Source organism: Paenibacillus cellulositrophicus, from assembly GCF_009363095.1.
In the GTDB taxonomy this organism is placed as follows: Bacteria; Bacillota; Bacilli; order Paenibacillales; family Paenibacillaceae; genus Paenibacillus_AQ; species Paenibacillus_AQ favisporus.
Window position 1 is genome coordinate 3,827,672 of sequence record NZ_CP045295.1, and the last position, 230,686, is coordinate 4,058,357.

General features: G+C 53.8%; 208 protein-coding genes, 1 pseudogene and 1 other annotated feature (2 of these 210 cut by a window edge). Of the genes and pseudogenes, 144 read left to right on the forward strand and 65 right to left on the reverse strand.

Going from position 1 to position 230,686, the window contains the following annotated elements; translation table 11 throughout:
* From GCU45_RS17130 to GCU45_RS17200, 15 genes are all read left to right on the forward strand, one after another.
* On the forward strand, window positions 1-303 hold the end of the coding sequence (locus GCU45_RS17130) for an LCP family protein (RefSeq protein ID WP_105445378.1). The gene continues 717 nt to the left of window position 1, outside the view; the window shows 303 of its 1,020 coding nt (coding positions 718-1,020); its start codon lies off the left edge, out of view; the stop codon is at window positions 301-303.
* 535 nt (window positions 304-838) lie between these two features.
* Complete coding sequence (locus GCU45_RS17135) at window positions 839-1,291, forward strand: CBS domain-containing protein (protein WP_152399729.1); 453 nt, start codon at window positions 839-841, stop codon at window positions 1,289-1,291.
* Between the two features lie 356 nt (window positions 1,292-1,647).
* The gene (locus GCU45_RS17140) at window positions 1,648-1,950 is read left to right on the forward strand and encodes a MazG-like family protein (RefSeq protein ID WP_076172449.1); all 303 of its coding nucleotides are present in this window, start codon (window positions 1,648-1,650) and stop codon (window positions 1,948-1,950) included.
* Window positions 1,951-1,961: 11 nt separating this feature from the next.
* Window positions 1,962-2,873 (forward strand): DUF2232 domain-containing protein, encoded by a 912-nt coding sequence (locus GCU45_RS17145; RefSeq protein ID WP_234489821.1) that lies wholly within the window; start codon window positions 1,962-1,964, stop codon window positions 2,871-2,873.
* 10 nt (window positions 2,874-2,883) lie between these two features.
* On the forward strand, window positions 2,884-4,887 hold the full coding sequence (locus GCU45_RS17150; protein WP_152399730.1) for a DHH family phosphoesterase: 2,004 nt from the start codon (window positions 2,884-2,886) through the stop codon (window positions 4,885-4,887).
* Window positions 4,884-5,327, forward strand: coding sequence for a 50S ribosomal protein L9 (gene rplI / locus GCU45_RS17155; protein ID WP_152399731.1), 444 nt, complete (start codon window positions 4,884-4,886; stop codon window positions 5,325-5,327). Before GCU45_RS17150 ends, rplI begins: the two co-directional genes overlap by 4 nt.
* A gap of 1 nt (window position 5,328) precedes the next feature.
* Window positions 5,329-6,690 carry a replicative DNA helicase gene (dnaB, locus tag GCU45_RS17160; RefSeq protein WP_105445379.1) on the forward strand — a complete coding sequence of 454 codons (1,362 nt, stop codon included), beginning with the start codon at window positions 5,329-5,331 and terminating at the stop codon, window positions 6,688-6,690.
* Window positions 6,691-7,041: 351 nt separating this feature from the next.
* The gene (locus GCU45_RS17165) at window positions 7,042-8,322 is read left to right on the forward strand and encodes an adenylosuccinate synthase (protein ID WP_152399732.1); all 1,281 of its coding nucleotides are present in this window, start codon (window positions 7,042-7,044) and stop codon (window positions 8,320-8,322) included.
* A gap of 508 nt (window positions 8,323-8,830) precedes the next feature.
* The gene (locus GCU45_RS17170; protein ID WP_152399733.1) at window positions 8,831-9,568 is read left to right on the forward strand and encodes a hypothetical protein; all 738 of its coding nucleotides are present in this window, start codon (window positions 8,831-8,833) and stop codon (window positions 9,566-9,568) included.
* A 246-nt stretch (window positions 9,569-9,814) separates the two neighbouring features.
* Window positions 9,815-11,386 (forward strand): peptidoglycan DD-metalloendopeptidase family protein, encoded by a 1,572-nt coding sequence (locus GCU45_RS17175; RefSeq protein ID WP_152399734.1) that lies wholly within the window; start codon window positions 9,815-9,817, stop codon window positions 11,384-11,386.
* Window positions 11,387-11,641: 255 nt separating this feature from the next.
* On the forward strand, window positions 11,642-12,376 hold the full coding sequence (gene yycF, locus GCU45_RS17180; protein ID WP_152399735.1) for a response regulator YycF: 735 nt from the start codon (window positions 11,642-11,644) through the stop codon (window positions 12,374-12,376).
* Between the two features lie 75 nt (window positions 12,377-12,451).
* A complete protein-coding gene (gene walK / locus GCU45_RS17185; protein ID WP_425281297.1) occupies window positions 12,452-14,215 on the forward strand; it encodes a cell wall metabolism sensor histidine kinase WalK in 1,764 nt (587 codons plus the stop codon).
* Window positions 14,212-15,498, forward strand: a complete 1,287-nt coding sequence (locus GCU45_RS17190; protein WP_152399736.1) for a YycH family regulatory protein — start codon at window positions 14,212-14,214, stop codon at window positions 15,496-15,498. Before walK ends, GCU45_RS17190 begins: the two co-directional genes overlap by 4 nt.
* Window positions 15,499-15,773: 275 nt before the next feature.
* Window positions 15,774-16,577, forward strand: coding sequence for a two-component system regulatory protein YycI (gene yycI / locus GCU45_RS17195; protein WP_152399737.1), 804 nt, complete (start codon window positions 15,774-15,776; stop codon window positions 16,575-16,577).
* A complete protein-coding gene (locus GCU45_RS17200) occupies window positions 16,577-17,383 on the forward strand; it encodes an MBL fold metallo-hydrolase (RefSeq protein ID WP_152403141.1) in 807 nt (268 codons plus the stop codon). The genes yycI and GCU45_RS17200 overlap by 1 nt, the downstream gene beginning before the upstream one ends.
* Here GCU45_RS17200 and GCU45_RS17205 read toward each other — a convergent pair.
* On the reverse strand, window positions 17,352-17,558 hold the full coding sequence (locus tag GCU45_RS17205; protein ID WP_076172423.1) for a hypothetical protein: 207 nt from the start codon (window positions 17,556-17,558) through the stop codon (window positions 17,352-17,354). The genes GCU45_RS17200 and GCU45_RS17205 overlap by 32 nt on opposite strands.
* 703 nt (window positions 17,559-18,261) lie before the next feature.
* Here GCU45_RS17205 and GCU45_RS17210 point away from each other — a divergent pair.
* The 3 genes from GCU45_RS17210 (at window position 18,262) to rlmH (ending at window position 20,529) form a co-directional block, all read left to right on the forward strand.
* On the forward strand, window positions 18,262-19,515 hold the full coding sequence (locus tag GCU45_RS17210) for a S1C family serine protease (protein WP_152399738.1): 1,254 nt from the start codon (window positions 18,262-18,264) through the stop codon (window positions 19,513-19,515).
* 111 nt (window positions 19,516-19,626) lie between these two features.
* Window positions 19,627-19,794 (forward strand): CxxH/CxxC protein, encoded by a 168-nt coding sequence (locus tag GCU45_RS17215; protein ID WP_094597789.1) that lies wholly within the window; start codon window positions 19,627-19,629, stop codon window positions 19,792-19,794.
* A gap of 255 nt (window positions 19,795-20,049) precedes the next feature.
* Window positions 20,050-20,529, forward strand: a complete 480-nt coding sequence (gene rlmH, locus GCU45_RS17220) for a 23S rRNA (pseudouridine(1915)-N(3))-methyltransferase RlmH (RefSeq protein ID WP_116233218.1) — start codon at window positions 20,050-20,052, stop codon at window positions 20,527-20,529.
* A 292-nt stretch (window positions 20,530-20,821) separates the two neighbouring features.
* On the opposite strand, the gene GCU45_RS17225 is transcribed toward rlmH, so the two are convergent.
* The gene (locus tag GCU45_RS17225; RefSeq protein ID WP_152399739.1) at window positions 20,822-21,169 is read right to left on the reverse strand and encodes a DoxX family protein; all 348 of its coding nucleotides are present in this window, start codon (window positions 21,167-21,169) and stop codon (window positions 20,822-20,824) included.
* A 144-nt stretch (window positions 21,170-21,313) separates the two neighbouring features.
* Complete coding sequence (locus GCU45_RS17230; protein WP_152399740.1) at window positions 21,314-21,760, reverse strand: RrF2 family transcriptional regulator; 447 nt, start codon at window positions 21,758-21,760, stop codon at window positions 21,314-21,316.
* A 452-nt stretch (window positions 21,761-22,212) separates the two neighbouring features.
* Between GCU45_RS17230 and GCU45_RS17235 the strand changes: the two genes are divergently transcribed.
* The 5 genes from GCU45_RS17235 (at window position 22,213) to GCU45_RS17255 (ending at window position 28,074) form a co-directional block, all read left to right on the forward strand.
* Entirely contained in the window at window positions 22,213-23,448 is a 1,236-nt protein-coding gene (locus GCU45_RS17235) for a Shedu anti-phage system protein SduA domain-containing protein (protein WP_152399741.1), read from the forward strand.
* A 188-nt stretch (window positions 23,449-23,636) separates the two neighbouring features.
* Window positions 23,637-24,023: a hypothetical protein gene (locus tag GCU45_RS17240; protein ID WP_152399742.1), complete on the forward strand. Its 387-nt coding sequence runs from the start codon at window positions 23,637-23,639 to the stop codon at window positions 24,021-24,023.
* A gap of 15 nt (window positions 24,024-24,038) precedes the next feature.
* On the forward strand, window positions 24,039-25,229 hold the full coding sequence (locus GCU45_RS17245; protein WP_152399743.1) for a DUF6575 domain-containing protein: 1,191 nt from the start codon (window positions 24,039-24,041) through the stop codon (window positions 25,227-25,229).
* A gap of 161 nt (window positions 25,230-25,390) precedes the next feature.
* Complete coding sequence (locus GCU45_RS34030) at window positions 25,391-25,762, forward strand: hypothetical protein (protein WP_208837055.1); 372 nt, start codon at window positions 25,391-25,393, stop codon at window positions 25,760-25,762.
* A gap of 188 nt (window positions 25,763-25,950) precedes the next feature.
* Window positions 25,951-28,074: a bifunctional metallophosphatase/5'-nucleotidase gene (locus GCU45_RS17255; protein ID WP_152399744.1), complete on the forward strand. Its 2,124-nt coding sequence runs from the start codon at window positions 25,951-25,953 to the stop codon at window positions 28,072-28,074.
* 202 nt (window positions 28,075-28,276) lie between these two features.
* On the opposite strand, the gene GCU45_RS17260 is transcribed toward GCU45_RS17255, so the two are convergent.
* Entirely contained in the window at window positions 28,277-28,663 is a 387-nt protein-coding gene (locus GCU45_RS17260; RefSeq protein WP_105445391.1) for a winged helix-turn-helix transcriptional regulator, read from the reverse strand.
* A 211-nt stretch (window positions 28,664-28,874) separates the two neighbouring features.
* Between GCU45_RS17260 and GCU45_RS17265 the strand changes: the two genes are divergently transcribed.
* Complete coding sequence (locus tag GCU45_RS17265; RefSeq protein ID WP_152399745.1) at window positions 28,875-29,465, forward strand: NAD(P)H oxidoreductase; 591 nt, start codon at window positions 28,875-28,877, stop codon at window positions 29,463-29,465.
* A 562-nt stretch (window positions 29,466-30,027) separates the two neighbouring features.
* Here the strand turns inward: GCU45_RS17265 and GCU45_RS34225 are convergent.
* The gene (locus GCU45_RS34225) at window positions 30,028-30,492 is read right to left on the reverse strand and encodes a hypothetical protein (RefSeq protein WP_244364114.1); all 465 of its coding nucleotides are present in this window, start codon (window positions 30,490-30,492) and stop codon (window positions 30,028-30,030) included.
* Between GCU45_RS34225 and GCU45_RS17270 the strand changes: the two genes are divergently transcribed.
* Both GCU45_RS17270 and srtB read left to right on the forward strand, forming a co-directional pair.
* Window positions 30,491-36,409, forward strand: coding sequence for a DUF7601 domain-containing protein (locus tag GCU45_RS17270; protein WP_244364116.1), 5,919 nt, complete (start codon window positions 30,491-30,493; stop codon window positions 36,407-36,409). The two genes, GCU45_RS34225 and GCU45_RS17270, sit on opposite strands and share 2 nt — an antisense overlap.
* Window positions 36,410-36,428: 19 nt before the next feature.
* Window positions 36,429-37,208 (forward strand): class B sortase, encoded by a 780-nt coding sequence (gene srtB / locus GCU45_RS17275; RefSeq protein WP_152399747.1) that lies wholly within the window; start codon window positions 36,429-36,431, stop codon window positions 37,206-37,208.
* A gap of 100 nt (window positions 37,209-37,308) precedes the next feature.
* Here the strand turns inward: srtB and GCU45_RS17280 are convergent, their stop codons facing one another.
* Window positions 37,309-37,872 (reverse strand): DUF4062 domain-containing protein, encoded by a 564-nt coding sequence (locus tag GCU45_RS17280; protein ID WP_152399748.1) that lies wholly within the window; start codon window positions 37,870-37,872, stop codon window positions 37,309-37,311.
* Between the two features lie 368 nt (window positions 37,873-38,240).
* On the opposite strand from GCU45_RS17280, the gene GCU45_RS17285 reads away from it, so the two are divergent.
* The 3 genes from GCU45_RS17285 (at window position 38,241) to GCU45_RS17295 (ending at window position 41,134) form a co-directional block, all read left to right on the forward strand.
* Complete coding sequence (locus GCU45_RS17285) at window positions 38,241-38,588, forward strand: YciI family protein (protein ID WP_105445395.1); 348 nt, start codon at window positions 38,241-38,243, stop codon at window positions 38,586-38,588.
* Between the two features lie 8 nt (window positions 38,589-38,596).
* The gene (locus GCU45_RS17290; RefSeq protein WP_152399749.1) at window positions 38,597-39,820 is read left to right on the forward strand and encodes an RNA polymerase sigma factor; all 1,224 of its coding nucleotides are present in this window, start codon (window positions 38,597-38,599) and stop codon (window positions 39,818-39,820) included.
* A gap of 300 nt (window positions 39,821-40,120) precedes the next feature.
* On the forward strand, window positions 40,121-41,134 hold the full coding sequence (locus GCU45_RS17295) for a DUF3231 family protein (protein WP_152399750.1): 1,014 nt from the start codon (window positions 40,121-40,123) through the stop codon (window positions 41,132-41,134).
* Between the two features lie 100 nt (window positions 41,135-41,234).
* On the opposite strand, the gene GCU45_RS17300 is transcribed toward GCU45_RS17295, so the two are convergent.
* Entirely contained in the window at window positions 41,235-41,846 is a 612-nt protein-coding gene (locus GCU45_RS17300; protein WP_152399751.1) for an isochorismatase family protein, read from the reverse strand.
* Between the two features lie 276 nt (window positions 41,847-42,122).
* Here GCU45_RS17300 and GCU45_RS17305 point away from each other — a divergent pair, with 276 nt between their 5' ends.
* On the forward strand, window positions 42,123-42,587 hold the full coding sequence (locus tag GCU45_RS17305) for a DUF8821 family protein (RefSeq protein WP_105445572.1): 465 nt from the start codon (window positions 42,123-42,125) through the stop codon (window positions 42,585-42,587).
* A gap of 120 nt (window positions 42,588-42,707) precedes the next feature.
* On the opposite strand, the gene GCU45_RS17310 is transcribed toward GCU45_RS17305, so the two are convergent.
* Window positions 42,708-43,316, reverse strand: coding sequence for a TetR/AcrR family transcriptional regulator (locus GCU45_RS17310; protein ID WP_152399752.1), 609 nt, complete (start codon window positions 43,314-43,316; stop codon window positions 42,708-42,710).
* Between the two features lie 250 nt (window positions 43,317-43,566).
* On the opposite strand from GCU45_RS17310, the gene GCU45_RS17315 reads away from it, so the two are divergent.
* Window positions 43,567-44,346, forward strand: a complete 780-nt coding sequence (locus tag GCU45_RS17315) for a nuclear transport factor 2 family protein (RefSeq protein ID WP_152399753.1) — start codon at window positions 43,567-43,569, stop codon at window positions 44,344-44,346.
* Between the two features lie 192 nt (window positions 44,347-44,538).
* Window positions 44,539-44,802: a binding site (T-box leader), on the forward strand.
* Window positions 44,803-44,878: 76 nt separating this feature from the next.
* The gene (gene leuA / locus GCU45_RS17320) at window positions 44,879-46,546 is read left to right on the forward strand and encodes a 2-isopropylmalate synthase (protein WP_152399754.1); all 1,668 of its coding nucleotides are present in this window, start codon (window positions 44,879-44,881) and stop codon (window positions 46,544-46,546) included.
* Window positions 46,547-46,789: 243 nt separating this feature from the next.
* On the opposite strand, the gene GCU45_RS17325 is transcribed toward leuA, so the two are convergent.
* Entirely contained in the window at window positions 46,790-47,251 is a 462-nt protein-coding gene (locus tag GCU45_RS17325; protein ID WP_152399755.1) for a MarR family winged helix-turn-helix transcriptional regulator, read from the reverse strand.
* A 226-nt stretch (window positions 47,252-47,477) separates the two neighbouring features.
* On the opposite strand from GCU45_RS17325, the gene GCU45_RS17330 reads away from it, so the two are divergent.
* From GCU45_RS17330 to GCU45_RS17345, 4 genes are all read left to right on the forward strand, one after another.
* The gene (locus tag GCU45_RS17330) at window positions 47,478-48,230 is read left to right on the forward strand and encodes an SDR family oxidoreductase (protein WP_152399756.1); all 753 of its coding nucleotides are present in this window, start codon (window positions 47,478-47,480) and stop codon (window positions 48,228-48,230) included.
* A gap of 63 nt (window positions 48,231-48,293) precedes the next feature.
* A complete protein-coding gene (locus GCU45_RS17335) occupies window positions 48,294-49,214 on the forward strand; it encodes an alpha/beta hydrolase family protein (RefSeq protein ID WP_152399757.1) in 921 nt (306 codons plus the stop codon).
* A gap of 459 nt (window positions 49,215-49,673) precedes the next feature.
* Entirely contained in the window at window positions 49,674-50,078 is a 405-nt protein-coding gene (locus GCU45_RS17340; RefSeq protein WP_145162361.1) for an RrF2 family transcriptional regulator, read from the forward strand.
* Between the two features lie 133 nt (window positions 50,079-50,211).
* Complete coding sequence (locus GCU45_RS17345; RefSeq protein ID WP_152399758.1) at window positions 50,212-50,874, forward strand: nitroreductase family protein; 663 nt, start codon at window positions 50,212-50,214, stop codon at window positions 50,872-50,874.
* A gap of 130 nt (window positions 50,875-51,004) precedes the next feature.
* On the opposite strand, the gene GCU45_RS17350 is transcribed toward GCU45_RS17345, so the two are convergent.
* Entirely contained in the window at window positions 51,005-52,282 is a 1,278-nt protein-coding gene (locus GCU45_RS17350) for an MFS transporter (RefSeq protein WP_152399759.1), read from the reverse strand.
* A 244-nt stretch (window positions 52,283-52,526) separates the two neighbouring features.
* Here GCU45_RS17350 and GCU45_RS17355 point away from each other — a divergent pair, with 244 nt between their 5' ends.
* Entirely contained in the window at window positions 52,527-53,666 is a 1,140-nt protein-coding gene (locus tag GCU45_RS17355; protein WP_152399760.1) for a 5-methyltetrahydropteroyltriglutamate--homocysteine S-methyltransferase, read from the forward strand.
* 67 nt (window positions 53,667-53,733) lie between these two features.
* Here the strand turns inward: GCU45_RS17355 and GCU45_RS17360 are convergent, their stop codons facing one another.
* Both GCU45_RS17360 and GCU45_RS17365 read right to left on the reverse strand, forming a co-directional pair.
* A complete protein-coding gene (locus GCU45_RS17360) occupies window positions 53,734-54,135 on the reverse strand; it encodes a DUF8817 family protein (RefSeq protein WP_152399761.1) in 402 nt (133 codons plus the stop codon).
* Window positions 54,135-54,491 (reverse strand): DUF8817 family protein, encoded by a 357-nt coding sequence (locus GCU45_RS17365; protein WP_152399762.1) that lies wholly within the window; start codon window positions 54,489-54,491, stop codon window positions 54,135-54,137. The genes GCU45_RS17360 and GCU45_RS17365 overlap by 1 nt, the downstream gene beginning before the upstream one ends.
* 453 nt (window positions 54,492-54,944) lie before the next feature.
* Here GCU45_RS17365 and GCU45_RS17370 point away from each other — a divergent pair, with 453 nt between their 5' ends.
* A complete protein-coding gene (locus tag GCU45_RS17370; protein WP_152399763.1) occupies window positions 54,945-58,811 on the forward strand; it encodes an S-layer homology domain-containing protein in 3,867 nt (1,288 codons plus the stop codon).
* Window positions 58,812-58,917: 106 nt separating this feature from the next.
* Here the strand turns inward: GCU45_RS17370 and GCU45_RS17375 are convergent.
* Window positions 58,918-59,076: pseudogene (locus GCU45_RS17375) on the reverse strand (ABC transporter ATP-binding protein); the annotation flags it as partial.
* A 19-nt stretch (window positions 59,077-59,095) separates the two neighbouring features.
* Window positions 59,096-59,839, reverse strand: a complete 744-nt coding sequence (locus tag GCU45_RS17380; RefSeq protein WP_152399764.1) for an SDR family oxidoreductase — start codon at window positions 59,837-59,839, stop codon at window positions 59,096-59,098.
* A 197-nt stretch (window positions 59,840-60,036) separates the two neighbouring features.
* On the opposite strand from GCU45_RS17380, the gene GCU45_RS17385 reads away from it, so the two are divergent.
* Window positions 60,037-60,627, forward strand: a complete 591-nt coding sequence (locus GCU45_RS17385; RefSeq protein ID WP_152399765.1) for a TetR/AcrR family transcriptional regulator — start codon at window positions 60,037-60,039, stop codon at window positions 60,625-60,627.
* 114 nt (window positions 60,628-60,741) lie between these two features.
* Here GCU45_RS17385 and GCU45_RS17390 read toward each other — a convergent pair whose 3' ends face one another.
* Both GCU45_RS17390 and GCU45_RS17395 read right to left on the reverse strand, forming a co-directional pair.
* Window positions 60,742-61,098 (reverse strand): hypothetical protein, encoded by a 357-nt coding sequence (locus GCU45_RS17390; protein WP_152399766.1) that lies wholly within the window; start codon window positions 61,096-61,098, stop codon window positions 60,742-60,744.
* 138 nt (window positions 61,099-61,236) lie between these two features.
* The gene (locus tag GCU45_RS17395; RefSeq protein ID WP_152399767.1) at window positions 61,237-61,827 is read right to left on the reverse strand and encodes an NAD(P)H oxidoreductase; all 591 of its coding nucleotides are present in this window, start codon (window positions 61,825-61,827) and stop codon (window positions 61,237-61,239) included.
* Window positions 61,828-61,991: 164 nt separating this feature from the next.
* On the opposite strand from GCU45_RS17395, the gene GCU45_RS17400 reads away from it, so the two are divergent.
* Window positions 61,992-62,348, forward strand: coding sequence for a winged helix-turn-helix transcriptional regulator (locus GCU45_RS17400; protein ID WP_145948194.1), 357 nt, complete (start codon window positions 61,992-61,994; stop codon window positions 62,346-62,348).
* A 116-nt stretch (window positions 62,349-62,464) separates the two neighbouring features.
* Here GCU45_RS17400 and GCU45_RS17405 read toward each other — a convergent pair whose 3' ends face one another.
* From GCU45_RS17405 to GCU45_RS17415, 3 genes are all read right to left on the reverse strand, one after another.
* Window positions 62,465-62,749 carry an RICIN domain-containing protein gene (locus GCU45_RS17405; RefSeq protein WP_244364119.1) on the reverse strand — a complete coding sequence of 95 codons (285 nt, stop codon included), beginning with the start codon at window positions 62,747-62,749 and terminating at the stop codon, window positions 62,465-62,467.
* A gap of 85 nt (window positions 62,750-62,834) precedes the next feature.
* Window positions 62,835-63,908: a hypothetical protein gene (locus tag GCU45_RS17410; protein ID WP_152399768.1), complete on the reverse strand. Its 1,074-nt coding sequence runs from the start codon at window positions 63,906-63,908 to the stop codon at window positions 62,835-62,837.
* 111 nt (window positions 63,909-64,019) lie between these two features.
* Window positions 64,020-64,439 (reverse strand): YybH family protein, encoded by a 420-nt coding sequence (locus GCU45_RS17415; protein ID WP_152399769.1) that lies wholly within the window; start codon window positions 64,437-64,439, stop codon window positions 64,020-64,022.
* Window positions 64,440-64,558: 119 nt separating this feature from the next.
* Here GCU45_RS17415 and GCU45_RS17420 point away from each other — a divergent pair, with 119 nt between their 5' ends.
* A complete protein-coding gene (locus GCU45_RS17420) occupies window positions 64,559-64,912 on the forward strand; it encodes a winged helix-turn-helix transcriptional regulator (protein ID WP_152399770.1) in 354 nt (117 codons plus the stop codon).
* An 82-nt stretch (window positions 64,913-64,994) separates the two neighbouring features.
* On the opposite strand, the gene GCU45_RS17425 is transcribed toward GCU45_RS17420, so the two are convergent.
* A complete protein-coding gene (locus GCU45_RS17425; RefSeq protein ID WP_152399771.1) occupies window positions 64,995-65,486 on the reverse strand; it encodes a pyridoxamine 5'-phosphate oxidase family protein in 492 nt (163 codons plus the stop codon).
* 455 nt (window positions 65,487-65,941) lie between these two features.
* On the opposite strand from GCU45_RS17425, the gene mqo reads away from it, so the two are divergent.
* Window positions 65,942-67,450 carry a malate dehydrogenase (quinone) gene (mqo, locus tag GCU45_RS17430; protein ID WP_152399772.1) on the forward strand — a complete coding sequence of 503 codons (1,509 nt, stop codon included), beginning with the start codon at window positions 65,942-65,944 and terminating at the stop codon, window positions 67,448-67,450.
* Window positions 67,451-67,648: 198 nt separating this feature from the next.
* Here mqo and GCU45_RS17435 read toward each other — a convergent pair whose 3' ends face one another.
* Complete coding sequence (locus GCU45_RS17435) at window positions 67,649-68,029, reverse strand: hypothetical protein (RefSeq protein ID WP_244364121.1); 381 nt, start codon at window positions 68,027-68,029, stop codon at window positions 67,649-67,651.
* A 156-nt stretch (window positions 68,030-68,185) separates the two neighbouring features.
* Between GCU45_RS17435 and GCU45_RS17440 the strand changes: the two genes are divergently transcribed.
* The 4 genes from GCU45_RS17440 (at window position 68,186) to GCU45_RS17455 (ending at window position 73,687) form a co-directional block, all read left to right on the forward strand.
* Window positions 68,186-69,265 (forward strand): ankyrin repeat domain-containing protein, encoded by a 1,080-nt coding sequence (locus GCU45_RS17440; RefSeq protein WP_152399773.1) that lies wholly within the window; start codon window positions 68,186-68,188, stop codon window positions 69,263-69,265.
* A 309-nt stretch (window positions 69,266-69,574) separates the two neighbouring features.
* On the forward strand, window positions 69,575-71,677 hold the full coding sequence (locus GCU45_RS17445) for a TerD family protein (protein ID WP_152399774.1): 2,103 nt from the start codon (window positions 69,575-69,577) through the stop codon (window positions 71,675-71,677).
* 210 nt (window positions 71,678-71,887) lie between these two features.
* On the forward strand, window positions 71,888-72,388 hold the full coding sequence (locus GCU45_RS17450) for a DinB family protein (protein ID WP_145027644.1): 501 nt from the start codon (window positions 71,888-71,890) through the stop codon (window positions 72,386-72,388).
* A gap of 270 nt (window positions 72,389-72,658) precedes the next feature.
* The gene (locus GCU45_RS17455) at window positions 72,659-73,687 is read left to right on the forward strand and encodes an SMI1/KNR4 family protein (protein WP_152399775.1); all 1,029 of its coding nucleotides are present in this window, start codon (window positions 72,659-72,661) and stop codon (window positions 73,685-73,687) included.
* Between the two features lie 146 nt (window positions 73,688-73,833).
* Here the strand turns inward: GCU45_RS17455 and tatC are convergent, their stop codons facing one another.
* Both tatC and GCU45_RS17465 read right to left on the reverse strand, forming a co-directional pair.
* Entirely contained in the window at window positions 73,834-74,604 is a 771-nt protein-coding gene (gene tatC, locus GCU45_RS17460) for a twin-arginine translocase subunit TatC (protein ID WP_152399776.1), read from the reverse strand.
* 32 nt (window positions 74,605-74,636) lie between these two features.
* Window positions 74,637-74,888: a MerR family transcriptional regulator gene (locus GCU45_RS17465; RefSeq protein ID WP_076172288.1), complete on the reverse strand. Its 252-nt coding sequence runs from the start codon at window positions 74,886-74,888 to the stop codon at window positions 74,637-74,639.
* A 279-nt stretch (window positions 74,889-75,167) separates the two neighbouring features.
* On the opposite strand from GCU45_RS17465, the gene GCU45_RS17470 reads away from it, so the two are divergent.
* From GCU45_RS17470 to GCU45_RS17485, 4 genes are all read left to right on the forward strand, one after another.
* A complete protein-coding gene (locus tag GCU45_RS17470; protein ID WP_145162416.1) occupies window positions 75,168-76,772 on the forward strand; it encodes a flavin monoamine oxidase family protein in 1,605 nt (534 codons plus the stop codon).
* A gap of 28 nt (window positions 76,773-76,800) precedes the next feature.
* Window positions 76,801-77,361 (forward strand): RidA family protein, encoded by a 561-nt coding sequence (locus GCU45_RS17475; protein WP_152399777.1) that lies wholly within the window; start codon window positions 76,801-76,803, stop codon window positions 77,359-77,361.
* 66 nt (window positions 77,362-77,427) lie between these two features.
* Window positions 77,428-77,637, forward strand: a complete 210-nt coding sequence (locus GCU45_RS17480; protein ID WP_076172284.1) for a twin-arginine translocase TatA/TatE family subunit — start codon at window positions 77,428-77,430, stop codon at window positions 77,635-77,637.
* A 293-nt stretch (window positions 77,638-77,930) separates the two neighbouring features.
* The gene (locus tag GCU45_RS17485; RefSeq protein WP_152399778.1) at window positions 77,931-79,409 is read left to right on the forward strand and encodes a protein adenylyltransferase SelO; all 1,479 of its coding nucleotides are present in this window, start codon (window positions 77,931-77,933) and stop codon (window positions 79,407-79,409) included.
* Window positions 79,410-79,467: 58 nt separating this feature from the next.
* On the opposite strand, the gene GCU45_RS17490 is transcribed toward GCU45_RS17485, so the two are convergent.
* Window positions 79,468-80,559, reverse strand: coding sequence for an oxidoreductase (locus GCU45_RS17490; RefSeq protein WP_152399779.1), 1,092 nt, complete (start codon window positions 80,557-80,559; stop codon window positions 79,468-79,470).
* 158 nt (window positions 80,560-80,717) lie between these two features.
* Here GCU45_RS17490 and GCU45_RS17495 point away from each other — a divergent pair, with 158 nt between their 5' ends.
* Together GCU45_RS17495 and GCU45_RS17500 are read left to right on the forward strand one after the other, a co-directional pair.
* Window positions 80,718-81,617, forward strand: a complete 900-nt coding sequence (locus GCU45_RS17495; RefSeq protein WP_152399780.1) for a LysR family transcriptional regulator — start codon at window positions 80,718-80,720, stop codon at window positions 81,615-81,617.
* Between the two features lie 137 nt (window positions 81,618-81,754).
* The gene (locus GCU45_RS17500; protein ID WP_076172276.1) at window positions 81,755-82,042 is read left to right on the forward strand and encodes an alpha/beta-type small acid-soluble spore protein; all 288 of its coding nucleotides are present in this window, start codon (window positions 81,755-81,757) and stop codon (window positions 82,040-82,042) included.
* Between the two features lie 180 nt (window positions 82,043-82,222).
* Here the strand turns inward: GCU45_RS17500 and GCU45_RS17505 are convergent, their stop codons facing one another.
* Together GCU45_RS17505 and GCU45_RS17510 are read right to left on the reverse strand one after the other, a co-directional pair.
* Window positions 82,223-83,614 (reverse strand): sensor histidine kinase, encoded by a 1,392-nt coding sequence (locus GCU45_RS17505; RefSeq protein WP_152399781.1) that lies wholly within the window; start codon window positions 83,612-83,614, stop codon window positions 82,223-82,225.
* Entirely contained in the window at window positions 83,614-84,291 is a 678-nt protein-coding gene (locus tag GCU45_RS17510) for a response regulator transcription factor (protein WP_076172272.1), read from the reverse strand. The genes GCU45_RS17505 and GCU45_RS17510 overlap by 1 nt, the downstream gene beginning before the upstream one ends.
* Window positions 84,292-84,590: 299 nt before the next feature.
* Between GCU45_RS17510 and GCU45_RS17515 the strand changes: the two genes are divergently transcribed.
* From GCU45_RS17515 to GCU45_RS17550, 8 genes are all read left to right on the forward strand, one after another.
* Window positions 84,591-85,340: a polyphosphate polymerase domain-containing protein gene (locus tag GCU45_RS17515; protein ID WP_116233271.1), complete on the forward strand. Its 750-nt coding sequence runs from the start codon at window positions 84,591-84,593 to the stop codon at window positions 85,338-85,340.
* Complete coding sequence (locus tag GCU45_RS17520; RefSeq protein ID WP_152399782.1) at window positions 85,337-86,017, forward strand: DUF4956 domain-containing protein; 681 nt, start codon at window positions 85,337-85,339, stop codon at window positions 86,015-86,017. Before GCU45_RS17515 ends, GCU45_RS17520 begins: the two co-directional genes overlap by 4 nt.
* Window positions 86,018-86,036: 19 nt before the next feature.
* Window positions 86,037-88,589 (forward strand): carbohydrate-binding domain-containing protein, encoded by a 2,553-nt coding sequence (locus GCU45_RS17525; protein ID WP_208837056.1) that lies wholly within the window; start codon window positions 86,037-86,039, stop codon window positions 88,587-88,589.
* Window positions 88,590-88,791: 202 nt separating this feature from the next.
* Window positions 88,792-89,457: a YdeI/OmpD-associated family protein gene (locus GCU45_RS17530; protein WP_152399783.1), complete on the forward strand. Its 666-nt coding sequence runs from the start codon at window positions 88,792-88,794 to the stop codon at window positions 89,455-89,457.
* 13 nt (window positions 89,458-89,470) lie between these two features.
* The gene (locus GCU45_RS17535) at window positions 89,471-89,836 is read left to right on the forward strand and encodes an MmcQ/YjbR family DNA-binding protein (RefSeq protein WP_152399784.1); all 366 of its coding nucleotides are present in this window, start codon (window positions 89,471-89,473) and stop codon (window positions 89,834-89,836) included.
* A gap of 134 nt (window positions 89,837-89,970) precedes the next feature.
* The gene (locus tag GCU45_RS17540) at window positions 89,971-91,746 is read left to right on the forward strand and encodes a stalk domain-containing protein (protein ID WP_152399785.1); all 1,776 of its coding nucleotides are present in this window, start codon (window positions 89,971-89,973) and stop codon (window positions 91,744-91,746) included.
* A gap of 69 nt (window positions 91,747-91,815) precedes the next feature.
* Window positions 91,816-92,241, forward strand: coding sequence for a DUF1801 domain-containing protein (locus tag GCU45_RS17545; RefSeq protein ID WP_152399786.1), 426 nt, complete (start codon window positions 91,816-91,818; stop codon window positions 92,239-92,241).
* A 156-nt stretch (window positions 92,242-92,397) separates the two neighbouring features.
* Window positions 92,398-94,443: a bifunctional diguanylate cyclase/phosphodiesterase gene (locus GCU45_RS17550; RefSeq protein ID WP_425281198.1), complete on the forward strand. Its 2,046-nt coding sequence runs from the start codon at window positions 92,398-92,400 to the stop codon at window positions 94,441-94,443.
* Window positions 94,444-94,536: 93 nt separating this feature from the next.
* Here the strand turns inward: GCU45_RS17550 and GCU45_RS17555 are convergent, their stop codons facing one another.
* A complete protein-coding gene (locus GCU45_RS17555) occupies window positions 94,537-94,779 on the reverse strand; it encodes a hypothetical protein (RefSeq protein WP_152399787.1) in 243 nt (80 codons plus the stop codon).
* A 315-nt stretch (window positions 94,780-95,094) separates the two neighbouring features.
* Entirely contained in the window at window positions 95,095-95,865 is a 771-nt protein-coding gene (locus GCU45_RS17560) for an ArsR/SmtB family transcription factor (RefSeq protein WP_244364125.1), read from the reverse strand.
* A 193-nt stretch (window positions 95,866-96,058) separates the two neighbouring features.
* Between GCU45_RS17560 and GCU45_RS17565 the strand changes: the two genes are divergently transcribed.
* The 14 genes from GCU45_RS17565 to GCU45_RS17630 all read left to right on the forward strand — a co-directional run bounded on the left by GCU45_RS17565 (window position 96,059) and on the right by GCU45_RS17630 (window position 110,490).
* Window positions 96,059-96,610: an NADPH-dependent FMN reductase gene (locus tag GCU45_RS17565; protein WP_152399789.1), complete on the forward strand. Its 552-nt coding sequence runs from the start codon at window positions 96,059-96,061 to the stop codon at window positions 96,608-96,610.
* Window positions 96,611-96,725: 115 nt separating this feature from the next.
* Window positions 96,726-97,076 (forward strand): ester cyclase, encoded by a 351-nt coding sequence (locus GCU45_RS17570; protein WP_152399790.1) that lies wholly within the window; start codon window positions 96,726-96,728, stop codon window positions 97,074-97,076.
* Between the two features lie 47 nt (window positions 97,077-97,123).
* A complete protein-coding gene (locus GCU45_RS17575) occupies window positions 97,124-97,525 on the forward strand; it encodes an ester cyclase (RefSeq protein WP_152399791.1) in 402 nt (133 codons plus the stop codon).
* A 124-nt stretch (window positions 97,526-97,649) separates the two neighbouring features.
* A complete protein-coding gene (locus GCU45_RS17580; protein ID WP_152399792.1) occupies window positions 97,650-98,396 on the forward strand; it encodes an SDR family oxidoreductase in 747 nt (248 codons plus the stop codon).
* Window positions 98,397-98,458: 62 nt separating this feature from the next.
* Window positions 98,459-98,833 (forward strand): MerR family transcriptional regulator, encoded by a 375-nt coding sequence (locus GCU45_RS17585; protein WP_152399793.1) that lies wholly within the window; start codon window positions 98,459-98,461, stop codon window positions 98,831-98,833.
* Window positions 98,814-99,305, forward strand: a complete 492-nt coding sequence (locus tag GCU45_RS17590) for a GNAT family N-acetyltransferase (protein ID WP_244364127.1) — start codon at window positions 98,814-98,816, stop codon at window positions 99,303-99,305. Before GCU45_RS17585 ends, GCU45_RS17590 begins: the two co-directional genes overlap by 20 nt.
* Window positions 99,306-99,542: 237 nt before the next feature.
* Window positions 99,543-101,237, forward strand: a complete 1,695-nt coding sequence (locus GCU45_RS17595; protein ID WP_152399794.1) for a sigma-54-dependent transcriptional regulator — start codon at window positions 99,543-99,545, stop codon at window positions 101,235-101,237.
* A 177-nt stretch (window positions 101,238-101,414) separates the two neighbouring features.
* Window positions 101,415-102,377 carry a 2-keto-3-deoxygluconate permease gene (locus GCU45_RS17600; protein WP_152399795.1) on the forward strand — a complete coding sequence of 321 codons (963 nt, stop codon included), beginning with the start codon at window positions 101,415-101,417 and terminating at the stop codon, window positions 102,375-102,377.
* Between the two features lie 39 nt (window positions 102,378-102,416).
* Complete coding sequence (locus GCU45_RS17605; protein ID WP_152399796.1) at window positions 102,417-103,715, forward strand: four-carbon acid sugar kinase family protein; 1,299 nt, start codon at window positions 102,417-102,419, stop codon at window positions 103,713-103,715.
* A 2-nt stretch (window positions 103,716-103,717) separates the two neighbouring features.
* Window positions 103,718-104,725, forward strand: coding sequence for a 4-hydroxythreonine-4-phosphate dehydrogenase PdxA (gene pdxA, locus GCU45_RS17610; protein WP_152399797.1), 1,008 nt, complete (start codon window positions 103,718-103,720; stop codon window positions 104,723-104,725).
* Window positions 104,726-105,015: 290 nt separating this feature from the next.
* Window positions 105,016-106,005 (forward strand): sugar-binding protein, encoded by a 990-nt coding sequence (locus GCU45_RS17615; protein ID WP_152399798.1) that lies wholly within the window; start codon window positions 105,016-105,018, stop codon window positions 106,003-106,005.
* Window positions 106,002-107,486, forward strand: coding sequence for a sensor histidine kinase (locus tag GCU45_RS17620; protein ID WP_152399799.1), 1,485 nt, complete (start codon window positions 106,002-106,004; stop codon window positions 107,484-107,486). The genes GCU45_RS17615 and GCU45_RS17620 overlap by 4 nt, the downstream gene beginning before the upstream one ends.
* Window positions 107,461-108,810 (forward strand): AraC family transcriptional regulator, encoded by a 1,350-nt coding sequence (locus GCU45_RS17625; RefSeq protein ID WP_152399800.1) that lies wholly within the window; start codon window positions 107,461-107,463, stop codon window positions 108,808-108,810. The genes GCU45_RS17620 and GCU45_RS17625 overlap by 26 nt, the downstream gene beginning before the upstream one ends.
* Before the next feature lie 285 nt (window positions 108,811-109,095).
* Complete coding sequence (locus GCU45_RS17630) at window positions 109,096-110,490, forward strand: sugar porter family MFS transporter (protein ID WP_152399801.1); 1,395 nt, start codon at window positions 109,096-109,098, stop codon at window positions 110,488-110,490.
* 116 nt (window positions 110,491-110,606) lie between these two features.
* Here the strand turns inward: GCU45_RS17630 and GCU45_RS17635 are convergent, their stop codons facing one another.
* The 3 genes from GCU45_RS17635 to GCU45_RS17645 all read right to left on the reverse strand — a co-directional run bounded on the left by GCU45_RS17635 (window position 110,607) and on the right by GCU45_RS17645 (window position 113,013).
* Window positions 110,607-111,644, reverse strand: a complete 1,038-nt coding sequence (locus GCU45_RS17635) for a C40 family peptidase (RefSeq protein ID WP_152399802.1) — start codon at window positions 111,642-111,644, stop codon at window positions 110,607-110,609.
* Window positions 111,645-111,808: 164 nt separating this feature from the next.
* Window positions 111,809-112,519, reverse strand: a complete 711-nt coding sequence (locus tag GCU45_RS17640) for a zf-HC2 domain-containing protein (RefSeq protein WP_152399803.1) — start codon at window positions 112,517-112,519, stop codon at window positions 111,809-111,811.
* On the reverse strand, window positions 112,516-113,013 hold the full coding sequence (locus GCU45_RS17645) for an RNA polymerase sigma factor (protein ID WP_280117393.1): 498 nt from the start codon (window positions 113,011-113,013) through the stop codon (window positions 112,516-112,518). Before GCU45_RS17645 ends, GCU45_RS17640 begins: the two co-directional genes overlap by 4 nt.
* A 183-nt stretch (window positions 113,014-113,196) precedes the next feature.
* Here GCU45_RS17645 and GCU45_RS17650 point away from each other — a divergent pair, with 183 nt between their 5' ends.
* From GCU45_RS17650 to GCU45_RS17665, 4 genes are all read left to right on the forward strand, one after another.
* Window positions 113,197-114,147 carry a bile acid:sodium symporter family protein gene (locus GCU45_RS17650; RefSeq protein ID WP_089549556.1) on the forward strand — a complete coding sequence of 317 codons (951 nt, stop codon included), beginning with the start codon at window positions 113,197-113,199 and terminating at the stop codon, window positions 114,145-114,147.
* Between the two features lie 172 nt (window positions 114,148-114,319).
* Complete coding sequence (locus GCU45_RS17655; RefSeq protein ID WP_244364128.1) at window positions 114,320-114,643, forward strand: DUF6944 family repetitive protein; 324 nt, start codon at window positions 114,320-114,322, stop codon at window positions 114,641-114,643.
* 117 nt (window positions 114,644-114,760) lie between these two features.
* Window positions 114,761-115,504, forward strand: a complete 744-nt coding sequence (locus GCU45_RS17660) for a hypothetical protein (RefSeq protein ID WP_152399804.1) — start codon at window positions 114,761-114,763, stop codon at window positions 115,502-115,504.
* A gap of 87 nt (window positions 115,505-115,591) precedes the next feature.
* Window positions 115,592-116,608: an SDR family oxidoreductase gene (locus tag GCU45_RS17665; RefSeq protein WP_152399805.1), complete on the forward strand. Its 1,017-nt coding sequence runs from the start codon at window positions 115,592-115,594 to the stop codon at window positions 116,606-116,608.
* A 165-nt stretch (window positions 116,609-116,773) separates the two neighbouring features.
* Here the strand turns inward: GCU45_RS17665 and GCU45_RS17670 are convergent, their stop codons facing one another.
* Window positions 116,774-117,211 (reverse strand): MarR family winged helix-turn-helix transcriptional regulator, encoded by a 438-nt coding sequence (locus GCU45_RS17670; RefSeq protein WP_152399806.1) that lies wholly within the window; start codon window positions 117,209-117,211, stop codon window positions 116,774-116,776.
* A gap of 124 nt (window positions 117,212-117,335) precedes the next feature.
* Between GCU45_RS17670 and GCU45_RS17675 the strand changes: the two genes are divergently transcribed.
* Window positions 117,336-117,923, forward strand: coding sequence for an NAD(P)H-dependent oxidoreductase (locus tag GCU45_RS17675; protein ID WP_116233299.1), 588 nt, complete (start codon window positions 117,336-117,338; stop codon window positions 117,921-117,923).
* Between the two features lie 156 nt (window positions 117,924-118,079).
* Window positions 118,080-119,141, forward strand: a complete 1,062-nt coding sequence (locus tag GCU45_RS17680) for an LLM class flavin-dependent oxidoreductase (protein WP_152399807.1) — start codon at window positions 118,080-118,082, stop codon at window positions 119,139-119,141.
* Between the two features lie 254 nt (window positions 119,142-119,395).
* Here the strand turns inward: GCU45_RS17680 and GCU45_RS17685 are convergent, their stop codons facing one another.
* The 3 genes from GCU45_RS17685 to GCU45_RS17695 are packed head-to-tail and all read right to left on the reverse strand — an operon-like array spanning window position 119,396 to window position 123,728.
* A complete protein-coding gene (locus tag GCU45_RS17685) occupies window positions 119,396-123,019 on the reverse strand; it encodes a CheR family methyltransferase (protein WP_152399808.1) in 3,624 nt (1,207 codons plus the stop codon).
* Between the two features lie 38 nt (window positions 123,020-123,057).
* Window positions 123,058-123,426, reverse strand: coding sequence for a globin family protein (locus GCU45_RS17690; RefSeq protein ID WP_152399809.1), 369 nt, complete (start codon window positions 123,424-123,426; stop codon window positions 123,058-123,060).
* A complete protein-coding gene (locus GCU45_RS17695; protein ID WP_076172210.1) occupies window positions 123,423-123,728 on the reverse strand; it encodes an antibiotic biosynthesis monooxygenase family protein in 306 nt (101 codons plus the stop codon). The genes GCU45_RS17690 and GCU45_RS17695 overlap by 4 nt, the downstream gene beginning before the upstream one ends.
* A 248-nt stretch (window positions 123,729-123,976) precedes the next feature.
* Here GCU45_RS17695 and GCU45_RS17700 point away from each other — a divergent pair, with 248 nt between their 5' ends.
* The 6 genes from GCU45_RS17700 (at window position 123,977) to GCU45_RS17725 (ending at window position 128,031) form a co-directional block, all read left to right on the forward strand.
* Window positions 123,977-124,636 carry a cobalamin B12-binding domain-containing protein gene (locus GCU45_RS17700; protein ID WP_152399810.1) on the forward strand — a complete coding sequence of 220 codons (660 nt, stop codon included), beginning with the start codon at window positions 123,977-123,979 and terminating at the stop codon, window positions 124,634-124,636.
* A 9-nt stretch (window positions 124,637-124,645) separates the two neighbouring features.
* Entirely contained in the window at window positions 124,646-125,227 is a 582-nt protein-coding gene (locus GCU45_RS17705) for a hypothetical protein (protein WP_152399811.1), read from the forward strand.
* A 222-nt stretch (window positions 125,228-125,449) separates the two neighbouring features.
* On the forward strand, window positions 125,450-125,806 hold the full coding sequence (locus GCU45_RS17710) for a hypothetical protein (protein WP_244364129.1): 357 nt from the start codon (window positions 125,450-125,452) through the stop codon (window positions 125,804-125,806).
* 162 nt (window positions 125,807-125,968) lie between these two features.
* A complete protein-coding gene (locus tag GCU45_RS17715) occupies window positions 125,969-126,715 on the forward strand; it encodes a class I SAM-dependent methyltransferase (protein WP_152399812.1) in 747 nt (248 codons plus the stop codon).
* Window positions 126,716-126,732: 17 nt separating this feature from the next.
* Window positions 126,733-127,101 (forward strand): LSm family protein, encoded by a 369-nt coding sequence (locus GCU45_RS17720; protein ID WP_152399813.1) that lies wholly within the window; start codon window positions 126,733-126,735, stop codon window positions 127,099-127,101.
* A gap of 147 nt (window positions 127,102-127,248) precedes the next feature.
* Window positions 127,249-128,031: a GNAT family N-acetyltransferase gene (locus tag GCU45_RS17725; protein ID WP_152399814.1), complete on the forward strand. Its 783-nt coding sequence runs from the start codon at window positions 127,249-127,251 to the stop codon at window positions 128,029-128,031.
* 42 nt (window positions 128,032-128,073) lie between these two features.
* On the opposite strand, the gene GCU45_RS17730 is transcribed toward GCU45_RS17725, so the two are convergent.
* Window positions 128,074-129,957, reverse strand: coding sequence for an S-layer homology domain-containing protein (locus tag GCU45_RS17730; RefSeq protein WP_152399815.1), 1,884 nt, complete (start codon window positions 129,955-129,957; stop codon window positions 128,074-128,076).
* A 265-nt stretch (window positions 129,958-130,222) separates the two neighbouring features.
* On the opposite strand from GCU45_RS17730, the gene GCU45_RS17735 reads away from it, so the two are divergent.
* The 11 genes from GCU45_RS17735 to GCU45_RS17785 all read left to right on the forward strand — a co-directional run bounded on the left by GCU45_RS17735 (window position 130,223) and on the right by GCU45_RS17785 (window position 145,568).
* On the forward strand, window positions 130,223-130,684 hold the full coding sequence (locus tag GCU45_RS17735) for an acyl-CoA thioesterase (protein ID WP_152399816.1): 462 nt from the start codon (window positions 130,223-130,225) through the stop codon (window positions 130,682-130,684).
* A 60-nt stretch (window positions 130,685-130,744) separates the two neighbouring features.
* Entirely contained in the window at window positions 130,745-131,983 is a 1,239-nt protein-coding gene (fabF, locus tag GCU45_RS17740) for a beta-ketoacyl-ACP synthase II (RefSeq protein WP_152399817.1), read from the forward strand.
* A gap of 82 nt (window positions 131,984-132,065) precedes the next feature.
* A complete protein-coding gene (locus GCU45_RS17745; protein ID WP_244364131.1) occupies window positions 132,066-133,739 on the forward strand; it encodes a class I adenylate-forming enzyme family protein in 1,674 nt (557 codons plus the stop codon).
* Window positions 133,740-134,077: 338 nt separating this feature from the next.
* Window positions 134,078-135,673, forward strand: a complete 1,596-nt coding sequence (locus GCU45_RS17750) for a PTS sugar transporter (protein ID WP_152399818.1) — start codon at window positions 134,078-134,080, stop codon at window positions 135,671-135,673.
* A 490-nt stretch (window positions 135,674-136,163) separates the two neighbouring features.
* On the forward strand, window positions 136,164-137,054 hold the full coding sequence (locus GCU45_RS17755) for a LysR family transcriptional regulator (protein ID WP_152399819.1): 891 nt from the start codon (window positions 136,164-136,166) through the stop codon (window positions 137,052-137,054).
* A 228-nt stretch (window positions 137,055-137,282) separates the two neighbouring features.
* The gene (locus tag GCU45_RS17760) at window positions 137,283-138,479 is read left to right on the forward strand and encodes a M20 family metallopeptidase (RefSeq protein WP_152399820.1); all 1,197 of its coding nucleotides are present in this window, start codon (window positions 137,283-137,285) and stop codon (window positions 138,477-138,479) included.
* 4 nt (window positions 138,480-138,483) lie between these two features.
* Complete coding sequence (locus GCU45_RS17765) at window positions 138,484-139,890, forward strand: YfcC family protein (protein ID WP_152399821.1); 1,407 nt, start codon at window positions 138,484-138,486, stop codon at window positions 139,888-139,890.
* A gap of 216 nt (window positions 139,891-140,106) precedes the next feature.
* The gene (locus tag GCU45_RS17770) at window positions 140,107-140,976 is read left to right on the forward strand and encodes a DMT family transporter (protein WP_152399822.1); all 870 of its coding nucleotides are present in this window, start codon (window positions 140,107-140,109) and stop codon (window positions 140,974-140,976) included.
* A gap of 99 nt (window positions 140,977-141,075) precedes the next feature.
* Window positions 141,076-142,050, forward strand: a complete 975-nt coding sequence (locus GCU45_RS17775) for an aldo/keto reductase (protein WP_152399823.1) — start codon at window positions 141,076-141,078, stop codon at window positions 142,048-142,050.
* 76 nt (window positions 142,051-142,126) lie between these two features.
* Window positions 142,127-143,545, forward strand: coding sequence for a hypothetical protein (locus GCU45_RS17780; protein ID WP_152399824.1), 1,419 nt, complete (start codon window positions 142,127-142,129; stop codon window positions 143,543-143,545).
* 196 nt (window positions 143,546-143,741) lie between these two features.
* Window positions 143,742-145,568, forward strand: coding sequence for an APC family permease (locus GCU45_RS17785; protein WP_152399825.1), 1,827 nt, complete (start codon window positions 143,742-143,744; stop codon window positions 145,566-145,568).
* 131 nt (window positions 145,569-145,699) lie between these two features.
* Here the strand turns inward: GCU45_RS17785 and GCU45_RS17790 are convergent, their stop codons facing one another.
* Window positions 145,700-147,235, reverse strand: coding sequence for an ABC-F family ATP-binding cassette domain-containing protein (locus GCU45_RS17790; protein WP_152399826.1), 1,536 nt, complete (start codon window positions 147,233-147,235; stop codon window positions 145,700-145,702).
* Window positions 147,236-147,935: 700 nt separating this feature from the next.
* Here GCU45_RS17790 and GCU45_RS17795 point away from each other — a divergent pair.
* Window positions 147,936-148,583 (forward strand): FusB/FusC family EF-G-binding protein, encoded by a 648-nt coding sequence (locus GCU45_RS17795; protein ID WP_152399827.1) that lies wholly within the window; start codon window positions 147,936-147,938, stop codon window positions 148,581-148,583.
* 116 nt (window positions 148,584-148,699) lie between these two features.
* On the opposite strand, the gene GCU45_RS17800 is transcribed toward GCU45_RS17795, so the two are convergent.
* Window positions 148,700-149,239: an NAD(P)H-dependent oxidoreductase gene (locus GCU45_RS17800; RefSeq protein ID WP_152399828.1), complete on the reverse strand. Its 540-nt coding sequence runs from the start codon at window positions 149,237-149,239 to the stop codon at window positions 148,700-148,702.
* Window positions 149,240-149,501: 262 nt separating this feature from the next.
* On the opposite strand from GCU45_RS17800, the gene GCU45_RS17805 reads away from it, so the two are divergent.
* On the forward strand, window positions 149,502-149,879 hold the full coding sequence (locus GCU45_RS17805) for a winged helix-turn-helix transcriptional regulator (protein WP_152399829.1): 378 nt from the start codon (window positions 149,502-149,504) through the stop codon (window positions 149,877-149,879).
* Window positions 149,880-149,918: 39 nt separating this feature from the next.
* On the opposite strand, the gene GCU45_RS17810 is transcribed toward GCU45_RS17805, so the two are convergent.
* From GCU45_RS17810 to GCU45_RS17825, 4 genes are all read right to left on the reverse strand, one after another.
* A complete protein-coding gene (locus GCU45_RS17810; RefSeq protein ID WP_425281298.1) occupies window positions 149,919-150,812 on the reverse strand; it encodes a helix-turn-helix domain-containing protein in 894 nt (297 codons plus the stop codon).
* A 252-nt stretch (window positions 150,813-151,064) separates the two neighbouring features.
* Window positions 151,065-152,228, reverse strand: a complete 1,164-nt coding sequence (locus tag GCU45_RS17815) for a winged helix DNA-binding domain-containing protein (protein ID WP_244364132.1) — start codon at window positions 152,226-152,228, stop codon at window positions 151,065-151,067.
* A gap of 99 nt (window positions 152,229-152,327) precedes the next feature.
* Window positions 152,328-152,759 (reverse strand): hypothetical protein, encoded by a 432-nt coding sequence (locus tag GCU45_RS17820; protein WP_152399830.1) that lies wholly within the window; start codon window positions 152,757-152,759, stop codon window positions 152,328-152,330.
* A gap of 80 nt (window positions 152,760-152,839) precedes the next feature.
* Window positions 152,840-153,502 carry a hypothetical protein gene (locus GCU45_RS17825; RefSeq protein ID WP_152399831.1) on the reverse strand — a complete coding sequence of 221 codons (663 nt, stop codon included), beginning with the start codon at window positions 153,500-153,502 and terminating at the stop codon, window positions 152,840-152,842.
* A 358-nt stretch (window positions 153,503-153,860) separates the two neighbouring features.
* Between GCU45_RS17825 and GCU45_RS17830 the strand changes: the two genes are divergently transcribed.
* The gene (locus GCU45_RS17830) at window positions 153,861-154,292 is read left to right on the forward strand and encodes a MerR family transcriptional regulator (RefSeq protein WP_152399832.1); all 432 of its coding nucleotides are present in this window, start codon (window positions 153,861-153,863) and stop codon (window positions 154,290-154,292) included.
* Window positions 154,293-154,378: 86 nt separating this feature from the next.
* On the opposite strand, the gene GCU45_RS17835 is transcribed toward GCU45_RS17830, so the two are convergent.
* Both GCU45_RS17835 and GCU45_RS17840 read right to left on the reverse strand, forming a co-directional pair.
* Window positions 154,379-155,296: an NAD(P)-dependent oxidoreductase gene (locus GCU45_RS17835; RefSeq protein ID WP_280117396.1), complete on the reverse strand. Its 918-nt coding sequence runs from the start codon at window positions 155,294-155,296 to the stop codon at window positions 154,379-154,381.
* A 61-nt stretch (window positions 155,297-155,357) separates the two neighbouring features.
* Window positions 155,358-156,287: an NAD(P)-dependent oxidoreductase gene (locus tag GCU45_RS17840; protein WP_152399833.1), complete on the reverse strand. Its 930-nt coding sequence runs from the start codon at window positions 156,285-156,287 to the stop codon at window positions 155,358-155,360.
* A 266-nt stretch (window positions 156,288-156,553) separates the two neighbouring features.
* Here GCU45_RS17840 and GCU45_RS17845 point away from each other — a divergent pair, with 266 nt between their 5' ends.
* From GCU45_RS17845 to GCU45_RS17855, 3 genes are all read left to right on the forward strand, one after another.
* A complete protein-coding gene (locus GCU45_RS17845) occupies window positions 156,554-157,159 on the forward strand; it encodes a TetR/AcrR family transcriptional regulator (protein ID WP_244364134.1) in 606 nt (201 codons plus the stop codon).
* Between the two features lie 79 nt (window positions 157,160-157,238).
* Window positions 157,239-157,730 (forward strand): SRPBCC family protein, encoded by a 492-nt coding sequence (locus GCU45_RS17850; RefSeq protein WP_152399834.1) that lies wholly within the window; start codon window positions 157,239-157,241, stop codon window positions 157,728-157,730.
* Window positions 157,731-157,855: 125 nt separating this feature from the next.
* Complete coding sequence (locus GCU45_RS17855; protein ID WP_152399835.1) at window positions 157,856-158,977, forward strand: DNA alkylation repair protein; 1,122 nt, start codon at window positions 157,856-157,858, stop codon at window positions 158,975-158,977.
* 112 nt (window positions 158,978-159,089) lie between these two features.
* Here GCU45_RS17855 and GCU45_RS17860 read toward each other — a convergent pair whose 3' ends face one another.
* Window positions 159,090-160,154, reverse strand: a complete 1,065-nt coding sequence (locus GCU45_RS17860; RefSeq protein ID WP_152399836.1) for a bifunctional transcriptional activator/DNA repair enzyme AdaA — start codon at window positions 160,152-160,154, stop codon at window positions 159,090-159,092.
* Window positions 160,155-160,425: 271 nt separating this feature from the next.
* Between GCU45_RS17860 and rlmN the strand changes: the two genes are divergently transcribed.
* Window positions 160,426-161,523, forward strand: coding sequence for a dual-specificity RNA methyltransferase RlmN (gene rlmN, locus GCU45_RS17865; protein ID WP_152399837.1), 1,098 nt, complete (start codon window positions 160,426-160,428; stop codon window positions 161,521-161,523).
* Between the two features lie 129 nt (window positions 161,524-161,652).
* Here rlmN and GCU45_RS17870 read toward each other — a convergent pair whose 3' ends face one another.
* Window positions 161,653-162,018 (reverse strand): DUF423 domain-containing protein, encoded by a 366-nt coding sequence (locus tag GCU45_RS17870; RefSeq protein ID WP_105445472.1) that lies wholly within the window; start codon window positions 162,016-162,018, stop codon window positions 161,653-161,655.
* Between the two features lie 72 nt (window positions 162,019-162,090).
* Window positions 162,091-162,720: a hypothetical protein gene (locus tag GCU45_RS17875; protein ID WP_244364136.1), complete on the reverse strand. Its 630-nt coding sequence runs from the start codon at window positions 162,718-162,720 to the stop codon at window positions 162,091-162,093.
* Between the two features lie 416 nt (window positions 162,721-163,136).
* Here GCU45_RS17875 and GCU45_RS17880 point away from each other — a divergent pair, with 416 nt between their 5' ends.
* The 11 genes from GCU45_RS17880 (at window position 163,137) to GCU45_RS17925 (ending at window position 172,489) form a co-directional block, all read left to right on the forward strand.
* The gene (locus GCU45_RS17880; RefSeq protein ID WP_152399838.1) at window positions 163,137-164,111 is read left to right on the forward strand and encodes an AAA family ATPase; all 975 of its coding nucleotides are present in this window, start codon (window positions 163,137-163,139) and stop codon (window positions 164,109-164,111) included.
* A 5-nt stretch (window positions 164,112-164,116) separates the two neighbouring features.
* Window positions 164,117-165,208: a DUF58 domain-containing protein gene (locus tag GCU45_RS17885; RefSeq protein ID WP_244364138.1), complete on the forward strand. Its 1,092-nt coding sequence runs from the start codon at window positions 164,117-164,119 to the stop codon at window positions 165,206-165,208.
* Window positions 165,205-166,479: a DUF4129 domain-containing protein gene (locus GCU45_RS17890; protein WP_152399840.1), complete on the forward strand. Its 1,275-nt coding sequence runs from the start codon at window positions 165,205-165,207 to the stop codon at window positions 166,477-166,479. The genes GCU45_RS17885 and GCU45_RS17890 overlap by 4 nt, the downstream gene beginning before the upstream one ends.
* Window positions 166,480-166,685: 206 nt before the next feature.
* Window positions 166,686-167,318, forward strand: coding sequence for a 3-hexulose-6-phosphate synthase (hxlA, locus tag GCU45_RS17895; protein WP_152399841.1), 633 nt, complete (start codon window positions 166,686-166,688; stop codon window positions 167,316-167,318).
* A 1-nt stretch (window position 167,319) separates the two neighbouring features.
* A complete protein-coding gene (gene hxlB, locus GCU45_RS17900) occupies window positions 167,320-167,886 on the forward strand; it encodes a 6-phospho-3-hexuloisomerase (protein ID WP_152399842.1) in 567 nt (188 codons plus the stop codon).
* A 128-nt stretch (window positions 167,887-168,014) separates the two neighbouring features.
* On the forward strand, window positions 168,015-168,377 hold the full coding sequence (locus GCU45_RS17905; RefSeq protein ID WP_076172132.1) for a winged helix-turn-helix transcriptional regulator: 363 nt from the start codon (window positions 168,015-168,017) through the stop codon (window positions 168,375-168,377).
* Window positions 168,378-168,582: 205 nt separating this feature from the next.
* Entirely contained in the window at window positions 168,583-169,458 is an 876-nt protein-coding gene (locus tag GCU45_RS17910) for a diguanylate cyclase domain-containing protein (protein WP_152399843.1), read from the forward strand.
* Between the two features lie 21 nt (window positions 169,459-169,479).
* Window positions 169,480-169,623, forward strand: a complete 144-nt coding sequence (locus GCU45_RS33815) for a hypothetical protein (protein WP_163882044.1) — start codon at window positions 169,480-169,482, stop codon at window positions 169,621-169,623.
* Complete coding sequence (locus GCU45_RS17915) at window positions 169,616-170,911, forward strand: glycosyltransferase family 2 protein (RefSeq protein ID WP_152399844.1); 1,296 nt, start codon at window positions 169,616-169,618, stop codon at window positions 170,909-170,911. The genes GCU45_RS33815 and GCU45_RS17915 overlap by 8 nt, the downstream gene beginning before the upstream one ends.
* 70 nt (window positions 170,912-170,981) lie before the next feature.
* Entirely contained in the window at window positions 170,982-171,350 is a 369-nt protein-coding gene (locus tag GCU45_RS17920; protein ID WP_116233338.1) for a YuzC family spore coat inner layer protein, read from the forward strand.
* Window positions 171,351-171,628: 278 nt separating this feature from the next.
* Window positions 171,629-172,489, forward strand: a complete 861-nt coding sequence (locus GCU45_RS17925; protein ID WP_152399845.1) for an AraC family transcriptional regulator — start codon at window positions 171,629-171,631, stop codon at window positions 172,487-172,489.
* Window positions 172,490-172,591: 102 nt separating this feature from the next.
* Here GCU45_RS17925 and GCU45_RS17930 read toward each other — a convergent pair whose 3' ends face one another.
* Complete coding sequence (locus tag GCU45_RS17930; protein ID WP_152399846.1) at window positions 172,592-173,641, reverse strand: 2,3-butanediol dehydrogenase; 1,050 nt, start codon at window positions 173,639-173,641, stop codon at window positions 172,592-172,594.
* Window positions 173,642-173,808: 167 nt separating this feature from the next.
* Between GCU45_RS17930 and GCU45_RS17935 the strand changes: the two genes are divergently transcribed.
* Window positions 173,809-174,720, forward strand: a complete 912-nt coding sequence (locus GCU45_RS17935; RefSeq protein WP_152399847.1) for a LysR family transcriptional regulator — start codon at window positions 173,809-173,811, stop codon at window positions 174,718-174,720.
* Window positions 174,717-175,037: an MGMT family protein gene (locus GCU45_RS17940; RefSeq protein ID WP_152399848.1), complete on the forward strand. Its 321-nt coding sequence runs from the start codon at window positions 174,717-174,719 to the stop codon at window positions 175,035-175,037. The genes GCU45_RS17935 and GCU45_RS17940 overlap by 4 nt, the downstream gene beginning before the upstream one ends.
* 85 nt (window positions 175,038-175,122) lie before the next feature.
* Here the strand turns inward: GCU45_RS17940 and GCU45_RS17945 are convergent, their stop codons facing one another.
* Window positions 175,123-176,031, reverse strand: a complete 909-nt coding sequence (locus GCU45_RS17945) for a phosphotransferase (protein ID WP_244364140.1) — start codon at window positions 176,029-176,031, stop codon at window positions 175,123-175,125.
* 16 nt (window positions 176,032-176,047) lie between these two features.
* Window positions 176,048-177,049: a phosphotransferase gene (locus GCU45_RS17950; protein ID WP_167527156.1), complete on the reverse strand. Its 1,002-nt coding sequence runs from the start codon at window positions 177,047-177,049 to the stop codon at window positions 176,048-176,050.
* A 215-nt stretch (window positions 177,050-177,264) separates the two neighbouring features.
* On the opposite strand from GCU45_RS17950, the gene GCU45_RS17955 reads away from it, so the two are divergent.
* From GCU45_RS17955 to GCU45_RS17990, 8 genes are all read left to right on the forward strand, one after another.
* Window positions 177,265-178,116: a MerR family transcriptional regulator gene (locus tag GCU45_RS17955; RefSeq protein WP_152399851.1), complete on the forward strand. Its 852-nt coding sequence runs from the start codon at window positions 177,265-177,267 to the stop codon at window positions 178,114-178,116.
* On the forward strand, window positions 178,113-179,372 hold the full coding sequence (locus GCU45_RS17960; RefSeq protein WP_152399852.1) for an MFS transporter: 1,260 nt from the start codon (window positions 178,113-178,115) through the stop codon (window positions 179,370-179,372). Before GCU45_RS17955 ends, GCU45_RS17960 begins: the two co-directional genes overlap by 4 nt.
* A 156-nt stretch (window positions 179,373-179,528) precedes the next feature.
* On the forward strand, window positions 179,529-180,710 hold the full coding sequence (locus tag GCU45_RS17965) for an NAD(P)/FAD-dependent oxidoreductase (protein ID WP_152399853.1): 1,182 nt from the start codon (window positions 179,529-179,531) through the stop codon (window positions 180,708-180,710).
* A 39-nt stretch (window positions 180,711-180,749) separates the two neighbouring features.
* Window positions 180,750-181,607 carry an RNA polymerase sigma factor SigJ gene (sigJ, locus tag GCU45_RS17970; RefSeq protein WP_089549599.1) on the forward strand — a complete coding sequence of 286 codons (858 nt, stop codon included), beginning with the start codon at window positions 180,750-180,752 and terminating at the stop codon, window positions 181,605-181,607.
* A 149-nt stretch (window positions 181,608-181,756) separates the two neighbouring features.
* Window positions 181,757-182,830: an acyltransferase gene (locus GCU45_RS17975; protein WP_167527157.1), complete on the forward strand. Its 1,074-nt coding sequence runs from the start codon at window positions 181,757-181,759 to the stop codon at window positions 182,828-182,830.
* Between the two features lie 74 nt (window positions 182,831-182,904).
* Window positions 182,905-183,831 (forward strand): M15 family metallopeptidase, encoded by a 927-nt coding sequence (locus GCU45_RS17980; protein ID WP_152399855.1) that lies wholly within the window; start codon window positions 182,905-182,907, stop codon window positions 183,829-183,831.
* A gap of 57 nt (window positions 183,832-183,888) precedes the next feature.
* Window positions 183,889-184,182 carry an ArsR/SmtB family transcription factor gene (locus GCU45_RS17985; protein ID WP_076172099.1) on the forward strand — a complete coding sequence of 98 codons (294 nt, stop codon included), beginning with the start codon at window positions 183,889-183,891 and terminating at the stop codon, window positions 184,180-184,182.
* Between the two features lie 134 nt (window positions 184,183-184,316).
* Entirely contained in the window at window positions 184,317-185,336 is a 1,020-nt protein-coding gene (locus GCU45_RS17990; protein ID WP_244364142.1) for an NADP-dependent oxidoreductase, read from the forward strand.
* Window positions 185,337-185,545: 209 nt separating this feature from the next.
* On the opposite strand, the gene yedF is transcribed toward GCU45_RS17990, so the two are convergent.
* Window positions 185,546-185,773 (reverse strand): sulfurtransferase-like selenium metabolism protein YedF, encoded by a 228-nt coding sequence (gene yedF / locus GCU45_RS17995; RefSeq protein WP_152399856.1) that lies wholly within the window; start codon window positions 185,771-185,773, stop codon window positions 185,546-185,548.
* Complete coding sequence (gene yedE / locus GCU45_RS18000) at window positions 185,763-186,971, reverse strand: selenium metabolism membrane protein YedE/FdhT (protein WP_145948100.1); 1,209 nt, start codon at window positions 186,969-186,971, stop codon at window positions 185,763-185,765. Before yedE ends, yedF begins: the two co-directional genes overlap by 11 nt.
* Window positions 186,972-187,157: 186 nt before the next feature.
* Between yedE and GCU45_RS18005 the strand changes: the two genes are divergently transcribed.
* Window positions 187,158-187,475, forward strand: coding sequence for a hypothetical protein (locus GCU45_RS18005; protein ID WP_373309622.1), 318 nt, complete (start codon window positions 187,158-187,160; stop codon window positions 187,473-187,475).
* A gap of 157 nt (window positions 187,476-187,632) precedes the next feature.
* Here GCU45_RS18005 and GCU45_RS18010 read toward each other — a convergent pair whose 3' ends face one another.
* From GCU45_RS18010 to GCU45_RS18020, 3 genes are read right to left on the reverse strand one after another with little or no spacing between them, the layout of a single operon-like run.
* A complete protein-coding gene (locus GCU45_RS18010; RefSeq protein WP_152399857.1) occupies window positions 187,633-188,754 on the reverse strand; it encodes a Ger(x)C family spore germination protein in 1,122 nt (373 codons plus the stop codon).
* On the reverse strand, window positions 188,744-189,841 hold the full coding sequence (locus GCU45_RS18015) for a GerAB/ArcD/ProY family transporter (protein WP_152399858.1): 1,098 nt from the start codon (window positions 189,839-189,841) through the stop codon (window positions 188,744-188,746). The genes GCU45_RS18010 and GCU45_RS18015 overlap by 11 nt, the downstream gene beginning before the upstream one ends.
* A 15-nt stretch (window positions 189,842-189,856) precedes the next feature.
* Window positions 189,857-191,341: a spore germination protein gene (locus GCU45_RS18020; protein WP_152399859.1), complete on the reverse strand. Its 1,485-nt coding sequence runs from the start codon at window positions 191,339-191,341 to the stop codon at window positions 189,857-189,859.
* Between the two features lie 142 nt (window positions 191,342-191,483).
* On the opposite strand from GCU45_RS18020, the gene GCU45_RS33820 reads away from it, so the two are divergent.
* The 4 genes from GCU45_RS33820 to GCU45_RS18035 all read left to right on the forward strand — a co-directional run bounded on the left by GCU45_RS33820 (window position 191,484) and on the right by GCU45_RS18035 (window position 195,439).
* A complete protein-coding gene (locus GCU45_RS33820; RefSeq protein WP_163882017.1) occupies window positions 191,484-191,654 on the forward strand; it encodes a hypothetical protein in 171 nt (56 codons plus the stop codon).
* A gap of 122 nt (window positions 191,655-191,776) precedes the next feature.
* Window positions 191,777-192,676, forward strand: coding sequence for an ROK family protein (locus GCU45_RS18025; RefSeq protein ID WP_167527158.1), 900 nt, complete (start codon window positions 191,777-191,779; stop codon window positions 192,674-192,676).
* 210 nt (window positions 192,677-192,886) lie between these two features.
* Entirely contained in the window at window positions 192,887-193,384 is a 498-nt protein-coding gene (locus tag GCU45_RS18030; protein WP_152399861.1) for a MarR family winged helix-turn-helix transcriptional regulator, read from the forward strand.
* An 81-nt stretch (window positions 193,385-193,465) separates the two neighbouring features.
* The gene (locus GCU45_RS18035; RefSeq protein ID WP_244364635.1) at window positions 193,466-195,439 is read left to right on the forward strand and encodes an FUSC family protein; all 1,974 of its coding nucleotides are present in this window, start codon (window positions 193,466-193,468) and stop codon (window positions 195,437-195,439) included.
* Between the two features lie 311 nt (window positions 195,440-195,750).
* Here GCU45_RS18035 and GCU45_RS18040 read toward each other — a convergent pair whose 3' ends face one another.
* Window positions 195,751-196,632, reverse strand: a complete 882-nt coding sequence (locus GCU45_RS18040) for a LysR family transcriptional regulator (RefSeq protein WP_152399863.1) — start codon at window positions 196,630-196,632, stop codon at window positions 195,751-195,753.
* Between the two features lie 174 nt (window positions 196,633-196,806).
* Here GCU45_RS18040 and thrC point away from each other — a divergent pair, with 174 nt between their 5' ends.
* The 5 genes from thrC (at window position 196,807) to GCU45_RS18065 (ending at window position 205,289) form a co-directional block, all read left to right on the forward strand.
* Window positions 196,807-198,039 (forward strand): threonine synthase, encoded by a 1,233-nt coding sequence (gene thrC, locus GCU45_RS18045; RefSeq protein ID WP_152399864.1) that lies wholly within the window; start codon window positions 196,807-196,809, stop codon window positions 198,037-198,039.
* A 221-nt stretch (window positions 198,040-198,260) separates the two neighbouring features.
* A complete protein-coding gene (locus GCU45_RS18050; protein ID WP_244364143.1) occupies window positions 198,261-199,772 on the forward strand; it encodes an FAD-dependent oxidoreductase in 1,512 nt (503 codons plus the stop codon).
* 425 nt (window positions 199,773-200,197) lie between these two features.
* On the forward strand, window positions 200,198-201,211 hold the full coding sequence (bioB, locus tag GCU45_RS18055; protein WP_244364145.1) for a biotin synthase BioB: 1,014 nt from the start codon (window positions 200,198-200,200) through the stop codon (window positions 201,209-201,211).
* A gap of 260 nt (window positions 201,212-201,471) precedes the next feature.
* Window positions 201,472-202,089 carry a TetR/AcrR family transcriptional regulator gene (locus tag GCU45_RS18060; RefSeq protein WP_105445497.1) on the forward strand — a complete coding sequence of 206 codons (618 nt, stop codon included), beginning with the start codon at window positions 201,472-201,474 and terminating at the stop codon, window positions 202,087-202,089.
* Between the two features lie 77 nt (window positions 202,090-202,166).
* Window positions 202,167-205,289 carry an MMPL family transporter gene (locus GCU45_RS18065; RefSeq protein WP_152399865.1) on the forward strand — a complete coding sequence of 1,041 codons (3,123 nt, stop codon included), beginning with the start codon at window positions 202,167-202,169 and terminating at the stop codon, window positions 205,287-205,289.
* Between the two features lie 154 nt (window positions 205,290-205,443).
* Here the strand turns inward: GCU45_RS18065 and GCU45_RS18070 are convergent, their stop codons facing one another.
* Window positions 205,444-206,568, reverse strand: coding sequence for an NADH:flavin oxidoreductase (locus tag GCU45_RS18070; protein ID WP_152399866.1), 1,125 nt, complete (start codon window positions 206,566-206,568; stop codon window positions 205,444-205,446).
* Between the two features lie 125 nt (window positions 206,569-206,693).
* The gene (locus GCU45_RS18075) at window positions 206,694-207,005 is read right to left on the reverse strand and encodes an ArsR/SmtB family transcription factor (protein WP_105445588.1); all 312 of its coding nucleotides are present in this window, start codon (window positions 207,003-207,005) and stop codon (window positions 206,694-206,696) included.
* Window positions 207,006-207,212: 207 nt separating this feature from the next.
* Here GCU45_RS18075 and GCU45_RS18080 point away from each other — a divergent pair, with 207 nt between their 5' ends.
* Together GCU45_RS18080 and mprF are read left to right on the forward strand one after the other, a co-directional pair.
* Complete coding sequence (locus GCU45_RS18080; protein WP_152399867.1) at window positions 207,213-209,372, forward strand: catalase; 2,160 nt, start codon at window positions 207,213-207,215, stop codon at window positions 209,370-209,372.
* Between the two features lie 309 nt (window positions 209,373-209,681).
* The gene (gene mprF / locus GCU45_RS18085) at window positions 209,682-212,312 is read left to right on the forward strand and encodes a bifunctional lysylphosphatidylglycerol flippase/synthetase MprF (protein WP_425281200.1); all 2,631 of its coding nucleotides are present in this window, start codon (window positions 209,682-209,684) and stop codon (window positions 212,310-212,312) included.
* Window positions 212,313-213,009: 697 nt separating this feature from the next.
* Here the strand turns inward: mprF and GCU45_RS34235 are convergent.
* From GCU45_RS34235 to GCU45_RS18115, 6 genes are all read right to left on the reverse strand, one after another.
* Window positions 213,010-215,253, reverse strand: a complete 2,244-nt coding sequence (locus GCU45_RS34235; RefSeq protein WP_244364146.1) for a CotH kinase family protein — start codon at window positions 215,251-215,253, stop codon at window positions 213,010-213,012.
* 45 nt (window positions 215,254-215,298) lie between these two features.
* Window positions 215,299-215,991, reverse strand: coding sequence for a DUF4956 domain-containing protein (locus GCU45_RS18095; RefSeq protein ID WP_089549616.1), 693 nt, complete (start codon window positions 215,989-215,991; stop codon window positions 215,299-215,301).
* 55 nt (window positions 215,992-216,046) lie between these two features.
* Window positions 216,047-216,760 carry a polyphosphate polymerase domain-containing protein gene (locus tag GCU45_RS18100; protein ID WP_152399868.1) on the reverse strand — a complete coding sequence of 238 codons (714 nt, stop codon included), beginning with the start codon at window positions 216,758-216,760 and terminating at the stop codon, window positions 216,047-216,049.
* Between the two features lie 231 nt (window positions 216,761-216,991).
* Window positions 216,992-218,272 (reverse strand): sensor histidine kinase, encoded by a 1,281-nt coding sequence (locus GCU45_RS18105; RefSeq protein WP_152399869.1) that lies wholly within the window; start codon window positions 218,270-218,272, stop codon window positions 216,992-216,994.
* A complete protein-coding gene (locus tag GCU45_RS18110; protein WP_089549619.1) occupies window positions 218,265-218,951 on the reverse strand; it encodes a response regulator transcription factor in 687 nt (228 codons plus the stop codon). Before GCU45_RS18110 ends, GCU45_RS18105 begins: the two co-directional genes overlap by 8 nt.
* A 151-nt stretch (window positions 218,952-219,102) precedes the next feature.
* Complete coding sequence (locus tag GCU45_RS18115; protein WP_116233365.1) at window positions 219,103-219,630, reverse strand: cupin domain-containing protein; 528 nt, start codon at window positions 219,628-219,630, stop codon at window positions 219,103-219,105.
* Between the two features lie 372 nt (window positions 219,631-220,002).
* Here GCU45_RS18115 and GCU45_RS18120 point away from each other — a divergent pair, with 372 nt between their 5' ends.
* The gene (locus GCU45_RS18120; RefSeq protein WP_152399870.1) at window positions 220,003-220,710 is read left to right on the forward strand and encodes a Na-translocating system protein MpsC family protein; all 708 of its coding nucleotides are present in this window, start codon (window positions 220,003-220,005) and stop codon (window positions 220,708-220,710) included.
* A 36-nt stretch (window positions 220,711-220,746) separates the two neighbouring features.
* On the opposite strand, the gene GCU45_RS18125 is transcribed toward GCU45_RS18120, so the two are convergent.
* Window positions 220,747-221,592 carry a lipoate--protein ligase family protein gene (locus GCU45_RS18125; protein WP_152399871.1) on the reverse strand — a complete coding sequence of 282 codons (846 nt, stop codon included), beginning with the start codon at window positions 221,590-221,592 and terminating at the stop codon, window positions 220,747-220,749.
* Between the two features lie 262 nt (window positions 221,593-221,854).
* Here GCU45_RS18125 and GCU45_RS18130 point away from each other — a divergent pair, with 262 nt between their 5' ends.
* From GCU45_RS18130 to GCU45_RS18155, 6 genes are all read left to right on the forward strand, one after another.
* A complete protein-coding gene (locus GCU45_RS18130) occupies window positions 221,855-222,442 on the forward strand; it encodes a TetR/AcrR family transcriptional regulator (protein ID WP_105445504.1) in 588 nt (195 codons plus the stop codon).
* 20 nt (window positions 222,443-222,462) lie between these two features.
* Window positions 222,463-223,224, forward strand: a complete 762-nt coding sequence (locus GCU45_RS18135; protein WP_425281299.1) for a glycosyltransferase — start codon at window positions 222,463-222,465, stop codon at window positions 223,222-223,224.
* Between the two features lie 101 nt (window positions 223,225-223,325).
* Window positions 223,326-223,550, forward strand: coding sequence for a cold-shock protein (locus GCU45_RS18140; protein WP_076172035.1), 225 nt, complete (start codon window positions 223,326-223,328; stop codon window positions 223,548-223,550).
* A gap of 268 nt (window positions 223,551-223,818) precedes the next feature.
* Window positions 223,819-226,563, forward strand: a complete 2,745-nt coding sequence (locus GCU45_RS18145; RefSeq protein ID WP_152399873.1) for a bifunctional YncE family protein/alkaline phosphatase family protein — start codon at window positions 223,819-223,821, stop codon at window positions 226,561-226,563.
* Window positions 226,564-226,681: 118 nt separating this feature from the next.
* A complete protein-coding gene (locus GCU45_RS18150) occupies window positions 226,682-229,810 on the forward strand; it encodes an efflux RND transporter permease subunit (RefSeq protein ID WP_244364147.1) in 3,129 nt (1,042 codons plus the stop codon).
* A gap of 184 nt (window positions 229,811-229,994) precedes the next feature.
* Window positions 229,995-230,686: the 5' portion of a stalk domain-containing protein gene (locus GCU45_RS18155; RefSeq protein WP_167527159.1), read on the forward strand. The gene runs 67 nt beyond the window's last position; 692 of the gene's 759 nt are visible here — the first part of the coding sequence; its start codon is at window positions 229,995-229,997; the stop codon falls past the right edge of the window.

A 230,686-nucleotide genomic window follows, 5' to 3' on the forward strand; every position in this document is an offset into this window, starting at 1 on the left:
ATTTCCAAAATTCCGGAGCTGCTAGAAATTATGGGTGACAATTTCAAAACCGATATGCAGCCCAATTTTATTATCAATTTAGCGAAACAAGTGCTGGCCGGTGATAAGGCTGAGATGACTGCCTATACCATCATGGGTGAAGGTATGAAGATTGACGGCGTTTATTATGATGATCCGATCAAGAAGGATGTGCAGAACGCCAAGAAGCTGATCGACAGCTGGGAGAATCCGGACACCCCTTCGGATCAGCTGTTGACGCCGGATATGTTGGATAAGAAGGAAGAAACGACTGCTGTAAAGTAACAAAAACGTCTATCGACGAACATTCTAAGCAGCCAGACCGCGTTTAGCGGAAGTTTTTCTTGCGATATAAGGACGTTGAATCTCCGAAGATTAAGCTCTCTTATATCTAAAACAAAAACGTTTATCGACGAATGTTCTAAGAAGACAGACCGCATTTAGCGGAAGTTTTTCTTGCGATATAAGGATGCTGAGTCCCCGAAGATTAACTTTCTTATATCTAAAACAAAAAACATCAATCGACGAACATTCTAAGAAGACAGACCGCATTTAGTGGAAGTTTTTCTTGCGATATAAGGATGCTGAGTCTCCGAAGATTAAGCTTTCTTATATCAAAAAAGCGTGCCTATTGGCTCGCATATAGAGAAAACCAAACCGCAACAATCAGCAGTGTGCATTTGCGGGATCAGAAATGCGGGGCATGATCGGCAGCCACAGGTTCGGCTGCTGATTTTGTGTCCCTACTGAGACATTGGACGGTTTGAAACGTATGGAGTTAGGGGAACCTTGAAAAAGGGTAAGAGGAGGATCAATTTTCATGAATATAGCGTTTTTTCTGCTCCCTAAACAGGAAGTGGTCAGTGTTACCATGGACTCCACGCTGCGGCAAACGCTGGAACGGATGGAGTATCATAGGTATACGGCCGTACCGATCGTCGGGAAGAACGGGGAATATGCAGGAACGGTCACGGAAGGCGATCTGCTCTGGTATATGAAGAATTCCGGCGGAAAGGTGACGTTCGAGAACACGTCCAAATTTCTGCTGAAGGAAGTTCCGCTCAAAGTGTTTAATAAGCCGGTGTCCATCGACGCCAATATGGAAGATCTGATTAATTTAGCGAAAGTGCAGAACTTTGTGCCGGTGGTGGATGATATGAACCGGTTTATCGGCATCGTGCGCAGAAGCCAGATTATCGAATACTGTGAGAAGTTCGTCTCCAGAGAATCCAAAGCTTCGGAGGAGACCAAGGCATCCATAGAGACCCGCTAAGCCGCTGTTTTGTGGAAGCTAGGCAAAGATTTTGAATAAGCAATGGCAAAAGACCTGCTTGGATTGGGATGTACGGGATGGCAGGTCTTTTTTGCCTTATCATTTATTCATTTATCCGTTTGTAGGCAGGAACATAGGCAGAGGTTAATAACGCCACTTTGCTGGATGTTTGCCGCCGTTTTAGGCCAGGGGGGCTTTTCGTGAGAGGCTATTATTTATGCTATAATGGAGAATAAAGCTTTTTCATCAAATAAAGGCGTATTTGCTGATATTGGGCCGCCGAAGAGAAACCGAATAGGCATCGGAGGATAAAGCCCCACATCGTGGGGTTATTTAAGGGAGTGTGACCTAGAGGCATGCCAAAGGATTTGGATGTAGCCAAACGCGCTAAAGTTATTGAATGGCTGAAAACCGAAGTCGTAGACCACGTATCCCGTCTTTTCAAAGCCTTGTGGGAAGGCAGCACCACCCGAGTGGGCGACAGTCTCGCCAGCTTGATTATGAGCTCTTACATACTGGCCCGCAGGCTCGGCATGTCCTACCGGGATATGGATGATCTGCTGCTCGACAAATTGAAGAAGCATAAACAGGAAGGTCACCAGCTTGAAGATTGGTACCAGGATATTTCCGCGCTGGAAGAACATATGCGTAAGAGGTGAACACATTGAAAATGCGCTGGACGTCGGTAGTCTGGAGTGTCGTCTATTTGCTCCTGCTGCTATCTTTACTATCTCCCTTCTCGATTGTGACCGTCTTTTTTCTCATCCTGCCGGCCGCAATCCTATTCACAACACTTAACGTCAAATCGTTCATACTGCATGTGCTCCCGGTTTGGCTGATTGCCTACCTTGTACATCCGGTGTATTTGCTGCTCGCCGTTTATTTTATGATTCCTGCCCTGATTATGGGGCGGGCCTACAAGAGAAGGGTGCCGGCTATACGCACATTGATGCTGGGTGCAGGTACCATTCTGGCGGAACTGCTGCTCCTGCTATTGGTCGGAACGGCGTTCTTCCACTTTGATCTGTCCAGCTACGTCCATGACATTGTCAAAATGACGATGTCTCCGCTGCGTGATGTGGGCGGAAGCAACCCGCTGATTTCGGATATGGCCTGGTCTCCCGAGGAGATGCAGATGGTAAGCGACGCCACGGTGCAAATGATTCCTTTTGCTATGATCGTCAGTTCCTTTATGATGGCGGTGATCACGCACGCACTTGCTCGTCCGATCATGGACAGCATGGGCTTCTCTGTTCCAAGGCTGAAGCCGGCCCGCGAGTGGATGCTGCCGAGATCCCTGATCTGGTATTATCTGATTGGTGTCATTATTGAAATTTTCGCAAGCGGATCAAAGAACAGCTTTCTCGACATGATTGCCGCGAACTTGCTGCCGCTTCTGCATATTTGCTTTATGATTCAAGCGTTTGGCTTCTTCTTCTTTTTGGGGCACAAGCGGAAATGGCATCCCGTCATCCCGCTGCTGTTCGCGATTCCCATTCTGCTGTTCCCGCCGATGCGGATTATCGGCATTCTGGATCTTGCATTTCCGCTTCGTCAATTTATGACCAAATCAAAACGTTAGGGTGGGTGTCATGCCTAAATTTCTACAGAAACGCTGGCACGGCTATTATACCGTCTGGGCGTTTGCGCTGATGCTGGTTCTGGTCATTATTGTGACCCGGTATAACTGGGCGCTGGGAATCGTCAGCCTCTGCCTTGTCGTCGCGCTCTGCTATGCGGTGCTGAAGAAGGAAATGGACTTCCGAAAAAGACTGCTTGAATACATCAACGGCCTCTCCTTCCGGGTGAAACGGGTCGAAGGGGAAGCCATCAATACGCTGCCCTTCGGGATCGTGCTGTACAGCGAGGACCGTGCGGTTGAGTGGAATAACCGGTTCGTGTGCACCATGTTCGGTCAAAAATCGCTTGTGGGCGCAAGCCTATCCGAGCTGTTTCCCGATCTGATGCCGCTGCTTGCCGAGAAAAGGGACGGCGGCCGGGAAGCGCATAAGGACGGGCCCAAGGAGATCGAGACGGAAATCCAGGTGGGCGAGCTGCACTACCATTTGATCCTGAATACCGATGAGCGGCTGATCTATCTGTACGACGTAACGGAGATGGTCGTGCTCCGGGAGAAATACGAGGCCGAGAAGCTGGCGATCGGCATTATTATGATGGATAACCTGGACGAAGCGGCCCAGGGGATGGATGACCAGCAGCGTACGTCGCTCATTGCTAAGGTGACCAGCGAAATTACGGAATGGGCGAAGCATTACGAAGTGTATCTGCGGCGCTTGTCGTCCGACCGGTATTTGATGATGCTGAACTACAGATCGCTCCAGGAGCTGGAGAAAAGCCGCTTTGTCATTCTTGACGAGGTCCGCGAAATGACCGCGGAGCTGAAGGTGCCGATGACGCTGAGCATCGGGCTGGGCTTTGGCCCCGACAGCATCAGCGAGCTGGGCGAACTGGCGCAGTCGTCGCTCGACATGGCGCTCGGGCGCGGCGGCGACCAGGCGGCCGTCAAGGCCGGTCAGCGGCTGTCCTTCTACGGCGGCAAGTCCAACGCCGTCGAGAAGCGCACGCGGGTCCGGGCGCGCGTCATCGCGCACGCGCTGCGCGACCTGATGCAGGAGAGCGACAAGGTGTTCATCATGGGGCACAAGATGCCGGATATGGACGTCATCGGTGCCTCCATCGGCGTGCTGAAGGCAGCGCAGATGTACAATGTGGAAGCGTACATCGTGCTCCCGGGCACGAACCCGTCCATTGAGCGGATGATGACCCAGGTCCAGAAGGACGAGAAGCTCGTCGAGCGCTTCATCTCGCCGGAGCAGGCGCTGCAGCTGATCAGCCCGCACAGCCTGCTGGTCGTGGTGGACACGCACAAGGCGTCCATGACGATCGAACCGAAGCTGGTTCATCACGCCAGCCGGGTCGTCGTGGTCGACCATCACCGCCGCGGCGAAGAATTCATTAACGACGCCGTGCTCGTGTACATGGAGCCGTACGCTTCATCCGCTTGCGAGCTGGTGACGGAGCTGCTGCAGTACATCCATGAGAAAATCCAGCTCACGCCGCTGGAAGCGACCATGCTGCTGGCCGGGATTACGGTGGACACGAAGCATTTTGCGCTGCATACCGGTTCCCGGACGTTTGAAGCGGCAGGCTTCCTCCGCCGGAGCGGGGCGGATACGATCCAGATCCAGCGGATGCTGAAGGAAGACCTGAAGGAATATCTGGCAAAGTCAGATATCATTAAGCGTGCTAAAATGGTATATGATCATATCGCTCTGGCCGTCACGGATCCGGGAACGGTCATCCCGCAGCTGCTCATTGCGCAGGTGGCGGATACGCTGCTGAACATGACGGATGTGGTTGCCTCCTTCGTGATCAGTGAACGTCCGGACGGGTTGATCGGGATCAGCGCCCGTTCCTTCGGGAAGATGAACGTGCAGGTCGTGATGGAGCGCCTCGGCGGCGGAGGCCATCTGACCAATGCTGCCGTGCAGCTGAAGGGTACCGTCAAGGAAGCGGAGGCCCAGCTGCTCGAAGTTCTTGCACAAATTGAGGAGAAAGAGGGGTTGTTCGAATGAAAGTCATTTTTATCAAGGATGTTAAGGGTCAAGGCAAAAAAGGGGACATTAAAGATATATCGGAAGGCTACGCAACGAATTTCCTTATTCCGCGCGGTCTCGCCCGTGTGGCAACCGAGGGTAACATGAAGACGCTCGAGAACCAGAACGCGGCCGAACAGAAGCGCAAGGAGCAGGAGAAAGAGGAAGCACAGGTTCTCGGCAAAAAATTGGAAGAGATGACCGTACAGCTTAAAGCGAAAGCCGGGGAAGGCGGACGGCTGTTCGGAGCCATCACGAGCAAGCAAATCGCGGATGCACTTTCGCAGCAAGGCATCAAGATCGACAAACGCAAGATCGAATTGGATGAGCCGATCCGGACATTGGGCGTGACGCAGATGACCGTGAAGCTTCATTCGGATGTCAAAGCTACGCTGAAGGTCCAGGTCACGGAGGAATAAGATGGGCGGAGAGCTCTTTTTCGACCGGATTCCCCCGCAAAATCTGGAGGCGGAGCAGGCGGTTCTAGGTGCGATTCTGCTGCAGAGCGAGGCTATGATCACCGCGATGGAGCGGGTTTCGCCCGAGGATTTCTACGATGTACCGCATCAGCTGATTTATGAGGCGATGATCCAGCTTGGAGAAGAGAACCAGCCGATTGATCTCATTACCTTAACCTCGCGTCTGCAGGACAAGGGACAGCTGGAAGAAATCGGGGGCGTCAGCTACCTGGCGAAGCTGGCACATGCGGTGCCGACAGCGGCCAATGTGGAGTATTACGCTCAGATCATCGAAGAGAAATCCATGCTGCGGCGGCTCATCCGCACAGCGACGCAGATCGTCAGCGAAGGCTACACCGGCGGCGAGGACGTATCCGGCATGCTGAGCGACGCCGAGCGGCGCATCCTGGAGATTTCCAACCGGCGCAGCGGCAGCGGCTTTGTCGCCATCCGCGACGTGCTGATGGAAGTGTTCGAGCGCGTTGAGGTGCTGCACCAGCAGAGCGGAAGCACCACCGGCATACCGACAGGCTTTGTCGATTTGGACCGGATGACGAATGGCTTCCAGCGTTCCGACTTGATTATCGTGGCCGCCCGTCCTTCCGTCGGCAAGACGGCATTTGCCCTGAACATCGCCCAGAACGTGGCGGTGCGTGCGAAAGAAACGGTCGCGATCTTCAGTCTGGAGATGTCGGCACCCCAGCTCGTCAACCGGATGATCTGTGCCGAAGCGAACCTGGATGCCAACCTGATGCGTACCGGTGATTTCAAGACCGATGAGGATTGGGCCAAGCTGACCATGGGGATCGCTTCCCTGGCGGAGGCCGAAATTTACATTGATGATACGCCAGGCATTACTGTTGCGGATATCCGCTCCAAGTGCCGCCGTCTGAAGAAGGAGAAGGGGCTCGGGATGATCGTAATCGACTACCTGCAGCTGATCCAGGGACGCGGCAAAGCCGGCGAGAACCGTCAGCAGGAAGTATCCGAAATTTCCCGTACACTGAAACAGATCGCGCGTGAGCTCAGCGTGCCGGTTATCGCTCTGTCCCAGCTCAGCCGGGGTGTAGAGCAGCGGCAGGACAAGCGTCCGATGATGAGTGACCTTCGTGAATCGGGTTCCATCGAGCAGGATGCCGATATCGTTGCATTCCTATACCGCGACGACTACTATAACCAAGAGACGGAGAAGAAAAACATCATCGAGATCATTATCGCCAAGCAGCGTAACGGTCCGGTGGGCACCGTCGAACTGGTCTTCATGAAGAATTTCAATAAGTTCGTCAATTACGAGCGGACGCACACCGACGCATTCGCAATGTAGCGAAGCCGACGATGATGTTCGCGAGAACAGATAGATAGATCCAATCGATCTTATAAAAGGTTATCCATATTTCTAAGAATGCTTGTCTTATTTCCGAACAATTGTACTTTAGTTAGTGCAATTGTTCGTTTTTTATTTGACTTTAAAAATAGGGACTGTTACACTGGTAATGCTGCTTTAGCACAGTCCAGCGCTCGTTCTCATGGTAGGGGACACTGGAACGTGTGAGGGTTTTACATGCCCTTTGACGATGGCAGCTTTGAAATGGTGCATAATCATACTTGCAGGTAAACATAATGAAATAAGCTTGTAATTAAAATGCGGTGGTACACACCAAGCGGGGGAATGAACATGTCAACAGTAGTCGTTGTGGGAACACAATGGGGAGACGAGGGCAAAGGCAAGATTACGGATTATCTTGCAGAAAGCGCCGATGTGGTGGCCCGGTATCAAGGCGGCAACAATGCCGGTCATACCATTCTGATTGACGGTAAAAAATATAAGCTCAGCCTGATTCCATCCGGCGTATTTTATTCCGATAAAATGTGCGTCATCGGCAACGGGATGGTGATCAATCCGGCGGCACTGCTCGAAGAGATCCAATACATTCACGATAACGGATTTACGACGGACAATCTGAGAATCAGCGATCGCGCGCATGTCATTATGCCGTATCACATGGTTTTGGACGGTCTGGAGGAAGACCGCAAGGGGCCGAACAAGATCGGCACGACCCGGAAAGGGATTGGCCCATGCTACATGGACAAGGCGGCACGCAACGGCATCCGGATCTCCGATCTGATGGATCCTGAGGAGTTTGAACTCAAGCTTCGCCATCTGATGAAAGAGAAGAACCAGGTCATCGAAATGTACGGCGGGGAGCCGCTGGACGTCGAGGAAGTGCTGAAGCAGTACCTGGATTATGCGGAGCAAATCCGGAAGTACGTTACCGATACCTCGGTCGTCCTGAACGACGCGATCGACGAAGACCGCAAGGTGCTGTTTGAGGGTGCGCAAGGGGTCATGCTGGACATTGACCAAGGCACATATCCATATGTTACTTCGTCCAACCCGTCCGCGGGCGGCGTATGTATCGGATCGGGCGTAGGGCCATCCAAAATCCAGCAGGTTATCGGCGTGGCCAAATCCTACACGACCCGTGTAGGCGACGGACCGTTCCCGACCGAGCTGAACAACGAGATCGGCGATTATATCCGGGAGAAAGGCCATGAGTACGGCACCGTTACCGGACGTGCACGCCGTGTCGGCTGGTTTGACAGCGTCGTGGTCCGCCATGCGCGCCGTGTCAGCGGCCTGACAGGACTGTCACTGAACTCCCTGGACGTGCTTACAGGTCTCGATACGGTTAAAATCTGCACCGGATACAAATACCGCGGGGAAATCATCACCCACTACCCGTCGAGCTTGAAAATGCTGGGCGAATGCGAAGCGGTGTACGAGGAAATGCCAGGCTGGCACGAAGATATTTCCGGCGCGAAGACGCTGGACGATCTGCCGGAAACGACACGCAACTACGTTAACCGCGTATCCGAGCTGACAGGCATTCCGATTGCCATCTTCTCGGTAGGACGCAACCGGAATCAGACCAATCAGGTATTGCCGATCTATTAATCAGCGTACAATAGCCTGGAAACAAGTGAATAGATATCCGTTTTGATCGAAGAGGTCACCTTAACGCCAAGTGCGTCGGGGTGGCCTTTTTTGATGATGAAATGAAAGTATAAATCACGCGGAGTCTGCTTCCTTGTTGTGAAGTCTGCCTAAAAGTATCTGGAATAAGCATCGAAGCGTAAGCCCCACTTTGTTGGGGCTATTTTGCGTACCGCAGGATTGAATCCTCCGCTTCCCGTCAATACTGCTAGATATATAGATTGAATTGAAATTTTACTGGAAGTTTTCAGTTCATTCTATTGAGCAGCGCCGTTTCATAGAGTTCGGCCGCAGTGACTCTGATAGAGTCGGAGTGGTGCAGAATGGGGGCAGCCTGGCCCGTAGCGATTACGCTCTAATAACAGACAATCATACGTATTGGCATGGATAGGTCGTCACAAAGAATAAAGGCTGGAATGCTGAGAAACAACCCGGATATGAGACGGGAAGTGCAAAGGAGGAGTGCGCCATGAAGATTGCGCAATGGTTGCTTAAAACGGTGCTGACTGTGGTGCTGATCAGCGGCCTGACGGTGCTTACGACAGGAGCAATCGTGAATATGTATGTCCAATCGCTGCTGGCCAGCTTTAACATTCAGCTGGAGGGTCAGCCGACGGGCATTGGTGGCATGATGAAGGGAATGCTGGGATTGAACACCACCAAGGAAAAGGAGCCCGATAAAGAGGCGGCCAGCACGGCTCATGCGGCGGACGACAGCAAGACGTCGGGGGGAAGCACGAATACAGCCGACAACGGAACAGGCAGCACGGAGGGAGCAGGAGAAACCGCCGGAACCGGATCCCAGACCGGAACCAACGCTGGTGAGGCGGGATCGGGGGGCAGTACTGCCGGTACGGCGACGGGAGGAAACGCGGAAGCCGAGGGCACGGATACGCCGGACGACGCGTTGCCCGTTATGGGGCAGGGCCTGAGCGAATCAGCCATGGGCGGCCAGTCCGCAGCCGATCAGCAGGTCGTCATCAGCCCGGACGAAATGATCCAGAAGAAAGATGAGCTGACTGCAACGGAGAAGGAGCAGATTTTTAACATTTTGATGAAAAAGCTGCCGCAATCGGAAATGCAGAAAATTTCGGCCGCCATGGAGGACGGCCTGACCGAGCAAGAATTATCGACAATAGAAGACACGATATCCAAGTATTTGACGAAGGAAGAATATGCCGCGCTTAGTAAACTGCTGGAGCAATAGGCAGCTGGAAACACTGGGCGATCAAACCCAACGGAGGAAGTTGTAACCTTTTAATGAATTAAAGCAACGCAATCTACTTATAGGTAAATAACACAAACCCGCGTCGGACGTGGGTTTTTTGCTGTGCGCCGAGAGTTGAATTGTTTGTAAACGTTGTGTTAAAGTATAGATTGTGTAAAAAGGTATCAAAATTTTAACTTTTTCGTCATTTTTGAAAAAGCATACAAAGCAAACAAGGAGAGAGTTATGAAGGGTTTTAAGGGTAACCGCTGGAAGGAGAATAATCAAGCTTCGACAAATTCCGCGCAACTCTCCGGAAAGCAGGATGAACATCAGCATATGGGCGCTGCGACGCCTGGAACTGAACCTCAAGGGCGGAAATGGAGCGCTCCACGGAAATGGATCGCGGGTACGGCCGGTGCGGTCATCGTGATCGCTGGACTTGTGTATGCAGGCAATCAGTACGTCAATGCCAATATGGTCCCGTATTATCATGTCCTTGTACATAATCAGGAAATCGGGACGGTCAAGGATCCCTCTCAAATCGATAAGCTGTTCAGCCAGAAGCAGCAGGAATATCAAGATAAATATCCGGGTGTGGAGATGGTGCTCCAGACGGACGGCATCACGACGAAGGTCGAGAAGGCGTTTCAGGCCAAGCCTGATACGGATAACACGCTCAAGAAGCTGGACGGTATGCTTAAGGCATATGCCGAAGGTGTGGAGCTGAAAGTAAACGGTAAGGTCGTCGGGATCGTGAAGGACCAGGCCACGGTGGATGCCGCACTGGAACAGGCGCAGATGAAGTTCGCGCCGAAGGCTGTGGTCACTGCGGCCAGCGGGAAGGTCAAGGCGGAAACGAAGCTGAAGAAGATGGCGGCTACCGCCTCCTCGGCGAAAGCCGCGAATACACCGGGAGCTTCGGTCCAAAAGGTGTCTATTAAGGAGAAAGTGACAGTAGCGCCGGTCAAAGCCGACCCGAACAAAGTGCTGACCGCTGCGGAGGCAGCCAAGCTGCTGACGGCCGGGCAGGAAGCGCCGCTGGTGTACACGGTGGAGGAAGGCGATACGATCAGCACGATCGCGAGCCAGTTCAAGATCAGCCAGAAGGAGATTTACAGCAACAATCCGGGTGTGAAGGAAAAGTACCTGCAGATCGGCGATCAGCTGAAGCTGACGGTGCCGAAGCCGCCAATTACGGTGAAGACGGTCGAGAAGGTGACCGAACAGGTATCGACCGCGCCGGAAATCGAAATCCGCAAGAGTAAGGAACTGCCGGCCGGCAAGACCAAGGTCGTTCGGCCCGGACAGGAAGGCCTGAAGGTGATGACCTATCAGGTGACGAAGGAGAACGGAAAGGTCGTCAGCGAGCAGTGGCTCGGACAAACGGTCGTGAAGTCTTCGCTCAAAGAGGTCGTCCTGCAGGGAACGAAAGTTCCGGGCAGAGGCTCCGGACAATTCGCCTGGCCGGTGAGCGGCCATATCATATCCAGCTCCTACGGCACCCGCTGGGGCAAGATGCATAAGGGCATCGACATGGTATCCGGCAACCGGACGATCATGGCGGCTGACGACGGCACGGTAACCTTTACGGGTCAAATCAGCGGCTACGGCAACGCCATCATCATCAGTCACGGCAACGGATATGAAACGCTGTACGGACATTTGAACAGCATCTCGGTTCACAGCGGTCAAAAAGTAAGCCAAGGCGAAAAAATCGGCATCATGGGCAGCACCGGGCATTCGACCGGCACCCACCTGCATTTTGAGATCCACAAGAACGGATCGATTCAGAACCCGATGAAATATTTGAACTGAGTTTGGCTGCGGTAAGGATTAGCATAAGATAATAACCGGATACAGCTATCATATATTTATATTCAAAGCATGGTCTCCTGAGGGAGGCCGTGCTTTTTTTTAGTGGGATGGCGGAGGTTTGCAAGAAATTTTCATGAAAAGGAAAGGATTACTGTCAAAACTGCGGCTCTGCGGGATGTGACGGGCTTCCAGGTATGGTAAAATGAAAAGGACAGTGTCAACAAGTACGGAGAGAAAAAGAGGTGGGGTCAGCCGATGCAGGGAACCATTTTGGTCGTGGATGATGAACAGCCGATTGCCGATATTTTGAAATTCAATTTGGAAAAAGAGGGATACGAGGTCATCTGTACCTTTGACGGCGTGAGCGCTGTAGAAATGGCCTTGTCTGCGCAGCCGGACCTGATGCTGCTGGATCTGATGCTGCCCGGCAAAGACGGCATGGATGTGTGCCGCGAGGTGCGCGCCGCCGGGATGGAGCTGCCGATCATTATGCTGACGGCCAAGGACGAGGAGATCGATAAAGTGCTGGGGCTGGAGCTTGGGGCGGATGACTATGTCACCAAGCCGTTCAGCACGCGCGAGCTGCTGGCCCGGGTCAAGGCGCAGATGCGGCGCCAGAACAAACCGAGCGGTACGGAGTCGGCCGCCGCGCCTGCCGCGGAGACGCCGAAGCAGGGCGTGCAGCTGTTCGGCCTGTTTATCGATACGGATATGTATCTGGTGTACAAGGACGGCGAAGCGCTGGATCTGACGCACCGGGAGTACGAGCTGCTGTATTACTTGGCCAAAAATGCGGGCAAAGTCATGACACGGGAGCATCTGCTGCAGGCGGTATGGGGATTTGAATACTTCGGCGATGTTCGCACCGTCGATGTGACGATCCGGCGTCTGCGCGAGAAAATCGAGGAGAATCCGAGCAAGCCGGAATACATCCTTACCCGGAGGGGGCTTGGCTATGTCATGCGGAGTCCCAAAAACGGGGGCCTGTAAATGAAATGGCCCTCCTTTTTCCGCACGATCCAGGCGAAGCTGATCATCATCTATGTGCTGCTTATCCTGATCGCGATGCAGCTGATCGGGGTGTATTTTGTCAGCGCGATGAAAAATTCCCTGACCAGCAACTTTACGAAGGACCTGCAGGAGCGGGCGGAGCTGCTGTCGGTGCTGGCAGCGGATAAGCTGGGCGGCACCGGAGATACGGGAGAGAATAATCCGGTGGAGAGCCTGGGAGCAATCGTCAACAACCTGTTCAACCTGAACGGGGCGGAAATCCAGGTACTTGACGCCAGCGGCAAGGTGCTGATCACGTCTTACCCTTCGCATGCCGACTATGTCGGGAAGAAGAACACGCAGACGGTCGTGAGCCGGGCGCTGCAGGGCATCAAGGACAACGAGGAATACGTCATCGATGAAGACAATGTGCGCAAGAAGGTCGTGGCGAAGCCGGTCATGAACAATGGGAAAATCGTCGGCGCCATCTACATCGTCGCTTCGATGAAGGAGCTGTACGATACGATGGGCCGGGTGAACAACATTTTTATTTCCGGGATTCTGCTGGCGCTGGGGATGACCTGCGTGCTCGGTGTCATTCTGGCTCACACGATCACTCACCCGATCAAGGAAATGACCAACCACGCCACCGCGGTGGCCGAGGGCAGCTTTGACCAGAAAATGCCCGTATTCGGCAACGATGAAATCGGCCAGCTGAGCGAGGCGTTCAACTATATGACTTCGCGGCTGCGCGAAGCGCTGATCCAGAACGAAGAGGAGAAAGAGAAGCTCGCTTCGATCCTGACGAACATGAGCGACGGCGTGATCGCCACGGACGAGGCCGGCAAGGTCATCCTGATGAACCGCCGCGCCGGGGCGATCCTTGGCGTGGACGAGGATGAGCTGGCCGGAAGCGATATCGCGCAAGTGCTGGGACTGACGCCGGAGCAGGCGGACACGTTCACGGAAGGAACGTACGTGACGATGCTGCTGCAGATCAGCCCGGAAGAGGAGAAGGAGAAATCGCGCCATTACATGGTGCGCGTGACCTTTACTCCGATTCACCGCCGCGAATTCGGCATCACGGGCACGATCGCCGTGCTGCAGGATGTGACGGAGCAGGAGAAGCTCGAGGCGTCACGCCGTGAGTTCGTGGCGAACGTGTCGCATGAGCTGCGCACACCGCTCACGACGATCAAGAGCTACACCGAAGCGCTGGATGACGGGGCGTTGGACGATCCGCCGCTGGCGGCACGGTTTGTCGGGGTCATCCAGAACGAAACGGAGCGGATGATCCGGCTCGTGACGGACCTGCTCCATCTGTCCAGACTGGACAACAAGGAGGCGCTGCTGCGCAAGCAGCCGACCGATGTGCTGGAAATGCTGGAGGACGTGTCGGACCGCTTTTCTTTTCAAATGCAGCAGAAGGGCATTCTGGCGGAAGTCCGCGTGGAGGAAGGGGTTCAGAAGGCGCCGTTCGACCGGGACCAGATCGATCAGGTGCTGGACAACCTCGTATCCAATGCGCTCAAATATACGCCTTCAGGTGGAAGCATCACGATGGAAGCAGCGCTGACCGAAGGCCGTCTGCTCGCCATTTCGGTGCAGGATTCCGGCATCGGCATTCCAAAGAAGGACCTGGACCGGATCTTTGAGCGCTTCTACCGGGTGGACAAGGCCCGTTCCCGCAATATGGGCGGCACCGGACTTGGACTGTCCATCGCCCGCGAGATCGTGCTCGCCCACGGCGGCACCATCTCCCTTCAGTCGGAGCTGGGGCAGGGCACGAAGGTGACGTTTACGCTGCCTCTGGGTGACGAAGGGGGAAGCGCCTCATGAAGGAGAAGATGAAATCGATCCTGCTGGCGCTGCTCGTTGCCGGCAGCCTGGTGCAGAGCTATTACCTGATTTACCGGCTGCCGGGCGGGGATTCGATCGCCAAAACGGAGAACAATTATATCAAGACGGACAACATGGGGCCGGAGGAGAGCGCCGAGAACCTGATCTATCCGGATAAAATGCAGATTCATATGGGAGAAGGCAAGCATACCGTCTTCTACCCGAACTCCACGTTCTACAACTTGATCTACTCGCGTCTGAAGGGACGCAGCTTCGAGAGCTTCCAGCGCCGTCCGGTGGAGAACACGGACTGGAACAAGATCCGCAATGAGGATCCCGGCATCGAGCTGACCTTTGGATCGGGGATCCCGGTATCGCTGCTTCAGCGCGTCATGCAGATCGCGCCGGACTCGCTGTTTGAAGCCGAGCGGATCGACCGGATCTGGATTTACACGTCGCCGAACGATTCCAAGAAGCATGCGATGTTCTTCAGTACGGAAGGCGATGTCGTCTATGAAGCTGGCAAAGTCGACCTGACGGTGCAGGACGTGCAGCAGCATGTCGATTTCGGCAAGGAATGGACGGCTTACTCTTCGGAGGCGGGCGGCAAGTATTATGTGCCGCAGTCGTCCATCCAGATGGTGGAGGCTGAGGTCAATATCGGGGTCTATACGGTGGAACAGATGCAGCAGAGCCTTTTCTTCGACCCCGGCATTACCCGTTACATCCAGGAAAAGGACGGATCGGAGATTTATACGGACAGCAAGCGGAGCCTTCAGGTGCGGCAAGAGCAGAAGTGGATCAGCTACACCGATCCGGCAGCGCCGCCGGCGGGCGAGAGCAGCGACGGGAAGGATGCGCTGGCTGCCGTTGACTTCGTCAACGAGCATGGCGGCTGGAATGGAACCTACCGGCTCGGCCAGTCGGGTACCGGAGGGGACCGCAGCCAAATCGTGTTCCAGCAGTATTACGGCGCCTATCCGATCCTGGACACGCTTAATTTCCATTACGGCACGATTCGGTTGAACCTGCAGCAGGGCACCGTGTCGGCCTATGAGCGCTCCCTGATCTATATGAAATCCGGAGAGCAGCATAAGACGATGGTGAAGCTGCCGGGCGGTGCCGAGCTCAAGGAGAAGCTGAGCCGGATCAACAAGGACTCGGCGATCGAGGATCTATATCCGGCGTATTTGCCGGAGCTGACCAAGACCGGAACGGGACTGAAGCTGACGCCGGTCTGGGCGGTGAAGCAGGAGAGCGGCGCCGTGACGGTGATCCGCTAAAAGGATTTCAGGCTTGGCATGATGCGGGTTGACCGATGGAAAAGAGTGGCGTAAGGTGGGAGTAGCAGGGAATTCTGCCTCCCAATCTATATCTTGCTGCTGTATTTAGGGGCAATAACGGATGCAGCATCTAGCATGAAAGGTCGATTAGAAGGAGCAAAGCTCCATTTTCATAACGATCGGATGGATCGCGTGTCGAAGCTTGGGAATGCTGGGTTAGCCGAAGCTATGGGGAACCATGCGGGATCAAATTTCGGGTAAAAGGAGGGCAAGGGATGGATTGGGGACGGGCCAAAAATGTGCTGATCTACGCTTTTTTGCTGCTGAACCTGGTGCTGGGCTACCAGCTGTGGGCCGACGTGCGCGAACAGGCGGACACCAATCTGGACTTTGCCTCCCTGGCGGACAGCACGCAGAAGGCGATGGAGGAGAAATCGATTCAGCTGCTGTGTCCGATTCCGAGCATGACGCCCGCGCTGCCCAAAATCTCCTACCACTACGTGAGCGGGGAAAGCATCGGCAAGCCGGTCACGCTGAAGAAGCCGGTCGAGAGCAAGCTGATCTTTATGGGTACCGACCTTGTGGACGCTCTGGGCGACCAGATTCCCGAGTTCGGCAATTACCGGTATGATCCTCAGGCGAGTCAGGAGATGACGGAAGCGGAGCTGGAACGGGTGAAAGTTGCTGGCGCCGCGGGCCGATTCGTCATGCATACGCTGGTGGATGGCAAATGGCCGCTGTTCAACGATCAGCTCGAGCTATACTACAGCGAGCAGAAAATCGTGTCGTACCGCCAGTCGCTGGTGGAAATCGCCCCGATGGAGGACGAGCAGGAGCAGAAGATTTTGCCGGCATCCGGGGCACTAAAACGGTTAGTGGACGCTTTTATCCCGGAAGGTTCGTCCATAAAGGATATTCAGCTGGGCTATTACGGCCAGGTATTTAACTCGGAGAGCCAGGTGGCTGCGCCATCATGGCGGTTCACGCTGGAGAGCGGAGAAATTTATTACGTACAGGGGATCAGCGGTGACGTGACCGTGAACAGCCCCAAGGATGAAGTGGGAAAGGAGCAGGGATGATGGGCATATCTTTTACCGTTCTGTCGAGCGGATCAACGGGGAACGCAACCGTGGTAAGAAACGAAGATACGACGCTGATGATCGATGCCGGGCTTAGCGCCAAGCGGATCGACGAGCTGATGGAGCAGCGGGAGCTGTCGGGAGAGGAACTTGACGGGATTCTTGTCACCCATGAGCATTCCGACCATATTAAAGGGCTCGGTGCCGTGGCCCGCAAATACGATCTGCCAATCTATGCCAACGAGAAGACATGGGAGGCGATCAACAAGTCCGTCGGCAAAATCGCCGAGGAAAACCGTATCGTGATGGACAGCGGCGAAGTGCGGGATTTCGGATCGCTGCGGGTGGAGTCTTTTCAAATCTCACATGACGCAGCAGAGCCGGTGGGCTACTGCTTCTACGACGGGGACGAGAAGCTGAGCGTGGCTACGGACCTGGGCTATATGAGCGATAAGGTGAAGCAGGCCATCAGCGGCTCGAACGTGCTCGTGCTGGAGGCGAATCACGATATTGAGATGCTGCGGATGGGCCGCTATCCGTGGAACACCAAGCGCCGCATTCTGGGCGACCTCGGGCACTTGTCCAACGATGCCGCAGGCGAGGCGATGAGCGAGCTGCTGACCGGAGACCTGAAGCGCACCTATCTGGCGCATTTAAGCCGGGACCATAATCAGATGGATTTGGCGAAAATGACCGTGCGTACCGGGATGGAAGACCGGGGATGCTTCTATAAAGACAGCGAATTTAAACTGTGCGACACGTACTACGACCGGCCTACACCGTGGGATAAGGTGAGTGAGCCATAAACTCGTCGAGCTCCGCCGCTTTTCTCTCTACCTCGTCACGGGTGAGAATGCCCTTGTCAATGAGCAGTTCAATGATCGTGCTTAAGGCAAGGGTATTGCGGTAGTGCTCGTCCTTTAAATCCCCCAGCTTGGCCATCATATTCACATAGTCCATCGAAGACGGAAATCGTTCCATGAGTCCGTTCCTCCTTGTTTTCAACATCGTTTCAATTCCATAACCCACCAATGACGCAAGCGATAAAAGATTAGGGCAACCGCCCCACTTATGTTACAATAACTATACCGCATGAATGTCCGCGAGGGCTTGCATATAGCGGGTTTGACTGGTGTCCAGCCTGCAGCATAGCAGATCGTGCTTCGCCTTTTTCATAGTTTCATCAGGCTTTACTTTTATTCTAGTCTGTTAATGCTGGAAACATTCCTGTTTCTATGAAAATATATCTCATGTGCTGTATTGAATAGACTGAAGAAATGAATGTTATAGGCCGCCTATCGGGTTGTTATAGCAGGAAGTTCAATGCAAAGCTTTAGTTCAAGCTATATAGAAAGAGAATCCGAAGTCAACGTGGGCAAATTCCATACATACGAATGTGAGTGACTGAGACTTCGACGCTTCAAATTTGCTGCTTAGATTCAGCCCAATGTGGTGATGTAAAAAATAAAGGGTCTGCCTCGTGCAACCTTGGTAAGCTGGAAGCAGTTATTAATAGTATAGGCAGCCTGAACGATTAGAAGCTTATAAGAACATGCCGCCACGTCATTAGTTATACAGACCGGTCATTGGCGACGGATATTTTTCAATTTCTCGTCAAAGGCATCTGTATGGATGAATCTCACAAGATTTTCGGGATGCGTTACAACAAAGGGGAGAGGATCACATGGGGCTGTTTCGTGACGATTTTTATTCGACCAAAATTTCCAAACGGCGAAGCCTTCGCAAAGTATATCCCGCACAGCGGGTGTGGGGCAGAAGCAGGCGCAGCCGGGGGACGTCCACGCTGTTCGTGGCGACGGTCAGCTCCGTCATCAGTGCAGTAGTGGCGGTGCTCCTGTTCAGCCTCATCATCGGCCTTCCTTCCCATACGAGGGAGACGGCGGCGGTCAGTGCCGTTACTTCAACCCCGCTGGACGGCAGCGGAGATCCGTTCGACCGGCTCGTTCAGGCAGCGGCCAAAGTCCGCCCGACCGTCGTCAGCATCGTGAACTATAAAGATGCGAAGGACGCGGGCAAGGGGACGGCCGACCTGGAGGATTCGGCGCTCGGATCAGGGGTCATTTTCAAGAAGGAGAACGGCAAAGCTTATGTCATCACCAATAACCACGTCATTGAAGGCTCACAGGATCTGGAAGTGATGACGGTCGGCGGGGACATGAAAAAGGCAACGCTCGTCGGTACCGATAAAGTGACGGATATCGCCGTCTTGTCGGTGGACGACAAGAACATTGCCGATGTGGCGGAAATGGGCGATTCTAAGAAGCTGCGCCTAGGGGAGACCGTGTTCGCTATTGGCAATCCTCTCGGCCTCGGGGATACGCTGACGTCCGGCATCATCAGTTACACCAACCGGGTCGTGCCGGTGTCGCTGAACCAGGATGGCGTGTACGACTGGGAGCAGGAAGTGATCCAGACCGACGCGGCCATCAATGAAGGCAACAGCGGCGGCGCGCTGGTGGACCTGAACGGCAAAGTGATCGGCATCAACACGATGAAGATTTCCGATGCCGGTGTGGAAGGCTTGGGCTTTGCCATCCCGGTTGATCAGGTGATGAAGACGGTGGATGAACTGATGAAATACGGCAAGATCTCACGTCCTTACCTGGGCGTGTACACCGTGGACCTGAACAATCCGTACGCCCCGCTGGATGAAGATCAGCGCAAGGAGCTGAAGCTTCCGGCGGACGTGAAAGACGGCGTGGTCGTGCTGGACGCTATCGGACCTGCCAAGGATGCGGGGCTCAAGCTAAACGACGTCATTACAGAGTTCAACGGGGACCCGATCAAGACTACGCTGGAGCTGAAGAAGTACCTGTATGACAAAGTGAAGATCGGCGACATGCTCAAGGTCACCTTCTACCGTGCAGGCCAGCAGGAGACCGTGGACGTCAAGCTCGCCGACAAGCCAGATTCCTAAAATAGGACGTGTGATCCGGCCCAAAACCGGATATAATGAGAGTCATAGGTTTTCGGAATTGACCAGCCAGAAATACGTACATTGTGTGCAATTGTAAGGGGATGCCATTTTATGTTTGTCGTTTGTAAAGACCATGTGGAGCTCGCGATCGATATGTTCGTCGACGAGTACGAGGACGCGCCGGATATCGTGGACCTGAAGGAGACGGAGTTCTCCGATTGGGACCCGCCCGTGCAGTGCGCGCACTGCGATCAGCCGGCCAAGTTCCTGGTCGTGTAGCCGCAGGGTTGGCGAGAAATGCTATGAAGAGATGAATAGCGATGGGGAGAGCGTGGAGACACGCTCTTTTTTACTTTTTGGAAGAGTGGATAGGGTTCGTGAAATGCAATTTGATAGTTCGATGAAGGGCTGTTCTTTAAGGGAGCTTTTTAAGGCGAAGATCATCGGTGATATCGACGGTTTGGCGAGCAGATTTGGAGAATATAAGCCCTTATGGTGTGCTTCATATATAAAAAGATAGGTGGAGGGGTATTCATGCTGATTCAAATTATCGGCGTCGGCAAGCTGAAGGAGAAGTATCTGGTGCAGGGCATCCAGGAATACGCCAAGCGGTTGACGCCTTACATCAAATTTCAGATGGTGGAGGTCGCGGACGAGAAGGCCCCCGACACCTTGAGCGAAGCCGAGGTGTCGATCGTAAAGGAGCGCGAGGGCGAACGCATCCTCGCGCACATTAAAGAGAGCGCGCATGTGATCGCGCTCGCCATTGGCGGCCAGCTCTGGAGCTCGGAGGAGCTGGCCGCCGAGATCGACCGGCTCGGTACCTACGGGACGAGCCATGTCGTGTTCGTGATCGGAGGGAGCCACGGGCTCTCCGATCAGGTGCTGCGCCGCGCTCAGCAGCGCTTGAGCTTCGGGCGCATGACCCTGCCGCACCAGCTGATGCGGCTGGTGCTGGTGGAGCAGATTTATCGCGCGGTGAAGATCAATCGGGGGGAACCGTATCATAAATAACGGCAAGTTTTTGGAGTGGATCGAGCGCGACGCAGGATGTTGTTGCTTTCGGAAAGCAAGAGCCCCTTCCATCGTTTTAGGTGGAAGGGGCTGACAACGCCGTGATATGTGTCTTTACTGAACTTGATTTAAGCACAGTTAACCGCATACTGGGATCCTGCTGCGAGTCGCTAGACTCTGGTGATACTGAACTCTGTACGAGCACAGTATATCGCGGAACGATGCGTATGTCAGTCACAACTTAGATAGATGTAACGTTTGCGGTTTAAACACCTTAAATGCCGATGTGTGATTAAACAATCCAATTGAGCACAGGTACCACCAGGGCCAAGACCAGAAAATATACAGGCAGCATCACTTCATTGGCGTGGCTTTTCGCACGAATTTGGGTAACGAGAGCACCCAGCATGATGACCACAATCCACAAACCAGCTAGCGACCCCGCCAGGTGCGACCAAATGCCAATTAGCATCCCGATCCCGCCGAGAATTTCCGCTATACCGACTAGAATGCGAAATCCATCCGAATAGCCGTATTGTTTGAATGATTCGACTGGCTCTTTGGCTCCAAACTTCATAAATCCAACGATCACATAACCAATGCCCAGAATAATCTCAAGTATAATCGATACGATTTGCAACTTTTTCACCTCCTTACTGAACTTGTATTAAGCACAGTTAAACTCATACTAAGGATGCTGATGCGAGTTGTTGTTAAACTTTGTTAATACTGAACCTTGTATGAGTACAGTTTAACACAAAACTATGCTTATGTTAAGCGCAGTTTATAATTCGTTTTTAAAAACTTCTGCCGCAATACGCTCAATCGTATACTGCTTGAAAACGTGAAGCGTACTCTCTTCCACTTGAGAAGACAATTCCTGGAAAAGGTCTCTTACTGACGCCTTGCGTTCGCAGTCGAGCGTGGATTCGACCATTCCACTTCCCAAAGGATTGTGCATTTGCAGAGCCCGGTAAACGTCCGCCACTGTAATCGAGCTTGCAGGTTTGGCCAGCAAGTAGCCGCCATCTCTGCCTTCCCTAGCCTCGACAAGATTTGCACGAACCAGTTGACCTATCACCCGGCGCATAAACGTCGTTCCAGATTTCATCATATTCGCAATTTCTTTACTTGAAAGCACGTTATCTGACATCGAAAGTAAGACAAGTCCTTGTATGGCCAAACCGAATGCCGACGGAGTGACCGTGTGGTTTTTTTTCTTCAGATGCATTGAAATTCACCTCAAATCCATTATGTACAATGTTTACACAGTTTACAAGATGTCCGATTTCGCTATTCAGGGCGACTCAAGAAAAACCTCTGGCCGAAGGAGGACACGGGTTCAGCCCGCGCAACAGCGCATCGTAGGGAGCCTGGCACGGGACTCCATGCACGAGAAGAAAAACTTGCCGTTACAGACAGCACGGAGAGCCGTATCATAAGTGACGGCGAAAAATTTGGTGACAAGAAGGGTGTAGTAGCCTGTAGGAATGATGAAAGAAAATGCTATAGAGATGATATACTTATCCCCCTAGAGGAGGTTCTAGTTGGATTTTTGTACGACTAAAAACGACTATGTATTCCAAATTTATGGTATGATCATGGGAAATGGAGGAAGTATACAATACCAAGCGAGACATTAGAATAGACGATAATACATTCATGGAGTAAAGCAGGTGAATTATGGGGCAGAGAGGGAGAGCGGCATATTCGTTTAAAGAGTTCGTAACGATGTTTGGACAAGATATGTTTACTAACTACTGGATGAGAATGTGGGCTATTCTTGATGAAAACCCACATTTAAAAGACACTTTTCCTTCGTTTTTACTTAATCCAGAGAAGCTTGTTTTTTATTTCGGGAAAAATCATATGGCTTTAGAATATGTGGGTTCCGTTCAAAAAGAGGATCTCGATGAAAATTATCAGTTAACGGTAGAAATACATGATTGTACTTATACAGAAAATCTAATGGACGCTGTAATCGGTTTTGAACTAGGTAATGACCCTACAAAACGGCATCCTTCTATGAGTTTTAATGAAAACATATATTTACCATCAAACGATGCGTATGAAATACTTGAACAAAATGGTTGGAATTTTGCTGCGCAGCCGATGATGATAGGTTTTAATATTGCTGGTCTTGATTTGATTGAGGGATCCTACCACAGATTCATAAATTGTTTCTTTTATGGAAGTGACACTCATGGTTTGCTGGTTAGGCATATCAAGTGGTTAGATGTGTTCCCAGTAGATATGATTGACTATAATGACGAGTTAGACCAATTCAAATTTTATCCTTGGCAGGATCAAGAAGAACGCGCAAGGAAGGACGTTAGCATTGTTTTTCCTACTCCATCAGGGTATAGAGATCCCAAACTCATCCAACTAAACCGATTTGTAGAGCTTTTTAGTTCATCAAAGGTGACGGAAACGCAAATAACCAGGTTTTTATCAGAGCCAGAAAATCAGTTTATTTTAAAAATGGTCTTCTTTGCAAAAGAGTTATATGCTGAAAAAGAGTGTGTTTGGGCAAATGATCCAACAAGAAAGGCTATACGCCCAGATTTTTTTATAACTGAACCCAATGGTTTTTCAGATATCGTTGAGTTTAAATTACCAAACGTCAAAACATCAATGATAGTAGGTCGAGAAAATAGAGAGGCCTTTAGTGCAGAGATTGGTTCATATATTGCACAAACGAGGACTTACCGGGAATATTTTGAAGATCCAAGAAACCGTGACTACGTTCTGGACAAGTATGGGATCAAAGTACACCATCCTAAGAGGTGGTTAGTTATAGGAAGAAGATGGATGATTGAAAGTGACGAGTGGAAGTCTATTCAAAATGATTACAAAGAGTTTGCAATTAGGACTTACGATGATCTTGTAGATTATGTTATCAGCATGCTTTATAGCTAGTGTAAGGGGAATGTCCTTTGAGACATTCCCCTTTTCTTACTTAGTAAGCAGCTACTCTTTCTTATGGCGATTAATTTATTTCATTTTTTTAATGTAGGACAAATATACTATTCTTATGTTATTTCCTATGGTAAAATATTGAAATACTCTACGTTTAATATTTCACCAATATGGAGGATACTATTATAATGTGGCCGGAGCATTTCCCAGAAGGATGTCCAATCAATGCTGAAGGGAAGTCAGTAGAAGTTTTTCGTTTAGTTGACAATAATCCCCCTCTGGAAAGTGACTTTATCGCCTTATCCCAGCAAGGGCGTAAGGTAAGAGGGGATGCATGCCAAGCGTGTGGATTATCTGTCTTTGAATTATATGACGATGCTGTTCAACAGAATGAGGTGCTGGCAGGTTCTATTTATTTTCAGCGTAATAACTTGCCGAAGAAGAGAATCGCTGTTGGAAGGACTAATCCAGAATATGGAATGGTGAGAAATACGCCTGTACAAGAAAGAACATCACATTTAACATATTGGATTTTTAAGGATAAAGACGTAACAGACCATTTTAGCGTAATCTAAGAGGGGAGGTATCGTATGGAACCCTTCGTTACACCTTTAGGAATCATGAGTGTTATTGAACATTTTTTGTTTTATGATAGACCATATATTTTTTTGTGTGTCGATAAGACTAATTCAAAATACGTTGTTCACCTTGTTGATGATGATGAAATCTGTGAGAAATGGTTTCTTATACCCTCAACTGAATTACGAGTTGAATTTGTTCGAACCGGTAAAATTTCATTGAGGGATTCTTTATTATTAGCCGAACAAGGATGGATTTGGGAGATAACTACTCCATATGATGGGTCAAAAGGTACAGCAGAAATACGTTATTGTAATGAATTGGCTGATCATGATCTACCAGCAAAGGATGTCTTTTTAAATCTTCCTGAAAGACGTCTTCCTGTCTTAGATTTGGATGCAGCTAGAGATGCCGAACAAACCTTTAGAGATGTCTTCTTGCTTTACCTAAATGATGGTCATCACTCTCAAACAATTCCGGCAAATGATTTAGGTCTTATACTACTTCGTTCTCAAGGTATGTTAGAGACTTTAGCCCATAAGGATGCTGCAACAAGAGGAAGAATTCCAGCATCTACAAAGGAAGAAGTTACCATGTACTATGCTGGTAATTTTGCAGCGTCTGTTGGCATAAGGCTAGAGGCAAAACACAATGGCTTGGTTCCTACTTCTGTACACGATGCATTGAGTACATTAATGGACCTAATAGAAGCTGGTTCTAGTAAGGAAGATCTATTAGCAATATTAAAGAAATTGCAAAGTAGATCCATCGCACGATATCGTTTTTTCCTACAAGCGCTTGAACAAGCAAACATCTCTTTCAAAGCAGAGTGGGGTTCGCCATTTAGGGAGAAAAGGGTAGCGAGCTTGTCAATACATGATATTCGTTCTGCTATAGGCATTATGGACATAGGGGGAGAGGACACTGTTCAAAAGTTAGAATTGATGGGTGATCTACGCTTAATAGGTGTTCAGACAAATAAAAATAAGAAGCGTTCCAGTTTTGAATTTGTATCAATTGAAGGAGAAACTTACAAAGGTACTTTATCTGATGATTTGTTAGGCCAAGTGGACAGCGGCGTTTTCTTTAAAGTTCCCGCATATAATGTTATTGCAGAAATTGAGGAAACTCTGGAGATAAATCCAACAACAAGTGAAGAAAAAGTCACCTATTCATTGCTAAATATTAAAGAAAATAAATAACAAAACTAGATCACTCAAATGTGGTCTAGTTTGCATTTCCTCGGTCCAGCCTAAGAGTAGGCTTCCCCAAGATGGTTCATTTTCTTATGCAAAAGGCGTTCTCAAAGGATAAACCAGTATTGAAGGTAGCTGGTGGCGATGATCCGCAAAGGAGAATATAGATGACGGTAAAGTTTAGCTTGAGTTATACAGATGGAGATTTCATCGACAACATAGAAGTTCCAATTTATAAAGTGTATCGCAAGGGTACCTCTTTTCAACTGTATCATTTAAATCGCAACCCTGCTCGTAATGAACACAAAGAATTGTTGGTTATCGATGAATCGGGGATAACACCAGAAAGCATGTTTAAAAGTGTCACAGAGTTTTGTGAAAAAATTATCCCCTATTTATTGGATAGGAAAAATGAGTCGTTATTTTTATTTGGGGAGTATTATGACACAGAGAAAGATAAGATGGTGGACATTGATGATATTGAGATTTCCTGTTTAATAGGAGGGGCAGCCATCCCACAAGAAGAAGAGAATAAATAATGTAGGATTTACAGAGGTGACCAACTAAATTAATGATCATTGGATTAATAATTCTACATAGGCATCAGCCAATTCAAAACGGGGGGAGTAATTTTTTTTACATAGATTTGAAATATTCTACGACTTCCATGATTTGATTTATGTTAAAATATCTCCGGATCAGAAATTGGAGAGGGGTTTTATAACTCATGTCATGGAAAAAAGTTCTGGGTAAAAGCACCATTCGTGTGGCTACTACTGCTCTATTACTTTCCCAATTGTTTGGCGCAGTAGGTTCTGTCTCAGCTGCAGGCAACGATGTCGAAGTACACTTGATTGGTATCAATGACCTGCACGGTCAGTTGGACACCACATCGATAGTTAGTGACAAAAAGGTCGGAACAGCTCCAATTCTAGCAACATATTTAAAAGAAGCTCAAGCCAAATATGCAAACTCCCTGCTCTTCCATAATGGAGACTCTGTTGGAGCATCCGCCCCCGTCTCATCTCTGGATCGTGATGAGCCTACGATGGAATGGATGAATATGATGGGCTTTGATGTAGGTTCTTTGGGCAATCATGAATTCGACCAAGGTATCGCTGCATTAAAAGCGCAAATTTTTGGTGGTGTGGATCCAAAAGAAGGCAAGGTAACCCATGCGGGCGCAAAATTTGATTATGTAAATGCAAACGTCATTGAAACTTCAACAGGCAAACCATTGATTAAGCCATATGTGGTTAAAGAAGCGGGCGGAGTCAAAATCGGATTTATCGGATTAGTGACGAAAGCGACACCTTCTAAAGTATCCCCAGCGGGTACAGCAGGCGTGCGTTTCTTAAGCGCAGAGGAAGAAGTTGTAGCCGTTAATAAATATGCAAAAGAATTACAAGATCAAGGTGTAGAAACGATCATCGTCCTGGCACATGATCCAGCAACAACCAAAGAAGGTGTAACCACTGGAGAAGCGGCTGATTTGGCCAAAGCTTTGCCTGCCGATTCCCCTGTAGATGTTATCGTTGCAGGTGACAATCATGCTTTAGCTAACGGTGAAGTGAATGGAAAATTAATCGTACAGGCTTATTCTTATGGTACGGCATTTGAAGATATTAAGCTGATGATTGACCCAACGACTGGGGACGTAACCGAAAAGTCAGCTGCAGTTACAACAACTTTTCAAGACGGTGTCAAAGAAGACCCTGAATCTTTAGCTATTATTAAAAAATCATTAGACAAGCATCCTGAGCTAACGAAGCCAGTAGGTACGACAGATGGTTCTGTCACTCGTACAGATGCTTATAATAACGAAGCGCCTCTTGGAAATCTCATTGCAGATGCAATGCGTCAAGCAGACTTTGGTGATAAAGCAGGCGCTGCTGACTTTGCATTTATGAATCCAGGTGGGATTCGTGCGGATCTGCCGCAAGGCGATGTGACCTTTGCTGATCTTGCTAAAGTACAACCTTTTGGCAATACTTTGGTGAAACTGGAGCTGACGGGTGCACAAATTCAAACCTTGTTGCAGCAGCAATGGGGTACAAACGCGGACGGTACACCGAACACCAAAACACTACAAATCTCTGGCTTGAAGTATACGGCAGATCTCAATAAGCCCGTTGCTGAACGTGTGACTAGTCTCACTCTTGAAGACGGTACACCGATTGATCCTGGAAAAACATATACGGTTGTAGTTAACAACTTTATGGCAGCAGGCGGAGATAACTATAAAGTGCTGGTGGATGCTAAATCATCCTTAGCCGGTCCGATCGATCTAGATGTATTCTATCAGTACATTGTAGATAAATTTAAAGGTGGCGCTATTCAGGCTAAAACCGAAGGACGCATTACCAACCTGGGTGCATCTACAGAACAACCGGAAACACCTGTAACCACAGATGTCATTTCTCGTGCTGAATTTGTGAGTGCTTTAGTAGACATGTTGAAGCTAAACGAAGTAGCTACAGCACCTGCATTCAAGGATGTTGCTGCTGACGCTGCCTATGCAGATGCCATCGCTGAAGCTGCTCATGCCGGATTCATTCAAGGCTACGGTGGTAACTTCAATCCGGATCGTGATATCACTCGTGAAGAAGCGGCTACCATTCTTGCTAAATTGTTGAACAATCCAGTTTCTGATAAAAACGCTGCTACGATTATTGCAGGTTTTGAAGATGGCAAAACCGTCTCTGCCTATGCGATTAAATCTATGGCCACTCTGATTGATAAAGGTATTCTAAGTGCAGCGGATAAAAAATTGCTTCAACCTAAACAAGGTCTTTCCAATAACGATGCAAAAGCGTTAATTCAAAAGGCTGTCGCAGCAAAAGCTTCATAATGTAGAACTTATTTAAGCCTTATATTAAAGCAGGAAAACACATCCCTTTTGGTGAATAAGCTTTCTTCTATTGATAAACCCCATTAGTCCTTCAATTCATGATAAGGTCTATCTAGAAGAATGCTGTATCCCAATTTAGGATGTGTTTTTTTCATTGGTAATCCCGAATACCCATTCTTTTAAGTGTGGAACATTTAATAATTTACTTTGTACGGCTTTCAAACTCTTCCAAAACCTTGGATTTGTCGCCATAAACCTTTTCCAGGTGATCCTCTCCCCAATAGCATAAAAGATCTAGCGCGGGCTTTAATCCCCAGCCGTAGGGAGTTAACTTATACTCCACTTTAGGTGGGATCTCTTGATAAATCTTGCGTGCGACGATCTCATCCTTTTCCAGTCCTCTTAGTTGAGTGGTCAGCATCTTCTGCGTAATGCCGGGGATTAGCCGGCGAAGTTCCGAGGTCCGTTTCGGTCCTGTCATCAAATGATAGATGATTAAAGGCTTCCATTTCCCTCCCATTACTTCTAATGCAGCCTCCACCCCAACTTTATACTTCTCTCGAATGCGATTTTCCTTTTGTTCAGTCATCTTGGATTCCTCCGCAAAAAGGATGTGTTTTCGCTAAGAACATAACTTCTAGGGCATCTATCCAGGGCACTTCCATGTTCCTAGGGTACCCGTATGATCCTATAGAACGTTAAAGTGCGTACTTCCAGGTTATTTTGGCACTGTTTATAATAGCATCAGCCGTTGATCATGGCTACAAGTTAGCTGTTGAGAAAGGAATGATGATACAAGCATGAGCGTATTATGCGTTGTTTCGCACCCGCGAAAAGATTCCCTGACCTTTAAGGTCGCCGATCGTTTCGTACAAGGTCTTGCCGAGTCCGGCCACGACTATGAGATATTGGATTTACACGGGATTGGCTTTGACCCGGTTTTACAAGGAGCGGATGAACCGGATTGGTCTGCAGCCAAACAGTCCTTTTCTCCTGAGGTGGAAAGGGAAATAAGGCGAATGAAGGAGCACGACGCTCTGGCGTTTATTTTTCCAGTTTGGTGGTGGCATTTGCCTGCCATGCTAAAAGGTTATATTGACCGTGTATGGAACAATGGGTTTGCGTACGGTTCGAACCATCTTCATCATCAGCATGTCTTGTGGATTGGTCTGGCGGGCGTTTCCAAAGAACAGATGGAAAAGAGAAATTACGATAAAATGATTACCCATCTGCTCAATGTGGGAATTGCAGATTATTGCGGTGTATCCAATTCCAATGTTGAATTTTTATACGAGACCTTGGACTCCAATTCCAAGCATTATGAGATACTGCTTAATCAAGCTTATCACTTAGGGTTGAAATATGCCAAGGACCGAGGATCCGCAGTATAGAGGTTGGCATTCATGCCCGGACCCGTAGTGGATTTTTCATCGATAGACTCGTGACGCCTTTATTGGACCTGCTCCAGATTGATTTGTTATATACATCTGGCTGTGCCGGGTGATAAACGAACTTAAAACGGATAATTTATAATAAATATAGCAAGTCAGCCATCAATAGACTCGTTCGGAATAATTGAATTCCTACGGGTCTTTTTTGTTTTGCATTTAGAGACAACCATTAACGTTCCATTAAAGTTGATCCGACCTTCTCTTAATCCATTTCGCAGCCCGTAGTTGGGCTTCATAGAAAGCGTGACCTTATCTGTAGTCTGTTAATATTCAGTAATTATTCAGTAGGAATGAGTATAATCATCGCAAGTCGACTTTATTCTCCAAAGTTAGACAGAACTAAATGGGCTGGTCACATGTTGATGCACTACACCTGAGGAGATTTCGTGATGATAGATCACTGCGAAACTCAGATAACAGGAAGAGAAGAGTGCACAACTACATATACCAACAAGCCTATCAGTATCTGTAGGGGAGGGGAAAGGAGGGAACTCTGCAAGATTTAGATGATGCAAAGGGCTGTTGGATCGAGCCAATAGAAGCTGTCTATTCGGTTGAGCGATATTGAACCGATGATCCTACAGTCGCCAAAAAATTCAGTAGTTTCGGGAATGGAGGACAAAAGTGTCTTGAAACGAAAACGCAGCATAGGTAAAGCAATACTCTCTTTCTGCTTGGCAATTATGCTTGTCTTGCAGACGGTGGCGTTCTCTGCTGCCGCATTTGCGGAGAGTGCGCCAGACAATTCGGGGGCGGAAGTAGTTAGTGAATCTGGCTCACCGAGCACGGGCGAACCGTCGGCGGGATCAGATGTGGAGATCGTGCCAAACGATTCCGAAACGGAAGTAGTCAGTGAACCTGGCTTACCGGACGCGACTGAACCGCCGGTAACTGAGGCGGTGTATGGTGCACCGGAGGGCGTCATGCCGTTAGCGGCAGGGCCGACGGATAAGACAGGTTTATTCATGGGCAAAAACGCTCCCTTTCCGCTGACGGTTACCCAAGGGGGGCCTTCGATAAAGCCTGTAAACGCCCCGGATTACGACGAGAATGTCGACAAAATCAACGGCAGACAGACATTCACCCTTACATCGGAGAGTCTCCGTGTGCCGATGCGGAGCGATAGTGACTCGAATCTAAGCGATCCAGAAACTTACATCCAGAAAGGCGACTTCATTGAGTTGAAGCAAGCGGATTATTTTCAGGGCGTAACCTTGACGAAAGCCACAAGAGAATTGAATGTTACCCTGTTTGGGAAAGACTACAAGCTGGGCACCGCCTATTTCAATCTGGATAGCATCAAGGTAGTGTTTGACGGCGAGGATAGCTTGTTCCTCCAGGGGACCGATGTTTCCTTCCGCTTTGACACCACGGCGAAGGCTGATGTGGAGGGCATGGACTACGGCACGACCAAGCCCATCACCATTTTCGGAAGCGCCTATACGCTGGAAAACCCGAAAGTTACAGCAAAATACAGCATTAACTTGCGCTCCAACAGTAACACAGACAGCTTTGACAATACGCAGCAACGAGACAAGGTCGAGATATCCAACGCCGATTTTCAAGCGGGCAAAATTAAATGGCAAGCGGTTGTCACCGCCACTGACATGGACGATGTCAACATCAAGCTGCCGCTGGACGGAACGATATTTTCTAATGACCTGACTAATGTCGGCAATTATGTGACAGGTTCCTTCGAGGTAAAGGATGCCGCCAACAATGTGGTGGTAGGAGCAGAGCCGACCTACAGCGGGGGCGCGCTGACCTACACCTTTCCTGACAATATCGGCGATACGGCAACCATCGTCTTTGAAACATGGATTCCTAAGGAAAAATACTACAAGCAGTATCGTTATAATGATACTAGCTGGGACTTAACCAATACACAGCAAGTAAGTAATGGTAAGGGAACAAGTGTAGTAAAATTGCTGGAATCGGACAATACGGAGCTGACAACAAGTAATCCGTGGACAGTTGCGCTCAAGCCTGTTTGGATTCAGAAGGACGGCGTGCAGAACTACAAGGACAACACGATCACATGGACCATTACAGTTAACTATAATGGCAAATACAACAGGACGCCGCTGCAAGACTTGGTAGTATCAGATGTCATCCCTGCCGGGCTCACCTTCAAATCGGCAACATATCAGAAGTTTGAAGCAAACGTATGGTCGGATATACATACGATTACGGCGAAGCCTGCAGATGATGTCTATTCCTTCGGAAATGTGAACGGCCCGGTGAGGCTGGTCATTGTCACTGACATTACCGGCACGCAAACCAGCTTTACTAACAAGGCTACCGCCAAGTGGAATCTGGATCAGACAGACGGCAACGGGCAAAACAACGACATCGGAGTAACGGATCAGGCAACGGTCACCAAAGCGTCCAACAGCCTGAGCAAGACGGCCAACGGCGGTGATCTGACATCAGGTACGTTAGGATGGAAGGTGAGCTTCAAACCGCTGGACGCGATGCCGGACGGCAACATCTATGACCTACTCGTGTACGGAGATGGAAGCGACATTGACTGGAGTAACGTAACGGTCAGCCCGTCCATCGATCCGGCACTCTTGACGGCAATACGAACCAAAAATGCGGCAAATCCAAGATACTGGCAGCGGTATAAGCCGGATTCTTTTGACTCCGCCGATGGGTTAACCGGAAAAGTCTACACCATTTCCCAAAATGGCAAGGCAGTCGCCGACATTCTGTCCGTCACCGGTTTTACAACCGGAGAGAAGGTGTATACGTATACCTTTAACACCTTCTTGACGAACTGGAAGCATTTTGCACACAATTTCGGGAATAATTTTTACAATCAAGTATCTCTGTTCGACGGTGGAACTTATGCAATGGGCGCAGGTTCGAACAATAACGCTTTCAACAGCGGTATGCTGGCTAAGGGGATGCTCTTTGCATCAAAACCGGTGAACCCGGCAACCGGCGTGGAAGATAATGTTGCGCCAAATCAGGTCAACAGTTACATCTACTCCGGAAATGAGAAGGACTATTGGACAAGAGCGGCCTATGACCGGGCGACCAACACGGTAACTTTCCGGTTGGCTGTCAACGCCAACGGAATCAATACCGAGGAAATGGCAAAGCACGGCGGCACGCATGTCGCACAAAATATTCAGGTCATCGACAACCTCCCCGAGGGCTGGGAGTTTAAGCCTTATTCCGAGGGGAAAGCATTTGAGATTTACAATGGAGTAAGGGCCGATTACGGCTTAAGTGTCAACGCGGCTACGCTTATTGCCGACCCTGGCAATCTGGTAAGCTTTTCAGCCACTGGCAACGTGGGGACGTTTAGCTTTACGAAGCTGGAACAGCCATACGTGATCCTGGTAAAGGCGGGTCCAACGGCGGCAACCCTCAAGCAATATGCCGAAGTCGGCCAGACAGAAACGACGGTATATAACAAGGCGGAGCTGTCCATCAAATGGGGGGACGAGGATACAGTAGTCAACGTCGAGCGGGATAACAAGCCCATCCAACGTAAAGTCATCGTTCCTTCGTCAAAATCCGTAAGCAAAACGGTAAGAAAGGCAGCCCCTGGCGTGCTGGAATGGACCGTGGAATATGCTACACCATTTACAGTGAAGGATACCGCCTACTTGCAGGATACGTTAGGCAAGGGGCTCAAACTGCGCAATGATGAATTTGACCGGCTCTCTCTCCGGGCTCCCGATATGGCGGTATATCCCGCCAAGCTAACGGCTAGCGGAGCTTTGGCCAAAGACGGTGATGCTCTTGATCTGTACGCTCCTGACAGCGAGGTCAAGGTGACGGCGAACAAGGAGGCAGACGGGACGACGACACTGACCTTCAAGATGGCGAACCCGAACAAGCTGTATCTGTTCATCTACCAGACTGAAATCGACGGCACTGTACTCGGTGTCGGCGATAAGGCTGGCAACCATGTGCAGATGATGGGCGACGATGCCGCCAAGGATGTCAGCAGTCATGCGGAATACACGGTAGAGAGTGCAGACATTAGTGGCGGTGCCGGATGGCAGCCTATTCTGAAGCTGAAAAAGGTCGATCCGGACGGCAAGCCGCTCCAGGGCGTAGAGTTTACGCTGTACAACAAGGATGGTTCGGTAGCTCTTGACAAGAAGGGGAACCCGATCAAGGGAGTTACTGACAGCAAAGGCGAGCTGATTTTTAACGTCGAGGTAGGGCTTTACGATCTGAAGGAAACCTGGATCGACGAGACGACCTATCTGCCAACTGAGCGAGTTTATAACGTGCGTGTGTCTAGTACGCCATTTAACCCGATCTGGGTGGATGGCAATCTGGTCGATAGCACTAATCCGCTGATCGTGCCTACGCCGGCCCAGGGCAAGCTGACCATCACCAATAAGGTGGAAGGCAACGGAAGCGACCCTAACAAAGAGTTCGAGTACACCGTAACCTTCAACGGTGAGGGTAAGGGCGGAGAGTACTTCTATAAAAAGTCAGATAATACGACTGGCATGATCAAAAGCGGTGGCAAGATTACCCTTAAGCACGGGCAAACTATGACGCTGCCGGCATTGCCTGCAGGTCTGGTTTATACCGTTACCGAGGGTGATTATACAACCGTTGACGGTTACACGACTAAGCCGGAGTCGAGAGAATGGTCCGACACGATTGTGAATAAAGGCGATCACAAAGCCGACTTCATCAATGAACGGATCGTCAACAAGCTGACTATCAGCAATACGGTCATGGGCAACGGCGGCGACAAGACGAAGGCGTTCGAGTACACCGTTAGCTTTGAGGGTGCAGGCAAGGACGGAAGCTACTCTTACAAGAAGTCGGATGGCGGCACAGGTACGATCAAGTCCGGCGAATCCTTCACACTCAAGGATGGAGAGTCGCTGGAAATGGTGGGTCTGCCTAAAGATCTAAAATACACAGTTACTCAGAAGGACTACACAACCGATGATTACGTGACTACTCCTGAGGAACAAAACTATACCGGAGTCATGCAAGGTACTGATAAAGAAGCCCCGTTCACAAACGTGCGAGTCATAAAGGGCGACCTGCTCATCAGCAACACGGTTAAAGGCAAAGACGACGACAAGAAAAAATTGTTCAAGTACACGATCACCTTCACAGGAGAGGGATCGGACGAATCGTACGCCTATGAGAAGCCGGATGGCACCAAGGTCATGATTAAGAGTGGAGACACCTTCGAGCTTACGGATGGTCAGACGCTCGTTGTGCAAGGACTCCCGACGGGCCTTCAGTATACGGTGACCCAGGACGATTATTCGGAAGACGGCTATGTGACGGATCCTGAAGGTTTCGTTCGCACAGGAACCATTCCGGAAAAAACAGCGGCCAAAGCATACTTTGTAAATACCCGCCCATATCTGGAAGGCGTGCTGCGTGACAACAACACAGGCGAAGTCATTCCGAACGCGGAAATCATCGTGACGAACAAGAAGACCGATGAACAGCAAAAGATTCGGACGAATGAGAAGGGTGAATATTCGATTCCGGCCGCAGCCGATACCGAATATACGATCACTTATACGAAGCTGTATCATGTAGGCGGGAAGGATGTCCCTGTCGAGTTCACGCAAAAAGCAAATGTAGACGGCAGTGTGAGAGACGAGACCGTTCCGGCCGACATTACGGCAGTAGGGATCGTGCTGTTCAAGCAGCTGGATGGAACAAAAGAGCTATTCAACGATTCTTTTACCAGCCAGATGCATATCTATTTGAAGGACAAGGACGGCAATTATATTCAAGAGAACGGTCGTCCCAAGGCGTTTCCGATGGCTTCAAACGGCACTTTCTCCGTGGAAGGGCTAACCGAGCAGAAGTACACCATGGAAGTTCGCTATGAAGCTGAGAACGGTCAGGAATTGCTCTTCAAGGTGACGCAGCTGGACGTGAAAGCAAACGGAGAGCTGAATATTTCCGAGGAATTGGTCGATCCTTACGGTACGGTTTATGATGAAACGACAGGAGACGCTATCACCGGTAAGAAAATTGATGGAGCCAAAGTTACTCTGTATTATGCGGATACGCAACGGAATAGAGATAACGGGCACACACCGGATACGAAAGTAACGCTTCCTCCGGTTCCGAACTTCCCGCCGCACAACAACAAGAGCTCCGAGCAAGATAGCGACGCAAATGGCTTCTATGCATACATGGTGTTTCCTGACGCGGATTACTATCTGATCGTAACGAAGGACGGATATGAGACGCATCGGAGCGATACGATTTCTGTCGATTATGACATTATCAAATACGACGTGCCAATGAAGCCGATCCGTTCCGGTGGCGGCTCCGACAACGGTAACAGTGGGGGCGGCAACGGCAACGGGGGAACCGATAACGGCAACAACGGAACCGGTAACGGCAACGGTGGAACCAACAACGGCAACGGTGGAACCAACAACGGTAACAATGGAACCGACAACGGTAACAATGGAACCGACAACGGTAACAATGGAACCGACAACGGTAACAGTGGAACCGATAACGGCAACAGTGGAACCGGTAACGGTAACAGTGGAACCGATAACGGCAACAGTGGAACCGACAACGGTAACGGCGGAACCAACAACGGCAACAGTGGAACCGACAACGGTAACGGCGGAGCCGATAACGGTAGCAACGGAACCGGTAACGGCAACAGTGGAACCGACAACAGTAACAACGGAACCGGTAACGGCAACAGTGGAACCGATAACGGTAACAGTGGAACCGGCAATGGCAACAGCGGAACCGGCAACGTCGGCAACGAACTGGACGATGCTCCGAAAACCGGAGACAACAGCGTATCGCCTATCCTTTATATGGCTTTAGCGCTGATGTCCTTGATGACGATCGGGCTCTGCCTAATCGGTAACAAGAAGAAAAAGCACATTCAGTGACCGGAAAGGCGGTAAGAAAATGAGCAAAACTAAAAAGATTCTTATCGCCGTTTCCCTCCTTGTGTTCGTATTTTCTCTCTTCAGTATTGCGAAGACTCTCCTTCGAGATTACGCTGAACAGCAAAAAATCAAAGAGCTGACAAAAGTTAGGGAGGAAGGGTCCGGCAAAGGCGGAGGGGATGCAATCCCCTCCCTTTTGTCCAATAAGGCAGGTAAGCCGGTCATGCTTCCCGAATTTCGAGAGCTTTACGAGAGGAATCCGGATATCGTCGGCTGGCTGAAGATTGACGGCACCCGAATTGAGTACCCGGTCATGCAGAATCCACAGGATGCGGAGTACTATCTCAATCATGATTTCGATAAGAAGGAAAACAAAGGCGGCCTCCCCTTTTTGGATGCGCATAGCCGGGCCAATGGTTCGGGCATTTTGCTGATTCATGGACATCACATGAAAAGCGGCTGGATGTTTAAAGATTTAATGAAGTACAAGAACGAAAACTTTTATAAAGAGCACGCTACGTTCGAGTTCAGCACACTTTTTGAAAAGGAAAAGTACGAAATTGTAGCCGTCATTCTGTCACAAGTTTATCGCAAATCGGACGCCGTTTTTAAATACTACCAGATTGAAAATGTAAGTACGCCCGCCGAGTTCGATTCGTATGTACAGAACATCAAGAAACTCGCTCTTTATGATACGGGCGTAACTGCCCGGTATGGCGACAAGCTTGTTGTACTGTCCACTTGCGAATACTCAACCGAAAACGGCCGGCTAGCGGTGGTTGCCCGAAAGATTGAATGACGATGTAGTAATACGGAGTCAAGCTGTTTGATATCGCGTTCTCCCTTTGGAGGACGCGATTTTTTACCATTCGGGGCTGATGGTACCAGCCCCTCTTTCATTACCTCTTCTCCAACTCCGCCTTTAGTCTTGCATTCTCTTCCAACAGCTTTTGAACGTCCGGGACATCTTTGCCGGAAACCCAGCCATGTAAATCGTCTCTTGCGGCATACAACGGCAATTGATCACGAAATACCATTTTAATGTGCCGTACATCTTCCACATAATAGATCGGGACTTGTTCCATGACCGTTTGCTTAAACTCTTGAAACTCCTGATAGTATTCAATCGCTGTAAAGTCGTATGGCTGTTGTCTTAATGCTTCATCTGTAACAACAAAAGCAAATCTAGGTTTGCCCGCTTCTCCGGCATACTCATACTCCCAATGCGTATAGCTTTTGGATTCATCAGGAAGCGTCAAACCATAGAATCCTCCGAGAATCAGGATATATACATCGGACTCATCGATCCATCTCTTCCTAATGTTCATTGGGCTTTCCTTGAAAAATTGCTCGATTCCAGCAGGGATATGACCGGCTTGAAGTATGGCTTCCACAGCGGTATGTCTTTCCTCAATTAGATCATAGTAAGTAGACGATATGTAAATTTGTAGTTTTTTTCTCATAAGCCCACCTAAATTAAAGAATTCTTAAAAATATAGAATGAAATAAAGAAATGAATGAAATAGGCCGCATTGGGCCGTTATAACAGGAGGTTCAGGGCAGACTTTATTTCAATCTATTTAGAATCTAACATTCGCTCGCTTTATATGTCAAAATTAGCCAGAGTATATGGCTTACATTTAAGGGCTTTTGTATTCACTGCGCACTTTTTGTGGGGCTTTGGGGTTTCGTTCGGTTTCCCGTGAGCGCATCCCAAATGACGCCGGCTTTTTATATAAATATTTTTCTTGTAATGTAGAAATTGAAGCAGCCCATACGACATTATAGTGCAACCCAATTCCAATACGGTTTTACAGGGAGGAGTTTTTGTATGAGTTACACCCTAATGTTTTACGAGAGCCAGGAGGATTTTGCGGCTAGAATGGATCCGGCCCGGCAACAAGAATACCTGGCAGGCTGGACGCATTACGTGCATGCTTTACGACAGTCTGGAATCGTGGTGTTTGGTTCGGGGCTTCATGCTCCTGAGACAGCTGCAACGATGAAACGGCGCGGCGGTGAAATGGCGGTTCAGGACGGACCGTTTCCCGAGACGAAAGAGCAGCTCGGCGGAATATTTGTGATTGATGTTCCGGATCTGGACACTGCATTAGAGTGGGCTGCTCGAGGGCCTGTCGATACGGTGGAGGTCAGACAAAACCTTCCCGCGCTGAAGTAATCATTTCTATGGAAGCTCATCAAGTTATTGAACAAACAGCTCGTAACGCTTACGGCCGATTACTCTCTTATTTAGCTGTAAATTGGCATGATCTGCAGGCAGTTGAGGATGCGATCGGAGACGCTTTTCTCGCTGCGTTAGAAACTTGGCCGAAGATCGGCATTCCGGATAAGCCTGAGGCATGGCTGGTTACCGCTGCCCGTAGGCGGCTTATCGACCGTGCACGTCGTACCCGCGTTTCCGAAAGTGCGCTGCCGACACTCATTGCCATGTCAGAGGATACTCAACGGCTCGCATCATCAAACACTGGTTTTCCGGACGAACGACTGCGGATGATGTTTCTTTGTACTCATCCGGCCATTGACCCTGCGATGCGTACACCGCTGATGCTGCAGACGGTGCTTGGAATCGATGCAGCCCGAATTGCATCTGCATTCATCGTAAAGCCCTCCACCATGAGCCAGCGTCTTACGCGGGTAAAGGCCAAAATTCGTACCGAACGCATCACATTTGAATTGCCCGATGCTGAAGAAATCCCGAATCGTCTCGATTCCGTCCTGGAGGCTATTTACGCTGCTTACGGGAGCGGGTGGGACGAAGCAGCCAGTGCCGATTCGCCTCACAGGAGATTGGCAGAGGAATCGATCTATCTAGGAAGGCTGCTTCTCCAGTTCAACCCCCGCGAGCCGGAGGTTAATGGCCTGCTGGCGCTCATGCTGTACTGTGAAGCACGAGCTGGGGCTCGGCATGATGAAGAGGGGAACTATATTCCCCTCTCGCAGCAGGACTGTGCTCGATGGGAGCAAGGCATGATTTTGGAGGCGGAGCGTTATCTGCATGTCGCCTCACAAGCCGGTGAAATCGGACGCTTTCAACTCATGGCCGCGATCCAATCCGTGCATGCACAGCGTTTATGGACTGGGCAAACAGAGTGGGAGGCGATTGCTCAATTATACGAGGGCCTCATTCGTATATCTCCTACCCTAGGCGCATTAGTCGGCCGAGCCGCTGCAGTGGCGGAGGCTTATGGATCGGAACGCGGCATTGCGTTTCTAGAAGCGATTCCATCTGCAGAAGTGGTAAGCTATCAGCCCTATTGGGCACTTGCCGGCCATTTATACAAACGGATGCAGCGGAAGGAAGATGCCCACTTGGCTTATAGCCGTGCCATTGGGCTAAGCACAGATATATCGATTCGGCAATTTCTAAATCGCCAAGATGCTGAGATATAAAGCACACATCGGGATAAAATATACTACCCGAGGAAGAAAGGGGCTGGCGTGCCAGCCCCTTTCTCACTTTTCCGCCGATAAACCCGTTAAGCTGAACCCGTACCATAAGTAACGGTAAATGTTTTCTAGAATGCTTGATTTACATAGAATTTGTTAGCCTTTGGACAACTTGTCCCTCTTCCGTATCAGTGGAAGGACTTGAAGGAGGGAGATGTGCTTAATTTAAGGTGCACTTCTAGTGTATTTCGAAGCTGGTCGCTGGATATCCTAGGCATGGGTTCCCAATAGACCATAAAAGGAATGAGCTTTGTGAAAACAGATCAATCACAATTAACGGCAGCGGAGATGGGAAAACTTTGGGCAACGTATGTTGGAAATACAATGGGGAAATGCGTGCTTAGTTATTATCTCCAGCATGTGAACGATAAAGAAATTAAAGGAATTTTACAATTTGCCCAAGGGTTATGTGAAGATTATATACAGGATATCAAAGCCATTTTTAAACAAGCGGCCTTTCCCATACCGGTTGGGTTTACGAAGGACGACGTAAATCTGGAAGCACCCCGGCTGTACGAAGATGACTTTTATCTTCATTATTTGCAGTATCTAGGCAAAGCCGGAATGAGTATTTATAGTGTGGCTATACCTTTAGTAACGAGGAAAGATATCCGTGATTTTTTTGTCAAGACGCTTCATGATACGAGCCAATTAATGGTTCGGGTCAATGATGTTTTGCTTTCCAAAAATGCATCAATAAATCCACCCGTCATTCCTCCTCCCGAAGGAGTTGATTTTATTACCAAACAGAGTTTTTTAAATGTATTTTTTGGAAACGGGAGACCGCTGCAAGGCTTGGAAATCGCCCATTTATACGGAAACCTGAACAACGACATCACAAGTAAAGCCATTATTACTGGCTTTGTCCAGGTGGCAAAGAGTGAAAAAGTCAGACAATATTTAGAACGCGGAAAGAATCTTAACCAAAAACATATTGATCTGATGTCGAATAAATTGTCCAAAGACGGTTTGCCATCTCCTTCGCTCATTGATCATTTGGTCAGACCATCAACGGAGTCCCCTTTCTCAGACAAACTGATGGTTTATCATAAAATCGATATGTTTGCCATGAAGATCAGGGAATACGCCAATGGTGCCTCACTTAGTGCAAGAAAAGATGTAGCCGCCTTATTTGCAAAATGCCAGTTGGAAGTATCGTTATACGTAGAAGATGGTGCCAATATTATGATTGACCATGGCTGGTTGGAGCAACCTCCAGAAGCTATAGACCGAGATGAGTTACAAGCGGGACATTAAAAGCTTGATCTGGAAGCTGCTTCGGGCACAATAGTTGAATCGAGTGAGATATAGGTGATCTGTACCCTAAGTACGGCGAAAATGACCGCTAATGGAGTACTCACTGATAGATAACCTCTTTTAAAATCTCTTCCGTTGTGCGAATCCGCCCCATCCTCGGGAAAATGACGTCCCGTACATGCTCATGCTCGGCCTTCGTGAACCCGGTCATGGCGTCAATCGCGAAAATGATATCATATCCGCGCTGAAAAGCCTCTCTGGCGGTTGTATCCACACCGATCCCTGAGGCTATGCCGCAGATGACGATCGTATCAATGTTTCGGCGGCGCAGTTGAAGATCAAGGTCTGTTCCATGGAAGGCCCCCCATTGCTTTTTAGAGATGATATGATCCGTTTCAGTTACGCCGAGTTCGGGAACAAATTCGTCCCAGCCTTCGACCAGATTTAGTTTGGGAGGTGCGGCATCCAGCTTAGGGCTAAGCATATCTTTGAAGTCTTTACTGGATACATGAACAAGTGCCACAAAAGCCCCATGGCTACGGAAAAGCTGGGTCAGCTTGGCTGCATTGGCAATGACCATTTCGGCGGCATAGGGGGCATACTGCTGACCTATCCATTTTTGGAGATCGATGACGACCAGAGCTGTTCTGTTCCAATCGATTAACGGTTCTCTTTGCCCGCTATGCGTATGATTGTCATGAAGTTGATTCATAGGAAATCCTCCGCTAATCTTGTAATGTAATGATGACGGAATCAGTATATATTAGGCCGTGGTGATTAACGAGAGAGCGGATTATCCTAGGAGTGATTCTCCTAGAATACATAGATTTTATGAAGATATGTGAAGGATTTTGACGCAAAGTGCTGAATATTTAAACGGGATGTTTGTTTCTACCAGTCTATGTAAACAATATTAGAAGACTAACAAATCGTCAGTCACCTTGTGAAATATAGATTTCTGGAAATTAAGGGAAAACGGGGGATGGAAATGTCGTATATCGTTGATTTTCAAAATGTATCTACGGTTGGTTTGGAATCTTCACCTGTCGCTGAAGCACTTGCTGGTTTACGCGCAAATGAAGCTCGTTACTTTATGAACAAATACAAGCATGAATTTACGGTTGTGCCCGCCAGCGAAAGCCAGGAGACCCTGGATTATGTGAACCGGATTTTGAAAGAAGAACGGGATATTGAATTTGCGGCCAAACCTTTGGAAACATCGCGTTTTCAAGTGGAAAATATCCAAATTGCCTACGTTTTTTATGAGGACGGTCTCGCACTCAATGTCATGTATACCGTGGATGACCCGAAGAAACGGGCCGTCGGTTTCAAGCTTTCGGAAGGGATGGAGGTACCCCAAGAGCTGGAAGGGAAGTTTAAGTTTGCGAGGCAGAAGTCCAAGCTGGCCGGAACGATTCGGGGCTCGTTTTTTGTCATTAAAGGGGAATATTAAGCTCGGCATATGACGCGAAGCAATCAAACCAAAACATAAACGGGACAGGCGGGGCAGACCATGCTCTCCTGTCCTTTGATTTTTTAAGAACGCCAGCCACACATCTCTGCTCTCGCAATCCTACTCCTCGACAGCAATGCCGGCAGCTCTCAAATGGCCATAGGTCACGATGTTACTGAACTGGGAAGATACCTCAGCCGCGGACAGGGGCCGGTCGTTTTTGATCCACCAAATCAAGATCCCCATGAAAGCCGATACGAGGTATTCAAGCAGCAATTCTTTAGATACCGCTAACGGCGAATCTCCCTGCGCAGGATTCCACCCCTCATCCAGTTTGCCTTTGATGATCGCCTCCATTTTTGCTCGAAACGGATAGATTCTGCTCTCCTCCACCAACATGGCATAGTACAAAGTAATACTCCCCGAAATGTGTTCCAGAACGGCTTGCATGACGGTCTCCAGTCTGGACAGACGGAAAGGGTTCATATGGAATGGGCAAAGCACGACGGTCTGCTGCAATTCGCTCAACAGCTCGTCCATACATGTATCTAATAAATCCGGCTTGTTCTGGTAGTGAAGATAAAACGTGTTTCGATTGATCATCGCCCGGTCGGCAATATCCTGGATCGTGATCGCTTCGTATCCCTTTTCCTGAATCAGCTCATAAAATGCCTTTCGGATCGATTGTTTCGTGCGCACAATTCTTAGATCGGTCTTCTTTTTGTTCATATGGATTTCGCTCTCCTACAAGAAATTTAAGGCGTTAAGCGACAAATCCGTGCGAAATGCCTCTTATCCTGCAAAACTCAAAATATTGAATATTGAGGGTGCTATGGTTCCTTATTATAATGAGCACAAGATAAATAAACAACATCGTGTTCATTATTTATCTGATGACGATAACTGTTGCGAGATAAGGACCGGTCCATCAAGCGCAAACGTTAATTTTAACTTTCGATATCAAAGGGAGGATATTTCGATGACATTCAACGATCATAATGATCTTGTTCTTAAGGCAACCGCTGTGCTCGAAAGCTTGGAGAGCGGCAGCCCCGAAGCGATTACGGCTTACGTTCATCCGGATAAATATATTCAGCACAATCAAGCCTTACCTGATGGCCGTGATGCCATGCTAGGTGCGCTAGCTCATTTAAAGGAAAATGGTACGAAGGTCAGCATTAAACGTGCTTTGGTCGACGGTGATTTTGTGATCCTCCATTCCGTATATGAATTCTTCGGCCCTAAGATCGGCATTGATATTTTCCGTTTTGAAAATGGACTCATCGTCGAGCATTGGGACAATTTGCAGGAGATGGTGGAGAAGACGCCAAGCGGCCATACGATGATTGACGGACCGGTCACGGTTCGGGATATCGACAAGACGGATGCGAACAAAGGGCTTGTCCAAAGCTATGTGGAGAACGTTTTGTTTGGGGAAAATCCGGAGCTGCTGAACTCCTATTTTGACGGGGATCGCTACATTCAGCATAGTCCGCATATTGGGGATGGCCTTTCGGGACTGCATGCGGCACTCCAGGCGCTATCGAAGAGAAATATTGAATTTCAATATACACAGCTCCATCAGGTCATTGGCCAAGGCGATTTTGTGCTTTCGGTAAGTGAAGGTTTGTTTGATGGCCAGCCTACCGCTTTTTACGATTTGTTCCGTGTGGAGAACGGAAAGATCGCCGAGCATTGGGACGTGGTCGAAGCCATCCTGCCGGCAGAAAAGCGGAAAAATTCAAACAGCCGGTTTTAAGGCTTGAGGAGAGTTAATAGAAAGGCATCGCCGAATCATTGCGGCGGTGTCTTTTCGTGCTGCGCTTATTTCCGGAAAAATGACCCCTCGCAGCATTCAGCCAAATAAAAAAGCCCTCACGGAAGAACAATACGATGTATAGATTTACACTTGACACCATCGTGTCGGTGATATAGCATTAATCCTAATAATTAAACTACGTTGAAAAGGAATAGTACGGTTTTCTAAGCGAACAGAGAGCTGTTGGCCGGTGTGAAACAGCCGTGGAGAAAATTGGAACTCACCTTGGAGTTGCTCGCTGAAACAGGTAAAGTAGGTGGAGCCGGAGCCTGACCGTTATCATCAGGAGGATCCAGGTTTGTCTGTTTATGCAAACCGTATCCGTAGAGTGCATGCCTGCGTTGGCATGAATTCGGAGTGGTACCGCGTAAGATGTTAAAGTCTTTCGTCTCTGTAGTGGAGATGAAAGGCTTTTTTTGCGCCTCCGATCTTTGGCAGATTAGCATAGGAATCGACGAAAGGAAGGGTATCCATGAAAAATGTAAACAAATACGACAGAGGATATTTTATGCCGCCGGAGACCAGCCTGAACTGGACCCGGAAGGAATATATTACGGAGGCGCCGATTTGGTGCAGCGTTGACCTTCGTGACGGCAATCAGGCGTTGATCGTTCCGATGAATCTGGAGGAGAAGCTGGAATACTTCAAGCTGCTTGTGGATATCGGATTTAAGGAGATCGAGGTCGGATTTCCTGCAGCTTCGGAGACGGAATTTGCCTTTTTGCGTACATTGATCGAGCAGAATTTGATCCCGGACGACGTGACGATCCAGGTGCTGACCCAGTCGAGAGAGCACATCATCCGCAAAACGTTCGAATCGCTGAAGGGCGCGAAAAAAGCCGTCGTTCATCTGTACAACTCCACCTCCGTGGCGCAGCGGGAGCAGGTATTCCGCAAATCCAAGGAAGAGATTATCGATATCGCTGTGAGCGGCGCCAAGCTGCTGAAGGAATGCGCGCAGGAGACGGAAGGGAACTTCCAGTTCCAATATTCGCCGGAGAGTTTCACCGGCACGGAGATCGAGTTTGCGCTGAACATCTGCAATAGCGTGCTTGACGTATGGCAGCCGACAGCAGAGAATCCGGTCATCATCAATCTTCCGGCAACGGTATCCATGTCGATGCCTCACGTCTACGCCAGCCAGATCGAGTATATGAGCGAGCATCTGAACTTCCGGGAACATGTCATTCTGTCGGTTCATCCGCATAATGACAGAGGCACGGGCGTGGCGGACGCCGAGCTCGGCATGCTGGCCGGAGCTCAGCGCGTCGAAGGCACATTGTTCGGAAACGGGGAACGTACGGGGAACGTGGACATTGTGACGCTGGCGCTCAACATGTACTCCCACGGGGTCGATCCGAAGCTGAATTTTGAGAACATTCCGGCAATTGCCTCCGTGTACGAACGGCTGACCAAAATGAGAGTGGGCGAAAGACATCCTTACGGAGGCGAGCTGGTATTCACCGCGTTCTCCGGTTCGCATCAGGATGCCATTGCCAAAGGAATGAAATGGCGCGAGGAAAAGGATCCGCAGCATTGGTCGGTCCCTTATCTGCTGATTGATCCGATGGACATCGGCAGGGAATACGAAGGCGACATTATCCGCATCAACAGCCAGTCCGGCAAAGGCGGAATCGGATACGTGCTGCAGCTGAAGTACGGACTTGACCTCCCGGCGAAAATGCGCGAAAACTTCGGATACTTCGTTAAAAACGTATCGGATCAGCAGCAGAAAGAACTGATGCCTGAGGAGATCTACGCTATTTTCTTGAAGGAATACGTGAATATCCAAACGCCTGTTGAGTTTGTGAAGTACCGCATGACGGACAACGAAGATTTCCAAACGATCGTCACGATTCGTACCGGCAACGAAGTCAAGGAAATCGCCGGCAACGGAAACGGCAGACTCGATGCGATCAGCAATGCGCTGCAAACTGAGCTTGGGCTGGATTATTCCGATCTGGTCTATACGGAACATGCTCTGGAAATAGGCTCGAAATCCCAAGCGGTGTCTTACATCGGGATCACGGCCTCCAACGGCAGTGTATATTGGGGATGCGGCATTGACGTTGATATTATGACTTCGTCGGTAAAAGCGCTCTTTAGTGCCGTGAATCAGTTTAGCCGCAATACCAACTGATCGGTTCCGGCTAAGTACGAAATTCGATCATTTCGTCCCCACCTAAAGAGGATGAGAGTACTCTCACACATAAGAAAAGGAGCTGCCGCGGGCAGCTCCTTTTTTGTTTATTCGCCCATAGTCACCTTAGAGAGGGGTTCGGGCTTACAGAAAGTAGAAGGCCCCTTCACCATTTGGGTGATGGGCCTGATCTTTACTGATCGATGTAGTCATCTGTTTCACGAATAGCATCAACAAACGCGGTCAAGGCGGCGGGGCTTTACAAGACGAAGACTTTATTTTTTCCGACAGCCTAGCAATCGACTCCTTGTCCTGATCGGTTAATTGGTCAAGAAAATGCTTGCGTATTGTCATGGAGACGATGGGACGGGCATCTTTCAACGCTGATTGTCCAGCGGGAGTGATGATGACTTGAACGCCGCGATCCGTGTCCAGCGGTTTCCTCTTCACGAGTCCGCGATTCTCCATCCGCGTTAGATGATGCGACAATCGGCTCTTATCCCAGTCCATCGAGTCGGCTAATTCCTGCTGGCGAAGGCTGCCGTCCCCAAACAGATCTAACCGGTCCAAAACACCATAATCACCTTCCGATAGTCCGGTCTGTTCGGACATTTCTTTGATGACGCGGCCGAAGATGGTATGGAAAGAGCCCTTCCACATATGCCATATTCGCATTTCTTCTTCATTCAGCTCGTTCTTATCCATAGAAACATCATATCATGGTTGACGCATCAACCACAACATGTTACAGTAGATACCAGGTTGACGCATCAACCAAGTGAATCGCACATGATGGGTTGAGGTGCAACCAAGTTTTTTACCCATTAGGTTGACGTATCAACCCAAGGATCCATTCTGGATACGAAGTTGGTGCTTCAGCCTGGAGCATTTACAAATACCATACTTCAATGCACGAAAGGAGATTTTTTAGATGCAGGATAAACCCGTCGCCCTGGTTACCGGGGCCAACAAAGGAATCGGCCTTCAAATTGCCAAAGATCTCGCGGCACACGGCTTCACCGTACTCGTCGGGTCGCGCAGCCTTAAGAATGGGGAAGAGGCGGCAAAAAGTGTAGGACCGGACGCACGCGCCCTCCAGCTCGACGTCACGAATCAGGCCTCCGTCGACGCCGCGGCAGAGCGTATCCGCCGAGAGCTCGGCCGACTCGACGTGCTCGTGAACAATGCCGGCATCTCGCATGCGGGCAATCCGGACCGGCCGCTAGAGGAGATCGCGGAATCGTGCCTGCCCAGCGTCGCATCTCTTGACGAGGTACGCGCGGTGTTCGAGACGAACGTGTTTGGCGTTATCGCGGTCACCCAAGCGATGCTGCCGCTCCTGCGTAAGGCGCCGGCGGCACGCATCGTCAACGTATCCAGCGAAGCGGGGTCGTTGACGCTCAACGCCGACCCGGCCAATCCGCATCGCCCGATGTTCGGTGCCGTGTACAGCCCGTCGAAGACCGCCCTCAACGCCGTGACGCTTGCTTTCGCCATCGAACTCGAGTCGACGGGCATCAAGGTCAACGCAGCATGCCCGGGCTTTACCGGGACGGACCTCAACAACTTTGCGGGCACGCGCACCGTCGAACAGGGCGCACGCGAACCCGTGCGCCTGGCGCTCCTCGACGAGAACGGTCCGACAGGCACGTTTTCGAACGAGGACGGCCCACTCCCGTGGTAATGCAGCTTCTAATGGTTGATCCAAACCAAAACCCAATCTCTCTCAACGAAAGGAACTTTACTTATGGATATCAACGTTAATGCCCCTACTCCAGTCATCTCGGTAAAACCGGTAGTGCTATCAGCCCCGGACCGGGGTGACGATCTGCAAGTGCGGGTGTCTGCGCCCACAACGGGACACGACCTGCCTATTATTGTTTTCTCGCACGGTTATAGCTCGTCGATGGACGGCTACGCCCCGTTAGTCGACTTCTGGACCGCTCACGGCTTCGTGGTCATTCAACCTACCCACCTCGACTCGAAAACGCTGAATCTTCCTCCTGAGGATCCCCGTACACCGCTGATATGGCGCGTTCGGGTCGATGATCTGAAACGAGTCCTCGACCAGCTTGATCTCATTGAAGCTTCCGTACCCGGCCTCAGCGGGCGCCTCGATCGCAGCCGCATTGCCGTAGCCGGACACTCCTGGGGAGGCCAGACAGCGAGCATGCTGCTCGGCGCGCGGGTCCTTGATGCCGACGGCCAGCCGGGAGAGGACATGTCCGACTCGCGGATCAAGGCAGGCGTGCTGCTTGCCACGACGGGCAAGGGCGGAGCTGACTTGAGTCCGTTTGCGGCCGAGCACTTCCCTTTCATGAATCCGGGCTTCGCGGACATGAACACGCCGGCCCTCGTGGTAGCCGGAGACGAGGACCAGTCCATGCTGTCCACCCGGGGGCCGGACTGGTTCACTGACCCGTACTTCCTGAGCCCGGGCAGCAAGAGTCTGCTCACCCTTTTTGGGGGACAACACTCGCTCGGTGGAATCACTGGATACAACGCCACGGAAACGACGGACGAAAGCCCTGAACGAGTCGCCCTGCTTCAGCGAATCACGTGGGCTTACCTTCGCAGCGCGCTTGGCGTCGAAGATTCCAGCTGGGCGGCAGCCTGCGCGGCTCTGGAAGAAGGGGCCAGCCCGCTGGGCCGTATCGAGTCGAAGTAAGGGCCTGATGGGCTTGCCCGCCTGACAGTCATATGAAGCCAGGTCCACCTGGCCGCGAGCATCCATTTGAATGTAGGAGCCTGGGCAACATACCAGGACGGCAGTTAAACATGCAACACCACAAAGGCCATCCCTAAAAAGGATGGCCTTTAAACTTGCCGTTATGGGCGGGGTTGTGAAGCTTGCCACAAACCAAAAGTTTGGGGGAGCACCAACAATGTCCGGTCATCGTACGAAGTAGGGACAAGATCCGGGAACCTGCCGGATTAGTGCAAAATGGCGTCATTTTCGGTGGGATACCCAAACACATCAACATGACGCCTGCCTTATCCCGCAAACATCCACTCCGTTAATCGCAAGTTTTATGTTTGAGGAAAGAACTGATATGATAAAAGAAAGTATTGCTGATGCAGACATAGGTTGTGAGATTGCGATACACTGTAAACAGGAGGGATTTAAATGATATCTAACCGGAGCGCCCAGATTGGTCCGCCGCGTTTCGCCACTGCCGTTCATGCCCTGATCTTGCTTGCCAAATGCGAAGGAACGCTCAACAGCGCGGCCATTGCCTGCGATGTCCAAACACATGCCACATTCCTCCGCAGAGTATTGGCGCAGCTCACGCATAACGGAATGGTTGAAGCGAGAGAGGGACGAAATGGGGGTTACTATCTGAAGCGCCGTCCGGATGAAATTACGCTGGCGGATATCTATTTGGCTGTAAAATCGGATTGCTGCGAACCAGAGGTTAAAGAGGACTGCACTTCGGGCCGACAAAAGCTTGAAGCAATTATGGGAGAAGTGCAGAATCAGACGGTTGAACTGCTCAAGCAGCATACGTTAGCCGATTTGATGCAAGAATAAATACTGGATTGCAATGTGAGCCGAAACGTTATATACTGTGTTCATGTAAGTTGCAGTTGGTGGTCCGACTGCATTTTATTTTAAGATATACTGTGCCTGTACTGAGCACAGTAATTACGAGGAGGAGAGAAGCATGTCCGTTTCACAATTGTCCCAAACGGTGGAGCAGCAGCCATTTTTCAACGTTATTCAGGAACGGCGGTCCGTCCGCAGCTATGATCCCGAAGTAAAAATTTCGCGGGAAGAAATGAACGAAATCCTGCAGCAAGCTGTGCTGGCTCCTTCAGGCGCTAATCTGCAGCCGTGGCGTTTTCTCATCATCGACTCGCAGGAGCTGAAGCAAAAACTGTTTCCGATCGCCTTTGATCAGCAGCAGGTGATTGAGGCTTCGGCTGTCATTGCGGTACTCGGAGATTTGGAAGGCTATAAATTGGCCGAGAAGATTTACGGAATGGCGGTCGATGCGGGGTACATGCCGGCAGAGACGGCTAAATCGTTTGTGGAACGTTACCAAGGGTTGTTCGCTAGCATGCCTCCGGAGACTGTTCTCCAAAAAGTAGCTATTGACAGTGGATTGGTATCTATGCAGCTTATGCTTGTCGCCCGTGCCAAAGGATATGATACGGTTCCGATGGGCGGCTTTGACCAGGCCAAATTTGTAGAGGCGTTCGATATTCCGGAGAGATACGCTCCTATTATGCTTATCGCCATCGGCAAGGCGGCAAAGCCTGGACACCCTACGCTAAGATTACCGATTGAGGATGTCGCTTTCTACAACGAAATGCCTAAGGCATAATATCATCATTCAAGCATGAAAAAAACACCCGAGGATATGAACTGTATCTCAGCGGTTTGGACGATACCGTTCCATCAGCATATTAAAGACAGAAACCACTCCGGATCATGGAGTGGTTTTTTAGCGGAATTTACATTCGTGCGCCGGGAGCAGATTCGTTACGGAAAGCCTGGCGGCCAATCAGGCCAACTCCCAGCGCCAGCAAGGTTAGGACGGCTGCTAACAAGTATAGATTCACAATCCCGAGCCATTCGGCAAGGGCAGCCATCACGAGCAGCGAAATACAGAACACCAGATTCAGCAAGGAGGCTTGGGCGGACAGCACTTTCGGCAGAACCCCTTTGTCAACACTGCGCTGAATCAAGGTGCGACGGTTGATCACCGAGAGCTCGGCGAATGGGCCCATCAGCAGCACGAGAATGAGCGCGATAAAGGGCTGGGTGTTGAGGGCGTATATGGCGGTGAGGATGCCATACCCCGCCATGCCGATCAGCATGGCGGCCAGAAGGCTGCTGCCGATGGCGCGTGAAATGGCTAGAACCAGCAGTCCGCCGCCAACCGTCCCCGCAAAATATGCCGCATTAATGAAGCCCCACCACTCTTCGCCTTGGCCAAGCGCAGTCTGAACAAAGGCCAGCGTAAAAGCACCGACCCATACCGAACCGCCCAGCATGTCGATGATGTCCATAAAGGTCAGCAGCCGCAGGCGCGGCATTTGCCAGATGATTTTCCAGCCCTCGGTCAAGGTGTGCCATCTGGAAGCTGGAGCCGCTGCTATGCTGTCGTCAGGCGCTGCATCGGTCAGCTGCTGTTCAAGATGGGCTTCGGCCGGCTCCTTGACGCCCAGTGTAAAGGCCGCTGCCAGCCCGTAGACGACGGCCGTCACCAGCAGTGTTGGACTGGGTCCAAGCAAGGCGACAATAACGCCGCTCAATCCCCAGCCGGCAAACTGTACCACCTGATCGCTGACGCTGATCAAGCTGTTGGCCTTGAGCAGGCCCTGCTCATGTGCGACGAGCCGCGGAACAAGCGCGTTGCGGGCGGGAACCGTCCACCCGTCTAGGAAGGACATGGCGAAGACCAGCGCAAACACAAGAACAAACACAGCGTCCTTTCCTGTAAGCTGCAGGTAAACGGCCAAGCCTACGAACAGCAGAAACTGGCCCGTCTGCGAGAGGAGCAGCAGGGCTGGAAGTTTGAAGCGGTTCAACAGCAGCGGCGCGATCAGGCCGCTCAGCATTTGGGCGCCGCTGCGCATCAGCGGCATAAACGCCGCCGATATGAGTGATTCGGTCTGGTTTAACACCAGCACCGTAAGCGCCATAATGTAGAGCACATCCGCGGCGTTTGCCGCTGTCTGGGTGGTCCACAGAAAATAGAAAGGCCGGGTTAAGAAGGATGATTTCATGGCGGTTATAGTCTCCATTCCTACGTGCATGACGCAAAATGCTTGTAACAAGATTAAGGATACGGGAACTTGAAGTTTTTTACAATGAAGGAAAGACACCTAATAGGGCAAGCACAGAGCCTCCTGGAAAAAGAAAATCAGATATAGTTAATAGCTATAACAGGCTATAACCTTTTAGTAGAACGTTATACCCAAGGGGATATGCTATAGTGATTTTAATATTATTTTCCGAGGAGATTAGCCGATGAGCACACAAACCAAACCTACAAAGCGAACCGTTACTCCGTTTCGATATGATATCGTCGGCAGCTTTTTGCGCCCCCAAGCGTTGAAAGAAGCCAGAGCCCAATTCCAGAACGGTGAAATCACCGCTGAGCAGCTGAGAGAAGTAGAGAGCGCCGAGATCATCAAGCTCGTACAGAAGCAAAAAGAAGTAGGGCTTCAAGCGGTCACCGACGGCGAATTCCGCCGTTCTTGGTGGCATCTGGACTTCTTCTGGGGCTTGGATGGCGTAGAGCGGACCATTGTTGATCAAGGCTACCAATTTAACGGTGCACAGTCCAGACCCGAAACCGCCCGCCTGACCGGTAAAGTGGGTTACAGCAGCCATCCGTTTGTATCGCATTATGCGTTTTTAAAAGAGGCTGCAGGCGAAGACGTCGTTGCGCGTCAATCCATTCCTGCCGCCGCGCAGTTCCTGTTCGAGCTGGACCGGGCAGAAAATCAGGAGAGCACGCAAGCCATCTATCCGAATCGGGAAGAGCTTGTTACGAGTATTGCCAAAGCTTACAAAGCAGCGATCCTTGCACTCTATGAAGCCGGCTGCCGCAGCCTCCAAATCGACGATTGCACGTGGGGAGCGCTTTGCGACGAACAGTTTATGGCCTTCATGAAACAGGCTGGCGTCAACGTGGCGGAGTATGCAAATGAATTTGCAAGATTGAATGAGGAAGTGGTATCGGGTCTTCCGGAAGATCTCATCGTCACCACGCATGTATGCCGCGGTAATTATGTATCGACTTACGCCGGAGTTGGAGGAGGCTACGAGCCGATCGCGCAAACGCTCCTGGGTATCGATAACTACTCCGGCTACTATCTGGAGTTCGATACCGAGCGGGCAGGCGATTTCAAGCCGCTTCGTTTCTTGAAGGACAATCAGCAGGTCGTGCTGGGGCTGTTCTCTTCCAAATTCGGTGAGCTGGAAAATAAAGCGGACATCCTGAAACGGATCGAGGAAGCGACACAGTACGTCGATCTGAACCGGATTTGCCTGAGTCCGCAGTGCGGCTTCGCCTCCACGGAAGAAGGCAATCACCTGACCGAGGAGCAGCAATGGCGCAAGCTTGCTTTTATTAAAGAGATCGCTGAAGAGATCTGGAAGTAATCGAGAAGTTGACAATAACGCCGATATTAGCCGTATGGATGGTGATCCGGACGGCTTTTTTTTCTTATCAGTCGTTCAGGTCCTCCAAGTCCACTCGAAGCTCGTTTAATTTCCCCCTTTCCTCCTTCACCTCTTCAAGTTCCGTATCAGATAACCGCAGCCGCTCAGCTTCTCGGATAAAAGTTCTCACCGTGTCCCGTTCATTCATGGAGACAGCTATATCGGCACGCAATACGTATGCTCGATATCGGAGCGTTACCGTGACATCTTCAGCCTTCGAAAGGGCAAGATCCAGCACTTTGGCTGCAGCCGCCGGTTCGTCTTTGGCGTACATCAGCCGGTACGAGGTTTCGAACGCGCGTGCGAAATGGGTGGTCCTGTCAACAGTGGATTGAGGGGCGGTGTGTTGTGCTCCAATCAACAAACGGTTGCCGGCAGGATCAATGAGATTGAATCTGCGGTCTTCCATCAGGTTGTGCGGTTTGGAGATTCTAGGGAAGCCCTTGATCGGGACTTTCCCGATCCGTTTTTGAGATTGCTGCTGAACTCTTGGTAAACGGCGTCTACGTCAGGAACATGGACATAACACAAGCTGTAGGAATTAGCCTGATCCAATGTCTTGAGTACGAAGAAGTGCAGTTCGACGATGCGATGTCGGACGCAGGCGTACAGGTTTGGTTTGGCCTGCCGATAGGTCACTTCGAAGCCTAATGCTTGGTAGAAATCCAACTGCTCGTCAATCGATTTGCTAGGAAAAATGGGGATTGCGGTTACGGAACGCTTGGTTTTCAAATGAATAACCTCCTTGTTCAAAGGTCTTTTCAACCCGATTTCCCCCCTTATAGTACAACATTCATGCAAATGCTAAAGTTTCAGTGCATTATCGCTGGAGCCTAGATTGAATCGTTCCATAAGTGTCGGCAGAGCTTGTCTATATAAATGTTTATTCCTAAAGAGTCATTCGGGATTAATAATTCAGACTCTCTCTATGTTTAGGCTGATTCAGAAAATATTCAGAGCTGCGCTATATAATGCCAAAAGGCGCCATGAAAGTACCGAATCAGACATAAAGCGATAAAACTCAACATTTCAGAGACTGGTGGTGAAATTCATGTATTAATTTTGGCAAGGACAGCAAGGAGATAAGACACAGATCACTTAAAACATGTTGTACATAGCTGAAACCCGTCCAATGTTAGGGACACGACTTCCTCTACAGAAATTGAATGAAACATTAAGAACCGACGGGAAGATCATAAGGTAGGGGGTAAATAAAAATTGAAGATCATAAAAACAGTACGGATGTCATTCCTAGTCTTCGTGATGATGTTGCCAATGATATCATCCGTGTTTGTTCCGTCAGTAAGTGCAGCGGACGATGTTTTCTACGTATCAGATACTAACGGTGATGATACTAATAACACAGGAACTTCCGAATCGCCTTTTAAGACAATCGAGAAGGCGCTTTCTATGGTCGGCACTTCGGGGGATATCGTTCTCTTGAGTGACGTCACTTTGACGCAGACGTTGACTATTAATGCTTCAGGAAAAACCATAACCATAAAATCCGCTGAAGGCAGCACCTTTTCAATCATTCGTGACGCTAGCTTCGCTAGTAGCTCCTTGATACAAAGTAGCGGTGGAAATATTACATTCGATAATGTGACTATAGACGGTAATAATGTTAGTACTTCTAAGTTATATGAGATATATGTTTCGGGCGGTAACGTCTTTTTTAAGAACTCTGAGATTAAAAACCATATTGTAGAAGGATCTGGAAGCGCTCATGGAGGCGTTGTATTTTCAACTGGCAACACGACGGTCACTATACAAGATGGCACAAAGATTTATGACAACAGGGTGATGGGTACAATAGCAAACAACCCGCCTTCGTTAATGGGGGCCGGCACAGGCGGTAAACTAGTAATTGAGGGCGGCATTATTAGCGGAAATGAAATTTCTTCAAACAGTAACGGTGTTATTGTCGGAATCGGCTCAGCTAGTTCTCCCCGCTTTCGAATGACAGGTGGAGAAATAAAGGATAATAAATTGTTAGGGACTGAAACGGACGAAACCGGACAAACAATCGGGAATGTTGCCGTTTTTATGCGAGGTCAAGCATCCCAAGCTCGTTTCGACTTTGGTGGAACGGCCTATGTATACAATAACCTGAATTCTTCTGTGGAGCAGCGCAACGTATTCTTGAAAAATATCGCCGCAAGAAACAGTGCTTATTTGACCCTGATAGGGGCTATGGAACCTGGATCTAAAGTTGGCGTTTACGCGAATATCATGCCTAACGATGCGAGTCCTATCGTTGACCTTGCGATCGGTGCGGACGGCTACACGGCATCGGTAACGGATTCAACTTATTTCGTATCCGACAAAACCTCGACAGCTGCTGTTGCATACGAAGAAGGCACAAAAAAAATTGTACTGACCCCAGTTGATCTTAAGGTAACACAACCTACAGATCGACAGATTGTTAGTACAACGCCAACTGTAAATGGGCTGGGCACTCCGGGTGCAACGGTAAAACTTAAGCTGGTAAGTGCATCGGATCCGTCTGCAGTCATTGAAGCAGAGGTTACGGTGAAAGATGACGGAACATGGAGCTTTACGCCTTCGACCAAGCTGAAAAGCGGCGACTATATACTGGAAGCGACGCTGGTTAAGAATGGCGTAACGACTGTCCCTCTAACATTAGGGTTGAACGTGGTAGACACAGAAGCTCTGCAGACAGAGGTAGATCTGTTCAACGGCTTAACCGAGACAGACTATACTCCGGAAAGCTGGGCAGTGTACAAGGAGAAGCGGGACGCTGCGTTAGCAGTTCTGGGTAAAGAGGAAGCAACGCAAGCAGAAGTGAATGCTGCACGGGAAGCTCTGGAAACCGCAAGAAACGCTTTGGAAGATTCATTTTCCGAGAGCCTGAAAATTACCGCACCTGAAAGCGGAACCGTAATTGTCCGTAAACCGGAGATTAAAGGGACGGTTGAGCCTGGCTCAGAGGTTGCGGTTGTTATTAAAGATGCACAAGGCAATGAGGTTCCGAACGCAGGTGGACCGGCCACTGTCGATGATAGCGGCAACTGGTCATTCACTCCAGGTGTAGACTTGGAGGATGGCGGCTACACGGTTGAGGTCACGGCTGTCAAAGGCAGCAAGGAAGCGGTAGAGACAAAAACGCTGACAGTGTCTGCTACTAATCCTGAGTTAACCATTATTGAACCTAGCGGCGAGAAAGTAACGGTGTCAAACCCGGAAATTAAAGGTATAGCGGAGCCGGATGCGCAGGTTACCGTTGATTTGAAGGATGAAAGCGGCAATGTGATCGATACGTTTGAAGTGGAGGTCGACAGCAATGGAAACTGGAGCTTCATCCCATCGAAAGAATTGCCTGATGGACAGTACACGGTTGATGCAAGGGCGGTAAAGGATGGAAAAGTGTCGACTGCCTCCAAGACGTTTGTTGTAGATACGTCAGCGGACAAGTCTCCACTGCTCACCAACCTTGAGTTAAAGGATTCGAATGGAGCGGCGATAGGGTTGTCTCCGGCTTTTAATGAAAATACGTATAGCTACACTGCTTATACGGTAACGAACGGCGTGTACCTCATACCAACATTAGATTCGCTCGCCGGCATGGATCCGAACGCGAAAATTGAGATTTCACTCAACGGTGGTACCTGGATCGATGCAGTGAATGCAAAAGCAAGCGATAGTCTGTCATTGAATGAAGGGAAAAACGAGATTGTCGTTCAAGTGACGGCAAACGGTAGAACTACCTCGTATACGCTGACCGTAACGAGACAATCCAGTACCGGCGGAAACACGAGTGGAGGAAGCACGTCTGCACCTGAACCTACTACACCATCCACGGCACCAGTGCCAAAGGATAATCTCGTCACTACCTTGAATGGTGGCAGCAGCACGTTTGCTACATCGAAAAAGACCGGTGACAAGCAAACCGCAGTTCAAGTAGATGCCAACAAGCTGATTCAGACGCTCACGCAAGGTACAGGGCAGCAGCTGGCCATTCACTCGCCAAACGAGGGCGATCTTAAAGTGGACGGCCTGACGGCAGACACCTTGAAACAACTGGCTGACAAAGGGGCAAGCCTTGACATCAGCAATCCGCTTGCGATTTATCCGGTACCAGGCGGCAAAATGGATTTGAATGGCGTGTCCAAGCAGCTCGGTGACGCTGCACTTAACGATATCGCTGTACATGTCGGTATCGCTCGCTCTTCGGCTACCCTGATCGATAACGCCAAGAACAAGGCGGCAGCAGGGGGGTATGAGCTGCTCACTACTCCGGTCGATCTGGACTTGACCTTCACAAAAGACGGCAACACCGTAAGATCCGGTCAGTTGAATGGATATGCGAAGAAATACATCGCGCTTCCGGAAGGCATCGATCCGAACCGGATTACGACGGGCGTCGTGATCAACCCGGATGGCAGCGTATTCCACGTGCCGACGGTGGTCACGAAGATCGATAACCGTTATTATGCACTGATCAATGATCTGCGCAGCAGCGGAACCTACTCGGTCATCTGGAACCCTCAGGATTTTGAGGATGTCAGATACCATTGGGGTAGAGGGGACGTCAACAACATTGCTGCCAGACTGGACTTGAAGGGGAACGGGGATAACACGTTCTCGCCGAACCGCAGCGTAACGCGCTCTGAGTTTGCAGAGATTGTGGTTACGGGTCTTGGCTTAAAGCGTCAAGATGCGCCGCAGGCAAATTTCTACGATGTGCCGACTTCGGTTTGGTACAAAGATGCTGTAGCGATTGCGAATGAATTTGATATCGTTCGTGGCTATGATGACGGCAACTTTAAAGGCGATCAGCAAATCACGAGAGAGCAAGGCTTTGCGATGATTGCCCGCGCTTACCGTTTGGTTCAATCCGAAGCAGTGCCTGGACAGGAGACTACTACAGCTACACTGGCACGTTACGCGGATGGGGCAAATGTATCAGCATGGGCCAAAGCGGATGTGGCCCAACTGATTACGGCGGGAATCATTCAAGGCAACGGACCGGAAGTGCTTAGTCCGAAAGCGCAAATGACGCGTGCCGAGGTCGCGGCCTTGGTCGCTAGAATGCTGAAAGTGACCAACTTGATCGACAAATAATACACCAACAAAAAAACAACCATTGATGACCTGGAAGTCGTCAATGGTTGTTTTTTATGCGGAAATTGAGTTCCTCTTTGAGGTTGCAGCTAAGCCTTTTCCTGATTCACTCGCCAACTTGACCCGCATGATGCCGCCCTTTAGGTACGACCAAGGGAGAGCCCGATACGGGATCCTCGATCACCATGCAATCGAGTCCGAAAATGTCCTTAACAAGCGTGTTGGTAATCACCCTGGATGGCGCACCCTCAGCCATAAGAGCTCCATGCGAGGACGGTCCGTTTTCAGATTTCTTGCATGGTTGGCCGAATCGTGATTTCGTTTATAGCTGCATCATCAGGCTCGTTGATGGCGTAGGCAACGGCTCTGGCGACGCTGTCTGGTGATAGTGCCATCCCGCTCCCTGGCGCAACGGCATCTTGGTACTCGGGTGGAAGAACACGGATCGCCGTTTCCGTTGCCACCATCCCTGGAGAGATGTTGGTGGTCCGGATGCGCGAAGTCGGTGATTCCTCCTGACGCAGTCCTTCAGTGATCGCCCGCACGGCATGCTTAGTGGCGCTGTACACGGCCGTTACCGGAACGACCTTGTGCCCCATAAGCGAAGAAATGTTGACGATATGCCCCGCTTGCTGCTCCCTCATCGCTGGCAAAGCCGCGGCGATGCCGTACAATACTCCCTTGATGTTCACGTCGATCATGCGGTCCCAATCGTCGATCTTCAATTCGTTCAACCAGGAATTGGGCATAATACCGGCATTGTTGATCAGCACGTCGATCCGCCCGTATTTTTGCAGTGCAGCCTGCGCTAATTCCTGCATCCCACGTGCTGAGCTCACGTCGGTCGGCAGGACAATCGCTTCTCCGCCGCTCTTTATGATATCGTCGGCAAGAGATTGCAGCCGATCTTCACTTCTGGCAGCCAATACGAGCTTGGCTCCGTGCTGGGCGAGCAGTTTTGCTGTCGCTTCACCGATTCCGCCGGTCGCTCCGGTCAAAATAACTACTTTCGATTTTATATTTTCCATGGGTCATCGTCTCCCAATAATAATTTATTGTATCGCGCTGTCGACAGCATTTCACTACACGTGTTGTTTATTTAACGTCCGTTGATTAATATTATATAGAGAGAAGGAATGGATTCAATCGTTAAATCATTAGGATCCGTATGATACGCGACATTCATATTAATATTGTCAATTAACTATAGGGAGGTAACCGATCCATGGAGGCTAAAGTCAAAAAAGACCGGCGCATTACAAGAACAAAGGAAGCCATCAATCGAGCGTTCGTGGAACTGTTCTCAGAGAAGGCGTTCGATCGGATTACCATAAACGATATTGCCGAACGGGCAAACATCAACCGGGCAACGGTGTATCTTCATTATGCAGATAAATACGATCTGCTCGACAAATGTATCGAAGATCATTTGAACCAAATGGTTACGGCTTGCTCGCTCAACAAGTCTTTCCAGCAAAAAGTAACGGATCTATTCGAAGCAACGGAAGCGCTGAAATCGCTGTTCGCTTATTTCGAGGATCATTTTCTGTTTTTCTCTTCCATGCTATCCAGTCAAAATACGGTCGCGTTTCGCGAATGTATGCTGGGGATTACGAAGACCTTGATCCAGAAGCAGATCGATATGGAGGGAGCCAACCGAGGCATGGATCCGGAAGTCACGCTTCAGTTTACGGCTTCAGCATTCGTTGGAACGGTAGAATGGTGGATTGCGAACCAGATGCCGCATCCGCCCGCAATGATGGCGGAGCAAGCCATGAAGCTGCTCAAGCGTCACGACATTTATTGTACAGTTTAAAATGTTTCAGAGGAGGCGTCCTGGATAAGAAAAAGCCCCATCCGGCCAATGGCCGGAAAGGGCTGAATACCGCTTTCTCAAACTTCGTTCGTCTCTCCACCGCAACCTGAATAATCACCGCTTGAGAGTCATACGCCAGCTATCCGAGCGGCTGAGCTCCGTGGAGGTTCTCGAGGTATTCACGGCGCTGACCAAGAGGAAAATGGTTTGATCTTCGCTGGTGTTGTTGTTAAATAACACTTTGTTTGGCGTTAAATCCCCGGCACCGCCTCGGGCAACAAACTTTCCCGGAGACGGCTGGGCCTCGATTTTAATCGCAAAGGCTTCATTATTGAACAAAAAATTGAGGTTATTTAATACCAATTTTCTTCCCTTTTTCACCCGGATGACGATTTGCTGCAGTAGCAGCGTTTTCCGCGGCCCTACTTTGACCGGCGTTTTTCCGCCTACAATCCCGCTAAGTTGAATCATGGTCTCACCTCTCTAATGAAATTCCTACAACATATTCATAGAGGGTGAGCTTGGACACGGCACTGCAGGCCATACCACCATGGCAAAGGCAGTACATTTCATTTCGAGTCGGACCCGGATTTCCGCAGCGCTCCCCGATTAATTCACAGCCTCTGAAACGTTGTCGTAATGCCGTCCCAAATGATAAGCTCGCGTCAGGAGGTTATCGAAAACTTCCGGCCTGGAATCCAGCGTATCGTATAGGATCTCAACCCGGCTGTTCGAGATTCCGCAGTAATCGGCTATGCCGACGTTTAGAAGCTGGGAGAGCAATGTATCGTACTGCCTCTTCTCGAAGTGCTCTTTCGGGGCTCCCGCCAGACCAAGCCACAGCACTTGTTGATGATGCAGGTGACTTGCGCCATAAGCATACCCGTTGTTCCATACCCGGTCGATATATCCTTTCAGCATCGCCGGCAGGCCGTACCACCATATCGGGAAAATAAAGGCGAGCGCGTCATGCCGTTTCATGCGTGCGATCTCCGCTTCCACCTCAGGCGAATAGACTTTGTGATCCGAAGACCAATCCGGCTCGTCGGCTTCCCACAACACGGGATTAAAGCCGCTGCGATGCAGATCCAGCACCTCGGTTTCGTGCCCGGCGTCGGCAAGTCCCTGGATAAATTTCTCTGTCACGGAAAAGGTTAAGGAGTTCGCCCGCGGATGCGATACAACCGTCAAAATTTTCATCGATGTCACCTTCCCTCTCTCAAATTTCGTAAGAGTACGGTAAAATTATCAGGTATGCTGTGATAAATGGGAAGTACTTACTTTTTTGTGATATAGACACTTTAAAGTGATATGCTCACCGGAAAGTAATCGTTCATCGGAATCGACAGGAGGGTGGTAATCCCATGGAAATGCAGACCACACGGACGTTTAACATCCCCGCAGAGGCGACGCTTCAGGTGATCGGGGGAAAATGGAAGCTATTGATTTTATGCCATTTGAACTGTGGGGACGGACCGCAAAGAACGAGCGAATTAAAAAAGGCAATTCCCGAGATTACGCAAAAAATGCTGATCCAGCAGCTCAAGGAGCTGGAGGAAGACGGTATCGTAACGAGAACGTCTTACAATCAGGTTCCGCCGAAAGTAGTCTACGAACTAAGCGAGCTGGGAAAGTCGCTGAAATTGATATTGGATCAATTGGATGAGTGGGGCGAGAAGTATATGAATCTGCGTGATTGGAGGTCTTCCTGTTCGGAATGAGGAGAAGATTGCCCCAGATGACTTAGCGTCCCGGAAATCTAAAAAACGAGCGTTGGCCGATGAAGGCTCGCGCTCGTTTTTTAGTGAAACATCATCAGGATATGCCATATCAAACACTAATTGATTTTCACCAGCTGCCATTGCTGGTTCAGATCGCCCCGGTAGAGATTTTGCTGAAGCTTCGCTCCATCCGCTGAGGAGGCTCCGGCAACCTCGACGGCCTTGTTGCTGTTTACATTGAGGATGCTCCAGTACCCATTGCTCAGTTTGATCAATCTGAACTGCTGTGCGGTATTCCCCAGATCCTGCATGAGTTGGACCGCTTCGCCGTTGTTCTTCGTCCCGTTTCGGATATCCATGACTTTTTGGTCGGCCGAGCTGACGCCTTGCAGCCTGTACACGTTGTTGTAAGTCCCCAGATCATCGGCAACCGATTGCTGGGCTGTTGCATTGTTGTCTGACCATTGCTGAAGCTGCAGACATTCCCTACAAATACATCTCCCGGGCCTCTTTACCAAAAAATCCGGTTACGTCCTGATACTCGGCGATATCGATCCGGTGCTGCCGCATGATTTTCTGAATAAAAATGGCGTCCGCAAAGAGCATGTTGACGATTTTTTCGCATACTAACGGGGTGTCCTTGAGATGATCGACCAAATCATGAATGTCATGAAACTGAAAATAAAGGATATAACAGACATAATTCTGAAGCAGCATGCGGAAGCCGTACTCTCGATACGGGTTGGTTCCGGCATCCAAGAGAGCGTCTCTCAGCAAATCGAAAAATCTTGTTTGATGTTCCGAGTGAAACCGGAGCAGCTCATCCACATCATTGATCAGACGGAATACGGTCTCAAACCCTTCTTCTGAAGGCATAAGCAGTTTGGATGATTTACCCTCAATCGATCTTAGCAGCTCCAGCGTGAGATGTTTACCGGCCTGAATTTCGTGCGGAGTGATTAGCAATCGATCCTTATACTCATCGTGCTTGTCGCAGTAGTAATCGTGGTATAAGGAAAAATAGCGCTCTACGCGGATACCCGTTTTCGTATGAACCAAATCCCGGCCGCGGAATGAAAAGCCGTACAGGGTTCCCTCATTAACCGGGTGGGCATAAAGGTAGAAAAAGAAGAAAAAGTCCCTTAGCTGCTCTTTCTGCACATCATTCAACCGGGCCGCATCTGTCAACTGTCCCAATTGAAATAAACTGTAATGTTTCATGAAATCATTCATTGCACGGTAAGGATGGGGACTGGCAACGGACGTCGTCGAATTGATCGTATACAGGAGAAAATAGAGGATCTGCTCATCGTAGACATCGAGGTCCGGAAAGTAACCCGAGAGCAGCGGCTTCCAGTCGGGGTTAGCCGTGTACCGGGGATCTTTCGGCTGTAATGCGTCTGCCCATTCCACAAACGGTTTGTCATCATGACCGGCAAAAAATAACTCGGCGCTGTCATCTTCGAAAAGGCCGTATTCAAAGCCCTCCGTTTGCTCAAGCTCGAATTCTCTATTGAATTTGATATTCAAATATTCGTTAAATAGCGATTGACGTGTCATTTGTCTGTTCCTCGGTTCCTTAATCATTCTCTTGCATTCGCGTGTTGGCCGCTAACAGGCTGCTTTAGAGGTTTTCGACATGAAGCGGGCATAACCTCCTGCGAAACATCCTCAGCCTGATCGTATTCGTTCCAAAAGTTCAGAGCCCGAAGGGTGGTCTACGATATACCGCCAGCTTCCGTCGGTTTGGCGTCTTATCACTTCGGACGTATGTCCTTCAACCTGAGCCGGGTTGCCGTTCCCATCCCGTGTATGAAGGATGAAATGGGCACGCAGCAAAGCGATATTTTCGAACGGAATGCAGTAAATGTTCCTGGACGTCATGCGGCCCTGCAACTGCAGCAGATCCTCGAGCGTTCCGCGGATTTTTTCGATTCCTTGGTCAAACTCGCCGGCCGGGTTTATCAAAATGCTGTTTGGTTCGTATAACGAAAGCAGTGCGTTGATATCGCCGGAGTTGAAGGCCTCGGCAAAAGCTGCATTCATATCCTCCGGCCGCATGACCGGATTGAAGTGCGCCGGTGGCTTCATAAGATCGCCTCTTTTCGTATAATGGAAATATACAGGTAGCTTATACGATCCTTCACCGGTATTGAAGTACGCAGAAATAGATGACTTAGTCATAAAAACCTGACCAGCAGGAGGAAAAGATGCCTTATCAGGATGGAACATTTGGTTGTCCGGTAGATGTGGGACTGCAGCTGATCAACGGGAAATGGAAACCGAAGATTATCTACGAGCTGCTTCAGCAAACGTGCCGTTTCGGCGAGCTCCACCGGCGAATTCCCGGCGTTTCCAGGCATGTGCTGACGACGCAGCTGCGCGAGTTGGAAGAAGGCGGTATCGTACAGCGAAATGCATTTTTGACCGTGCCGCCAAAAGTTGAATATTCGCTGACGGAGTTTGGCCAGCGTTTGGAGCCCATTTTGGAGCAGATCATGAAAGTGGGAGAGCACTATATTTCACAGCAAAAGCAGGAGGCGGCTGGTGATCCGCCAAGCTGAGTCGAGTCATGTCGATGTAACTGCACTGTGATCTGAAAATAAAAACGGACGCGGGTTCTCAACCGGCGTCCGTTTTTCTATCCTAATCCAATTCCACAGTTCGATTCATATTGGTGCCTTCGTTGCTTTTACCCATCAGTCTGCGGAACAGGAACCTGGCCATTTTGAACTTGTTGCCGGCATCCCAGTACTCGGCCGCTTCGGCCTGCACCTTGATGAGAACGAGGTTCGGATCGTCATAGTTCGTTTCCAGCAGCTGCTCGTAAACGGGGTTCCACAATTCCTTCAGCTTTTCGGTGCTGTTGACCAGCTCGGCTTCACCGCGGATGGAGACGAAGGACTTGCCGGCATAGGCCACGTTGACCTGCCGGTTTTGCAGCAGTTCATGGAACTTCTCAGTGTCTTTCTTGGTCAGGAACCACAGGTCGCCGTCGAATTCGATGTCCTGGGTCTTCATGGGACGCGAAACCAGACCTTCTTCCGAAACGGTCGTCAGCATGGCCGTGTCGATGCCCTTAATCAAATCGCGTACTTTCTCGATCGCTTCTTGATTATCCGAAGTTGGATTTGTCATTTTGTTCACCTTTTCCTAGTGTGTGTTTTTATTAGTATTACACTTATTTATACGCTGCCAAACCAAGAGAATTTGTCTGATTCCACTCCTGATTTGAATCCCTTTATGAGCAGGCCTATACCTAGACCCCCGAGGTTCATCGCGTCTTGACCGAGAAGATTTTTCCGAAGCAGGCCGGGCGGCTTACCGCAGAGGAGTGGGCAAATTCATTAGATTAGGAGACTATCCCTTGACCAATGCCGCGATTCCGGTATGCTGCCGGGCGATGGCCTTTGGTTTTTTGTCTATTTCCGAGTTATACGCACGACAATCATTTAACAGTCCACAGAATAGTGCTATACTATGAATTAGGTAATCATTCATCAGAAAAGGTGGATAACCGGGTCGCACTCTGGCTTGCCTCTTGAGAGCGCCTACATCTTTTCTTCAAATACTAGCGTGTAAGGACGGTAATTATGAGCAACAGACAAACCGAAACAGACGTTATCTTAATTGGTGCCGGTATCATGAGTGCGACTTTGGGGACACTGTTGAAAGAATTAGTACCGAACTGGAAAATTACAGTGTTTGAGAAGCTGGCAAGCCCGGGCGAGGAAAGCTCGAACGAATGGAATAACGCAGGAACGGGGCATGCCGCCTTGTGCGAGCTGAACTACACATCCGAGAATCCGGATGGTTCCATAGATATCAGCAAAGCGATTAGCGTCAACGAGCAATTTCAGGTTTCCATGCAGTTCTGGTCTTATCTTGTCAAAAGTAATTTGATTCGCAATCCGCAGGATTTTATTATGCCGCTCCCCCATATGAGTATGGTTCAGGGGAAAGAAGATGTGGCATTTTTGAAGAGACGTTTTGAGACGATGTCCAAAAACCCGCTGTTTCAAGGGATGGAATTCTCCGACGATCCGAAAAAACTGATGGAATGGATTCCGCTCATTATGAAGGACCGGACCTCGGATGAACCGATCGCGGCCACCAAAATGGACTCGGGAACGGACGTCAACTTTGGCGCTTTAACGCGTATGCTGTTTGAGCACTTGAAGAGCAAAAACGTTGGTATTCATTACAAACACAGTGTGGACGATATTAAACGCACCAGCGATGGCGCGTGGGAATTGAAAATACGCAATTTGAGCAGCGGCAGCGTCGAACGCCATACGGCGAAGTTCGTCTTTATCGGCGGTGGCGGCGGAAGCCTTCCGCTCCTTCAGAAATCCGGCATTCCGGAAGGGAAGCATATCGGCGGATTCCCGATAAGCGGACTCTTTATGGTGTGCAACAATCCGGAAGTGGTAGCGCAGCACCATGCCAAGGTGTACGGCAAGGCCAAAGTAGGTGCGCCGCCGATGTCGGTTCCGCATTTGGACACCCGTTTTATCGACAATCAGAAGTCGCTGCTCTTTGGGCCGTTTGCGGGCTTTTCGCCAAAGTTCCTGAAGACCGGTTCCATGTTCGATTTGCTGGGTTCGGTCAAGCCGAACAATGTGCTCACGATGCTGGCTGCAGGCGCCAAAAACCTGTCGCTGACCAAGTACCTGATCCAGCAGGTGATGCTGTCGAAGGAAAAACGTATGGAAGAGCTGCGTGAGTTCATCCCGAACGCCAAGAGCGAGGATTGGGATATGCTGGTGGCCGGCCAGCGCGTGCAGGTCATCAAAGATACGGAAGCTGGCGGCAAAGGCACGCTTCAGTTCGGTACGGAAGTCGTGACCGCCTCGGACGGAACCATTGCTGCCCTGCTGGGGGCTTCTCCGGGGGCCTCCACCGCCGTTTCCGTCATGCTCGAGGTCATCGAAAAATGCTTCCCTCAGCATGCGAAGGCGTGGGAGCCGAAGCTTCGGGAAATGATTCCGTCTTATGGTGCGCCTTTGATGAAAAATCCGGGGTTGATCCGCGAAATTCATACGTCGACGGCACGCACGCTCGGTCTCAACCGTGGATTGCATTCGGCCAACGTGATGTAAATATAGCGATATATGATAAGAAAAACGTCTATCGACGTACCTTCAAAGAAGACAGACCGCGTTTAACTGAAGTTTTTCTTGCGATTATAGAATGGTTCAGCTTCGCTGAAATTTATAAATTCTATAATCTTAAATAAAACGGCCTTCACCCTGAGTTTCAAGGGATGAGGGCCGTTCTGCATTTGCAGAGGACGCCGGTCAAGGAACGTAAGCACCGACGACTTCAAACTTTGGCTCGCCTGCGATCGTCATATACTTCACTTCAACGACGCAGCCTTTCTGAAAGGAGGGAATATTCACGATCGGGATAAACGTTTTGACGATGGTATGATGAGATTCGCCATCCGGCTTGGTGACGGTTAAATCAAGCAGCACCTCCGGTTGATTATCGAGCTGCGCGTTCGTTTGCTGAATGGAATGGATGACGGCTTGCGCGGATGTGCCGTTTGTGAGGATGGTTTTTCGCTGCGATAGCCCTTTACGTTGACGGGTTACTGTCTTGATGGCAAATGTGATCGTCAGTGAGGCGGTAAGTAACGAAAAGATAATGATGATCATAACAATTGTCGTCAATGGCATGCACCTCGCTTCCATTTTTAATATAATTCAGGTAAATGGCCCCAAGTATTATATATTAAGCTTAATGCAGCGCAGGGGGATCCGTCTACGATTTACAAATAAATTATCTACATAGATGGAACTAAGTTTGATCATTCGGGCAGGGGAGAGGAAACCATGATTCAGTTGAAAGATATAGGGAAATTCGAGGAGCTTCCAGAAATCGCAATGCATATCTATCAAGGGAATATTCCGGCTTTGCGGAATGCTATCGCGGAGGGTTGGGATATTGAGGAGGGTATCGTACTGGGCCGGTATACCGCGTTAACTCCGCTTGACCTTGCCGTGATCGCGGAACGGCTGGATGTAGTTAAGCTGCTTGTAGAGCACGGCGTCAACCTCAATAACGCACAGAGTCCGGCCTTTTTACGGGCTGTCCGTTACGGAAAAGAGGAGATGGTACGCTACATCGCCGCACATGGTGCCAGAATGGACATGCTTAATCGAGTGGGCTCCGGCGCGTATTCGCAGGCTTACTATGGCAACAAAAGCAACATCCCGCTCATTCAGGAGCTGGGCCTCGATATCAAGCTGCACGGCGGGGCTGTACTTCGCCAGGCGGTGTCCGATCATGACTATAAGACCCTCAATTATTTGCTCGATCAGGGAGTGGATATTAACTACAACCAGCCGGATCAAGTCTATCCTTACGAAGCAACGCCGTTAACTGTGGCCGCGCGCATGGGAAATTTAGATATGGTCAAGTATTTGGTCGAGCGGGGCGCCGATGTGACGTTAGCGGAAAAGGACGGCGAACGGCCGTATACGATCGCGGTCAGCCAAAAGAATGCAGTCCTGGCCGATTATTTAAAATCGCTGGAACCGCCGGAATTTCATGACGTGGCGAATAAGAAGCATGAGCTGAGAGCGTATAAATTACCGGAGGAGCTGGTCGATCGGTTAACCGGTGACCGTCTGCGCCTTGAGTTGGCCCCCAATGAGTACGATATCCGGCATATCGATTTCTTCACATTGACCGACACGATCCCGATCAAGGTCGGGCGGCAGAAGCTGCTGCGCCTATCGGCAGACATAGACAACTACTCGGATCTTCAGCTCATGTGGAATCCGAAGAAAAAAGGATGGATCGGCTGCTATGACGTCGAGCATGACCACTATTCGGACCTGTGCCGTTTGGGAGAGTTCTTTGAGCAGCCCGGTACGTATCTTATTCGTTTTCTGGATGGAGAGCTGTAGAAACAGGACTGGTGCCTGAGGATGATCCGGACGAATCTGGATGATTTTTCATTCATCGTAATACTTTCGCCCTGTTGGCGCGCTGCGGAGTATGGGAAGATGGGGACATCAAAGGCTCGGGTTCAGCAAAACCCGAAGCCCTTGACCTTCAGGCTATGGCGGTCCTTCCTTCTAACTTCATTTGGCGAACATAGGGCCGCCGCTTCCCTGAAGGATTTCGATTCAGAGAGGAGGCGTCCAGGCTATCATGCTCCTTCCTTCTATAACCCTTATTAAAAATTAGGGGCATGGGTTTCCTGGACTCTTTAAATGAATATCAATACCATCTACTTACGAAGAGCCAATCATCTGATTGTGGAACAAGGGCAGGGAGGCGAAACGCTCCCGAAAGCCTACTTGGCATCCGCCCTGAAAAATATCGAAGTGCTGGGATATACGTTTTCATATGCGCTGCTGCGCGCGGTAAAAGACTTATCTAAAGTGCAGTTTGAAGCATTATACCAACAGCTGGTTGCGGATTTACAGGTTATGGTCGGGGCTCATGTGGAGTTCAAACCGATGTACCCGGATTTTCCGATGCAGGTCATGGAGCATAGCGATGCCGAGCTGTATCTGAATGCGATTTATCATTACCTGACGTTGGATGTACCGGCGTATGAGCATGCGGACCGGCTGCCCCTGGAGGATGAAGGTAACCTGAAAGTGATTGGTTTGGGGAGCCGTGCGGAGTTCATGAGCCTGATCTCCCGGTTGATTCAAGCCAAAGGCTCCATCTCCGATCGTGACAAACAGGATATTGATGACGTCATTGCATTTTCCGGCGCGGATGATATGGAAATGCTTCTTCCAGACGACATCCCGTTCAAGGAAAATGCGGCATTCGTCGCTGCGTCCTTAATGAAGTATGACAAAGCCAATCTGGAGCAGATCGGACGGTACTTCCGGACAGCGACCGATGTCCTTCGGCTGGCAGCCGCATGGTCGGACGGCGACGTCAGTCTCGCCGAGGCGACGCGCTTCCGCAAATTCAAACGGCGCGAGCGACGGCTGCTGCTGGGACTGCTCGAGAAGTGCCAATCCATCACGGAAGATATGCTGCGGTACAAGGAGCGCTGGATTCGGCTGGGCGAAATTCTGCATCCTTCCGAATATAAGCATCGCTTTCGGCGGTGCGAGGAAGCCTTTGACGTCGTGCGCAACGACAAGCCATTCACGTCCTTTAACGGAAGCGTGGAGCTGGCCTTCCAGTTCCGGAACGTATGGACGCTGATCGATCTCTTAATGCAGCGCCCGGGCGAACTGGCGAGAAGGCTCGATCATCTGCTCCGGTCCACCGAGCATACGGAGTATGTCGTGCTGGCTTTTGGTGAGGTGGTTAAGGAAGTATCGACGCCGGTGCTGCTGCAGGTGAAGAACCATTTTGCCCGCCGCCGTGAACGGCAGCAATTGCGCGTCTTTTTTCCAAAAGGGAATGTCGCCAAAGCGTTTGCCCTTCGGAACAACCTGCCGGAGATTGACGAGGAGGCATGCCGGGACATCGTGCAGCTATGCGAGCAGGCGCTGATCGTGCGCTTCTCTGCCCTGCCGCCGCTCGGGAAGGTGTATGTCGACAAGCGGCTCCAAAGCTACCTCGTACCGTTCTCCGGGCGCTCTGCCAGCAAAGCGCTGCATACGATCGTGCGTGGCAGCCGGGTGCCGATGGCGGAAGGAGATACGATCCGTTTCTTCAGCTGGTGGAAAGAGGGCCTGGTGGACGGCAAGCCGACGGGCCGCGTGGACATCGACCTGTCCGCCGTAATGTATGACCGTGACTGGCAGTATGTGGAGCATATTTCGTATACGAACTTACGGTCGTCCAAGTACCGGGCCGTGCACAGCGGAGATATCGTAACGGCCCCTCAAGGCGCGTGCGAGTTTATCGACCTGCACATTCCTTCCATCGTCGATTATGGCGGACGGTATATTGTGGCGACGCTGCATTCGTTCACAAGCCAGCCGTATTGCGATTTGCCGGAGTGCTTTACGGGTTGGATGATGCGGAAGAAACCCGGGTCCGGCGAAATTTTTGAGCCTGGTACGGTTGCGAACAAAATCGATGTCACCGCCGATACGCAGATTGCCATCCCCGTAATCTTGGATCTGGTAGAACGCACGGTGATCTGGACGGACCTGTCTTTAACCCGGCATCCGTACTATTACAACAACGTCGAGGGGAACCAAAAAGGGATGATCCTGATGGGCAAAGCGATGACGACTTTGCGGAAACCAGATTTGTATGATCTGTTCACGCTCCATGCCAAGGCCCGCGGGGAGCTGACCGAAACTCCGGGGGAGGCCGATGCGGTGTTCTCTGTGGAGCAAGGGGTAACTCCCTATGATATCGAGGAAATTATGGCGGAATATATGGTGTAGATTCGGATATACCGAAAAACGTAAAGATATTAACCGATAACCGACTCATGGCGATCATGCGTCGGTTTTTTGCGTTCCTGATTTTTTTAATAAAATTCGCAACTATGACAAACCCTGTCACCAATATGGGCTAAGATGGACGTATGAAAGGCCGAAAGGAAGCAGAGGCTGGTCGTAAGAAACTTTAACCATCAAAAGGAGGAAGATGTGATGTATGTGACGGTACAGGATTTTATTAAGGAATGGAACAAGGAAGCCGAATTGACGCAGGGGGTTCTGGATGCGCTGACGGATGAATCGCTGGGGCAGCAGGTCTATCCGGAAGGACGGACTTTGGGCAGGATCGCCTGGCATTTTGTCTCGAACATCCCCGACTATTTGAACGAATTCGGCATCAAGATGGATAAGGTCGCAAATCCGGGTGAAGTCCCTTCCGCTAAAGAGATTGCGGATACCTTCCGGACGGTCAGCTCGGCAGCCGCCAAGGCACTGGAAGAGCAGTGGACGGACGAATCTCTTAGCAAGGAACAGAATGCTTTTGGACGAATGGAATCCAATGCCTCCATCCTGATGGGGCTGATCAAGCATATTGCGCATCATCGGGGGCAAGCGACGGTTCTGATGCGTCAAGCGGGACTGGGCATACCGGCCGTCTACGGGCCATCGAAGGAAGGATGGGTGAAGCTGGGGGTACAGCAGCCGCCGCTGTAGAATCATTGGGCTTCATTTTAGCCGTGTGAATGACAAAATTGTATTGACGGACCTACGGTAGGTATGTAGAGTGAAATCCAACATACCTTCGGTAGGTTTTTTGTATGGGATGAGAGTCCTTAGCGGCAAAACCTGGCCGAAACGAGCGTCTAACATCATAGACGCTTTTTTCATAAATGCTATGCAACTCCTTGAGGCTGCCGCGGCCTGGAGAACCGCCTGCGGAAAATGCTATAATCACACCAAGAGTATATCGCAGGGGGAATGAGGATGAGCGAGGATCTGTTGGAACAGCTGGAGACATGGCATGAAGAGGATGAATACGAACGCATCGTAGAGGCCGTAACGGAAATTCCTGCGGAGGAGCGGAATTATGAGCTGGTCGGCCATTTAGGCCGGGCGCTGAACAATCTGGAGCGTTACGAGGAGGCGGTGCAGCAGTTTCTGACCGTTGCCGAGGAAGGGGCGGAAGATCCGCTCTGGCATTACCGGATTGGACTGGCCTATTATTACCTGGAGCAGTACGATGACGCCGAGCGGGAGTTTACTCGTGCCGATGAGCTGGAGCCGGGGGATGAGGATACCCTGGAGTTTCTGGAATGGATCCGTGCCAAGAAGGACGGGGAATTCGAGGAAGAGTCGGATGATCATTTGGATTCAGACGATTCGGCAGAAGACAACAGCGGCTCGGATGAAGCCGGGGAAACCGATGAAACGGACAGTGCCGCGGCGGCCGTGTCTTCGGTGGATGCCATCCCATCGGACGAAGCCAATTTAGATGTGCAGTATGACTCGCCAAATGAGGGTTTCGATATCAACAACTTCTGGAACGACGCTGATCCCGATGCGGAATCGTATGTTTCGGCTCCGCCGACGGATGATCTGATCGATTCCGTGCAGGAGGAACTGGTGTTCAAGCTGCCGGTGTTTTATGTGCAGATGATGAGAATACATAACGGGGGCATTCCCCGCAGCAGGTACTTTCCGCTGGGTGAAGCCGCAGTTGGAGCGCCAAGCGGGGTCCGGATTAACGGCATGTTCGGCATCGGCCGGGTCAAAGCCAAGTCGCTCTGCGGGGCCTCCGGCAGCCGGTCTATCATCGGGAACGGTGGTTATCCGGAGTTCGGCGTCGTCATTTGCGACTGCCCGCAGGAGTCCGGCGTGATCATGCTGGATTACCGCGGCTCCGGCAACGATGGAGAGCCTGAGGTTGTGCATGTGGATCAGGCAAACGGGCGTAAGATCACCCGGCTCGCGCCCGATTTTGAAACCTTTGTCCGCGGACTAGTTAACGCCTAGGGCCCGTGACAACAAATTCGCCATGAACGCGTGAGCGGGGATGGAATCCCAGCAATATCGCGCCAAAAAATCAAGAGGAAGCTGTTCCCTCGCAGGGAGCCAGCTTCCTTTTTTATGTCATAGGGGGCAGTTCCATTTCCGTACTTTTAGGTTGCCGAATAGGAGCCATCCGTGACGGCATGCTCCAATGCTTCTTTCGCACGCTGTTTCTTGCGATGCACCCAACCGGTCAGCCAAGCGCTGATTTCGTACAAGGCGATGAGCGGAACAGCCACCATGAGATGGGAGACAAGGTCAGGCGGCGAGATCAGTGCAGCCACGGCAACCAGAACGACGTACGCGTAACGCCTCATTCCTTTTAGAATCGACGGGTTTAAGATCCCGATCCGGGCCAGAAACATAACGATCACGGGCAGTTCGAAGGCAATGGCGAGCGGGATCATGATATTGAACATAAACCCGAAGTACTGGGATACCCCATAGGTCTCCACAAGGCCGATCTGACGGTTGATGCCGGCTGTAAAGCGCAGGCTCATCGGAAAGACGACGAAATACGCAAAGGCCACGCCCACCAGAAAGCATGATGCGGAGAACGGAATGTAGCGGACCGCCGCCTTTTGCTCGCCAGGCTTGAGTCCCTGGCTGACAAACCGCCAAATCTGGTACATGCCAAAGGGTATGGTCGGCAGCAGCGACAGTATCACGGCAATGCTCATATAAATCCGCAGTCCGTCCCATGGCGAGAAGACGTTCCATGCGACGTGGAGTGGGGAATGCGTCCGCAGCAGCGTCAGGATATGAGGGGCTGCAAACAAGCCGGCTGCCATACTGACGATGAATACGGCGGCGATCCAAAGGATCCGTTTTCTAAGCTCGGCGATATGCCCAAGCAGGGTCATCGTATTTTTCGCTTCCATAGGCGAAGATCACTCCTCCCAAGTCATGTCCGTTACCGGAAGGCCGGCGTGCAGCGCGGCGTTTTCGATTTTTTCATTTCCTTCAGCTCCAGCGTATTAAATCCCTCCTGCATTTTTTGATAGATGTCCTGAATGGCCTTTACGTCTTCAAAAGAATATCGGCGGTTACCTCCTTTCGTCCGCTCCGGGAAGATCAGCTTTCGTTCCTCGTAATACCGGATTTGGCGTTCCGACAAGCCGGTCAGCTCGCAGACGATCCCAATGCTCATCACCTTGCTCTCCATGCTATTTACCTCCTGTGCAAGTATAGTTAACCCCGGACCATTGCAGAAACGGCCAGGATTGAAACCTAGAAGAAGATAAAACAAAGAGAAGAAACACACAAACAGATGTTTATGGAAGGAATTATGACATGATTTTAAGGAAAACCCATTAAAAATGCAATCGGTTTTTAAAAATAAAAAATCCCTGTAAGAAATCCTTACACAAATTCACCGAAAACTAAATTTCTTTGCTAAGATCGCCTCAAGAGGTTCCATTCCACTAGCGAAGGAGTGAACGAGGTGACAATCAAGGAGCAACCGAAAGAGATGACCCGCAGACAATTTCTGTCGACCGTCGGCAAAGTAGGGGGATCCGTTGCCGTCTTCAGCCTGATGGGAACGATGGGACTGCTGTCGCCGGAGACGATGAAGGCCGCCGAATATGAGCCGCCGGGCCCGAATGATCTGCACTTAAGCGGACGGGGCGGCAAAAAAATCATCATTCTCGGCGCCGGGATCGCCGGCATGACGGCAGCGTACGAACTGGGATTGGCCGGGTACGACTGCACGATTCTCGAGGCAAAAAGCCGGGCTGGCGGCCGATGCTGGACTATTCGCGGCGGCACGTCAGAGGCGGAAATCGGTTCGGGTACCCAAACGTCCCGCTTCGATAAGGGCTTGTATTTCAATGCCGGCCCAATGCGCATTCCGCAGTTCCATGTCACCCTGGAGTACTGCCGGAAATTCGGCGTTGCGATCGAACCGTTCAACAACGTGAACGAAAGCGGCTATTACTACAACGAAAACGTCGGTGCTTTATCCGGTCAAAAGGTGCCGAAGCGGGCGGCCAAAGCAGACGTACGCGGCTACGTCGCGGAAATGCTCGCCAAGGCGGTCGACCAGAACGCGCTCGATCTTCCGCTCACGGCTGAAGAGAAGATGAAGCTCGTCGATTACTTAAAGGTGGAGGGGGACCTGAACCCCGATTTGTTCTACAAAGGCTCGCAGCGCGGCGGATACAAGGATGAGCCGGGGAGCCGGCTTGATGCCGGGGTTCTCCGCGATCCGTTCGATCTAAAGTCGATCATCAACTCCGGCTTCGGCAAGTATTTCAGCAATGAGTACGAATACGACCAGCAGATGATGATGTTCCACCCGATCGGCGGGATGGACGCCATTGCGAAGGCGTTCGAGAAGCGGATTGGCAATCGGATCAAATTCCGGGCCGAGGTCAAGGAGATCCGCCAGTCCTCGTCGGGCGTGAGAATCGTGTACACCGACATGGCATCCGGCCGGGAGCAGGAGGTCAAAGGGGATTACTGCATCTGCACCATTCCGTTATCCGTGCTGAAGAAGATCCCCGCTGATTTTTCCCCCGAAATGTCCAAGGCGATTCAGAGCATCAATTACGCCTCTGCCGGAAAGATCGGCCTGCAGTTCAAGCGGCGCTTCTGGGAAGAGGATGAGCACCTGTACGGAGGCAGCAGCTTGACGAATATGGACATTACGCAGATATATTACCCGCCGACCGATTATTTCGGGAAAAAGGGAGTCCTCCTCGGCTACTATGCCTACGGCGGGGTTGCCGACAAGCTCGGAGCGATGTCGTACGCGGAGCGGGAGAAGCTGGCGCTGGCACAAGGGGCCAAAATCCATCCGCAGTATCCAAAAGAGTTCGAATCCTCCTATTCGATCAACTGGAAAACGATCAAGTATCAAGAGGGCGGCTGGGTTTCATACTCAGCAAACGACCGCAAAACGTACTATCCGACACTGTGCAAGCCTGACAACCGGATTTACCTGGCGGGTGAGCATATCAGCTACATTACTGCTTGGCAGGCCGGAGCGATCGAGTCCGCCCGTGAGGTGGTCACCGATATCCATCAGCGTGTCATGAAATCATAGATTCATATCTAGAAGGGGCTGGTCTTTTATGATGAAAAAAATGAAAACAGCGCTGCTGATGACAGTTCTGCTTGGCACCGTCAGCGTCACGGCATATGCCGACAGCGCCGCCCATACCCCGGCGAAACCGGCCAAGCCGATCAAGACGGCGCCGGCGCCGGTATTTTACGGCAGCCCGTCGTCGTCCATATCCAGCGGCGTAGTCGTTCCCGAAGGCGCATCGTACTTGTTCACGAGCGGCACCGTCCCGCCGGTGCTGAACAAGGACGGCAAGACGGTCTATGAACGCTATGGGGATACGAAAACGCAGGGTATCGGCATTTTGAAGGAAATCGAAAAGCAGCTGAAGGAGCAGGGCCTTGGTCTGAAGGATGTCGTTTACCTGCGGATATACATCGCTCCTGACGCGCAGAAGGGCGGCACGTTTGATTATACGGGTTGGTTCGATGCCTATGCGCAGTTCTTTAATACTGAAGCCAATCCGGTAAAGCCGGCCCGTTCAACGGTAGGCGTGGCGAGCCTGGTGAGTTCCGACTGGCTGATCGAGATCGAAGCGGTGGCCGTGAAGCCGGATTCGAAGAAGAAGTGAGGCAGGAGCACGGATTTCGCTAAGGCGGAATGTTCTCCATGACAAATGAGAAGGAGCTGATTGGCTATGTTTCAAAACGTAGGATTTGCCGGGTTGATGATGATTCTGGTCGTCGTGCTGATTTTGTTCGGGCCCTCCAAGCTGCCGGAGCTGGGCCGTGCGGTGGGACGCACGCTCTCCGAATTCAAGTCGTCCGCCAGGGATTTGGTCGGTGAGGATAAAGAAGAAGACAAAGAGCGTGAGCGAGAGTCCGGTATCATTAAAATCAAAGGATAAAGGGTAGGACCAACGTATCCGCCGATCAACGGCCACCCTGTTAGCCAGCCCCGTCATTCAACGCGAATGACGGGGCTGTTTGCGCCCAGCCGGCCGAAGCGCATCATGGCCTCCACCGCTGTGTTCTTTTATAATGGAAGAACCAGGCATAGTTTGGCCGCTGAAGTTCTGGGCCGCATAATAAATTTGATACGGCACAGGATATGAAGCAGTGGAACCGGCCTTGGCCATAAGACAATCAGGCTGTCATCATGCGAAGAATGATTTTACTAGGATTGAAAAAGGAGACCTTTATGACGGATACACAAGGAAAGCTGGAGGCGGGATGGCATTTAGACAACAGCTACGCCGGGCTGCCGGATCTGTTTTATACCCGGCAGGATCCGGTGCCGGTGCGTTCGCCGCAGATCGTGGCATTCAATGAGCCGCTGGCGGCGTCGCTCGGTTTAAACGCTCATGCGCTCATGAGCGATGAAGGAGCTGCGGAACTGGCGGGAAACCGCATTCCGGAAGGGGCGCAGCCACTCGCTCAGGCATACGCCGGGCATCAATTCGGCCATCTTACGATGCTGGGCGACGGGCGGGCGGTGCTGCTGGGCGAGCAGGTCACACCAGAGGGCAAGCGAGTGGATATTCAGCTCAAAGGAGCGGGCCGCACGCCATATTCCCGTGGTGGCGACGGACGGGCGGCCCTGGGGCCGATGCTGCGTGAATACATCATCAGCGAGGCCATGCATGGCCTTGGCATTCCGACGACCCGCAGCCTGGCGGTGACGTCCACCGGCCAGGCGATTACCCGCGAGGAAGAGCTGCCGGGCGCGATTTTGACCCGCGTGGCGGCCAGCCATATCCGCGTCGGCACGTTTCAGTTCGCGCGGGGAGCAGGCACGTCGGATGACCTGCGGGCTTTGGCCGATTACACCCTGCAGAGGCATTATCCCGATGCTGACCTTTCTTCCGGCGAAAATCGCTACCTTAGATTGCTGCAGGAAGTGATCAAGCGCCAGGCCGCTCTGATCGCGAAGTGGCAGCTGGTTGGATTCGTCCACGGCGTCATGAATACGGACAACATGACCCTCAGCGGGGAAACGATCGACTACGGTCCGTGCGCCTTTATGGATACCTACGATCCGGCCACCGTGTTCAGCTCCATCGACTCACAGGGCCGATATGCCTACGGCAACCAGCCGTACATCGGCTCCTGGAATCTCGCCCGATTGGCGGAAGCCTTGCTGCCGCTGCTGCATGAGGACGAGGAGCAGGCCGTTAAAATGGCGGAGACCGCGGTCGGGACTTTTGCCGGTCTGTTTAATGAATACTGGCTTGCAGGGATGCGAGCGAAGCTCGGGATCTTCCATGAAGAACCGGAGGACGAGGCTCTCATCGAAGAACTTTTGGAGCTCATGAAGACGCATCGCGCCGACTACACCAATACGTTTCTTGCCTTAACGTTTGACCGACTGGAGGGAACTCCGCTGCATGGCATCGAAGAGTTCGATGCCTGGCATACGCGCTGGCAGGCAAGGCTTGACCGGCAGCCCGAAACCAAAGAGGCTGCGCATCAATTGATGCGGGACAGCAATCCGGCGGTCATTCCGCGGAACCACCGGGTGGAGGAAGCGCTGGAGGCGGCGGAGCAGGACGGCGATTACGAAGTGATGCACCAGCTGCTGCAGGTTCTGGCCGACCCTTACGCGCATACGCCGGAACAGGCCGAGTATGCCATCGTACCGGAGACGACGTACGGGTATCGGACCTATTGCGGAACCTGATATAAGATCAAGAGAAAGGACCAGCGGAGCTGGCCCTTTTTTTGTAGGAACACACGTCTTAGCCCAATACTTCCTCTTCCTTTAATGTGGCCATCGGCTGGAGAAAGCGGTGATCAAAAGCTCGCAGCGTGCCCCCCTCCCGTATCTTGTTCACCCAATCCGGATTGGCCAGTGCGCTGGTTCCGACGGCGATCAGATCGGCTGCTCCTGCTATAAGCATTTGTTCGGCCCTTTCAGGATCACCCAGTTTTCCGTTGGCGATCACGGGAAGGCCGCTGTATCGTTTGGCGAGCTCCGCAAGGGTCGGCCCCCCATCCGAGAAGGCGGGCATCCATGCCTTATACTCGGTCGTATGAAGGTAACTGGCGGAAGCTGCGGCCAACTCCCCGAAGATGATTTTTGCATCTTCTTCTCCATGAGCCCATTTGTGGTCAAAATCGTTCACCTTCCCTTGCGAAATGCGAACGCCGACCAAATAATCCGGGCCAACGGCGGAGCGGATGGCTCTAAGGACTTCTACTGCGAAGCGGATACGCCGGCTTGTCGCGCCGCCATAATCGTCCGTGCGCTGGTTTGTATAATCCGTAATAAACTGATCGAGCAGATAGCCGTTGGCGGCATGAATCTCCACACCGTCAAATCCGGCGTACTTAGCGCGGAGAGCGGCCTGCTTGAAGCCTTCGATCGTTCTTCGAATCTCTGCCAGCGTCATAGCCTTTGGAACAGCGAACTCACCGCTGCCCCCGTGATCCTCCAGCATCGTTCCAACAGGCTGCACCGCAGACGGTGCGATCGGAGTGAAAGCATGATGCTGGACTAACGCGCCTGCATGCATCAACTGGGCAATGATTTTCCCACCTTCCCGGTGCACGGCCTCAATGATCGGTATCCACGAATCGGCTTGTGCTATGCTGGCGATACCGGGCTGATGATGATAACTCCGGCTGAATTCCTCATCCGGGTACAATCCCTCCGTGATGATCAAGCCGAATCCCCCTTTTGCAAAACGGGAATAATAACGTGCCATACGATCGTTAGCCACTCCGTTCGGCTCCGCACTGGTGCGTGTCATCGGCGCCAGAACTGCCCGATTCGGAAGCGGTAGGGTACCTAGCCTATAACCGGTAAAAAGTTTCGGATATTGCTTCATATTTAAAAACCTCCCTTAATTTTTTTGATAGTGGGCCTTCTTTTACACCTGGTTGTTGACCTGAGATGATTGTATCCTGCCTGTTCAATACCGTAAAATGATTGCTATAGATGAGCTCATTAAAAAAATTGATGGGATTGAACCGGAGGTTTTGGGGGATGGAGCTAACCGACTTGAAAGTGTTTATGGCTATTGTGAAGGAAGGCAGCATTACCCGCGCAGCTGAGAAGCTGGGCTATGTACAGTCCAACCTCACTACAAGGGTGCGAAAGCTGGAATCGGAGTTGGGGGCGCAGCTGTTTCTTAGGACACCGAAGGGGGTCGTCCTCACCGAGAAAGGACTTGTTTTGTATCAATATGCCTCGGACATTCTCATGCTGGCCGAGGAGGCAGCCAAGGCTGTCAAGGAACCTGACTATCCTTGCGGTTCATTGTCGATCGGCGTGGTGGAGACGATAGCTTCAACCGCCCCATTTATTCAGGCGCTGTCCGAATTTCAGACCCAATACCCTGAGGTGAGCCTGTCTTTGGTGACTGCAACTTCGAAGGAAAATTACGAGAAAGTTCTGGATCGGCGCTTGGATGGCGCCTTCTTGACCGGAGAGTTTGAACTGTCCTCACTGCAGGTCGCCTTTGAAATACAGGAAGAAGTGGTGCTCCTAACGCCTGCAGGTCAAGGAACAGAAGCATTTGCTAAGACGGGGAATCCTGCATGGGTCGTGTTTCCGAAGGGCTGCCCACTGCGTGCTGCGAACGAAGATTGGCTCCATAGCCAAGAGGAACAATTTATGAATATGATCGAGGTCAGCACTTTGGAGACCATGCTAAATTGCGTTCGTGCGGGAATAGGCAGTGCGTTTCTGACCCGGATGGCGGTTACTTCGACTGCGGATGAAGATGGTGTTCGCATGTATCCGGTCCCCGAACAATACCAATTTGTGACCACGCGATTGGTGTCTCGGAAGGAGCAGTTCCAGAGCCAAGCGTTCCTTGCTTTCGCCGCATGTGTACAAAGGGCAGGACAGCGGTTTAACTTGGCAGGCTATACAAATGTTTAAGCGTAAAAGATACCTTCTGGATTGATTCCATACTAAAGCCTTCATACAGGAAGGCAGGATCAGGCAGCGCATAGGGAGGATGGACCTGGCTGTCTCCGGGCATGTTAAGGGAAAACAAGTGGGGAGATGAAGCTAGGATGTCCAGAAGAAACCGAAAATACGCGGTGCCAGGGGTTGCCAGGGACATGCAGACGTTTAAAGCAGAAGTCATGCGGCGCGAAGGGTATGACGTGGACCCGAACCGGCCGGATGACGTGAAGTACGAAGTGGCCAAAGACCTCGGCGTGCCGCTCAGTCCGGACGGCAATGGCGAGCTTACGACGGAATCGGTCGGCCATGTCGGGGGAAAAATCGGCGGCTCGATGGTCCGCGAGATGATCAGGCTTGCCCAGCAGCAGCTGGCGGAGAAGGACGGGCAGAAGTAGCGGCAATATGCTGTGGCATGGCGGCTTCTCTTTGTGAGCAAGGATTACGTTGGAGTCTCCGAGGCTTATACTCTTTAATATGTAATAAAGGCACCCCAATGTCCTAGCGGGTGCCTTTATTCTATCTCGCTATCGTTACAGTCGGTCGCTTACCGGTCCCTTGTTCAATGGCTGTACTGCTCACCCCAGCTGCACATCAAACGTCGTTTTCTCGTTCGGCACGCTCTTCACGGATATTTTCCCCTTATGCTGCTCGACGATCGATTTGGCGATCGCCAGGCCAAGGCCATATCCGCCGTGCTTGCGGGAGCGGGAGGCGTCGACGCGGTAGAACCGGTCGAAGATGTTGTCTAAATGCTCTGGGGCGATGCCCCCGCCCGTATTCGTTACCCGCAGCAGCAGATGGTTATGCTGCTTCTTCAGGCTCAGATGGATCGAGCCCCGTGGATTGGTATATTTGACGGCGTTGTCAAGCAGGATCATGACGACCTGCTTGATCTGCTCACTGCTGCCGGTCACAGTCAGACGCGGCTCGATATCGTAAATGAGGGACAGCTCCTTTTCGAAAATGACCGCTTCCATCGTAAGAATGACGCTTTCGACGGCTTCGCTGAGATCAAACGGCACGAAGATCATATGACCCCGCGCATCGTCCATCTGAGTCAGATACAGGAGATCGTTCGTGAGCGTCTTCATGCGCTCGGTCTCCGATTTAATATGCTGAAGCCATTTCGACTGCGACCGAATCGTTTCGTCGCTGTTGGCCAGCAGCACATCTGCGTTCGTGTTGATGACCGCAAGCGGCGTCTTCAGCTCATGCGAGGCGTCCGCGATAAACTGCTTCTGCTTGTCGAAGGCTTCGCGGACCGGTTCGATGGACCGGTTGGCGAAATATCGGCTCGTCAGATAGATGACCGCCAGCATGACCAGCGCCACGATGGAAAAGGTGTAGATCAGGTTGGTGATGATTTTCAGCTGTGCCGTCACGTCCAGGAATACGATGGAATAGCCGCTGGGAGTCTGCTGCACGCTGTAAGCCCAGCGCGTTCCCTCCAGCGAAAACTGGGCGTTGCGGACGGGCTTGGAAGCCGCCTCTTCCTTGGCCGTCTCATAGAACGTATTCTCCATATCAAACCTCGTGTTCTTGGACAGGAGATTCCAATCCCGGTCGGTCTTCAGCTCGAAGGATACCGACAGCTCCGGCGGGGGGATCTGCCCTTCCCGGGGGCGGCGTAGATCGGTATCTCCCGTGGCAGGCAGCTCTCCGCCGATGCTTGCGGAACCCTGGATCTGTGCGGCGCTGCCGCCCGTGCCGGACAGGCTGCCCGTTTTACTGCCGCTTCCGGTCTGCGCCAGCGAAGCCCCGCCCTGCCCGGAGCCTTTCCCCGGGCTTTGCTTTCCGGGCCCGCCGTCCTTGTGGTAAAACTCCGAGACACGCTCCAGTTCCATACCGATATCGCGACGCACGTTTTGATAGGTAATGATGTAAATCGTGGAAAAGGCGACCAGCATGATGATGGTGATGATGACCATGTTCATCAGCAGGAACCGGTTGCGCAGCTTCTTGAACATTAAGAAGTCGCCTCCAATACATAGCCGACGCCCCGGATCGTGCTGATCCGCACCGAGGCGTTCAGGAACGCCAGCTTTTTCCGCAGAAACGAAATATACACTTCCACGTTATTGTGCTCCGCATCGGAGTCAAAACCCCACAGCTTCTCAATCATCTGCTCCTTGGACGTCACCGCCGACTTTCGCAGCATCAGCAGTTCGAGCAGCTCGCACTCCTTCAAAATCAGCTTCAGCTCCTTGCCGTTGCAGCTCAGCTTGAGCGTGGACGTGTTCAGCTCGATATCGCCGAATTTCAGGCCATCCTCGGGGACAACCTCGCCTTTGCGGCGCAGCGCAGCCCGGATCCGGGCAAGCAGCTCGCCCGTCGAGAACGGCTTGGCGACATAATCGTCGGCCCCGCAGTCCAGCCCCGTAATCGTGTCCGAAATTTCGCCCTTGGCAGTGAGCATGATGACCGGCGTTGCGATGCCTTCGGCCCGGATCGTCTTCAGCAGCGTAATCCCGTCCATCCCCGGCAGCATGATATCGAGCAGCAGCAGATCATAGATTCCGCTGAGGGCGTTATCCAGTCCCGTCTGGCCGTCGTGGACGGCATCGACGGAGTAATGGTTTTTCTTCAAAATCTGGGTCAGTGCCTCGGCCAGGTTAACCTCGTCTTCCACTATTAATATCCGCATGATCGTAATCTCCTTCATACTTCGGGTGAAGCGTTATTGTCTCTCTATGATAAGAAGCGAACCTTTAATCAACCTTTAAAGCCTTGAACGGCAGCCTTTCGGGCTGCGGCGAGACAGACCTGAACCTCAGCTCCTTCGCTTGTCCCTTATTGTACAATGGTGCACTTGTTTTGTAATCGGCATGTAAACGGTATGTTATCGCAATGTTTAAGATTCGTTAAAGGTTAAGCCATTAAGCTACAAACATGAAGGGCGATGAGCCTGGGTGAATCTGCATAAACGAAAGGAGCGGCATGACGATGGCTATTGAAGTGTTTAACCGGTATGAGAACAAGTATCTGATGGACACCAAGGCTTTTTACAACATTTACAACGACCTGATGGCATATATGGAACCGGATGAAAACAACAAGGATAACAAGTTCTACACCATCAGCAACCTGTACTATGACACGGAGCATCATACGCTCATCCGTACAAGTTTGGCCAAGCCCAAATACCGGGAAAAGCTGCGGATCCGGTCGTACGGCGTGCCGGAGAGCGATGCCAAAGTATATCTGGAGCTGAAGAAGAAGGTGTTCGGCCTGGTGAACAAAAGAAGAACTTCGCTCAAGCTTCATGAGGCATACGAATTCGTCCGTACAGGGGTGCCGCCGGAGTTCCGGAAGGGCATGAACCGCCAGGTGGTCAGCGAAATCGAGTATTTTCTGAGCCGGTACGAGCTGAAACCGATGGTGTATCTGGCATACGACCGCATCGCCTTGTTCTGCAAGGGAAACAGGGATCTGCGGATTACCTTCGACACCAACATCCGCTCGCGGCGTTACGATCTTGCGTTAGAGGCCGGGGATTATGGGGATCAGCTGATGGAGCGGGGACAGTGGCTGATGGAGGTCAAGGCCGAGAAGACCGTTCCGGTCTGGCTGTCCAAAATGCTCTCCGAGCATCAGATGTACCGTACAAGCTTCTCCAAATACGGGAACGAGTATAAGAAATCGATACGCCATGCTAATGCACCAGTTGTGGAAAGGGAGAGAGTTGTTTTATGATCGATTCTATTTTGAATTCGTCCGCTGCGGACACGACCTTATCGTTATCTCATGCGCTTCTGACGCTGGCCATCGCCATCGTGCTGGGTGCCATTATCAGCTTTACTTACATGAAAACACAGCCTGCCTATTCGCCGAGCTTCACCTTAACGATGATGGTGCTGCCGGCGATTGTGGCCATCATTATTATGCTGATCGGCAGCAACATCGCCCGGGCATTCAGCCTGGCCGGCGCCTTCTCGATCATCCGGTTCCGGAGTGCGCCAGGAGATTCGAAGGACATCTCCTATGTTCTGTTCTCAATGGCAGCCGGGTTGTCCGCAGGCGTTGGCGCTTTTGGCTATGCGGTTCTGTTTACAGTGATCCTCTGCGCGCTGATGTACGTCTTGAAGTTGATCAAATTTGGTACCCGCAAAGACGCGATCAAAACGCTCAAGGTGACCATCCCGGAAAACCTTGGTTATGAGGAGGCATTTGAGGAGATTTTCCGTAAGCACAACGTTGAATATGAACTGAAAAAGGTCAAAACTACCGAGCTCGGCAGCCTCTATGAGGTGGTCTACACGGTGAAAATGGGGCCGCAGACGAACCAGAAGGAATTTCTGGACGCGATCCGGACTCGCAACGGCAATCTGGACATTACGCTGACGATGAACCCTGCGGTGCAGGAATATTAAACGAAACGAGGTTGATCCGATGAAACATTCCTATAAAACGAAATTTGCCGCGATTTTGATCCTGTCGGCCATGCTTGCCTCCGGATGCACGACCAATGCGGCGAGTAATACGACGACAGCGGCGGACGGCACGGCGACCGAGGCGACGGAAACGACGACGGTCAATGTGAGCGAAGCGAACGCGAAGCTGGCCAGCCTGAAAATCAAGGATCTGGTGGAGTATGACGCCGACGATACCACGGTAGATTGGTCAGCCGGCGACTCCACGGTCATCAAGCTGAACGGGACGGACGTGACCGTGATGGGCGCAGGCGCAAAGTCCAGCGGAGGCGATGTAACCATATCCTCGGCCGGAACGTATGTGATCAGCGGCAAGCTGCAAGGCGGCAGTATTGTGGTCGATGCAGGTGAAGACGACGTCGTGCGTTTGGTGCTGAACGGAGCGCAAATCGCGAGCTCGGACAGCCCGGCGATCCAGGTTAAGCAAGCCAGCAAAACGGTGCTGACGCTGCCGGAAGGTACGCAGAATACGCTGTCGGACGGCACGAAGTATGCAGATACGTCCGATGAAGCGCCGACGGCGGCCCTGTTCAGCCAGGACGATCTGACGATTAACGGCACCGGCCAGCTGACCGTGCAGGGGAATTACAAGGACGGCATCACCAGCAAGGACGATCTGAAAATCGTCAGCGGCACGCTGAGCGTCAACGCAGCCGACGACGGCATCATCGGCCGCGACCTGGCCGCTGTCAAAGCGGGCACGATCAACGTCAACGCCGGCGGGGACGGCTTCAAGACGACCTATGACGGGGACAAGGACAAAGGGTACCTGCTTATTGAGGGCGGCACGTTCCATGTTGAATCCGGAAGCGACGGCTTTCAGGCGGCGGCTTCTCTGCTGATCACCGGCGGTACCTATGATGTGGTAACCGGCGGCGGCAGCGCGAACGCCGAGCCGCATCAGGAAGAAATGCCGATGCAGCGCCCTGGTTTCGGCGGCCAGTCAGGAGCGGTCGGACAGGGAGGTGAGTCCGGGGCCCAAGGCACAGACAGCGGCGCGGCTGCGGATTCGGTGAACGGCACCTCGGCATCGGCTTCGGCATCGGATAAGGATTCCGCATCCCAAGTGAAAGATGACACCGCTGCGAGTACGAACAGCAGCAGTGGAACAGACGCGGATGCGGCGCAGACGGAGGATGAGGAAAGCGAGTCCACGAGCTCGAAAGGGCTCAAGTCAGAGGCAGGCATCGCTGTTTCGGACGGCACGTTCACAATCGACTCGGCGGACGATACGGTGCACAGCAATGGCAGCATCCTCGTTTCCGGCGGTCAGCTGGATCTCGTGACCGGCGATGACGGCATTCACGGCGACGTATCGATCGTCATTTCCGGTGGGAAAGTGAACATCAAGAACAGCTACGAAGGCATTGAGGCCGCGGATATCAGCATCGCCGGCGGCGAAGTGAACGTCGTCGCGAGCGATGACGGCGTGAATGCTTCTGACGGCAGCGGCAGCTCGGAAGGGCCGGGCGGCATGTTCGGCGGACAACCGCCGGCAGGCATGCCGGGACAGGCGCCGGATCAAGCGGCCGGCAGCCAAGGACAGACGGGCGATCAGGCGCAGTCCGGAACGTCTGCGCAAACGGGCAGCAGCTCGTCGTCCGGCACGGGCTCGGCGCAATCCGATGCACAGGCGAATGCGGGCAGCCAGGCGGCGCAAAGCGGGTCGGCTGACCAAAACGGCGCCCAGCAGCGTCCGGATGGCCAAGGGATGCCTGGCGGCCCTGGTGGAAGCACCGGCAACGCACAGCTGACGATCAGCGGCGGCTACCTGACGGTGAATGCGCAAGGCGACGGTTTGGATGCCAACGGCTCCATCACGATGACCGGAGGCACCGTGATCGTCAATGGTCCGACATCGGGCGGCAACGGCGCCCTTGATTATGACGGTACGTTCGAGCAGTCCGGCGGTCTGCTGGTTGCTGCGGGCAGCGCCGGTATGGCCCAAGCGCCATCCGAAAGCTCGTCGCAGCGCTCGGTGCTCATGACGTTCCCGAGCACGGTGAAGGCGGGCACGCTGGTGACGCTGGCCGACAGCGCAAGCACACCGGTCCTGAGCTTTACACCGGCTAAAGATATCCAGACCATCGTCATTTCCACGCCGGATCTGAAGTCCGGAGAGACCTACGCCTTCTACACGGGCGGCACCTCGACAGGCACGTTGAAGGACGGTTTGTACACGGGCGGCAAGCTGACTGGCGGTACGAAGGTCGTCAGCTTCAAGCTCGGTGACACGGTCACGTATGTGAACGAGTCCGGCGTAACCACTGGCGGCGGTGGATTTGGCGGCGGCTTCGGCGGAGGCCGGGGTCCGGGAGGCAGAGGAGGAGCGAACGGTAGCGGATCAGGCGCGAGCGGTCAAAGCGGCGCATCCGGTACCAGCGGCAACGGCAGCACGCCCGGCAGCTCCAGCGACAGCACGTCCGGCAGCGGAACAAGCAGTACCGGACAGTCCGGAACGTCGGGCTCCGGCAGCTCGGATACTGCTGATACAGGCACATCCTCGATCTAATGACCGGCACGAAGTAACGAGAATATGCGGTGATATGCACGGGCAACGAAGAGCCCCCATTTTTAATGGGGGTTCTTTTTGCCGTGGTGTGGCTGGATGCTGCCGAAGGGAGGTTGCTTTTTCCCCGAATGTTCGCTTTACTATATACGAAAAAAGTACAGAATATTATATATTATAGATTGATTTACGGAGGTCCTTGGGAATGGCGAAAACGATCGTGGAGAAGTTAAACCTGCAAAAATATAATAAGACGGCGGTACTGCATCAACCGGAAGGGGAGGATCTGCTGGCCGGTCTGGAGTCGTATGATACCGAGCTGAAGGACGGCGGTTACGATCTGATTTTCGCCTTTGTGCTCGATATGGAGTCTCTGCAAGGGCTTGTGCGGAAGGTGATTGACGGCAATCATCTGAACGAAGGGGGATATTTGTACGCAGCGTATCCGAAAAAGGGAAACAAGGTGTATTCCACCTATATTCACAGGGACGAGCTTCTGGAAGGGTTAGGCGCGGATGAGAATGGATTTATTGGGACAAGCAGCATCAAATTTGCTCGCATGGTCGGATTGAACGACGTGTTTACGGTCGTCGGCCTCAAAGCGGAGAAGCCAAGCCAAAAGCAGCCGTCCTCCAAACCGAGCCAATCCGTTGGCGATTATGAAGCCTTGATTCCGGAGGTGGAGAAGGATCTTCAGGATGCCCCGGAGGTGCTTGCCTTCTACCAGTCCCTCACGCCGGGATACCGCCGGGATTGGGCCCGGTACATTTACAGCGCGGTACAAGAGGAGACCCGGGAGAAGCGGCGCGAGGATATGAAAACAGCGCTGGCGGCGGGCTATAAAACGATGGACTTGTATCGGAGAAGATAGGAGGCGGGTTGCCATGAAGACGAAGCAGGGTTTGGACATGCTGGAGCGGGTGAGGGGCATCTGCCGTCCGCTGCCGGAGGTGGAGGAGATTGTTGACGGCTTTGGCCACAACGTCATGAAAGTCAGAGGCAAAACGTTTGTCATGATGGGGGAGAACGAGGGCGTTCCGGGCCTTTCGTTCAAATCGACCAAGGAAGAGCAGTTCCTGCTGCTGCAGCAGGGAAGCTACGTTAAAACGCCTTATATCGGACACCACGGCTGGGTTTCCGTGGATAAATCATCCGTCCCGAACTGGGACGAGCTGGCCGTACTGATCAAGGAGGCGTATCTGCTGGCGGCGCCCAAACGGTTGGTGAAGCAGGTCATCGAAGGCGCATAATTTTGGAGTTTAGCACAGAACTAGAAACATATTCCTTTCTCCGGACGTCTATAATCTAGGCGGCCCCTGGCAGATCGATTGAGCTAGGTTCGTCTGAGATGAGATAAAATTTCTGAGGGTAAGGAGAAGTTTCGATGTCGACAAAAATCAAGTTAACGAGTTTGCTGCTGTCTGCGGCTTTGGTATGCGGGGCGGTACCGGCTTTTGCCGCGGAGAAGGCGGCTCCCAAGCCTCTAAGCCAAACCTTCGACAAGATGGTCATCATTCCTTATGATTATCACGGAAAAGCTTTTATTAACGGGGAGAAGACTGACCTTTACGGTGATTATGACATCGTCCAGCGCAGCGGAAGGGTTCTGGTGCCGATCCGCCTGATGGGAACGCTGGCCTCGCAGTTCCGCTCCCAGGGTGAGTGGCAAACCATTTGGGAAGCGAAAAATCCGGATGACGTTACTTTTGTGAACTATGGGCTGAAGAAAACGATCAAGTTCAAAGTGAACAGCACCACAATGCTGGTGAATAACGAGTCCAAAAAAATGGACGTGGCTCCGCAGAAAATCGGTGGCCGGGTCGTTCTGCCCCTTAGAAGCGCAGCGGAGGCGCTGGGCAAAAATATCCAGTGGCTGGACGGTCTAATCGTGATGGGAGACGAAGTCGTTGACGAGAAGAGTGCCGAAACACTGGCTGTAAAAAACCGCATTTTAACCCAACTAAAGGACACCCGGAAGCCGGTGACGGATGAAAAGGTACTGACGCCGATCACTAAATACGGAGACGCGCTGTACTATTATAAGCAGATCTATCAAAGCAGCGGCACTTTAGAACGGTTATATCGGAAGGCTGACGGCAAAAAGGAAGTTCAGGTTAACATTCCGGGGGAGCCGGCACTGCACAGTGCTAAGGTCATCGGGCACGATCTGTATTTCGTATCGACGGTGAGCAACCAAGGGGTTCTGTATGCTTTGGACCTGACCAACAATAAAGTTCGGAAAGTGAGCTCGCTCGCAGATTGGAAGCCGTCGGACGGCTGGCTGCAGAATGTCTCGATGATTGACAATGAGCTGTACGTGAACCTTCATAGCGGCGATCTTACGATGGGATCGGAGACATTGTATCGAGTCCTCAATGGTGCCCTGAAAGAGGTAACAGGTGCCAAAAGCTTGATCGGGCCTGTCAAGTCGGGTGATTTCCTGTATCAAGCCGACTTTAACATTATGGGCAAAACGGTCGATAACTTAAGCCGGGTTAATCTCAAGACTGGGGAGAATAAGGCGATCGGCCAGGACGACTTCGTCTATGCCATCAACCGGAAGCAGCATGACGGGGGCGGGACCAGCTATAGCGTTAATGATGCCATTTACGTCAAAGGGGGCTTTGTGTACGTGCTTGGATACAAAGACAGCGATCCGAAGGATGAGGGCTCGGTGTACAAAGTCAACCCGTCTGACCAGACGCAGGTGAAGCTTACTCCTGCCGCCGGTCCGTTCTGGATGGTGGATAACCAGATTTATTATGTAGACGGTGCGACCGGTTATTTGGCCAAGACCGATGTGAACGGAGCAGAGCCAAAAACCGTGATCTCCAGAAAGGTGCTGAATGCCCAGCTGTTGAACGGCAGCTTGTACTACACCTCGAACGATGCCGGCAGTTCCTACGATCCGGGCGTGCTGTACCAATATAACTTTGCGACCGGCAAGGAAACCAAGCGCAGCGACAAGCCGTTGAGCTCGTACTACATCGGAAAAGACGCCATTTATTACCTGGCGAATGGCTATGATCCAGGTATATACAAGATTGATGCGAAGGGGAATACCCGCCTGGTATCCGACCGGATTCAAACGGCAAAGCTTACGGATGAAGGTTTGGTGTACACCTTGACCTACAAGGAAGGGGTTTATTCGGTAAAATAAACCGATTCCGTTGGTCTGCCCGGGTAAACGGGCAGGCCATTTTATTTTCCTGCAAAAGGAGTGACGACCATGTATGAGCTGAAAACGAAAGAAACCGATGACAGCGTCCTCGCGTTCATCGAACAGGTGGAGCATCCCGGGAAGAAGCAGGATGCGTACTGGCTGCTGGACATTTTTACGGAAACGACAGGGTATCCGGCGAAAATGTGGGGGCCGAGCATCATCGGCTTCGGTTCGTACCATTACAAGTATGCGTCAGGGCATGAAGGGGACGCGCCGCTCGTGGGCTTTTCACCCCGCAAAGCCAAGATCAGCCTCTATTTCGCGCCTGGAGAAGAACAGCGTGAAGCCCTCCTGAAGGACTTTGGCAAGCATACGTCAGGCAAAGGCTGCGTCTATATCAACAAGGTTGCGGATATTGATGCAGACGTGCTGAAGGCTCTGATCCGGCAGTCGGTAAAGCATTTACAAGAAACCTATCCGGCTGGGGAGTGACGGCAGGCTGCCGGGGTCACAGAGCCGTGTCGATAGGCGGTAAAACTCGTGCAGAAGGTGGCGAAAATTAGCGAATTTTGCTAAAATACTTCTTTCGTTTTGGCGGGACGCTCCTTTATACTTGCTCTATGAGTTTTGCTGCGCTGACAACAAGGAGTGAGCCCCATCGTCCTGCTACATGAATCATACAATTTATGGATCGTAATGCTCTCGTTCATCATCGCCGTATTTGCGTCCTATTCGGCTCTCAACTTAGCGGCCAAAATATCAAGGTCGCGGGGCAGGACGCAGAAATGGTGGCTGGTAGCCGGCTCCTGTGTCATGGGCAGCGGGGTATGGTCCATGCATTTCGTCGGTATGCTTGCCTTTCATTTGAACGTGCCTGTGAATTACGATATTCCGATTACGCTGTTATCAATGCTGTGCAGCATTGTGGCGTCATTTATTGCATTCCAAATGCTGCTGTCCAAAGGCGTGAACTGGGGTAAGTTTGCCTTGAGCGGGTTCTGCATGGGCAGCGGCATCGTGGCGATGCACTATACCGGGATGGCCGCGATGCGTCTTCCGGCCGAGATTACCTATGACCGGTCTTATTGGCTGCTCTCGGCAGCCATTGCGCTTGCGGCTTCTTACGTGGCGCTGCTGCTGTTCCTCCGCTTTCGCGATCATACCGAGGTCAGCTGGTGGAAGTGGGCTTCGGCTCTGGTCATGGGACTGGCCATTTGCGGCATGCATTTTACCGGCATGAAGGCGGCCGATTTCTGGTGCGGGAACCCGAATGCGGTGGTCTCTACCGATACCGGAGAGATGAACCTTTTGCTGCTGGCTGGTGTGACGATTACGACGTTTTTTATCCTGATGGTTTCGTGGGGAGCGATGTTTTTCGACCGTCACGTGTTGGAGAAAATGGCCTACAGCGACCCGTTAACCGGGCTGCCTAACCGGCATGACCTGAACCGGCTGCTTGGCGAGGGAGTCGATACCTCGAAGGAGACCGCCGTTTTGTTTATCGACCTGGATCGCTTTAAAACGATCAACGATACGCTGGGCCATGACATCGGCGATATGCTGGTTCAGGAGGTTGGAAGTCGTCTGAGCGGGTATCTGCAGCAAGGCCAAAAGGTGTTTCGCCTAGGCGGGGATGAATTTCTCGTGGTTGCGGAAAACTGCGGCCAGGCCTTGGCGGAGGAGCTTGCGTCCGGCATTTTGGAGGTCGTCACCCGACCGTTTGTCCTGCAGGGCAATGAGCTGTACATTACGGCCAGCATTGGCATTAGTCTGGCGCCCAAGCATGGAACGGACCGGGCGTCGCTGTTGAAAACATCAGATACGGCTATGTACAATGCCAAGAATGCCGGCAAGAACCGGTACTGCGTATATGATGACGACATGGATAAAAGGCTGCTGCGCCGGCTGGAGCTGGAAAAGGATATGCGCGGAGCGTCGGAACGCCAGGAATTCTATGTCGTGTATCAGCCGAAGTGGGATGCCCAGACGGATACTCCCGTCGGACTCGAGGCGCTCATGCGCTGGCCGCACCCCAAATTCGGCGTCGTCTCGCCGGACGAATTTATCCCGATCGCGGAAGAAACCGGACTGATCATCCCGATGACCCGGTGGATCCTGGAAGAGGCCTGCCGCCAAAACAAGGTGTGGCTCGACAAAGGCATGCCTTCGATGATCGTGTCGGTCAATGTGTCTGTGCGCTTGTTCGAAAGCCAGCATCTTCTGTACATGGTGGAACATGCACTTCGGACGACCGGGCTTCCGGCCCGGTACCTCGAGCTGGAGATCACCGAATCGACGATGCTGTACGATGTGCCCGATATGATCCGGCAGCTGAATGAGCTGCGCGAGATCGGGGTACGGATATCGATGGACGATTTCGGATCGGGGTATTCCTCGCTCGGATCCCTGGATCAAATTCCGATCGACACGATCAAGATCGATCAACTGTTTGTCCGGGAAAGCGATTCACCCTCCAAACGGGCGATCGTGGGCGCCATCATCGATATGGCGCTCAAGCTTCATCTGGAGCTGGTGGCTGAGGGCGTGGAAACGAGGGAGCAGATCGATTTTCTCCGCGCATCCGGATGCAACGTGATGCAGGGATATTTCTACGGCAAACCGATGAATATTGAACAGATGGACGAGTGGCTGCTGCAGAATGCGGGCAGGCCGAGCGGAGAAACATTGGTTTGAATAAAATAAAAAGGATGCCAGCTGCAGCCGGCATCCTTTTTATACGGGCTATTATATTTTTGGTGACCTGGAAGATTTTAAAATTTCAATAACTTAATCATCTTCGGGATGGTTATAGGTGAAATTCTCAACGTGGTTGATAGAATCGTTCCGCTGGTTTTGAACCAAGGATTTTAGCTCCCGGACCTCCCGGCGCAGATGCCGCAGCTCGGTACGCATATTGGATCTATCCACGGCCAGCCGGACCAGTAAAAAGAAAATTGCCGCAATAACTCCCCACATTACCAGGACGGCTACCACGCCGCCCATACCTATCATGCTAGCACCACTCATCATAGCATTTCATCTCCCTTCTCCATCGCTATCGGTTATCTGCTATATAAGCAGGGTGGAGTTCACACAGCTTATAAAGGAAGCTCGTTGACATCTATTTATAACAACGCCTTGGAAGCAGAAAAGTTAGAGAAGCACGGAGAAGCTCGCCGGCTATGGGCTTGGATTAACATGCTTGTCGATCAGATAGCACGAAAAACCCACTCGCAGACAGTCGCGACTGGGCCCTGAAAATGCTTTATGTTTAATTTCTGGCAATACCAGGCGGGGTATGCTTTCGTGATACCTGTACGCCGCTTCGCTGCCTGCTGAAACTCCTTACATATCCGCCAGCGTAGACCCCGTTTCCAGGAACGTTTTCATTCCCGAAAGGACGAACGGCAGGCCGTTCTCCAGCACGCCCGCGGTAGGGAGCGCCTGTTCGAAATCGTCATGGACGGCTGTAACGAGCGTGACGCCGGGTAATTCATCATGCTGTGCGATTTCCCACGTGACGCGGGAAGGCGCATCGTTCTCCGTGCCGGGCAGATTCACAAACTGCCAGCTCACGGCCAGCTTATGCGGGCGATCCAGTTCAAGGATGACCCCCTTGACCTTCTTTTCCCCCTCCGGGCCCAGCAGTTCAAAGGAAGAGCCGATTTCCCAGGAGGATTGAATGGCACAATTGAACCAAAACTTTGACGTTTTGGCCGGGTCGGTAATCGCCTGCCACACCTGCTCGGGACTCGATTTAATGGCGATCCGGTTGACATGCTTCGGTTTGGTTTCCATTTGCGTCTCACGCTCCAATTCGAATTGAAGTGATGTTAATCCTGCCGCCCAAGGTTCGGCGTATTTGCTGACCCATCGTTCGTATATTTGGCGGATGGGCACGGCGTTAAGGTAGTGCAGCTTCTCCCGGCCGACCTTCCTAGTCGTAATGAGTCCGGCTTCCTCCAGCAGGTTCAAATGCTTCATCACGCCAAACCGGGACATGTCGAGCGGGGCGCACAAGTCGTTCAGCGTCCGCCCGTCATGCGCCTGCAGCAGGTCCAGAAGGGTGCGGCGCGTGGGGTCGGCGAGGGCTTTAAATATTAGATTGTCCTCCAATCGTAACACCTCCTTTACCTCATGCATTGAAAAAGCGGAGCAATGCCCTTGACATGTTACCATATAGTAACGTATTATAATCTCATCAAGAGTGACAATATAGTCACATATTATCATACCCCAAATCGTTTGTCAGCCGGCAGGTGTTTAAGTGCTGATGCAGCGCCGGGGAATCCAGAGGAGGATGTAGGAGATGAAAATGACTTTGATTGCCGGAAGCAACGATGCGGGATCCGTAAGCACCAGGCTCCTTCGTTATTTGGAAAGCCAACTGGTCAGCAGCGGAATTACGGTTTCGTTCGTGGATATGAGGGAGCTTCAGTTGCCGCTGTATTCGCCGGAAGCAGGGCAAAATCCGGGGGCTGTGCGTCTGCAAAATGAGATCATTCATGCAGATGCGCTGATTTTGGCTACACCGGAATACCACGGATCTATCTCGGGTGCGCTGAAGAATGCCTTGGATTACTTGACGCCGGGACATGTGGAAGGCAAGCCGGTTCTTTCCGTAAGCTCGGCAGGCGGGCCGCTCGGCATCAGCTCGCTGACGCATCTGCAGACGATCGTCCGCAACCTGCATGGCGTCAATTGCCCGGAATGGATTTCCGTAGGGTACGGTTCGAACGAATTTGGCCCGGATGGCGCGCCTTTGGATGCAGGGGTGAGAGAACGGGTCACCACAGTTCTTGGACCATTTATAAAGATGACCCGGCTGCTTTCCGCTGAGACGGCAGGGGTGACCGGATAGACAGCATATTTTTTTGCACAATATGTGACCAAATGGTAACTCTATGATTTGCAACCATTAGACGAGTGCGCCGGAGTATTTTGAATATGACCAACAAAAAAGGAGACGGATCGTTATGAGTACAACGCGGCAGCAGCAGGTGAAAGCGGCAGTAAAATGGATCGAAGAGGCATGGAAGGCAGGGACGCTGAGCCAAACGGGGCAAGCATTTATCGGTCAGCTGGAAGAGGCATTTATGGACCGGCAATACGATGTGGATGATGTGATGGTCCAGGAAGAGAAGGTCATCGCAAGGGTGGTCATCACGGGCAAGCACACCGGGATATTCGCAGGAATTCCTGCGACGGGAAAAACGGTACGGATCACGCAGTTCCACGAATTCACGGTGAACGATGGGCGGATCGTTCATCGTTTTGGATGGTATGACACCGGTACGCTGCTCCCCCAGCTGCATGCTGGTGCCTGACATGACCTGTATGATACGGCAAATATAAATTAGAGGAGATGGATCCTATGACAACGATGGAGCAAAAAAATACCGAGGTGGTTGAGGCTTTTATTCAGGCGTTCTGGAACAGCAACGATCTGAGTGCAGCGGATACGTTTACGACTGAAGATTACCGGGAGCTCAGCTATCAATCGAAAGAAGGGTTGAAGCAGTTTGCCGCCAAAATCCTGAAGGCCTTCCCGGATAAGAAGTATACGGTAGAGGAAATCATCGCCGAGGACGACAAGGTTCTCGTTCGGATGACGGTCCGGGGCACCCATCAGGGCGTGTTCTTCGGCACCGCACCGACCGGACGCACGATGAATGTGACGCTGTACCGCCAGTACCGCCTTAGGGACGGCAAAATCGCGGAACATCGCGGCTGGATCGATATGGTGACGATGTGGAGCCAAATTCAAGCAGGATGAACCTAAACCGCTGGATTTGAGCGTTAGACACTGGTCTTTTCCTATGGCCAGAAAGCCTTGACCTAGAGCGCGCTCTAGGTCCTATACTGGGAACCATCTTACCCATAAAGAAAGGATGGTACCCATGATCACGAACGCGGTGCAAGGAAAAGTAGTTATTTTAACAGGAGCCTCCAGCGGTATCGGAGAAGCAACGGCCAGGGTCCTCGCTCGAAGCGGAGCCCAAATGGTGCTCGCAGCAAGGCGCGGAGAACGGCTCAAGCAGCTACAGTCGGCGATTGAGCAGGAAGGAGGTACGGCGGTCTACCAAGTGACGGATGTGAGCGTGCAGGCGCAGATGGAGGAGCTGGCCCGGCTCGCCCTTGACACATACGGACAAATCGACGTGCTGGTGAATAATGCAGGGATCATGCCGCTGTCATATCTGCACGAGAAGAGGATCGAAGAGTGGGACCGGATGATCGATGTAAACGTGAAGGGTGTGCTCTATGGGATCGGGGCCGTGCTGCCGTATATGCGGGAGCGCCGGCAGGGGCACGTCATCAACGTCTCGTCGGTGACCGGGCACATCGTCCGCAAAACGTGGGCGGTTTACTCAGGCACCAAATTCGCCGTTCGGGCAATAACCGAAGCACTGCGTCAAGAAGAAGCGCACAATAACATCCGCACGACGATTATTTGTCCGGGAGGCGTCGACACGGAGCTGGTGCACACGATTACGAACGAAGAAGTGAAGCGGGACATCGAAGCTTCTATGGACATCGCCTTAACCCCGGAGGCCATCGCTAACGCTATTGCCTACGCCATATCCCAGCCGCCGCAAACGGCCGTCAATGAAATCATTGTAAGGCCCACCAGGCAGGAATTATAATACGAATAACCATGGCTCACCTGTCGTCAGGTGGGCTTTCCGCTTAGGAGGGATTTGAAGGCATGAGTTACTCGATCGGGGAAGTGTCGGCCCAAACGGGTTTGTCGATCCATACGCTGCGGTATTATGAAAAAGAAGGCATCATGCCGGGCGTTCAGCGCAACGAAAGCGGCATCCGCCTGTACGAAGCGAAGGATATCGAAGCGTTGGAGTTCATCTGCTGCCTGCGGGAAACGGGGATGGGCATCGCTGACATTAAACAATTCGTCAACCACGCGACCACCATTCAGGAACGGCTGGAGCGGCTTCGGGAACAACGTCAGAACGTCCTGGAGCAAATGGCCCGGTTTAAGAAATACGAGGCTATGCTGAATCGCAAAATCGGCCTTTATGAAGACATGGCCCAAGGAGACTCCGATGAAAAACACCATGAATAACGTCCGGCTCGCCTTATATCACCGGGATCACGAGGCTGGACTTGAAGCTTTTACGCTGCCGGAGGAGCAGCATGAATTCACCGCACTGCCGTTTGAAGTCATACAGAACGCACTGGAGCGGGAGGAGCGGCATCCGATCGTCATTTTGGGGGATGAAGAGCCGGTCGGCTTTTTCATTCTGGATGCAGGGGAAGACCGAGGGCAGTACTCGGACAACCCCAATGCCCTGCTGCTGCGGGCTTTCTCCATCGATCACAGGCACCAGGGACAAGGGTACGCGACGCAGTCTCTGCTCGGCCTGAAGGCGTTTGTCAAACAGCATTTCCCGGCGGCCGATGAAGTGGTCCTTGCCGTTAATATGAGAAACACTGCCGCGCGTCATGTCTATCTCAAAGCGGGTTTCCGTGATGAGGGACGCACCCGGATCGGGCCGGCGGGTCCGCAGCACATTCTGGTACTCGGGATATCATAGCGAGAGTATAGAGAAAAAAGGAAGAAAGTACTTTGCGGCGCAGGTTGATCCATTGGCTTGCGCCGTATTTTTCTTGCGCGGCTGCAGCTGCTGGCTCTGGATTCCCTCCTCCATAAAATGACCTTTTCCTGGCGTCGCCTTCACCAAACTACCGGCAGACAAGACTAAAATTGCATACCACCCGATTATATGCTATGACTGAACTACAATCTTAAAGGAATATAGGTGTGGGATCAGATGAGAATAAAAGCCCTGTTTATAGCTCCATATGCAGCCATGGAAAACTTGATCGAGACGTGCCGTGCGGAAGAGAAGGATCTGGACATTCAGATCCGGGTCGGAAATCTTCAAGAAGGGGTTGCCATCGCCAAGCAGGCGGAGGCCGAAGGGGTCGACGTCATCATCAGCCGCGGCGGAACGGCCAAGCTGATCGGGGAGGCCGTCGATATTCCCGTCGTCGACGTGCATGTATCCGGCTATGACATGCTGCGGGTCTTGACGCTGGCGAACGATTTTCCACGGAAAAAGGCGATTGTCGGCTTTCCCGCCATCACCCTCGGCGCCAAGGCCATCATCGATTTGCTGGAAATTCCGATCGATATCTTCACGATTCATGACGAGGACGAGACGGATAGCCTGCTCAGAAAGCTCAAGGAGGAAGGCTACCAGCTGATTATGGGGGATGTGGTGACCTTCGAAACGGCGTCCCGGCTGGGGCTTGTGGGTATTCTGATCCAGTCCGGGCGCGAAGCGATTTTCGATGCCTTTCAGGAGGCGAAGACCGTCTCCCGCTGGATGATGAAGAACCGGCTGGAAATCGAAAGGCTCAAAGCTGTGCTGCAGGTCACGGCAGGGGATGTGATGGTTCTGTCGGAGAACGGGCAGGTCGTGTACGAGCAGTGGAAGCATTTCGATTCCCGTCCCGTTCCGCATGTCGGCTTGGATCATCACGCTTTCCGGGAGACGGCGGCGGTCCGGGAGACCAGTCATGCGAGCGATGCGGAAGGCAGGCCGCTGAAGATCGTCAAAACCCGGGTCACGGTGGAAAATGGGGCTTATTTGGTGTGCGAATTTTCGCGCGTCCATATGAATTCGCCGGCCGAAGCGGTTTTGCAGGTGAAGACGGGCACGCCGCCGCTGATCATTCATCAGAGCGAAGCGATGGACGCTTGTTTGTCGATGATCGACCGGTGCCTTTCTGCATCCCGGTTCGTCCTGATCGGGCAGAGGGGGGCCGGCAAGGAGTTGATCGCGCGTTATATTCATGATCGCAAGTTCAGCGGGGAAGGCCTGCTCGCCTCCGTCCAGGCTGCCGATATGCTGGCCCTGGAGCCCGACGAAGTCGACGCAGAGATCAAGACGCTGCATATCCACGCGCTCGATATGATGGATAGCAGCCTCAGGGCCGAGCTGTGGCGGAGAATGGACGCTTTTCAGGGAAGGGGAATCACCCTCATCTTCTCGATGGTTGAAGAGCAGCATTTATGGGGAGCCTATGAGGACGGAATCGTCCGGATCCATGTTCCTGCGCTGGCGGAACGAAAAGAGGATATCCGGGAGCTGGTCACCTCGTTTTTGCTGTATTTTAACCAAATGCAGGGCACCTCGGCCATTAAAATGACGGACAAAGGGCTGGCCCTGTTAATGGACTACAGCTGGCCGGGGAACGTATCGGAACTGCGGGCGCTGCTTCAGGAGGCGGTGCTTTTGGAGAAAGGGTACGTCATCGAGCACGCCTTGGTCGAACAGCTGCTGCAGCGAAAAGGCGAGGCTGCCGGAACGATCGGCGGAGAACTGCTGAACGGCACGCTGGAACAGATTGAGAAGGCGATCATTGAGAAGGTGCTGGAGCAGGAGGGCTTTAACCAGACCAAAGCGGCGAAGCGCCTGAACATCAACCGGTCGACATTATGGAGAAAGCTTAAGGACTGATATTGTATTCTTCATTGTTGTTTAAATATGCAACACTTTTGGTTAAATGAATTTTATTTAGCTAAAAAGTGTTGCATTATTTTTTGTAAACGTTTATCATAATCGATGTAATCGTTTTATGTAATCGCTTTTACAAAACGAACTGTTTAAATTTACAACACAGGAGATGACACAGCCATGAAAATAAAGGCAGCCATTGACAAAGTCCCCGGCGGGATGATGTTGATTCCATTGCTGATCGGCGCCCTGATTCGGACGTTCTTTCCGCAAATATTCGATATGCCGGAATTCAAGAGCTCGTTTACAGGCGGTCTATTGACAGGTACATCCGCGCTGCTTGCCGCCTTTTATATTTGCTTAGGATCGACGATTCGGTTTCAGGCAACCGGTTACATTTTGAAGAAGGGCGTCAGCCTTTGGGTAGGTAAAATCGGTACGACCTTCCTGATCGCCCTGCTGATCAAAGCGATTTTCCCGGATCAGAACAATCTGTTCCTGGGGCTGTCGGCTCTGGCCATCATCGCGGCATTCTCCGACACCAACGGCGGCCTGTACATGGCGCTAATGGGACAGCTCGGCAAGAAAAAGGAAGACGTCGCCGCGTATTCGATCATGTCGCTTGAATCCGGCCCGTTCTTTACGATGCTCATTCTCGGTGTCGCCGGCCTGGCCAGCTTCCCGATTATGGCGTTTGTCTTTGCCCTTCTGCCGCTTCTGCTCGGCATGATCCTCGGGAACCTCGACGAGAAGATGCGCGAGTTTCTGAGCAAGGGACAGGATGTCATCATCCCGCTTTTCTCGCTTGCGATCGGCGCCGGTATTAACCTGACCAACGTGGTCAAAGCCGGATTCTCCGGTGTCATTCTCGGGATTGGTGTTGTCGTGATCACAGGCGTCGTCCTGTTCCTGATCGACCGTCTGACTGGCGGCGACGGCGTGGCCGGGATTGCGGCATCGTCTACAGCGGGTAACGCTTCGGCAGTTCCGATGGCGGTTGCCGCGGTGTACTCCGGCTACAGCAGCATTGCTGCGGATGCAACGCTCCAGGTAACGGCATGCGTCATTGTGACGGCGATTCTGACCCCGCTTCTGACGACCTGGTTCGCAAGAAGGGCGCAGCGGCGGAGTTCACAGGCGTAAGTGGCATGGACAAGGAATCAAGTAAGGGAGTCGTTCAACATGCAGCATATGTACATTATCGCAGATGATTTGACGGGAGCTAACGATGCCGGCGTGCAGCTGTCCAAGATCGGGATCACGTCAACCGTGTATTTCGATTCCCAAGCTGCTCCGGCCAAGCCGAACGGGGATGTTGCCATTATCGATACGGACACCCGGGCGGCAGGTGAACAGGAAGCATACGACAACGTTTCTAAAGCAAGCACTTTGTTTTATCAGCAAGGGTATCATCAAGTATATAAAAAAATGGACTCGACCTTACGGGGGAACGTGGCTGCCGAGCTGGCAGCCGTCGTTTCCGTTCATCAGCCGGAAGTGGTCGTGATTGCCCCGGCGTATCCGAAGATGAACCGTCAAACCCTTGACGGTTATCAGCATGTCCACGGGCAGCGCGTCTCGGAGACCGAATTCGGTCGCGATCCCAAAACGCCGGTCAAGGACAGCTTCATCGCGAATCTGTTCCGGCCGTATGCGGGTCAGCAGAGCATCGTCGTGATAGATCTTGCGCAGCTGCACGGGCCGGCGGAACGGCTGATGCAGACGATCGAGGAACATACCGCACTGGGGCGGACCTGGTTTATATGCGACGCGGCGACGGATGAAGATCTGCAAGAGATTGCCGAGGTTTTTGCCCGGGCGGGTAAAAAGACGGTATGGGCCGGTTCGGCCGGCCTGATCGAGCACCTGCCGGAGGCGCTTCAGCTGGAGCGGACCGCTTACCGTCTGGAGGACCGGCTCCGGGTCGCCAAGACGCTGACCGTGTCCGCCAGCTTGTCGCAGGTGACCAAGCAGCAGCTGGAGAATGTGCGGTCGATGCCGGACACCTGCTTCGTGGAGCTGGACCCGGTGGAGCTGATCAAGCGCACGTACGCTCTGCCGGACGTCATGGCTTCCTTGGCCAAGGAAGCGGACAAGAAGCATTTTGTATTGTTTGTCGATTCGTCGGTCAACAATAGAGAAGCGACGAAGCGGCTGGAGGCCGAGCTCTCCATCGGAAAAACCGAAATCGGCGAGACGATTTCCAGAGAGCTCGGGGCGATCGCCCGGGAGGTCTTGGGCGTATACGAGGACATTAACGGCCTGGTTCTGACCGGCGGCGATACCGCCAAGGCGGTATGCAATCAGCTGAATATGAACCAGATGCAGCTCTGCACCGAAGTGGAGGCCGGGCTTCCGCTCGGGAAGCTGCGCGGCGGACCGGATACAAGAGAGTACTGGGCCGTAACGAAGGCCGGAGGATTCGGTAACGAGCGTTCTTTGATGAATGCGTTGATCTATATGAGTGGAGAGGATGAATGAAAATGAGCGAAACCAAAGCTGTCATTGGCATTACGATGGGGGACGGAGCCGGAGTTGGCCCTGAAATTATTCTGAAGAGCCTGCAGAACCAGGAGATTTACGACCTGTGCCATCCGCTGGTGATCGGGGATGCGAAAATTATGAATCGGGCCAAGGCTTATGTGAACAGCAGCCTGAACGTTGAAGCGGTGACTGAGGACCAGCTCAGCAGTCTGAACTATGAGCACGGCACCGTCTACTGCCTTGATCTGAATCTGCTTAGCCAGGACCTTCCGCTTGGACAGGTGTCGGCTGAAGCCGGCCACGCGGCGTTCGAATATTTAGCCAAAGCGATCGATTTGGCGAAGAAGCAGCAGATCGACGCGATCTGCACCGCTCCGCTGAACAAGGAAGCCCTGCATAAAGGCGGCCACAAATACCCGGGACATACGGAAATTTTGGCCGATCTGACGGGAACAAGCGAATTTTCCATGATGCTTTCCGCGCCGAACCTCAAAGTCATTCACGTCACGACTCACGTCGGCTTGATTGATGCGGTGAAAATGATCAATCCGGAGCGCGTATACCGCGTTATCCAATTGGCGCATGAGACGCTGACGAAGTCCGGCATCGCGCAGCCGCGTATCGCCGTCTGCGGCATCAACCCGCATGCGGGCGAGAACGGCCTGTTCGGCTATGGCGAGGAAGAGGAGAAGGTCGTGCCCGCCGTGCAGCGCGCCCAGGACGAGGGCATCAACGTGGTCGGACCTCTGCCTGCGGACACGCTGTTCTTCCGCACCGTCCGCGGCGACTTCGATATCGTCGTTGCCATGTATCATGACCAAGGCCACGGACCGGTCAAGGTGCTCGGCCTCGACGCAGGCGTGAACATCACCGTCGGCCTGCCGATTATCCGCACAAGCGTAGACCACGGCACCGCCTTTGACATTGCGGGCAAAGGGATCGTGGAAGAGAAGAGCATGATGGAAGCGATCCGCCAGGCGGTTGAGCTGGCACCGAAGAAACCATAAATCGCGATATTAGAAGTAGATGGCTCCTTGGATGGGGGCCATCTTTTTTATTTCCCCTCCTTTATCGTTCAGAAAATATTCGGAAACAACTCAGCGGCTTTTCATTCAAATGCTATACTGTTGTAATGGGAACCCCCGGGACTTATGCCTTAACCATGATAGGGGCGGCTGGTTTTCCGCATACTAAATCGAAATGTTAGAGGGCCATATTGGGCCGAAATAACAGGCAGCATTTACGGCAAAACGCCGATCCTATGGATATATCTCTTTTGGGCAAAGGAGGGATGCTCATGCTCAAACGAATCTGGCCCTTCGGGCTGATTGTTCTTGTTCTCATTTTTGCGTATATTCTGGTCCGGTTCTTCCTCGCGTCCATGACCATTGGTGATTTGGTCGGACAGATCCGGCTTCAGCGGGCCGACGATCCGTCCGTTAAGCATGTCGTCCTGATCGCCCAGGAGCTCGACAACCCGTTCTGGCGGGAAATGGAGCAGGGGGCGGAGGAAGCGGCGGACAAGCTGGGGATGCGGATTGATTATACCGGCCCGATCCGCATCAATCCCGCCGAGCAGATGAGGCTGCTGGAAAGGGCGATCGCATCCGGACCCGACGGCATTCTCGTGCAGGGAATCGTGGATCCGGACTACGATGCGCTGATCCAAAGAGCCACAGGGCAAGGGATCCCGGTGATCACTGTGGATGCAGACGAACCAGGCAGCTCCCGCCTGGCTTATGTGGGAACCGACAACCTGGGAGCGGGAAAACGAATGGGCGAATTGGTGCTGAAGGAAGCGGCCGGCAAAGGGAAGATCGGCGTCATGATCGGAAGCGAACGGGCCGAAAATATGCAGCTGCGCCTTGCAGGATTTCGCTCGGTGATTTCAACGGCCCCGGGCTACGCTATTGTGGACGTCCGCGCGTCCAACATCTCGCGGATCGGGGCGGCCAAGCAGGCCGAAGCGATGCTGAAGCAGCATCCTGACATCCAGACGATCGTCGGCTTCAGTTCTCTTGACGCAGCCGGAATCGTCGAGGGCATCCAAGCTGCGGGCAGGACGGGAATCCGCGTATACGGCTTTGACGACCTGGCCATGACCCGGCAGGGGATCGAGCAGGGCGAAATCGCGGCGTCCATTGTGCAGTCGCCGAAAGAAATGGGGGCCCGGTCGATCGGCCTCTTGAACGAGCACTTTCACGGCAAGTCCTTTGCGGCCGAGCATTTTATCCCGACGAGCGCTTTGGACAAGGCGGCGCTGAAGCTGGAGGTGGCAGGCCCATGAACATGCGCCGGATGTTGCTCATTGTGATCCCCGCCTTGTTTGTCCTGACAAACGCGGTATCGTTTTTTATTTTTCAAAGCGGGCGAACCGTTCAGCAGAGCTATAATATGATGCTGGACCGGGTATTACTATACAAACAAATCGATGCGGAGACCCGCAGCAATTTAAGCGCCGTCAATGTGTATCTGACGGACCGGAGCGAGCGGAGCCGGCAAATCTACCAGGAGCATCAGAGTCAGCTCCGAAAACTGCAGGCGGAACTGAACGCCCAGGACGCCATTCCGACCACGGAGCTGAGCGTACGGAGCTACCGCAACCTGCTGGAGACGTTTCTTGCGCAGGAATCCGGCATCCTGCAGGCGTTAAGCGGCAAGACTCCGCTGGCGTACGCCAACTCCTATGCGGCGGCGGAGAAGACGGCCGGTTTCATCCAGGAAGAGGCGTACCGGCTGATCGACCAGGAGCTGAGCTATTATCAGCCCCTCTACCGGAGCATTCTGGCGCAGACCGACCGGATGAACCAATGGGGCGTCGCCTTGTTTATATTCAGCACGCTGATCAGCGTCCTGCTGGCTTACTGGATTTCCCTCCGCATTACCAGACCGATTCGGCAGCTGGCCCGGACAGCCCGGCAAATTTCAGACGGCAACCTGCAGGTGAAACCGCCGGTGATGAAGAGCCGCGACGAGTTTCGGATTCTGTCCGAGGCTTTCGTGCAGATGCAGGACAATTTGAAATCACTGATCCGCAAGGAAAAAGAAGGGCTGGAAAAGGACCGGCTCGTCAAGGAGCTGGAGCTTGAGGTGCTGCAAAACCAGATCAATCCTCACTTCCTGTTCAATTCCCTGAACGTGCTGTCCAAGCTGGCGCTGATCGAAGGGGCCGAGAAGACGAGCGATCTCACGGTCACGATGTCCAATCTGCTGCGTTACAATTTGCGCCAGTTGGACCGGCCGGTGCCGCTCCGCGATGAGGTGGAGCACGCGAAGGAGTATTTTACGATTCAGCAGGCCCGCTTTCGCGACCGCATCCGGTTCGTCACGGATATCGACGAGAAGGCTCTGGATGTACTCGTGCCGGTGCTCACGCTGCAGCCGCTGCTGGAGAACGTATTCGTGCACGGCATCGAAGGCATGGAAGAGGGGGCCGAAGTTCGGCTTGCAGTCTCTGCCCTGCCGGGCGGGACACAGATTGCCATTTCCGATAACGGGATCGGGATGAGCGAGGAAGTCCGGCGGTCGCTGCTGGATACTGACGCACCGCGGCTGGGGGATCAGGGAGGCGGTGAAGCCCGGCACCCCGCAGGGCACTCGACGGGCCTCGGAACCCGCAACGTGTTTAAGCGCCTGGAGCTGTTTTATGACAGGAAGGATTTGATTGACATTGTCAGCGAGCCCGGGAAGGGGACGACGGTCTTTTTGAACATCCCTGCCGAAACACGAAAGGAGGACGGCCATGTATCGTCTGCTGATCGCCGATGATGAAGCGCTGGAGCGGGAAGGTATCGAATGGATTGTGAACCGGATGATGCCGGATACGTTTGAAACGATCCATGCGGAGAACGGTCGGATGGCCATACAGAAGGCGGAAGAGCACCGCCCGCACATCGTCATGATGGACGTGAGAATGCCGGGTATTCAGGGGCTGGAGGCATTAAAAGAGATTAAAGCCCAAAATCCGCAGGCCAAAATGGTACTTATCACCGCTTATGAAAATTTTGAATATGCCAAGCAGGCGATAACCCTCGGCGTGCACGAGTATTTGGTCAAGCCGGCCAAAAGGGAGCAGATCGTTGCCGTGCTAAGCCGGCTGGTGCAGGAGCTGGAGGAGGAGCAGCATAAGCGCGATGAGGAGCTCGCGGTGCGCGAGCAGTTCTTTCAGCTGCTGCCGTTGGCCGAGACGGAAATCGCGCTGCATCTGATGTCGGGTCATGTCAATGAGACGGAGACAGGCCATCTTGCCGATATTTTGCAGCTCCCGGTCGACAAAGGCTGTTCTTTGGTGCTGGGACTGTCCGAAGTGGGGGACGCCAAGAAAAAGGTGTACGACGCCGTAAAAACGGCGGCGCACGCAGCCCCTAAAGACGGCTACGGCACGGTCGTCAGCTCGCTCATTCACAGCCATATGGCCCTGTTCCTGCTGGGAACGAGGCAGACTGGCGACTCGGCGTTAGCTGAAGGCGCCCGCGAGCTCGGCACACGGTTGGCTGATGTGCTGAGGGAACAGTGCGGGATGGCTGTCCCGGTCGGCATCGGAACCGTCCAGAATCGGGCGGAGGGAATCAAGCGGTCTTATTACGAGGCTGTTTTCGCCTCCAGGTATGATCAGGAAGGGGGCGGCATCTGCCGCTTTGAAGACCTGGTGCAGACTTCGGGCGCCGGCGGAACGCATGCAGAGAAGCTGATCAACGGATCCGGCGATGCCGGAGAGAGCGCCTATGTTGAATTGGCGATCCGCCAAATCCGTGAAGAACGTGAGCAGCGGACCACTAATATGCTGGACCGGGCGGTGCTGTATATCCGGGGCCGATTTCAGGAGGAGCTGTCGCTCGAGGATGTGGCGGAGCATGTCCACTTGAATCCTTACTATTTCAGCAAGGTATTCAAACAGCAGACCGGGGAAACCTTTATCGACTATGTGACCCGGCTGCGGATCGACAAAGCCAAGGAGCTGATGAAAGACGGCCGGTACAGCATGAAGGAGGTCTGTTACCAGGTGGGGTATAAGGATCCGAACTATTTCAGCCGGGTATTCAAAAAAGTGACGGGCCTCACGCCGTCCGACTACAGAGTGCAGCACCAATGAGAGACAAAAGTCCATGCCGAATGCGGGCATGGACTTATTTGTGATGTGAGCCGAATTTGTGCTAGTCCAGGCCTGCCAGGCGAATGACGGAGCGATTTTATGCTGATCTACCGCAAATAAGTGAAGGGAATCGAAAGCGGATGCAAAGGTCCCCCATGTTACAATGGATGTAGGCTTTTAGTGATGATTTCTTGGATTTCATCGATCCAAATAGATTGAATTAAAGGAGTTCTGTATTGACTTTAGTTCATTCTATCCAAATTAATGACATGGAAGGGATAATATATGAGCTCTATTACATTGGAACATAGCAGCGAGCAGGATAACCAGAAGATCAGCATGAAGTTCGTGACGCTGGTGTCCATCGTAGCTGCTTTAGGCGGTTTGCTGTTTGGTTTTGATACAGCCGTTGTATCGGGCGCCATCGGTTTCATGGAAAAGCGCTTTAACCTGAACGATTTCCAGACGGGCTGGGCGGTTTCCAGCTTGATCATCGGCTGTATCCCCGGAGCCCTGTTCTCCGGCATGCTGAGCGACAAGTTCGGCCGGAAAAAAGTCATCATTGCGGCAGCGCTTCTTTTTATCATCGGATCCATTGGCTCGGCCATACCGAATACGTTCAGCGGGTTTATCATCGCCCGGATGATCGGCGGCGTTGGCATCGGCATTACCTCCACCTTGTGTCCGCTGTATAATGCGGAGATCGCCCCGGCCAAATACCGCGGCCGCCTCGTCGCATTAAACCAACTGGCAACGGTTACAGGCATTTCGCTCGTATACTTCATCAATCTGTGGATCGCCGGCATGGGTGACGACGCTTGGGACGTGTCGAGTGCCTGGCGCTGGATGTTTGGCTTCGGCGTCATTCCAGGCGCACTGTTCCTTGTGCTGCTGTTCTTCGTGCCGGAAAGCCCAAGATGGCTGATCAAGCAAGGCCGGGCAGCCGCAGCGCTGCCGGTCCTGCTCAAAATTCACGGCGAAGAGCTGGCGAAGCAGGAAGTGCGGGATATCAAGGAGTCGTTTAGCCAGGAAAAAGGATCGTTCCGCCAGCTGTTCAGCCCGGGACTGCGCATGGCGCTGATCGTCGGTGTCGGACTGGCGATTCTGCAGCAGGTGACCGGCATCAATGCGGTCATGTATTATGCACCGGAGATCTTTAAAGAGACCGGTGCCGGCACGAACGCGGCGCTTATCCAAACGATCTTTGTCGGCGTGATCAACCTTCTGTTTACGATCCTGGCCGTTTGGCTGATCGATAAAGTGGGACGGAAAGCGCTGATGATGGTCGGATCAGCTGCCATGCTGATCTGTCTGGCCGTCATTGGAACGGCGTTCCAGACCGGACATACCTCCGGCCCGCTGGTCCTGATTTTTATTCTGATTTACGTAGCCGCCTTTGCAATCTCGCTCGGACCGGTGGTGTGGGTTCTCATTTCGGAGATCTTCCCGAACCGGGTCCGCGGTATCGCGACGGCCATTGCGTCGATGGCTTTGTGGATCGCCGATTACGTCGTATCCCAAGCCTTCCCGCCGATGCTGTCTTCGGCAGGTCCGGCGGCCACCTTCTGGATCTTCGGCGTCATGTCGCTGATTTGCCTCGTGTTTACTTGGCGCGCGGTACCGGAAACCAAAGGAAAGTCCCTGGAGGAAATGGAAGCCATGTGGGCGCAAGGAAAATAATACGCATAAAAAAAGGGAGTTCCCCGGGTCGATGAACCTGGGAAACTCCCCTTTTTTGTGTTGGATACAATCGGTATGGACTACCGACATCCACCGGTTTCAGTCGATGATCCGGGTTACAGAATCCGGCGCGCCGTGACGAACCGTTTTTTCCACTGACCGTCAAAGGCTTCGACGTGAACGCCAAGCTCTTTGGAGTACGTGTGCAGAATTTGATTATTGCCCATATAGATGCCAACATGGCCGATATCCAGCCCGCGGGCGCTGAAGAACAGCAGGTCCCCTTTGCGCAGATCGCTTAAGGACACTTCCTTGCCGGCCTTCGCCTGGTCGTAGGACACACGGGGCAGCTCGACCGAGAGTACATCCTCGTAAACCCGCTTGACAAAGGAAGAGCAGTCGAATGTCTTCGTTTGGTCTGGAGAAGCCCCGAATTCGTAAGGGGTCCCGAGGAACTTCTTACCGTAAGCGATCAGCTCGTCCGCCTGCATGTCGGCAAGCGAGGCGCTGGCATAATCGGTATATTTCGGCTTGGCCGATATGTATCCCGTTTGGTGGTTTTCCGTCTCCACTTCCAGCCAGAGGGCGTTCACCTCGCGGATGACATGCACCTTCTGTCCGGTGGCAAGCATGCCGAGTGACGTCGCATCGCTCGCTGAATCCGGCTTGCTCCGCAGGTTCACACCCCAGCGGATAGAAGTCTCAAGCGAAACCTTGGAAGTAATCCGCACCGTGTGCGCATCCGGCTGCCAAGCGACCTCGCTGCCCAGGGCTTCGCTCACAAAGCGCAGCGGCACGAGGGAATAACCGCCGGAGATTTGGCCGGGCACTGTCACTTCGAGGGCTTGTCCGTTTAGGTTCGCGGTATGCTCGCCGATCCGGTAGGTGAGCGTGGTGCCTCCCTTGGTGGCCTTCAGCGTCTTCGTGGCATTATCCCAGGCCAGCTTGGCCCCTTGGCGCTCAAACAGGCCGCGCATCGGCACGAGTACCGTGCCGCCGACATTCAGCGGCTGCACTTCGGTCCGCAGCTGCCGGCCGTCCAGATAGACGGCGATCGGCTTGGAGGACGCCGGATCGACATCCGCATAGACCGACGTGCCCGCGATCATGGCAGCGGCCAGGCCGGCAAGAACCGCCCCTTTTTTTCTCATCATGTTCTCATCACCTTGCTTCAACTGGATTAACGGTTCGTGGATGATGAACCGCATAGGAACAGGGACTCCCGACGGGTATCTTTACCAAGAAGTCCCTGTATAGTTGGACGAGAGGGAGGGCGATTGGTTTTGTTCTTCAGCATTGGTAAATATATGAAACGGAATCATTCGTTCGGAGCGAGCTGGTCCTCTGCCGCCTCGCTGGCGGGTGGCAACGTCATGCCCTTTTTCCAGATGAGGATATGATCCTCCGGGGTGCCCAAATAAACCGCTTGGATCCCAGCTCCGGTGCCGTCAGGGTCATGATTCGCTTTTTGCTCGTCGAGATTGATCCAGTAATACGTATTCGCCAGGCCGATATCGGCAAAAGCCTTCGATTTGATGACAGGGCGAAGGGGAGTCATATAAAAATTTCCGTTCTCATCGAGATGATAGCTGACTTGCTTCACGTTATAGCCATCGGTCATTTTGACGTGATACGCAATGGTTCCGTTTTTCATCAGGCCAACGTCGGTAACCTCGATGACTTTGGTGGGTACACTCCGGATATTCCAACCGGTTAATAACAGGTAGCCTCCGAACAGCAGCCCGCACACGACGGTAGCAATGGCTAGTCCTTTGATAAAAGCGACAGCCTTGGAGCGGTTCCAGTATGCGGCGATCCGGCGTAGACTGCTGGCCTGGGTTTGTTGTTCACGGGTGGCCTCCGGACCGAGCATCAGATTATCCTTCATTTTTTCTAATACAGACCGGCAATCCGGGCAAAGCTCAATATGGCCTTCGACCAGCTCTCGGGTATCCGGACTGCACACATCGTCGTGATACAACGGCAGCAAGTCTTGAATGACTTGGCATGATATAAAAGGTTTGTTCATTGTTCCTCCTCCTGATAGCGATCCTGAATTTTCTGTTTAGCCCGGTGAAAAGTCACTCGTGCCCAGCTCTCCGTCTTTCCGAATATGCTGCATATGTCCGCAAAGGGTAATTCGCCAAATACTCTTAGCGTAAATACTTCTTTATAGGGCTCCCCGAGTTCGTGCAAAATGCGGTGAATCCGCAGCGCTTCCGAATCCAGGATAACCTTGTGTTCCACATTCAGCTGGCTTACGGGATCTGTCTCCGGTTCAGCACGCGGATACCGTTTTTGCCCTTCCCAGTACGAGAAATATGTATTCTTCGCGATTTGGCATAGCCATACGCTGATCTTGCATGTCCCCTGAAAGGTGTCGATCCGTTTGAGCGCTTTATAGAACGTCTCTTGGGTGATCTCTTCGGCAATATGTTCATCCCGACTGAGCGAGAGTACAAACCGGTATACCTCTTGAAAATATTGATCGTAGATTTGTTGAAGATCCTCCAGGCGATTCACCTCCTTGTCAGTTATAAGACCCCGATCAACAGGATTCGTTACACGTTATACCAAAAAACGAAGGCGCCTTTGCCCAGTACATTCCTGCAACAGTAACCGTCTCCAATTCTCTGGAATTCGTAGACGATTCACAGCTTTTGTCGTAGAATGATTTTTATTACACAAGAAGTGAGGTTCGGAGAGATGAATGCTGTTGCAAAAGTAAGCAAGGTTGTCGGTGGCACGTTTTCGGTTTGGGTCATTCTGTTTGCTTGTCTGGGCTTTTTTTTACCTGATGTCTTTATCCCGTTAAAGGGCTACATTTCGATCTTTTTGGGAATCGTCATGTTCGGCATGGGGCTGACCTTATCCTCCGCCGACTTTCGCGAAGTTTTCCGCAGGCCGCTCGAAGTGCTAATCGGCGTGGTCGGCCATTTCATCATTATGCCGCTGCTGGCTTATGTTTTGGCGCTGGTGCTAAACCTGCCGCCGGATATCGCCGTAGGCGTTATCCTCGTCGGATGCTGCCCGAGCGGTACCTCGTCCAATGTGATGACGCTGCTCGCGAAAGGGGATGTTGCGCTGGGGGTATCCATCGCCTCCGTGTCTACCATTATCGCACCGCTGGCTACACCCGCGCTGATCAGCTTGCTGGCCGGTCGCTGGATGCCGGTCGATGCCGGTGCGCTCATCAAGGACATTCTGATGGTGGTCATTCTGCCGATCGTGCTCGGGGTTATCGTTAAGTCCTTGTTTAAAAAGCAGGCGGAAGCCAGCGCTCAGGCACTCCCGCTCGTCTCCACCCTGGCCATTGTGCTGATTGTGGCGATCGTCGTGGCCGGCAGCCGCACCAAAATCATCGAAAGCGGTTTGCTGATTTTTGCGGTCGTCATTCTTCACAACCTGCTCGGGTATGCCCTTGGCTATTTGTTTGCCAAGCTCTTCCGTATGAACCTGAGCAAACGCAAAGCGGTCTTGTTTGAGACCGGTATGCAGAATTCGGGCCTGGGGGCGACGCTCGCTGCGGCTCATTTCAACCCGGTCGCCGCCGTGCCGAGCGCGATATTCAGCGTGTGGCACAACATTTCCGGCTCGCTCCTTGCCACCTGGTTCGCCCGGCGCTATGAGCAGGCGGAGATGGGTAAGAATCGGTAAAACAATATTAGAACTTGCAGGAGGCTTGTCCATGTGACAAGCCTCTTTTTCCTTAGCAATCGGACAGGCGCCGCACCGGGAAGGACATACGCCATCGGCGGGCCGTGCTAGAGAAGCGTATGTTATAGCAGTAGAGACCTCTCGTAGATTGTAGATTGAAAGAAGGGATACGATGCGATCAAAGATGCGGTCACAGCAAAGGAAGATTCAGGAGCAGCTTGCGGCGTTTGCTTGGCTCCAGGCATGGGGGACCAACGTTGCGGCCATTGGCCAGACGAAAGTGCTCTCATCCCGCAAAAAGCAGCAGCAGGAAGGAGAGAAGCTGCAGATTATCGGTAATGCGATGCAGGCGATTGCCAATGCCGCACAGGCAGAACTAACCGCCAGATTGAGAAGCTCTGCATCGAGCAAGGAAGTGAACGACATGATGGTCGCCGGCAACCTGCTGCAGTCCCTGGGGAACTCGCTGGAGGTGATTGCAGGGGATGGGTCCTAACCGACGGGGCAAGGATAAGGATAACAAGCGGGGGAGCCACTTCCGAGAACGTTCGGGATCAGGTATGCACAGCAGGCGAACATATCCCCGCGTTCCGGCATAACTGGAGGGATGATATTGCTGTTATCGAGCGCCTTGAGCACGTTCCGACGCGCCATTCGGTCACTGCCGGCAGACGGGCGGCTCACCCGGGAGGACCTTCTGATTCCGGAACTGCGTCTATCGGCAGACGGCCTTGTAGAGACATTTTACGCTCCGCATAATGAATATGTTCATTCATCCGCGAGCCTATTTATCGTGGGCTTGACCCCGGGCTTTACACAGATGAGAATCGCTTATGAAGCGGCGCGTCATGCCATGGATCAAGGATTGGGCGATGAGGCGGTGTGCCGGAAGGCGAAGGAGGCGGCCAGCTTTGCCGGCAGTCTGCGCGCGAACCTGATCTCCATGCTGGACGAGCTGGGGATGCCGGAGTGTTTGGGGATCCGCACGAGTGAGGCTTTATTTGGCACGGAGCGGGAGCTGCTGCATACCAGTTCGGTGCTCCGCTATCCCGTCTTCGTCAACCGGGCCAATTACAACGGCAGCCGCCCGAGTCTGCTGGGGACTCCAAGTCTAAGGGACACGGCGCTGGCCAGCATCACCGAAGAGCTGAGCGTTTTTCCAGATCGCCCCTTCATCATTCCGCTTGGAATAGCCGTGGAAGGCATCCTCCGGCTTCTGGCCGAGCAGGGAGTGCTGGACGCCGGGCAGTGCCTATGGGGCTTCCCCCACCCTTCGGGGGCAAACGGCCATCGGCACAAACAGTTTGCCGCACGGAAAGCGGAGATGAAAAAGAGCCTGCGCCGTTACTTCTCTTGATTGTTTGGCGGGCCTTCCCGTGTTATCGTTAGGATGGGCTTAAGGAATCCAAAAGTTTCTAGACCATCTTGATGGAGGTGTCTTTTTATGAAAGCGCTATTTATTGGAGGAACGGGAACGATCAGTACCGCCATTACGAAGCAGCTGCTGGCGCAGGGCTGCGAGCTGTACCTGCTGAACCGTGGACACCGGAATGATGCCCTGCCGGAAGGGGCTCATATTATCCAGGCCGATATTCACGACGAGGAGCATGTGGCCGGCCTGATCGCCGATCTCCAGTTTGACGTCGTGGCTGATTTTATCGCCTTCGTGCCGGAGCATTTGGAGCGGGATTACCGCCTGTTCAAGGACCATACGAAGCAGTTTATGTTCATCAGCTCGGCTTCGGCATACCAGTCGCCTTTATCCGATTACCTCATCACCGAAGGAACTCCGCTATCCAATCCATACTGGGAGTATTCCCGGAACAAGATCGCCTGCGAGGATTACCTGATGAAGCAGTACCGCGAGCAGGGCTTTCCGGTCACCATCGTAAGGCCAAGCCATACGTACGACGAGCGCTCGATACCGCTTGGCGTACACGGAAGCAAGGGCAGCTGGCAGGTGGCGAAACGGATGCTGGAGAACAAGCCCGTCATTATTCACGGAGACGGTACGTCGCTGTGGACGATGACACATAACCGGGATTTTGCCAAAGGCTTTATCGGCCTGATGGGCAACATCCATGCAATCGGCGAGTCCGTGCACATTACATCGGATGAATCGGTCACCTGGAACCAGATTTACGAGATCATCGCCGACGCTCTGGGCGTGAAGCTGAATGCAGTTCATGTCGCATCCGAGTTCCTCGATGCCTGCAGCAAAGAGGACTTCAGGGGCAGCCTGCTGGGAGACAAAGCCAATACGGTTGTCTTTAACAATGCCAAATTGAAGCGTCTCGTTCCCGATTTTGTGGCGACCACACGGGTGGATCAGGGCATTAAGGAGACGGTGCAGTATATTCTGGCCCATCCGGAGCACCAGACCGAAGATCCTGAGTTCGACAGCTGGTGCGATAAGGTGGTTCAAGCCCTGCAGGAAGCGGCTGAGCGGATTAAAGGGTAAGGCAGGAAGCGGCTGAGCGGATTAAAGGGTAAGGCAGGAAGCAGCAGACTTGCCGAGAATATATACTTCGTTTATAAAAAGGTGCCTGGAGACAGGTGCCTTTTTCGCTTGCATTGAAAGGACCATGTCTTCATGATCCTGAGATCATACGGCCGTTTCACATCATTATTTATCCGTATAAAATACCAGGGAGTGCAGCACGTCCATCGCATGAACGATCTCCTGCAGATCCTTCTCGGAAGCGTCCTGCAGCCGGGTGAGGAACCGCGCGCCGATGTGGCCGAAGGCTTCTTGCATGACACGCTCCCCTTCGCCGGACAGGCGGACATACTGTTTGCGCCGGTCACTGGGGTCATCGTATTTTTCACATAACTGCTTGTCGCACAGCTTCTTGATTTCCCGGCTCGTATTCGGCATGGACATCTGCTGGCAGTCACTGATTTGGCTCAAGGTTACCGGCTGGCTTACGGCGATGTATTCGAGCATGCTGTACTGTACCGGCGTAATACCCTCGGGTTTGATGCCTTGAGTCATTTCGTGCTTGACCTGATGTACGGCTGCCGTAAAAGCAATCAACTGGTCAAAAAGCTTATTTTCATCCATGATGTCACCACCTCTTCCTCACGAACATATCAAAATTATTATCAATAAACAATTATCATTTGACAACTAAATTGCCGGCGTGGTAGGATTTTGTTATCAAATGATAAGTAAATGGGGTGGCACGATGAAGGTACTGGTCATTTACACGCATCCGAATCATCAAAGCTTAAGTTACTCGTTTCTGCAGAAAGTATTGGAAGGCAGCCGTGAGAATCCGGCGGTTTCGCAAATTCGAACGCTCGACCTCTATGAAGAGGGCTTTAATCCGGTTCTGATCTTCAATGAGACCAAACGGAGACGGGATATGCACAAGGACCCAGCATTGGAGAAGTATCGGGAGATGCTGCTGTGGGCGGATAAAATCGTCCTGGTCTACCCGATTTGGTGGGGCCGGCCGCCGGCCATGCTGCTCGGATTCATCGACCAGATGTTTGCTTCGGGCTTCGCTTACAGGGACAAGGGCGGGTTGCTGCCGGAAGGGCTGCTGAAGGGCAGATCGGTCGTATGCATCTCCTCCATGAAGGGGCCGGCGCTATATCCCCTGTTGTGGCTGAATAACGCACACAAAGTGCTGATGCGGAAGGCGCTGTTCCGGTTCGTGGGCATCAAGCGGGTTAAATTTTTTGAGTTCGGAAATATGGAAAGTCCCAAGGGCAAGCATGAGGCGAAGCTGGACCGGGTGTATCGGTATTTTAGAACCGTTGCGCGTTGACCGGGGATGAAGCAGGAAGGCGAATGGGGATTTTTGCGGGAAGGCTTGAAATGGACCCCAAAATAGTTCAATATAAAGATATACGTAATTAAGAAAAATTGGGCCGCTGCGGCGGTCGGTTACAGTATACCAATCTATTGAACTAGGGGGATTCCCATGGAAATAGGCATCAGTACCTTTGTGGAAACGACACCGGACGTAGAGACGGGTGAGGTCATCAGCCACGCGCAGCGTCTGCGCGAAGTAGTTGAGGAAATTGTGCTTGCCGATCAGGTGGGGCTGGACGTATTCGGAGTAGGCGAGCATCACCGGAAGGACTATGCCGCGTCCTCGCCGGCGCTCGTGCTGGCGGCGGCTGCGCCGCAGACCCGGCGAATCCGGCTCAGCAGTGCGGTCACGGTGCTGTCATCGGCCGACCCGGTGCGGGTCTTTCAGGATTTTGCCACGGTCGACGGGATTTCGAACGGACGCGCTGAAATTATGGCGGGCCGGGGGTCCTTTATCGAATCGTTCCCGCTGTTCGGATACGATCTGAACGATTACGACGAGTTGTTTGACGAGAAGCTGGAGCTGCTGCTCAAAATCCGGTCCTCGGAAAAGGTGACCTGGGAGGGCCGCCACCGCCCAGCGATTCACAACCTGGGCGTGTATCCGCGCCCGGTTCAGGATCCGTTGCCCGTCTGGATCGGCAGCGGAGGCAACCAGGAGTCGGTCATCCGTGCCGGCCTCCTGGGCCTGCCGCTGGTGCTGGCCATTATCGGAGGCAGACCGACGCAGTTTGCGCCGCTGGTGGAGCTGTACAAGCGGGCGGCTGCCCACGCGGGCCACGACGTGTCGAAGCTGGCGGTGGGCTCCCATTCGCACGGCTTTATCGCCGAGGAGACGGAGAAGGCCGCCGACCTGTTCTTCCCCTCCACCCAGTACAGCATGAATGTGCTGGGACGGGAGCGGGGCTGGGGCCATTATGACCGCAACAGCTTCGACAACGCCCGCAGCTTCGAAGGCGCCCTGTACGTCGGCGATCCGGAGACGGTCGCCCGGAAGATCATCCATCTCCGCAAAAACGTGGGCGTTACGCGCTTTATGCTGCACGTGCCGGTCGGCTCCATGCCGCACCATCTCGTGATGCGCGCCATTGAGCTGCTCGGAACCGAGGTGGCGCCGCTCGTTCGCGAGGAGATTGCGAAATGGGAAGCCGCGGGAGAGCCGAAGGAGTAAGGCCTGCAGCCGGGGGCTCGCGGGTATGCGAGCAGCGGAAGGAATCACGTGGCTGGCGAACCGGGCACCAGGCAATTGTGCTCAGGCGTGATAGCAAGCCGCGGGCACGCAGGCGTCTAGAGTAAATGGCTTAACGTAGCGCTTCAGTGCCACCAGCTACTGCATGCCCACACATTACAATAATCATAAAAAAGAGGGGGTTTTGTCCCCCTCTTTTTTTATGCTCAGGCTGAGGCTGCCAGCCACACGTCCCCTTACGCTACGCCCGGAATCGTGATGGTGACCGTCGTTCCTTCGCCTTCAACGCTTTCAAAACGGATCGCCCCCTGGTGATTCTCGATGATTTTGTAGCTGACCATCAAGCCGAGGCCCGTTCCCTTATCCTTCGTCGAATAGAACGGCTCGCCCAGCTTCGCCAGCTTGCTCTCTGGAATGCCGGAGCCGTTGTCGGCAAACCGCACGATGATGTTGTGGTTGTCGCTCAGGCTGGCCTGGATGTTCACCTCGCCGCCGCGCGGCATCGCTTCAATCGCATTTTTCAGCACATTGATGAATACCTGCTTGAGCTGGTTCTCGACGCAGACCACCCTCATGCCCGGCTTCAGGTCGATGTTCATCTCTACGTTGTTCATGTTGGCCTGCGATTCCAGCAGCATGATGACGTCATGCAGGATGGGCTCCAGGTCCATTCGGACAAAATCGACCGCCTGCGGCTTCGCCAGCACCAACAGCTCGCTGACGATCTGCTCGATGCGGTTCAGCTCGTTCAGCATGATCCCTATATAGGAGTCGTTACCCGTCCCCTTGTTGGACATCAGCTTCGTGAACCCCTTCAGCGCGGTCAGCGGATTGCGGATTTCGTGGGCGATGCCTGCAGCCAGCTGGCCGACGGCCGACAGCATTTCGGTCTTGCGGAGCATCTCCTCCGCCTGCTTGCGCTCACTGATATCCTCGGACAGTTTGACGAAGTGGATGATCTCGCCCTTCTTGTTTTTAATCGGAATGAGCTTCACCGATTCCCAGTACAATTCCCCGTTCTTCTTGGTGCTGTTCAGCTCGCCTTTCCAGATACCGCAGTTTTTGGCCGTTTCCATGATCAGATCGACCGTGGGACTTCCCTCAGACGTCTTGCAAAAAGCCTTCAGACTGTTTCCCCGCGACTCGGAAAGGCTGAACCCAGTAATCTCGGTAAACTTCGGATTCACGTACTCAATTGACCCGCTAACGTCGGTAATGACGGTTATGCTCGGGCTTTGCTCGACGGCGTAGCTGAGCTTGGTCAGCTCTTCATTTACCGCCTTGAGATCTGTGATGTTCACGAACGTCAGCACGACCCCGCTGATGAAATTCTGCTCCGTACGGTACGGCAGGATGCGCATGCTGTACCAGGTGCCGTCCTGGCTTTGGATCTCCTTCTCAAAAGGAACGAGCGTTTGCAGCACCTGCTTCGCATCGGCCACCAGCGTATCGTATTTAAAATGGTGGGAGATGTGCTCGATCGGCCTGCCGTAATCGACCTCCAGCAGATTGATCTCCTTCGTGATGGCCGGAGTAAAGCGGCGGATGCACATCCGTTTGTCCAGAAAAATGGTGCCGATGCGCGTGCTGACCAGAAAATTGTTCATGTCGTTGTTCACGTCGGTGAGCTCCTGGATTTTAAACTGGTATTCGGTGTTGACGGTCACCAGCTCCTCATTCACCGACTGCAGCTCTTCGTTGGCGCTCTGCAGCTCCTCGTTCGCGGCCACAAGCTCTTCGTTCGTCGCCTGCAGCTCCTCGTTGGACGTCTCGAGCTCCTCAACGGTGGCTTGAAGGGATTCCTCCGCCATTAGGAGCGCCTGCTCCAGCTCAATGATCCGGGAGCTGACGTTGCGGTCGATTTCGAACGGCTCCAGGACCATTTGCGCCGCGGCCTCCGGCTCCTCGGGGTCCATGAACAGGATGAGCACGTATTTATCGAACGTTTTATTCTTTAGCGAAAACGGCCGAATGTGCAGGTCCACTACCGTTTCGCCGGCGTTGGTAGCGATGCCGAGCGAGTGATAGACGACGCCCCGCCGCTCCTGCCGGACCTTCTGGACGGCGGCCGATACCGCGACGGATACGTTTGGGTCGATCATTTTGTACAAATTCCAGCTGGGCTTGCCTTGGGCAAGCATGAGATAATCGTTGATCGCTCCATTCAGGTGAATGACATCGTTGTTCTGGTCCACGATCATGCCGGGCGGAATATGCTCCTCGACCAGCGCCCCCTGCAGATCGTCCAGACGTTTAGGCGTTGCCGGGTCGCGGACAGCAGCCTGAGGGGGCGTAGTTTTGCGGTAGGACTGGGTCTGCGAAATCCGCCCTTCGAGTGAAAACAGCCGCGATTCCGTTTCGGCTTTTCCGTTCTTGTGCGAGAAAATGTTCCAGCGCCGGTCCACAAAATCGAACTGCCCCGCAAAGCGCCCGATCGTTTCGCTAGGCCCAAGGAACAGGAAGCCTTCCGGATTCAGCGCAAAATGAAACAGGGACAGCACCTTCTGCTGCATTTCCGGCTGCAGGTAAATCAGCATGTTCCGGCAGGTGATCAGGTCGAGATTCCGGAACGGGGGGTCCTTGATGATGTTCTGCGGAGCGAATACAACCATCTTGCGGATGTCTTTGCTCACCTGGAACATATCGTCGTCCTTAATAAAGAAGCGCTCCTGATCCTCTTCCGAAAGATGGCTGATGTTGCTCTGCGTATAGATGCCCTGGCTGGCGTATTCAATCGATTCCTTGTCCAGATCGGTGGCGAAAATTTTAATCAGATAGGGCTCATCCAGCGTATCCGCATATTTGCGCAGCAGCATCGCGATCGAGTAGGCTTCCTCCCCCGTCGAGCATCCTGCCACCCACACGCGGATTTCCTTGGAGAGGCTTTTGCGCTCGAAAATCTCCGGGAGCACTTTATCATAAATGGTCTGGAACGCTTCGGGATCCCTGAAAAAATTGGTGACGCCGATCAAAAGATCCTTCCGCAGCGCCTGCAATTCCTCGCGGTGTTCCTCCAGATAGGTCATGTAAGCCGCCATGGATGGGGCGTTATGAATGGCCATCCGCCGCTCGATCCGCCGCAGCACGCTGTTTCGTTTGTAATAGGTAAAATCCACGCCGCAGTCCTGGCGGATTTTCTCGAAAATGAGCTGAATGTATTGCTCGGTCGTAATGGTTTCCCGGACCGTTGTCATGCTCTCGTACTCTGCGCCATGCGCGTGCTGCATCAGCCTTTCGGTCATTTCTTTCGGGGCCAGCACGACGTCGGCGTTACCGGACAGCCTCGCGCTGCTGGGCATTCCGTCAAATTTAGCCGATTGACTGTCTTGAACAATGACGAGTCCCCCGGCTTCCTTAATGTCATGTATTCCCCGTGAACCGTCGGTGCCGGTCCCGGACATAATCACGGCTACGGCTTTGGTGCCGTAGGCCATGGCAAGTGAGCGGAAAAACATATCGATCGGCAGGTGCAGGGCTGCAGGCGGAGTAGAATCGGTCAGCTGCAGACGCCCTTCCATAACGGTGAGGATTTTACGTGGAGGGGTCAAATAAATATGATTCGCGTTGATTTTCATGCCGTGCTTGGCTTCGCGAATGGGCATGGAAGTGTATTTGCGCAAAATCTCGTCCATCAGGCTTTTGTAATCCGGAGAAAGGTGCTGAACGACAATGAAGGCCATCCCCGTGTCTGTCGGCATTTGGTCAAAGAAAGTCTCCAATGCTTCCAGCCCGCCGGCTGATGCACCCAGACCCACCACAAAGCTGGGGTCCAATTTCTGTGTATCCTTATTGACGAGCGTCAGTTCTTGTGTCGATACCGGTGCTGCAGCTTGCAGTTCATTACGTCCATTCCCGTTCATCCGCGTCTACCCCTTCCGTTATCATTCTTGAAAAGCAATCAATCTTGATCTGCCTCAAGCCGATTTATCGCATCGGTCAGGTACTGGCCGAAGGCCCGTTTGGTGGGCTCGTCCAATTCATCCACTGTGGAAAGAGATTGCTTAAGGTATCGGAAGTTATCCGTCAGCGTACGCGTTTCCATGCCGTAAGTGTTCAGAATACCATTCAGCCAAACGGCATAATCGCTAAATACCCGTGAATCACCAAGTTCGAGTGCCGTTTCCAGATGACGCATGTGATGCGCATTATCATCTTTGCATTTCTGCACTCCTTTCTCGCCGTACCGGTTCATGAGTGAAGGGTCGGCTTCGTAAATCAGCTGCGTCACCCGATCGATCAATCGTTCGTAAGTGCCGGCTTGTTTCATTGGGCGACCACCTTGTATTTGCTGACCTGTGGGATGATCGCTGCCAGCTCCTGATCCGGGTACTGCTTCTCCAGCTCATGGACCCGCTTGAAATCTTCCCCCCTGGCCCAGCGGAGGTAGTCCTCCTTGGTTTCCCAAGTGATTTGTACCGTCAGCTCATGAGGCTTGCGTTCATTCTGCAGCAGCATGAAAGAGTGAAAGCCTGGGGCCCGATCCACCAACTTGGATCTGTGGTTGTAAATATGGATAACTTCGTCGGCCTTATCGGCGGGGACAACGACAGTTGAGTGAACGATATACATGCATGTTCCTCCTTGCCTCTCAGATGAGGGCTAATTATATTATAATAAAGATCATGGGTATAATCTCCCAAAGTTTTCAAGTCTTTCATTTTTTATTTGTGTTCATCGTAGAGGAACAGGCCCAAGGTCGTCAAATTCGACAAAACCTGTGTTGAATCTACATTTCCTTCTGTTCGTATGGATGATAGTATATAAGACTGATATATAAATTGTTATCTATAACCGACGGAAAAGGAGGCTGCCGCTGCATGAATATGGGCATGGAACAGCTCGCTGAACAATTGATTGGCGGAAAGACAGAAGAATGCTGGGACAGCCTTGTGGAGCAAGTTGAGTCCGGCAGGAACAGCCTGTATATCTACGAGCAGTGGCTGGCGCCGGCCATGCGATACGTCGGTTCGTTGTGGGAGCAAAATTTAATAACGGTGGCTGATGAGCATCTGGCCTCAGGCGTCTGCGAAATATTGATGACCCGGTATGCCGCACTAGTGAAGCCGGAACAGCCCAATGGAAGAAGAGGCATGTTTCTGTGTGTAGAAGAAGAAGCGCATTATTTCGGTCTGAAAATGGTATCGGCCCTCTTCGAAGAGCGCGGGTTCGCCACCCGGTTTTACGGTCCGAATCTGCCCCTGAAGGACGCCCTTCTTGGTGCCATGCACTGGAAGCCCGATGTGATCGGCCTTTCGGTCTCTATCGTGTATCATTTACCCAAGTTAAAGCAGTATGTTAACGCGCTCGGGAGCCTGCCTGGCAGTCCTGCGGTCATTATTGGGGGCCGCGTGATCGAACCGTACGGAATTGATCAGGGCTTGGCCGATCAGGCAGTGTTTGTGCCAACGTTACTCGAATTAAACGATTGGATCGATTCCTATTTATTCGCTGATGCGACGCAGCAGATCGTGAGGTAATGACCGTCCATGGACATGACGCAAATACCGGTCCCTTATTTTTGCATTGACCGGGATTATCATATTTTAACCGCCTCCGGTCAGGCCGAAGCGATATTCGCTGAAGCCGGCTCCTTGCTCGATCTGATCGACGAGGGCTCGGTGGGCAAAGCGACGGCCTACATTGCTCCTTCCCATGCTAATGTGAAGGTGGAGCTGATTATGAAGACCCGTTCCGCCCCGCTTGATTTGGTTGACGTCTATCAGTCCTGGGACGAAGTAGGGACAGGACATATCGTCTGCATCTGTCAGAGCCGGGAGTTCCAGATGGTGACGGAGCAGCTCCATAGGCTGCACGAGGACTTAAAGGAGCCCGAGCGGAAACATTCCGCGGTGAAGGCCCCTTCTGGCGGGGGAGCCGTGACGATGCGGATCCGCGAACTTTCCGCCGCGCTGACTACGATCCGAGAGCTGGTGGATCTGCTGTATCCCAGCCTGCTGGAGATGAACCAAACCGTCTATGCGGACATTATCAAGCAGCAGATCGACCGGGCGCTGCAGGATGCGGCGGCAGGTTATCCGCAGGCCGGCAAGCGTTGGCCCGGCAGATGAACTGGCAGAGGAGCTGACGAGAAACCCCGTCTTTAGGAGACGCGGGTTTCTTTTTTTATAACCGGAACATGATGACTTGATTAAAATGGGAACCATATTTTTTTGAGAATATGGGCATCAAGGCCTTTCTGGCGAGGGCTCCCTATAAATGGTCATATTCCCCTTTCGACTTCGGATGCAGGTGAATAGGATAAAGGAATGAAGTGGGAAGGAGGAATAGGCATGATGCTGATCCAATCACCATCGGCTGATACGTGCAGATCGTATGTCGGTAAGCACGTTTGTGCGGTTCTTAAGGATGGTACGCAAGTGTATGGCACGATTAAGGGAGTTTCGGATCATGGACTGGAGCTCGGCGATGCTGCTCCCCGTGCGACCATTCTATCCACGAACCCCGGAAAAGCCAGCAAGCAGCTAAGCGAGCTGCAGCAAAAAGCCAAGACATCCAGCTATCCGGGATACGGTCCTTACGGCCGCGGCTATGGCTACGGCTACGGCTACGGTTACCCGCCAGGATACGGGGCTTTGGCCTGGACTTCCATTGCTTTATTATTCCTGATACCGTTCCTCTTCATCTAAATAGAACAGACGATATATATACTGGCGCTTCGCTGGATGTGAACTGATCTCTGCAGACGATAGGGAATGCAGGGGTCTTTTTTTAAAAGGAGAACGGGAGACCTGTCCGTCCGCCATGGCGGGCCGAGGACCGGACGGAGTGCCTGATGGAGGCGAAAAACGTTGAAGTACTTTGATATGTTGGCTGCGCTGGGTGAAGGGGCTGCTCATCCAGGCGGCTTTGACAGCACCTTGGCACTCCTTGAGCGCGATGCCATACCGGCCGGGGCGAATATTCTGGAGGTAGGCTGCGGAACCGGGAGAACGGCCTGTCACTTGGCGAAAATGGGCTACCGGGTAACCGCTGTAGATGTACATCACGGCATGATCGGAAAAGCCCGCCGGCGTTCCGAGGCCATGGAGGTGGAGGTCGACTTCCGGATTGCGGATGCCGCCTCACTTCCGTTTGAAGCCGGCGGGTTCGATGTCGTTTTTGTCGAATCGGTTACCTTATTTGTGGACATTCCGGCTGCCTTGAAGGAATATCACCGCGTGCTCAAGGACGGCGGATTGTTATATGACCGGGAAATGGTCCGGAAGCAGGACCATCCGGGGCTGAAGGAAGCGTCGCAGGAGCTATACGGCGCCCGGGACATTCCTTCCTTGGAAGAATGGGAGCAGCTATTGAAGCAGGCGGGTTTCCGCAGTCTGGACGCGCGGCTTCCTTCGGACCGTTTGGCTTCGCTGCAGGAGCAGGGAGTGAGCATATCCTTTGATCCATACCAAATGTTCGATATGGAGTGGCTGGACGATCCGGCAGCGCTGCAGCTGCTGCAAAGGAATCATCAGTTCTATGAAGAGTTCGGCGATGTATTGTCTTATGCGGTATGGATCGGAGGCAAGGGATTGGCGGGCGGATCAGATAGCTGAAAAGCGAGGTGAGATTCATGAAGCAGGAGTATGTTGTCGATCCTAAACAAGCGGCCCAGTTGCTGGGGCAGCCGGTTTGGGTGGTACTCAAGGATGGTACGCAGTACGTAGGCTACGTAACGGGTATTGAGAACGGGCAGGTTGTACTGTCCGCAGCCAGAGGATGGTCGAAGATGACAGGCCCGCCGACACGGGATAAAGAAGTGCAGGTATCCGGCATCTTCAGCGCCTTGTTTGGCGGGGGCCGTCAGGGAAATGCGCAGCGCCAGGCAGACGGTCAATCCGGAGGGCTCATGGGCATGTTCGGCCAGATTATCCCGAATATTCGGGTGGGCATGAATATGCTGAAGATGATTATGCCGCTGATGGGGGCTTTTAAAATCTAACGGGGGGGCGAGCAGCATGCGATCCTCCTGGGAGCTCTGTGGAACACAAGGCCATTCCGTGTGGGAATGGTCTTTTTTTGTAGTTTCGGCCAGCGGGAAGCCGATGTAAAATGAAGGAAAAAGACGGTTGGAAAGGATGTTTCGAGCATGGACACCAGAGCGTGTGGGATCGAAGAAATACGAGAACTTCTGCAGGAGTACATAAAAGGGCTGTCTTCACCGTTTGATACCTTTCACGAGCAGTATATTCTGGCCTCGCAATTTTATATCATCCTGTCTGAAAACGCGTCGATAGGATATTACGCCATTCATGATCACAGTCTGCTGACGCAGTTTTACCTGCGCCGGCCTCACCAGAGGCATGTGCAGATTCTACTGCGGCGGGTGCTGGAAGAGCATCAGGTGAGTGAGGTGTTCGTGTCGACGGGAGATGAGCTGCTGCTTAGCTTGGCACTGGACCATGACATGGCTATCGCCAAGCAGGCCTATTTCTTTCAGGACAGCGGGTTAGACCTGACGAGTGATCCAGGTTCGGACCCGGGCATGTTACGTCCCGCAGAGCTTGCCGATCTGGAGGACATCCAGCGGGTATGCGGAGACTTTCTGGGTTCTGTCGCATTACGCATTCAAAAGGGAGAGCTCTTTACCTGTTATCGGGGCCGTGAGCTGCTGGGAGTCGGCATTGTGGAGCGCTCGGTCTTAATCGACGGCACCGCCAGTATAGGCATGTTTACGAACGAGTTGTACCGCCATCAGGGAATAGGGCGAAGCATTATTTTGTGGCTGAAAGCTTGGTGCCATGCACAGGGGATCCGGCCGCTCAGCGGCTGCTGGTATTACAACGAGGCGTCCAAGAGGACGCTGGAAAGCGCAGGGATGGTGACCCGCACCCGGCTGCTGAGGATGAAGGTTGAGGGGCAGGAGGGGTAAATGGAAAAACGGCCAAGGATGTTGGCCGTTTTTTTGTGTGCGTTATTCGCCTTCGGAAGTGGGGTTTGGGTCTACATTTGATATGTTAACATAGAGGGCTTCCTCTTCGGACAGGTTGCCCGCCTCGTCTCTGAGACCCGAGAACACCAGGCGGAATTTTCCGTTTTCGTTAAAAGGCAGAACATTAAGCGCAGATTCGGTTAGATTTATAGTAAATTGCTTGGGATCTTCACTCAGTAATACTCCGAAATCTTCATCATGAAGTTCACGTACCTCATTATTAATGCCAAATTCGCCGCTTGGGGAATAGCTGATCCGGATATTGATAGGGAAATTTTCTACTTGATAAAAATCCTGGTCCAGCGTCACAATGAATTCACCGTCTTGGTATGTCGCGCCAGTAACCGTCGGGGCTGTGAAGTCAAAATGGATTGGCAAATCAACATGACCTAACTCTTGTTGAGTTTCTTCCTCTCTACTGTAACTCTTTAGGGTAAACCGCAAATCAGCTTTTGTTGTTTCATTGGCCTCTTCGTTTGCCCGGATATGCAACCCATCTTCAGTAGGCTCAATAGAAATTACGGAAGATTCAGAGCTTACTTCTAATGTGCCTACCCGATTGTCATCTTCAAAAACTTTGAAATTGTGTTGCGTTGAATTATAGATCATATCCAAAGACTTACCGTGCCACTTTACCTGAATCCAATCGTTAATATTTCTGTCTGCACTAGAAGGATTATCGGTGAGATCTTTAAGAACGGCACCTTCCTTACCTAAAAGGAAGGAGGATTCTTCTTCATTCGTTAAGGTGATCCTAGGATTATCTTGAAGTACGATTTTATCAGACGGCGCCGACATACGCCCTTCGTTGTCTACGAAATATACTTTGTATTCTCCGGCTGTCAACGAAGATGTTTGCATTTCCGTCACCTGATTCGCGTAAAGAACTGAACTCTTAAACCGATCATCCAGTGATTCTAGATCCGTTTTGCTCGTTGGAGTTGCTGCATATGGCACCACATACACTTTGCCTACTTTGCTGCTGATCAATTGGATCGGATCACCAATATTTAGTGGAGACGAAGACACCAAGGTAACCGCCGGAGCTGACGTTTCCGGCTGGCTAGGCGTGCTGCCGCCGTTATTCCCATTAGAGCCTCCACTGCTATTGCTGCTTCCGCCCGATGAAGATGGCACAGAGGTTGCCGGAGGTGTCGGAGTGGCTGGCTTGGCCGGTTCCGGCGGCGTAGTTGGAGCTGGATCCGGCTGCGAAGGCGGCGTTTGGCTGTCTATAATCTCCTTGGCGTCAAAAAAACGGCTCGCCACCAGCGCCACTTCTTCTCTTGCCGCACCGCCTTTTGGATCAAATTTGCCGTCGGTGCCTCCATTGAACAATCCGAACCCAACCGCTACGGCGACGGCATCCTTGGCATAGTCAGAAATGGAGCTCGCGTCGGAAAATTTTAAAATGGAGCCTTTCCCCTGTGCATCGATGCCCAGAGCGCGAACGAACAGGACCGCCATATCCTGGCGCGACAAATTGGAGCCGGTGCCAAAAGTTCCGTTTCCCTGCCCCTTGATCAGCCCCGCCTTGACGGCGGCCTCGACAGAAGCATAGGCATAGCTGTCAGAAGGTACGTCCGAGAAAGTCGGCGACTTTGGTGTACTGGAAACGTCCAGACCTAATGCCTTGGCAAGGATGATGGCAAAATCCTGTCTTTCAATTTTTCCGCTAGGGTCGAACTTGCCGTTGCCCTTTCCGTTAACGATGCCCTTTTCGACTAACTCGTTAATGGCATCCTTGGCGTAGGATCCGGCGATATCCGAGAACGGGGTGGTGGCGGTTTCCGCACTAACGGCGGATACGGCGATGGCGCTGAGCAGCGCCGCGGACGAGAGGACTTTCATCAACGTATTTCTCAACATATTTCCCCCAATTGAATATGAAATAATAACCAATAAGCCTAATCTGAATTGTAGTGATTATCAGGCGTATTTCAATCAAAATTTTCGCGGTTTGAAAACATGCCGGCAGGGCAATCCTTGAATGGTCAACGGATTCAATTGTGGATTGGAATCACAGGTAAAGAGTGGGCCACCTTATAAAAGTTAGCAAATTACTTTTTATTTTTAATAATCGGAGTATAATGTTCAGTGTGAAAAATAGCACGAGCGAAAGGAGGGAGCGAGATTGGCAGATTCTTTTCCCAGCAATGACATGGAGATGATTGTGACCTGGGGGGACTGCGATGCGGCGGGAATCTCCTATTACGCCAAAGCTTTTGATTGGTTCACGAACGGGCGCATGAGATTCATGCACGTATACGGATTTCCTTACATGGAAACCTTTCATGGTAACGGCATTTCGCTGGTTTGCCTGAAAGCGGATTGTGATTATAAAAAAATGCTCCGCCCGGAGGAGCCCGTTACGGTCCGCACGTCGCTGACAGCCTTGTCACGGAGCCGGATGACGTTCAACTATCAGGTGCTGAAGCAGGACGGAAAGCTGGCGTGCGAGGGGACGACGTCCCATACGTATGTGGATGACCAGGGTCTTCCTTTTAACGTGGAGAAGCGTTTCCCAGAGTTATGGAAGCAGATCAGCAGCACATGGAGCGGCGCGTTGGCAGGCAAGCCATCGGCCCAAGCTTAATTTACAAGCAAGCAAGGAAGATATATATTTGCGGCAAAAAAGAGAGGAGGTGCTTTCTGAGTGAAGGAGCGCGTAGTGATTACAGGTATGGGGGCCGTAACCCCGATCGGCATCGGCGTGCCGGCCTATTGGGACAATCTCTTAAAAGGAAACAGCGGAATCGGAAGCATTACGCGGTTTGATGCCTCGGAGCTGCCGGTCAAGATTGCAGCCGAAGTCAAAGCGTTTAACCCCACTGACTACATACCGAAAAAGTTAGCCGGACAGACCGATATTTTCATGCAGTTTGCCCTGGTGGCAGCTCAAGAGGCGCTGGCTGACAGTAAACTCGACGCGAAGCCCGAGCGGGTGGCCATCGTGCTGGGAACGGCGCTGGGAGGCATCACGACGGCAGCGGCGGCGCAGGAGCAGATGACCGGAACGGGAAGCGCCCGCGTGAGCCCGTATTTGGTTCCCAAAATCCTCGGCAACATTGCTGCCGCCCAAATCTCGATCGCGTATGGCTTCAAAGGCCCAAGCTATACGGTCAACACCGCCTGCTCTTCCGGTGCGGACGCCATTGGCATGGCATCCATGCTCCTTCAGTCCGGCCAAGCGGATGCGGTGGTGGCCGTCGGCGCGGAATCCATCCTGTGCGGACTGATGGACGCCGGACTGGCGTCGGCCCGGGCGCTGTCCACTCGGAATGACGATCCGGCCAAAGCGAGCCGGCCGTTTGACCTCAATCGCGACGGGTTCGTGATGGGCGAGGGAGCCGGCGCGGTCATTCTGGAAAGGCTCGAATCGGCCGAGAGCCGGGGAGCCGATATTAAGGCCGAGCTGCTCGCCCACGCCAACTGCTCGGACGCCTACCACGTGACTTCGCCGGAGCCTGAAGGAGCCGGGGAAGTGCGGTGTATGGAACAGGCCCTGGAACAAGCCGGGCTGACTCCGTCCGACGTGGATTATATTAACGCGCACGGAACGTCCACACCGCTTGGCGACCGGATCGAAACCAAATCCCTGAAAGCCGTGTTTGGCGAAGGGGCGGGCCGAATCCCGGTCAGTTCGACCAAAGGGGCAACCGGCCACTTGATGGGGGCGGGCGGCGTCACGGAGCTGATTGCCTGCATTCAGGCGATCCGCGAAGGGATCGTTCCGCCGACGCTCAATCACGAGCAGCCGGATCCGGAATGCGATCTGGATTATGTGCCGAATGAGGCGAGAGCGGCGAAGGTCCGTATCGCGATGTCCAATTCTTTTGGCTTTGGCGGACAAAATACGTCCCTGATCGTCGGGAAATACGAAGGAACCAATTAACGAAGCGGACGGGCAAGAAGCCCTGTTCCGCTTTTCGAAGTCTCGCAAAGGTTTAATTTTAAATATGAAGGAAGGAAGTTAGATGGGTACCATGGAACAACAATTCACCTATGATGTTCGGATGTTTAAAGATACATTTGAAAATGATTTTACGTATATCAACGGATTTATGCGGAACGTGCACCGGTTTGCGGGGCGTCCGGCCTTGACCGATCCGGTGCGGGAGCGCACCTGGACTTACGCTGAGCTGAACGGGGAAGTAAACCGCCTCTCGCATGCCCTGCTCGGAGACGGAGTCGGCAAAAATGAGGTCATTGTGTACCAGCTGCTCAACTCGGCCGAATTCGTGTTCAGCTACCTGGCTCCGCAGAAAATCGGCGCGATCAACTGCCCGATCAACTTCAAGCTCTCCCCCGGAGAAACCGCGTTCATCCTCGATGACAGCAAGCCTGCCGTCTACATCTACGATGCGGAAATCAAGGAAACGGCCGAGCAGGCGCTGGCCATGGCCAAACACCGCCCCCGCCGGATCGTGATGGTCAATATGAACGGCAATCAAGAGGCACCTGCGGATCACATCATCTACAGCGATTATGTGCAGGACAAGCCGGAGCATAACCCGGACATCGAGCGGCCCTCCCACATCTACGATGAAATTACACGCCTGTATACCTCGGGAACCACCGGCCAGCCGAAAGGGGTTCCAATCAACAACATCAACGACATCCTGTCCGCCCACGACGTGGCGATGCATTTTCCTCTCAACCCTACCGACAAGACGATGAATATGAGCCCTTGGTTCCACCGCGGAGGCATCCATTCCGGAGGACCGACTCCATCCCTGTATGTGGGTGCCGAAATCGTCATTCTTCGATACTTCCATCCGAAAACATGCCTGGAACTCGCCGAGAAATACAACTTGACCTTCCTGATCGGGGCGCCGCCTATGCTCAAAATGCTCTATGACGCCCAGAAGAAAAACCCTGTGGACCTGTCCAAATTAAAAGGCATCGTGACGATGGGTGCGCCGCTGGAGCGGGAGGACTGCATCAAATTCCAGGAGACGCTGACGCCGAATATTTTCAATGGCTACGGCACGTCGGAAGCATTCTGGAACACGTTCCTCCGTCCTTACGATCTGCCGGAAATGGCGGGATCGGCCGGACGTTCCTGCACCGACGACGATGTCGTGGTCGTTAAGGTCTACCCGGACAGACGGGCGGAACCGGATGAGGTCGTGGCGCGCGATGGCAGTGAAGTCGGCGAGATCATCGTCAAGTCGCCGGGCAAATCCACGTATGCCTATGTGAACAACCCGAATGAGAGCGAGCGGGTCTTTTATAAAGGCTGGGTGTACATCGGGGACATGGGAACCTGGGACGAGAATGAGTTCGTGACCGTGGTTGGCCGTAAAAATGACATGATCGTCTCCTCGGGCGAAAATATCCACCCGGTGCAGATCGAGGAAATTCTGAACCAGCATCCGAAAGTGAAGGAGTCGGTCGTCGTCGGCGCGCCGGACGAGCTGCGCGGCGAATCGATCGTCGCTTACGTGATCAAGGAGGATCCGGAGCTGACAGCCAAAGAACTGAACAAGTACTGCAGCGATCATCCGATGCTGGCCAATTACAAGAAACCGCGCTTCTACCGGTTCATTGACGAGCTGCCGTATACCGCAACCGGCAAGAAGAAGCATTTTGTCGTGAAGCAGATGGCGGTAGAGGACCAGAAGAACGGATTGTTTGAGAGACAATAAAGATGGGCAGAAAACGTTGTTTACGGTTCGTTATTAAAAAATAAGCTTCGGTGAAAGGGCACCCTTCAGGGTGTCCTTTTTTTGCTGCCTTCGGCCAGCCATAGGGGAAAGGCGAACCTGCTTGGCTGAAGGAGAAGGTGGATGGCGGTTGGAAATGCCGCCGAACGTCGAACCGAAATGAGGAACCACAGATACGGCTTAACTACGGGTGCTAGCAGTAACCCAGAGAGAGGCCTACTTTCTGAAGGTAAACGGTTGTCGGTCTAACCTTTTACTCTTATAATATGGTAATACGGTAATTAGATAAAGAATGAAAGCCACACAACAAGGAGAACGAGATGAAGCGAATAGCGATTGCAGGCAGCAGCGGAGGCAACCTGTTTAACCTCGGCGGCAAGGATCCCGAGAAACTGATCGGGGAGATCAAGGTGCAGTGTCAGAGCGCAGGCGTGGACATCGGCCTCGTGCAGTTCATTGCCGCATCCGAATCGATGGACGTCGCCAAGGACCACACCGCCGCCGTGCTGTACGGATGGAATGAGGGTGAGCAGCGTCTGGCGAAGCGGTACGAAGGGACGCTGAAAGATACAAATGAGGCGGCGGCGGAAGCGGATTCGGAGCTGGCAGACCGGATCCGGTCCGGCGGCATCGACGGGCTGATCGTGATGAGCGCCGATCCGCAAGGGTCCAACCGGCAGGCGGTGCAGGCCGCGGCTGAGGCGGGCATTCCCGTCGTGGGAACCGGCGGAACATCCATGGCGATGATCAGCTCCAAGGGGGCGAACGTCATCGCCACGTCGGGCACGACCGGGACGACGAACCGGACGCGGGCTGTTTCGTTTATGACGTCCCTGTGCAAATACTGGGGGATCAAATACATCCCGGTGCTCGGAAGCGCCGGGGACAAGTCCGCCGCACCTGCAGGGAACCCGCTGCGGCGGATCAACTTGAAGGGCATTATGCAGTCCTCGCTGCCGGGCTTCATCGCCATGGCGATCGTGCTGGCGATCAGCCAGATCCCGGCGCTGAAGGGGCTCAGCGAGGTGTTCGATCTGATGCTCAAGGCGCTGCCGGTCGTGCTGGCGGTCGTGGCGGCCAAGCAGATTTCCGACATGGACGAGGTGTCGATCGTCGCGGGTGTCATCGCCGGGGTGCTGTCGGTGAACGGCGGCATTATCGGGGGCATCATCGGCGGGATTGGCGCCGGCTTGCTGGTGCAGTACTTATTCGTCAAATGCGTACAGTGGAAGTTTCCGATGACGACGGTCAACATCGTAGCCGGGGGATTGGCGGGCCTCATATCCGGATTGATCATGTATTATTTGATCGCCCCGTTCGCCCTGCAGCTCGGTGAGTTCATTAAATACATCATCAATCAGGCGATTTCGTTTAATCCGATCATCGCTGGCGTGGTTGCAGGCCTACTGATCTGGCCGGCGATAATCGGCGGCGTGTATCATGCGGCGATTCTGCCGATCGTCCTGCTGGAAATGGAGAAGACCGGCAACAGCTTCCTGGGGGCCATCGACATGGTCGGACTCGTGATGGTCTCCGCGGGAATCACCCTGGCCAACATCATCGCTCCGCGGGACCGGGGAGAGGCGGCGGTAGCCGCGCCGGGCTTTCTGATCAACATGGGCTTCGGCACCTTTGTCGAGGCGGCGTACCCGTTTATGTTCTCGAACAAGGTCGTCTTCGCGGGCGCCATCGGGGCGGCCGGCGTCGGCGGGGGACTGGTGGGACTGTTTAATGTGCGCGGAACGGCGTATGTTCCGTCCTTCATGGGGCCGTTTCTGTCGAACAACGTGGTCGGCTTTGCCGCGGCTATGCTCGTGGCGCTGATTCTGGCCATGCTGGTGACATTGGTGGCGAACAAGGCATGGAGAACGGGCCGAAAGTCCGAACAGAAGCCGGAAATCGAGGCGTCAGCCTAACATTTGCCGAGGATGGAACAGCGTTGTCATTTCAATGATGGTCCATCGGGGAAGGTTTAACACGGAGAAGGCAATCTTCCAAGGAAGGTAAAGCAGGTAATCAGTACACTGAGCAGAAAGAAGCCCTAATCCCTTTTACAAGGAGATTAGGGCTTTCCTTTTTTCCTTTTATATCTCCTTCGCAAATATTTGGGACAAGACAGTTAACGGTCGACAAGGTATCCAATGATTAAAACAACTACGATGAGCAGAATGATAAGCGCCAGTCTCTTTCGCAAGTCATACCATCTCCCTTGTTAATGTAATAAACAACTTCACTCTTCACCCGGTCGAACACCAATAGACCCAACCATCACCCTATACTCTTTAGATTATACATAGATCGGTCCGACATCCATTTATTCCAAGGTGACATGGGGCCGGTCCGCTGCAAACTGGTATGGTATGATAAACAAAATAACAACGGATCCGTGGAAAGGAGGCCACTCACATGAACGAAAAGGACGCTGCCATCCTGCAGCATCTCGTCGAAGAGCAGAGCTTGACCAAAGCGGCGGAACGCCTGTACATGACGCAGCCGGCGCTGACCTACCGGATTCAGCTGCTGGAGCGGGAGTTCGGCGTGCCTCTGATCGTTAAACATGCCAAGGGCACATACTTAACGCCGGAAGGCGAAGCGCTGGCTGCGTACGCGAAGAGGACGCAGGACGAGCTGAACCATATGAAGGATTATCTCCTCAATATGCGCAGCCGGGTGAAGGGGACGCTCCGGCTCGGGGTCGCCAGTTATTACGGCCTCTACAAGCTCCCTCCGCTGCTCAAGAAGTTCAGGGACCTGTATCCCGAGGTGCAGTTTAGCGTCACCTGTGCGCTCAGCCCGGAGATTCTCGACTCGCTGATGGAGCAGGAGATTCATGTGGGCATCGTTCGCGGCGATTATCCATGGGTGGAATCCCGTTTCCTGCTGCATGATGAGCCGATTTGCCTGATCTCCAATGAGCCGATCGATCTGACCGTCCTGCCGGAGCTGCCGCATATTCACTACAGCGAGCCGAAGGCTAAGGCCGCCCGCCAGGTGTCCTCTCATTTTGGGCAGACGATCCGGACCTGGTGGCACGAGCATTATGACACGCCGCCCACCATCGCCATGCAGGTGGATGCGTATGAGACATGCAAGGAAATGGTCAAGCACGGGCTGGGCTATTCCATCGTGCCGGGCGTGTTCGTCTCGCCGGAGGACGGCTTGTACACGCTGGAGCTTAAGCTAAAGAACGGGGAGCCGATCCGGCGCAACACATGGATGCTGTACCGGGAGCCATCGCTCGAGCTGGCCATCGTGGACCGGTTCGTCGATTTTATGAAAACGGAACATCCGTCTTAACGAAGTCCTGCCTGGGTATCGGGCGGGGCTTCTTTTTATCCAATCTGAATGAAACGAAGCGCCTACATAAAAATTCTTTAGGTCCAGCGCGAAAAAATCTTGATTGTACATCTTCCTGCGGCTGCCCTTATTATTTAATACATATTAATGCATAAATATACGAAACGAACCAATGCCGGAACTAATGACGGCTTCATAAAACATTTATATCGACAGGGTGGGATAGCCATGAGTGCACAGCAAGGAACAGAACCAAAACAGCAGCTGATTCAGGCAGTTGACGCGCGTGACGCCATGCTGCGGGAGATTTCGCTGAAAATCCATGCCAATCCGGAGCTGAGCTTCCATGAGCATCAGGCGCAGCAGTGGCTGACCGAGCCGCTGACCGAGGCGGGATTTACCGTGGAAAAGGGCATCTCCGGACTAGAGACTTCCTTTCGCGCAACCTGGGAAGGAACACCGGGCGGACCGACGATCGCTCTGCTCGCCGAATATGACGCGCTGCCGGGCATCGGCCACGCCTGCGGGCATAATCTGATCGGAACGGCTGCCGTCGGAGCGGCCCTGGCGCTGAAGGATGCATGCCCGGAGCTGCCGGGCAAAATCGTGGTGCTGGGCACCCCTGCCGAAGAGGAGGGCGGCGGCAAGATCATCATGTGCCAGGACGGCGTCTTCGATGACGTGGACGCGGCCATGATGGTTCATCCGCAGAACAAAACGATGGTGCTGCGCGGAGCGCTCGCCTGCGTAGATGCGACCTTTACTTTCCACGGAAAGCAGGCCCATGCCTCCTCCTCGCCGGAAAAGGGCATCAGCGCGCTGGATGCGCTGGTCAACGCGTATGTGGCGATCAACTCGCTGCGGCAGTTTATGAAAGAGGACGTACGGATACACGGCATCATTACAAAAGGCGGGGACGCGCCCAACGTCGTGCCGGAACTGACCGAGGCGGTATTCATCCTTAGGGCATCCACCGTTCAGGAGCTGGAGACGGTCAGGGAAAAAGTATACCGCGCCGTCCGAAGCGCGGCCGAAGGCGTCGGCGCTACCGTGGACATCGCCGAGGGGCTGATTTATGCGGAGCGCAACAATAACAAGGTACTAGCCGGGTTGTTTGCCCGCAATCTGGAGGACCTCGGCATTGAAGTGAACGACCCGCCGGAGAAAGGCGGGGTCGGATCGTCGGACATCGGCAACGTCAGCCAGATGACCGCCGCAATCCACCCGTATATCCGGCTTGGCGACGCTACGACGCATACGCCGGAATTCGCCGCGCTGGCCGGTTCGGAGGAAGGCATGATCGAATTGAACCGTGCGGCCAAGGCGCTGGCGCTGACGGCTTACGATTTGTGTATCGACAAGGGAGCGCTGCGCGAGGTCCGCAGCGAATTTGAACAATGGAAAGCGCAGAGAAACGAGGGGTAAACCGATGAACACCGCTAATACTGCATCCCGCAAATGGTTTAAAATGCCTCATACGTATGTCATTTTGATTTTCCTGGTGCTGGTGGCCACGGCGCTCACCTACGTCATTCCGGCCGGCGAGTTCGACCGGGCCGAGGACAAGGCGACAGGCAAATCCCTGGTCGTTCCCGGTTCCTACCACCAGGTGGAGGCCAGTCCGGTTAGCATCGTCAGCATACCGAAGGCGATTGTGCACGGGCTGATCGACTCGGCGGACGTCGTTTTCTTTATCCTGATTATCGGCGGCACCTTCGAAATTATTTCCTCCACGGGGACGATCGAAGCCATTACCGGCCGGGTTGCCAAAAGGTTTTCGAACAAGGGCCGCTGGGTCATCCCGATCTTTATTACGCTCTTCTCGGTCGCCGGCTTCACGATGGGGATGTCGACCGAGGTCATGGTTTTCGTACCGATCGGCATCGCCATCGCCCGAGCGCTCGGGTTTGACGCCCTGACGGGTACCGCGATGATCTCCCTCGGCGCCGCGTGCGGGTTCACCGCAGGGATTCTGAACCCGTTCAATGTGGGCTTGGCGCAGGCCATCGCCCAGGTGCCGATGTTTTCAGGCGCTTGGCTGCGGATCATCCTGCTCGTGTGTCTGATTACGGTTACCAGTCTGTATATTGTCCGGTACGCCGGTAAAGTGAGAAAAAATCCGGAGCGCAGCCTTGTCCAGGATTTGGAGAAGAATGCGGACAAGCAGGAGCTCGACTTCTCCAAGCTGCCTCCCATGCAGCTCAAGCATTACTTGACCATTGCCACCGTCGTGATCGGGTTTGCTTCCCTGATTTGGGGCGTATCGAAAAAGGACTGGTGGATGGAGGAGCTCGCCGCGCTGTTCCTCACCATGGGCATCGTGTCAGGTTTCTGCGCCGGATACGGTCCGAGCCGGATCGCCTCGGAATTCGTCAAAGGCGCCAAGTCGATTACGTACGGCGCACTGATCATCGGTTTTGCCCGGGGAATTATGGTCGTGCTGGACCAAGGCGACGTGATCGATTCAATCGTGAACGGGTTGGCCGTTGTGGTCGGCGAGCTGCCGGGATCCGTTCAAGTGCTCGGCATGTACGTGTTCCAGAACGTAATGAACGTCTTTATTACGTCCGGAACCGGAATGGCAGTGACGACGATGCCGATCATGGTGCCGCTGTCGGATATTCTGGGCGTTACCCGTCAAACGACGGTGCTCGCCTTCCAGCTTGGGGACGGGATTACGAACATGATACTGCCGACGTCCTCGGCGCTGATGGGAAGCCTGGCCGTATCCGGCATCGCGTATCAGAAGTGGGTGAAATTTTTCTGGCCGCTGATGTGCATGTGGATCGCTATTGGGGCGATTCTGATCGTGATCGCCAACATCATCAAATACTAGCCTCGCAGAAGCGGATCGCCGTGTCAGTGCCAGGGCAAAATCTGCAAGGAATCCAATCGTACCGCCGTGCCAACCGCATGGAGGTGCGATTTTTCTTTCTTCCCATGGGTCCAAAATTGGACTAACATGAAAGGTAGCTGGAACCGCCGCAGGCAGGGTTCACCGGACTGCACCCTGCGGGCGGGGGTTTCAATCTCAGACATCCGGGGTGTGAACATGAATGGTTTGATCGGTCTTCTCTGTTTAATATGGGGCTTCAATTGGGTTTTTATGAAGCTGGCCAACGGCGTGTTTCCGCCCGTGCTTTTTGCCGGCTACCGCTTTGCGCTCGGGGCACTCGTGCTCCTAGCGGTTTGTTATTTCCGCAGGGTGCCGCTGCCCCGCTGGAAGGATTTGAAGTGGTATATCGTATGCGGCATTTTGCAGACGATGTATTTTAACCTGGCGATCCAGATTTCGCTGGAGGATCTAAGCGCCGGTCTGACGTCGGTCCTCACGTACAGCATGCCGCTCTGGCTGACGCTGATGGCCCATTTTTGGCTTCCGGGAGAAAAGCTGCGTTTGCGTAAGCTCGCCGGCATTATTATCGGCATCATTGGGCTCTTCATCGCCATGGACGCCCACTGGGGAGGCAGCACCGGAACGCTGCTGCTCGCAGTGTCCTCAGGTCTGTCCTGGGCGTTGTCCAACCTTCTCATCAAGCGAAAGCTTGCGGGCAGCGACATGCTCCAGTTTACGACCTGGCAGATGGTGGCCGGCGCAGCGGGACTGCTGCTGTACTCGGCGATCTTCGAGCACGGGACGAGCCACTGGGGCGTCATGCCGGTCGTGTACGTCGTGTTCTCGGGCGTCGTCGGATCAGCGCTGGCGTTTGTGATGTGGTCGTACATTTTGTCCAAGGTGGAGGCCAGCAAAGCCTCGATTTCACTGCTGCTGGTGCCTGTCGTCGGGGTCGTCTGCGGATGCCTGTTCTTGAAGGAAAGCCTGAACCCCGTTGTGGCGGTCGGCATTGTGCTGGTGCTGCTGGGGATCTGGCTCGTGAACGGGGGCCGGAAGCCGAAGGCGGAAGCATCGGCGGAAAGCTAGGGCCCGGGGAGCAAAGAATATGATCCTGGGCTGCACAATGTCTTAAGACTCAAGACGTGCCGCTGAACACTTACTTTATCGTAAAGGGGAAATGAACTGATGAAATACCGTTACCTTGGCCATACCGGACTGGAAGTATCCGTCCTGGGACTAGGCACGAACGCCTTCGGAAAGCGGGCGGATCAGGATACCTCCATCCGGATCATCCACCATGCGCTGGATCGCGGGGTGAACTTTATCGACACCGCTAATATTTATGCCGGAACCGAGTCGGAGCGCATCATCGGCCTGGCGCTGGAAGGCAGAAGGCAGGAGGCGGTGCTTGCCACCAAGGCCGGCCTGGTCATGGGGCAGGGTCCTAACGGCCGCGGGTCGTCGCGTTATCATTTGATGCAGGAGCTGGAGAACAGCCTGAGACGGCTGCGGACGGATTACGTCGACCTGTACCAGATTCATACGTTTGACCCGCATACCCCGCTGGAAGAAACGCTTCGGACGCTGGACGATATGGTCCGTTCCGGCAAAGTCCGCTACATCGGCGCGTCCAATTATGCCGCCTGGGAGCTGATGAAGGCGATCGGCATCAGCGAAGCCAAAGGGCTGAACCGGTTCGTGTCCACACAGGTCAGCTACTCGCTTGCAGACCGGACACCGGAACGGGAGCTGGTCCCGATGTGCCTGGATCAAGGCGTCGGCATCATCCCTTATTTTCCGCTGGCCGGAGGCATCCTCACTGGAAAATATTCGCTGGAGAACCGGGCGCCGGAGCAATCCCGGGCCGATACTGATCCGAACTTCAGCCGGTTTGTCATTGACCGCAACATCCGGCTTAGCCAAGAGGTTGGACGGCTGGCTGCCGATCTGGAATTAGCGCCAAGCGGCTTGTCACTGGCCTGGCTGATGGGACGTCCCGCCGTTTCGACTGTCATCGTCGGGGCGACGCGCACGAGCCAGCTGGAAGATAACCTGCGCAGCGTTGAAATGACCCTGAGCGAGGAGACGATCCAACAACTGGACCGCATCAGCGAGCCGTTCCGAAACGGTGAGCCGTTCGCCACCTACCGTTTGTCCTGAGCCATAGACATGAACACATGCCCAGGCCCCCGCATAGCATATAGCACAATTGCAGCAGGGGAAGGGTGTGACCGGTATGGTCATTCATTTAACGGCCTTACACTATGTGTACTTGGCGTTTATCGTGTTTATTATGGCGCTGCTGATCAAGCGGCGGGACACGACGATGATCTGCGTGGCAGGCATCTTCGTGCTCGGATGGCTGGCGACCGAGACGCTGAGCGGTTCGGTGTCGGGCGTCTTTAATTCGTTTATTTATGCGACCAAAGAGCTGATGGGCACCATCATGATCATTTCGATCATCGTGGCGATGAGCCGGGTGTTGATCCGCACCGGCATTAACGAGACGATGGTTGCACCGCTGACGCGGTTCATCCGGACACCGGCGGTCGCCTTCTGGGGAATCGGACTGATCATGCTGGTCACGTCCTTGTTTTTCTGGCCGTCGCCGGCGGTCGCGCTGATCGGAGCGGTGCTGCTTCCGGTCGCGGCCCGCGTCGGGCTGCCCGCCCTGGGCGCGGCCATCGCGATGAACCTGTTCGGGCACGGCATCGCGCTCTCCGGGGACTATATTATTCAGGGAGCGCCCAAGCTGACCGCCGACGCGGCAGGACTTCACGTATCGCAGGTCATGGAAGCGAGCGTTCCGCTCGTCATCGTGATGGGCCTGGTGACAACCGTGACAGCCTACTGGATGATGCGAAGGGACATGAAGAACGGCACGTGGCGGGACGGTCTCGTCACCGGGTCCGGCGGGGCGGGTGCCCTTACGGGCGAAGGCGGGATAGCGGAAGAATCGGCAGCTCCGCTTTCTCCACGCGTTAGGGTATGGCTGGCCGTCATCATTCCGGTGTTGTTCCTGATCGACGTAGCCGCCATGTTTGTGCTGAAGCTGCAGGGCGGAGACGCCACGGCGATCGTAGGCGGCACGGCCGTACTGATCCTGATCGCGGTAACGCTGCTTGCCCACCGGAACCAAGGGCTTGAAAAGGTGACCTCTTACCTGATCGACGGCTTCACCTTCGGGTTTAAAGTATTCGGTCCGGTCATTCCGATCGCCGCCTTTTTCTACCTCGGCGATGCGGCGTTTACCGATCTCTTTGGCAAGGTGCTGCCGGAATCCTCGAACGGCATCGTCAACGATCTGGGCGCCGCGCTGGCACATGTGGTGCCGCTGAACGGAGCGGTGGGCGCCGTCACGCTGACGATCACCGGGGCCATCACCGGACTCGACGGCTCCGGTTTCTCCGGTATTTCGCTCGCCGGCTCGATCGCCCAGCTGTTCGCGGCCGCCACGCATGCCAATGCAGCCACGCTGACGGCCCTTGGCCAGGTGGCGGCGATCTGGGTCGGTGGCGGCACGCTGATCCCCTGGGCGCTGATTCCCGCCGCGGCCATTTGCGGCGTCAGCCCGTTCGAGCTGGCGAGACGGAACCTGAAGCCTGTGCTGATCGGGCTGGCGGTGACCACGGCCGTGGCGATCTTTTTGGTATAGCCGGGCTTCGATGATTCCTGCCCTCTCTATCCATTCACACAAAGCCTTCCGAAAGCGGAAGGCTTTTTTGTTGTTTCATGCCCTGCGGCGGTTTAAATGTTTGGGGAGGGGATTCCTAGATATACCCGGAGTCGTTTGGCTGGGAAAGGGATACCCTAAGGAAACCATACTATCGACAGAGATCGAGGTGTTATTCATGTTGTCAGCCGTCAAAAGATTTCTGATCGGCCGCCCGCTGAAGTCCGGCCAATTGGGTGAACAAAAACTGAATAAAACCAAGGCGCTGGCCATCCTGTCCTCCGATGCGCTGTCTTCGGTTGCCTACGGCCCCGAGCAAATTTTGCTCGTGCTGGTAACGGTCAGTGCGGTAGCCTTCTGGTACACGATCCCGATCGGTATTGGCATTCTGATTTTGCTGCTGGCCCTCATTTTATCGTACAGACAGATCATTTTTGCTTATCCCCACGGCGGTGGAGCGTATGTCGTTTCCAAAAAGAACCTGGGAATCAATCCTGGACTGATTGCCGGCGGCTCGCTGCTGGTCGATTATATTTTGACGGTGGCGGTCAGCGTGTCGTCCGGGACGGATGCCATTACGTCGGCGTTTCCCGGCCTTCACCCGTATAACGTGGTCATTGCCTGTGCGCTGGTCGTTCTGATTACCATTCTGAACCTGCGCGGGATTACCGAATCGGCTTCAATTCTGGCGTATCCGGTTTACCTGTTCGTGCTCGCGCTGTTCATTCTGATCGGGGTAGGTTTGTACAAAATCGCAACCGGACAGGTGCCCCCAACTCTGCACGCGCCAATAGGCACGCCGGTAGCAGGGATCTCCCTGTTTCTGCTGCTGCGGGCTTTTGCTTCAGGGAGCTCGGCGCTTACCGGGGTGGAGGCCATTTCCAATGCCATTCCGAACTTTCGCGACCCGGCGCCGAACAATGCCTCCAAAACCTTGATGGCGATGGGCACGCTGCTGGCAATCCTGTTCGCCGGCATCGTCTTTCTCGCTTACTATTACGGGATCGTACCGAACGATAAAGAAACGGTCGTATCCCAAATCGCCTCCACCACCTTTGGGAGGAGCTTCCTGTATTATTTTATCCAGGCGACAACCGCCCTTATTCTCGTTCTTGCGGCTAATACCGGCTATTCCGCCTTTCCGCTGCTCGCCGTCAACCTGGCTAAGGATAAATACATCGCCCGGATGTTTACCGTTCGCGGGGACCGTCTCGGGTATTCCAACGGTATTATGTTTCTGGCCACGGCATCGATCATTCTGATCATCGCCTTCAAGGGACGCACGGAGCATTTAATCCCGCTATATGCCGTGGGGGTATTTATTCCGTTTACGCTGGCCCAGACGGGGATGCTGGTCAAATGGATTCGTGAAAAGCCGAAAGGCTGGCTGGGCAAGCTGATCATCAACTTTGTGGGGGCGCTGATCAGCTTCACGGTCATGATGATTTTCTTTATTACCAAGTTTGGCCAGGTGTGGCCTGTGCTGATTTTCCTGCCGCTGATCGTTTATATATTTCATGCGGTCAAAAGGCACTACGAGGCCGTCGGCGACCAGCTGCGTATTACGACCTGCGAGCCGGCCGTTCCCGTTGAAGGCAATGTGATGATCGTGCCCGTCGCCGGGATTACCCATGTCGTGGAGAACTCGCTCAATTACGCCAAGTCGCTGTCACCCGACCAGATCATCGCTGTTTATGTAGCCTACGACCGGGAATCGGAGCGGAAGATGGAGGAGAAGTGGAAGCAGTGGCAGCCCGACATTCGGCTGGTGACGCTGTTGTCGCCTTACCGCAGCATTATCCAGCCGCTGACGAAATTCGTGGATACCGTGGAGTACAAAGCTTCAGAGTCGCACTACCGGGTGACGGTGCTTATCCCGCAGTTTATTCCCAAGAAGAGCTGGCACAACATTTTGCATAACCAGTCGAGTCTGCTGATCCGTGCCTTTTTGCTTTACCGGAAAAATATCATCGTCACCACGGTGCCTTACCATTTAAAAAAATAGCCGCTTTACCCGTTACACAAAAGAAGCTGCCGACCGGGTTCTTCCGGTGCGGCAGCTTCTTCCTTGTAGATCAATAGTTGCGAAACCATACTGCATCTGTGATTGAGCCTTGAGCGCTTTGCCTCTTGGTCTTACTTCCAATCCTGCACCCGCCAGATGTCCGTGACCCAGTCTTCGTAGAAGGCGGGTTCGTGGGACACCAGCAGCACGGTGCCGGGGTAGGCGGCAAGTGCCTTCTGCAGAGAATCCTTCGCGCGGACGTCTAAATGGTTCGTCGGTTCATCCAGAACGAGCAGATTGCTCCGGGTGAGCATCAGCTCGGCGAGCCGGGCCTTGGCCTGCTCTCCTCCGCTCAGCGTCCGCATGGGCTTGCGGATATGATCGGCGCTCAGGCCGGCCATGGCCAGCGTGCGGCGGATCTCCTTCTCCGTCAAATCCGGACGCAAGGACCAGACAAACTGCAGCGGCGTGTCCGAAGACGGCGTGTCCTCCTGCTGGTAATAAGCGGTCCGGACCGTGTTCTGAACGGTTACGGCGCCGCCCAGTACGTTGATACCGCCGAGCAGAGTCTTCAGCAGCGTGGACTTGCCGGCGCCGTTCTCCCCGATGATGGCGATTTTGTCACCGCCCTTGACAGTAAGGTCAAGTGGCCGGAACAGCGGCACCGCGTATCCCGCCTGAAGCCGTCTGGCCTCGATCAGCACCGAGCCGCTGAGGTTTCCTTCCGCCCGGAACTCAAAGCGGGGCGCCGGGCCTTCTCCCGGTTTCTCGACCCGCTCGATCCGGCTCAGCATTTTCTCGCGGCTCTTGGCCTGCTTCGCCTTGCGGACCCGGTTGATGTTAATAAAGGATTCCAGCCGTTCGATCTCCCGGGTCTGCCGCTCATAGGCGGCCTCCTGCTGCTTCTGGGCGAGCGCATACTGCTTCTGGAACGCGGCATAGCTGCCCGTATAGCGTTTCAAGGTCTGATGGGCCAGATGAAAAATCACGTTCGTGATTTCGTTCAGGAAATGCTCGTCATGCGACACAACGATAAAGGCGTGCGGGTACTTTTTCAAGTAGCCGGTCAGCCACTCGATATGCACGGCGTCCAGGTAGTTGGTCGGTTCGTCGAGCAGCAGCACATCGGGCTCCTCCAGCAGCAGCTTGGCAAGCAGCAGCTTCGTCTTCTGGCCGCCGCTTAAGCGGCTTACGTCGGTGTCCAGGCCGATCTCGGCAAGACCCAGCCCACGGGCTACGTCCTCAATTTTGGCGGAAATGGCGTAGAAGCCGGCCTGCTCCAGCCCATCCTGCAGCTCGCCATAGCGCCTGAGCATCGCGTCAAGCCCGTCTCCCGCCTCACCGAATCGGGCCGCGATTTCATTCATTTCGCGTTCCATGTCAAACAAGTGCTGAAAGGCCCGCTCCAAATACCGCAGGACCGTCATTCCTTCCTGCAGCGAGATGTGCTGCTCCAGGAAGCCAACCCGGGCGCGTGGCGACCACTCGATCCGCCCTTCCTCCGGCAGCAGGCTTCCGGTCAGCAGGCGGAACAGTGTCGACTTGCCGGCGCCGTTCATGCCCACCAGTCCGGCATGCTCGCCCGGCAGCAGGCGGAACTCAATATGGCGAAAAGTAACTTGATCTCCGTACATATGCGTAAGATTTGTGACATTTAATATGCTCATGGTTCTCTCTCCTTAGGTTTCATTGGTTGCGAACAAATGAAGCCATCAGGAGGACAGCGAAATGACGTGACGATCCGGTTGTAAATACTGCAAGATACTCCGGCCCTAGGGGTCTGTACCTGGTGATTAGGTATCTTACAGCCCCGCTTTAATATACAGAAAGCGGGTAAGGTGAACACACCCTACCCGCTTACATGTCAAAGCTGGAAAAGATGTGGAAATCATATCGACTGTTCTCGAGATGGCTAAAAAAGGGCAGACTTCTCCCGTATCAAGCCAAATCTCTTCTAAGAACAGTAGACAAAATTTCCATTACCTTTCCACCTCATTCAAGTTTATCGTTACGCCACACAGTATAAGCGAGGCTTCCTGCAGTTGTCAATCGGACACCTGCCCGGGATAGCTTAGCTCTTCCACCCGCCGCAGGCGGTTAAGAATCCTTTGCCCGGAGATATCTTTACAAGGCTGACATCAGAATTTATAATGTCGATGTATGTGCAGAAGTTCGAAAGGGGAATCCATAAGTGGCAGTTGTTTGCTTGTAGCCGGCAAAAGTGCAAAAATTTCGTGAGTTCGTTCACGGGATACGTATGCCCTTTTGACCTAAAACAAGGAACTTCTCGCATCGTATTTTTTTCGATACCGGCGGAGTGCCTTATTTGAGGTACTCCGTTTTTTGGTGAAATGAGGAGGAAAACACATGCTAACGCCATTTATGGAAAACCACGAATATAATTTGATCAAGCGCCTGCTGGGGCGCCTTGAATATAACATCAAGACTACAGCCGACCAGAAAGTCATATCCGCGATCCGGCACACGACTTGGACCCGGGTTATAGAGATGTTCCCTGCTGCGACGGAGGAGCAGAAGCGGTTCTTCGACCGGATTCCGACGCTAAACCGTGCCGAGGAATTCCATGCTTTTTTGAGCGAGCTGGAGCAATACGTTACGGCCTTTCCGCAGGTAACGGAACAGCAGCTGAAGAAGCTTTATCCCAAAGTTAAAAAGCTGAAGCTTCCACTGCTGGCCGAGCTCGATTTCCGCTTCCTGACCTATATCGGCTGGACCGACATTTCAACGAATAAACTGTTCATCGTCTACAACCTGGACGGGAAAATGACAGGCATTGAGGGCCGGTTCACCCCGACGAACAAGAAGGGGGTTTGCTGCCTCTGCAACAAGCATGAAGAGGTGGCCTTCGTGACCGCGCAGACGAAAGCCAAAGGTTCGGCACTGGACCATTTCGGGCGGGTCGGAAATTATATGTGCATCGACAGCGCCAAGTGCAACCAGAATATTACCGATGTGTCTCAACTGGAACGGTTTATGAAGGATGTCTTGAACTAACATGCTGACCATGCATAAAATTCAGAAGAACCCGGGTTGATTCCGGGAGAAATACAGCGGGCAGGCCTAGGGGCCTTGCCCGTTTTTATTTTCCCTTTGAGCTATCAGGAGACGGATTAGTGAATCAGCACAGGCGAAGGCGTCTGGATATATTCGGCGTACCGGATGCCTTCTGCCTTCAATTGCTCCTGACTGGCCCGGTTGGCATCGTACACCACGAACGGGGGAAGGAAGGTACCGTGGCAGTGGGCAATCGTAAGGTGGATCGGTTTTAGCAGCTCGCTGATCGTAAACCAGTTGTCTCCTCCCGCCTGAAATGACTTATCCGTGCCGCCGGCGGTAGTGACGACGATGAATTCTTTGCCCTTTAAATGCTCGCCTCCGGGGCCGTAAGCCCAGCCGGGAGTCAGTACATCGTCAAACCATTTTTTGAGAAGAGGAGGTGAGCTGTACCAATAAAAAGGGAACTGGAGAATAATCCGGTCGTAAGCAAGCAGCAGCTGCTTCTCCCGGTCCGCATCGATCTGCCAATCCGGATATTCCTGATACAGATCGCGGACGTGGATATCGGTATGCTTCGGCAGCGCTTCGAGAAGCGCATGGTTCGCTCTGGACTTGGACAGATCCGGGTGGGATACAATGACCATGGTTTTCATTTCAAATCATCCTTTCGGGCGGTATGCGTTATGAGTGTTGCACCTCCAGTATGGTTCAGGGCCGATACTCTTGAAAAGTACGCAGTTTTAACAGACTAAGTCTTGCAAACCGTACTCTGGATCAGGAGAGCGTATTGCCGAGTAGTACGAAAAATCGTACTATGTACGATTCAAAAGAGTACTGTCGCCATTCCGTGTACTCTGGTACAATGGCAGCAAAGACAGCACTGCCGCTTCGGTGGGAAAGGGGAGGGCTAGCGAGATGAGTAAGGACCACGAGACGGGAACCACGGGAGGAATCATCACTACGCTGCAGGCGATCGGAGGCAAGTGGAAGCCGCTCATTTTGTTTATACTGCTGCACCAGGGGACGAAACGGTTCGGGGAGCTGCGCAGACAACTTCCCCATATTACACAGGGCATGCTGACCAACCAATTGCGTGAGCTGGAGCACGATGGATTGATCCACCGGAAGGTATATCAGGAGGTTCCTCCCAAGGTAGAATACTCCTTGACGGAACATGGGGAGTCGCTGAGATCCGTGCTCCACGATATGTGCAGCTGGGGTTTTGAGCATATGGAATTCAAGGCGAATGACGCCAAGGAGGATATCGCCTCCGAAGCGGACGGAACTATGTAAGGGAGGGCCTGAGGGCCCTCCCTTACTGTATATTGGATGTCACTCTTCAAATGTCAGGTTAGACGGCTCGTCCCGGAGCTCGTAGACGATCTCCAAATTCGTGGTGGGTACGCTCTCGTCAACCTCTTCAAACCGGAAGCTGTCCACCCATACCAGCCCCGGTCCCATCAGCAGCACGCCGAGCGAAATCGTCGCGGCATTGTCCGGGACATCAAGCACGATGGCGTAGTGGTTCCAATGCGTGTCGCCCACAATTCGGCGGTTGTTCATATTGTCAAACCGAAGCACGTCCTCGGCTTGATTATCGACCCGCATCCACAATCCGCAGAACTCGGTCACCCCTTCCGTCCGGACGAAGCCGGAGAAGCGCATTCTGCGTTTCAGGTACCGATCGGCTTTAAATTGCTGCATCATCGTGGCGAACACGTTCGGGCCTTCCGGGGTGACGGCTTTCAAATAACCCGAGGCGTTCCCTTGATGGACGTTGTGACGGTCCAGGCCGATTTCATACTGATGCGGGTGGCTGCCGCTCAGCATCCAGCCTTTTATCATCGATTCCTCAATCATGTTCATTTCTCCTCCTTGAGCGGCATGGGCCTGGGTATGAAGACTGAACATCTTCCGATATCGCCCTGGCGGCATGCCGTACATTTTTTTAAAGGCGCGGGTAAACGCCTCCTGGCTCTCAAAATGGCACTGCAGCGAAATGCCGATGATCGGCTCCTCCGAGTACAGGAGCATCCGCGAGGCGAGACACAGCCGGCGGCTTCGCAAATATTCCGCGATGCTCAGCCCGGTCTCCCTGCGAAACAGACGGTGAAAATGGAACGGCGAGAATCCGGCCTCCGCCGCGATCTGCTCGAGTGTCAGCGGTTCGTGAAGCTGTTCCTCCATGAACCGGATGCTGTGTTGAATCCGATTTGAATACACCAGCGTGCCCCTCCTTTGATATCAGCATAGCAGATGGGAGAGGGTGCGTTTTGACCGTTCTTGCTAACATGCGAAGAAGCCCGGGATGGGCAGGCCATGCGGGCTGGAATATGGGAGGCGTGGGAATCGTCGGCTGCGAACGGGAAAGTTGCGGGGCGGTTTCTACGTGGTGAATAAATTCGGTCATTAAGGGCCGTCGCGCTACCCTTTGTTCAAAGAAGACACGCCACGGCAGCCATTAGCTAGGCTTCGGGATTAGAGCTCGGAAAGATTGAAGTGGACTTCCCGGTTCGGGCAATCCGCTGCGGCGAAATCCAGCAGGCGGCGGCCCTCGTCGGCCAATGCCTCCTGATCGGCGTCCGAGATAGGCTCAAACAGCTTGATCACAAGCTCGGCAGACTGCTTGTTCCGCTCCAGGCTCCACATGCCGCAAACGAAGCCGTCGACGAGCACCGCTGCCCGGATGATGCCGTTCACCGTAAAGATGCGGCGGCGGTAGCGCTCATCCATAATCCGGGAGCGGTCGGCGAAGGAGAGAAGCATGTTGTCGAATTCGCCAAGGAGGCGCGGAGGTGCGGGTGTATCCTCCGCCGGCAGGGGGGCGTCCGCCAGGTCGTACAGAAGGACGCCCTTTTCATCCAGGAAGGTCCGCAGACGCGGCTCGAGCCGGCGGATGACGTCGCTCAGCCGTGTCAGTCCGGACCAGACCTGGATGTCCTTGACCGAGGCCGGACCGAAGGCGGCCAGGTAACGCAGGACCAGCTCCTCGAGTCCGGAGCTGGAAGCTGCCGCGGGCGGGCTGCCCAGCCACGCCTCCGCGGTGGTGTGCAGGGCCTGGCCGCTGGCGCCCCACAGGCCCCTTGGGGGCACCTGCACGAGCGGCACGAGCGTGCGCACCGTGTTGGCGAGCGCGGCCGGGCTGCGGTCCGGCCAGCGCTCCTGCAGGCGGGCGCCGAGCTCGCCATAGGCCAGCGGGGCCTCCTCCAGGAGGGCCCGGCCTGCTGCGGCGACCGCGCCGGTATCCAGGCCGGCCAGCTCCTTGCCGTAGCCTCCCTTCAGGCCGCGGTCCAACGCGGGCTGAATGACCGGGCGCAGCGCCAGGGCGTCCTCGGCCGTCACGAGGTGGATCGTCGACCGCATGATCGCGATGCGCACGGCCTGACGCGTCTCGATCAGCCGGGACAGCTCCTCGTGCCGGAAGCCGGCCAGCCGGGCCCACAGGCCGTAATACGGCGGGGTCGGAGCCTGGGCCTGCATGCCGGCCAGATGCCGCAGCGCGTCAAGCACCGGCATCTCTGCCCGGCGCAGCAGGAGCTGTCGTTCGAGCAGTGCCCGGTTCAAGGCCCGGCGGCTGAGCACCTGGGGAACATTTTTCGTAAAAAGGGATGTATCGGTTGGCTTGGGCATCGGCTCGGTCACGACGGCAGCGCCTCCTTAAGGTTCATGATCTATACGTTCTTATATCCTCAGTATAGCCATCAACGCTGACAACAATATGTCAGGGTTTGGAGAGTACGGTCAAAGGAATTTGTGATCCTCGTCCCGGGGATCGCTGTGGGTTTTCGGGACGGAAGCCAAAATACGGAGCATGGTGGAAATCCAATAGTGCAGCAGGCCGGGTACCGAGAGAAGCAGAATCAGCGGCGGCCGAGCCGATATGCTTTTATGATTCAGATAGAAGAGCAATAGGCAGGACACCAGAACATAACATACAAGCGGCAGTACTCCAGGCGGCGGGTTCCAATAAGCTGCAACTAACCTGGAAACGGCTTGCAGAAGCAGCGAATAACACAACATCGAAACGGTAGGGAGAAACAGCATGACTGTGACGATATCCTGGAACAAAGGAAACTCTTGCCCCGGACCGTACTGTGGCCAGAAAGCAAACAGGCCAAAAGCGCACCAGACGACAGACAGACCTGTCCACAGAAAATAACAAAACCGAATCATGCGGAATCCTCCCCGAAAAGTAATTATACACAGGGATCGGACCCGTTACTGGGCCACCCCCGTGTATCATGCGGAACCATTCACGGCTGATGATTTGGAGGCCGGAGAAGTATTTTAAAATAAGCCTCGACTTCGGCAGCGACCTCTTCCGGTCCTTTGGAGCCGTCCACTTCAATGAGGGGTAGTCCCCGTTCCTTTGCAGACTGTCTGTACTGCTCGGCCCACAGCAGGTCACGTTCGATGTGGTTCTGCTGGGCAAGCTCGGGGTCATCCAGAACTTCGGCACGCCGCTGCCCCTTGAGACGCCGATGATGGGAAGCTCTTTTGAAGGGTTCGCTCGGCACCATCCATATGGCTCGTTGGGGATCTGGTAATAAAGGGAGGAGCGCTTCCGGAAAAAAGCCGGGCCCCTCTGCGATAATGGGACGATCCGCGGACATGGCATGCAAATCTTCAATAACCATGTGAAGCCGATCCAACCAAACCAATTTTCCACTGGCAGCCATTTCCGCTGGCGTGCATGACAGCCATAACCATTCCAGAAACGCCTTCTCATCCAAATTCGCGAGTTTGGTTCCTAACGCGAACAATGCGGGATGCCGCTCAGGATCCGCGCGACGGATATGATCCATTTCATACCGGTCGAAGTGGTATACCTGTAACTGGTATGTTGAGCCAAGCAAGTCTGCTACCGTCGTTTTACCACAATCCGGAGGGCCGCCGATCCAAAGAATATGCGACAAGGCTATTACTTCCTTATTCACGAATGTAGCGATCATCATCACCTCTTTTTTCATGGAAAGTTGTCAGAGTGAAGTGTCTGATATGCGATTCTACAGTTTATTTAGATCCAGTTATTGGGATTTTTGGGGCAGATGTCTCCACATTAACACGCTATTGGGGAGTGATGCAAAAGGCAGTGGAGTTCACCTTTTTTGCCTCTGCATAGCCGGTTTAATACCGATGAGGCAGAGATAACGTGCTAAACAAAAGGATATGCATATATCGTTGCGCAGGGCTGAGCCGCTGTTTACGCAAAGAACGATGCAGTATAATGGGAAAATAATGGGAAAGACACGATACAGAAAGGAGCCTGCCACTGTGAAAATAGGTCAGCTTTCCAAAGCAACCGGCGTCAGCGCACGATCGATCAGGTATTACGAGAAGCAAAAGCTGCTTACGGCAAAGCGGTTGGACAATGAATACCGGGAGTTCGACGAGGTTGACATCAAGCGGGTCCAAACGATCCAGATTTATTTGGAGCTTGGGATGTCGACGAAGGAAATTCTTGAAATTTTGAAGTGCCATGACGATATCAACGTTTATACTGGCAGCGACGGATTTTGTGACGAAATGCTCGAAGCCTACGAGGACAAACGCGAAGAAATTTCCGGGCAAATTCAATCGCTCATGGCCGTTCAGCGGCGGCTGGATCAACGCATCGAACAAATGAGAGAGCAGCGGGTCTTGGTCAACAGGGAGGGCAGCGCTGTCGAAGAGACCAGCCCACTTGGAGAAGCATCGATAAGATAAGCGGAAAAATCATCGAGAGAAGCCCGGTCCAGCAGGTGGACCGGGCTTATTCGGCCAGGCTCGGACGCTTGCCGAGGGCTGACATTTTACTTTTTCCTTTTTTGCAGTATTTCGGTAAGAAAAGAAAACCCGTCCGCACCATGTCCGTCGTCGATCGCACGCAGGGCGATGTCGTTTGCGGCCGTTAGTACGCTGGTATCGATCCCATGGGAAAGTGCAGTTTCAATAATGTGCTTCATACCTGCGGCTGCCGAAAGCAGGTTGGAGCCGTGTCCGGGATATTGCCTGTTGTCGACTTGCTCAGCGAGTCCAGCCATAATATTCGGGAGAATGCTGCTAATCCCTTGAGCAAAAGGAAGAAGTTCCTTCGCACTGATGTTTTCAGATTTCGCCAAGGTCAGGGCATGAATATAACCGCTGATGGACGTCCAGTAAATATCCAGGAGCGACACATCGTAGGCTGCGGCCCGGCCGGGATCTTCCCCGAGGTACGAGGAAGTGCCTCCGATGCTTGCTAAGGTATGACGATGGGCTTGGTAGACGGACTCCGGCCCGCTGTACAAAACCACAGCCGAGCTCTGGCCAATCGTTGTCGTCGGTGTCATGATTGCCCCGTCAAGGTAGTGAATCTCGTGTTCTGCCGCCCATCCGGCGGTTTGGCGTGCGCGAAACGGTGCGTCGGCGGTCAGATTCACCAAGGTACGCCCCTTCAGCGCGTCGCCCAGCGGGCGGATGATCGTATGGACGGCGTCATAATCAAGGACGCACACGATGACCAGCGGACTGGCCAGAGCGGCTTCAGCGGCCGTCCCGGCAAGACTCGCTCCCTGTGCGACGAGCGCATCGGCTTTGCCGGCAGACCGGTTCCAGATCGTGGTCGGATGCCCGGCCTTCAGGAAGGCCCCGGCCAGCGCATGGCCCATGGGACCAAGACCAAGAATCGTCACCGGTGCCCGGGTTTCTTGGATGGGATGACTGTGCTGAACGGGGTTATTAGCTGTCAATGGAATTCCTCCTTTTTTTCATTTACCCATTCCATTCCGGTTGAGGTGATGCAGCAGGCGGTCAGTCAGATAGGGGATGCTGTATCATCTCGATGATCCTGGTGAGGCCGTCGGTACCGTGACCTTCCGCTATTCCCCTGTCGATCAGGGCCTGCATCGGCGTGATAAGCTCCGTGCTGATCCCCAGCTCTCTGGAGGCGGCGATGAAATTGACGAACCCCGTCTGGTTGATATAGAGGCTGGATACATCTGTTCGATGATCGTTGGCATCCACCGCTTGCGCAATCCGAGGCATCGAGGCCGTCATGGCCGAAAGCCAGGGAACTACAAGCGGCGTAAACGATTCGGCTTGGACTCCTACCGAGCGGACCATGGCTATAGCATGGAAAAGGCCGCCGTACATCCCGTACATAACGCTCAGCAGCGCCAGGTCGTAGAGAGGGGCAAGACCGGGATCGCCGCCAAGGTACTTCGTGCTCCCCAGCTTTTCCAATGCAGGCTGCCAGGCTTCGAAAGCACTAGACGAACCGCTGTACAGGACAAACGCTCCGGAGGTTCCGATCATTTGCGGCACAGCCATGATGCCGCCGTCCAAATATTCAGCGCCGTGTTCGGCTGTCCATGCGGCCGTCTGCCGGGCTTGTGCCGGCGATCCGTTGGTGAGGTTCACCACCGTCCGTCCGGCCAGCACATCACCCGCCTGCTCGAGAATTTCCTGCACGGCTGCATAATCCAGCACGCAGATTACAATCAGTGGACTGGCCGCAATGGTTTCAGCGACCGTGCCGGCGGCCACCGCGCCTTGCGCCGCGAGTGTTTCGGCTTTACCGGGCGTGCGGTTCCAGACGGTGGTCCGGCGGCCCTCCTTCAGAAAGGCTTGGGCCAGCGCCGACCCCATCATGCCTAGTCCGATGACGCTCACCGGTAAAAGATGCCCCTCAGTTTGCGTCCATTCCTGCCCCAGCGGATTCACTTGTTTATTTTCCTTCATAGGATGTTCTCATCTCCTTTCCTACCCATCTTAAAAGGTTGACACAGTGTCAAAGTCAATGCGTATTTTCCACGATTTTATAAATGCGAAGCTTCGGCTCAAGGCACGGACGAATTGGCGATAGGATTGTTTTTAATGGGAAAAGTCATCTTTTTTGTTATATCCCAGTTATTGACAACAGGCGCGTGGAGGTTTTACAATGAATCAACGGGATGTTAGTGATTACTAACATCGTCCGGATGACGACTCCAAAGGATGCTGACACAATGACGGAATCAACGACCAACCGGGACAGACTGATGCTGACCGCGATTGACCTGATGGCCGAGAAGGGATATCAGGGAGTAACCACGAAGGAAATTGCCGCAGCGGCGGGAGTGAGCGAGATGACGCTGTTCCGCAAATTCGGCACCAAGCTGCAGCTGCTGGAACAGGCGATCGACCGTTTTCATTATGCGGGCGAGATGGAGGAGCTGTTTTCCACCCGGCTGACATGGAGCTTGCGTGAAGATCTGCTGCGGATAACCCGTGCCTACCATGACATCATGGATCGGAACCGGAAGCTGGTGCTGGTCATGCTGCGCAGCGCGGAGCTGTCCGATCTGCGCGACCGGGCTCAGGAGCATCCGCGGCAGCTGCAGCAGCTGCTGACGGCGTACTTTCAGGAGATGCACCGGCAGGGGAAGGTGAAAGCCATAGATTCCGAGGCGCAGGCCATGGCGTTTATGTGGATGAATTACGGTGCCTTCATTTCCCGTCTGCATAATGCGGATTTGATTACAGCCGTGTCCCAGGAGCAGTTTCTGCAGACGAGCATCGCATTGTTCGTCGATGCCCTCACTCCGATAAACGAACGGATTAAAGAGCGGTAGAGAGGGGAGCGGGCGGCGGGACGTGATGCTCGATCGGCCAGGCCAGGCAACTATTTTTACATTGCGAGGAGCGGTGACAATGAGCAAATCAACAAGCAAGCTGGCGGTACCCATTGCGGATGATGCAGCGAAGCCCGTGGGGATGACCGCCGCTGCCGGGTTTCAGGTCGGCGTCCGGAGAACGTTTCCGGTATCACGGGAAGCGGCGTGGTCGCTGCTGACTTCCCCACAGGGCATGATGGTATGGCTTGGGAAATTCCAGTCCCTTGAATTCAAGCCGGGAACGACGTATACGTCCAAGGAAGGAAACCACGGCGAGATTCGGGTCGTCAAACCCGGGGAGCAAGTCCGCTTGACCTGGCAGCGGCCCGGCTGGAGCCATCCTTCCACGGTCCAGATCCGCTTGCTGGAGGCCAAGACGGGAACGACGATCAGTTTCCATCAGGAAAAACTGACGGATATCCAGCAGCGTGAGCAGATGAAGGCATATTGGGAAGAGGCGGCGGACCACATCCGGCAGCAGCTGGCTGCAGACGGATCGAAAGCATGGCCTCAACGAATGGATCATTGAGTAAAACACCGCCACTTGATCGTTTGATTGAATCGAAGGAGCCGCAACGCCGGTAAGACGACTTGGAGAGTTGATTTCCTCCTCCGCTGCGGCTTACTATAATAACTTCAGGAGGAGGTCTGCCGATGGCTGAACTGAAGGCAGTATACAATGAGGAATTTTTGCGGGGATTCGGGGCGAAGGTTCATACGGCCCACGCCGCGTTTGATACAGATAAGTTTGTCAAAGACGTCATGGACGACACATGGGAGGAACTTGAGCTGAAGGCCCGAATGCGGCGGATCAGCGAAAAGCTGGGCGATCACTTGCCCGCCCGATATGAAGAGGCGCTGGAGGTGCTCTTCGCGATCGACGAGCATTGTGCGGGGTTTCCGTACCTGTTCTTTCCCGATTTCGTGGAAGTGTTCGGGCAGGCGCCGGAGCACTGGGACCTTTCAATGAAGGCGCTCGAGCGCTTCACGTCCAAATCTTCGGCGGAGTTTGCCGTCAGGCCTTTTCTGCTGCGGGACCCGGAACGGATGATGCGCCAGATGACGGCTTGGGCGCAGCATCCGGACGAGCATGTCCGGCGTCTGGCCAGCGAAGGCAGCCGGCCGCGGCTGCCGTGGGGACAGGCCCTGCCGATGTTCAAGAAGGACCCGGCGCCGGTGCTGCCCGTGCTGGAGCTGCTGAAGCAGGACCCGTCGCTCTATGTCCGCAAGAGCGTCGCCAACAACCTGAACGACATCGCAAAGGACCATTCTGATGTGGTGCTGGAGACGGCAAGGCGCTGGAAGGGTGCCCATCCGCATACCGATTGGATTATCCGTCACGGATGCCGGACCTTGATCAAGAAGTCCCATCCGGAAGCGATGGCTCTGTTCGGCTATGCAGAGTCATCCGCGGAGGAACCGCTGGCGTCTGCCGCTTCGCTGACGGTAGAGCCGTCCGAGGTCGCGGTCGGGGGCAGCACAGAGCTTCACTACGAGATCCGCGTGCGGGACGGGCAGCCGGCCCATATCCGGGTGGAATACGGGATCGACTTTGTCAAAGCCCGTGGCAAAATATCGCGCATAGCGTTTTTGCTGTCGGATAAGACCGTACCCGGAGGCTCCCGCCTGTCGGGGACGCGAACCCATTCCTGGGCCGATCTGACGACGCGCCGACATTATCCGGGCGAGCACCGGATCGTGCTGCTGGTCAACGGCCGGGAGGCGGCCTCCGCCAGCCTCGTGCTTACAGGCAGCGGCGGGGAGCAGCAGGCATAGGCGAAGCATGCGAAGACAAAACAAACAGGAGTACCCGAGCGGTCGTTGGACCTCAAGGGGACTCCTGTTTTTCGTGATCGGCGCGCCTTTATATAAGCAGGGAACGCTCGAATCAGTGCTGCCGCTGGTTTGAAAGAAACTGCTTCTCGTGCTGAAGCAGCCAGCTTTTACGCGTCAGTCCACCGCCGTAACCGCCCAAATCGCCACTCGCATTGATGACGCGGTGACAGGGGATGACGAGGGCGAGCTGATTGGCGCCGTTGGCCTGGGCCACGGCCCGGAAGGCCTTCGGTTTGCCGAGAGCCCCGGCCAGCCCGGAGTAGGAACGGGTCTCGCCCGGCGGGATTTGCACCAGCTGCGCCCAGACCGACTTCTGGAACGGGGAGCCGATCAGATGCAGCGGTGTGGTGAATACGGAAAGCCTCCCGTCAAAATAAGCCGTCAGCTCCTGCTCGATGGAGCGTATGGGAGCGGTGACGCCTGGGATGATCGCCGATTTCGTCCGCTGGCGCAGCCGCTCCACTTCTCGCTCGAGGCCCCGCCGGTCCACAAACTCCAGCAGATACAGCGCCTCCTCGTCGGCGATCGCGACCATCGGGCCGAGGCGCGTATCGATCCATGCCGCGCGCAGGATGCGGCTGTCTGCGGATTTCGCCGGAGCCGCCCCCATAATGCGGGAGAAGGCGTCCCGGAATCCGCTTCCGGATTCATACCCGCTCGACAGCTGGGCGTCGATCACCGGATGGCCGGACCGGATCTGCTTGAATGCCAACCCCATGCGGCGGGCGCGGGCATACTCCACAAAGGTCATGCCAAACCGTTTTTTGAACTGCCTCCGCGCCGTCGAGGCATCGATGTCGAGCTCATCAAAGTCCTGTTCCTTCCACCGTTTTTCCGGATGGGTCTCGACGGCTTCGACCAGCTTCTGGACGACCGGCGAAACGTGATTCGGATGGGACAGCGGACGGCAGCGCTGGCAGGGCCGGAAAGAAGCGAGCAGCGCCTCCTGCGCGGTCTCGTAAAACTCACAGTTTTCATATTTGGGCTTTCTGGCCGGGCACGTCGGGCGGCAGAACACTCCCGTCGTTTTGACCCCGACATAGAAAATCCCCTCGTACTCCGACTTTTTATCGAGCAGCGCCTGATAATACTCCATTTTATGTTCAGCCGTAATCATGACCGGCCTCCTTTTTTTCATCATCCTTTACTCTTATTATAGACCAGCCCCGCGAATCCCCGCCGCCGAAAATCGGGCATTGATTTTTAAATCATCGTTCTTTTCAACAGGACGCCGTAATGGCGGAGCCAGCAGCCCCATCCGTGGCTGAATTCCCGCTGCATCCCTTGTTTTAACAAAAAAAATTTGGGACAATAATAGACAGATTGCCTGTCGGATCTGGTAAAGTAGAGAGAGTATGCATTTAAAGCTTTTGAAAAGAGGAAAAACGATGAACAAACCATCCATCTATGGATTAACGTTCGATCAGCTGTCTGCATGGCTGCTTGAATATGGACATAAACCATTCCGCGCTTCTCAGGTGTGGGACTATCTATATGTACAACGGGTCACCGATTTTGCCGATATGACGGATGCCAATCCGGACTGCGTGAAGCTGCTTGCGGAGCATTACGTTATCCAGACGCTCGAAGAGCATGTGAAGCAGGAGTCGGCCGACGGGACGGTCAAGTTTCTGTTCCGATTGCAGGACGGCAACCTGATCGAGACGGTGCTGATGCGCCATAAGTTCGGCCTTTCCGTCTGCGTGACGACCCAGGTCGGCTGCAATATCGGCTGCAGCTTCTGCGCGAGCGGACTGCTGAAGAAAAGCCGGGACCTGTCCGCCGGGGAAGTTGTGGAGCAGCTCATGAAGGTGCAGCTGTTCCTGGACCAGAACAAGCCGGGCGACCTCGTCAGCCATATTGTCGTGATGGGCATCGGGGAGCCGTTTGATAATTTCGAGAACATGGTCGACTTCATCAATGTGGTCAAGGACCGCAAAGGGCTGGCGATTGCTGGCCGCCATATTACCGTATCGACCAGCGGGCTGGCTCCGAAGATCATGGAATTTGCCGACCGCGATTTGAAGGTGAACCTGGCCATTTCGCTGCATGCGCCGAACAATGAGCTGAGAACCCGGATTATGAAGATTAACAAGGCTTATCCGATTGAGGAAGTTTTGGGGGCCATGGATTACTATCTGGCCAAAACAAAACGCAGAGTGACGCTCGAGTATATTTTGCTCAAGGACGTCAATGACGGAAGGGAACACGCGGCTGAATTGGCGGAGCTGATCGGTGACCGCAGACATTTGGTCAACGTCAACCTGATCCCGTACAATCCGGTCGATGAGCACAGCCAGTATCAGAGAAGCGCTCAGGAGTCGATCCTGGCTTTCTATGACACGCTCAAAAAGAACCGGGTCAGCGTCAGCGTCCGGCTGGAGCATGGAACCGATATCGACGCGGCCTGCGGACAGCTGCGCAGCAAGCAAATCCGTAAGGAAAACGGCAGAGGTGCGGGCCAGGCCAGCGCGGTAAACGGTTGAGGCTGGCATCCTGTTTTTCAGGGGACTCCCCCATTTTTTTAAACATGAATAACACGAAAAAGCCTGCAAATCTGCAGGCTTTTGTCATGCCTAGGGGCATTTATACGAAACAGCCCTATTCTCAATCGGTTAGCCAGCCACAGCCACGATGAATACGACCCATCCCGCCAAAAAGGCCACCCCGCCGATCGGCGTAATCGCCCCCAGCTTGCGGATGCCGGTCACGCTCAGCGCGTACAGGCTTCCCGAGAATAACAGAATTCCCGCAAACAGCAGCCAACCTGCGAGCTGGATGGTGCCCGCATGTGCGGCGGATGGGGCATAGAGGCCCATCAACAGCAGGCCAAGTCCGTGAGCCAAATGATATTGGACTCCCGTCTGATAGGTTTTCTGCCGGTTATCGTCGAGTCTTTCCTTCAGGGCGTGCGCCCCGAATGCGCCGATGGCCACGGCCAAAAACATCATGATTCCGCCCAGAATGAGCAGCGTGTTCACATCAATCACCTCTAAGCGTCATCATACGTTCTGGCGCGGCGGCCGTCAACGAGTTGGATTTGATCTGTTTTCTTAATAATGCCGGCGGATATGGTGATTCCGTTTTTTCTTCTTCACAAACTTGTTCGTGCCGCTAGCGCCGGGTCCGCCGCCGACCGAGTCCTGCTGTCTGGTGCAAGGGCTGTCGATGGTGGAGTTGGTGCCGCTCGTGCTGTGTGTGCCGGAGCCGCTGGCAATTTGGGTGGCGGCAGCCTCCTCGCTTCCCTCCGGCATTTCAACCCGCTGATGATTCAGAACGAAGATGGCTTCCTTCTTCCGGCGGCGCGAGCGTTTCCGCTTACCGCGGCAGGCGTGGGCGGGCTCGCGGAGGATGCTGATGTTATCGGCGGTGCCTCCGGCTCCGACGCTGACCTGCTGGTCCGTATTCGGGGAACCGATGGCCGCGTTGCTTCCCGACGCGCTGCTGTGACCTGCACCGCTGGCGATCTGCGTCGTATTGGGGGCGTTGGTAAATTGATCGTTAATGACAAACACGAACTTATCGAACCTGCGGAGCGGAACTTTGGTCGTCAGCCGTTTTTCGCCTCGGACGATGCTGACGATGAGCTTGCCCTGTGACCGTGAACGAGAGTGCCTCTTCAGTCGTCTTGCCATATGCCGGCGGGCATAACCGCAGCCGTGGCTTTTAAGATACCTCCTCATATCAACCATCCTTTGTCTGTGGTATGGTTCATCCTAGTGATGTTTGCCGGATTTTGTGAGGGACAACTGTCTTGGAGGGGCGAAAAATAGGGCGTTTGATATAGAATGAACTAAAGAAATGAATGTTATAGGCTTCTATTGAGCTGTTATAACAGGAAGATCAAGCAAAACGTTAATTCAATCGATTTAGCCGGATTTTACCCCTGATAGTGATTAATGCTTCTGTCGGTGATAAAATATAGCAAAACCGTCCGGTCATAGAGAACGGCCTGCCGGAAGATCTGTAGCTGAACCGTTCCCGGCGTACAGGTCCAGTCTGCCGGGGGTATCAAAGACACTTGTAAACGCTTTAATCATAAACCGTTGATTGCTTTGCCTAAAGCGCGGGCAGTCATACAGGAGAGGATGGGAATGCAATGCAGGTGAATCAAGTTCGCGAGTTGGCTGTGAAACTGAAAGAGAATATCGGGAGAGTCATTGTCGGCAAAGAGGGAGAAGTGGAGCTGCTGCTAACGGCCTTGCTGGCGTCAGGACATGTGCTGCTGGAGGATGTGCCGGGGACCGGTAAAACGCTGCTTGCCAAAAGTTTGGCGGCGTCCCTGTCGCTCAGCTTTCAACGGATTCAGTTTACCCCCGATCTGCTGCCGTCGGATTTGACGGGCATCCATTTCTACAACCAGAAGGACGGCGAGTTTCAGTTTCGCCCGGGTCCGCTGTTCTCGAGGATCGTGCTTGCGGATGAAATTAACCGGGCCACGCCCAGAACCCAGTCCAGCCTGCTGGAGTGTATGGAGGAGCGGCAGGTCAGCATTGATGGGCAGACGATGGCGCTGGAGCGGCCATTTATGGTGCTGGCCACCCAGAACCCGGTCGACAACCAGGGCACGTTTCCGCTGCCCGAAGCCCAGATGGACCGCTTTATGATCCGCATGAAGCTGGGGTACCCATCCGCAGCGGAAGGGAAGGAGATTTTGAAGCGGACGCAGGGACCGGCCGGCTTAACTGCAGAGCGGGCCGAGCGCACGGCAACAGCCGGCGAGGTGCTGGAAGCCCAGCAGCTGTGCACGCAGGTGAACGTGAGCGAGGACTTGATGGGATACATCGTATCCCTGGCCGAAGCGACCCGCGTCCATGCGGAAGTGGCTCTTGGTGTCAGCCCTCGCGGAACCCAGGCGCTGCTGCGCGCGGCGCAGGCTTATGCTGCGCTGAATGGACGGGAGTACGTACTTCCCGATGACATCAAGCATCTGCTGGAGCCGGTCTGCGCTCACAGACTGGTGCTCAAGAAGCGCTACAGCGGGCAGCATGAGGCCGCCCGGCGCATTCTGCTTGAGGTGCTGGATCAGATCGCAGTTCCCAGCGAAGCGGGACTGGAAAGCGGCGTGAGATAATGGCGATGCTGTGGCTGCTTCTGGCCTGCGGCGGCGTGTTGGTGCTGCAGGGCCTGGTCCTGGGCAGGGGATCGCTGCGGAAACTGACGTATGAGCGCCATTTCAGCACGGAAACCTGTTACGTGGGGGACCGGATTGAAATGGTCGAGGTGATCGAAAACGGCAAAATGTTTCCGGTGCCCTGGCTGCGCCTGGAAGCGATGCTTCCTTCGTCCCTGATGTTTAAGCGCAGCCGGGAAACCTCGATCAGCGAGGGGAATATTTATCAGAATCATACGAGTTTATTTATGCTCCGTCCCCGGACCCGGATTACCCGGACGCATCAAATCCAGTGTACCCGCCGGGGGATCTATCGGATGGACTCGGCCACGATGACCGGCGGGGACCTGTTTGCGGTCTACACCCCGTCACGGCAAATTACGCTCAGCAAACGGCTTGTCGTTTACCCGGAGCTGCTGAGCGATGACCAGCTGCCTTCCTCCTGGAAGACATGGCAGGGGGAGCTCGCGGTGCGGCGCTGGGTCGTTGAGGATCCATTCCTCATTACCGGAATCCGGGAATACGCCGCGGGGGATCCGATGAACCGAATCCACTGGAAAGCCACCGCCAGAACGGGCGAGCTTCAGGTGCACAAGCACGGCTATACCGCCGATCCGCGGGTCATGATCTGCCTGAACATCGAGGTGTCCGAGCAGATGTGGAACGTGGTGACCCGGCCGGAGATGGTCGAGGATGCGCTGTCCTATGCGGCCACCTGTGCCGCTTCGCTGATTCACCAGGGCATGGCCGCCGGCTTCACCCATAATGCGTCGGTTAATCCGGAGAGCCAGGCCATGCTCCGTCTCGACCCGGATTACGGCACGGCCCATTTGGAGAGCGTGCTGGAGGCGATGGCCGGTGTGGATATGAAGACGCGGATGTCATTCCACGAAATGCTGCGTCTGGAAGCGGAGCGCGAGTCGGAAGAGACGGTCGATTATCTGCTCATAACGGCCCATCTGTCGGAAGCGGTCCGGGAGAGCATCCACGGACTGGAGAACAAAGGTCACCGCGTATCGGTTGCGGAATGGCCGGATGCGAGGGAGGCGGCGGTATGATACGTCAGCAAGCGCAAGCCCGTTACCGGGGAGCCGGGGAAGCAATATACTTCTCGCTGCTAGAGTCCGCCTCGCTGTACCCTGTGGCCGTGCTGCTTGCGGCATATGCGCTGCCGCTCCATCCGCTGCTCATCTGGCTGCTCGCGGGGGTTGTTCACGCTGCAGGCGTGCTGGCCGGCCGGGAGCAGTCCCGCAGCGGGGGCGGCCGCCTGTGGACGCCGATCCCGCTGGCGGCGGCGGTCCTGCTGCCCCTGGCCGTGTTCGGGCTGCGGCTCGCCGCGGCGCTGGCCGCTGTGGCCCTGCTGGCGGCTGCGATCCGCGGGCTGATCGCCGGGCGCAAGCAGTGGTGGAAGACAGCGGTGCAGCGGCTGCCGCTGATCGGCCTTAGCGCCTCGCTTGTGCTGTACATTACGGCCGGCCAGGTCAGCGCCCTTCATCCGCACCGCACGTCGCTGTACGTGATGGCGATGATTACGCTGTTCGCCCTCCTGCTGCGCATGAACGGCGAGCGGGTCCGGGACGCCTCACACGCCGAGCAGGCCGACCGTCAGCTGTTCGGCCGGATCCTGACGGCAAACCGCTCGATGACGTGGATCGTCATTGCCGTTATCGCCCTGCTCAGCGGATGGAAGGGCCTTGGTGCGATCCTCCACTTCCTGCGGGACGGCCTGCGGTCTCTCCTCCAAGGCTTGGGAGGAGACGGACAGTCTGTGGAACAGCCTCCGCAAGCACCGGCCGATCCGATGATGCCCGATCTGTCCGGAATGGATCAGGGTCCGGTGCAGCACCCGATGTGGCTGAAAGTCATAGGCTATGTCGTCCTGGGCATTCTTTGCCTGGCTGTTCTTGTTTTGCTGGGGATGCTGCTGTATAAGCTGTTCCGGCGCTGGCTTCCGGAGCGTATCCGAAGCTGGGTTCGGCGCCTCGCTTACCGGCTCGGGCTGCTGCGCCAGATCCGGCACATTTCCGAGGAGACGGCGGACTTCGTGGATGAGGTCGAGCGAATCGACCGCGTTGCCGCCAAGCCCCGCCGGTTCCGCCGCTTCCGCAAGGAGCAGGACATCAGCGGCAGCGACCCGCGTCAGGCTTACGAGAGCCTGATCCGCCGTGCGGTCAAAAAAGGATTCGCGTTCCGGGCGAGCCGTACGCCTGCGGAGAACGGCGCCGAGCTTGCGGCGGGAGAGAGCTTCACCGGCATGGCGCCGGAAGCGGTCCATACGCTCATCGAGCGGTATAACGCCGTGCGGTACGGCGGGAAAAAGGAGCAGTAGAAGCCCTGCTCCGGCCAGCATGATGCGGTACACTTTTGGTCGTGAAGGTCCCCTAAAGGGGGCCTTTTTTGTGTTCTTGGACTTCCAATAGTTACGCCGAGGTAACTTCATTACGATAAAGTGCCTACTTACGCAAGCGAAATAGAGCCACTACAATGGGGTTGTGGTTCACGAACCAAATCGATCATAAAGGAGACAAACGCACTATGGAACTTCAACTGGCACTTGATCTTGTCGATATTTCCGGAGCCAAGGAAATCGTAAACGAGGTTGCTGAATATATAGACATCGTGGAAATTGGAACGCCGATCGTCATCAATGAGGGGCTTCGGGCGGTGAAAGAACTGAAAGAAGCCTTCCCTTCCCTGCGCGTGCTGGCCGATCTGAAAATCATGGACGCCGGCGGATACGAAGTCATGAAGGCATCCGAAGCCGGGGCAAGCATTATTACCGTGCTCGGCGTCTCAGACGATTCCACCATCCGCGGAGCTGTGGAAGAAGCTAGAAAGCAAAACACAAAAGTCATGGTCGATATGATCAATGTGAAGGATATAGAACAGCGCGCCAAGGAAATTGACCAAATGGGCGTGGATTATATCTGCGTGCATTCAGGGTACGATCATCAGGCGGCAGGCATCAGCTCCTTTGAAGATCTGCTGACGATCAAACGGGTGGTAAACCGCGCCAAAACGGCCATTGCCGGCGGGATCAAGCTGAGTACGCTGCCTCAGGTGATTGCGGCCGGCCCGGATCTGGTTATTGTGGGCGGGGGAATCACCGGTCAGGATGACAAACGGGCTGCGGCATCGCAGATGAAGCAGCTGGTCAGTCAGGTCTAAGATGAACACGGCCGATTATGCTCTCGAAATTACGAAGGAGCTGCAGCGATCGATTACCCGCATCTCGGATGGAGAAGCGGACCAGTTGGCTGACATGATTCTTGAAGCCGGAAATGTGTTTGTGGCGGGAGCCGGCAGGTCGGGCCTGATGGGCCGGGCGCTGGCCATGCGGTTAATGCATCTCGGAATTACCGCATATGTGGTCGGCGAGACGGTGACACCGGGAATCGGCCCGGGGGACATGCTTGTCATCGGGTCCGGGTCAGGCGAGACGCAAAGCTTGGTCACGATGGCCGGGAAAGCCAAGGAGATCGGAGCAGCGGTTGTCACCGCAACCATTCACCCGGATTCCACGCTGGGCCGGTTGTCCGATTTCCCGGTCTGTATTCCGGGTACGCCGAAGGATCAGCAGACAACGGGCAGCGGAGAAAAGGCGACTATTCAGCCGATGGGATCGCTGTTTGAGCAAACCTTGATCATTTTGTACGATGCCGTCGTTCTCCGCTTGATGGAGCAGCGGGGGCAAGATTCCTCCCAGATGTTCGGCAGGCACGCCAACCTGGAGTAAAGCTTCACCTGAAAAAGATACCCATCCAAACAGGAGCCATCCCGGAGGTCGCAGACCGAGGGATGGTTCTTTTTTGCATCAAGCGAAAAGGCGAATCGTGTAGTATCCTATAAGAAGGAGGTGGCAGCGTGGCAACGGAAATCAAAGACCGTATCAATTTAAAAGAAATCAATTGCGCGAAGGAACTGACCCTTGCCGTGATCAGCGGCAAATGGAAGTTGATTATATTGTGGCATCTGGGGCTTGAGGGGACGAAGCGGTTTGGCGAGCTGAAGAAGCTGATCCCCAATGTGACCCAAAAAATGCTGACCAACCAGCTTCGGGAGCTGGAAGACGATCAGCTGATTTCGCGGAAGGTATATCCGGAGGTCCCTCCCCGGGTGGAGTATTCGCTGACCGAATATGGCCGCTCGCTGATGCCGGTGCTGAAGATGATGTACGACTGGGGCAGTCATTATGGGGACCGGGTCATTTGGAAGGACGATCATTAACAGGTCTGCATTCTCTTCATCGGAATAATTTTTTCACGTACTTAAAAAAATATGAAGTTCAATCCCTCGCAGAATCTCAAGGCAGCTGAGTAAAAAGCCGCCGCTTTGCGGGGGTATTTTTTTGTGACATCGCCTGTAAATGGGGTAATAATTAGAAATTGATTCCAATTTTGGCTGCTGTAGCTGCTGTAAAGGAAGGATGCCGATGAAAGACCAAACGCCGACACGACGCATTGAAGCAGGCTATCTCATCCTTGTGTTGGTCATCATGATTCAGGAGCTGCTTATTTTTCTCAAGGTATATGCAGATCAAGCCTATACCACTCCGGAGCTGCTGTTCAGTCTGGGGACATTGGCTGCGCTGCTGATCGGCTTCTTTATGCCGGTCGGCGTCACGGCAGTGGCCGTCTTCTTTTATCTTGTGAGTTATTTTGTGTGGCTGAACACTTATGCACATGTGGATATCTTATCTTTCTCATGGCTGCTGCTCGTTCCCGCCAACATGATTCTGGCCTCCGTGATTCATTCCGGGTTGATCCGCAACCGGAGACTGATCGAGCGGCTGGAGGATTTGAAGGACATGAGCCCGCAGCTGGACCTCGATACGTCCCTCGGGAACAAGCTGTCCCTGGAGGATGCCGTCATCAAACACTCCAATCTCGCCAAGCGTTATCCGCAGCGTTACGACTTCTGTATGGCGATGTTTAAAATCGAATTTTTGCCGCTCGTCAAAGAGTCGCTCGGTTCCAGGCGGTATGCCCGGCTGCTGCTCGAGTTATCGCACACGATCCAGAAGCAGATCCGCTACGAAGATTATAAATTTTTCATCGACCAAGGGCGCTTTGTGGTCTTGTATCCGATGACGAATCAGGAGCATTTGCAGCAGCTCACCGCCCGGATTAAACAGGCTATGATGAATGTTGAAGCTGTCGACCGGAGCGGGAGCCCGCTGAAGCTCGTCGTCCGCACGGGGGCGCTCGTGTTCCAGCCGGAGCAGTTCAGCAAATATGAACATATCGATGCGGTCATTGCCGCTTTGGAGCGCAATACGGAGACCGATCTGATCGGTGAGTATGTATAAAAAGAAGGGAGGGGCGCCCGCATGTCGTATGCCCAATGGTTTATACCTGTATGTATCGGCGTCAGCATCCTTTTTGCCGCAGCGGTGCTGGTGCTGACAATCGCCACGCTGATGTTCCGGGCCAAGGTTAATAAAAAATACGATCGGGGGAATTTCAGTGGCTGACGTCATCCTGCTCCTGTCGATCGTATCGATCTGGATCGCCGTGCTGGAGTCGATTGTCATCATGTCCGGGGCGATCCGGTTTGTGTACAGGCAGAACCGAAGGGTTCTGGTGCGCAGCGGGCAATTGGACGATTTTCCGACCGTAACGGTGATGGTCCCCGCCCATAATGAAGAGTTGGTCATTACCGCGACAGTGGAGCATATTCTGCAGCTGTATTATCCCCCGGACAAGGTCCAGATCATCGTGATCGCCGATAACTGCACCGACCGCACCGCGGACAAGCTGAAGGCACTGAAGGCCAGAACCAGCTATAAAGACAGGGACCTGCTCATTTTGGAAAGAACCGGCACCGGTGGAAAATCCGGAGCTCTGAATGATGCGATGAAGGAAGCCACCGGCGATTGGATTTGCATCTATGACGCTGATGCCGCACCCGAGCATAACGCCCTCTACTTTCTGATTCAGAAAGCCATGGAGCAGCCTGAGCGCTACGGTGCGGTGTTCGGACGCAACAAAGCGCGCAACCGCGGGCAGAACCTGCTGTCGCAATTCATCAACCTGGAGCTGATCACGATCCAGCGGGTGCATCATACTGGTCTGTGGGAGCTGTTCGGTCTGGGAACGATCCCCGGGACCAATTTTATCGTCAAACGCTCGCTTATGGAGGATATCGGGGGATGGGATGAGCACGCCATCACGGAAGACACGGCGGTGTCCTTCGAAATTTTGGGCCGCGGCCAGCTGATTGCGCTCGCACCGCAGGCCGAAGCCTATCAGCAGGAGCCGGAAAGGCTCGACGTCTACATGAAGCAGCGCCAGCGCTGGGCCAAAGGGAATTACAAGGTGGTCGTGGACAATATCCACCAGCTGTTTAATCGGAGCAGCTGGCGGATCAAGCTGCACGTGCTTTATTATGCCGCAAGTTACTTTTGGTTCATGGTGGCGATTATCGTTTCCGACCTCATTTTTATCGTCAACCTCGTGTACCAGATCATTGCGCTCTTTCACCCGGATACGGTATCTCCGTTCCAATTCAGCAGTGACCTGTATGTGTATCTGGTCATCGCCTGGGCTCTGATGTACTACATTTATGTTCTTCAGATCAACCTGGCACTGGCCACCGATATCGGACAGAGCAACGTCAGGAACTTCATCCTGTCCTGTGCGTCTTACTTTACGTATGCCCAGCTGTTTCTGGTCATTTCGCTGCTGGCCTTCTGGTCGATGATCGTCGATAAAGTGACGGGCAGGCAGAGCAAATGGTATAAAACCAAGCGCTTTGGATAGGCGGCTCTCACCATTGCCCAGCTGCGGCATATAATGGACCGACCGGTGCCTACAGAAAGGAGATCACGCCATGAGTTATCCCTCGTACGGTGGATGGTGTCCCCATTATTACCCGCGGCCCTATTACTATTCATGGATTCGTGAATACCCGCAGATCAAGACCGATACCCTCAACCAGTCCATTCAGGGATATTATTCGCTGATGGAGGAGGGCTACAAAATTCTTAACAGGCTGTCGGACCATGCCTTTGCCGTTCAGGTGATGACAGCCGCCCAGGCCGGCAACAAGCAGGAGGTGGACCGGCTGATGAAGTCGATCAGCAGCCAGTCGAAGATTTCGTCCGAGTTTTCTCCGAGCGGAATCGGGATTACCGTCGACCCGTTAGTTGAGACCGACCCTTGCTGCAAACTGGCCATGTTCCTGAAATGGGGAAAATAAACACACTGAACGGCATATGTAAGGATCATTCCATTTCCACTGGCAGCCCGGAACCTTCGTGTTTCGGGCTTATTTGACGTTCTATGCGGAGTTCACAAACAGCCGGGCCTCCTGATTTGTGCTGCCTTCGCCAAACGGAGTGCTGTACCCCCGTGTTCCTGTAGTATACTTAAGTTTAACGGAAGAATGTAACGGACAACCTGTTCGGCAATAGCACGGAATGACAGGATTTTGGCGAATGACGGGGTTATGATGACTTACGAGGAGTGATCGGATATATGGCATGGGTAGAATCGCTGCAGCGGGCAATCGATTATATGGAGGACCACCTCTCCGAGGACATTACTATCGAGGAGATCGCGAAGCAGGCGCATTCGTCGCCGTTTCACTTTCAGCGGACCTTTACGCTGCTGACCGACATTACGATTGGCGATTATCTTCGGCGCAGGCGGCTGTCTCTCGCGGCGAAGGAGCTGACGGGAACGGATACCAAAATTATCGACCTTGCCTGCAAATACGGGTACGACACTCCCGAGGCGTTCTCGAAAGCTTTTCGCAAGCAGCACGGCGTTACCCCGACGGAAGCGCGGAAAGGGATCGGGAAGCTGCAATTTTATAACCGCCTGGTCATCCAGGTGAGTCTGAAAGGAGCCGAACCGGTGAAATATCATATTGTGGAGAGAGAAGCGTTCCAGGTCGTTGGAGTCAAGCGGGCCTTTTCCTATGAAAATGGCCAGAACCTCGAGGGGATTCCGAAGATGTGGCAGGAGGTTCACCAGAACGGGGTCAACGACCTGTTGTTCCGCGTGAACAGCGGTCAGATCAAGGGTGTGCTCGGCGTATGCGTCGATCAGGGCCCGGTGAGATCGAAGGAGATGGACTACTGGATTGCGACCGAATGCGACCAGGAGGTGCCGGAAGGCTTGGAGAAGCTGGACATCCCAGCATCCAAATGGGCCGTGTTCGAAGTGCGCGGCCCGATGCCGGACGCGATGCAGAGCGCCTGGAAGCGGATTTTCTCCGAATGGTTTCCGTCCAGCGGGTACGAGTATACCGGCACCGCCGAGCTGGAGGTTTATACAGACGAGGATCCTTCCAGTCCGGACCTGTATTCGGAAATTTGGATTCCGGTGAAGTAACGATTTGTATAATCGCTCCAGCCCAAACAAGGCCGCCTCTTTAGAGGTGGCCTTGTTGATGTTGTGCCAGTGAAAAAGCAATCGTTGATTTCCGGCCTGCCGTTACGGCTGGATTTTGGTCAAAATTTTAGCCTGGCTTTTGTCCTGGATCAGCAGCTCGAAGCCCTCCTCAATGAGGTTGTCCAGCGCGATTTTCTTCGTGATCACCTGCTTGACGTCCAGTGTACCGTTTGCGATCAATGAAATAATCTCAGGGAAAATGTGGCGGTAGGCCAGGATGGCGGTAACGCTCGCTTCCTTCACCATCAGCTGCATCAGATCAATGCTGGCCGGTTTGGCGAACGCCGCGATCACGACAACCTCACCGCCCTTCTTGACCGTGCTCACGGCATTGGTGAACGTCGGCTGGGCGCCTGCCGCTTCAAAGGCCACGTCCACGCCGGTGCCGGTCAATGCGAGGATTTCCTCCTCGGTGTTCTGGCGGGCCCCGTTAATGATCGCCGTCGCACCGATCTCCTGAGCCTTTGCCAGCCGCTCATCCGAGACGTCCACCGCGATGATTTGGGCTGCGCCGGCGGCCTTGGCGGACAGAATGGTAAGGAGACCAATCGGCCCGACACCGAACACGGCCACCTTGTCGCCGACCTTCATGCGGCTGCTGCGCACGGCGTGGAAGGCAACGGCGGTAGGCTCCACCAGCGCGCCTTCCTCCAGCGACACGTGAGCGGGCAGCTTATGCACCATATACGGCTGAACGATGGCATATTCGGCAAAGCCGCCGTTAGCGTTCAGGCCGATGAACCCGAAGCGTTCGCACTGGTTATACCGGCCCTGGCGGCAGTATTCGCATTCCCCGCAGTAGATCAGCGGCTCAATCGTGACCCGGTCGCCCACGCTGACGTTCGTCACGCCATCGCCGACCTCGGCAACCGTACCCGCGAATTCATGCCCCAGCGTAAGCGGTGCCATTTCTCCGGAAATCGGGTGCGGCGCTCCGGTCTGTACACCGATACCGTGATGGTACGCATGCAAGTCGCTGCCGCAGATGCCTGTCCATTCCACCTTGACCTTCACTTGCCCAGGATTCACGACGGGTTCCTCGACGTTTTCGATTCTTACGTCTTTCATTCCATGCCAAACGGCTGCTTTCATATCTATATCTCTCCTTGTCCAAGAAGTGGATGATGGGAATTCTCCCTTGCCATAAGCCGGGCAAAGGGACCTTACCCCTTTATTGTACTCTCGGATTATGTTTAAATAAATTTAATTGTGGTTACCTTAACTTAAGCTAGACTTATATAAAGAAGGAGATATGCTCGTTGAATATCGATCAGCTGTCTTATGTGGTGGAGGTTGCCCGCGTGAACTCGCTTGCCGAGGCAGCGGGAAATCTGCATATTACCCAATCGGCGGTCAGCCAGGCGATCACAAGCCTGGAGCATGAGCTGGGTCTGAAGCTGTTCAAGCGCTCCCGGCTGGGCACGTTTCCGACGGCCGAGGGCCAGAGCCTCATCAAAAAGATGACGGAAGCGGCCAAAATGATCCAGGAGATTCGGCTGGAAGCGGAGCACCGGACGCAAATGCTGAACGGCGAGCTGCGGCTGGCCACGATGCCCGCTGAAATGGCCGCGCTGGTCAAGGTTATTTCCCTGCTGCGCAGTGAGCATCCCGGGCTTCAATTTGAAATATCGGAGAAGGGTTCCAAGGAGATCATCAGCGATATCCGGCATGATCTGGTGGACCTTGGCTTTGTAGGTCTGCCGGAAAGCATGCTGCGTCAGGAGGGTCTTGCGTTCGAAGCGGTGTATACGGGCAAATTGATGATTGCTGTACCGCGCGTCTCTCCGCTCGCCGCCCGCAAATCGCTGACGCCTGAGGAAGTCCGCAGGCAGTGGTTTGCGCTGTATAAGGACGATTATGTCGAAGCATACATCAAGGAATTTACCCGCCAGTTCGGACCCGTGCAGGTCCTGTTCAAGACCAATAACGGCGGAGCCGTGCAGAGCGCATTGCAGGAGGGTCTCGCCGTGACGGTGGGGCATGATTATTCCTTTTACAGCTTAGGCGGACCACTCCGCGACAACCTCGTCATGCTGGATGTTGAAGGCTTCGTCCAGGAGCCGGTCCACTTTGGATGGATTTGGTCGGAAAGCCGGAAGCGGCCGGCGTATGAGTATATTATCGACCGTTTTAAGCATGAATCCCGTTTTGGAGGTTGGAGAAGCCAATGACGCCTTTTACGATGAACGTCATCCACATTATTCAAAATATACCGGAGGGCCGCGTGATGACCTACGGGCAAATCGCCGAGCTGGCGGGGAGCCGGAGAGCGGCAAGGCAGGTCGTGCGCATTCTTCATTCCTTGGGCAGGAAGCACCGTCTTCCCTGGCACCGGGTCGTCAACGCGAAAGGCGAGATCGCCCTTGTGGAGGAGGAGCCGCGCATGCTGCAAATTCTGTATTTGAAGGGCGAGGGGGTAGAGGTCGATGCCGAGGGACGGATTGACTTGGAGGCATACCGCTATCATCCGGAGCCTGGGGCAGACTGAGGCCTTGCCACAGACTCCCTCCCTTCCAATAAGTGTAGCGGGGGGCGCTTTCCCGATGGATGAAGGGTAAATACGGCCGGGACATTCAGGAGGAAGCGAGCAATGCGCCCAGCTCTTTTTGATATTGCAAGAATCGGTCTGTAGAGGGGATGACCCGTGCGGCAGACTGGATCCCGCCGATTTTGATGCTTCGGACGACGGGATACGGTGCAGACAGCAGTGCATGCAGTAGGGAGAGATCCGGAGCGCTAAGCTGCCGGTGCCGCTGGTAATATTCGACGGCGCGCAGCATTCCGCCCGCGTTCCAGGTAAAATTGCGGTGGAGAATGTGGGCTAAGTCTTTCATTCGCACATGCTGTGAGCTGTTTTCAAAGTCAATCAGATGCAGCTTTCCCCGCTTAGCTTTAATCAAGTTGGGATAATTATAATCTCCATGAATAAAAGCAGATGCCTGCTGCTCCGCTGTCATCGCCGCAAGAACGGCGGGCTCTCGCAGCCGGCTGATCACTTCTTCGCAAGGAGGGACTAAGTGTCGCGTATTTTCGTAGTACCCAAGCAGGTCCTTATAATCCGAGACATCTTTCTCCAAGTCGAAATAACGAATTCTAGAGGCGGGGGCCTCCCCTGCAGGAAAGCCTTCGGCGGCAGCGTGAAACCTGGCCAACGCACGTAGACCTTTCCTCAAATCCGCTGCTGACCCAAAATCCGGCTGCCTTCCGTGCACCCAATTCGTCAGCATGTACACCGAGCCCTGATGGATCATGACCGGTGAAAGCACGGTTGTAGGGTATACTTTTGGACTGCGGGTAAATCCCCGTTCGTCCAGGCAGGCAAAGACCCGGGCTATATAGAAGACTTCTTCCACTTGAACATCGTAGCCCTTCAAGCAGTAAGTACCCAGACGAGTCCGAATTCGGAACACGTCCTTCACCCGTCTGATTTCACGGATTCTCATGCCGTAGGTTTCTTCAATGCCGGTCCTGAAGTTCGTCACAAACATCACCCCTTGGTTATAGATTTGCCCACCTGCTCATGTATTCCATCGCCTGACGCCTGAGCACCCAGGTCTGGTCCATGGTCTTCAGCATCTCGGCGCTTCTGTTGCTCCGTGGGAACCGGACGGCATACCAGGCTTCCCGCGGCAAGCCGTATAATGCCGTGACCAATTTTCGTTCCGGTGGGCTTAAGGGCCGGATCCCTTCGTATCCCCTAAGAAAAGCCTCTATGAATGCGGTATTAAACCCGGTCGTATTCATGATCGTCTTGGCCGTATCCGCATAGGTGGAGCCGACTCTGATAAAATCCCAGTCTATAATATGAAGACGCTCGTCATTTGCGATAATGACATTCGGCGGCGTGATATCGCCGTGAATTAAGGCCGGATTAGCCTTTTCCTGGGTGCAAAGCCGCGAAATATCCGGATGGCGGATTTCGGACCATGCCTCATCAGAGAAGCGTTTCCAAGCCGCGCCGTATTGCTTGATCGTTCTTCGGAGCGCCGGATTCGCGGAAGCAGCTTGAACCATGTTTTTCCGCAGATAACGATCCTTGACTTTCCACAGCCGAACTTGCTCCAAGGTAGCCGATTTCGGTGTTGGCGGCAGCCCGCAGCGGAGGGTGTGAAGCTTTGCCAGGGCATGGCCCAGCTGCTCACAATCCTGCTCCGTCCCCATCGGCCGTCCATGAATCCACTCCGTCATATAATAAGGCTGCCCCTGGCGCATGACCCACAGCTTTCCCGAGTCGGCAGGAAGCCAGTCCGGCATAAAGCCATAGTCGTTGTTCATTAACAGACGAACATACTTTGCGGCTGATTTGATTTGGGCAGCCAGACCTGAGCGAAGGTGGGGATTCCGGTTATACGGCTTTAATGCAAACGTGCCCAGGTTCGTCTGGATCTGGATCACGGCGTTTTTCCGGTAAAGCGATGAGATAGGCGTGGAGCGAAGGGTTTGCAGACGGAAACGCCGGGAAATGCTGCGGATTTCCCTTTGACTCAGTAGATGTGACATGGGTGGGTCTCCCTCCGTTAGAAAGTAACTTAGACAGCAGCGCATGGTGTGGTGACCGTTGATTTTTTATCGTATTCTTTTTGTCATGAAAGGTATGGACATTCGCCTTGGATTTCGTAAAAGCTTATGGATTCCTGGAACGATGGATGCTGGCACAGGGGTTGACTTTCCACTTAAGGGAAAGCTTTATACTGGAGCGGAGAGGAGGCTGGGAAATGTTCAAAATTACGGAATTTTCGAAAATTAGCCAGGTATCGGCCAAAGCGCTTCGCTATTACGACCAGATCGGGCTGTTGAAGCCGTCTTATACCGATCCGGATACGGGATACCGATTCTATACGGCAGACCAGCTGAAGCGGGTTCACCGGATTCTGGTGTTTAAGGACCTGGGGTTCACCTTGGAGCAAATGATTCCGCTGCTGGACGGAGCCCTGGGCACGGAACAGATGCGGGTGATGCTTCTTCATAAATCGGCCGAAATTGCCGAGATGCTGAGGGAGGAGCAGGCCCGACTGAACCGGATCGAAGCCAGGCTGGATGAGCTGGACCGGAGTGAGGATGGAGAGCCGCCCCTGGATGTCGTCGTAAGGCAGACCGGCCCTGAATGGATCGCCTCCATTCGAGAAGTCACCTCCAAATCGAAGGTTCCGGGGCTGATTCGGGAGCTGCGCCAGGCCGTCAAGACGCTGTACAAGGGCACTCTGGACCAGAGGGTGATCGTTCTGTGGCACAGCTGCGCCGAATGCGAAGACGCCGTGGACCTGGAGGTAGGCGTTCCGGTTGCGGGCCCCCTCCCGGACCAAGGCCGGATCCGGGTTAGGGAGCTGAAAGGCGCCCAGCTTGCTTGTATAGCCCATTCCGCAGGCCTAGCGGGTTCCTATGAGGTCACGGCCAAGCTGGCCGGTTGGCTTGAGGAACAGGGATACGGCATTTCGGAGCAGGAACCGAGCCGGGAGATTTACTGGGAACTGCCGGACCAGCCGGCCAGCCCGGTGTTGTCCGAGCTGCAGATGCCGATCGTGGACAGACCGGGCGGAGCTCCCGGGGCAGAGGGGGGACGGGCATGAGGGAAAGAAGACGGGTTCCGTCCGGTATCCTTCAGGTCCTCCTGCTGGCGGTGGGCATTTTTGTGATCAGTACGTCAGAACTGCTCCCGATGGGTCTGCTGCCGGACATCGGGCGGCAGTACCAGGTCACCGTTCAGACGGCAGGCTGGCTCGTCACCGCCTATGCGCTCGGGGTTGTCGCGGGAGGACCGCTGCTGACGGTCGCCACAGTCCGGGCCCCCCGCAAACGCCTGCTCCTATACATGCTGGCTCTGTTCGGGGCAGGGAGCCTGCTCAGCGCTGTCGCGCCTTCCTTCGGACTGCTGATCGCCTCCCGCGTCGTCAGCGCCGTGGCCCAGGGGGCCTTCTTCGGTGCCGCCGTCGTCATGGCAGGCCAGCTGGCGGCTCCGGGACGGGAAGGCGCGGCCATATCTCTGGCCGGGTCGGGGCTGACGATTGCGACGGTCATCGGCGGGCCGCTGGGCACGCTGCTCGGACAGCAGTTCGGCTGGCGCTTTCCGTTTTGGATGCTGGCCATCATTACGCTGCTCGTCGGAGCGGGCATCCTGTGGAAGATTCCAGACATGCCGCAGGTGACACGCCCTCAGATCCGCCGGCAGCTCGGGCAGGTCGCGCATACGGGCCCGGTACTGGCCCTGTTTACGACAGTATTCGGATTTGGCGGCGTCTTTTTGGCCTTTACGTATATCTCTCCGATCCTTCAGGAGATCACTGGGCTGCCGGAAGAGCGCATTTCAATTGTGCTGCTGCTGTTTGGGCTGGCGTCGGTGATCGGGAATGCCGCTGGAGGCAAGCTGGCCGACCGGCATCTCCATGCGTCTCTCTTGGGCAGTATGGGGCTGCTGTTGGCAGTGATGATCGCCTTTTATTTCACGAGCACTTCGGTCGTTCCCGCGCTCATTACAGTGTTTGTGTGGGGAGCGGCCGCTTACGCGATGGTCACTCCGCTGAACGTCCAGGTGCTGCGGCGGTCCGGCTCGGCGCAGGATTTGGCCTCCACCCTGAACATCTCTGCCTTTAATCTCGGCAATGCGCTTGGCGCCTTTATCGGCGGGTATGTGGCTGAGAGCAGGCTGGGGCTGTCCGGACTGCCGCTGGCTTCGGCCGTGATTGTGGCCATTGGCATCGCCTTAGCCGCGGGCAGCGTGATGCTTGAGCGCTCGAAGCCAGGAAGCGCAGGGGCAGCGGGACAGGCGGAATGCGTGAATGCTATAGACGAGGCGTCTTGCGGAATGAATCCCGGTGCCCAGTCATAGATTACAGGAAGCCGGATCATAGAAGCCGAGGAGACCTCCCGAAGCCGGGAGGTTTTTTTGGTCTGTGCCGCTTTTTTCATTTTCTTCTGCTTTCAGTGTCACAAATGCTTCCCCTTTCTCGTGATATATGCAAAACCAAAGCGGGGAGTGGACGTTATGGAAAAGTTAACATGCGTCGTGGTCGGCGGCGGCTACGCCGGAATCAATGCGGTCAAAGCTTTGCAAAAATCGCTTAATGGGGCTGGCCGGGAACTCAGGCTCATCCTGATCAACAAGGATCCTTATCACCTTCGCAAGGTGCTGCTGTTCAAGCCGGCGGCACTGCAGGAGGATATTGCCATCCCCTTGAGACGATTGTTCCCGGAAGGGGAAGGCGTAGAACTCGTTCAGGGGGAGGTCACACGCGTGGATTTTGACGCCAGGCAGCTGATCTACAGCCGCAGTGAGGGCGGGGACGCACGCCTTGGATATGACATCCTGGTGATGGCGGCGGGGAGCATGGTCCGGCGCCCACAGCCGGATCAGGGCGGTATCGCGCTGACCTCGCCGGAAGCGGCTGAACAGATCCGCCGGATGTGGAAGCAGAATCTCCGTGAAGCGGCCGGCGCCGGTGCGGAGGAACGCGCCAAGCTGCTGACGTTTACCGTGGCCGGAGGAGGCATCAGCGGCATTGAAACCTCGGCCGAGCTGGCTCATGCCATCCGGGCAGATGCTGAGGGCCTGGGCCTCAATCCCGCGGACATCCGGGTGTATCTGGTGAATGCCGAGGAGCGGCTGTTTGCACAGGGTCCGGCGAAGGTGTCCCGCAAGCTGGAGCGGCTGCTAGCCGATGAGGGGGTCACTACACTGCACGGACGCAAGGTCATCCGGGAACGCGGCGGGGTGATCGACCTTTCGGACGGAAGCGAAATTTCCGCAGGGCTGTGCGTATGGACGCTTGGCATCGTGCCGAATCCAAGGCTTTCAAGCATGGGCTTTCCGGTTACTGCGGAAGGAAAAGTAGTTGTCGATGCGAGCTATCGGGTGGAGGGCAAACCCGGCGTCTACAGTATTGGAGATTGCGCGCAGATCGTCGATCCGGAGACGGGCCGGGCAGACAGTATGACCTGCAAGGAAGCCGGCGCTCAGGCAGCCAGGCTCGGCCAGGTCGTAGCGGCGGATGTCGAGGGCCGTCCTGCACCTGTCCATAAAGGGTACATGGATGTTTTCTGCTTCGGCCTTGGTCCGGCCAAAGGAATGGTCTGGACCCGGCAGTGGGGACTCGATATGATCATACAAGGGAGACTCGGCTGGAATATTCGGAAATTCACCTGGGATCATGCGAGTCTGCTCAAGTGAGCAACGCCATGCCAGTAGGATAGGAAAGGTGAGCAATCCATGAGGGAACTGTATGAGAATTACCGTCCGCTGCTGTTTTCGATCGCTTATCAAATGATGGGCTCCGTGTCCGATGCGGAGGATGCGGTGCAGGACGTTTTCGTGAAGCTGGCGGACCGGGACCTGGCACAGCTGAAAGAACCGAAATCCTACCTGTGCAAAATGGTTTCGAACCGCTGCCTGGATATGCTGAAATCCACCCAGAGGCAGCGGGAGCAGTACTTCGGGCCATGGCTGCCCGAGCCGATCGAGACGTCGGCGGAGGATACCGCCGAAACCGTGGTTCGCGGGGAGCTGCTGTCCTATGCGATGCTGGTGCTGCTGGAGCGGCTGTCCCCGCTGGAGCGCGCCGTCTTTATCCTTCGGGAGGCGCTGGGCTTTGAATATCCGGACATTGCGGAACTCGTCGAGAAAACGGAGGTATACTGCCGCAAGCTGTTCAGCCGGGCCCGTGCCAAAATGGGGTTCGATCCTGAGATGCCGATTCAGCCGGAAGCTGCGGACGAAGAGTGGGTCCACCGGTTTCTGTCGGCTCTGGAGCAGGGCAGCATGGATTCCGTGCTGTCTCTGCTCTCGAAGGACGTCGTCATCACCTCCGACGGGGGCGGCAAGGCGTCCGCGGCGGTTCATCCGATCGTGTCGCCGATCTTCGTCGCCCGCTTTGCGCTGGGCGTGTATCGCAAATTTTCGGCCGCTGACGGAGACATCCAGATTGAGCATGTCTCACTGAACGGCCAGCCTGGGATTGTGTTCCGGTCTCAGGAGGGGGTCGAAGGCGCCATGCTTCTCCATGTCGAAGGAGACCGGATTCGTGATCTGTTTGTCGTCAGAAACCCCGATAAGCTTCAGCATCTGTAGAACAGTGGGTTAACGCAGCAGTTTAAGGCCCCGGGAGTCATCCCGCGGGCCTTTTGCTTTTCGCCCCCTAGAAAATACCTTGGTAACCGCCCCTACCATATGGGTAATGACCTCTATAAGGCTGAATCCTGACATCTGGGGTGGACATTGTGGGAAAAAGAGAGAGGATAACCTATCTGGAGCTGCTGAGAGGCATACTGATCATCGCGGTGGTTGCCATTCATACAACTTCGTTTTCGGTCACGAAGCTAACGACCGGTTCAACGTTATACCCGCTGTACTATATCGTAAACGTCGGCTGTAATTTCGCCGTTCCGGGATTTCTGTTCCTGAGCGCGCTCCTGCTGTTCTATCATTACGACGGGAGGCAGCTGAGCTGGCTTTCTTTTTATAAAAAGCGGATCAAAAAAGTCGTGGTTCCGTATCTGTTCTGGTCCTTTTTTTATGCGGCCTATTACACGTACGCTCACGGGCTCTCGCTGGAGCAGGGCTGGCATCGATTCTGGAGCAACCTGCCGCTGGGGAACAATTACGAGCATTTGTACTTCATGATCATTATCGCGCAGTTCTACCTGCTGTTTCCGCTGTTTATGCTGCTGCAGAAAATTCCGGTGCTGAAACGGCATCCGCTCGTCTTCGGGATCGCCGTCCAGCTGGCCGTCTATTTGCTGAACTATTATGTATGGCATATGGACGAAATCGGTACGTTTATCGGATCGTATATGCTGTATTTATACCTGGGGGCTTATGCTGCCAAAAAGATGAGGGAGAAGGGCGTCCGACAAGCGTTTGGCTCAGGCGCGGTCTGGATGGCGGCAGCGTTTATAGCGGCTGCAGCCTTGTATATTGGGCAGAAATGGCTGCAGACCGCCGCTCCGCACTGGGTTCCCCAGCCTTATCTATCGTACATGAACAAGCTGTCCGAAGGTCTATATTTCTCACTGGCCTGCTTATTCCTGCTGCAGCTGGCGCGGAAATTCCGTCAAGGAAGCCCGCTGTACAAGACGCTGTTTTCGCTCGGGACGTGTTCTTACGGCATTTACCTGCTGCATCCATTCTTCCTGCTCCTGTGGCGGGAATATGTGCAGCAGACCGGACCGTTCTCTTATCATTTGCTTGTATGGGCCGGCGGAGCGCTGTCTATCCTGCTGTCCTGGGCGATCGTCAAGGCGGTCTCCCGGACGCCCCTGGCACCTTACATTGTTGGCGAATCCGCGAAATAGTCATAATTTCCCCTATTCATTTCCCAAGCGATCCTCTATTATATTACACAGGCATTGAAGGAGGACACGATGAAATGAGAAAGTGGTTTTTCATGCTCGCAGTCATCGTCATCCTGGTGCTGGTGGGCTTTAGAAGCGTACAGCATCAGATCGGCGGCTCGGGCACAAAGCATGTGAAGACAGAAACGGAACAGGAAGCCGCCAAGCAGGGCGGAGCTTCGGCGAAGCCGGAAGAAGGATCCCCTTCCAAGGAAGAGAGTCCGTATTTGGACGTCAACTCGAATCAGGTGCATCTGGGCAACCTGCTGCTGGTCAACAAGGATCATCCCGTTTCCGGGGATGCGGTAAAGAAAGATGTTGTCAATCTGTTTGATCATAAAGACCTGATGGAAGGATACAGCCTGCTGGACGCGCATATTATGCTGTCCGAGGATTTGGCACGCCATTTTATGACCATGGTGGACGCGGCCAGGAAGGACGGCGTGGATCATTTTCTCATCAGCAGCGGCTACCGCGATTTTGACAAGCAGGAGGAGCTGTATAAGGAAAAAGGCTCCGAGTACGCCCTGCCGGCCGGTGCCAGCGAGCATAATTTGGGGCTCTCCATGGATATCGGTTCCAGTCTGAAGGAGATGGATAAGGCGCCGGAAGGCAAATGGCTGAAGGAGAACGCCTGGAAGTACGGCTTTATTTTGCGTTATCCCGAAGACAAAATCAGCATTACCGGCATCCAATATGAACCGTGGCACTTCCGGTATGTCGGTCTGCCGCACAGCGCCGTGATGTATGAGAAGAATATGGCGCTGGAAGAATATCTGGACTATCTAAAGCAGCAGGGGAAGATCACGGAGACGGTGGAGGGCAAGACCTACGAAATCGCTTATTACCCGTCGGCCGATATGGGAAAAATTGATAAGCCGGCTTCTGCAAACTATGAAATTTCCGGGGATAATATCGATGGGGTCATTGTTACGACCGAGAAAGAGCAGGCAGCAGAATAGGGGATGTAACAATTTGGCTGCTTGACTCTGCCGAAGGCAAAGGAGTAGGATAGTTCCATGACTATCAAACTAACGTCAAAAGACGATGAGAAGCGGGCCAAAATTTTCAAGGCGCTGTCGGAAGTGAAACGGATCGAAATGATCCGGTATCTGGTTCGGCATCCGGAACACAAAACATGCGGTGAGGTCGGCGAATCGCTTGGGATGGACAAGTCCAACGTGTCTTATCATCTCAAGATTTTGTATGAGGCCGATTTGATCCACATTTACCGGAGGGGCCAGAATAAATACGGGCAGCTTAGAGAGGATACGTTTAACGCATTTTTACCGGGTTTCCTGGACAGTCTATGATTGGGCGGGAAACCTCTCTTTATTCTCTGTAATTTGAAAGTTTTACAACTATCCGATTAATACGAGGTGGTTTTGAGGCCGTGTAGTCATCGCCTTTTGATCCCAATTCTAGATGATGGAGATGTGAATATTGTATGGTACAACCATTGATGAACCGTTCGATTCTGTTACAATCGCGCCCGGTGGGCATGCCGGGACCCGAAAACTTTGAGTTCCGCGAAGGGAGCGTCCAAGAGCCGCAGGAAGGACAAGCCGTCATCCGCACACTGTATCTGTCGGTTGACCCGTATATGCGGGGAAGAATGAGCGACGCGAAGTCGTATGTGGAGCCGTTCAAGCTGAATGAGGTCATTTCCGGCGGGATCGTCGGCGAAGTGGTGGAATCGAAGTCCGATGCCCTGCAGCCAGGGGACAAGGTAATCGGCATGCTGGGCTGGCGGCTGTATAACACGGTCGATGCCGGCAGCGTCCGCAAGCTCGATCCGTCCATCGCGCCGTTGTCCGCTTACTTGAGCGTGCTGGGCCTGACCGGATTGACGGCCTATTTCGGTCTGCTGGATATCGGCAAGCCGAAGGCAGGGGAAACCGTCGTCGTCTCGGGAGCCGCCGGTTCCGTCGGCATGTTCGTGGGCCAGATCGCCAAGATCCAGGGCACTCGCGTCGTCGGCATCGCCGGTACGGATGAGAAATGCGAGTACCTGATCCGCGAGCTCGGCTTTGATGCGGCGGTGAACTATAAAGCTGACAATTTCCAAGAAGAGCTGGCAGCGGCATGTCCGAACGGGGTAGACGTGTATTTTGACAATGTCGGCGGCAGCGTATCCGATGCGGTCATGAATCTGCTGAACGACTATGCGCGAATTCCGCTGTGCGGCGCCATCTCGTCCTACAACAGCACGGAGGATGTCGGCCCGAGAATTTTGTCCAAGCTGATCAAGACCCGCTCAATGATCAAAGGTTTTGTGCTGAGCGATTATGCCTCCCGCCAAGCTGAGGGCATGCAGCAGCTGGGACAGTGGCTGGCCGAAGGCAAGCTGAAATACGAAGAAACGATCGTCGAGGGCTTTGACCATGTGATTGACGCGTTCCTGCAGCTGTTCCAGGGTACGAATCTCGGTAAAATGTTAGTAAAAGTCAGCGATCCGCAAGCCTAAAAACGGGCGCGACGAAAAAAACATCTTGATCTGGTATGCATTTCATACGTTATGATCAAGTCAGGGAACGGCCGGAGGCCGCCGGCGTTACTGCGGTCATCGCGGGCGTGACGGGGTCTCTCTTGGCGCTGTTCCTTGTCTGTTATGTAAAAAAGGATTAGAGCGGTTATCGCTCTAATCCTTTTTTGGTCTTCAACGTATGCCGCGGCTTACGCGCGGATATAGAACAAAAACTCCTGCCCGTTCCGGACGGGATCCTGTTCCAGCGTATACCCATGTTTCACGACTTCCTCCGGTACGTTGCGGAAGGAAGAAGGGCAGTCGGTAATGACCTGCAGCAGCTGGCCTTTCTTCAAGTCACGCAGCGTTTCGAGCGTGTAAATGATCGGATACGGGCAGGATTCTCCGCGGAGATCGAGCGTAAAATCAATGGACATGTTTTGTTTCCCCTTTCTTAAAGCCGATGCCAAACCGGTAGTTTTTTTGCCAGTACACAGCGATACCAAAGCCGACCGCCAGCAGAGCCAGCGTCAGAATGATCGCACCGGCCGGACCCATTGCCGTAATAAGGTTGATCGGTTTGCCTGGCTTCACGATGGCATTGAAAATGCCGAGGTGGTCCCAGGCGTATGCCAAAGCGGTGGCTCCCGCAATGTTGCCGATGAATACAGGCAGGAATACCACCTGGCCTTCCATCAGACGGTACATCATGCCGGTTTCGCAGCCGCCGGCCATGACGATGCCGATGCCGAACAGGATGCCGCCGATCAGCGTGCTCGGCGCGGCGATCTTCGTAATCGGATCCATTCCGTTTACCAGAATAATGATCAGCGTGGCGACGGAGCTGACGGCCATTCCGACGAAGATCGCCTTCGTCATGGCTGCCCGTCCGCTGATCCAGAGATCGCGGAATGCGGACGTAAAGCAAATCTGTCCCCGTTCAATCAGAATGCCGAAGGCGGCCCCGAACAAAGCGGCCGTGCCCAGCATCGTTTTGCCTGCCGCATAGAAATAGACGATCAGAGCCGCATACGCGAGCGCCAGAACGGCACCGACGTAGGGCTGGATCTTCTTGCGGGCCGCGGAAGGCGCGGCGGCATTACCCTTCAGAAGGGTGGGCTTCCCCTTCCACCAAGAGGTATTCACCAGCTTGGTCCCGAGGTATGTACCGATTGCGGTAGCCGCAATAAAAATCCAGGAGTGAAGGGAAAACTGCGGCACACCCGTGAAAAATGCGGCCAGATTGCAGCCGAGGGCAAGCCGTGCCCCGAAGCCGGCGACAAAACCTCCGGCCAGCCCCTGAAGCAGCCGGCGTTTCTGCCGCGGCACCCTGATTTTGAAGCTGTTGCTGAGCAGAATCATGATCAGCGCGCCGATGAACATGCCCCACACGATCCATCCGTCGGTCCGGGTGAACGTGGTTCCGTTCATGTGGATCAGCTGAAAGTAAGCCCAGTCCGAAATATCCACGCCGCACCATTCCAGAAGATGTCCGCCCAGACGGGTAAACTCCCCGGTAACGGCCCAGACCGTGCCGGTGATACCAAAATACACGGCGCTTAAAATACCGGCCAGCGCCATGGCCAAATAAGGGCTCCAGTAGCGGTTAAACACTTTGTCGTACACCTGCTTCATTCTCGTCCAACATTTCCTTTCCGAACAGTCCCGATTTAGGGAACTGTTGAATTCATCATTTGACTTCCCCAATGGTTTCCTTGATTCCATAGGGATGCCATTCTATTCTACAACAACGGGCAGAAATGAGAAGAGGGTTTTTCGCGCCGGGCGTTGCCCATGGAGATCGGAGGAAGTTGTGGTACAATGGCTCTAGTCAAACAAAGATTGGAGATGATTTCGCCCATGAACAAGCCGCTCAAACAACAAGAGCTGATTTCATATATTGCCGAGGAAACCCAAGCAGACCGGGACAGCATTACGCTCGTCCTGAAGCATGAGGAAGCCTATATTAACAACGCCAAGGCTGATGTGAAAGGCGAGGTGGAGATCGACATGGACGATTTGGTCGATTATGTGCTGAGCCGCCGCGATATCAAGCTGGACGAGATGACCGTTGAAGCTATTCTGGAGGCGGAAATGGATTTCTTGATGGACCAGGGATTGGCCAGTTACGAGGACTAGGCAGCCGGACCATGCAGACAGACGGAAAAACCGCACCGAGCGTTTAAACTGCATCCTCAGTGGTAGATTGATTCTCCACTGGAGGTGCAGTTTCGTTCGGGCGGTTTTTTTGATTCGTTCTCATAAATTCGATAAAAGCACTACGGAACCAGCCGCATTAGTGCAGCATTTTACCGTAATCCCGGATTTTGACGTCGACGTGCACGCTGATATCCGCTTTGGAAAATACCTCTTCCCACTTCAGCTGCTTCCATACGCTGTGGGGAATCGAATTACGGACATACTGCCCGATACCCATCGGGTCGGATTTTTTCTCCTGCATGAGGTCGATCAGCTTCTGGCACTTCCGGTTAATGGTTTTTTCCAGCTCCGCCTCCAGCTTTCGCTGATCGGTCCGCTTCTTCATGTCGAGCGCTCCGATATACTCCAGCAGCGAGCCCGACAGCCTGATACGGAGGGCGACCTGAATCGGCCTGCCCTCGCGGATGTCCCGGGTCGAGAGCACCTTGATCCTCCGCTTGCTGGAAAGGTACTCCAGCGTCGCCTGCTCTTCCGCGTTCCGATCCGTTTGAATGCCGACGTTTAAATCGCCGGCACGGACCCCGTGATGGAGCAGGGCGAAGAACATTCGGTCATTCGCATCGATTTTCCCGACATACTGATCGTTTTTGAACAGGGCGATGCCGTCAACAGAAAGAGAATCCTTCTCTTCCTTTAAGATCGTGGCGACCGGGTCAATGCCGTCGTCATAGTAATCTCTTGTGAATGTATATAAGGTGGTATCCGGAATTTCACCGGACTTAGCTTCGGTACGGATCAGCGTGTCGAGATATTCCCCGGCGGTCGGGCCTTGGGGATAGTCGTTCCGGATCAGGATGTGATGCGGGTCGGATTCCGCCACGATAATATGCAGGCGCGAGCCGATGGACGGGTCCCGGGTCAGTGTGTCCATATTGCTCCAAACGCCTCTTCTTGCCAGCCTCTCGCCGAATACGACCTGTCGCAGCTGTCCGTTGACCAAGCGGCGGTTGTTCTGCCGGTCAAAGATCATTTTGGCCTTCTTTCCTGATTCCGCCATGGTGGTGTAGACAATCGCATCTTCATGGTTGGACTTCGGGATGCTGACGGTTACCCTTAATTTGGTGTTTTCTCCTTCCCCGGATAAGTCATAAGCAATCGTCCGGACGAAACCCGCCCTTTCGATAATATGCTGGTCGGTGCATCCCGTGAGCAGCATAACGGCAGTCAGCGTCATCAGCAGGCGCTTGTTAATGCTCATGGCTGTTCATCCTTTCCCGAAGCTTTTGAAACAGGAGCACCAGGATCAGCAGCATAGGCAGGATAAAGGCAATCCCGATCTCCGTGAAAAGTACACGCCGGAGCTGATATTCCGATTGGGACAAGTACTTGGAATAAAACCCGACGATAAATACCCCGAGCACGATCAAAAACTCGAGGCGTTTGGGGCGGGTCTTGGGAAAGATCCGCTTGACCATGGACAGGGACGCGAACGAAAACATCGTGGTCGATATCAGATTGCCGAATACGAAAATGACAAACACCAGGTTTTCCACCCGGTTAATAAACGGCATCTCAATAAAATCCAGCATATCGATGATCGGGTACAGCAGGGACTGAAGCTGCTGGAAGCTGAAAAAGCCAAACGCCGTTAGCAGGACGATCACCTGAGCCAGTGCAGTCAGCAGATGACCGTACAGAACCCCCTTGAACAATTTGCTCTTTTTGTTGACATAAGGGAATAGAAAGATGCACAGCTCATAGCCAATAAAGGAGGTATACACCTCGGCCCAATTGTGAAGAACCTGCCCCCCGGCAGGATCCTCAAAAAAATAAGACGTGAGGCGGATCAGCTTCCACTCGCGCGCCTGGTAAGACGTCAGCAATAAGGTCCACCAAGTCATAAATGCAAACACCGTGGCTGCTTTGCTGATGTTGTAAACAGGTTTGATGAGCAGGAAATACACCATAATACAGAACAGCAAAAAGATAAACATTACATTGGATGTCTGGAACGAAATCATCTGGAAGATCAGAAAGAAGTTTTTTCCGACAAAGGAAGCGATCATGATATAAAAGACGGCCAATCCTGCATATACCGGGTAGAGAATCCATTTGGACAGGGATTTCTCCAGAATGTCGAACATGGACCGTCCCTTCCCCATGCGATAGACGACCAAATACAGCAAAATATTGCCGGTGGATACCAAGGCAAGAAAGATGTATCCCACCCAGCCGTTGGTTCCCATGTTCTCCGCTACCAGCCGCGGCAGGGCGAACAGGACGATGTTGTTCTCGATCATATAGATCAAGGTCGCAATATGAAAAGCGCTTAATTTTTCGTTCACAGTCCATCACCGCCGCTATTTCCGCATTTTGTTGATTTTTTTGTTGGGTGTTTTCACTATCGTCGGCCGACTGCGCAAAGCCCAAAATGGCCCCCGGATATAAGTGTCCAGCATGTCCTTAAAGTTGATTGGGGCCAGGGGCGTGAGATAAGAAGTCCCCATGTTCGTGACTCCCGCCAAATGGATCACGACCATGCCGATGGCCATTAGCAGACCAAGGTTCCCCAGAATACCGGCCATGATGATCAGCCCGAACCGGATGAGACGGATCGATGCACTCATGATGTAACTCGGGATGACGAAGGAAGCGATCGCTGATGTCGCGACAGCAATGATCAGGATGTTGCTCGTAAACCCGGCCTGAACTGCAGCCTGACCGATGACAATACCGCCGACGATGCCGATGGTCTGTCCGACCTTCGTCGGCAGCCGGGCGCCGGCTTCCCGCAGCAGTTCGATCGTCGTTTCCATAAGCAGCGCTTCGAGCAGCGGGGGAAACGGGACCTTGGCCCGGGACTCCGTCAAGTTGAGCAGCATCGTGTGCGGGATCATTTCATAATGGTAGGTTGTGACAGATACGTAGAAGGCGGTAAAGGAAATCGTAATCAGGAAGCCGATCAATCGCAAAAAGCGCAGTGCGGTGCCGATCAGCCATCGCTGGTAGTAGTCGTCCGGCGATGAGAAGAAATCGAAGAAGGCGGTCGGGCAGGTAAAGCCCGACGGACTGCCATCCACAAATCCGGCGACCCGCCCGGCGACCAGCTTGGACACGATTGCATCCGGACGCTCGGTCGTCATAAATTGCGGAAAGATGGAGTTGGGATTCTCATCGATGAATTGAATCAGCATATTGGAATCGGTAACGGCGTTATATTCAATCCTTTGGATCCGCCTGATCAGCTCGTCGACAATTTCCTGATTGGCTAGCCCTTCAATATAAGCGACGACGACGACGTTTTTGGCGACTTCCCCGACCTCCAGCTTAATGAACTTTAAATGGGAGCTCTTCACCCTTTGGCGCAGGACACCGAGGTTCTGGCTAATATTCTCTACGAAACCGTCATGGGGACCGGAGATGACCGTTTCGGTCTCGGACTGTTCGACGCTGCGGCCGACTGGTTTGGCGATATCGATTAAATAAGTACTCCCCCGGAAGAAAATGGCTGCTTTTCCGTTCAGAATGCCCTCGATGCATTCCTTGCTGTCCACAACGGCGACATACTGGGAGCGGCAAAGGACGGTCTTGGCTTCCTCCTCGTCAACATCGGTAAAAGGCCGGATGATTTCCTGGAAAAGCTGGTCGTTTCCGACGAGAAAGGCCAAATAAATGACATCCACATTGCACTGCGGGTAGGTGCGGTGAACGAAATCCATTGATTTCTCGAACTCCTGGATCGTGTGCGTGAGCGAAGGCGGCTCATTTTTTTCCGGCTCTTTGACCGTCGTCTTTTCTTCTTCCCCAGCCACAAAAAAATGCTTGATTTTTGCAAATATGTCCATAAATCACACCTCGTGGGTATTCTATCCAATTGCGATACAGTTATACGCGACCAGGTGCAGGCGGCAGAGGTTGCTGTTTGATCACAGGACAGAGGGGTAGTGTATGAAGTAGGGGATAAACTTCAAAGGAGGCGGGCCGGGGATGAAAGATTACCGGGAACTATATATTCGGGGGATATTGGATATAGCGGAGGAGCATGGGCTGGATTATACGAGGGAGAAGCTGGAACCCATGACTGAAGACGAACTGATCGCGCTCCGGGACCGGTTGAGAATGAAATACGAGAATATCCATTTCAAGCGGTACTGTTGATGGGGTGCAGGTACGATTGCAGAAGTGAAGTATTTCTCCTTTTATGAATTTATTTATGGAGAAAATATCTGGTTATTGCTATAATGGAGGCATCTGAGCAGAACCGAAGGGGTGTGCGATACATGAAAGCAATTGGCCTGGATATTGGCGGAACTTCCATCAAGGGCATGGTGCTCGATAGGAACGGACAGGTGCTCGACCTCGGTAAAATCGCGACCGATGCGAAGCAGGGGAAAGACCGGATTATGGCCAACATGCATTCGCTTCTGCGTGAGCTGCTGGAAAGAAACGGGGATGTGACCGGCATCGGTATCGGCACCGCCGGCCGGGTCGATGTCCACACCGGAAGGATTGTGTATGCGACCGACAATTTGCCGGGCTGGCAGGGAACGGAGCTGAAGGCGATCCTGGAGCAGGCATACGGGCGGCCGGTCTTTGTCGATAACGACGCCAACACGGCCCTCGTCGGAGAGGCTTGGCTGGGAGCGGGCAAGGGGATTCCCGACGTGACCATGCTTACCTTGGGCACTGGCGTAGGCGGGGCGAACATGGTGGGCACGGAACTGTTCAGGGGGGCTGGCTGGAACGGCGGAGAATGGGGACATACCATTCTCATACCCGGGGGCCGGCCATGCAACTGCGGCCAGCGGGGCTGCGTGGAGCAATATCTGTCTGGGACAGCGCTGGTTTCCCTTGCGGCTGAGGCTGCAGGCGCATCCTATCCGTCAGGGGTTGAGGTGCTGGAGGACTTGAAGCGAGGACTTCCGGCTGTTGTGAAGGTTGTCAACGAATACGTCCGAAATTTAGGTGTGCTGCTGCACAATATCCATATCGGCCTCAACCCCGGTGTGATTGTCATTGGCGGAGGTTTGACCGATTCACGGGAAATCTGGTGGCCGCTGCTTGATGAATGTCTCTCCAGCTTAAGTCCGGGGATCGATGTACGCCCGGCGCAGCTAGGCAACCAGGCAGGAGCGATCGGGGCGGCCAGGCTGATTTTGAACCAACTGGAAAGAGAATAGAAATACATAGCATGGCAGTCATTCGGGTAGAATGGCTGCTTTTTGGCGTATGGCGCTCATTTTTTTGAAAACCGGATGTATCCCCTTACACCTGTACTGAGCATGATGTAGGGGAAAAGATGGGATGAAACAAATAGTTTGTATGTTAATTATATGTTTACAAATATTATTTACAAAAAACATTTTTCGCTGTAAAGTGAAAAGAAGAACATGCACAAGAGAAGGGACGATCCGGCCGTGAACAAGGGAGACTACGAGGATCTGTACGGACAATTTGTTTCCAGAACCAGCCGCGCGCTGAACCGGTACATGGCGTTACATTTAAAGGATGACGATATTACCCCGGAACAATGGACGGTCATTAAGCGGCTCAGTGAGCAGGACGGCATTACGCAGAAGGATCTTGCATGGATTGCCGATAAAGACCAGGCGAACCTGACGAAGATTCTCGACATCCTGGAACGTAAGCATCTCGTGCGCCGCAGCCGAAATGAAGAGGACCGGCGGTCGTTCTTGATCTATATCACGGAAGAGGGTAGGAAGCTGCATGGGGAGGTGGTCGGGCGGATCAACCGGCTGTACCGGGAAGAGGTGCTCGCCGGCATTCCGGAGTCGGAGCTGGCCCTGTTTAGCGAAATGCTGAAGCGGATCAACCGGAATATCGGAGCGGGCGGTCCGTTCGTTGATGAATATGAGGCTGAGCAGTGATGAAAAGGTAGAACGTACCGCATTGAATGGGTGCGAATAACTATGGAATCTAAGAGAAAGAGTTGATGCGAATTGAATACGATGCATACTTATCCGGGGGTACGGGCGGTTCACAAGGGTCCGGCTCCCGGAACCGTCCGGGACGCGTTCCGCATCCGGCGGATGCCGCTGCAGTGGTTTCGGGGGATCGGCTCGGCCGTTGCAGCAGGTGTGCCTACGCTGGTTGGCGCGCTGACCGGACATCTTGATTACGGGCTGTGCGCCTCAATCGGGGGTTTTGCTTTCCTGTACGTGGGAAGCGAAACGTACCGGCAGCGGGCGATCAAGCTGGCCTGTGTGGCCCTGGGCCTGTCGCTTACCTTTGGTCTTGGGTCGCTCTCGGCGGCAACCCCGTGGCTGATGGTGCTGCTGTTTGGCTTGATCGGTGCCCTTGCCGTATTCGGCTTCGGCGCATTTCAGATGGCCGGACCGTCGGCCATGTTCTTCATTCTGACCTTCTCGGTCGGAACGAGTCTGCCGTACGATCTTCACGCCCTGCCGCTGCGAACCCTGCTCGTGCTGACCGGCGGAGCCTTTGCCTGGATGGTGGGAATGAGCGGTTGGCTGCTTCGTCCTCATGGGCCGGAGACCAAGGCGGTCGCCGGGGCTTACCGGAGCCTGGCCGCCTTTGTGGATGCGATCGGAACCGATTTGTACCCGGAGAAAAGATACCAGGCGGCCGTTCAGCTTCGAGCAGCCGACGCTGCCGTGTCCGGCGGGGAGCTGCGCTGGCGCCGGAATTACGGGCCGACGCTGCGCCTGATGGCATTGACCCGGAAGGCCAATGAGATGTTTATGGCCGCTGTCGAAATCTCGCTGGACCGCCAGGCGGCGAAGGTGCCGGAAGGGACGGCGGCGTCCCTTCTCTCGATTGCGGATCGCTTGCAGCATCCGCAGCAGGAGATGCTGCAGCCCAAGGCGGCTGCGGACATCCCGAACGTGCATGTCCGGCGCTTGTCCGGGCTGGTGAACGAGGCGGCCGCCATCTGCCTGGGGGAAGATGCAGGCCGCGGGACGGCGGAGGAAGAGACCCTTCCTCCCTCTTTTTCCCTGCGCCGTCTCTTGTCCGGCGCTCTGAATCCGCACTCGGCGCTGCTCCATACCTCGCTTCGGTACGGCATCATGATTGCCGTCGCTGCTGCGGTCGCCTACTCGCTGGATTTGAACCGGTCCTACTGGGTGCCGCTTTCTTGCACGGCGGTGATGCTCGGTACGACGGTGCTCGGCACCGCTCACCGGGCCATCCAGCGGACGGCGGGCACCGTCGTCGGGCTGTTTCTCGGCGCCTTTATCCTGTCGCTGCGGCCCGAGGGCATTTATATCGCATTGATCATGGCTGTTCTTCAATTTATTATCGAACTGATTTACTTGCGCAATTACGCCCTGGCCGTCATCTTCATCACGCCGAGCTCGCTGCTGATTGCAGAGAGCAGCCATCCGGATATGGCGGTAAGCTTCTTCATCTCGGCCCGGTTGACCGATATTCTGATCGGGAGCGCCATCGGCATCATCGGCATGCTCCTCCTCTGGAGACGCGCTTCTTCCAGCAAGCTGCCGCGGGCGCTCGCAGGCGTCATCCGGATGGAAGGGAAATTGCTGGAGAGCATCCTGTCCTCCTCCCCCTCTAGCAGGGTTACCACATGGACGAACGAGCTGGAAACTTCGCTTATCCGGCTGCGCCTGCTGTATGACGGTGCGCTGGCCGAGTCGGTGGGCCGGCGGAATCAGGCCAGCTCCTGGTGGCCTGCGCTGGATGCGGTGCAGCACATCGGTTACGTGCTGATTACAGCGGCGGGGAACGCCCAGAGCCATACCGCACCGGATGAAGCGTCATCGGACTGCAGCCTGTTTTTTGAACAGATGGCCCAGGCCGCCGAGCGGCAGCTCACGCCTAAGCCGGCGAACATCCCGGCGCTCAGCTCCATCCCCGTGCTGCAGCATGAACTGGCCGGGCTTCATGAGGCGCTGCAGATCCGGGACCGCACGGCGCAGCCCCCTGCCATCAAATCATCATAATCTACCCTCTTCGGCAAGCCGTAATAGGACTTTATGTCCCGCGGTTTGCCTTTTCTTTTCTTATCGTTTCTTTTCTTTTCCCATCCCATCCCATCCCATCCCATCCCATCCCATCTCACCTCATCCCATCCCATCCCATCTCACCTCATCCCATCCCATCCCATCCCATCCCATCCCATCTCATCTTTTCTCTTCTCTTCTAACTTTAACTTTAACTTTAACTTTAACCTCCAGCCTTTACCGCCACCACCAGCCGTTCTTCGACAAAGCTTCCTATAGTTGTACTGAAAAAGACTACGCTTTTCGACAAGTTATGACTTGGCCAAAATCATATCGATGAACCGCTGTGCAGGGGGAGAGGCCTCCTCCTTCCGGGTGTAGATGGAGACCGGATTCATCATATGCACGCCGTCGACTTCCACCCGGGAAATGACGCCTGCCGCGATATGTTCGCGGGTCTCCAGCAGCGACAGAAAGGCCGCGCCGTAACCCTCCATCACGACCCGCAGCGTTTCGTTCAGACCGTTCATCTGCAGCCCGACCGGCGGGGAGGGCAGATGGCGGGCAGAGCATAGTGCGATCAGCTGCTCTCTGCCGAAACTGCCCTCCTCGCGGTAGATGAACGGCTCCTGCAGCATCTCTTCCAGGGTGACCCGGGCGCCGGCCAGAGGATGCCCCTTATGAACGATAAAGCACATTTCGTCCTCATACCAAGGGGTGCGCAGCAGAAGCGGATGGTCCAGCCGGATGCCGCCGATAAAGGCGATCTCCGCGCGGTAATGCAGCAGCAGATCGGCGGCCTGGCTGGAATTGGCGGTGCTGAGCTCGACGCCGACGCCGGGATAAGCGCGTTTGTAGCGGGCAATCCACTTGGGGAGCAGGAAGTTGGCCGGAAGATAGGTGGCCGCCAGGTGAAGCTTGCCGGCGCTGCCCGCTTTCAGCTGCTCCAGGGTCTCCTCGATATGGCCTTCCAGCTCGAACAGCCGCCGGGCTTCGGCAGCAAGATGCCTGCCGGGCTCTGTCAACATGATGCCCCGCCCCTGGGGAATCAGCAGGCGGAGGCCGATTTCGCGTTCCAGCTTTTTGATTTGGGCCGTCACGGCGGGCTGGCTGAGATGCAGAGCCTCGGCTGCGAGGGTTACGCTTCCGAGGGAAGCGGCTTGGTAAAAGAGGCGAAGCGCGTGCAGGTTCATGGGAGTTCTCCTTTACATAGGGATAGGGATTCAGGTCAATTCATAATTGAAATTTATGTTTTATGAAAAACAATATATTAGATTTATACCGTAACAGAGCATATTCTAAGCTTAAATTACAGGCGGGTGCAACCATTTGAGGAAGCACAACGTCAAAATAGGAGGAATTTGTCAATGAGGCTGAAATGCGTGGATTGCGGCAGCAGTTATTCCCTGGAGCCGATTCAGGTTCGATGCGGGTGCGGCGGGCTGCTGGAAGTGGAGCAGGACCTGGCGCTGGTCGATGCTGAGCTTCTGAAGCGGCGGTTTCAGGAGCGCCTGTCCGAACGGATGGGGATCTATGCCAGCGGCGTATGGCGGTATAAAGAATTAATTTTTCCGGAACTTCCGGACGAATATATTGTTACTAAATATGAAGGCAATACCGGAATGTACGCTCCGGAGCCGATTCGCGAAACACTGGGAATCCGCGGGCTGTACTTCAAAGCGCAGAGCGAGAATCCGAGCGGCTCATTCAAAGATAACGGGATGACCGTGGCCGTGTCGCATGGTCGTTCTCTCGGGTACTCCGCATTTGCGTGCACCTCGACGGGCAATACCTCCTCATCGCTCGCCATGTATGCAGCCATGGGAAGGAGCCGGGCGTATGTATTCGTCCCCAATCGGAAGGTATCCGCGAATAAGGTGCTGCAGACTCAGGCTTATGGCGCCCGGGTCCTCAGCTTTGACGGCACGTATGATGACGGAATCCGCTTCCTGGAGAAGCGGGGCGAGGAGTTGGGGTTGTACGTCTGCAACTCGGTGAACCCGCTGCGGATCGAGGGTCAGAAGAGCATCATTTATGAAATCGCCCAGACGCTCGGCTGGAGTCTGCCGGACTGGATCATCATTCCCGGTGGCGCGCTCAGCAACGTATCTGCACTTGGCAAAGGGCTGGCTGATTTGAAAAGCCTCGGGTTCATCCCGTCGGTGCCGCGGATCGCACTGATCCAGGCGGAAGGGGCCAGCCCCTTCCACCGCATGATGGCTTCGGGAAGCCCGGTGCTGACGCCGGAACCCCAGCCGGATACGCTGGCCTCGGCACTGAACATCGGCAACCCGCCGAGCTGGAAAAAAGCGCGAAGCGTGCTGAAGATGAGCAGCGGCGTAACCTGCTCCGTCACCGATGCGGAAATTCTCGCCGCCAAGGCGCAGATCGACCGGAGCGGAATCGGATGCGAGCCGGCATCGGCGGCGACACTCGCCGGATTGCAGAAGCTGATCGCAGAGAAGACGATTACCAAGGATGAGACGGCGGTCTGCATTTTGACGGGAAACCTTCTGAAGGATACCGACGTGCTGAAGGGAAGCTTTCAGGACATTCCGGTTGACTTGTCGGGTTCGGACTGGGAGGCGCTGCTCCGGTAAACTTAAGCCGTGTCTCCTAAAGCCGGCGGAGGGTGACTGAGAGAATGACCGCAAACATACGGGGGGCGTTTTTGGGGCATCTTTTATGGAAAGGTTCGCCTGCTCTGACGTTGCCTTCTAATATCTATCACGGGTTAATGATAACCAAGACGCTGTGGCACCCGCATGATTAGACGTTTTCCAGACACGATTACAAAGGGATAAGGGGCGCATGCTTTTTCATGATCAATAAGAGGAAATTCGTATATTTCGTCCTTGTTCCACTCCTGCTTATAGGGCTGGTTATTTCATTGACGCCGGCTTCCCTGTTCCATGAGGCCGCGACGGCTCAGGTGGATGCTCCCGTAAGGACGGGGGGCACAGTGGGAACGCAGGGCAAGCAAGCGCAGGGCATGCACACACAGAGCAAGTATTACGACGTCGTCGTCATCGGCAGTGAAATACAGGGGGTGCTGCTGGCCCGGGAAGCGCAAAAGCAGGGGCTCAGCGTTCTGATTCTCGATCCGCGGAGCAGGCCGGGCGGCGAGCTGATTCAGGGGCAGATGATGTTTCTGGACGAGCCGCATGACGCCAAGAAGCGGAGCCTGGTCCAGGGCGAGATCAAAACCTTGTTTGATGGCTACAACAGCGGGAAGATCCGGAAGGCGGCCGATTTTAACCGGTACTATAACCGGCTGATCAAGGGAGTTCCGGTCCAAAGCGGAATCACGGTCAAGTCCGTAACGGCTGCGGCCTCCGGCGGCAGCAAAAAGCTGCTGAAATCCTTGACGTACCGGGATCCTCAAGGCAGCGTCGTTACGGTAGAGGCGGGCTATTGGGTGGAGAATACGGACTTTAATGCCCTGACCGGCAAGCTGAATGCGAAGCGGATTCCCGGGATGGAGCGCATTTCAAAGGTCGGCCATCCCGACTACATGGCGGCCACGATGATGCTGAAGTTCAAGCATGTGAACTGGAGCAAGCTCCACCAGGCGGTGCTGGACGACTACCCGTTGACCAACGTCCGGGATAAGTACGGCGGAAATACGTATGTCGATTGGGATTTTGCCACCGGGTTCAGCAACATCACGCTCAAATACAAGCCGCGCGATCCGCAGCTGCTGTTGAGAGGAATGAACACCTCTTACCAGAAGGGCGGCGAAGCCATTATGAACTCCCTTCTGATCTTCGACGTCAATCCTTCCGATCCGAAGTCGGTGCAGACCGCCCTGGATAAAGCAAAGGCAGAGGCGCCGTTCATCCTGCAATTTTTGAGAAAGAACATCCCGGGATTCGACCGGGCCGAGCTGAACGGCTTTCCGGATTATTTGTATATCCGCGACTATAACCGGTTCGAAACGGATTATATTTTGACCTTCTCGGACGTCATGAACAGCCGGATGTTCTGGGACAACGTCAGCATCGGCGGCTATGCGCTGGATTTGCAGGGAACCCGGACAGTGCCGAAGGGCATCCATCTCGGTCAGCCGGACCGCTATGGCATTCCGCTGCGCTCCTTTGAGCTGAAGGGCTATGACAACGTCCTGGTGACCGGCAAAAATATCGGGGCGTCCATCGAGGCCTACGGCAGCGCGCGCATCATGCCGAACACCGCTCTGGCGGCGCAGACAATCGGCATTATTTTGGGCAGGGAGCTGAAGCAGGGCAAGCGCCTGCAAGACCTGAACCAGGAAGACTTCAAACGGATTCATCAGTACTTGAAAAAGGAATACCATATTAAAGTAGACGGATAAGGAACGCGTTAGGAGATTTATGCGGAGTCCCCCGTTCCGGGGTTCTAGTACCATTTTACTGTTATCAGCTGCAGTAATTCGGATCATCCGTTTGTCAGAAAAGGCAGGGAGCTAAAGCTCTCTGCCTTTTTGCGTCGTTCGTGAAAGGCATCCCTTCGAGAACCGGTGCCGGGTGAAGAACAACAGCGTCTAGTGGCTGCCTTTGGTAGGTGCGGTAGAGTCGCCTGCAGGGGAGATGCAAAATCAGAGACAGTGGATTACCTTTTTCGCGCATTTACAGCGGATGATGGATCTGCTAGAATAGCGATAAATTAATTGTCAACCAACATAACACTATTCTGGTTGACAATTAACGAGTAGCAAATAGACCGATGTAACGACTTAACGAATACCGAAAATATAACAGCTCGAAGGGATGATAACCTATGCAGAAGGACATGGTTCTGGGAAGCCCGGTACGGCAGAACTGGCAGGCATTGGCCGACAAGGCGCTGAATGGGCAGCGGCTTACCATGGAAGAGGGACTGGCCGTATTAAACGCACCGAACGATGAGATTCTGGGACTGATGCAGGCTGCTTTTACGGTAAGAAAGCATTACTACGGCCTGAAGGTGAAGCTCAACATGATCTTAAACGCCAAGAGCGGGCTGTGTCCCGAGGACTGCGGCTACTGCTCCCAATCCATCGTATCTACGGCGCCGATCGAGAAGTACAGCCTGCTGGATAAAGAGACGGTGCTTGCCGGAGCCAGGGAGGCTCTTGCGCGTAAAGCGGGTACATACTGCATCGTGGCCTCCGGCCGGGGCCCGACGCCGAGGGAACTGGATCAAGTGGTGGAGGCGGTTCAGGAAATCCGGGAGACGATGCCGCTTAAAATTTGTGCCTGCCTTGGGCTGCTAAAGGACGGGCAGGCCGAGAAACTGGCTGAGGCAGGGGTGCACCGGTATAACCACAACCTCAACACGAGCCAAGCGAATTATAGCCGCATTACCACAACGCACACCTATGACGACCGGGTGGACACAGTGCAGAAGGCCAAAGCCTCCGGTTTGTCCCCCTGCTCCGGGGTCATTATCGGCATGGGCGAAAGCGACGAGGATATCGTCGGCATGGCCTACGCCTTGCGGGAACTGGACGCCGATTCGATCCCGATTAACTTTTTGAACGCGATTCCGGGGACGCCTTTAGAGCAGGCCGGACGTACGCCTGCGCTCAAGGCGTTGAAGGTGCTGGCTTTGTTCCGCCTCGTGTGCCCTTCCAAGGAGATCCGCGTGGCTGGCGGCCGCGAGCTGAACCTCCGTTCTCTGCAGCCGCTCGCGCTCTACGCAGCCAACTCGGTGTTCGTGGGCGACTACTTGACGACCGAAGGGCAGGACGTGCTTGCGGACCATGCGATGATCGAGGATCTCGGCTTTGAGATCGAGGAGCGGGCGGTCTAGCTGAGGATGCGGAGTCGTAAGGCAGGAATACGGGCAGGTGCTGCTATTTATCTGATCGAGGTGGCCATCACTAAGGGCGGAAGGGCAGCCGGACCGAAAGCACTTCGATACTTAAGTAGAGCGACCACAACCGCCTAAAATGAACGTATGTTTCGACAATTTCCCGCATAGGATGAAAAGCCGGAAAAACGACATTTGCCAGCAGGCGATGGAGCCGCTATAATAAACTCATTAATCTATCAGTAAACGGGTGTTTATTTATGCAAATTCTCAAGGATGACGTCCGCCAAAGTATTTTGAACGCCGCACTGGCCGAATTCAAGCAGCACGACTACGCCGATGCCTCCATGCGCCGTATTTCCGCCTCCGCCGGCATGACCACCGGGAATATCTACCGTTATTTTAAAAATAAGGAGGAGCTGTTCGAAGCGCTGGTCGGGCCGGTCTATGAGCGATGCATCGCCAACATCCTGGTCATTAAGGAGGAAGTGGACCAGAACTTCGCCAAAGGGACGGAGGCGAGCGACTGCCTGCAGATGGTCGAGAGCATTATTCTCGATCTGTTCGAGGAATCCAGCGCCGAGCTGATGATTTTGCTCAACCGCAGTACCGGTTCCAAATACGCCGGCGTGAAGGCAAGCATTTGCGCCTTGGTCGTATCGATTCTGGAGAGCATGTTCCGCTTTGGTAAGGATGAGACCAGCGAGCTGACGCTGGAAGAGAAACAGACGGCCCAGATGCTGGGCGGAACCGTGGTGGAAGGTGTATGTCTGATTCTGCGCGATCATGAAGACGGGGAAACGGTCAAACGGCTGGTGAACCAGCTGGTGTATCTGTACTACTTTGGCACCGATCATTGGAATAAGAAAAAGGGATGAATCCAAGGGATTCCCTTTTTTTCGCTCAAAAATGAACGCTTGTTTACTAAGGAAGTTGAAGGAGGAATATCAACAACATGCGGCAAATCATCAAGTGGCGCTGGGCGATTCTGGTGTTATGGCTGGTGGCGACGGTCCTGCTGACCGTGTTCCAGCCCAACGTGAATGCCATTCTCCAGCAGAGAGGCCAGGATCCCCTCGCCGAAGACAGCCCTTCCAAGGTTGCGGGGGCGCTGCTCAATAAAATGACCGGCCAGAGCGGGACCAGCGACATCGTGGTGTTCCACGAAGAAAACAAGCTGACCGATGAGGATCTGAAGAGCATCGAGAGCGGCGTGATGAACATGAAGGCGAAGCAGTCTGAGCTTGGCATCACCGAAGTCCTGGACCCGTTCTCGATGCCTGAAGCCAAATCTCAGCTGATTTCGGAGGACGGCACGACCGTGATGGTCAGCTTCAGCCTGGACAAGAACGGGCGGGATATGGAAGAAATCACGGATCAGTTCAATCAGGCGCTGAAGGATGTCAAAGCGACATACTACCTAAGCGGCGAGGATTTTATCCAAAACGACTACATCAAGGCGTCCACGGCAGGGGTGGAGAAAAGCGCGGCGCTGACCGTTATTTTTATTCTCGTCGTGCTCATCGTCATGTTCCGTTCGATCGTGATCCCGTTCGTGTCTCTCCTTGCCGTAGGTATATCCTACCTTTGCTCGATGGGGATTGCGGCGCAGATTATCGATAAAATGAACTTCCCGGTCACCAGCGTGACCCAGATGCTGCTGGTACTCATCCTGTTCGGGATCGGGACGGACTATAACATTCTGCTGTTCAACCGTTTTAAAGAGGAGTTGTCGCATGGCAAATCCGTCGATGAAGCCATCGTCGCTTCCTACAGAACGGCGGGCAAAACGATCGTATACAGCATTCTTACCGTCTTTATTGCCTTTGCAGGACTCAGCTTCTCGGACTTCGGCATCTATAAATCGGCTAACGTGGTTGCCATCGGCACGGTGATCTTGGTGCTTGAAATTCTGACGCTGACGCCGTTCCTGATGAAGACGCTCGGACCGAAGCTGTTCTGGCCGTCGAAAAAGGTGGCGGGCCACAAGGAAAGCACCTTCTGGGCGAAGCTGACGGCAGTTTCCGTTAAGCATCCGGTCATCGTGACGGTCATCATCGTCATTCTGATGATTCCGGTGCTGCTGACCAGCGGCCAGAAGCTGTCCTTCGACCAGCTGAAGGAGCTGGGGGACGGCTATCCGTCGACCAAAGGCTTCAGCATCGTCGCTGATCATTTCAGCCGCGGCCAGGCGCTGCCAACGACTGTCGTCATCGAAGACGACAAGACGATGGACAATAACGACACGCTTGGGGTTATCGACAAGCTCACCGAGAAGTTAAAAGGCGTCGACGGGGTCAAGTCGGTATCAAGCGTGACTCAGCCGCAGTCGGAGCCTGTAGAGGACTTCTATATCAGTAGCCAGACAGAAACGGTGACGGACGGCATTTCAGCGTCCAAAAAAGGCGTGGACCAGATCAAGGACGGCCTGGACCAGATCGGCGATAAGCTGACGACGCCTGACTTCTCCAGCGCCAATCAGCTGGTGTCGGGGACGGGACAGGTCAAGCAGGGCTACGATCAAATTACGGATGCGATCTCGCAGGTGTCCGGCGGCATACAGCAGGGAGCAAGCGGCGCATCGGAGCTCAGCAAGGGCATCGCGAAGCTTGAAGCCGGCATGAACACCGTCAGCACCAATACGTCCAAAATCAACCAAGGACTCACCGAGCTGTCCAAAGGATACGCTTCGCTTGCAGGCGGTTATGAGCAGGTATCCGGACAGATTCCGCAAATTCAGCAGGGGCTTGCCGGCATGAATACGCTGATCGGCAATCTGGGCGAGAGCCACAGCGAGCTGGCCGAGGATCCAAACTATATCCAGCTGAAGCAGACCGGCGAGGGACTCGTTACCGGTTTGGCACAGCTGGACGGCGGTCTTAAGGAACTGAATGCGAATTATGCCAAGCTGAACGCATCCTTCGCCCAGGCTTCCGGCGGCTTGGGCCAAATTGCCGCGGCGCAGAAGCAAATGGCTACCGGCCTGGCAGCGCTGGAGCAAGGGGCTGACCAGTTGGCCAAGGGATTGCGCCAAGGCAGCAGCGGCAGCCAGGAAATCGCCGCAAACATGAAGAAGCTGAATGCTGCGCTGGGCAGCGTCCAAAGCGGGCAGCAGCAGCTGCTGAGCGGACTATCCAGCCTCTCGGGCGGCATGTCCCAGCTGAAAGAAGGCATCGACCAGAGCGGCAACGGACTGGGTGACATCTCTGAAGGTCTCGGCAAGACCAATGACTTCCTGACCCAGCTGAACAGCTCGAAGACCTTCTTTATTCCACGGGAAGCGCTGGAGAACAAGGACTTCCAGCAGGCAGTGGATGCCTTTATGTCCAAGGACCGCAAGATTACGAAGCTGATCGTCATCCTGAACGACGATCCGTATTCCCCGGCGGCCATGGACACGATTGAGAAAATCAACAGCGAGGTCTCCGGCACGCTGAAGGGAACCGTGCTGGGCGACGCCAAGTTCGGAGCTGCGGGACCAAGCTCAACGACGTATGATACGAATGAGGCCCAGATCAAGTCCTTCAACAGTACGGCGATTATCGTCATCGTCAGCGTGTTCATCGTTCTGCTGTTCGTGATCCGTTCCTTCTGGCCGTCAGTCTTTATCGTATTGTCGCTTGTCGCTTCCTACTACGTGGCGATGAGTGCATCGAAGTTTGTGACGACCTATATCATCGGGGCGGAAGGGGTATCGTCCTTCGTGCCGTTCTTCTCCTTCATCGTCATCGTCGCGGTCGGCGTGGATTACAGCATCTTCCTGATGGAGCGCTACAAGGAATACGGGGAGCTGTCTCCGGGAGAAGCGATCGTCAAGGCAGCCCGAAGCGTGGGCGGCGTCATTATTTCCGCCATGGTCATTCTCGGCGGAACGTTCGCAACGCTGATGCCTTCGGGGCTCGTGCTCTTGATCGAGCTGGCTGCGGCCGTGATCGTCGGTCTCGTCGTGCTCTGCTTCATCCTGCTGCCGATGCTGGTACCGGCCTTGATCGTGCTGCCGGAGACCCTGTCGCGCGGGCGGTCCCGCAAGCAGCAGATGGCCCATGTCAGCGGGAAGGACTCCACGCTGGATTCCTAATAACTTGTAAACGTATGAACGCATTGCACAGGTCAAACAAAAACAATATTCTGTACACAGCAAAAAGACCTGAAGAGGCTGCAGCCCTCTTCCGGTCTTTATTTATATCAAGGCTTCACGCGGCGCGTTGTCCCGGGGGTGGGGCGGGACCGCATTAAGCCAGTGTTTTCAGCGCTTCAGGCGTGAACGGAGCAAGCTCGTCGAAGCGGCCTTCACGCACTTTGGTGGCCCAAGCCGGGTCTCCAAGCAATGCACGGCCTACGGCAACTAGGTCAAATTCGCCGTTCTCCAGGCGTTCCAGGAGATCGTCGATATCCTTGCTGCCTGCACCTTTGCCTTCGGCAAACAGGCTCGTGAATGCCTCGTCAAGTCCGACGGAACCGACGGTAATGGCCGGTTTGCCCGTCAGCTTCTTGGCCCAGCCGGCGAAGTTCAGGTCGGATCCTTCATACTCTGGTTCCCAGAAACGGCGGGTAGAGCAGTGGAACACATCGACGCCCGCGTCAGACAAGGCGCCAAGCAGCTTCCCAAGGTCTTCCGGCGTTGGAGCGAGCCTTGCGTCGTATTGGTTCGTCTTCCATTGGGAGAGGCGCAGCACGACAGGGAAATCCGGTCCTACGGCACGGCGGACGGCTTCCACGACTTCAATCGCAAAGCGTGCGCGTTTCATCATATCGCCGCCGTAGCGGTCCGTGCGGCGGTTCGTCTGTTCCCACAGGAACTGGTCGATCAAATAACCGTGGGCGCCATGGATTTCCACACCGTCAAACCCGATCCGTTTGGCATTGGCAGCCGCATCGGCATAAGCCTGGATCACGTAGGCGATTTCTTCCTCGGTCATCGGTTCGGAAACCTTATTGCCGTTCAGATCAAGGCCCGAAGGACCGATCGGCATCGCTTCCGGGTTCGGCTCGGCGCCGACCGGACGGGTCATGCCGATATGCCAGATTTGCGGCATGATTTTGCCTCCGGCTTCATGAACCTGCTTGACCACTTCGGCCCATCCGTTCAGGGCGTCTTCACCGAAAAATCTCGGAATGTTCGGGCTGTCCGTAGACGCCGGGTGATTGATTACCGTACCTTCGGTAATGATGAGGCCGACGTTGTTCTCGGCACGGCGGCGGTAATAGGCTGCTACGTCCGGGCCGGGTACTCCGTTCGGGGAGAATCCGCGGGTCATGGGCGCCATGACGATGCGGGTGGGCAACTTCAAGTTGCCAATGGTAAACGGTTCGAATAAAGCTGCGGTGGAACGGGTATGCTGTGGATTGCTGTTCATGTATCGGTTTCCTCCAATATGTGAGATTTATATCTTTATACATTTACATAAAAATAGATATATATGATGAAAAGAAAGAGCGTTTAAGCCAAAAGGTTCAGATGTGTACCATATGTCATTTTAGCCTAAAGCTCTTTCTTGAGTTGTTCGATAAAACGGTTGATACCCTCCTCATTCCGTCTGTAGTAGGTCCACTGGCCGGCCCGGTGGGATTCCAGCAAACCAGCCTTTTGCAATTTCACCAGGTAGCCTGAAACAACCGACTGTGCAAGCCCTGTCTTCTGCGAAATGCTGCCGACGCAAATGCCGCCTTTGAAATTACAGGATGCCGGCATATGCTCCTGAGGGTCAAAGTGCTCCTCTGGATGCTTCAGCCATTCGAGAATTTTAAACCGGGTCTCATTTGATAGTGCTTTAATGGTTAATAAGGTATCCATGAATCTTATTATATCTATTTTTATAGAAATGTAAATATGGTTTGGCAAAAAAGTTTGGAATCCGAAAAACGCCTCTTCAGCCTGGCTTTTAACGAATGCACCGCAGATGTCCAGGTTAACATTCCCGTTTGGGTGGATTTTCATTCGGGTAATAACGAGTGTAAATACTCGGACACCGTCCGTAACCGACCAGGAGGGGATGCATTGATGGACCGTAAGAATGAACAGCAGCCGCATAAGGATGTTAAGGACAGCCAGCTGGAGGAATTCCGCGTCAGCGATGCGGGGAAACCCATGACTACGAACCAGGGCGTTCGGGTCTCTGAGGACGAACATTCGCTCAAAGCAGGCGAACGCGGGCCGACGTTAATGGAGGATTTTCATTTTCGGGAGAAAATGACCCACTTTGACCATGAGCGTATTCCTGAGCGTGTGGTTCATGCCCGGGGCTTTGGTGTACACGGGTATTTTCAGGTGTACAAGCCGATGACGCAGTATACGAAGGCGAAGTTTCTGCAGGACCCGTCGATGAAAACGCCGGTGTTCGTGCGTTTCTCAACCGTGGCTGGCTCGCGGGGTTCGGCTGATACGGTGCGGGACGCCAGGGGCTTTGCCACCAAGTTCTACACGGAAGACGGCAACTTCGACCTCGTAGGCAACAACATTCCGGTTTTTTTCATTCAGGATGCGCTGAAATTTCCTGATTTGGTGCATGCGTTCAAGCCCGAACCCCATAACGAAATTCCGCAGGCGTCGACGGCCCATGATACGCATTGGGATTTTGTCGCCAATAACACGGAATCGGCCCACATGGTCATGTGGACGATGTCGGACCGGGCGATTCCGCGCAGCTACCGGATGATGGAGGGGTTCGGCGTACATACCTTCCGGCTCGTCAATGACAAGGGCGAAGCACATTTCGTAAAATTCCACTGGAAGCCGCTGCTGGGCGTGCATTCCCTGGTCTGGGACGAAGCGCAGAAAATCGCCGGCAAGGATCCCGACTTTCACCGCCGCGACCTGTGGGAAGCGATTGAAATGGGCGACTATCCCGAATATGAGTTTGGCGTGCAAATGATCCGGGAGGATGAGGAGTTCAACTTCGATTTCGATATTCTCGACCCGACCAAAATATGGCCGGAGGAGCTCATTCCCGTTCAGCGCATCGGGAAAATGACGCTGAACCGCAATGTGGACAATGTGTTCGCCGAAACGGAGCAGGCGGCCTTCCACGTGGGCAACGTCGTGCCGGGGATAGATTTTTCCAACGACCCGCTGCTGCAGGGACGCTTGTTCTCTTATACCGATACGCAGCTGATCCGTCTGGGCGGACCGAATTTCCATGAAATTCCGATCAACCGGCCAGTGGCGGAGATCCATAACAACCAGCGCGACGGATACCACCGCATGACGATCAACCGGGGCCAAACCAGCTATCATAAAAACTCCCTTGGAAACAACGATCCCCGTCCGGTTTCGGAGCAGGAGGGTGGATACACCCACTATCAGGAAAAGGTGGAGGGGCGCAAGGTCCGGGCGCGCAGCGACAGCTTCAAGGACCACTACACCCAGGCCAAGCTGTTCTGGAACAGCATTTCCGACGTGGAGAAGCAGCACATTATTAAAGCTTTCCGCTTTGAAGTAGGGAAAGTGAAAAGTAAAAGCGTACAGCAGCAGGTTGTCGATATGTTCGGCAACGTCGATCTGATGCTGGCTGAGCAAATCGCCCTCGGCGTTGGTGTCAACCCGCCGAAGGCCGGAGGAGAAGCCTCCGGAGCGACTGTGGCAGGAGGTGCCGAAACCCAGGCGTCCCCGGCGCTGAGCCAGCTTCACACCGCGATGTCTCCGGCTACCCGTAAGGTGGCGGTGCTTGCCGCTGACGGATTCGACGCGGGCGAAATGAAGGCCGTCCTCGCGGCCTTCGCTGAAGCAGGTGTCGTGCCGGAAGTCGTCAGCGAGAATCTGGGAATGATCACCGGAACCGACGGCAGCCAGCTGGAGGCCATGCATACCTTCCTGACGGCTGACTCCGTGCTGTTTGACGCCGTCTATGTGGCCGGCGGGGAGCAGGGCATCGCCAAGCTGCAGGGTATCAAAGAGGCGGTCAATTTCGTGACGGAAGCCTACAATCACTTCAAGACCGTAGGCGCCTCGGAGCTGGCGGCCGGATTGCTGTCCGGCTCAGGCATTCATTTGGCCGACGCTTCGGCATCTTCCGGCCATCTGACGTCTCCGGGCGAGGATACCGGACTGGTGATCCGCAAGGAGACGGAAGACGGCGGCGTCTTTGCCCGGCAGCTGGTCGACGCCATCGCCATGCACCGCCATTGGGGCCGGGAAATGCAGATGATTTCTCCATTGAAGTGATCGATTGAGAATAAAAATGGAATGGTCCGGCTCCGCTTGTTGCGGGGCCGGATTTTTTAACATTCAGCGTTATTCAGACAGCATTATTCAGACAGCGTTATTCAGACAGCGTTATTCCGATCATTGGCAGCCGAATCTGGCCTTCGTGCCTTCGTTTCTCTCGGCCCTGTTTGCCGGTCTCTCATCACGATCTCCCCATAGAAACCCGGTTCATTGGACGTGTTTGGATGGGATGAGTGCTTTATGGTAGGATAAGGAAGAATGTCAGACCAACATCAATGGGTTTTCGCTGCTGAAAGGGTGCATAACATGAAGGAAAAGCTGGAGCGGTACAAATTTTTCCGTATCCTGGCTTCAATATATGAAATCAAAGCAATTCGTCTGCTCATTCCGCTTGCGGTGATCGCGCTCGTCTATTGGGAGGGGCAGCGGGAGCTGCGGCAGATTCACCTGGCGCGTACGTTCCATGAGCTGCGTCTACTGCCGGTGGGCACCGTTGTAGGGATCTGTCTCTTTTCCCTGTTTTCCGTCGGGGTGATGAGCTTGTACGATTACATGATCCGCATGCATTTCAAGCTGAAAGTTGGCTGGTGGAACACATTCCGCTATGCCTGGATCGCCAACACGTTCAACAACATTATCGGTTTTGCCGGACTGACCGGCGCCGGTCTCCGTACCTTGCTGTATAAAAGGAGCGGCATTGCGCCCTCGCTGATGGCGTCTGCGGTCGTATTTCTGTCACCGGTCATCATCACGGGGTTATCCATCATGTCCTGGGGCGTTTTAACGGGGGTGTTCCCGGCAACCGAGATGATTCGGGAGCACCGCTGGCTGATTTTCGCCGTATGGGGGATGGCGCTTTACCTGCCTTTATTTATTCTGATGCAGCGCTCATCGCTGTTTGCGCGTTGGTTCAACAAAGGGGAGGGACGGACGCCGTGGAGCACGGTGGCTGTCTCTCTGTGCGCATCGCTGCTGGAGTGGGTCTGCGCCGGAGTGACGTTTTGGCTGATTGCCGCCAGCGTCCTGCATGACGTGACCTTCCAGGGCGTCATGGGCATGTATACCGTATCCGCCATTGCCGGTATCCTCAGCATGGCGCCGGGAGGCATCGGCGCGTTCGACCTGACCGTCCTTCTCGGCATTGAGCGCATGGGATTTCCCGCCGAAAGGGCGATGGCCGTCCTGGTGCTGTTCCGGCTGTTCTACTACGTTATACCCTGGCTGATCGGGCTGATCATGGCGGCCTTCGAATTCGGCAGTCCAGCGAAACGCAACTTGGAGAAGGTCGAGACCGCCGTCGAGATTCCGCTGAACGCCTGGCAGCGGCTGTGGCGCTGGCCGGGGCAGATGCGCTTTCTCAGCGATCTGGGTGTGTGGGCGCTTGGCAAGCTCGTGCTGGTCAGCGGTCTTCTTCTGCTGCTGTCGGCGGCTACGCCGGGACTGCTGTATCGGCTGCGGTTGTCGGAGGAGCTGCTGTCCATGCCGATCATGCGCATCTCCCACCTGCTGTCGGTCATGATCGGCTTTATGCTGATTATCCTCTCCCGGGGCATCTCGCTCCGTATCCGCGGGGCGTATTTGTGGACGAGCGGGCTGCTGTTCGCCGGGGCGGTCTTCACCTTTACGAAGGCGTTCGATTTCGAAGAGGCGATCTTTCTGCTGATCGTTGCACTGATGCTGTGGATCTCGCGGGCCCGTTTTTATCGCTCGGGCGCCTTGATCGAGTGGAGAAGCGCAGCCGTATGGTACGTACTCTCGGCGGTCATCGCCTTGGCTTATTACTGGGTCGGCGCCCATGTCCATCACGGATGGCTGCGCCACCTGCCGACCACGGAGCGGATGCATTGGATGGTCGGCTCAAATCCGTATGCCGCATCCGCCGTAATCGGTCTCGCCGGGGCATGGATCCTGCTGACCATGCTGATCGTGCTGCGCCCCAGCCGCAAGGTGGGGGCCCCGGCGACACCGGCCGATCTGGACAGGCTGCGGCAGTATCTGCAGAGTCATCACGGAAATTTGCTGACCCATATGCTGTTTACGGGGGATAAAAGCTTCTTCTGGTCCGCGGATGGTGAGGTGCTGATCCCTTACGCCCGCTCGCGGGACAAGCTGGTTGTGCTCGGCGATCCACTCGGTCCGGAGAAGCTGGTACCGGACGCGTTGGGCGAGTTTCTGCAAATGGCCGATACCTACGCGATGTCCGTGGTCTTCTATCAGGCGACCCCCGGCTATTTGCCGATGTATCATGAATTCGGCTACCGGTTTTTCAAGCTCGGGGAGGAAGCCTTGGTGCATCTGGATCAGTTTACGCTGTCGGGCAAGAAAAACACCGACCTGCGCACGGTACGCAACCGCTTCGAGCGGGAGGGGGCCGTGTTTGAGGTGGTTCATCCGCCTTTTGCACCGGAGCTGCTGCGCGAGCTCCGGGCAGTGTCGGACGACTGGATACACGGCAGGCGGGAAAAAGGGTTCTCCCTGGGCTGGTTTGACGAGCGCTATTTGCAGGAGGCGCCAATTGCCGTGCTGCGGGAGACCGGAGGAAGCATCTTTGCCTTTGCGTCCCTTGCCCCGGCTTATGACGGCGGACGGACGATATCCATCGATCTGATGCGCCACCGCAGCCAGGTTCCGAACGGGACGATGGATTATTTGTTTGTCCAGCTCTTGGAGTGGTCCAAGGAGCAGGGATATGAGCTCTTTAACCTCGGGAACGCGCCGTTGGCAAGCGTGGGCGAGACCCGGAGCGCGCTGCGCGAGGAGAAGCTGGCCGCGCTGGTGTTCCAGTACGGAGGGCATTGGTACGGATTTAAGGGCCTCCGGAAGTACAAGAGCAAGTTTTCGCCCGAATGGGAACCGCGGTTCCTCGCATATCCCGCTTCCGTGTCCCTACCGGTGCTGACCGTCGACCTGGTGCGGCTCGTATCGCGCAGGGTGTAAGGATGCCAGGCGTGGCGCTGCTCAGGATGGCGGCAAAGATCCAGTATTTTATATTGTGACGTTTGGAGATCGGCCAGCCAGCGTAGAACATCTTTACCGCCAGGCTGGCCGTAAATTTGGAAATTCAGTCCGAAAACCTGAAGAATGCCGGAGAAGAGAATAGCTGAATGGTTTGCGATTTAGACGATGTAGAGCGGGTTCTCGGATAAATTGATCTTGTCTACGCATAATGAACAAATTCAGTTTTTGTCTCTTAAATGGTGGACAGAGGTAACATATCTTTGCTCAAACATCCTCTTCCATATATAGAGTGGTGGGTTGGGCACCAAAACTATATATAGAGTTTTTTGAGTCCAACCGCGTGCAGGAGAATATATATGTCTTGTCCTTCTTTTGTAGGACAAAATAGGGATGTGTCCATTGGATAAGGACAGATCCCGTTTTTTATGCTGTGGGTGGCCGAAAGGCAAATGATCATCGTCATCAAAGGGAACCGGGATAAAACTTCAGCCACTCTTCACCAAAAAGATCCTATATGAAAAAACAGCCATGCCCCCTAAGGGAGGCTGCGACATTTTAATTTTATTGTTCATATAAAAAGAGGCAGACCGTACCAGGCCCCTAATAGGGTCGCCGGCACAGACTGCCTCTTGTGTTGTTCATGCGAAGCTTGCTTTGCTATATAAGAATGATGCGGTCAGCTTGCGATATCTTGCTCAGTCGCCTGCGATTCCGTCCGCCTTGCTTTGGGCGTTCTTCGGCGGTTGAAGAACATTGCAAACAGCGTGACCCCGATCAGAAGGACGAAGAAGACCGCCGCAATGATGAGGTCCGCGGTCGTAAAGCGGCCCGTCTCGGCATTCTGGTTATTGCCGCCCATTCCCGGCATGCCGGGGAAGCCGCCGCGGTCGTTGCCGCCTCCCTGGCGGCCGGCCCATGGCATATTGCCTTGGCCCGGACCGCCCTGCATTCCCTGGGGCGGCTGCATCTGCCCATCCGGGGGCTGCATGTTCCCCGGCATCTGCCCGTCAGGCCAGGCCGGCGGCGCTTGGCCGTCCTGGCCTTGCGGTGCGGCGGCCGCTCCACCGGCTTGGCTCTGCGGATCGCCGGCCGCGTTCGGCCCGCCGTTCTGCGCAGCCTGCGCGCCGCCATTGCCGCCGGCCGCGGCCTGGCCGTTCATTGCCGGCGGCTGGCCGCCAAATCCGCCAAATCCGCCATCGGTCTTGGCTTCGACGACCAGCTCTCCGGACAGCTGCTTCTTGATGGACTCGGCCCGTTCGGTGGCGAATTTCACCAGGCTCTTATCTCCCGAAGCTCCTTCTAGCAGCTGGTCCTTGGTGTAGAACTTGGTCGGATCTTTTTCCACATAAGGTGCGATAAGGGAGGAAACCTGTGTCGTCAGCGACTGCATGTTCTCTTCCGCAAAGAAGCCGTCGGCGATCTGCTGCAGGTACGTATTGTACTTCTCCCTGTATTCATCAACCGAGAGGAGGGCCTTGATTAACGGCCGTTCGTCCAGCGTCGTCCCCGATACCGGAGTCGTAATGCTGAAATTGATATTGTCCTCGCTCATGAAATTGGCGGCCATGTCCATACCCATACCGCCCATACCCATGCCGCCCATGCCTTGGCGGCCCTGGCCGCGCTGGCCGGGGTTCGCGTTGCCGGCCGCATCAGCGTCAGCCGGCGCGCCGTTTCCCGGCGCCGCACCATTCGCGCCATTACCTGCCGCGGCGCCGTCCGCGCCATTGCCCGCGGCTGCTGCGCCACCGTTGGCGCCATCCTGCCCACCCCTGGCAGGAGCGCCGCCCCCTTGACCCGCGCCAGCATCGCCCTGCGCCTGGCCGGCTGCTCCAGCACCATTGACGCCGTTACCTGGCCCTGCACCAGCATCGGCTTGCGCGCCGTTTGCACCGTTACCCGGTGCTGCAGCCGCATTCCCGCCAGCCGCACCGGCGTTGCCGTTACCGGCCCGGCCCTGGCCGCCATTCATGCCTCCGCGTCCGCCCATGCCGCCGCCCATGCCAACGCCGAAACCGGCAAAGGCCATGTTGTAGTCCCAAGGCAGCATGGAGAACTTGCCGTTTTGCTCATACAAATAGTAATTATGCTTCATTTGTCCCTGGTAGCTGTCCAAGCTGACCAGCGCGGTGGTGGCGGCAAAATACCGCAGCATTTCATCCACGTCCGCTACATCCGCGACATCCCCGCCGTGATTGATCGTGTCGAGGAACTTTAACATGGCGGTCTGCGTGGAGTTTGGATTTGTTTTTAGGTTAAGCCCGGTGTAATCCTTGATACGATCGCTGATCCATTTCAGGTCGCTGCCCGTGCCGTCCGGCTTGTACAGGTCTCCGGTGCTGTTCCCGAAATTGCGCTGCAGGTAAGGCTCCTCGATCGCTTCCACGCCGAGGTACAGCCCCCACTCCTTGCCGTTGATCGTAACGTACATGTAGGCGTAGCCAGGAGCGGGAACGTCCATTTTGTTCATCAGCTCATAGGACAGGTACTCGCGCATTTGCGTAGGATCGCTGTAATTGTTGTTGAGGTTCAGCTTACGCAGGCCGTAAAGATTCTCGTCGTCGTTATAGTGGTCAAAATCGATCTTAAAGCTGTACCGGTCGGAGTCCTCCATCTGCGCGACAGAGGAGAGGGTCATGTTCCCCTTGACCCGGATGCCGACCCCGTCGACCTGCTTGCCGTCCACGTTCACGTTGGCCTGCATCATTTCCTCGTCCAGCGGATTGTCCAGGATCGACTGCAGATCCTTCGGGTTCATCGTAATGTCCACCGTATGGACCTTGCTCTTGTCAAACACCTTATCCATGTAGGTATCGGCCAGGCTGACGGTTTCCAGTCCCGCTTTCGGAAGAACGGCCGTTACCGTGACGAACAGCACGACGAGCAGCGCCGCGGCTGCCACAATGGTTCTGTTTTTCACCAAGCGTCAAACTCCCTTCCGTCCCAAAAGTGCTTGCTGCGGGACTTACGCGGTGAAGTTGCCGTCGTAGCTCAGCATGATGGCAGAGGTGACACCTTCCATGCTCATGATTTGCTGCACAAAGTCGGTGTTGTTGTCCTTCAGGCGGATTTCATAGGTCATTTCCAGCCCGCTGCCGGGAACGACGGATTTGGACTTGATGCTGTGCTTTTTGGACTGCATGGAGATCATGTGCTCCAGCGGCTTCTCAACTTCGGCATTCGTGTATTTCACGACCAGCAGGTACGGGTTGTCGATGGTCAGGCGGTTCACGAAGAAGAGGAGCACCAGGCCGATCAGGATGGCACCGATGATGACGAGCGGGATGAGGCCCGCGCCGCACAGAATGCCGGAAGCGACTGACCAGAAAATAAAAATCAGATCCATCGGATCCTTGATCGGCGTACGGAACCGGACGATGGAGAGGGCGCCGACCATGCCGAGGGACAGCACGATATTGGTGGATATCCCCATGATGATCAGGGCGGTCGCCATGGTCATCACGATCAGCGAGATGTTGAAGCTGTGGGAGTACATCACCCCGCTGAAGGTTTTTTTGTAAATGACGTAAATGAACAGCCCGACCGCGAACGCGACCACGATGCCGATCAGCGAATCGACGATGGAAAAGCTGCTCGTTTTCTCCAAAAAGCTGGATTTGAATATATCCGAAAAATTGGTGGTTGTCGTTTGATCCATGAATCGTTCCTCCGAATTTTAAATGGGATGCCTCCGCTATTGAAGGCTCTGATGCTCAGCCGTACATCCGGCTGTACTGGTATTTGGAAAAGGATGTCTTCCGGCAGTCCTTTACTTGCAGAAGGTATTTGATCACATCCGGGAGATATTCATCGTATTTGACCTCCAGAATGACCATGTTCGGGTCGAGGGTCTCGACCATCAATAAATCCGGGTTCAGGATGTTGATATCCTTGTAGCTGGTTTTAACGGAGCTGTCGAAAGTTACCCGCACATTCCCCTGTTCGTAAATGTACACCTCGCGGATATAATCCACGACGCAGACAGGCTTCAGCTGAAACAGGGTCATGTGTACGTACAGCTCGCGCATGAGGGGACGGTCGTCCTCCTCCATCCAGACGGTGTCGCCGATACGGATCCGCTCGTATTCTTCAGCGGTGATTCGGCATTTTTCCTTGTAGCACAAATTATCGCGTTTGCTCTTCTTCTCCAGATTCATAAAGCTCGCGTCGTGGTCGTACAATCTCACCCGAAACTTGTCCCGGTGGTACAGCCCTTCCTTCTTCTGGTTCAGAATCTTGTTGTCAAAATTATCGAAATACACGCTCCGGATCAAATATTGCCCGTTCTGTTTGGCATGGGGGTCAAGCGTCATGAAGTGCTGCAGGTTGCTGCGGAGCAGGTGGCAGTCGAGCCGGGTGATCGCATGCTTCAGCTCCCGGCGTCCTTTGACAGGCGGGCGTTGGGGGGACGTTCCTGCTGGGTTCAAGTCCACATTCCTCCTTTTGTTAAATTTGTTCACGATTTGTATTATCGCAATGCAAACTTAACGAAACCTTAAGCTGGAAATCCCATGTAAAATTCAGAAAACCCCGAAATCCCGAAAGCCCAAAAGTCCCAACCACCCCAAAACATCATAAACACAAAAAAACCCTCGCATCTTGGTGTTCAAGACGTGAGGGGTACATATTGCCTGGAAATCCGAGGAGAGTGAGACCAGCTATTTGGGCAGACGAATGCGGATAATGACGCCCTTCGGATGATTGTGAAGCGCCTGGATGGTGCCGTGATGGCTGTGTACGATCCACTGGGCGATCGAGAGCCCTAGTCCGGAGCCGCCGCTCTCCCTGGTGCGTGCCCGGTCTTCCCGGTAAAACCGGTCGAAGACGCGCTGAAGTCCTTCCTCGCTGATACCGATGCCGGTGTCGCTGACTTCGATAAACACCCGATTGTCCTTGATATAGGTACTAATCCCGATGCTGTCTTGCTCTCCCGTGTATTTGAGGGCATTGTCCAATAAAATGACCATCAGCTGATGCAGCCGGGCGGGATCCGCCTGGATCCGGGCCTTGCTCGTCAGCCGGAGCCAAATATGATTGTCCGAAAGCTCAGCGATTTCGATATACGGGCTGCACATTTCGTGGATCAATTCGTCAATGTCGACCGGCTGCTTCTCCAGCTGGGTTTCGGTGGAATCGGCCCTGGCGAGCGTAAGCAGATCGGTCGTCAGCCGGGACAGCCGGCGCGTTTCTGAGAGGGACAAGGCGATGTTCTCGAACGTGTCCACAATTTTTTTATCCGGCATGGTCTGCAGCAGTTCCAGTTTGTTCTGGATGATGGTGAGCGGGGTCCGCAGTTCATGCGATGCGTTCTCCACAAACTCCACCTGCTTCTCCCAGGAGCGAATCACGGGTTTCATCGTTTTCCGGGATAAAATGATGCTGGCGGTGATCGACAGCAGGATAAACACGGCCGCGCAAATGATGATGATGCGCTTGAAGTTGCCCAGCAGATTATGCTCGGTATCGACATCAACCAGCAGCTGGATGTAACTGCCCTTGGAAAGGGGGTCGGGAACGGTCAGTGTGCGGAAGTGGTACGTGCCGTTCAAGGTCAGGTTGGAAATGACGCCGATCGTGGATGGATCGAATTTCAGGTTTTCCAAACCGTAATTTTCGTAGTTCAGCATGCCGATCTGCTGGATGTTGGTAATTTCTCCGTCGGCGTCCCATTGAACGGGAATGATCCGGGGGCTTGGAGGGGGCATGACCCTGCCAAACCGGAACCGCTCCGACGACCCATCCTTGAGCGGACTGCCGCCGAACCTGGCTTCGATGATGCTTTTGTACATGGTCAGATCCCGGTCGGGTTTGGCGAACAGCGTTGTTCGCATTTGGCCGAATACGATCGCTCCGAACAGGCCGAAGAGCAAGGTGAATGCGATCAGATTGTACAGAATCAGCCGGAGCTGCTGGTGACGGATCACTTTGTTTTTATTCATGGTCCTCACCGTTCTCCGACAGCATGTACCCCATGCCGCGAATTGTCTTGATGTATTTGTCATAACCGGCCGCTTTGAACTTTTTGCGCAGGTTGCTGATATAGACCTCGATCACCGTGTTGGTGGTGCTGGAATCCATACCCCAGACCCGGTCGAAAATTTGTTCTTTGGTCACGATGATATTTTTGTTGTTCATCAGGTATTCCAGCAGGTCGATCTGCTTGCCGTTCAGCAGGATCGCTTCCTCGCCAATGCTGACCGTTCGGCTCTTCAGATTGAGCTTCAGTTCCTTGAAGGAGAGGGTGTGCTCCCTGAACCCTCCGACAGAGCGCCGGACGATGGCCTCCAGGCGAAGCAGGAGCTCCTCGCGATGGAACGGCTTGACGAGATAGTCGTCGGCCCCCTTCTTGAAGCCCTGAATCTTGTCGTCGATGCTGTCCTTGGCGGTCAGTATCAGCACCGGCGTGGAGATGCCGTATTCCCGAAGATGGGTCAGCACTTCGTACCCGTTCATACCCGGCATCATAATATCCAGAATGATGACATCGTATATATTTTGCTGGGCGAGATACAGTCCCTCTTCGCCGTCAAAGGCTTGATCGGCCTCAAACAGGTCCCGGGTCGTCTCGCATACCGTATCGGATAAATGCTTGTCGTCCTCAATGACAAGAAGCCGCATGGCATGTTCACCTCAATTGACGTTTGATCCTAATCGAAACCTATTTTGTCAGGAATGTCAAATGGGGAACGGCCTGCGGCTTAACTTGTTCAGAGCTGGAATGCATTCCGCTGCACGAGGCTCGTTCAACCAGCGGTCGTCCAAGGAAGGATTAAGCGTGATTTCCCGTCTGCTGCTGAGGTTTCCAGGCACTCATGAGCGGGCCCGCCGCACCGTACAGCGGATCGGTATTCGGAAGGGGCACCCGGGCGATGTCTTCCAGCACCTTTGGGCGCTCCCCGGGCTTGCCGGTGCACAGATTGTAATCCATGCCGTCCGGATAGGCTCCGACGACCCTGAAATCCTTGCTGGCAGAGCATCGCTTGTGCCCCGTTCCGGCCGGAAGGACGGCCACGTCACCGGCGGTCAGCTCGAACTTCTGGCCATGTTCACCGCCGAGCTGAAGCACGGCGGAGCCGCGAATAACCCCCAGCACCTCATGTGCATTGCTGTGATAATGATGGTAATCAAAGACGCCGTTCGTCCAGCTGTTCAGCCAGCCGTTGCGGTTAAAGATAGCTTCCGTTTCCTCCGGCTCATCCTTAAGCGAACCCAAGTATAGGATGACCGGCAGGTTGGGGTTGCCCGGAATAACACCGTCATCCTTAAAAAATATCGTTTTAATCTCCGCACCGTTCATGCCGTCAACCTCCGCTCATCTGCTTTCATTTGGAATGTAAATAAACATATTCGCACTTTATGAAACGCGGTTGTTCTTGGAACGATACCTATGCTATAATCAAGACTGGTAAACGTCAATTTCATATTGTCGGGTAAATGAATGAATATATCCTTGGATAAAAGTCATTTATGGCCTAACTTTTTCTTGCTGTTAAAGGGAAAGTTAGGCCTTTTTGTTTTGCTGAGGACCCGGGAGGTTGTGCCGGGGACAGGGAAACACCCGCTTATTTCGTAATCAGGAGGGATATAAAGACACGCTTTTGCGGACACGTGATATAGCGGCTTGCCGCGATCGTGTTTAACAGCGTACCGCAACGACGCGTCTAATTCAATGGATCAATTACATAACCAACAACCATTTCATCAGCTCTTTGCCAGCTATACCAGCAAGCTATTAAGAGACCACTTTGGCAAAGGACCTGAATCCGTGGTGGTTTCTGTCGGTCACACCTTTATTACGATATATTTGCGCAACTTCCTGACGCCGTCTGAACGCATCCTGCTGGAACAGGAGCAGGAGGACATGATTGTGCAGACCAGAGCCAATCTGATGCAGGCGGTGATTCCCGAAATTATCAGTTATCTTGAAATCATGAACGGATCGAAACCGGAAGAGGTGTATTATGACTGGAATCTCCATAAAAGATCGGGGATGATCGCGGTCGTATCGGCAGAGGCGGGCAAACAGGGCACCGCGGTGAACAGGGAGTACCCTGTGAAATCCGAAGTGGAAGCGGAAATACTCCACATTTGCCAGCAGATTCAAAAATCGCCCGAGCAGATTGATTCCTTTGAGCTCAATTCCAGAACGCTGCTGGTAGTGCGAAACGGCGTATATCTGGAGCTGGAGAAGGCACTGATCCGGCTGGGCCATGGCCGCTTGCTGAAGTCGGTGAAGAGCGGACTGGAAAAAGAGTATATTATGCGCAGCAAGCGTCTGAACAGCCTGCTGCATCAGCCGGTATCCGATTGCTTTATAGACTGGAATGATAAGCTGAATAAGAGCATTCTTCTGCTGATCATGAATCCGCCCCGATAAATTTCGCGGGCGGATTTTGAATTTATAGAGGCGGGCCTATGGCGTACGGGGCGTATAGCGGTGCGTCAGCTTGACCGTCATCTCCCGGATTTCCTCCTCGGACGGCAGGTGCAGGCGGCTCGCCGCCTCGGCTACTCCCGCGGCCGTCTGCAGGCTCCGGACCACTTCCTTGACGGAAGCGGCAAACGTATAGGCCGCACCCGGCCCCATGCCGGTCAGCTCGTCCAGCGAAGCCATGGTACCGGGCTCAACGGACGGGTAATCTCCGTCTTTGGCCCCGGCTGCAGCCAGGTCGTAGAACGACTTGACCAGCTGACCGCGCTCCCGCCCGGATCCGCCTGCGATGACAAAAGCCTGGATCACGTAGGCATGAGCCTGGCGCCGCTGCGCAATGCCGCAGAACTTGCGGCCGCCGATGCTAAGATCATAGTCACCGGGGCAGTAAGCCCCGGCGACTTCCCCTTTGTCCACCGTTTGGCCGGTGGCGGCCAGCGCCTGCCGGATGAGCGTGTACATCCGCTCGAAGTCGCGGTGGAAGTGGAGATCGCCCGCGCCCCGCTTCGGCATGATGAGCGACACGTTGACCACGTCCGGATCGAGCGGAACGGCGGCGCCGCCCGAATTGCGGATGGCCGTGCGGTACCCGAGCGATTCCAGCCAAGCCCGGGCCTGCTCCGCTCCGGGAAGCCGGCTGTCCCTCAGACCGATAATAAAAGAGCGCGGATGGCGCCAAATATGGCATAACGGCGGACCGCCTTCTCCTGTGCGCCGGCACAGCAGCTCGTCCATCGCGAATGGATACAGGGCATCCACATCCTCCAGGTGTGCCGTCCGGTCCAAAATGAGCATCTGCCCCGCTATTTCGGTAATATCTTCAAACATGCGCACCGCTTCCTTTTCCTTAGGTGATACCGGGACACCGGTTACCAACCGTTTATTCCGTACCTTTTACAATCTCCCTGATCCTGATTATGACATAACCGATCCGGCGTGGCTACAGCAAGAGCATGGGCTTCCCGACGGAGCATGCTGCCCGAAAATGTCAAAAAACAGACAAAGAAGCAATATACACCAGGCTTGTGAATACCATATAATGGGTACAAACCGGACGGTCGGTTTTAAAATAACAAGGAGCCTTCCGATCATGAAAAAGCGTAAATACGAAGCCGAACAGACCAAACAGACCATTGTCGAGGGAGCTAAGGCGCTGTTTGCCGCCAAAGGGTATGCCGCAACGTCCATGATGGATATTTGCGAGGCCACGGGCTGCAGCAAGGGAAGCATCTACCACCATTTTCAGAGCAAAGAGGATTTGTTTCTCTACTTGGCGGAGCAGGCGTTTACGAACTCCTGGCAGACCTGGCATGAGCAGTCCGGGGAAGATCGTTCCGCGACGGAGCAGCTCTACGCTTACGCCGACTATTTTGTCGACACGCTTCAGAAGCCGCTCAACAAGGCCGGCGAGGAATTTATGATCCGGGTGGGTGCCGATTCGGAAGCCGGGCGGCGGTTTATGGAGATCATCCAGAACTACATGAAGGGATTTGAGGATCTGGTCCAGGCCGGGCTGGACAGCGGGGAATGGAAAGGGGAGAGCGTACAGGAGCTTTCCTTTATTATTCTCAGCTATTACTCCGGTCTCAGCGACAGCTACCACCTGATGGACAAGGCAGCGATGAAAGAGCTGTTCCGCAAAGCCACCACGTTACTGCTTGATGGGATTCGCAAGTAATCAATCCTAGGGAGAGATGGCTGATGGAAACAAAGCGGTTCGCAGGTATCGACCACACGGGGAACATTAAATTTTCGGTGATTATTCCGGCCAGAAACGAAGAGAACTATATCGGGCGCTGCCTTGATTCTCTGGCTGCCGCGGCGAAGCCTTATCCGGGACAGGTGGAGGTCATCACCGTCTTAAACCGGTGCACCGACCGGACTGAAGAGGTTGCTTCGTCGTACGGGGTCGTCATTGTGAAGAACGACAGCAAAAATCTGTCGCAGATCCGCAACGCCGGGATTCAGGCGGCAAGGGGTGACATCATCGTGACGATTGACGCCGACAGCTGGGTGACGGACAACATGCTGACGGAGATCGACCGGCTGCTGGCAACCGGACAATGGATCGGCGGCGGGGTGAGGAGCCAGTTTGAGCGGGTGTCGCTCGGTATCATCGTCTCCGGGATGCTGCTGATCGTGCCCCTTCTGTTCAAATACGGACTGGTCACCGTCGGACTGTTCTGGGGGTACAAGAAGGACTTTGAAGCGATCGGCGGCTTTAATGAAAACATGCTGATGGCGGAAGACGCCGAGTTTGCCAAGCGGCTCAAGCAATGGGGCAAGCAGCAGGGGAAGAAATACGGCACCGTCACGAAGGCCAGCATGACGACCTCCTGCCGGAAGTTCGATCAGTACGGCGATTGGGCCGTCGTCAAGAACCCGAAAATTATATGGGCGTATCTGAAAGGAACCGACCGTAAGCACGCGGACGAAACGTACTACGAAATCCAGCGGTAGCTGCTTTACGGATCATCAGGCGATTTTTATCATAAATATATATTTCTGGGGCATACTAAGCGGACACCGATGAACTGAGGTAAATAACGGGAGGGTTCGCGATGTATTTCGGAAAAAAAGTGGTCGAGGAAATTCCCGAGGCCGATACTTTAATCTGGTCATGCGTAAACGATGGATGCAACGGCTGGATGAGAGACAACTTTGCTTTTGAAACGGAGCCGGTTTGCGTCCAGTGCAACTCTCCAATGGTGAGCAGCATGAAGATGCTGCCGCTGGTCGTCAACGACCATCCGACGAAAATGCTGAAGAAGGGGACGCTCATTTAAGAGCGCGACGTCCGGTCAGCTCAAAGCGTTGTATGAAGAGGTCCTGCGAGGGCCTCTTCTTTGTTGTGAACGGATGTTCTGCACTTGGGTCTATGGACTGGCCCCGTAGTCGAATTTACCCTCTATGAAGAATGATACATATAGGGGTTTCGAATTATTTTCAACCGTTTAACCAGATACGTCGTTTCTTTTTACATCGGCGTTACATTCCCTTCTTAATATCTATCCTGCAGGACGATTGAAATCGATAGCAGAGGAGAGGGAATGAATGAGACGGAAGAAGTTAGGGAAGAAAAGGGGCGTGGCTTTGATTTCACTGGCATCTTTGCTGCTCGGCGCAGGGAGCGTATATGCGGCGGTAGGAAACCCTTTTGACAAAGACCTGGTCGGACGGCAGGCGAACGGTTCGGTATTGACACCGGTCAATCAATACGTCACGCCGGCTGGCCAGCAAGTCGAATTCGGGGGGAACCCGATTTCGGTGAAGGTGCGTCCGGACGGAAAGACGGCAGCGGCCATTATCGGAAGAAGCGATTATGGCGGCAATGGTATCAACATTGTGGATTTGGAAACGGGAGCACTGATCAAAAATAACATCCCGTTAAGCCTTTCACATATGTGGGGCCTGGCTTATTCGGCCGACGGCACCCGGCTGTATGCAACAGGTTCGTCCGGAACGACGGGCAAAGTCGTCATCATGTCGGTCGCCGATGACGGCACCCCGTCGATTCTGAAGACCGTGAGCCTTCCTTCGGCAGCTGTAGGCGGCAACATTAACCCTCAAGATATTGCGCTGGGGCCGGACGGGAAGACTCTGCTCGTGGCCCTTAGCCGTGATAACAGCCTCGGCGTCATTGACTTGGAGTCGGGCCAACTCACGGACCGAATCCCCGTAGGCAACGCACCGACCAGCGTCGTGGTCAGCGGCAATACGGCTTATGTAACGAACACTGGCGGAAGAGCCGCCGAGCCCGGCGACCTCACAGTAGACTCATCCGGGACGCCAATCGTAGCGGAGCAAACGGGAAGCTCGGCCAGCGGCACCGTTTCCGTAGTGGACCTGTCCGAAAAAACGGTCAGCACAACAGTCGAAGTCGGACTGCAGCCTGCACGGATGGATTTCTCCGGCTCGTATGTATTTGTCGCCAACACGAACAGCGACACGGTGTCGGTCATTGATACACAAACAAACCATGTCGTGCAGACGATCGACGTCAAGCCCTACCCTGATGCACCCAAAGGATCGGCGCCCAATGCGGTAAAGATGATTAACGGGAACCAGCTCGCGGTCAGTCTAGGGCGCAACAACGCGCTGGCTGTCTATGACTGGAACGGGCCGTCCAAGGAACCAAGACTTCGTGGTCTGGTACCGACCGCATGGTTCCCGGTGGATATTGCAACGGACGAAACCCGTAATCGGCTGCTCGTGGCGAATGCCGACGGGGTCGGTTCCCTCGGACCGGAGCGCAACTTGAAGATACAGGGTATCAGCGTAACGGGACATTCCTCTTATGCCCAGCAAGGATCTCTCTCCATCATTCCGGCATCCTTTGGAAACAAAGAGCTTGTCCAATGGACGGATGACGTCTATGCCAACAACAATTGGTTCGAAATTGCCGGGCGTAATGCCAAGCCGCGCAACAACAAGAAGCCGACGGCCATGCCCGAGCGGATTGGCGAGCCTTCGCCGATCAAGCATATTTTCTACATCGTCAAAGAGAACCGAACCTATGACCAGGTCCACGGGGATATGGGAAAAGGCAACTCGGACCCCGCTTTAACCCAATTCGGAAAAGACGTAACCCCTAACTTCCACAAAATCGCCAATACTTATCCACTTCTCGATAACTTCTACGTATCCGGCATTCAGTCGGCTAGCGGACACCAGTGGGTCATGCAGGCAACCAATACCGATTACGAAGACAAGGAAACGGACGTAGGCAACGTACGGAGCTATCCGGGGGGCGCGGGAGATTCCTTGGCTTACGCATCGACCGGACACTTGTGGGACAACGCCTTGAAGCATGGGTTATCCGTCGTCAACTTCGGGGAAGACACCACAGCATTTAGCGGCCCTCAGGCATTCGGTACTTGGACGGACTGGTATAACGATTACTTGATTCTGTCGGGGCAAAAACAGGGAGAGCTTCATGTGCCGATCGAGGATTACACGGCTAAGACCGATATTCCGTCGCTTGACCCGATCACCTATAAGCCGTTCCCGACGTTCGACTCGGGCATTCCGGATCAGTACCGGTACGAAATCTTCAAGCAAAAGTTTGAGGACTATGTGAAAAACGGCGACCTGCCGCAACTCGTGCAAATGTGGGTCATGAACGACCACACGGCAGGAACATCCACCGGCTTCCCGACTCCGCAGGCCCAGGTGGCCGACAATGATTTGGCCGTCGGCAAGATCGTCGATTTGATCTCCCACAGCCCGTATTGGAAAGACTCTTTGATTCTGGTGACCGAGGATGACGCACAGAACGGGGTGGATCATGTGGACGGACACCGTGCGCCTGCTTACGTCATCAGCCCTTGGGTCAAAAAAGGGGTGACCGACAGCCATTATTGGACGGTGATTAACATGGTCCGGAGCATCGAGCAAATTTTGGGCCTGCCGCCGATGAATCAGAACGATGCGGCAGCTGTTCCCATGAGCGAGCTCTTTACCGATAAGCCGGACTTCACACCGTATGATTTCGTGCCGAACCAGATTCCGCTCGATACGTTAAACGGCCAGCCTGGATCCAACGCTGCGGCATTGGCCAATACGGCAGAGGTGACGACGAAAGCAAAGGAAATCGAGAAGGCGTGGACGACATGGTCGAATGAAAATAAGGTTCATTTCAGCGGGGATCAGGCTTCTCCGGACGAGACGAATGCCAACATGCTGAACCATGTGACGTGGTATGCAACCAAAGGGTTTGACACGCCGTATCCGGGCGAGGACAAGGTGCTTACGCCTGCGGAAGTTGCAAGTCAACCAGACAGCAAAGCGGTTCAATAAAGGATTGAACCGTCAGTAGACAAGCGTAAAACCAAAGGTGCGGCATATTCCCCCATCGTTCCGTTTATAGGAGCATGGGGGATTGTCTGCATTCGTCTATCCCACAAGGAGCTGAGTAATGATGAACAGACTCATCGAGGCAGCGATGAAACGAACGGTGCTGATGCTGATCCTGCTGGCTATCATCTTGGTCTGGGGGGGGACATCCGCTTACCGTATGCATAGGGACTACCTCCCGCCGATCAACAATCCTACGCTCATGATTACGGTTCATGCTCCCAGTTTCCTGACCGAGGAGATCAGAAACACCGTGTCGAGGCCGATTGAGCAGGCGGTCCGCGGCGTGGAAGAGCTGCAATCGCTGGAGACGAACAGTTTTAACGGCGGACTCCTGATCAGCTTGTATTTTCCCTTGAATTACACTATGGATCGTGCCGAGCGGGACGTAACCGATGCTTTGCGGAATGTAGCTTTGCCGGCAGGCGCGGGGGAGCCGGCTGTCACCCGTGTCAGCACGAGCTCTTTTCCGATCATGAGGCTGACGGTCACCAGTCCTTCAGGAAAAGTGGATGAGGATACGCTGAGAACGACCGTTCAGGCCCAAATCGCCGATGAACTGCTGCATACACCGGGCGTAAGCGAAGTCCGGGCTACCGGGTCCGCGAAAAACGGATATGTTCTGTCGGTTCGGATGGAAGATCTGGCCAAGGCCGGGTTATCGGTCGATAACGTCAAGCAGTCCCTGGCCGGGGTGAGTTTTCCTTCGGTTCAAGGCAAGCTGACGGACAGCGTCATGTCCATTCCTCTTGAGGCTTCGGGCTGGAATCCGAATGCGACGGATTGGATGGACCTTCCCATCCAAGGAGCCGACGGGCAGAGCGCGCCTCTCTCCTCGGTTGCGGCCCTGTCCCCATCCCTGGTCGACAAGCAGACGATCTCCAGAACCGGAGGAGCGGCAAGCGTCGTGCTTGATATCCTCAAAAAACCGTCGGCCAACATCACGGAAGTATCGGAGGACATTCGCAGCCGTCTCTCAGGCATGACCGGTTACCCGCCGGAGGATGTGAAGCTTTCCGTCATGTTTGACCAGGGAGCGCAGGTTCACTCTTCCCTGAACAGATTATTTCGGGAAGGGCTGTTAGGCTGTTTATTTTCCATGGTCAGCGTATTTCTCTTTTTCCGCAGCATCCGGTCCACGCTGCTCATTGCGCTGTCGCTGCCGATTTGTATTCTGGTAACCACGGGGCTGCTTCACGCGATGGGATTCAGCCTCAATATTCTCACCGTTTCGGGACTCGTCGTAGCGATGGGGCGGGTGATCGACGACACAATTGTGATCCTCGACAATATCCACCGCAAGCAGAGCCAAGCCAAATCTTCATCTTCCGGGCGGATATCCGAAGCGGCCAAGGAAATGCTGCCTGCCATCGTATCGTCGACGGCGACGACCGTTGCGGTGTTTGTCCCCATCGCTTTGGTCGGCGGGATGATTGGTGCCGCGTTTTCGGGGTTCGCATGGTCGGTGGTTATTGCTCTGCTAACCTCTCTGCTAGTAGCGGCTTTGGTAGTTCCCGCCTTGTATTATGTATGGCAAAGAGACCGACCTAGCGCTTCCGGCGCAGCCTTCGAACCCGTTACCCGGCGAGTCCTGCAGTGGGCCTTCCCCCGGAAAGGACGATTGATATCCGTCTTTGCGGTGCTGCTGGCAGGTGCCGTCGCCGGAGGGTTCCTGCTGCCAGTAAACTTTTTGCCTTCCAATTCCACAGGCCAAATTAACGTCCAGCTGGAATTTCCCGAACGGACGACGTTGTCTCAAGTGGATGCTGCCGTAAAGCGTATGGAACAAGTTCTGGCCTCGGATACTGGAATTTCCACTTATTCTTCGGTACTGGGTTCCACTTTTACGCCTCAGTTCGACGACGTGTTTGACGCGGGCGGGGGGTGGATCCAAGGCGACAATATCGCCAATATTGCCGTGTCCGTTCAGAAGGGCGAGGACGTTGACGCGGTAACAGCGAGGCTGAAGGAGCGGCTGACCGCTTTGTCGGGGAGCGCTGTGGTGACCGTCACGAATCAGAATATTTCCGGGGATGACTCCCAAGTAAAAATTGATTTAACCGGGGCTGACGGCGCCACGCTGGAGCAGGCCGCGGGAACGATCCGCAGCAGCCTGGAAGGGATGGCGGACTTGAGCGTTCTGGGAGCGGCCGATGATGAGGACGGCCTTGCGGGTTACCGGGTCGAGCTGGACCGGGCCAAGCTGGAACGCGCCGGTGTGAAGCCGGAGCAGGTGATGGAAAGAGTCCGGAACTATTTGGCCGGAGGGACGCTCGTCGAGATGAACGCCGGAAGGCAGGAAACGGTTCCCCTTGAAATCCGGACCGAGCTCCCGGCCGCCCGCGATGACGCTTCCGGCATGGAGCTGCCGGAAACGGAGGTACTGGCCATGCTTGGACGCGAAACGTTCCAGGGCAAAGACGGCAAGCCTGTGCCGCTGGAACAGCTGGCAACCTTGACAAGGGCTGCCGGGACGCAGGTCGTTCGGGAGCGGGACGGCGAGCCCTTCGCCGTGGTGACCGCGAATATTACATCCAGGAATATCGAGCAGGTCGCCGGACAAGTCAAGAAACGTCTGAGCGAGCTTACGCTTCCCGCCGGCGTGCATTATTCGATGAATGGCATCACCGCTCAAGTCAGACAAATGATCGGAGAAATGGCGATCGCATTATCGGTTTCCGTTGTGCTGATCCTCTTGATTCTCAGCATGGTTTTCCGGGGGTGGAGGGCTCCTCTCTGCGTGCTGGCCGGTATTCCCTTCGCCTTTATCGGCTCCATTGCCGGACTGGTCCTGACGGGGGGAGAGTGGGATTTGGCCACGCTTGTCGGCCTGCTGATGATTACCGGCATTGCCGCAACCAATGGCATCGTGCTGGTGGACCGGGTCGAGCGCCATCTATCCGCAGGGATGGCCCCGAGGGAAGCGATTCTTCTCGGTGCTTCCTCCAGGGTACGCCCCGTATTGATGACGGCGGTGACCACCGTATTGACGCTGCTGCCTTTGTGTTTTTCAAGCGGCAGCGACACGGTTATCTCGAAAATGCTCGGCATTGTCGTCGTTTGCGGCATGATCAGCTCCACCCTGATCAGCCTGCTGCTCATCCCGCTTCTTTATGACTGGGTGCTTGTTCGGCGCTACAGAACCGCAGCGGCAGACAATGGCGCGAAGACGCTGCTAAGAACCTCTTAAGGACCTCGTGAGAACCTCCGAGTCCTGATTACCTCCCGGATGCAGCCTAAGAGGGTGATCATGTTGTTTGCTGCAACACAAACCTTCAAATCATTTCCATAACCATGTATGATAGGGCTAACCATTCGAAATGTCCAATAAGCCCGAGAGGCATACAGATTTACGGAAAAGAGGGTGCATCAGCATGAGGAAATTATGGATGCGGGCGGCTGCGGTAACCGGTCTGGCCGCCGCCGCATGGAGTTTATCCATCGCCGCCTATTCCTCCGATTCGCTTCAGGTCAAGCCGGTTCAGCCGCGGCTGGTTTATAACGGGGAAGAGGCGAAAGGCGGAACCGGTCCAATGTTCTCCTACCGGGACTCGACGTACGTCCCGCTGCGTGATGTTTCCACGGCGATGGGAGCCAAAGTTTCTTACGACAAGGAGTTCAATACGGTGCATGTGGATACGCATGTTCCGGTGAACGGAAAGTCGAAGGCCAATGCCACGAAGACGTTGGGGGATTTCAAGCTGTCCATCTATACAGCCGAAACGGAGGTTCCCTACGGCAAACCGATTCCGGTCTGGGCGCAGATGGAGTACCTGGGGGACAAAGACGTGGTTGTCAATCAGGGCTTTAAGCCGTTCTACTTTGAGATTCACAACGGGGCGGGGGAGGGAGGGGGCGCCCTTATCCCAGCGATCCTGATCCCCACTACATACTCGCCCGGGGATGTGTTTCTGGACCAGCTGGACTCATTCATCGATATTCCAAGCTATAACTTTACGATCTATCAGAAGGCCCACCCGAATGTGGAATTGCCCGCCCAGATGCTGAAGGACACCAGGTGGAGCACCCTTCCTCCAGGGAAGTATACGATCACCGCGCGTCCTGA

Excerpts from the sequence above, each read along its gene's own strand:
- GCU45_RS17745 (WP_244364131.1), top strand. The coding sequence starts at position 132,066 with ATGGGTACCATGGAACAACAATTCACCTATGATGTTCGGATGTTTAAA.
- GCU45_RS17930 (WP_152399846.1), bottom strand. The coding sequence starts at position 173,641 with ATGAAAGCAGCCGTTTGGCATGGAATGAAAGACGTAAGAATCGAAAAC.
- bioB (WP_244364145.1), top strand. The coding sequence starts at position 200,198 with ATGCAGAAGGACATGGTTCTGGGAAGCCCGGTACGGCAGAACTGGCAG.
- GCU45_RS17595 (WP_152399794.1), top strand. The coding sequence starts at position 99,543 with ATGAGAATAAAAGCCCTGTTTATAGCTCCATATGCAGCCATGGAAAAC.
- GCU45_RS18065 (WP_152399865.1), top strand. The coding sequence starts at position 202,167 with ATGCGGCAAATCATCAAGTGGCGCTGGGCGATTCTGGTGTTATGGCTG.
- GCU45_RS17355 (WP_152399760.1), top strand. The coding sequence starts at position 52,527 with ATGAGCACACAAACCAAACCTACAAAGCGAACCGTTACTCCGTTTCGA.
- GCU45_RS17175 (WP_152399734.1), top strand. The coding sequence starts at position 9,815 with ATGAAGGGTTTTAAGGGTAACCGCTGGAAGGAGAATAATCAAGCTTCG.
- GCU45_RS17415 (WP_152399769.1), bottom strand. The coding sequence starts at position 64,439 with ATGAAGCCACCGGCGCACTTCAATCCGGTCATGCGGCCGGAGGATATG.
- GCU45_RS17455 (WP_152399775.1), top strand. The coding sequence starts at position 72,659 with ATGAGCGAGGATCTGTTGGAACAGCTGGAGACATGGCATGAAGAGGAT.
- GCU45_RS17465 (WP_076172288.1), bottom strand. The coding sequence starts at position 74,888 with ATGGAGAGCAAGGTGATGAGCATTGGGATCGTCTGCGAGCTGACCGGC.
- GCU45_RS17235 (WP_152399741.1), top strand. The coding sequence starts at position 22,213 with ATGGGGCAGAGAGGGAGAGCGGCATATTCGTTTAAAGAGTTCGTAACG.
- GCU45_RS17725 (WP_152399814.1), top strand. The coding sequence starts at position 127,249 with ATGGACACCAGAGCGTGTGGGATCGAAGAAATACGAGAACTTCTGCAG.
- GCU45_RS17750 (WP_152399818.1), top strand. The coding sequence starts at position 134,078 with ATGAAGCGAATAGCGATTGCAGGCAGCAGCGGAGGCAACCTGTTTAAC.
- GCU45_RS18010 (WP_152399857.1), bottom strand. The coding sequence starts at position 188,754 with ATGAGCATTAACAAGCGCCTGCTGATGACGCTGACTGCCGTTATGCTG.
- GCU45_RS17965 (WP_152399853.1), top strand. The coding sequence starts at position 179,529 with ATGGAAAAGTTAACATGCGTCGTGGTCGGCGGCGGCTACGCCGGAATC.
- GCU45_RS17305 (WP_105445572.1), top strand. The coding sequence starts at position 42,123 with ATGTCGTATATCGTTGATTTTCAAAATGTATCTACGGTTGGTTTGGAA.
- GCU45_RS17820 (WP_152399830.1), bottom strand. The coding sequence starts at position 152,759 with ATGATTCGGTTTTGTTATTTTCTGTGGACAGGTCTGTCTGTCGTCTGG.
- leuA (WP_152399754.1), top strand. The coding sequence starts at position 44,879 with ATGAAAAATGTAAACAAATACGACAGAGGATATTTTATGCCGCCGGAG.
- yedF (WP_152399856.1), bottom strand. The coding sequence starts at position 185,773 with ATGTCCATTGATTTTACGCTCGATCTCCGCGGAGAATCCTGCCCGTAT.
- GCU45_RS17285 (WP_105445395.1), top strand. The coding sequence starts at position 38,241 with ATGAGTTACACCCTAATGTTTTACGAGAGCCAGGAGGATTTTGCGGCT.
- GCU45_RS17445 (WP_152399774.1), top strand. The coding sequence starts at position 69,575 with ATGAATATCAATACCATCTACTTACGAAGAGCCAATCATCTGATTGTG.
- GCU45_RS17495 (WP_152399780.1), top strand. The coding sequence starts at position 80,718 with ATGGAGCTAACCGACTTGAAAGTGTTTATGGCTATTGTGAAGGAAGGC.
- GCU45_RS17690 (WP_152399809.1), bottom strand. The coding sequence starts at position 123,426 with ATGAAACAAGCCGGCACTTACGAACGATTGATCGATCGGGTGACGCAG.
- GCU45_RS17980 (WP_152399855.1), top strand. The coding sequence starts at position 182,905 with ATGAGAAAGTGGTTTTTCATGCTCGCAGTCATCGTCATCCTGGTGCTG.
- GCU45_RS17540 (WP_152399785.1), top strand. The coding sequence starts at position 89,971 with ATGTCGACAAAAATCAAGTTAACGAGTTTGCTGCTGTCTGCGGCTTTG.
- GCU45_RS17760 (WP_152399820.1), top strand. The coding sequence starts at position 137,283 with ATGAGTGCACAGCAAGGAACAGAACCAAAACAGCAGCTGATTCAGGCA.
- GCU45_RS17475 (WP_152399777.1), top strand. The coding sequence starts at position 76,801 with ATGATGAAAAAAATGAAAACAGCGCTGCTGATGACAGTTCTGCTTGGC.
- GCU45_RS18130 (WP_105445504.1), top strand. The coding sequence starts at position 221,855 with ATGAAAAAGCGTAAATACGAAGCCGAACAGACCAAACAGACCATTGTC.
- GCU45_RS17700 (WP_152399810.1), top strand. The coding sequence starts at position 123,977 with ATGAATATGGGCATGGAACAGCTCGCTGAACAATTGATTGGCGGAAAG.
- GCU45_RS18080 (WP_152399867.1), top strand. The coding sequence starts at position 207,213 with ATGGACCGTAAGAATGAACAGCAGCCGCATAAGGATGTTAAGGACAGC.
- GCU45_RS34030 (WP_208837055.1), top strand. The coding sequence starts at position 25,391 with ATGACGGTAAAGTTTAGCTTGAGTTATACAGATGGAGATTTCATCGAC.
- GCU45_RS17425 (WP_152399771.1), bottom strand. The coding sequence starts at position 65,486 with ATGACAAATCCAACTTCGGATAATCAAGAAGCGATCGAGAAAGTACGC.
- hxlB (WP_152399842.1), top strand. The coding sequence starts at position 167,320 with ATGAACACGGCCGATTATGCTCTCGAAATTACGAAGGAGCTGCAGCGA.
- GCU45_RS18040 (WP_152399863.1), bottom strand. The coding sequence starts at position 196,632 with ATGAACCTGCACGCGCTTCGCCTCTTTTACCAAGCCGCTTCCCTCGGA.
- GCU45_RS18075 (WP_105445588.1), bottom strand. The coding sequence starts at position 207,005 with ATGGATACCTTATTAACCATTAAAGCACTATCAAATGAGACCCGGTTT.
- dnaB (WP_105445379.1), top strand. The coding sequence starts at position 5,329 with ATGGGCGGAGAGCTCTTTTTCGACCGGATTCCCCCGCAAAATCTGGAG.
- GCU45_RS17880 (WP_152399838.1), top strand. The coding sequence starts at position 163,137 with ATGCAGGTGAATCAAGTTCGCGAGTTGGCTGTGAAACTGAAAGAGAAT.
- GCU45_RS17710 (WP_244364129.1), top strand. The coding sequence starts at position 125,450 with ATGATGCTGATCCAATCACCATCGGCTGATACGTGCAGATCGTATGTC.
- GCU45_RS17340 (WP_145162361.1), top strand. The coding sequence starts at position 49,674 with ATGATATCTAACCGGAGCGCCCAGATTGGTCCGCCGCGTTTCGCCACT.
- GCU45_RS17805 (WP_152399829.1), top strand. The coding sequence starts at position 149,502 with ATGAGTAAGGACCACGAGACGGGAACCACGGGAGGAATCATCACTACG.
- GCU45_RS17290 (WP_152399749.1), top strand. The coding sequence starts at position 38,597 with ATGGAAGCTCATCAAGTTATTGAACAAACAGCTCGTAACGCTTACGGC.
- GCU45_RS18060 (WP_105445497.1), top strand. The coding sequence starts at position 201,472 with ATGCAAATTCTCAAGGATGACGTCCGCCAAAGTATTTTGAACGCCGCA.
- GCU45_RS18120 (WP_152399870.1), top strand. The coding sequence starts at position 220,003 with ATGGATCAATTACATAACCAACAACCATTTCATCAGCTCTTTGCCAGC.
- GCU45_RS17620 (WP_152399799.1), top strand. The coding sequence starts at position 106,002 with ATGAACATGCGCCGGATGTTGCTCATTGTGATCCCCGCCTTGTTTGTC.
- GCU45_RS17245 (WP_152399743.1), top strand. The coding sequence starts at position 24,039 with ATGGAACCCTTCGTTACACCTTTAGGAATCATGAGTGTTATTGAACAT.
- GCU45_RS17565 (WP_152399789.1), top strand. The coding sequence starts at position 96,059 with ATGAAAATGACTTTGATTGCCGGAAGCAACGATGCGGGATCCGTAAGC.
- GCU45_RS17230 (WP_152399740.1), bottom strand. The coding sequence starts at position 21,760 with ATGCATCTGAAGAAAAAAAACCACACGGTCACTCCGTCGGCATTCGGT.
- hxlA (WP_152399841.1), top strand. The coding sequence starts at position 166,686 with ATGGAACTTCAACTGGCACTTGATCTTGTCGATATTTCCGGAGCCAAG.
- yedE (WP_145948100.1), bottom strand. The coding sequence starts at position 186,971 with ATGAAGCAGGTGTACGACAAAGTGTTTAACCGCTACTGGAGCCCTTAT.
- GCU45_RS17755 (WP_152399819.1), top strand. The coding sequence starts at position 136,164 with ATGAACGAAAAGGACGCTGCCATCCTGCAGCATCTCGTCGAAGAGCAG.
- GCU45_RS17695 (WP_076172210.1), bottom strand. The coding sequence starts at position 123,728 with ATGTATATCGTTCACTCAACTGTCGTTGTCCCCGCCGATAAGGCCGAC.
- GCU45_RS18020 (WP_152399859.1), bottom strand. The coding sequence starts at position 191,341 with ATGGACATATTTGCAAAAATCAAGCATTTTTTTGTGGCTGGGGAAGAA.
- GCU45_RS17390 (WP_152399766.1), bottom strand. The coding sequence starts at position 61,098 with ATGATTCAACTTAGCGGGATTGTAGGCGGAAAAACGCCGGTCAAAGTA.
- GCU45_RS17855 (WP_152399835.1), top strand. The coding sequence starts at position 157,856 with ATGGCTGAACTGAAGGCAGTATACAATGAGGAATTTTTGCGGGGATTC.
- mprF (WP_425281200.1), top strand. The coding sequence starts at position 209,682 with ATGAAGGAAAAGCTGGAGCGGTACAAATTTTTCCGTATCCTGGCTTCA.
- GCU45_RS17890 (WP_152399840.1), top strand. The coding sequence starts at position 165,205 with ATGATACGTCAGCAAGCGCAAGCCCGTTACCGGGGAGCCGGGGAAGCA.
- GCU45_RS18050 (WP_244364143.1), top strand. The coding sequence starts at position 198,261 with ATGATCAATAAGAGGAAATTCGTATATTTCGTCCTTGTTCCACTCCTG.
- GCU45_RS17135 (WP_152399729.1), top strand. The coding sequence starts at position 839 with ATGAATATAGCGTTTTTTCTGCTCCCTAAACAGGAAGTGGTCAGTGTT.
- GCU45_RS17315 (WP_152399753.1), top strand. The coding sequence starts at position 43,567 with ATGACATTCAACGATCATAATGATCTTGTTCTTAAGGCAACCGCTGTG.
- GCU45_RS17400 (WP_145948194.1), top strand. The coding sequence starts at position 61,992 with ATGGAAATGCAGACCACACGGACGTTTAACATCCCCGCAGAGGCGACG.
- GCU45_RS17575 (WP_152399791.1), top strand. The coding sequence starts at position 97,124 with ATGACAACGATGGAGCAAAAAAATACCGAGGTGGTTGAGGCTTTTATT.
- GCU45_RS17240 (WP_152399742.1), top strand. The coding sequence starts at position 23,637 with ATGTGGCCGGAGCATTTCCCAGAAGGATGTCCAATCAATGCTGAAGGG.
- GCU45_RS17770 (WP_152399822.1), top strand. The coding sequence starts at position 140,107 with ATGAATGGTTTGATCGGTCTTCTCTGTTTAATATGGGGCTTCAATTGG.
- GCU45_RS18035 (WP_244364635.1), top strand. The coding sequence starts at position 193,466 with ATGCATACTTATCCGGGGGTACGGGCGGTTCACAAGGGTCCGGCTCCC.
- GCU45_RS17960 (WP_152399852.1), top strand. The coding sequence starts at position 178,113 with ATGAGGGAAAGAAGACGGGTTCCGTCCGGTATCCTTCAGGTCCTCCTG.
- GCU45_RS17840 (WP_152399833.1), bottom strand. The coding sequence starts at position 156,287 with ATGAAGGAAAATAAACAAGTGAATCCGCTGGGGCAGGAATGGACGCAA.
- GCU45_RS17485 (WP_152399778.1), top strand. The coding sequence starts at position 77,931 with ATGACGGATACACAAGGAAAGCTGGAGGCGGGATGGCATTTAGACAAC.
- GCU45_RS17920 (WP_116233338.1), top strand. The coding sequence starts at position 170,982 with ATGAGTTATCCCTCGTACGGTGGATGGTGTCCCCATTATTACCCGCGG.
- GCU45_RS17615 (WP_152399798.1), top strand. The coding sequence starts at position 105,016 with ATGCTCAAACGAATCTGGCCCTTCGGGCTGATTGTTCTTGTTCTCATT.
- GCU45_RS18005 (WP_373309622.1), top strand. The coding sequence starts at position 187,158 with ATGGCTCTAGTCAAACAAAGATTGGAGATGATTTCGCCCATGAACAAG.
- GCU45_RS33815 (WP_163882044.1), top strand. The coding sequence starts at position 169,480 with ATGTCGTATGCCCAATGGTTTATACCTGTATGTATCGGCGTCAGCATC.
- GCU45_RS18110 (WP_089549619.1), bottom strand. The coding sequence starts at position 218,951 with ATGCGGCTTCTTGTCATTGAGGACGACAAGCATTTATCCGATACGGTA.
- yycI (WP_152399737.1), top strand. The coding sequence starts at position 15,774 with ATGGATTGGGGACGGGCCAAAAATGTGCTGATCTACGCTTTTTTGCTG.
- GCU45_RS17505 (WP_152399781.1), bottom strand. The coding sequence starts at position 83,614 with ATGTTCAAGAAGCTGCGCAACCGGTTCCTGCTGATGAACATGGTCATC.
- GCU45_RS17310 (WP_152399752.1), bottom strand. The coding sequence starts at position 43,316 with ATGAACAAAAAGAAGACCGATCTAAGAATTGTGCGCACGAAACAATCG.
- GCU45_RS17520 (WP_152399782.1), top strand. The coding sequence starts at position 85,337 with ATGATCGATTCTATTTTGAATTCGTCCGCTGCGGACACGACCTTATCG.
- GCU45_RS17270 (WP_244364116.1), top strand. The coding sequence starts at position 30,491 with ATGGGCAAAAACGCTCCCTTTCCGCTGACGGTTACCCAAGGGGGGCCT.
- GCU45_RS17260 (WP_105445391.1), bottom strand. The coding sequence starts at position 28,663 with ATGACTGAACAAAAGGAAAATCGCATTCGAGAGAAGTATAAAGTTGGG.
- GCU45_RS17515 (WP_116233271.1), top strand. The coding sequence starts at position 84,591 with ATGGCTATTGAAGTGTTTAACCGGTATGAGAACAAGTATCTGATGGAC.
- GCU45_RS17215 (WP_094597789.1), top strand. The coding sequence starts at position 19,627 with ATGTTTGTCGTTTGTAAAGACCATGTGGAGCTCGCGATCGATATGTTC.
- mqo (WP_152399772.1), top strand. The coding sequence starts at position 65,942 with ATGAGCAACAGACAAACCGAAACAGACGTTATCTTAATTGGTGCCGGT.
- GCU45_RS17350 (WP_152399759.1), bottom strand. The coding sequence starts at position 52,282 with ATGAAATCATCCTTCTTAACCCGGCCTTTCTATTTTCTGTGGACCACC.
- rlmH (WP_116233218.1), top strand. The coding sequence starts at position 20,050 with ATGCTGATTCAAATTATCGGCGTCGGCAAGCTGAAGGAGAAGTATCTG.
- GCU45_RS17170 (WP_152399733.1), top strand. The coding sequence starts at position 8,831 with ATGAAGATTGCGCAATGGTTGCTTAAAACGGTGCTGACTGTGGTGCTG.
- GCU45_RS17780 (WP_152399824.1), top strand. The coding sequence starts at position 142,127 with ATGGTCATTCATTTAACGGCCTTACACTATGTGTACTTGGCGTTTATC.
- rlmN (WP_152399837.1), top strand. The coding sequence starts at position 160,426 with ATGAACAAACCATCCATCTATGGATTAACGTTCGATCAGCTGTCTGCA.
- GCU45_RS17450 (WP_145027644.1), top strand. The coding sequence starts at position 71,888 with ATGTATGTGACGGTACAGGATTTTATTAAGGAATGGAACAAGGAAGCC.
- GCU45_RS17150 (WP_152399730.1), top strand. The coding sequence starts at position 2,884 with ATGCCTAAATTTCTACAGAAACGCTGGCACGGCTATTATACCGTCTGG.
- GCU45_RS17600 (WP_152399795.1), top strand. The coding sequence starts at position 101,415 with ATGAAAATAAAGGCAGCCATTGACAAAGTCCCCGGCGGGATGATGTTG.
- GCU45_RS17190 (WP_152399736.1), top strand. The coding sequence starts at position 14,212 with ATGAAGGAGAAGATGAAATCGATCCTGCTGGCGCTGCTCGTTGCCGGC.
- yycF (WP_152399735.1), top strand. The coding sequence starts at position 11,642 with ATGCAGGGAACCATTTTGGTCGTGGATGATGAACAGCCGATTGCCGAT.
- GCU45_RS17650 (WP_089549556.1), top strand. The coding sequence starts at position 113,197 with ATGAATGCTGTTGCAAAAGTAAGCAAGGTTGTCGGTGGCACGTTTTCG.
- GCU45_RS17395 (WP_152399767.1), bottom strand. The coding sequence starts at position 61,827 with ATGAAAATTTTGACGGTTGTATCGCATCCGCGGGCGAACTCCTTAACC.
- GCU45_RS17265 (WP_152399745.1), top strand. The coding sequence starts at position 28,875 with ATGAGCGTATTATGCGTTGTTTCGCACCCGCGAAAAGATTCCCTGACC.
- GCU45_RS17955 (WP_152399851.1), top strand. The coding sequence starts at position 177,265 with ATGTTCAAAATTACGGAATTTTCGAAAATTAGCCAGGTATCGGCCAAA.
- GCU45_RS17885 (WP_244364138.1), top strand. The coding sequence starts at position 164,117 with ATGCTGTGGCTGCTTCTGGCCTGCGGCGGCGTGTTGGTGCTGCAGGGC.
- GCU45_RS17525 (WP_208837056.1), top strand. The coding sequence starts at position 86,037 with ATGAAACATTCCTATAAAACGAAATTTGCCGCGATTTTGATCCTGTCG.
- GCU45_RS17940 (WP_152399848.1), top strand. The coding sequence starts at position 174,717 with ATGACGCCTTTTACGATGAACGTCATCCACATTATTCAAAATATACCG.
- GCU45_RS18030 (WP_152399861.1), top strand. The coding sequence starts at position 192,887 with ATGCACAAGAGAAGGGACGATCCGGCCGTGAACAAGGGAGACTACGAG.
- GCU45_RS33820 (WP_163882017.1), top strand. The coding sequence starts at position 191,484 with ATGAAAGATTACCGGGAACTATATATTCGGGGGATATTGGATATAGCG.
- GCU45_RS17775 (WP_152399823.1), top strand. The coding sequence starts at position 141,076 with ATGAAATACCGTTACCTTGGCCATACCGGACTGGAAGTATCCGTCCTG.
- GCU45_RS17205 (WP_076172423.1), bottom strand. The coding sequence starts at position 17,558 with ATGGAACGATTTCCGTCTTCGATGGACTATGTGAATATGATGGCCAAG.
- GCU45_RS17635 (WP_152399802.1), bottom strand. The coding sequence starts at position 111,644 with ATGATGAGAAAAAAAGGGGCGGTTCTTGCCGGCCTGGCCGCTGCCATG.
- GCU45_RS17925 (WP_152399845.1), top strand. The coding sequence starts at position 171,629 with ATGGCATGGGTAGAATCGCTGCAGCGGGCAATCGATTATATGGAGGAC.
- GCU45_RS17210 (WP_152399738.1), top strand. The coding sequence starts at position 18,262 with ATGGGGCTGTTTCGTGACGATTTTTATTCGACCAAAATTTCCAAACGG.
- GCU45_RS17720 (WP_152399813.1), top strand. The coding sequence starts at position 126,733 with ATGAAGCAGGAGTATGTTGTCGATCCTAAACAAGCGGCCCAGTTGCTG.
- GCU45_RS17295 (WP_152399750.1), top strand. The coding sequence starts at position 40,121 with ATGAGCTTTGTGAAAACAGATCAATCACAATTAACGGCAGCGGAGATG.
- GCU45_RS17850 (WP_152399834.1), top strand. The coding sequence starts at position 157,239 with ATGAGCAAATCAACAAGCAAGCTGGCGGTACCCATTGCGGATGATGCA.
- GCU45_RS17530 (WP_152399783.1), top strand. The coding sequence starts at position 88,792 with ATGGCGAAAACGATCGTGGAGAAGTTAAACCTGCAAAAATATAATAAG.
- GCU45_RS17950 (WP_167527156.1), bottom strand. The coding sequence starts at position 177,049 with ATGTCACATCTACTGAGTCAAAGGGAAATCCGCAGCATTTCCCGGCGT.
- GCU45_RS17555 (WP_152399787.1), bottom strand. The coding sequence starts at position 94,779 with ATGATGAGTGGTGCTAGCATGATAGGTATGGGCGGCGTGGTAGCCGTC.
- GCU45_RS17140 (WP_076172449.1), top strand. The coding sequence starts at position 1,648 with ATGCCAAAGGATTTGGATGTAGCCAAACGCGCTAAAGTTATTGAATGG.
- GCU45_RS17875 (WP_244364136.1), bottom strand. The coding sequence starts at position 162,720 with ATGAGGAGGTATCTTAAAAGCCACGGCTGCGGTTATGCCCGCCGGCAT.
- GCU45_RS17490 (WP_152399779.1), bottom strand. The coding sequence starts at position 80,559 with ATGAAGCAATATCCGAAACTTTTTACCGGTTATAGGCTAGGTACCCTA.
- GCU45_RS18105 (WP_152399869.1), bottom strand. The coding sequence starts at position 218,272 with ATGAATAAAAACAAAGTGATCCGTCACCAGCAGCTCCGGCTGATTCTG.
- GCU45_RS17300 (WP_152399751.1), bottom strand. The coding sequence starts at position 41,846 with ATGAATCAACTTCATGACAATCATACGCATAGCGGGCAAAGAGAACCG.
- rplI (WP_152399731.1), top strand. The coding sequence starts at position 4,884 with ATGAAAGTCATTTTTATCAAGGATGTTAAGGGTCAAGGCAAAAAAGGG.
- GCU45_RS17580 (WP_152399792.1), top strand. The coding sequence starts at position 97,650 with ATGATCACGAACGCGGTGCAAGGAAAAGTAGTTATTTTAACAGGAGCC.
- GCU45_RS17910 (WP_152399843.1), top strand. The coding sequence starts at position 168,583 with ATGAAAGACCAAACGCCGACACGACGCATTGAAGCAGGCTATCTCATC.
- GCU45_RS17345 (WP_152399758.1), top strand. The coding sequence starts at position 50,212 with ATGTCCGTTTCACAATTGTCCCAAACGGTGGAGCAGCAGCCATTTTTC.
- GCU45_RS18025 (WP_167527158.1), top strand. The coding sequence starts at position 191,777 with ATGAAAGCAATTGGCCTGGATATTGGCGGAACTTCCATCAAGGGCATG.
- GCU45_RS17685 (WP_152399808.1), bottom strand. The coding sequence starts at position 123,019 with ATGAACGGGAATGGACGTAATGAACTGCAAGCTGCAGCACCGGTATCG.
- GCU45_RS17800 (WP_152399828.1), bottom strand. The coding sequence starts at position 149,239 with ATGAAAACCATGGTCATTGTATCCCACCCGGATCTGTCCAAGTCCAGA.
- GCU45_RS17325 (WP_152399755.1), bottom strand. The coding sequence starts at position 47,251 with ATGGATAAGAACGAGCTGAATGAAGAAGAAATGCGAATATGGCATATG.
- GCU45_RS34225 (WP_244364114.1), bottom strand. The coding sequence starts at position 30,492 with ATGAATAAACCTGTCTTATCCGTCGGCCCTGCCGCTAACGGCATGACG.
- GCU45_RS17360 (WP_152399761.1), bottom strand. The coding sequence starts at position 54,135 with ATGGAAGACCGCAGATTCAATCTCATTGATCCTGCCGGCAACCGTTTG.
- GCU45_RS18070 (WP_152399866.1), bottom strand. The coding sequence starts at position 206,568 with ATGAACAGCAATCCACAGCATACCCGTTCCACCGCAGCTTTATTCGAA.
- GCU45_RS17570 (WP_152399790.1), top strand. The coding sequence starts at position 96,726 with ATGAGTACAACGCGGCAGCAGCAGGTGAAAGCGGCAGTAAAATGGATC.
- GCU45_RS17675 (WP_116233299.1), top strand. The coding sequence starts at position 117,336 with ATGAAGGTACTGGTCATTTACACGCATCCGAATCATCAAAGCTTAAGT.
- GCU45_RS17630 (WP_152399801.1), top strand. The coding sequence starts at position 109,096 with ATGAGCTCTATTACATTGGAACATAGCAGCGAGCAGGATAACCAGAAG.
- GCU45_RS18150 (WP_244364147.1), top strand. The coding sequence starts at position 226,682 with ATGATGAACAGACTCATCGAGGCAGCGATGAAACGAACGGTGCTGATG.
- GCU45_RS17435 (WP_244364121.1), bottom strand. The coding sequence starts at position 68,029 with ATGCCATTGACGACAATTGTTATGATCATCATTATCTTTTCGTTACTT.
- GCU45_RS17385 (WP_152399765.1), top strand. The coding sequence starts at position 60,037 with ATGGAGGCTAAAGTCAAAAAAGACCGGCGCATTACAAGAACAAAGGAA.
- GCU45_RS17985 (WP_076172099.1), top strand. The coding sequence starts at position 183,889 with ATGACTATCAAACTAACGTCAAAAGACGATGAGAAGCGGGCCAAAATT.
- GCU45_RS17510 (WP_076172272.1), bottom strand. The coding sequence starts at position 84,291 with ATGCGGATATTAATAGTGGAAGACGAGGTTAACCTGGCCGAGGCACTG.
- GCU45_RS17860 (WP_152399836.1), bottom strand. The coding sequence starts at position 160,154 with ATGATTACGGCTGAACATAAAATGGAGTATTATCAGGCGCTGCTCGAT.
- GCU45_RS17670 (WP_152399806.1), bottom strand. The coding sequence starts at position 117,211 with ATGGATGAAAATAAGCTTTTTGACCAGTTGATTGCTTTTACGGCAGCC.
- GCU45_RS17410 (WP_152399768.1), bottom strand. The coding sequence starts at position 63,908 with ATGACACGTCAATCGCTATTTAACGAATATTTGAATATCAAATTCAAT.
- GCU45_RS17705 (WP_152399811.1), top strand. The coding sequence starts at position 124,646 with ATGGACATGACGCAAATACCGGTCCCTTATTTTTGCATTGACCGGGAT.
- GCU45_RS17200 (WP_152403141.1), top strand. The coding sequence starts at position 16,577 with ATGGGCATATCTTTTACCGTTCTGTCGAGCGGATCAACGGGGAACGCA.
- GCU45_RS17545 (WP_152399786.1), top strand. The coding sequence starts at position 91,816 with ATGTATGAGCTGAAAACGAAAGAAACCGATGACAGCGTCCTCGCGTTC.
- GCU45_RS17500 (WP_076172276.1), top strand. The coding sequence starts at position 81,755 with ATGTCCAGAAGAAACCGAAAATACGCGGTGCCAGGGGTTGCCAGGGAC.
- GCU45_RS17665 (WP_152399805.1), top strand. The coding sequence starts at position 115,592 with ATGAAAGCGCTATTTATTGGAGGAACGGGAACGATCAGTACCGCCATT.
- GCU45_RS17655 (WP_244364128.1), top strand. The coding sequence starts at position 114,320 with ATGCGATCAAAGATGCGGTCACAGCAAAGGAAGATTCAGGAGCAGCTT.
- GCU45_RS17165 (WP_152399732.1), top strand. The coding sequence starts at position 7,042 with ATGTCAACAGTAGTCGTTGTGGGAACACAATGGGGAGACGAGGGCAAA.
- GCU45_RS17585 (WP_152399793.1), top strand. The coding sequence starts at position 98,459 with ATGAGTTACTCGATCGGGGAAGTGTCGGCCCAAACGGGTTTGTCGATC.
- GCU45_RS18095 (WP_089549616.1), bottom strand. The coding sequence starts at position 215,991 with ATGGATCAAACGACAACCACCAATTTTTCGGATATATTCAAATCCAGC.
- thrC (WP_152399864.1), top strand. The coding sequence starts at position 196,807 with ATGAGGCTGAAATGCGTGGATTGCGGCAGCAGTTATTCCCTGGAGCCG.
- GCU45_RS18125 (WP_152399871.1), bottom strand. The coding sequence starts at position 221,592 with ATGTTTGAAGATATTACCGAAATAGCGGGGCAGATGCTCATTTTGGAC.
- GCU45_RS18145 (WP_152399873.1), top strand. The coding sequence starts at position 223,819 with ATGAGACGGAAGAAGTTAGGGAAGAAAAGGGGCGTGGCTTTGATTTCA.
- GCU45_RS17590 (WP_244364127.1), top strand. The coding sequence starts at position 98,814 with ATGAAAAACACCATGAATAACGTCCGGCTCGCCTTATATCACCGGGAT.
- GCU45_RS17625 (WP_152399800.1), top strand. The coding sequence starts at position 107,461 with ATGTATCGTCTGCTGATCGCCGATGATGAAGCGCTGGAGCGGGAAGGT.
- GCU45_RS17990 (WP_244364142.1), top strand. The coding sequence starts at position 184,317 with ATGGTACAACCATTGATGAACCGTTCGATTCTGTTACAATCGCGCCCG.
- GCU45_RS17335 (WP_152399757.1), top strand. The coding sequence starts at position 48,294 with ATGGATATCAACGTTAATGCCCCTACTCCAGTCATCTCGGTAAAACCG.
- GCU45_RS18140 (WP_076172035.1), top strand. The coding sequence starts at position 223,326 with ATGTATTTCGGAAAAAAAGTGGTCGAGGAAATTCCCGAGGCCGATACT.
- GCU45_RS17535 (WP_152399784.1), top strand. The coding sequence starts at position 89,471 with ATGAAGACGAAGCAGGGTTTGGACATGCTGGAGCGGGTGAGGGGCATC.
- GCU45_RS18115 (WP_116233365.1), bottom strand. The coding sequence starts at position 219,630 with ATGAACGGTGCGGAGATTAAAACGATATTTTTTAAGGATGACGGTGTT.
- GCU45_RS17280 (WP_152399748.1), bottom strand. The coding sequence starts at position 37,872 with ATGAGAAAAAAACTACAAATTTACATATCGTCTACTTACTATGATCTA.
- pdxA (WP_152399797.1), top strand. The coding sequence starts at position 103,718 with ATGAGCGAAACCAAAGCTGTCATTGGCATTACGATGGGGGACGGAGCC.
- GCU45_RS17145 (WP_234489821.1), top strand. The coding sequence starts at position 1,962 with ATGCGCTGGACGTCGGTAGTCTGGAGTGTCGTCTATTTGCTCCTGCTG.
- GCU45_RS17330 (WP_152399756.1), top strand. The coding sequence starts at position 47,478 with ATGCAGGATAAACCCGTCGCCCTGGTTACCGGGGCCAACAAAGGAATC.
- GCU45_RS17680 (WP_152399807.1), top strand. The coding sequence starts at position 118,080 with ATGGAAATAGGCATCAGTACCTTTGTGGAAACGACACCGGACGTAGAG.
- GCU45_RS17765 (WP_152399821.1), top strand. The coding sequence starts at position 138,484 with ATGAACACCGCTAATACTGCATCCCGCAAATGGTTTAAAATGCCTCAT.
- tatC (WP_152399776.1), bottom strand. The coding sequence starts at position 74,604 with ATGGAAGCGAAAAATACGATGACCCTGCTTGGGCATATCGCCGAGCTT.
- sigJ (WP_089549599.1), top strand. The coding sequence starts at position 180,750 with ATGAGGGAACTGTATGAGAATTACCGTCCGCTGCTGTTTTCGATCGCT.
- GCU45_RS17795 (WP_152399827.1), top strand. The coding sequence starts at position 147,936 with ATGCTAACGCCATTTATGGAAAACCACGAATATAATTTGATCAAGCGC.
- GCU45_RS17440 (WP_152399773.1), top strand. The coding sequence starts at position 68,186 with ATGATTCAGTTGAAAGATATAGGGAAATTCGAGGAGCTTCCAGAAATC.
- GCU45_RS17420 (WP_152399770.1), top strand. The coding sequence starts at position 64,559 with ATGCCTTATCAGGATGGAACATTTGGTTGTCCGGTAGATGTGGGACTG.
- GCU45_RS17730 (WP_152399815.1), bottom strand. The coding sequence starts at position 129,957 with ATGTTGAGAAATACGTTGATGAAAGTCCTCTCGTCCGCGGCGCTGCTC.
- GCU45_RS17480 (WP_076172284.1), top strand. The coding sequence starts at position 77,428 with ATGTTTCAAAACGTAGGATTTGCCGGGTTGATGATGATTCTGGTCGTC.
- GCU45_RS17605 (WP_152399796.1), top strand. The coding sequence starts at position 102,417 with ATGCAGCATATGTACATTATCGCAGATGATTTGACGGGAGCTAACGAT.
- GCU45_RS17845 (WP_244364134.1), top strand. The coding sequence starts at position 156,554 with ATGACGGAATCAACGACCAACCGGGACAGACTGATGCTGACCGCGATT.
- GCU45_RS17640 (WP_152399803.1), bottom strand. The coding sequence starts at position 112,519 with ATGAACAAACCTTTTATATCATGCCAAGTCATTCAAGACTTGCTGCCG.
- GCU45_RS17790 (WP_152399826.1), bottom strand. The coding sequence starts at position 147,235 with ATGAGCATATTAAATGTCACAAATCTTACGCATATGTACGGAGATCAA.
- walK (WP_425281297.1), top strand. The coding sequence starts at position 12,452 with ATGCAGCTGATCGGGGTGTATTTTGTCAGCGCGATGAAAAATTCCCTG.
- srtB (WP_152399747.1), top strand. The coding sequence starts at position 36,429 with ATGAGCAAAACTAAAAAGATTCTTATCGCCGTTTCCCTCCTTGTGTTC.
- GCU45_RS17785 (WP_152399825.1), top strand. The coding sequence starts at position 143,742 with ATGTTGTCAGCCGTCAAAAGATTTCTGATCGGCCGCCCGCTGAAGTCC.
- GCU45_RS17255 (WP_152399744.1), top strand. The coding sequence starts at position 25,951 with ATGTCATGGAAAAAAGTTCTGGGTAAAAGCACCATTCGTGTGGCTACT.
- GCU45_RS17380 (WP_152399764.1), bottom strand. The coding sequence starts at position 59,839 with ATGGAAAATATAAAATCGAAAGTAGTTATTTTGACCGGAGCGACCGGC.